We start from the raw sequence: 230,686 nt of genomic DNA, 5'->3' as shown, positions 1-230,686 counted from the left end.
CGCCTTTACCTGAAGTGATTACAACAATCTTTGCCACAATGGCACGCTCCTATCAATCAATGGGATGTCTGTTAAAATAACAGCATATTTGCTTATAAAATAACTACTATAGTTGAGTGTAAGCCTAGCATATATAATCAAAAATTTATAGCTTGTCAGTAGGAAACGGCAACAAACGACTTAAATAACTATTAGGTTCTCGTGCTGCTTATAAGCAAGCTCTTTTTTGCTATGTTTTAGCAGCAGATAACGACGTTATTCTATGTATTATCTTCTATGTATTATCAATGACTCTAAAGACCAGTCCTTGACCTTCTACGAAACTCACCTGTACCGGTTTATCAATCACCTCTGCGGGTAAGTTATCACGTAAGCAGTAAGTACCAGCCACGGATACTAATGACGGGTTAAATATTTGGCAGAAGATACGAGCGTCTTTGTCGCCTGTCGCGCCTGCAACCAAGCGCCCTTGCGCGCGCCCGTAGACATGGAGATTATTATCGGTAATGGCTTCAGCGCCACTATTGACACTGTTAGCAATGATTAAATCGCCACCGACATGATTGAGGCTTTGACCTGAGCGTAGCATTTGGTCGTAAATGAGGCTAGTAATATGCTCGCCACTGACTAAGGTTTCTGTCAGAGTCGCGGTTGCATCAGGAGTATTATTGACGTTTAAAGGCTCAGCGCTATTATCAAGCGGCACTTCAGGGCTAGCAGGAGCAGGTGCTTGGCTTATCTGGGTCGCGGGTTTTTTACTGGGTAAGATACGTTCAATACGCTTGCCATCAGCAGGGAATATTGCCAAGCGTTGCGCGCGTGCTTGCGGCTCCAGCAGTCCATTGACCACGCCAATCGGCTGTAATCCCCATGACCATAATAAATCTACCAAAGCAGGTAAGTCCTGCTCGATATCACTATCAATAACGACAGGAATATCACTGGTCTTATTAGTGAGCATACTTGCAAGCTGCGCATCAATGGCAGTTAGGTCGTCAGTCGTGATTTGCAAGCGTGAAAAGGTCAGCATCTTGCCATAAAAAGTCATAGCAGGTTCAGACGTTGTGGATGATGGTTGGTGGTCTGTATCCGAAATTGTCATAATGTCAGTCCTTAAAAGTTAAGCAAGTCTTCATGCTTCCATTGTTGTATCTTTAAGTTTGATTCAAATTCTGACAAACTCTCAGAAAATATACGGGCGATGAGAGTTTCCAGTGCCGTATTATTGGTATCAATTTGGGCAACGCCCTGTGCAATTGCTACCATGAGCGCATCTATACGTTCAGGGTCGAGCAAGCATTCATTGAGCGCATTGACGACATTCTCACCAATATTATGACCGATATCTAGTACTTGCGCTTCAATCAGTTTACCCGCTATTGGAATTAAGCGCAGCAAGCCGTGCAGCTCTGGCGTATTAGACAACGCATTTTGAACGGCATTGCCGATATCGCTGGCGAGCATTTTGCCGTTTTCTGAGTGACTGTTCAGCTGTTGTAATTTTGGCGCAAGCTCTTGGCGCAGCAAGGACAGCAGCGTCGCCTCAATCTCATTCCGATTACGCGTAAATGTAGAATCAATCAAAGACTTTTGCATTTTAGGGTCGGTTAATTGCTGACGATAGCTATCAATGGTGGTCAAAATAACGCGGTCAGACAGCTCTTCTAATACTAAATTGATATAAAATTTAATACGGGTCAGCCATGGCTGCGGTAGCACTTGGTAGCCAAGCTGGTGTAAGCGTCGACCGATAATAACGACTCGAAATAGACGCAGCGCACGTAGCTGCGGAAAACAGCCCAACACTTCATACCAATGCACAAAGGGGAAGAAAAACCAGCGATAATAAACCTGCTCTTTAATCGCAATAGCCCAGCGTAATAGTAACTCTACGATTAGAAAGAGGGTAAAAAATCCGCCAGCCGTACGCAATGGTTCATGTAAAACCGTTCGATACCAGTTTAGTGTATCGCTGAGTGTTAACCAGCTAGCCGCGCTACTACTAAGATTACTCATTAAAATAGCATCGATACTGATGAATAATAAATCAATACTGATGGCGATAACCATCACGATATCATAGGTCAACTTTAAGCGACTGGGCTTTGAGTGTGGCGGGCGCGGTGAGTTTGGCATTTGCTTATTTGAGTGATTCGGTAATGGCTTTGGGTCTAAAGGTGGATTGACAGCAGAAGAGGCGGACACAGTCATACCTTATGTTAATGTAAAATGCAGAGGCTAATATGAGAGATACAAAATGCTGTAGGGTAGGCAATAACCGCCATTATAAATGAACAAACATAAAAAGCGATGTTAGCATTATTTGGTGCTAACATCACTGCTGTTATCTGTGGTGTTGAACAAAGCTGTGCAAAGAGTCTGCAAAAAAATAGCGACTTGAAAAGCTCTTTAAAAATCAGTACTTCTCACTGAACAATTAAGCGTTTTTATCGGCGGGATTAGCCTCAAAATCAGCCAGCATTTGCTCAATACGTTTGTCTTTTTGCTGCCAAGCATGGTCAAGCCAATCAAATGTTTGCGCCTTAATGTCTTCGTTATTTTCATAACTGCCATCTTCAATAGCAGCAAATAAAGGCGCAGGCATTTCAATATAACGGACATCAACGCCTAAACGCTTGATATTGCCTTTCCATAAGTCACTGTATGTCGGCACGCCGTCTGGATAAACAATCGTCATGTCCAAAATACCATCAATCTCTGCACCTAAGGCATTAATCGCTAGCGATAAGCCGCCCGCTCGTGGTTTGAGCAAATGCTGATACGGCGACTGCTGCTTCTCTTGTTTTGCTTTCGTAAAGCGTGTGCCTTCTAGATAATTCAGTAAGGTAAAGGGTTTATTTTTGAGTAACGCACAAGCGCGCTTGGCTTCTTCGATATCCTTACCTTTTAATGCTGGGTTTTTAGCGATGGCTTCTTTTGAGTGACGGCGCATCATCGGGAAATCTAAAAAATAAAACGCTTGCCCAATCACAGGAATATAAATCAGCTCAAACTTAGTGAAAAATCGCGTTAACGGCAATCGATTTTCACTGATATATTGCATGATACTGGTATCCACCCAAGATTGGTGGTTGCTAATCAGTAAGTATTTACCATCTATATGCACGTCGTCAGGCAAGCTAATACGCCAGTCTTTTTGCGGTAAAATATTATTAATCAAAGCATTATTACTATGAATCCAATAGTTAGTGACTTTAATCACCGTATCGTCTGCAACTTGCGAACCCGTAATGACTTTCGCCGCACCCATCAGCCATACCGGTAGACCAGCAGCAACACTATTAGCCGCGATGACCCCAGTAGCTGTCGCTAATGAAACCGCTTTGCCTAATTTAGGCGCACGCTGATGAAGTTTTTGAATGGAAGAAGCCAGTCTCATGTTAAATCCTTCTATTGATATCAGTCCAAGTCATGTCAGTCCAAAACGACAGCACTCAACCGTATCTCATTGAAATTTGAATCGTCATGCCTTAAGCCGAGAACGTCTGTTATTATTTTATCTTAGGACTTCTTTTGTAATAATGTGATGACTAGAAATAAACCTGTACAATTTTAGCAGAAATCAAGCGCAGTGTACGACTGTAACGTGACTGGTAATAGCAGTCTCCAAGTAGAATTTAGGTATGGTGACTTTATTGACGCAACGATTGCCAAGCAGATAACGGGATGATAGGTAGAAGGCGTAAGGTATCACGCACATCTTATACATAGATGTGACAAAATATTACACAGAGATAGGTTAGGATTGCGATAATAATAACGATCGTGAAAAACACCTAATAAGCTTTTTAAAAAGCAGTTATTTAGATAGACATTCAACATACATTTTGAGAGGAAAATATTATGCGTAATAAAATGATAGCTTTAGCCGTTGTATCATGTGTAGCAATAACTGGTTGTGCGACAGATCCAAGTACTGGACAACAACGCCTTAACAAATCTGCTATCGGAGCTCTAGCTGGTGCAGCGGGTGGGGCAGCTATTTCTAAAGCGACTGGTGGTGATAAAACGGGTCGTGATGCTGCAATTGGTGGTGTACTTGGTGCTGGTGTTGGTTACTACATGGAGCGTCAAGCTAAACAGCTTCAGCAGCAAATGGCGGGTACTGGTGTAATCGTGAAGCCAAATGCTAACGGTAATATCGACTTGGTTATGCCGGGTAATATTACTTTCTCATTTGATAATGCTACGCTTAGCACCTCGTTTATGCCAACGCTTGATAAGCTTGCTTCAACCATGAACGAGTATAACCAAAATACCATCACTATTGCTGGTCATACAGACAGTGTGGGTAATCCTTCTTATAATATGAACTTGTCACGTGACCGTGCCAATTCAGTAAGAAACTATCTGGTTAATCGCGGTGTGTCTTCTAATCGCATTAATGTGGTTGCTTATGGTCAAACACGTCCAATCGCTGATAACAGCAATGAATACGGTCGTCAGCAAAACCGTCGTGTTGAAGTGACAGTTAACGCACCAAACAGCGTTCGTTAATCAACGGGCCAGTATTTAAAAATGATTAGGTTTTTAGCTTGAAGTTTAAAAAAGGTCAGCATTAAGCTGACCTTTTTTTATGCGCGAATTTTATTAATTATTAATTTAGCAGTATTTATCGACATTTTTGATGGTGCTTTAAGTCATGCGTTACATAGATCATTATTAATTTAAGTTTGATAATCGTTATCAATAACATTATAATTTACGGTGTTCTGAATACTCCTTTTATATTCACCCTTTTCTTATTCTCTTAATTCAATAAAGCCCATCAAGGATGCGTATGACCAGCACTACAGTGACGAGCCGTAAGATTTTACCAACTACTTTAGCGGCTGCTCTTGCCGCGATGCTGATGGTGACAGGTTGTAGCAAACAAAATAATGAAGAGACCGCTGCGACGGATACGCAAGCAGAAACTGCTCAATCAGGTAATAAGACTAAAACGTCCGCCGCTGAGCAAGCTAATATTGATCGATTGATTCTCAGTTATTCAGATATGGTGCAGGCAGCTTATCAGGATTCGTTAGACACTGCGAAAGTGCTCCAAACCGCGGTCAATACGTATGTCGCTACGCCAACGCAAACTAATCTTGATGCGGCAAAAGCAGCTTATAAGGCAGCGCGGCTACCGTATTCCCAAACAGAGGTGTTTCGTTTTGATGAAGGTTTTGTCACCGCGAATGACAAGCGCGCAATCGGCAGCATCGATGGCTGGGAACCGCAGCTCAATGCATGGCCACTCGATGAGGCGCTCATTGATTATGTCAGTGACGGCTATGAGGGCGAATATAATAGTAAAGAAAACATCATTAATAGTGACAGCATTACCGTTGGTAGCTTGAAGCAAGATACCAAAACGATTACCCCTGAGATATTAGCCAAAATGAATGAAATTGGCGGTAGTGAAGCCAACGTCACTACCGGCTATCACGCCATTGAGTTTTTATTATGGGGTCAGGATACCAATGGCGTGGGCGAAGGTGCAGGCAATCGTCCTTTTAGCGACTACCTAACGACTGATGGACAGTGTACCAGCGGTGATACAATTAATAAAGATGTCAGCATTTGCGAGCGTCGAGGTCAGTATCTAAAAGCGGCAACGCAGCTATTGGTTGATGACTTAACCGCGATGCAAGCCCAGTGGCAGCCAGATAGCGAAAACACCTTACGTAGCGATATGATGGCGCGTAAAGACACGAATGGTCTGCGCCAAATTTTGTATCAAATGGGCAGCTTAGCGTTGGGTGAGCTTGCATCTCAGCGTATGCAGGTGGCATTTGTTACCGGCTCAACCGAAGATGAGCATGAGTGCTTTAGTGACTTGACGCATCTGAGCTATGCTAATAATGCGCTTGGTATTCAAAACGTCTTTAATGGTAGCTATAAAACAGTAGAGGGCAAAACCATTGGTGGCTACGGTATTAAACAGTATCTGATTGACACCAATCATAAAGACGCTGCGGATAAGCTGACCGCTGACTTTAAGACTGTAGAAGACGCCTTTAATGTCATCGTTGATAAAGGTGAAAATGAGAATATTAAAGTGGATCAAATGATTGCGACGGTTGGGCAAGCGAGCAAACAAGGCATTAGCGCAGAAGAACAAAACGTACGTCGTGGTTGGATTGAAAATGCCATTAATGGGTTAAAAGAGCTCACTACTGGCATTGAAAACGCTGCAAGCGCCTTAGGTATTGATAATTTAGATGCTGATTCTGGCTCACAGTTTTAGGCGCAGCGTCTTATTCCTGTTTTAGGATATAAATAGATACATTTTTTCTGCTTTGAGTGCCTGATAAGTCGCTATAAGATAATGAGAACGTTTTTCATATCGGAATAATGTAGGTATAATATACACGCTGTCAATTGCGGTTGGCAGCGTGTTTTTTATACCGTATTAAAATAGCCTGATAGAGTGATTGCCTAGTGCTTAGCCTATCGACTAAAAGTAAATCACTTTGTCATACGCGATTTTAATAGTTCTATATGAGAACTAAGGTAATCTTTTTATGCATACTATGACCGTCATGCGCTCCACCACTTTTTGTTCTTCCTTAATATTCAGTAAATTATCATCAAAACTGGCGCTCAGCGTTTTATGCGTACTGTCGCTCAGTGCTTGTCAATCACAAGATGCTGACAGTCAAAATCAGGCGCTAACCGCCGAGCGTACGCAAACGATTGAAGCGCTAGCGGGCGTGCCGATGCAGCAGCTGGCGACCTTTGACCCACAAGAGATTAAGCAAGGCGGTGATACGGGTATTAAGATTACCAGTAGCGAGAGTTACTCGATGCCGTCGTCAAATTTGACTGCGTCACGCAAAGGCAACTTTTTTATTGGCAATGCTTTTTTTAAACAGCCGTGGGTGATTGCGCCTGCCAGTACCGATAGTCGTGATGGACTGGGCGCGTTATTTAATGTGGCGGCTTGTCAATCGTGCCATATCAAAGATGGTCGCGGTCATGCGCCAATGACAAGCGATTCCGATGCTGACAGTTTATTAATTCGTCTTGCTATGCCAGCGACGACTGATGCGCAGCGTCAACAATTACAGAATTCACTAATCGAAAAAGTCGTGCATCCTATCTATGGTGGTCAGCTACAAGATCGCGGTATTCAAGGCGTTCCTGCTGAAGCACGTATCAAAATCCAGTGGACAGATAAGCCGGTCACTTTTGCCGATGGTCATATTGAGACTTTACGCGCACCAACCTTTCATTTGACTAACCCCGGCTATGGTGCATTTGATGATGAACTGATGATATCGCCACGTATTGCGTTGCCGATGATTGGACTGGGGTTATTAGACCAAATTCCTGACGACGATATTAAAAAACAAGCCGTTAATAATCATAAAAAGGCGGATAATAGTGGCAACCTGATTCGTGGTAAATTTAACCTCGCCATGGATCCACAAACAGGTAAAGTTGGACTAGGTCGTTTTGGTTGGAAAGCAGGACAAACCAAACTCTTGACTCAGAACCAAAGTGCCTTTAATGAAGATATGGGGCTGACCTCAAGTATTCGTCCGCATGAATCTTGTATGCCTGCGCAAACGGCATGTCTAAAGGCAACTCCTGGTGCTGATGAACAAGGTAATGGTAAACCAGCGGTTGAGGTCAGTGATGATGTTGCTAAGTTCGTAGAATTTTATACGCGTAATCTCGCTGTACCACACAGACGCCATGCTGATGATAAATTAGTCCTAGCCGGTAAAAAGCGCTTTTATGATATGGGTTGTCAGAGCTGTCATACGCCAAGATATCAATTGCCCAAAACGAAAGATGATAATCTTGAGCAGCATGGACAGGTGATTTATCCTTATACTGATTTATTACTGCATGATATGGGCGATGATTTAGCGGATCGCACCATTGCGGGCAAGTTACCGCCAAAAAATGTGCAAGTTGAGTTTTTAGCCAATTCTTATGAATGGCGAACGCCTGCATTGTGGGGTATTGGCTTGGCGCAAACCGTAGATGCACAGGCGACATTCTTGCATGATGGTCGCGCGCGCACCTTGATGGAAGCGGTACTGTGGCATGGCGGGGAAGCCGCTAAACAGCGCGAACAAGTATTACAGTTAGACAAGAAAGGTCGTGCTGAGCTGACTGCTTTTTTACAATCTTTATAGTATGTATTTATAAACGTTCAGCAGTAAACGCTCATTAATAGTTGCCCTGATTATGTGTTAAATATACGGATAAGGTTATCCACCTTATTGACCACTTGATATAAATATCGAACCAATACCGAGAGACTTATGAAAAAAAATCATGTCTTAGCAATGGCATTATCGGCACTCAGTGCTGGACTGCTAATTAGCTGCGTTAAACCTGCTGATGATAATAAAGCTGCGGATACTGATAGCCAAAAAGTTGCTCAAGATACTGTTGCCGCAAAAGCTGATACTAACGCCACGACTGACAGTAATAATCCTGAGCAAACTGTCGCTATTACGCCTGTAAAGATTAGCGCTGACACCCAAAAAGCGTATCTCACACACGTGGCAAACGACATTGTCATTCCAGCATATGCAGACACGGCAAAACAAAGCGCGATGCTTCATGAGTTGGCACAGAAACACTGTCAAAAAGCGCCGGTCAGCGGTGTTGAATTGCAAGCGTTACGCGATCAGTGGTTAGTATTGGCGCAAGCGTGGTCAAGTGCTGAAATGGTTAACTTTGGTCCTGCCACAGCGAGCATGAGTAATCTATATATCAACTACTATCCAGATGAACGCGGTATGATTCATAGTGGCGTGGCGGATTTGATTGCTGCCAACCCTAAATTAACGCCAACTCAATTGGCAAATGAAAGCGCCGTGGTACAAGGCGTGCCTGGTTTAGAAGAAGTGTTATACGCCAATGACAGCTTAGACGCAGGGCAGTGCGCGTACGTGATAAGCGCCAGTGCTGCCTTAAATACGCGCCTAAAAGATATCGAGAAAAATTGGCAGGACAATGCGACAGAACTATTGGCGATTGATAAAACGGCTGATAGCAATAAAGGACTGAACCAATGGTTTAACTCTTTATTGTCGATGTTGGAAACTATGAAGACCAACGCTATAGATCAGCCGCTTGGACTAACTGGCAAAGCGAAAGGTCATCTGCCCGCCGTAACTGCGGGGCAAAGCCGTGCCATCATTACTGCTAAAGTAGCTGCGCTTAATAAAACCCTGACAGATCCCGTATTGACCGCCATACTTGCTAGCAATAAGGACAGTAAAGTGGGTAATGAATTAGCGACAGCATTGGCAGATACCACCACATTATTGGCGCAAATGCCAGAGGATTTAGCGACTGCTGATAAAGCCACGCAACAAAAACTGTATGACCATTTAACCACCATCACGCGTTTGATGAAGCGTCAGTTAGTACCGACATTGGGTATTCGTGTGGGCTTTAATAGTAATGATGGCGATTAAATGATTAAGCAGCTAATTATTAAGGTAGTGCCCTGAAAAAATGTCGACATCCGTGCCCAGCGCGTAAAGTGAATAAAGGTGGTTATACCATGGCGAAGTCTCCTATTTATGAAGTACTGACCACCGCCGCATTGACGGCGCTTGGCACGGTATCCTTGGTTGGTGTCCACCATTACTATCGCAGGCAGACGCAGCATCAAGCACGATTACAAGACTATGCCGAAGGGCTAGTAGGATTAGGCATTCAGATCCTCACTGATATCTGTCAACAATATCGTACGCAAAAGACTGCGACAGCGCACATTACAACCATGCATCCGCGTCCAGTATGCTGGGTAAGTGGTGTCGCATCCATGCCGCAAGCTGGAAAATTAACTCAGAATAAAGACGATGGCGATGTTAATGATGAGAATAATTTTGGCGTCGTTGGTATTGATGCTGATTGCCAAATGGTTTGGCAGACCACCATGCCTGAGCGCGTCCATGATATCGTCGTGCAACCGCTTGCGAACTGTTTAAAACACCACACTTACCGCAACCACATCGACGTCGTCGTGATGGGTCGACGCCCAAGCGAAAGCTTTTGGGTATTAAATGCCGCGACCGGACAAGTACAACAGGCTATCAAAGCCGCGATAGACAGTCATTTTTACGGTCATGCTTGCTATAGCTTAGACGGTACGCTGCTGTATGTCACTGAAAATGATACTGTTCATTTAGTGGGTAAAATTGGTATTTATGAGGTGAATAAAGGCTATCAAAAAATAGCAGAATTTGACGCGCATGGTATTGGACCGCATGAGCTTATTATGCATCCTGATGGCGAAACCCTTATTATTGCCAACGGTGGTATTAAAACGGAAAAAGCCTCGCGTGAGGAATTAAACTTAGACACCATGCGACCCTCATTGGTTTATCTGAATCGTCATGATGGCACGCTATTAGAACAAATTATGCCTGAACACAATCAAATGAGCGTGCGTCATTTAGCTGTGCATCCTAATGGTATGGTCATGATAGGTATTCAATTCCAAGGTGAAAAGCATATTAATGTGCCGTTAGTGCTGACTCATCAGCGTGGTGAAAATGCTCTTAAACCTTTACTTATGCCGGATAATCAATGGCAACGTTTTCATCATTATATTGCCAGTGTCGCGGTGGATAGCGAGCATAATTTGCTCTGTGCCACCTCGCCATTTGGCGGCTGTGCGGTTATTTATGACTTAAACACGCGCCAGATAATAAGCGATATAAGCTTGCCAGATTGTGCAGGGGCGTCGGTGCTCAGCAGCCATAATAATAAAGCTGATAATGTCATGCACGGTGGGTTTATCATTAGTGATGGGCATGGTCAGCTGACTACTTTATGTGTTGATGATTTGCCAACGTTAGACTTAGTGGATAATGACGCGTATATCGAACGCATTGTTAAAAACAGTCATCTACATATGATGTCTTTTGACAATCATTTACAAGCGCTGTAATTATGAATAATGGCGTAGGGTATAAAGTATGACGCCGCAAGGGTATAGCCATGCATTATTAAACCATCCATTATTAAATAGTACCGTGCAACAGCTTGCCCAAGCTAATATTACCTTGCACGTGACCCAAAAGCGCATTAAAAATATTAATTTTCGCCTTAAGCCTTATCAGCTCATCGTCTCAGCACCCATGACGATTAGCACTGTTCAACTGGCGCAAGCGATTAGCACACGAGTATCTTGGGCGTTGGCTCATCACGCCCAAGTCTTGGCGCAATATCAGCGCACACAACATTCTGCGTTTGAATCTGTCAATAAGCCTGTTTTATTGTGGGGTGAGATGCAAGCGCATACGCTCAATCCACATGAAAAAATTGCCTATTATCGGCAACAACTCTCAATAGTGACGCCCACTTTATTTGCTAAGTGGCAACCGATTGTCGGCGCTTATTCAAATGAGATACGCATTAAAAAAATGCATACACGTTGGGGCAGTTGTAACACGCGAGCGCGCCGTATCTGGCTGTCCGTTTATCTTCCGGCTTATCCTATTGAGTGCACCGAATACGTGATTGTTCATGAACTGTGTCATTTGCATCATGCCAATCATAGCCGCGCATTTTGGCAAACCGTGGCTAGCGCCATGCCAGACTATCGCCATTGGCATGATATGCTGGCAGGTAAGTCTGGCAAGCTAGATTAAGAAGATTAAATAAATAGGATTACATTAACCTTCTTAAATTAACAATATTAGCCTAAGTGTTAGCCGCATCTTCCAGTGCTTGTGTAAAGACTTTACCCAGCAGATTTACATCATCAACTCGCGCATAATTAAGACGGGTGACAAAGGCAATATGGCGATGGGGTCCTTTTTCCGCCAATGGTACCGCCACCGCATTTTGGTTTTGCAAATGCAACTGATCAAGCGCCATTTCTGGCACTAAGGTCGTGCCCATATTTGCCAATGCCATCTGAATTAACGTATTTAAACTGGCATCCGAAAAGCTTGATTTCATCTGCTCGCGGTCAAAATGACAGACTGATAACGTTTGGTCAGTTAAGCAATGCCCTTCACCGAGCAGCATTAAATTAGCCGTTGCCAACTCATCCGAATTGATGGTTTTGAGCGTAGCGTGAACGTCGTCTTGTGGAAAAACGGCAAAAAAATCTTCGCTCCAAAACTCAAAACTATGAAGCCCGTCTACCGCATAAGGCAGCGCAATAATTGCCGTATCAATATGACCATAGCGTACTTGTTCGAGCAAGCGTTCCGTTTGTTGCTCAACGATGGTCATGCGAAATTCTGGATAATGTTGTCTAAGCGCAGGTAGCACTTTGGGTAATAAATAAGGCGCAATCGTTGGAATAATCCCGACCGTCATTGGATAAGCAAGCGGTAACTGATGGCTATGGGCACGAGTCGTTAAATCATTAATTTCAGAAAATACCCGCTGTGCGCGTACTAGAATATCTTCGCCAATCGGAGTGATAAGCACTTGCTTATTATTACGCTCAAAAATCTGCGTATCTAATTGCTTTTCTAACTCAGCGATACCCAAACTAAGCGCCGATTGCGAGATATTACAGTCTTCAGCAGCGCGTTTAAAATGGCGATGTTTAGCGACCGCTAAGGCAAATTCAAGTTGACGTAAGGTAATCATAAGGGCTCTTTTTTATTAGGGTTTTAACAAACTTATCAGCAGTAAATGAGCGTGTTAAAAGTGATTTATATTTGGCTGATATAGACAATCAGTCTCGTTGTATGATGAGAAATACTGGTTAGAACAGTTTAACAAGTTTGATAAAACAAAACATCATATTAAAAACTTTTAACTGGATTAGCCATAGAATTCACGTATAGTTTGTCAGGTAAGTTATTTAGTCAGCGAACTTTCATATAAATGGTTCGAATGATTAAATAAATGAAGACCATTAACCAACAATAAAGGAGCCTCTCATGGCGTCTATTATCAATCAAGAAATCCCAGAATTTTCAGCACAAGCATTTGTTAACGGTGAATTTAAAACCATCACTTCTGACGACGTAAAAGGTAATTGGGCAATCTTCCTATTTTACCCAGCTGATTTTACCTTTGTTTGCCCAACTGAGTTAGAGGACATGGCAGCTCACTATGACGAGCTAAAAGGTCTGGGCGTAGAAGTATACTCAGTATCAACCGACACTCATTTCACCCATAAAGCATGGCATGACTCTTCAGACGCCATTGGTAAAGTACAATACCCAATGATTGGCGATCCGACTGGTCGTATCACTCGCGGCTTTAACGTGATGATTGAAGAAGCAGGCTTGGCTGAGCGCGGCACGTTCTTAGTTGATCCAGATGGCTTTATCCAAGTGGCTGAAATTCATGCAGGCGGCATTGGTCGTAGCGCAAAAGACATGCTGCGTAAAGTTAAAGCGGCACAATATGTGCGCGAAAATGACGGCGAAGTGTGTCCAGCAGCATGGGAAGCGGGTCAAGCAACGTTAAAACCAAGTCTTGATTTGGTTGGTAAAATCTAAGCGGTTACTATTGTAGTAACGGTTAAATGATTGAAAGATAGTTTTAAAAAAAAGACCCCGTCAGTATTGGTTGATGGGGTCTTTTTATGGGCGTGTTATTAGCATTTTAGTAATACTAGTAACGCCTTTATCATTATTATTTGGAATGATTATTGGAAGTGCTCTTACGCACTGCTTTTCATTTTATTGTTATCGATGGTTCTATAAATCTCGTCTTTAAGTTGCAGTTTACGCCGCTTCATTTGTTCAATTTCTTCATCACGACTGGCGTGTTGAATCAAATCTTTTTCCAGCTGATTGATGCGCTGATCGAGCTGAGTATGCTCATCAAAAATAATGGCAAAGTGGCTGTCTTGCACCTTAAGCTCGGCAATAATATCTTTGTTATCTTGAAAAGTATCAGTCTTTCTCATGTGGTCATCCTTGTCATTAAAAAAAGGGTAATTAGACACAAAGGGTGGATGGCGCAGTTCGCCGTTATCCTAACCCTCATACTTGGAAAAAGTGGTTTGGGTCTGCAATACTAATGGCTGTTTAACGATACGGATTACAACAAGTATTGCTTTTAGCGGGGTAAGTGAGCGTATTTGTATAAGCTACAAATGCTCATTAGCCTCTCTTGAGTGTAGCGAAATAAAACGACTTGCGCCATATCTATACGAAACAATGCTTATTACTAATTGCTTATGTATTTATAAAATAATTATTTAGCTGTATATTGATTTGTTTTATAAAACATAGGCTTTGACTATCTGTGCTTGCCGAAATGGTGGTAAGCCTTGATAATAGACCTATTGCAGCAAGGCAGGTACTGATAATTGCCGTTAAAATTACTAATCTTATCAATATTTTTAGTAAATCTGCGTTACATATTTAATAATAATGAGGAACAATTATGATAGACCAAAGCTTATTAGATGCTGTTAAAAGTTATAGCGAGAACATGACCCGTCCCATTAGTTTTGTATTGGGCAGTGGTGAACATGCTAAACGTGCTGAGCTGATTGACTTCTTAACTAAAATCGCTGGTACAACGGATAAAATTCAATTTAATGCTCAAGACGATGCCTTTATTGATAGCAGTTTGCCAAGTCCAATTAGCTTTGCAGTTCGTAGTCATATCGATGGTACGCTAACAGATACGGGTATTGTCTTTAGTGGTATTCCGGGCGGGCATGAATTTACCTCGCTTATTCTAGCTATTTTGCAGGCAGGTGGTCATACACTAAAGCTCGATGAGGGTATTCAAAAGCTTATCAAACGTATCAATAAGCCGCTACAGTTTCAAACCTTTGTGTCACTGTCCTGCCACAGTTGCCCAGATGTGGTGCAAGCTTTGAATCAGTTTGCACTATTAAATGATGGCATTAGCAACGAGATGATTGATGGGGCATTATTCCAAGAGCTAGTCGATGCCAATAATATCCAAGGCGTACCTGCGGTATTCTTAAACGGTAAGCCCTTTGCCAATGGTTTGATTGATACGGGTAAATTGATTGATAAGTTGCAAGAGCAATTCCCAGATTTATTAAGTGAAAGTAGCACTGACGATGCGGAGCAGTTAGAGCAGCAAGATGTGACGATTATTGGTGCTGGTCCTGCTGGGGTTGCCGCTGCGATTTATACTGCACGTAAAGGCTTAAAAGTCACCATGGTGGCGGATCGTATCGGCGGTCAGGTGAAAGACACGCAAGATATCGAGAACCTTATCTCGATTCCGTTAACCACGGGCACGACGTTATCGAATAATTTTGTCACGCACTTACAAGCGTATGACATCACGCTAAAACAGAGTGTCAGCGTAAAAGAAATTAGCGAAACTGAAGACGAGAACTATCGTATTCAGCTAAATACGGGCGAAACGTTTACCACGCGCAGTATTATCTTAGCGACTGGCGCACAGTGGCGTAAACTGAATGTACCGGGCGAAGAAGAAAACATCGGTAAAGGTGTGGCGTATTGTCCACATTGCGATGGTCCATTCTTTAAAGGTAAAGATGTATCGGTGATTGGCGGTGGTAACTCAGGTATTGAAGCCGCGCTAGATTTGGCAGGTATCGTGAAGCACGTGACGGTATTTGAGTTTGCTGACACTCTAAAAGCTGACCAAGTATTGATTAATAAAGCAAAAGAAAAAGCCAATATTGAAATTATCACGGGCGCGGCAACCAAAGAGATTAAAGCCACTGACGGTAAAGTGACCTCTATCGTCTACGAAGAGCGCAGTTCAGGCGAGATAAAAGAGCTTGATTTAGCGGCTATCTTTGTGCAAATTGGCTTAGTACCTAATAGCGAATTTGTTAAAGGCTTTGTTGATTTAAATCGCTTTGGTGAGATTGAAATTGATGAGCGCTGCCGCACAGACCGCAAAGGTATTTTTGCTTGTGGTGACGTGACGACCGTACCGTTTAAGCAAATTAATATTGCGATGGGTGAGGGTAGTAAAGCGGCATTGTCAGCGTTTGAGTATTTGGTGATGCAGTAGTATTATTAAGTAAGCAAAGTTAGGTTTTATAAGAGCAAACAAAAACCCCGATATTTAGTTATCGGGGTTTTTTAGTATCTAGCAACTTCAATGACTTAATCATCCAACAAATCCATACGCTTTGCCGCTTCATAAATACCTGTTGAGCGATTGCCCGTACGACAGAAAATTAATACGGGCTGCTCAGCTTGATTAAAAAAGTCAGCAAATTCTTCTACATGATTTTGATTCAGCTCATTACCAGCAAAGGACACTTCTTTATATGCCAATCCTGCTTTTTCAGCAGCAGCAGCAAGCTCAGCACTGGTCGGCTGATTGGGCTCTTCACCATCAGGACGGTTATTAATAATTGTTTTAAAGCCATTTTCGGCAATCATTGGTATTTGATCAGGCGTAATTTGTCCGGTAATACTAACTTCATGGCTCATGAGTATTCCTTTTTTAAAATGATTTAAGTTATTTAAGCGTTATAAATGGATGAATAAGGTTTATAGCAAACCTTGCATCAGTGCGCTTTGGTACAGTAATTTAGCACGTGCGCCTGTACCGCAAAACATCAGTATCGGTTTGGGTACAGCATGGTAAAAAGCGGCAAATTGCTCAACGGTAACCAGACTCAAACGCTCATCATCGAATGGTAAGTGGTGATAAGTTAGGTTTGCTTCTTTAGTAGCAACCGCTAAATCAGTGCTACTCGGCTGAGTGTCAACTTCGTTATCCGGACGTATATTAATCACGGAGCGATAGCCAAGCTCAGCAAGCTTAGAGCACTGTATGGGATAAATTTGCTTATAAATGGTTAGATTATCAGTCATAAATAATGTCTGTGTCTTTCGTAAGAGAACTTAAAAGGATACGTTGTACGATCATAGTCTAGAGACTTATTTAGTGGCGCATAGGTATCAGTAGCGCTATTGAGCACAACAACAACCTATCATAACGGTATTTTGTGGCAGACGGCAAGCACTGCTAGTTATTTATAAAAAAGCTTATTAGTAGTCATGCATTTCCTACCTGTCTTTCAACGCCTCAACGGCATCCATATTGCTTAAATACACCTCTCCGCTCAGTTCAGTAATTAGGGGCGTATCACCGATTACATCCATGATAGGTCCTTTAATAAAGCTAAAATGTAGCCTTTTTTGTTGTGCGAGCAGTTCTTTATTTAAGCTGATGAGCATCTCTTGCGCGGTCAAATCAATATGGTTCACCGCTGCCATGATAAAGATAATCTCACGCGCGTCTGGATACTGCTTTGTTGCATCAATCACACGGCGATGCACTGATTCACTATTACCAAAAAATAGGCTCTCATCAATACGTAACATCAATAAATTATGATAAGTGATGACATCGTGGCGGTTGATGTTACGGAAATGTTCTGTACCGGCAAGTTGTCCAACAATGGCAACATGCGGCTGACTGGACTGCCAAATTAAGCTAGCAAAGGACACCATTAAACCTATCACCAATCCAGTATTCAATCCAAACACCAATACGCCAACAAAGGCTGCCATAAAACTGGCGGCATCTAAGCGGTCGCGCTGCCATGCTGATTTTAAGGTCGCAATATCAATCAGCCCAATGATAGCAGCCATAATAGTCGCACCCAAAATGGCATAGGGTAGCGGTGAAAGGATGTCACCAAAGGCAATTAAGGCAATCACCATCACCAGTACGGTCACGAGACTGGCAAGTGGCGTTTTTGCCCCTGAATCGACATTGATGGCAGTACGTGAAAAGCCACCGGCAATCGGAAAACTTTGGAACACGCCACCGGTAAGATTGGCAAGCCCAAGCCCTTTTAGCTCACGATTGGCATCGAAAGTTTCACTGCGCAGACGCGCATAGGTACTGGCAACGGAGCTACTCGATACAAAAGCAATTAGTGCCATCAATCCTGCCGTGGGTAATAAGTTTAGCGCTTCACGAAAGTCTGGCAAATACGGTAACGTGAACGTCGGCAATCCTTGCGGAATAGTGCCGATAGTCGCCACCCCTTTGGTTGTCCAATGCAAGCTCATACTCAAAAAGATAGCAATACCAAGAAGTATAAGTGGAAATAATCGTTCCGCCCATTTGGCATGAGAGGAGGATAGCCACGACTGCCATACCCATTGCTTACCGTAGCGGTTCAGCACCATCAGCGTAAAGGCGACCACGCCAATGGCTAAAGTTAAGGGATGCAGTTGACTGACATATCTAACCATACTAGATAAATAACCCAGCAAGCCATTACCAGCTATCGGTATGCTCGTTAGGTACTTTAACTGACTGATAAAAATAAGTACCGCTGCACCGCTGACAAAGCCTGCCGATACCCCGCGACTGATGAACTGCATAATCCAACCCAGTTTCAGCTGTCCAGCAACCCACAATAGCGCACCGACCATGAGCGCCAGTAGCCCTGCCATTAATACATATTGCTCAACGTCCTTATCGGCATAAGGATGCAACGCGCTCGCGGTCATAATTGCCGTTACCGCCGCCGGTCCAACCGCTTGCACATTACTAGACCCTATCCATGCATAGACCATCACCGGCACAATCGCGGCATACAGTCCGTACACAGGCGGCAATCCTGCTAGCACAGCATAGCCTAAGCTTTGCGGAATGACCAATATACCTACCACCAACCCTGCGACCACATCAGTGGGCAGCATTGCAAGTTGATAGTGACGCAGCCAAGCAGGAATCAGACGAGCAGCAATAGCAGACATATTAAATTATCATCACCTCAATTTATCATTACATTAAAAGAAATTGCTCATTGACTATGACTGCTCATTACTATTTTGTTTTGGCACAAAAGCGCTCATACAACAGCTGCAATACTGCCAAGGCATCGTCACTGGCGATACGATAATAAATTTGCTTACCTTCACGGCGAGTGGAGACCAGTTGATCTTTACGCAAGATACCCAACTGCTGCGATAGGCTAGGCTGTCCAACACCGACCAAGCTTTCCAGTTCACCGACGCAGTACTCACCTTGAGTCAGTTGACACAGTAATAATAAGCGGTCAGGATGAGATAATGACTTTAATAATTGGCTGGCTTGCATCGAAGCTTGTTGCATTTGCGCGGCAAGGTCATTGGGCACAAAACCAGTGGTTGCGACATCATTGATATCTAAATCTTGATTTGTAGCCGTCAGAGCCAAATCCTTATAGGAGACAGCGTCAAATAGTACAGGGGTTTTGGGTTTATTAATTACAGTCATTTTAGTATCCAACTTAATAGTCAACAGTGACAATAGATCAGCTGTTTTCTCATAAAAATATTTAAAATTATAAAATACTTTACGTGTCTAAAAGGTAATGAATTATCAATAATATGACTTATTATATCAGATTATCGTCATTTACATTATATAAATTGATAAAGTGTTTAGGTGTTGCTATATTAATAACGACAGCTTAATCGTAAACGTTAAAACCTATTAAAATAAAACTCAATATAAGTATAAATAGCGAGGTAACCATGCAAGTTCATTCCTTCTTACATAGCGACACCGAGACATATACTCATGTCTTAGCGGATATTCAACAGAATGTGTGCGCTGTTATTGATCCAGTATTGGACTTTGATGCCAAGTCAGGGCGTACTGGCACGACGGGTATTGATGAGGTGATTGACTTCGTACAGAGCCAAGATTGGCAGTTGGTTTATATTATCGAAACTCATGCCCATGCTGATCATCTCTCAGGTGCTATTCATTTAAAAGAGACACTAGGCGGACAGTTGGTGATGGGTCGATATATCACTGACGTACAAAAAATATTTAAGCAAATTTATAATTTAGATACCCGCTTTCGTACCGATGCCAGCCAATTCGATATTCTAACCGATGCAGGCGATACGTTAGCGCTTGGTGACATTACTATCACTGCCATGCACGTACCTGGACATACACCTGCTGATATGGCGTATGTCGCTACCGATGATGAAAAAACAGTGGTCTTCGTTGGTGATACGATATTTGCGCCTGATGTCGGCACAGCACGTTGCGACTTCCCTGGTGGTGACGCTAAGACATTATATCAATCGATTAAAAAACTATTGGCACTGGCTGATGATACAGTGATGTATCTGTGTCACGATTATCCTAGCAAAGGTCGTAGACACTGCCCAACGACCACGGTTGCCGCACAAAAACAAAATAACATCCATGTTAAAGACGGCATTAATGAAGCGGAATTTGTACAGATGCGTGAGCGCCGTGATGCGACATTAGCGATGCCGCGCCTGATTATTCCTTCAGTGCAAGTGAATATTGACGCCGGACATTTGCCTGAACCTGAAACTAATGGAACGCGTTATCTAAAAGTACCTATTAACGTATTTGGTCAGTAAATCGTAACTATAACTATGAGTACTATTAGCATTAGCCAGTATTAAGTAACGATAAAACGCCTAAAAACTTATCGTATTCATAATAAAGCCAGTCTATGCCATGATGCCACGACTGGATTGTTTCCATAAGCTTTGTTTTTTTACAACTTATAAGGAGTCAGTCATGAAAATCAATGTCGGTAGAAATGAAAGAATGCTGCGAGTTATTGCTGGACTCATTATTATTGGTGTTGGCGTTTATTATCAGAGCTGGTGGGGCGTGATTGGTATAGTGCCTTTATTAACCGGACTATTCCGCTTTTGCCCGCTGTATTCGATGCTAGGTATCAGTACTCGTGGACGATAAATGCTATTACTTATAAACTCTATGAATTATAAATACCGTTACTCATAGTAGAAGTTCTGCAAAATTGATACTATCAGGATATATAAGTTAAAAAATATAAGTCAGAATAGGAGTCGTATTATGAGTGAAGAAAATTGCCATGTGATATGTCCGCATTGCCAAGCTACCAACCGTATGCCTGTTGCCAAGCTCAATGCAGTACCAAAGTGTGGTAAATGTGGTAAGCCTTTACTAACGGGTAGTCCAAATGAGCTAACGGGACAAACCGTTAATAAGGTCATTCAGAAAAATGATGTGCTGACTGTTGTAGATTTTTGGGCAAGTTGGTGTCAGCCTTGTCTAATGATGGCACCAGAGTTTAAGACAGCAGCAAGCCAGCTACCGCAAGTGGTCTTTGCGAAGTTGCAAACCGATAAGTATGAGCAAGGCGCTGCGCCCTATAATATCCGCAGCTTACCAACGATGGTTGCATTTAGGCATGGTAAGGAAGTGGCGCGACAGTCAGGCGCATTAACTGCCCATCAAATCGTGCAGTGGGTTAAAAGTTTGCAACCATAATAAGGCACTTAACATCATCTCTTCAGACCAAAAAAGCCAATATCTTTAGTATTGGCTTTTTTATTTTTCAGAAAAACACAGTAATAAGTGTTTTATTCAACTGCTTATCTGGCTCTACTCACCATAAATCTTAATACCATTCGCAAAGCCACAGCGCTGAATGCGCGCCGATTGGATAATGGCATCACGTTCGCCATAAAGCCTTGATAATTTGGCATCACGTGCTTGGGTATTGCCGCTTTTGCCAACGCCAAAGCTGATGTTTGGAGAGATGCCCCAACGCCCTGCGGACACGCCAACGCCCACGCCTGAGGTGGATAAGGTTGATTGTTCTTTGCGAGTGGCATCAACGTAACGATTGACGCGCACATATTCTTGGTTGAGCGCTTGGCAGTCATAACTTTGATACGTATTTGGTGGTACATATTGCGGAGTAATATTGCCAGTAGAGGCACAGCCAGTCAGACCAAAAATGCCGGCTGTCGCCAATAATGTCGCTGCAGTAAGAGTTTTCATAGTGGTTCCATAAGGCTTAGATATTGTATGTTAGCACTTTGTATTTTAAGGGGTTGTACTCACTTAAGATAGTAAGATAAATGTAAGCTTAATCTAGCACACGCATTAAAAACCAATCTTAAAATAAATTGTCAGGCTTTACATACGCTAACGTCACAATTCCCACATAAGCAATCGTAGCGATGAAAATACCGGCTTTACTTTGGATAGGGGTAGCACGCGGATTAAAGGCTTTCATGCTAGCGCTAATAGCGGCAATAAATAACACCATTTTTGCAATGACCCATTGTACAGGTGCATTCGCATTCAATAGCTGTAAAAGCATCCACGCGCCCGATAATAATACCAAGGCATAGACAATATGATTGGCAATTTTAACCATGCGCGGTGCACGATTGTTAGCACTCAACAGCAAATAACTTTGGTATAAAAATAGGGCGATGACCAATGCTGCCATCAACATATGTAAATGTTTCATTAAACGTGATTTCCTTTACTGTTACAGCGCTCAAGCTTGAATAGGGGATGAGTAATATAAACGATAATTAGCTTGCGTTTTGACCGGCACAGTTTGGGCTGTCAGGGCTTTGACCTTGCCACTCATCGGGCGTATAAGCGTGAATAGCAAGCGCGTGCACATTGCCGCCTTTGGAAGTCAATAAATCCGCTACCAAATCATAAACCAATTGATGGCGCGCTACTAAACGCTTTCCAGTAAAGTCGTTGCTCACAATAGTGAGCTTAAAATGGCTCTCTTTACCCTCAAAATAACCGGCATGGCTGATAGACTCATTAATCAAGGTCATATGCTCGGGCTGTAAGACTTGTAATGCTTGTTGAAGGGCTTTAGCAGTCGGAGCAGAATCAGAAAGAGTCGTGGCGTTAGTAGCAGATGAGGTGCTCATGGCGTTCCTTTATCAAGTGATGGCTAGCAATGATTGAATAAGTTAACCGTTGATTATAGCAGACGCTGATAGGTGTGCCGTATGCTTAAGCGAGAAGCATAAAAAAGCAGAGCACCAATATTGCGCTCTGCTTTTTTTAAATGTTAATCCGTATCTTAATCCGCTATCAAAAATACTTAACGGCGTGCCTTTTGATAAAGTGGCGTCACTTTAGGCATTAAGGATTGTAGCTGCGCAATGCGGTTGCTGCTCGTTGGGTGAGTGCTTAAGAATTGTGGTGGCTCGCCTTGGCTAGCACGTTGCATTTTTTGCCACAAGGTCACTGCTGCTTGTGGGTTGTAGCCCGCACGTGCCATTAGTTCTAGACCTATTTGATCGGCTTCGCTTTCCTGTGTACGACTGTGTGGCAGACTCAAGCCATAGTCACCCGCTAAATTCGCCAACTGTGCTTGACCTTGCGATAAACCAAATACGCTAGCAGCAACGCCAATACCAGTTTGGGTTGCGTATTCACGTGACAGACGTTCGCGTGAGTGTTCACGCAGCGCATGCGCCATTTCATGCCCCATAATCGCTGCAATTTCATCATCAGTTAGCGTTAAACGATCAATAATGCCACTGTAGAACATCACCTTACCACCGGGCATCACAAAAGCATTCAGCTCATTGGACTTGATAGTATGCACTTCCCAGTTCCATTTCGCGGCATCAGGACGATAGATGCCCACTTGACCAACCAAACGATTAGCAATCCCTTTTAGGCGGTTCAATTGGGCGGCATTGGTATCTAGTACGCCTTTAGCACGTGCTTCTTTAATACTTTTATTATAGCTCTCAGCAGAAAGCTGAAGTACTTGTTCGCTTGACACGAGTAGCAACTGCTGACGGTTAACACCAACCGCGCCAGTACTGGTCGTGCTCGTGCAACCGGTTAGCGTAAGTATTGATAATGATGCCGCCATCACTGTGGTGGTCAGTATTTTTTTCATAATAAACATCCTCGCTGTAAAATATAAAGTTGAACAAAATAGGGAAAATCCAGACTCAAGTGAGAGTATTGCTAATAATAAAAGTATTGAGCCATCCAATGGTCAAATAAAGAAAACTATCTTAATTTGAAGTCCATCTACATTTAAGGATTATTCAAAACCAAAGGCTATTCAAATCTGTTGCGCTAACATCAAGCATGGCAGAATTTAGAGAAATCCGTCAAGCTTATATAGGCGCAAAAACGAATAAAAGTACTGATTAAAAGGCAGGGCTAGAATTGTCATCAGTATAATAACGATAAGTAGATAAAACCAGTGCAGCAAAAGTAACAATATAACGCGCCATTGTAAGTAAACTTGTTGCGTGTCGGAGATACGTAACCGTAAGTAACCCAATGCTTTCTCCTCTTAATCTAACCCTAGGTTGAACCCTTAAAATGGCAGCGTCTAAATTTCTTATGTCTAAAGTCTTATAAGGTATTATCTATAACAACACGGTGTTATCTATGACAAACTATGACAACGTTTTTTTATTTAAAATTATCTGCCAATCAGTAAGCATAAAATTATTTATTAAAACAATAAGATAGCTTAAATTTGTGCTATTTATAGATAGAAATGCTTTATTTTTTTAAATAAAACAAAGAAAGCTGTTGACACACAACGAATATCTGATAGAATAGCCAGCCTATCGAGACGTAGCTGTTAGCAATAACACTATAGCTAGATACTAAGCGGGAATAGCTCAGTGGTAGAGCATAACCTTGCCAAGGTTGGGGTCGAGAGTTCGAATCTCTTTTCCCGCTCCAAATATGGCTTGTAAAAGCACTAAAGTCTCACTTCTTATGATAAGAAGTGAGACTTTTTTTATGCCTAAAATTTGAGTTAACCATCAGTTAGCAGTATATGTAGCTCATAACAATACCTATAACCGTTTAATAGTCGGTCAAATATAAATCATTACAAAAAGTGTGTGAACTTAGAACATTAAGTTAAGGGTTTCCGAGCATAATTCACTTTAGATAGGATTGCGTCTGATATTTTAGATGCTAAATCTAAAATATTTCTTAATAACGTGCCTTTAATTATCCTATAAAAAATAAGAAATATCCTAAGGAATCATCATGCAAGAATTTACTCATAAAACATTTAACGAACTATTTGATTTGTCAGGTAAAGTTGCGATAGTCACCGGTGGCGCTAACGGTATTGGTAAGGCAACCGCGCTGCGTTTGGCAGAAGCGGGTGCTAACATTGCCATTGCAGATTTAAAACTTGAAGATGCACAAGCAGCGGTAAAAGATATTGAGGCGCTTGGGGTAAAAGCGCTTGCCGTAGAGTGTAATATTTTAAAAGATGATGACTTGGTTGCTATGGTCGATAAAGTGGTCGCTGAATTTGGTACCATTAATATTCTGATTAATAACGCGGGTGGCGGTGGCGGTGGTCGTGAAAACCCAACTACGGCATCGGTTGATGATATTCGACGTGATTTTGAATTAAACGTTTTTAGTGGCTGGCGCTTAAGCCAGTTGTGCGCGCCACATATGAAAGATTCAGGGTATGGCTCGATTGTATTCACGACTTCGATGTCGAGTATCAATAAAAGCCCGAATATGAGTGGCTATGCAGGCTCAAAAGCAGCTGTTAATCATATGGTGGCAAACTTAGCGCATGATTTTGGTCCTGAAGTGCGCGTTAATGCGGTTGGTCCTGGTGCCACACGTACGGATGCTTTGAAAACCGTACTAACACCAGAGATTGAAAAGAAAATGCTCGCAAATACGCCTATTAAGCGTTTGGGTGAGGCTGATGATATCGCTGGTGCTATGTTGTATTTTGCGGCACCGATATCGACTTGGGTCAGTGGTCAAACCATATTCGTGAATGGTGGCGGTGTACAAACCTTAGATTAATGAATAACAGCTTAATAAATAACGTGCTTGATAAATAACTAAGCTAAAGTTAATTTGATCAGTTGAAAGTATTTTAAGTATTCTAAACTCTAAAAAAGCGCGTCCTTATTGAAAAGGGCGCGCTTTTTTTATGTCTTTTCCTGAATTATGAGTAGCTAATGACCCGTTAATCAAAGCAAATGAAGGCGGCTTGATTGCAGAAAGTCTGCTTACCATTCTTAAATCCTGCTAATGCCTGTGCAGTGGTTCGAATGGCTTCCACGGCATCTTTAGCTTCTAATACCACTAAACTAGCTGTGGCACCAATTTCTATTTCAATGTGGTGCGACAATAATTTAGCAGGGTTTTTACTAATCATGGCAAAAACATCGGCTATTTCAGTGTCTTTTGCCAATTGAGCAAGGTTGGCATACATAGTTGCCATTCTGATAAGTGAGGCGTCACCATAAGGCGTAAAGGCATTCAAAATGTTATTACTGGCAATGGTGGTATTAATACCCATTTCCGACAATTCATTAGCGTTTACCATACCTCGGGGTATCAAGGCATCATAATCACGCCCATTCAAAAAAATATCAGTGGCTGGGAGCACGGTTAAGGTAATATTGGCGAATTTTAATAATGCTGCCATTTCAAAGCGCTGCGCTTTATCCATAGCAGAAAGTTTGGTGACATGACCGATAGACACGCGACCTTGATAATTGCGTTTGATGGTTTCTTCCACTAATTTTGGAATGCTTGAGTCTTCATGGTCTAAATCAAAATCCAGATGAAAATCAACATTAACGTTAAATTGCTGCGCTAAGTCAAATATCATGTCGATATGCTGATGCGGATTGTCATCTTTATAAGGGCAGCCACCGACCAAATCTGCGCCTTGCGATAGCGCCTGCTGTAGTAGTGCGTAGGTTTCTGGTGAATCAGTCAAGCCATCTTGAGCAAAGGCGCAAATTTCGATATCAATGGCAAACGCATATTTTCCCCGTACCTTTTTTATCGCCTCAAAGCTGCGTAATTGGGTTTTCTCATCGGTTTCAACGAATGTACGCAGCCCGACCGTGCCTTTTTTAATTGCCATTTCTATCACTCTTGAGGCGCGCGTGAACACATCTATTTCGGTAAAGGCTTCTTTCGCTTTACCAGTTTCATTCACAGCTTCTTCTAAATCGCCGTCCTCTACGCTACAGCGGTCTAAGATGCAGGCTTTATCAAGATGGATATGACTTTCATAAAAGCCACTACACACAAAGTTGCCTTGAGCGTCATAAACTGTTTTGGTGGGAGCGGTGTCAAGGTCATGGTTTTCAACTTCGTCGATACTTTTAATAACGCCGTCTTTGATACTGAGATTTACCAAGTGTTTACGGTTAGATAATTGAGCATTTTTTATTATCAAATCCATCATTATTTTTTATTCCATTGTTGTGATTGTTATCGTAATTTCATTAGTTGTCATTCGATTTTTTATTAGGCAGTAAACTATTAGCAACCCACGCTGGACCAATCAATAAAAACTGTAAATCCTCAAAGAAAGAGGGCTTTTTACCTTCGATTTTATGTCCTACGAATTGCCCAATCCAAGCTATGACAAAGATACTTGCCCACACTTTAAAGCCCCAAGGTAACAGGGTCATGACTGCCAGACAAATCAGAATAAATAATCCCATCCCTAGAAATAATGGCGTGGATAACTGCATATAAAATAGCAGCACTAAAGCGCTAAGCACTAAGGTGAAACAAACGGATAATGACATGCCCATACCTAAAATGCTAACAAAGATAGCAGGCACACACAGCCAATGGATTTTTTTATTGATTAAGTTTTGGTGACTGACGGCATATTCAGAAAGCCATTGCTCCAATGACCGCTTTGATACTCGGTGTTGATGGATACGAAACATACCAACATCCTTTTTAGTGATAAGTCGTTAATCATTAATAGTTATTAAGAATTACCATGAGTTATAGCATTGTTTAAAGCACCTTGTCACTTTATCACTCAATTTTTTTGGAGCTAATTGTCACCTTAACTTATTGTTTTAGCAGTTTTTATTTTGAGTGCATCTTGTTCGCTACGATGCCATTCATAAAGTCCAATAAATGAATTAATCTGATAAATCATGGTTTGAATCGCAAAGATATAGTTGCCAGACATGAGGTTGACCACCAACCAAACGAAGTTCGACATAATCCATAACCACCAGTTAAAGGAATAGCGCAAAATCATTGCGGCTTGGGCGGTAATGGACAGTACAAAGGCGATGACGTTAATCCAAAAGAAAGAGATAAATCCTAAAAACAGGCTGTTATCGTCTTCGATAACCATAAAGCCATAACTAGCAAGGATTCTATTTACTGTGGGAAAAAGTGCCAAACCGATGACGATAAAGGTGGCGGTAATGAGCCAAATCCATTTGTTCGCCGATTTGGGCACCATGTCACCATCAGGATCGGTATGCTTCGACCAATAAAAAATACCGTAAACATGAGTAAAAAAGTTAAAAAGCGGTGCCAGCATTAAGCCAACGGAACCGGCAGTCCCTTGAACCACCACTTCACCTGCCGTTGCTGCCATACCAAAACCATTGCCTAATACGTTTTTTCGAAAAGACAGCGATACCACGCACACTAAACCAATAAATGAGACGCCTAAATAAAATATATCTAAGGTGGTATGCTCAGTGGTCAGCCAAAATCCAGCTGATAACGCAGCAACGCCACAAATGAACCAAATGACAATCCATTGTATTGCCCATTTTCCGGTGATATTGTCCAAGAGTTGAATGCGCATAAATTTATTATCCTTTTATTTATTATAATTTTTTATTGTGTTTTTAGTTTTTTACCATAAATATGCTGATCGATGAAGGTTAGGGCTTGTTGATAACGCGCATCGTAATCTGGCTTGTCAATCACATGAGGCTGGATATCATGACGGAAAAAAATATCTAACAGTCGCTGCTCAAAACGTCCACGCGCTTCAGGATTACCTAATGAGCGCATTCCATCCGCGACCCAAGGCGTATTGTTATCAAGCATAATCGTATGGTCTAGACGAAATTCATCAATGCACGAGCTCACAAATGGACTGGTGCGTCCTTCATATTCTTCACAAAACGCTTGCGTGGTTACAAAGTCGGTATCAATAATCGTTACTGGTGCGGTCGCTACTGCGGTCGCCTCACGTATCGCTTGCGCATGATTAAGCGCAATAGGTGCATAATCGCTGTATTGCAGTCCAATCTCCTTACCGCCTAAATCCGTTCCCACATATAAACGTCCCATTTCCAACACAAAACTAGCGCCATAATAATTAGCAAGTTTATGTACCAATGTTGTCTTACCGGAACTCTCACCGCCGACGATGGCAACTGTTTTAGTATAGTCGCGACGCGCTTGCGGATGAATCGCTGACCAATGTGCAACGGGGTCGAGAGCGATAGCATAGGAGTTAAAATCTGGCTGTAGCGGGGTGGTAACGATGGGCATTAATAACAGCGCTTGCGTGTTACTTTGTGCCAACGGATGATTGTCCGCGATAAATAATACCGTGTCTTTGGATAAACTTAATGCCTCGGTTAAGCGCTGCAATTTTGCGTTGGTAGCGGCAATATCGATAGTAATATCACTAAAATCCTCATGTAGCGGTAGTGCGATTTCATCAGTGGTATGAATATGAATAAAAGGCAGCTCAGCACAAGCCATTTGTAGCCAACGCGCCTTATCTTGTAAAGTGATATCAAAATCAGGATGGGGCGAAGGATGCGTTGTGATAACGATATGTAAGCTTTTTGCTTGTCCCGCTGCCGCTAAAATACTGCGCATCTGTCCTAAATGTAGTGGTTCAAAATGACCAATCATCATACCCGTATCGTACATAGTAACCCTTATATTATTTTAAATTGACTTGGCGTTTATTGTTAAGCCTATGGACAGCATGGTATAAAGGTTTGCGCGATGATACAGGTAGGTTATTGTAAATAGCCGCGCTATTATGATGAGTAGATGTAAAGAGCGATGAGACAAGTGCTGCGATATTGATGCGAAAAATAAAAAAAGCAGTAGTTAAAAGCGTTAAGTTAATGATAATAAAAATTAATAATATTAACAGCCTATGTTAAAGTCATCGCATTAGTGCTATGGTTAATTGCTTAGCAATCTACCAGCACAATTAAGGTAATAAGCAAGCAATAAGACTGTTTTCGAAACATTTTGAAATAACTATTTAAAATCAGTAGGTTACAAGCTAATAATGACAGGGAAAAGCAAGCTTATGTAGCATAAAGTCACAAACTACACCTACATAATCAACAGTCAAAACGCTAATGCTTGCTATACTTATTTCTAAGCTAAACAACATCGAAAACAACTAAAAAATAGCTCAAACCTGAAGTAGATGACTATAAAAACTACTAAAGAGAGGTATAAAATTGGCTACATTAGCAAAGTTACATCGCTCACAGAATAATCGTATGATTGCAGGTGTGATGGGTGGTATTGCAGAGTATGTAGGATGGTCACCGATGTGGGTGCGACTATTATTTGTGATAATTTCCTCATTGAGCGCAGCAGTACCCGGTATCTTAATCTATATTGTATTATGGATTATCATGCCAAATGCATCTACTCAGTCATATAATTAAAGCAAATCAATGATAGTTTATAAAATAATAAGTAAGCAGCGTTAAAAATAATTGCCCATAAAAAACAAAAGCCTGTCAAAACAGGATACCGGTAATATACTTTTCCTCCTACCCAGATGTTCACTCATCTGGGTATTTTTTTTGTTATATACCGTTAGTTGAGAATCTAGCTTTCTTCGTTGTTAAGATTTCTCCGCTATTTGTAGGGATTAACATAAATTTAATGATGGTAAATATGGATAAAATAGCCGTTTTTTAGTAAGGTAAGCAGGTTAATATCGTTGCAGACCAACAGACTGTACAAATTTAAGTATTAACCTTGATAACCTTTAGTCAAATACTCCTCATTCCACAGTGATTTTCCTATGAATTCCCAAGCGATGACTTTCCAAGATTTGATTTTAACCTTACAAAATTATTGGGCGGATAAGGGTTGCGTGATATTGCAACCTTACGATATGGAAGTGGGCGCTGGTACCTTTCATACCGCCACTTTCTTACGCTCGCTAGGACCGGAACGCTGGAACGCTGCTTATGTGCAGCCGTCACGTCGCCCAACTGACGGGCGCTATGGTGACAATCCAAATCGCTTGCAGCATTATTATCAGTTCCAAGTGGTGCTCAAACCCAATCCACCCAATATTCAAGAGTTGTATTTAGGCTCATTGAAAGCCATTGGGATTGATCCGTTGGTGCATGATATTCGTTTTGTTGAAGACAACTGGGAGTCGCCAACGCTTGGCGCGTGGGGATTGGGTTGGGAGATTTGGCTAAACGGTATGGAAGTCACGCAGTTTACCTATTTCCAGCAAGTGGGCGGTATTGAGTGTTTTCCGGTCACAGGCGAGATTACTTACGGTCTTGAGCGTCTAGCGATGTATGTACAAGGCGTGGATAGCGTCTATGATTTGGTGTGGGCAGATGGCGAGTTTGGTCGGGTGACCTATGGTGATGTCTTTCATCAAAACGAAGTTGAGCAATCGACTTATAACTTTGAGCATGCCGATGTGCCAAAAATGGGCGAGCTGTTTGATTTCTATGAGCAACAAGCCGATAAATTGGTCGATGCTGGCTTGCCGTTGCCTGCGTATGAGATGGTGCTAAAAGCCTCGCATGCGTTTAATTTACTTGATGCGCGCGGTGCGATTTCGGTGACTGAGCGTCAGCGCTTTATTCTGCGGGTGCGTACTTTGTCGCGTAAAGTCGCTTTTGGTTATGTGGAAGCCCGTGCAAAACTAGGTTTCCCATTGGCAGATGAAGCACATCGTCAAGCAGCGCTCGATAAGTATTTGCCAAAAGAAGTTAATGCTGACGTGAGTGACAATGCTAGTACCGATGAAAAAGCTGCTAAAAATAAATCCACCAAAAACAATAATAAATAGGAGCATCCCATGACCACCATTTTGTTTGAATTGGGGTGTGAAGAACTGCCGCCAAAAAGTTTAAAAACCTTACGTGATGCGCTGCAAAATAGCGTGACTGAGCAATTAGTAGCCGCTGACATTAGCTTTGATAGTATCAAAGCTTTTGCTGCGCCGCGCCGGCTAGCATTACAGATTCATGGTATTGCTGATAAGCAGCCAGATCGTAGCGAGCAAAAGCGTGGACCTGCGATTAAAGCGGCATTTGATGCTGAAGGCAATCCAAGTCGCGCAGCAATTGGTTTTGCTAAAGGTTTATGTATTGAAGCCAGTGAGCTGATTACCATTAATACCGATAAAGGTGATTATGTCGGTTATGAACAAACCGTTCATGGTAAAGCAGTCGCTGAATTATTACCGCAAATTTTCCAAACCGCGCTTGATAATTTACCCATTGCCAAACGTATGCGTTCAGGGGCAAGCCGTGACGAATTTGTGCGTCCAGTGCAGTGGGTGGTATTAATGGCAGATGATCGTGTGATTGATGCAAATATTCAGGGACATCAGAGCGGACAGCAGACACGCGGTCACCGTTTTCATAGTCCTGAATATCATACGATTAACCATGCTAATGATTACGAGGCATTATTAGACAGTCTTAAAGTCGTTGCAGATTTTGATAAGCGCCAAGCGTTTATTAATAATCAAGTGCAAGCGTTAGCAGACGAAATCAATGCGACTGCGATTGTGCCGCAGGATTTATTGGATGAAGTGACAGCATTGGTTGATTTCCCGATTGCCCTACGTGCCGATTTTGAGCCGCGCTTTTTACAAGTGCCGCAAGAGGCGCTCATTTCAACCATGCAAGCCGATCAAAAGTATTTTTGTCTGACCGATAAAGATGGCAAATTGCAGCCTTATTTTATCTTTATCACCAATATTGCTTCTAAAGATCCCAAGCAGATTATCGAAGGCAATGAAAAGGTCGTGCGTCCGCGTTTGGCTGATGCTGAGTTTTTCTTTTTACAAGATCAAAAGCAACCGTTGTTCGCGTTGACGGAAAGTTTAAAAACCCGCGTATTCCAAGATCAGCTGGGGACGATTTGGGAAAAATCTGAACGCATTGCGAAGCTTGCGACCTTTATCGCGGCTTTATTACAGCAGCAAGGTCAGCAAATTAATATTGACGACACTGCACGCGCTGCAATGTTAGCAAAAGCGGATTTAGCAAGTTCATTGGTTGGTGAATATCCTGATTTACAAGGGATTGCAGGCACCTACTATGCGCGTTTGAATGGTGAGCCTGAAGCAGTTGCTGCCAGCTTGGAAGAGCAGTATCTTCCGAAGTTTAGCGGTGACGTATTACCACAAACGCCAATCGGTATTTGCTTGGCATTGGCGGACCGCTTAGATACTTTAGTCGGTGTTTTTGCCATTGGTCAACCGCCAACGGGTTCAAAAGATCCGTTCAGCTTGCGTCGTTCAGCGATTGGTGTATTGCGTATTTTAATCGAAAAACAGTTGCCGATTAATTTAGTGGCATTAGTGGAACAAGCGATTAAAAACTACAGTGATGATAATGGCAGTAAAATTGAAAAAATGGGTGACACCTTCACCCAAGTCATGGCGTTTCTAAATTCGCGTTATCGTGCCATGTATACGGAGCAAGGCGTCAGCGTTGATACTATTCAGGCGGTACAAGCAATTAATCCGCATATGCCGCTTGATTTTGATCAGCGTATTCGTGCCGTGCAAGCGTTCAGTGCATTGCCACAAGCGTCAATGCTTGCCGATTCTAATAAACGTGTGGCAAATATTCTCGCTAAGTCCGAAAGTTTGGTTGCTGAGAATGTCGAGGAAGCGCTATTAACCGAGCCTGCTGAACAGACGTTATATAGCAGCGTTCGCCAAGCGCAAACGGCTGTACAGCCGCAATTAGCGCAAGCCGATTACACGCAAGTATTGCAAACATTGACCAGCTTAGATGCACCGTTAACGCAATTTTTTGAAGAGGTTATGGTCAATAGTGAAGATGCGGCACTCAAAAATAACCGTTTAGCATTATTGAAACAAGTGCGTGCATTATTCCTAACCGTTGCTGATATTAGTGAGTTGCAGCTATAAGTTTGTTACTATACAAGCCATAACGTTATCATATCTGCATGAAAAAACTGGCTTTACGTAGCCAGTTTTTTTTATGCATCTTTGTCTTAGTTAAAATATAAAAATTATCAAAGCTTGGTACATTTAAATACCATTACTAGAGCCATGATTGTACTGATAGCGCAATTTACAGTAAACTTTAGATTATGAATATCAATCGTTCACCATTACTAGCAGGAGCACTGCCGTGTTTGCCGTTATTACTATCTTAATTATCGTCTGGATTGTGATGTGGGGATTTTATAAGGTGATGTATCCGCGTCCACCGAAAAGCATGATGCCACAAAAAGGCGACGTCACTACACCGCGTTCGTGTGACTTTTGCGGTCATAGCTTGGCTGAATATCGTGGCGTTCTTGAGACCCGTCCGACTACGCTTGGTAACGATATTGACACTGCTAACAGCAATACCACTACCAAGGCTAATAACGATTTATTCTTTTGCAATTATGAACATCAAGCTGATTTTCACGCGGATAAAAAATATTCCTCTTAAAGTTAATTTTTTACCCACATGAGTGCTAAGTTATAAAATAGACTGTGCATCTAGTACAATTTTGTTTAATAGTAACTCTGATTTTTCGGCGTCATAACGACGACTCTCATCGTTTTTTTGCTGAGAATTAATTTTCTCAAATAAATTTAAGCAGCAGAGTACCAAGAGGTTTTCTTGTGGTAGGTTTGGTGCATCTTGTTTAATATCTAACACGAAGTTATTGATGTAATACACCGCTGAGCGTAGTTCTTCTTCTTCATTAACAGGGCAGTAGATTTGATAAGTGACGCCCGCAATCACAATGTCGACTTTTTTCATTGCTGGCGCTGGGGTTTCGGTCGTCTGTACACTAGCGTCTACTGTTTTTTGCTCAGCATTTACCTCAGCGTCTAAATCAATGTTTAAATCGGTACTTACCGTTTGGTCGGTCTGTGTATTGACATTTTGCTCAGTCGTTTTTTCAGGCTGTGCTTGAGTGTCAGTGTTGGCATCGGTCATAAGAAATCCTACAAGATATGAGAATATGGGTAAAATAAAAAGGTGTTAATAGTTACTGATGAAAAGTGACTCATTAAAAGTAACTGATTAAAAGGTATTAACCATCCATTTGGTCAATACGTGTCAGACGATCCAATACAACCTGTGTGCGTTCTGATGCCAGCTTGTTTTTCTGTTGTAATTGGCTATTTTGCTGTTTGATATCATTGATTTGCTGTTGGATATCACTGTTTTGTTCTTTTAGCTCATGGTTATGCTGTTGCATGGCTTTATTTTGTTCTTGTAAGTCGGCGAGTTGTTTTTGTAGTTCGTCTTGTTCTTCGCCAATCATATGATGCGCTTCAGCAAGGCTTTGGTAGCGGTTATCAAAATCGCTTAATTGCTTTTTGAGGTTATCACGTTCTGCACAGCTGTTCTCAAGCTTAGATTTGAGCGCGGCAAATTCTTTAGAGCCGGTATTGGGTTGTTGCTTAAGGCTGGTAAGTTCAGCACTGACCAGCTGATACTGCTTTTTGATATCGAGTATTGTTTTTTCTAATGTTTCAAGTTGATCATACATAGTCAGTTTTTACCCTTAACAAGTGAGCGTGGATGAATTTTGGTCGATACATTTAATAATGCCATAGGTGACCGCATTATATCTATATCAACAAAGTAATTGTACCTATTGCCTTTGTTTTTCACTTTTATTCGTTGCCGCGCTACGAACAGCGTAGCGCAATTTACTAGCGTATATTGATATGCGCTACTATTAATATACGCTAATTACCCATTAGGATGACCTTTATGAATGATAATATCTCTGGCTGGAACACCTGGTCTGAAGCGTTTGCAGATTGGACAGATGCGTCTGTCAGTGAGATACATGGCTTTATGACCGGATTGATGACCGCCTGTAATGCGCCTGATGAACAAGGTTGGGCAACAATCCTTGAAGAGTTAAGCTTTGCGCCATTGCCTGATGCCGCGTTGACGCTATTAACCGAAGAAGCGGAAGATACGGTCTTTCAGCTTAAAGATAAAGATGACGCCTATGCCTATACGCCTCTTGTGCCTGATGATGACCATGACTTATACGAGCGTGTGATGGCGCTAAAACAATGGGCTAATGGCTTTATGACGGGCTTTGGTATCTCTGACTGTCGAATTAGTGCTGAAGAAAATGAGATGCTGATGGACTTGGCAAAAATTGGCGGTATTCGTTTAGAAGATGATGAAGAATATGAAGGCGGTGAGGAATCGTATATTTATATTTATGAGTTTGCGCGCATGATTCCAGTCAGCTTTGCCACGCGTCAGCGTAAGTCTGTGAAAGAGTTAGCCTTGATTGCTGGACTAAAAATGGATGCAAAAACTACGAAAGAGCGCGAAGCAGAAGGGTCATTACCAAAACCTATACCGCCTGTTATTGATGTGATGAACCAAAACAATCCGTCGTAAGTGAACTAACTTGCGAACATATTTTTTTATAAAACAGCGGTCACAAGCCGCTGTTTTCGCAGTTATTATGGTATGGTTTCGTGTCAGTCTCATTCTCTAGCGTCTGCCAATCGTTTGGCTTTTTAGGTCGCTTTTATTCCATAAGGATATCTCATGGTTTCAATTAGCAGCAATAATAGCGATGTTCGAAGTAAAGCTAGCACCTCTTATCCTAAAAATAGCATTGATTGGCTCATGCGGCTCATTGCCTTTGATACCGTTAGTCGCCATTCGAATTTAGCGTTAATCAAAGATGTGCAGGCTTACTGTGAACATTTAGGCCTGACGGTAGATTTGACCTTTAATGAAGCCAAAAACAAAGCCAATCTATTCGTTACTGTACCAGCGGGTAAAAACGCTGACATCGTCAATGGTGGCTTAGTTCTTTCTGGGCATACTGATGTTGTGCCTGTCGATGGTCAAGCGTGGACATCTGAGCCATTTACCGCCACTATCCGAGGCTCACGCCTTTATGGACGTGGATCATGTGATATGAAGGGCTTTATTGCCTGTGCATTAACGCTATTGCCAGAGGCTGCACAGCTCTCTAAAAGTGGTCAGCTGCGTCGACCGTTGCATTTGGCATTATCCTTTGATGAAGAGGTGGGTTGCCTCGGTGCACCATTGATATTAGCAGACCTAAAAGCACGCAATATCACGCCTGACTATTGTATCGTTGGTGAGCCGACCAATATGACTATGGTAGTCGCGCATAAGGGCATTGCGGTTTATCGCTGCCGTGTCCATGGCAAGTCTGCGCATTCCTCCTTAACACCGCAAGGGGTCAATGCGATTAGTTATGCCAGTCGTTTGGTGGGATTTGTTGATGATTTAGCGGAACAATTAAGTCAGCGTGACGATAATGATGGCTTGTTTGATGTGCCGTATTCGACGTTATCGGTAGGGACGATTCAAGGCGGCACAGCGACGAATATTGTGCCGAATTTATGCGAATTCACTTTTGATTATCGTAACTTACCACATATGACGCAAGACGATATTTTGCTGCCGATTCAAGCCAAAGTTGCTGAGCTAAGTGCGCAAATGCAAACCCGTGCGCCGGAGACAGGTATCGAGTTGCAGCAGCAAGAAAGCGTGCCAGCGATGACCGATGATGACAATGCTGAACTGCAACATTTAATTGCCGCACTGGTTGAAGATGATAAGCGCCATAAAGTTGCCTATGCCACCGAGGGTGGGCAGTTTACCAATGCCGGTATTCCGACTATCATTTGTGGTCCTGGTAGCATTGAGCAGGCGCATAAGGCGGATGAATATGTTGAACTGAGCGAGATTGAACGTTGTGATGGCTTCTTACAGCGGTTATTACAAAGCTGTCGTTAGTATTTTTATAGTTGCCTTAATAAGAATAAGAGGTTTATTTTATAGCAGGCTATGGTTTAAAATAGTTAAAAAACACCGTCCTTATGGCGGTGTTTACTTTTTATAGTCATTAATTTTTTAATGTAAATAGCAGTCACATAAAACAGTAGGGATTGGTTGATGTCTTTGCATCTGTTTACAATATTTTTTGTCAGTACGTTTTTTATCTCAGCGACACCGGGTCCGAATATGCTATTAGCATTTCAGTATGGGCTGAATTATGGCGTGAAACGTACACTATGGACACTGGCAGGGCTAAGTCTTGGGCTATTTATTTTATTGCTATCGACGCTGCTTGGACTTGATGTCATTAGTCGTCAGTCACCTTGGTTATTAACCTTGATTAAGGTAGTTGGTGGACTTTACTTACTTTATTTAGGTATCAGCGCATGGCGTGACGCGGCAAATAATAGCAGCCTAATGAATGATGCCAATGCGATGGGTGAGGAAGTTGCTGCTAGTTATGCTGATGGGCATCATATTAGCCCGGCACCGCGCTCGCTATCGAGTGCCGCGGTCAAAAGTTTTCCTAGTAATGTAACGTTATTTCGAACAGGCGTTTGGGTATCGTTATCGAATCCAAAAGCGATTTTGTTTTTTGCCGCTTTTTTCCCTAAATTCATCAATTTTAGTGCGCCACTATGGCCACAATACATTCTATTGACGATAGGGTTATTTTTGAGTGAGACCATTTGGCAAATTATTTATACCATCGGTGGCAAAAAACTATCAGGTTGGTTGGATGTTGGCGCGCGTTTGGCATGGTTGAATCGCGGTTGTGGCGTAATCTTCGTCATCATTGCACTGGCTTTATTAATTGAAGTGGGAAATCATTTTATTCATTAACTAATAACTATTAATCTTTTAAGGAAATGACTTAAATAAATTATTAATTTCTAATAGATGAAATTTATATTCACTATAAAAAATAATTGACATTTAATTTTAAAGGTTTGCTATAATATTGTATTATTCAATCATACCTAACAATCTTTATTTTTTAGCGTATCCAGTTTTATTTGCTGTTGTCAATCATTGACAATAAGCCACAACCGAGGGAGGAGTCATAATGTCACACCTAAATATCCAAACGTTTTTAAAGATGGAATGTGTTGAGAGAAAATCAGTAATGATAACCTCGCTGTGGTTAGGCTAAGCATCACTCGCTTTACGCTACTGCCTTTGCGTTATCTTAGATATTACTGCTAAAATCATTGTACTTACGAATTTATCAGACAGCATTGTGTTGATAGGGTTTGTATAGCGCATAGCATTTTTCTGCGATATTTGTTACCACTGTATATCACTCCACCTCCAATCTTTTTAAACGATACTTTATAAAATAACTATGTCTTTATAGATTCTGTTTTTTGGAATTAATAAAGATAACGGTATTTTATTGCCTTTTATTTATTAATTGATTTAATTTTTAATCCTATTTAATTAGGATGGATTAGTGCTGCCTAAATTTAAATAATTAAGACTATGAATTAATAAATAAGCTAATTAATAAAATACCAAAATAACTAAAAAAATTGTAAATAGAAAAAATGGAAAAATTAATTCATGAGTATTCAACTAATCTTAAATGATAGTGGACACCACGGTGTACCCGTCAAGATTTATACCACGGATGTGGAACAAGGCGCGATGGATCAGCTGCGTAATGTGGCAAAATTAGAATTTATCCACTCACATATCGCGGTCATGCCGGATGTGCATGTGGGTATCGGTGCGACAGTAGGCAGCGTGATTCCGACCAAATCGGCGATTATTCCGGTGGCGGTGGGGGTGGATATCGGTTGCGGGATGAATGCGGTGCGCTTATCGCTAACGGCAAGTGACTTACCCGATAATCTAAGGTCATTGCGCCTTGCGATTGAGCAGCAAGTGCCAGTTGGTTTCAATATGCATCAGCAAATCAGCGCTAAGATGTCGACCTTAGATCCGCTTAATAAACGCTTGCAACCGATTACGGATAAACATCCGGGTTTGCTAAAAATGCTCAGAGGTTTTGAGCGGACGTGGGCAAAACAGCTGGGTACCTTGGGCGGTGGCAATCATTTTATCGAGCTATGTTTGGATGAAAATCAGGATGTCTGGGTGATGCTACATTCGGGCAGTCGCGGTATTGGCAATTGTATCGGTCGCTACTTTATCAGTCTCGCCAAAAAGGAGCGCCAATCACGCTTTGGGCATGTGCCGGATCAAGACTTGTCTTATTTTGCTGAAGGCTCGGACAGTTTTGCCGATTACATCGAGGCAGTCGAATGGGCGCAAGACTATGCTTTGGAAAACCGACGCGAGATGATGCGTTTGGTCATCAATGCGTTGCAATCGACGCAATCAGGATTACCACGGTTTCAGCTGACCAAAGAGGCGATTAACTGCCATCATAATTACGTCAATGAAGAAGTGCATTTTGGCGAGCAGGTTTATGTCACCCGTAAAGGCGCAATTAGTGCTTATGAAGGCGAGCTAGGGATTATCCCCGGTTCAATGGGCGCGAAGTCTTTTATCGTACGCGGTTTAGGTAATCATGAGTCATTCTGCTCGTGCTCGCATGGCGCTGGTCGACGCATGAGCCGCAGTAAAGCGGTGCGCTCATTCACTATCGATGAGCTAAAAGCACAAACGGAAGGCGTTGAGTGCCGCAAAGATAAAAGCGTACTTGACGAGATTCCTAGCGCCTATAAAGACATTGATGAGGTGATGGCAAATCAGTCGGACTTAGTAGAAGTAGTACATACGCTCAAGCAAGTAATGTGCATTAAAGGCTAAGTTTTCAGATTAAATAAAAAATTAAGATAGGTAAAATAATGAGTTTAAAAGACACCTTAAAACAAGCCAAACAGATTGAACGGCACCTAGAGCAGCAAGAAAAGCAGTCATTTTCACTGGGCGCTGTTAAACCGCGCAATTATTTGGCATTAAATCCGCTATTAAAAAAAGGCGGTATTCACGACAAAGAGGATATTGATAGCGTACGTAAAAAAAACCGCCGTGAAAATAAGCAACAGTTGCGGAAAACGGATTGGTTAGCAGAGTAGGTATTAAGTAAACGTAGGAAACTTCGTCCACAAAAAAGCCGTTTACTATCTCAAATAGTAAACGGCTTTTTTATTACAAGATGGCTGAGTTTAATATTAAGCCAACACGTCTACCAGTTCACCTTTGACCATGTGTGGACTGACAAAATCGGTGATACGGACGGTCACAATTTTACCCAATAACTCATCCATTTTGTCTTCATCATAAGGGAACATCACGGTGCGCGTATTGTCCGCCGTACCAATCAAGCAATCGGGATGGCGATTGGCAACTTGCTCAACCAAGACGCGAGCGGTAGTGCCGACCATATTATGCGACTTTTGTAGTGTTGAGTCGATAATTACTTTTTGGAATTCTGCCAAGCGTGCTTTTTTAGTCGCAAAGCTCACATCGTCAGGCAACTCTGATGCCGGTGTCCCCGGACGTTTAGAATAGATAAAGCTATAAGAGTGATCGAAGTTTAAGTCTTTTGCCAAGTTTAACGTGTCTTGAAAATCAGCATCGGTCTCACCAGGGAAGCCAATGATAAAATCGCTCGATAAATGAATATCGGGTCGCACCGCTTTTAGCTTATCAATTTGAGTGGTATATACATCAATGGTATGGTTACGTTTCATCGCGGCAAGTATGGCATTTGAGCCACTTTGTACGGGTAGATGTAGATGCGATACTAACTGTGGTAATTGCGCATAGGCATCGATAATATCATCAGTAAATTCTAGCGGATGGCTAGTAGTATAGCGAATGCGCTCCACGCCATCGACGTGCGAGACATAATGCAATAGCTCAGCAAAACGGCAAATACTGCCATCATCTTTTTCGCCGCGATAGCCATTAACGTTTTGACCGAGTAAGTTAATTTCACGCACACCTTGTGCCGCTAAGCTGTCAATTTCAGCCAACACATCATCAAGCGGACGAGACAGTTCTTCACCACGAGTATAAGGGACGACGCAGAATGAGCAATATTTTGAGCAGCCTTCCATAATAGAAACAAAGGCTTTATAACCTTCAACGCGCGGCTCTGGTAAGAAATCAAACTTTTCAATACTTGGGAAGGATACGTCAATGGTACCAATCCGATTTTTGGGTGCGATGTCTTTTTGTTCGTTAGATTGGTCGTACAACTCAGGCAAACGGTGCAAGGTTTGTGGACCAAACACCATATCAACATAAGGCGCACGTTTTTGGATATTATCGCCTTCTTGCGATGCCACACAACCGCCAACGCCAATGACCAAATCAGGACGTTTTTCTTTCAATTTGCGCCAGCGACCCAGTTCTGAAAATACTTTCTCTTGAGCTTTTTCGCGGATAGAGCAGGTGTTCATTAACAGCACATCGGCTTCATCAATATTATGCGTCACCTCCATGCCGTGCGAGTCGCCCAGCACGTCCAGCATTTTGTCAGAATCATAGACATTCATCTGACAGCCTTGGGTGGTGATAAAGACTTTTTTTGTCGCTATATTATTTGCAGGCGCTGTCACTGAGGCTTGTGCTTCAATTGCATTGACAGTAGACTCAGCGTCCACAGCGTCATTGATGCGTGGGTTAAATACAGAAACACTCATAAGCACAATCCATGATTAACAAACAAAATATAGCGGCAATAGGCCATTAATGGTGGCGTATTTTATCATAATCATTGGCTAATGTGAAAAGGAACCGTATATGATTGGGTATAATTATAAAAAATTATTTATAATAGTATCAAATGCTTATCGACAACTCATCTATACTGCTCTATAAAATATTGACTATTTAGACTGAATCTATGGCGTTGATATGGTTAATTTTTAACCAAATAGTCGGTTATATCCGTTTTGTGTTACGCCGCGCTCTCCTATTTATTGATAAATGGTAAGGATAGTGATTGCAAGTTAAAGGAATATAGTAGAATGAGGGCGGCATAGTACGTCCATGGCATCAAACGTTAAAACGCCCGCTATTCAAAAGTATATAAAAAAACAGACATTTAAAAATAATAGCTATCTAAAATAACAGATATTAAATAAATCCTCAGATAATAAAGAGAGTAAGTATGACAAAGCAGCCTGCTGCCAATCGCAATCCTCATTCTGATTCTAGTCGTGACCGCTTTAATAGCACGCCTAAAAGTATAAGCCAACATCAAAAATGGTTTGAGCGTACGGGTCTTGTACGTGTGCAAAGCCGCTCGCTACGTTTGAGCGCCTTTAGTGTGGCAGCCGCAATGAGTGCGCTTGGCTTATCGCAGGTGGCGTGTGCTGAACTTTATGGCGACTACTCTCAAGGTAGTTATTCCCAAGACACGAGCGTTAACTCCTTTAATGCTGCCGCGCAAGCCGCCAGTCGCGGTGATGTGAATGCGCTATATAATTATGAGCAGCAGATGAGTGGCGGCTTATTTGCCATGTATCCGACTTATTGGCGCATGAATTTAAACTTAAATGCGCAAAGCTCAGCAGCAGTAGCGCAGTTCGTCCGTCAATATCCTAAGACAGCGATGGCAGAGAAACTGGTGGCAGATTTTGCCGAAACCAAAGCCGCGTCAGGGGACTATGCCTCGGTGCGCCAAGTGGCAAACTTAGTCACTAATCCTGATCGTAGTGAAAGCTGTGCCATTGCGCTTGGGTTTAATCATGGCGGCGATACCATGCGCGCGCTGGCAGAAAAGCCACTGGTTTGGCTGAATACTGCAAAACAGCCCGCGCTGTGCGACCAGCTCGCTACCGAAATGAATAATAATCCACTGATTAGCAATAAGGATCGGACAGCCCGCCTAAAACGTATGCTGCGAAAGGGTAATACGGGTGACATTATGGCGTTATCGACACGCCTTGGCACGCCCATTGCGTATGCGTCATTAAGTGAGATTCAGCTCAATCCCAATGCTTTTATCAGTCGTTTTGGTGCTCAACCAGCCAGCCAAATCAATCAGTACCTTTATCTTTACGCCATCGGACGCATAGCTGATAAGTCCTATCGCGAAGCCGCGCAGCAAGTAGAATATGATATCAAGCAAGACAATCAGCGTGCTCAAAAGTTATTAACTGATGACACACGCCGTTATGCCTATCGAATTCTTGCGGTAAAACGTATGGGCTTTAATACTGACGATGGTTTTCATGTTGAAGCGGTTGACTGGTTTCGTAACAGCTTAGATGATGATTTTAATGCCGAAGAAGCCGAAGAATACGCCAAAGCAGCGATTCGATTTAGTCGTTGGGATGATGTCGTTGAAGCCATCTCGCGCATGGATGTAGACACTCAGAAAACCAAACAATGGCAGTATTGGCTTGCGCGTGCTTATGAGCAATCGAATGATGGCAACAAGCGTAATACCGCTAAAAAAATGTATCAGCATTTGGCGAAGAGTAACGAGTATTATGGCTTAATGGCGCAAGATAAAGTTGGTCAGCGCCTTGATATCAATCGTTTAGGTGGTAGCAACTTACCAAATCTAAGTAGCTCAGATCGCGTTCGCGTCATGCAAAATCCACATTTTGCGCGTGCTTTTGCGCTCTATAACGCTGATGCCAACCGTGCCGATGCCAACCGCGAATGGAATTGGGCGGTGAAGCAGGCGCGTGATAATCGTGATGATAGTCTAATCATCGCCGCCGCCCGTCTAGCACATGATATGGGCTGGCTCGATCGCGCTGTATATGCGGCTGACAATACTGATATGGCGACTAGCCTCGCATTGTCGCATCCGATGCCGCATCAAAGCTCTGTCGTCCGTTATAGCCAATCGGCAGGGATTGATCCCGCGTGGGCGTATGGCATCATGCGTCAAGAAAGCCGCTTTGTCACCTCAGCGCGCTCTAATGTTGGCGCCAGTGGACTCATGCAAATCATGCCTGACACCGCAAAATATATCGCCCGCAATTTAGGCGAAACTTATAGTGCGAGCCGCGCCAATAGTGGCGATACCAATATTCGTTATGGCACGTGGTACATGAGTGACATCTTAGGGAAACTGAATGGTCAACCCGTATTAGCAACCGCTGGTTATAACGCTGGTCCTAATAAAGCCAAGCGTTGGCAGCCGACCTATGGCTCACTGAGCGCTGATCAGTATGTTGAATCGATTGCTTATCCTGAAACTCGCAATTACGTCAAGCATGTGATGGAAAATGCCACAATTTACAGTAGCTTACTGGGTCGCCCGCAACCTATCAGCCAACGGATGGGCACAATTCCAGCAGCATATTAAAGATGGTTATGAATAGATGCTATAAGTAGTAAAATCTATTATAAGGCGGTATCTATTAAATCATCGTCGTTAGCGATTATAGGTTCAAGCTAGAATAATAAAAAATGAGCCCTTAGTGATTGATGACTGAGGGCTTATTTTTTTATCTTATTTAAAGCGCTTTGTAAATGAGCTAAGACTCAGGAAAAGCCAAACATAAGAGCACTTAAATCGTTTTAATATGATTATTGCTTTAATCAACGTACAGTATTATTTACGCTCAGCTTACGATTTTGCTATAGATTAAAAAAACAGACTTGCTACCATGATCTATGTGAGCATTAATAACTTTTCTCAAGTTATATTTCACCTCAGCTAATAGTTAAATTACTACTCTGTTTTAAATCATTACCTTGTTTTATAAGTAACCTACTCAGGTTACGCGTTTTTATTACTACACTCTTAGTCCGTCGTCCTTGTTATAAAACTGCAAAATGTCCTGTTACTTATGATAAAAAAATATTTTAAGCCATTATTATGTGCGCAACTCAGACATCGGTTATCGGTTCAGATATCCCATGTGTCAGCATTAACACTGTCAAAAAAACCAAGTGGTCAGTTAATCAATCATAAATATATTGATAGCCCTAATCATAACCGTCGCTTGGCGTTTAATACTGTTGTTTTACTAGTGTTGCAAGGATTTTTATGGCTACCTGCTCAGGCTGCAAGTCCTGCAAAATTGGGTCAGCAGGTACTCATGATTGAGATGACGCCAGCATTATGTAACTTGCAGCCCTCGCGCGCGCGCATGCGTCAATGCCTTGAAGGCTATTCTTTAACCGTATCAGGCTTAGAGCTGGGTTATGGTGAGCGCTGCGGGCGGGGTAGTGATCCCCGCCTGACGCCGCTGCAGCTCAAAGTCGTTAACCGTATCATGCCAGATACGGCTGTCCGAACCCAAGCGTGGCAACGTTATGGCGCGTGTAGCCCGCTAACGCCGAGTAGCTATTTCCGTCAAATTATCAACTATGCCGGTCAACTGAAACTACCAAATGAGCTCAATACTGGTAATAGCTATACCGTCTCTAAGTCGCGTTTTGTTGGACAAATGGCGCGACTGAATAATGGCATGAGCCCTTCTAGTATTGATTTAATCTGCCAAAAAGACAGCAAGCGCCGCCAATCTATTTTGACTGATGTCCATGTTTGTTATGAAGGTGGGCAGTTTGCTAGCTGTAATAATATTGTAGATAACTGTGGCAAAAATTTTATCATCTTAGGCGGTAAATAGTTTAACTGATACGGATTGTATCGGTATAAAATGTAACAATATAGACTAAAGCCTAGCCTTTATTCACGGTATTGTGTCTAGACGGTTTAGCAAACGAAGTGCTACACTAACCCTCGGTTTATGACTGTGCTTATTCTGCAAGCACGTCGATATCTACAATGATACCCATGAATCATCCAATAACCAATTAGGGAATATTCTATGAAACAGCCTGTTCGTGTTGCCGTAACTGGTGCTGCTGGTAATATCAGCTATGCCATGCTTTTCCGTATCGCCTCTGGTGAGATGCTGGGTAAAGACCAACCGGTTATTTTGCAATTACTTGAAATCGCTCCTGCCCTTGACGCGCTAAAGGGTGTGGTCATGGAATTAGAAGACTGTGCATTTCCTTTATTAGCAGGTATTGTACAAACTGATGATGCAACGGTAGCATTCAAAGATATCGACTATGCCTTATTAGTGGGTTCACGTCCTCGTGGTCCAGGTATGGAACGTAAAGATTTGCTAGAAGCCAACGCGGCGATTTTCTCAGCGCAAGGTAAAGCCTTGAATGACGTCGCTAGCCGTGATGTTAAAGTATTGGTAGTCGGTAACCCTGCCAACACCAACGCGGTTATTGCTCAACGTAATGCACCAGATTTAGACCCACGTAACTTTACGGCGATGACTCGTTTAGACCACAACCGTGCTATGGCGCAGTTGGCTGGTAAAACAGACAGCACTGTGAATGACGTGAAAAAAATGACCATCTGGGGCAACCATTCATCCACTCAGTATCCTGATCTGACTGCTTGTACCGTTAAGGGTAAGCCAGCTTTGGATTTAGTTGATCGTGAATGGTACGAAGCCACTTATATCCCAGAAGTACAACAACGCGGTGCAGCAATCATTAAAGCTCGTGGTGCATCATCTGCCGCTTCAGCTGCTAATGCGGCTATTGCACACGTACGCACGTGGGTAATGGGTACTGATGAGAATGATTGGGTATCAATGGGCGTTTATTCAAACGGCGAATATGGTATCTCTAAAGGCTTAATTTACTCATTCCCATGTACCTGTAAAGATGGCGATTGGGCTATCGTTGAAGGTGTTGATGTATCATCAGCTTTCTCAAAAGAGAAAATGGCAGCTACTGAGCAAGAGCTTAACGAAGAGCGTGATGCGGTTTCACATCTTCTACCATAAGCTAAACGCTTAAACGCTTAAGTGATAAGTATAAATAATAAAAAAGCCCTTCTGTGTTAGAAGGGCTTTTTTGTGGTTTTAATTTACTGTTTTATCTTCTCGTTGTTAACATAATTGGTAACGTTGAATAACAGCTTTTAAAAACTACCTTGCTACAATAAATGAGTACTTAAAACTTTCAGTATAGAAAATTAAATAAATAGCCATTATGATAACGGTAAATACTCAAGGAGAATAATAATGTTAGGTGAACCTGAATATACCATGCACCAGTTATTTGCCCAGTTAGGACTTGATAACTCAGATGAAGCTATTGACGAATTTATTGAAAAACATCAGCTGGCAAAAGGTGAAGAACTCACAGAAGCCAGTATCTGGAGCAAGCAGCAATGTATGTTTTTACAAGAAGAGTGGAAACAAGATGCGGCTTGGGTTGAGGTTATCGACGAGTTAAATGTGCGTATGCATCCACAGGCTTAATAATTGATGCTTTAGTTGCTTAGTTAATATTCTGAATGAATAGAAGCGACGCAATAAAAAACCCACGGCTATCAGGCTCGTGGGTTTTTTTATCGATTACCAACAATCGTCTTAATACTTTTCAGCTTAATTGCTGCATGCGCCATTCTAGAGAATCTACAACATCTTGATGAATACCTATTTTTAAAGCATCTAAGCTGTCGTAACGTCGTTCACCATGCAGAAAATGCAAAAAGCGTACGTGCAAGGTTTGGTCATATAAGTCAGCCTGAAAATGCGGGAAGTGTACTTCCAAGCGCCAATCATGACCTTTATCTAAAGAAGGTCTAGTGCCAATATTAGCCGTACCAAATAAACTATCTGAACGTAAACCGGCTAATCCAGTTGCACCCTTAACCGCAAGTGCCGTTAAGCCGTTAGGAATTATGTGTCCTTGCTCATCAAGACGCACCACATCGACCGCAAAAATCCCATGTAAGGCGGGTTTGATACGTGCTAAGTCGATATTAGCCGTTGGAAAGTCCATGGTACGACCGATTTTATCACCACTAACTACCAACCCTGTATTGGCATAATCGCGCCCAAGCAATTGATTTGCCGTGCTAATATCCCCTGCTAATAACAAATTGCGAATACGCGTTGAGCTGATGCGTTCATTGGCAGTGGTATGGTCAGTAATCGTATGTAGGTTCGTCACGTGCAGACCATAATCCCGTAAAAACTGGCTGTCACCGCTGCGGTCATGCCCAAAGCGAAAGTCATCGCCGAGCACCAAAGCTTTCACGTTCAAACGCTGAACCAAGATATCTGCAAAAGCGTGAGCCGATAGCGCCCGAAATTCAGCATCAAAGCTGGCAACGATTAAGGTTTCAACACCGTATTCGGCGAGTAACGCTTGTTTTTCTGCCAAATTAGTGAGGCGCGCAGGGGCTGTCTCGGGCGTAAAAAATTCACGCGGTTGCGGCTCAAATATCATGACCGCCGCGCTTAAATTTTGCTCAACCGCTAAGGTGCGTACTTGGGCAAGCATCGCTTGATGACCTAAATGTACGCCATCAAAGTTGCCAATAGTAAGCACGCATGGCGCTAAATCTATGGGTTTGGTATGAAGACCGTTTGGCGGTGCAATCAGTTGCTCAAGAAAGTAGGTTTTCATAAGTTTATATACGACACGACCAAATAAGAAACGAAAAAACACGTCAATAGAAAAGGTTGAAGTGTCTAAAACCAGCCATTATAAAGTAAAATAGCGCTACTAACATCATTAACAATGCACCATCAAATGGTACTGATTATGAGAAGCGCTATGTCCAATCACAATGCTACATCTATAATGCTTAACGACCAGTTTATGGTTCAAAAAGCAGATATCGACGACTTACCGAAAATTTTAGCTATTTATAATCAAAGCATCGCCGGTAAACAAGCTACAGCCAATTGGGAGCTCGTTACGGTGACTGAACGCACGGCATGGTTTAATGAGCATTTAAACAATCCAATGCGTCCGATTTATGTGGTCAAAGCCATTAATAAAGAGTGCCAAACTACGGACCAAGTTTTTGTGCAGAATCAGGCAACAGCAGAAATAGTAGCATGGGGCAGTTTTAGTGATTTATATGCGCGTCCGGCATACCATATCAGCAGTGAAATCAGCATTTATCTGCATCAAGATTATCATGGTAAAGGGCTTGGCAACTTATTAACCCGATGGATGTTGACGCAAGCAGCAAATCTTGATATTCACAATGTGGTGGCGCTGATTTTTGCCCATAATCAACCAAGTTTAGGATTGTTTACTAAACTTGGTTTTGAGCAGTGGGGTTATATGCCGCAAGTCTGTGATATGCAAGGGTTTACCGCTGATGTGGTTATGCTGGGTAAAACAGTAGCCATTGATAATCAAAACGCGCTCTAGCTGCTTTATATGTGCTTAGTGTTCTAGCCCAAGATTTTCCATTGACCGTCTATTTTTTGGAGGATATAACTCAATGGCGCAGGTTCACTTTGATTTTTCAGTTTTAACTCACCGATAACAGTGGCGCGGGTTTTTTCTTTATTATATTTAGTCTCAATGATGGTAACGGAGTCAACAGTTTGCTGAAAGGTGAACTGAGTATTTTTCAGCTCTTCTTCAAAATTTGCCATATCCACTTGGTAATAAGCGGCAGCCTTTTTGGCATCACCATAATATAAAGTGTCTAATGCCAATTTTACGGTATCTTCTGCGCTGCCTGCCTCGGTAGAATTGGTCAATAAACTTGGCTGTTTTGCGGCGGCGGCTGTCGGATTAATTGTCTTGCTGACCGTTTCAGTTGCGCTTGCTGGGCTGTCAGTAGTGACTTTTTCTGTCTTTACGCTGTCAGTCTTGCTGTCATTGCTACTATCAGTGCTATTACTACAACCACTTAATAGCAACCCTGTACCCAATACACTGGTCGCAAGCAATATCGGTAATCGTTGGAACATTAACTGTTTAGCCTTCATATTGAACCTCAAAGTTTAGTTATACGGTGATAGCTCATTATGGCTATTATTAGCGCCATTAACAGTCGGTAATTAATGTAGGCGTGTGCAGGTTTAGTAAAGTCCCTTTCAACTGCCATAATTTAATTGTGAGTAGCCGTGCTTAACCGTGCTTAGCCATGCTTAAGTTGACGCGGACGAAATCCAGTTGCCAATAATACGCCGCCATACATCACTGCGCCCACAACACACATGATTATTAATGCCACAACACGCTTCCACTGTGCTGAATCGGTAGGGAAGTAAGGCAACATGGCGTATAAGACTGCAACCATCGCGGCTGTCGATAAGAAAAACTGAATAAACAGCTTTTTCCAGTGGCTGTCAAAACGAAAAATTTCGCGTTGATGTAAATAATAATAGAGCAGTCCAGCGTTCACAAAAGAGGCGGCAGTAGTCGCCAGTGCCAATCCACCATGCAGCGCAATATCAAAGAAGTAAAAAATACCAATAAATATGACACTGAAAATCATATTGGCAAAAACAGAAATAATGCCGATGCGTACTGGAGTACGAATATCTTGCCGCGCAAAGAAAGCAGGTGCAAATATTTTGATCAGCATAAAGCCTAAAATACCGCCCGCCATACTGCGTAGCGCCAGTGAACTCATTTGCGCATCACGTAGACTAAATTCTCCGCGCATAAATAACGCTTGCATCAGCACATCAGAGAGTATAAATAACGCTGCGGCAGCAGGCAATCCAACCAAAATAATCAACCGAGCTGCCCAATCAATGGTCTTTTTAAAGCTGACATCATCTTTTTGCGCTTCACTTTTTGATAAGCTCGGTAGAATAACCGTACCAATAGCGACCCCAATTAAGCCAAGCGGTAATTCACTCATGCGCTCCGCTGCATACAGCCATGAGACTGAACCGCTAATCATCAGCGAGGCAAACACGGTATTTAATAGTAAATTAATCTGAGTAACCGACACCCCGAAAATGGCAGGTAGCATCAGTTTTAAAATGCGTCTGACACCTTCATGCTGAAAGTCGATTTTAGGTAGTACCAATAGTTTTTGTTGCGATAACTGCGGTAATTGAATCAATAATTGCAATACGCCCGCAATCGCTACTGAATAACCAAGTGCCATAATGGGCGTATCAAACATCGGTGCAAAAACAAGCGCACCGCCAATCATACTTAAATTAAGCAAGACCGGCGCAAAGGCTGGCGCAGCAAAGCGTCCGTAGCTTTGTAAGATACCACTGGCAAAAGCGGTCATGGATATAAATAATAAATAAGGGAATGTTAGGCGTAGCAACTCAGTCGCTATATTAAATTTGTCCGGTTGGTCAGCGAAACCCGGTGCAAATAAGGTAATGACCCATGGTGCCATCAAGATGACCACCACCGTGAGCATGGACAAAATGAGCATCAATGCGCCTGAAGTGCGACTGACTAAAATCTGTACCTCTTGCAGGCTGTATTTTTCTTTATATTCTGATAACACGGGTACAAAGGCTTGGCTAAACGCCCCTTCGGCAAATAATCTGCGCAAAAAGTTGGGTATCTTAAAGGCGACCAAAAAGGCATCCATTAATCCGCCTGCGCCAAACACCCCTAATAAGACGATGTCACGTACCAAACCTAAAATACGCGACAGCATGGTCATGCTACTGACCACCATCGTTGAACGAAATAACCGACTTTTTGCCATGAGAACCTATTATGCGAATTTGTCTATTAATCTATTAATGTGGTTAATTAATATATTGAGGTCAAAAAAACTGTCGGATTATAGCATTTTCATCACATAGATAAATGCATTGGTTGTAGGAATGATGAGAATGATGAGAGCACTGATTTTAAATCGTCTTATAAATCTCATTTAATAAAATAAATAGTTCGGAGCGTTTATCAATCATAGATTTTCTATAGTTAGCTGTATCATTATTATCGAAAGGAACATCCAAAGATTCCACTCTTTTTTTAAATGCTATGACTGTTTCCCCATATTTTCTTAGTTTGACTGAAGTATTATTGTATCTAAATAAGAGTAATAAAGACTCTGCTTTCGTTAACTCACTAAAGCTATCAAATAATTTTTGCTGAATGTCTATCAAACTGATAGGTTTAGGAATAGAAGCGTCCAAAATTAATCGCCGCCGCCAGTCAGTAATAAATGCCCAGTAGTTTAAGGTAATATTATTAAAAACCTCCACTTTCTCTGCAACTTCTTTTAGCATCTCAAATTCACGTTCTATTTTAGCTTTTTTAAGATCATTACGATATTGTGTTGAAGATAATAAAAAGGCAATAACACCGGCTATCAATGCCCCTAGTCCTATTTTTACTGCAGAATCGACTACTTCAATCCAAGTAATGGCTTTCCTAATTTATAAAAATTGAGTAATTATTCTTGTTTTAATATTTCGGCAATACTCTCACGCAATTTCTGCCACTCAAAATAATCACCCGGATCGGTCTTACGATTGGGTGCAATATCACTATGACCCGTTAAATGCCGCCGTGTTTTTGGGTAAGCGTGATAGATTGCAGTCACCACTTGAGCGAGTATTTCATATTGAACCTCAGTAAACGGCACAAAGTCTGAGCCTTCAAGCTCAATACCAATGCTATAATTGTTACATTCTGCTCGACCCAGATAACTGGATTTTCCCGCATGCCATGCGCGCGCATTAAAGTTCACAAACTGCGTCATCGTGCCATCACGTTCAATAAATAAATGGGCGGATACTTCAGCACCCTCAATCGTTTGAAAATAAGGATGCGTTTGCCAATCCAACTGGTTGGTAAACAACGCTTTGACATAATGCATACCATTTGCGTCACATGCGCCGAACTCATTCGGTGGTAAGCTGATATTATGAATGACGATGGTATCAATACTCATACCAGCAGCGCGTTCATTATGATTCGGTGAACACAACCATGTGGCTGCGGATAAGCGACCATCATTAATAGTCAGTGAAGCGGCTGAATTTGGCATAATATTCTCTATATATTCTCTATTATAGTAGGGTGTATAAGTTAGTATAGAAGGCTTACGGTAATTAAGGGTTGTAGCAAGCTATCGCCGTAAATACAAGTTATTAACGATAATATACCAACGACAATATACCAATAATAATCTCTAAAACTAATGATAAATAGAACTGCGATAAACGGTATCAAATGACCCGGTAAAAATTAACCACGCTGATAGCGTATGAATTGAAAATAAGAGGCGCTACCTCATGTCTAAACACTCAAAGCCCATGTCAATCGCTAGTACACTATCTGCAATACGTCCGCGTGCTCGTTTGCCACTTGCCATTACTGGACTGCTATTAAGCGCCCAAGCCCAAGCCATGTTACCAACCCCTTTAACATTGGTAACCACTGGCGGATTGGGTGATACGACCGATACAGCGGTCATTCATGACAAGATAATAAATGTTGCAATAACTAATCCTAATAATACGAGCGTTAATAGCAGTAGCAGCCAAAGTACTAAAAAAAGTACTAAAAATAGCCAAAATACAAATGCTGACCAATTATTAACTACGTGGCGTGCACAAGTACAAGCGGATAATCTAGCGCAGCATATAACGTGGCGACGATTGCTGTATGTCGTTGATGATAAAAAAGGTGTGTTCGCTAAAAAAAATACGAAAAGTGAAGTTGATGATGCCGAGTTTTTTTTAACGCCTAATGGACAACAAGATGCCGCCGCTGAATTGGATGCCTTGTTGGTAGCCATGGCGGAACAAATGTCATTACCTGCTAACACTGCACGCACGGTTGCAAATGATTCTGCCCTTTGCCGGTTTCCTGCGCGTGTGCACTGGCTAGCAGAAACCTTGAATATTGATAAAGCTACGCTGCAAGTCGATTGCCCAAAGCTTGATGACTGGATGGCAACGATAGCGCCAAAGCAGCTGTCGGTTATGTTTGCGCAAGAATATTTGGACAATCCGATATCTGCTTTTGGTCATACTTTATTACGCATTGACTCAGCAGCCAGTGCCAAAGACTTTACCCAAATTCATCATGCTTATGCCCTAAATGATACGGTTGATGGCGATAATAAGGATAATTTTGCGCTGTTTACCATCAAAGCCATGAGCGGACGTTATGATAATTTAATTGAAATTGACCCGTATCCAGCAAAGCTAGCCGATTATCTCAAAGATGATGAGCGTGATACATGGACGTATCAGCTCGATTTAACCCCTGCAGAAGTTCAGCAAATCATGCGTCATGTCTGGGAAACTAAGGATTTGTCGATACCGTATTATTTTGCAACCGATAACTGTGCGTCTGAGATTTTGCGTCTGATTGATGTGGTACGTCCTAATCAGCAGTTATTAAGTCAGCTGCCTTATGTGGTGATTCCCTCTGACGTGGTCAATTTGTTAAGTCGGAAAAGCCTATTAACCAATACCCGTTATACGCCTGCAGATGGTACGTTAAGGCAAGCGCAACTTAATACCGCGAAGCAAAAAGCGCATCTGAGCAATCAGCCTTTAACTAAAAATGAGGTAAATAACATCACCTCTGAAGAGAGTAATCTGCTGTCAAGTATGTCAAAAGATGGTCAGACTTTGTTGCCATTCACTGTATCTGCTCCTGATAACAATCCGCTAGATCGTCATCCCATGCAGCGCGCCCATGTTGGCATTGGGCAGCGCGGTGATAATAGTTATATAGACATTGGTCTGCGCGCAGGCTTTCACGATACGTTGGATGGCAGCTCAGGATTTGGTCAGTTTTTTAATTTAGAAGGGTTAGCGGCAACCTTACGTTTTTATGATAATGAGGAAGATAGCAACGGCAATGCCCCAAAAAGCGCAGTGTTGCAAAATTTCACCTTAATTCGTGGGCGTTCTTTTAATCCCGTAAATTCGGCTAAAAAAGGCAAAACATGGGGCGCCAGTATTGAAGCCACCCGTGTTAATGATGGCTCGCAACAAGACGGCACCGACCATTTAGTGGGTAGTACTGCCTTTGAATATGGCAAGTCGTGGGCATTTGGTGCGCCGCGTACTGATACGTCAGGTTTGATAAGTGGTGAGATGCCGCCACAGCTCTGCTATGCTTTTGGCACAGGCGCAATACAAGCGGGGCGTGGTATTAACAAAGGCTATCGCGTTGGTGCTGGCGTGAACGCAGGTTGTCTGTATCAGATTAACAATCATTTACGTGCGCAAGCTGAATTGCAACTGCCGTATTGGTATCATGGCAGCAGCGATGATTCGAACGTCCGTGGTCACTATTGGCAGCCGATTACCACCCTTGGGCTGCATTACGATATCGATAAAAAACAAGCATTACGCCTTGATGCCAGTTATGAATGGCAGAATCGCATCGATGCCAATGACGATATTAAACTGGCTTATATGCGCTATTTCTAATGAATAACTTCTAAGCCATGCATTCAAAATAATGATAACTATAAGAATAAATAAGGATAGCTCATGACGACGCAACAGTGGCTGATTATTGGACAAGGTGATATTGGTTTGCCGGTGACGAATATGCTTGCGCAACATAATTTGTCCGTCACCGGACTGGCGCGACGTGAACGTAGTCATTATGCGTTGGATGATAATGCACATTTTATGCAAGCGGATGCGCTTAAGCTGAGCGCAGAACAGCTGAAAGACTTTACCCGTATTGCTATTATTGTGACACCCGATGACTATTCGACCAGCGGTTATAACGACAGCTATTTAGCAATTTGTCAGCACTTAGCAACATTTGCAGATAAATTAATGAACCTTGAACGCATTATTTTTATCTCATCAACAGGTATTTATGGGCAAAATAATGGCGAATGGATTGATGAAAATACGCTGCCGATTATTCCCGAGCGTGATGCTTCCAAGATTATTTTACTAGCGGAACAGGCATTGCAACAAGGTTTTGGTAATAAGGCAATTATTATTCGTCCCAGTGGTATCTACGGACGCGAGCGGTTGATGCGCCTACGTAAAGCCCGCGAAGGACAAAAAGAGCCGATTGCTGCGGAAGATTGGAGTAACCGCATTATGGATAGCGATTTGGTTACCATTATCGCCAAGGTAATGACGATAGACGCGCCAAAATCTCTTTATATTGCAACTGATTATGCGCCAGTAACCACCTTTGAGCTGACCACTTGGCTGAGTAAAAAAGTCGGGGAGACGCTGCCAGAAGTAGATAACGAGAAAACCTCTGTTACGGGGAAACGCTTACATAGCAACATTCCGTTAGCTTGGCTCACTTATCCTGATTGGCAAGCCGGTTATCAGGATATTTTGCGACATCATGATGATGGTTAATAAAGGAGCTTAAATGACTCAGCAGACTTTTTTAGCTTTCGTTTTTATTTGATATTACTATTGTCCTGGAGACAGTATGACTCAGCCTTTTACTTCTGATAACCACTCAGCTCAAAAGCTATCGGGGCAAGGTAGGCGGGTAGAAGATAATGTTGAGCAGTTATCCCAGTTAGCTGATAATGCTCAACCTGCGATTGTGCATCCAAACTTTGACCCGCGCCAAACTGCGCTTGATCCAGCACGACCATTAACTGATATCCCAGAACCTGCACGGCGCGTTAATAGTCAACTGCGCCGTCTTTATGGGAGCGCTAAGGGTTTCTATCAGCCTAAAGAGGATGGCTTATCTAAGTGGAAGCTGGTGGCGTCAGAATCGTTTGCCGACTATTTAGGTTTTCTTACAGCGGCACAACTGATTTCTATTCCGGACAGCTTTTATCACAATCATAGCGAGCAGCCTTTGTTGGCGTCACTCGATACCATGACGTTGCTGGATATGGCAGATATTGGGCAGGTTATTCAAAAATATCCGCAGTTAACGCGCTATGGTTTTGCGACAGACCATTTGAATAATAAAAAAACTACCGATGTTAAGGCTAATGACACCTCTGTGTCTTTGCGAAGCATCATTAAACGCCACAATACTGATGAACTCTTAAATAGTATCTATGCCGATGATTGGCAAGTGATTTTACAGCCAGAGCAATTTGAATCGGGTGTCGGTAGCCTTGCGACTGACATTATGGCGTGTAGTGTGGCGCTGCATGTGCTTAAGCAATGTGCGACGCGTAAAAGTATTAATCGTAGTTATAGCGCCGAGCAAATTTGTCAGCATGTGCGCAGCTATGTGCTGAGCCAAGTATGTCGCACGCCAGCGCTACGTTATCAATATCGTCACATCCGACTGTTTGCCGGACACATTATCGTGGCAGCGCAACATTTGGGTTGGGAGTTGCAGATAGCGGACGATGGTCAGTGTTATTTTAATCTCTCCTCACGCTGTGGTCTGCTCACTCGCTACGCCAATATGCAAGATTATGCTATCAATGGTTGGTCAAGCTGACCAATAATGCGTACAATAATGCAAAAATTTTTCCCATAGGAATGCCTTATGCACACCCCATCATTTACCGCTCATGATTTTATTCAACTCGCCTTAGACAACCAAGTACTCAAGTTTGGTGAATTTGTACTGAAGTCGGGTCGAGTTAGCCCATATTTTTTTAATGCAGGCTTATTAGCAACGGGCGAGATGCTGTCGCTACTGGCGCGTGGTTATGCCGATGCGTTAGCGGAACAAATGCAAAAAGCTGGTGACAGCGATAAAGAACTGGTCATCTTTGGTGCTGCGTATAAAGGTATTCCATTTGTCGCGGCAACCGCCCAAGCATTATGGCTACATCATGGTATCAATGCTGAGTGGGGTTATAACCGTAAAGAAGTAAAAACTCACGGTGAAGGCGGTAATTTGGTTGGCGCTGATGTGAGCGGTAAAGCCGTTTGGATACTTGACGATGTCATTACTGCAGGTACGGCAATGCGCGAAGTGATTGAGATTTTAGAAGCCGCAGGCGCAAGCGTTGCCGGTATTCTCGTGGCATTAGACCGTAAAGAAAAAGGACAAGGCGAGCTTTCTGCCATTCAAGAACTGGTTGCCAATTTACAAGTGCCGGTAAGTGCGCTGGTTGATATGGATGACTTAATCGGTTATTTAGCTAGTGAACAAAGTGCCCATCAAGACGCCACCGAAATTGCCGACCAACTGGCAAAAATGCAGCATTATCGCACGCAGTATGGTGTATAAAGTACCGACTGTTTTTGCTTGATGATTCCTAATTATTTTAACTTCATTATTAATAACCACGGTACGCAAAACAACCACCTTTAAGTGAGCCGATCATGAGTCAAGCTGCCCCGTTAGCGTCAGATAATTCTGCAAATAGCCGTTCTTTAAAGATACTGGTCATCATGGATCCTATTGAAAAGATCAATTATTACAAGGATACTAGTCTGGCAATGATGTGGTCAGCGCAAGATCGTGGGCATACGCTGGGTTATTGTCAAATTCATGATTTGTGGCTCGATCGTGGTCAATTAATGATTGATGCGCATCCCGTGAATGTCAAACGTGATCCTGAAGACTTTTATACCTTAAGTGAAAAAATCACTTGTCCGGTGACCGATTATGATGTGATTTTAATGCGTAAAGACCCACCGTTTGATATGCGTTTTATTTATGCGACTTATTTATTAGACCATGCCAAGGCAGCAGGTGTGCTGGTGGTAAATGATCCAAGCGCAATCCGTGACTGTAATGAAAAGTTATTTGCTACGTGGTTCAGCGATTATATGAGCCCAACGATTGTCACCAGTAAGCAAGTACACATTCGTAAATTTATCGCTGAGCAGCAAGATGTGATTGTTAAACCGTTGGATGGTATGGGCGGTGCAGGCATTTTTCGTTTGACCGCTGACAGTCACAACATTGGGGTCACGCTTGAGATATTGACTGAGCTTGAGACCTTACCAATTATGGCGCAGCGCTATTTGCCTGAAATTAAAGATGGCGATAAGCGCGTTCTTATCGTTGATGGGGTGGTCATTGATTATTCATTAGCGCGTATTCCTACCAAAGGCGAAACTCGTGGTAATTTGGCGGCGGGCGGAAGCGGTGTAGCCATGCCATTGACCGATATTGAACGTCAAGTGGCAAACGTGGTCGCACCAATTGTTAAAGAAAAAGGCTTGATGTTCGTGGGACTTGATCTTATTGGCGGACGTATTACTGAAATTAATGTTACCAGTCCGACTTGCGTGCGTGAAATTGACGACCAATGCGGAACGGATATCGCCACTGACTTTATCAAAGCCGTAGAATCAAAATTTTAATTGATGACTAAAAGTGAGCTCGAAGTGGCTTAAGCGCTTAGGTCATAAAGCCCTGCTTAATAAAAAGGTTTAGGAATATAGAAAATCAAGATTTAGACGCTTAATTCGCTATAAAACGCTACATGTCACGCCTTGATTTCCTCTATACTATGCGGGCTTTACGGCAGGGCTTTTTATTGGACAAATGGTTCAAAAATGAGCATGGTAAAGCCACTGATTATTCATGAAAAAAGATAAGAAAGGCTAAGAGCAATGAAGACACCGCATATACTAATGATGGCTGCCGGAACAGGCGGGCATGTATTTCCAGCGCTAGCAGTCAGCGAATTGCTGGCTGAGCGTGGTGCGGTGATTCATTGGCTTGGCACAGCAAATGGGATGGAAAATCGCTTGGTTGCGCCAACTGATTATGCTTTTCATGCCATTGCCATGCAAGGCTTGCGTGGTAAAGGGGTCGGGCGTTTACTGAAGATGCCTATCACCTTATTAGCCGCGACTATGGCGGTTATCAAGATTATTCGTAGTAATAAAATTGATATGGTAGTGGGTTTTGGCGGTTATGTTAGCGCTCCTGGTGGTATCGCCGCGCGTATGACCGGCACACCGCTAATTATTCATGAGCAAAATGCCATTGCTGGCATGAGCAATCGTTATTTAGCCAAAATCGCTACTAAAGTCTTACAAGCTTTTGAAAATACTTTTGCCAATAGTGAGCTTGATTCAAAGTTAGAAACGGTGGGCAATCCAGTTCGCAATGCCATCACTGGCGTGGCGGCTCCAGCTGAGCGTTATGATATTAATGATGACTCGCCACTACGCTTATTGGTAGTGGGTGGCTCATTAGGCGCACAGGTGCTAAATAGTACACTGCCTAAGGCGCTAGCACTTATCAATACGCCTTTTGAGGTACGTCATCAATGTGGGCGTGATAATGAGACAGTGACGCAAGCGGCGTATGATGCTGAAGATTTGAGCGCTCATAAAACCATCGTGCAGCCTTTTATTACCGATATGGCAGCCGCTTATCAATGGGCGGATATTATTGTTTGCCGTGCTGGCGCGTTAACCGTAACTGAAATTCAAAATGTCGGCATCGCTGCGATTTTTGTGCCTTTACCAAGCGCGGTAGATGACCATCAAACGGCGAATGCGCGTACTTTGACAGAGCATGACGCTGCATTATTATTACCACAGCCTGAACTGACCCCTGAACGCTTAAGCGCTGAATTATCGGTGCTGAATCGCCAGATTTGTCTAGAAATGGCAGAAAAAGGTCATGCACTTGCCAATCGCAGCGCCAGTCAGCAAGTTGCTGATATTATTTGGCAAACCCTTGAGCAGTAATTTTGCTATTAGGATACACATCGTTTCACGTTACCACCCTATTTTTGCTCACCATATATACCGCATTTTATGATGCTTTAATAAAGAGAAACCTCTATGTCCACAACTGCTCCTGCCAATGACACCGCTGCTACGCTCAGCGATAAAGCATCGCCAACCCGTCTGATTGAAATACCAGAGATGCGCCGTATTCAGCATTTACATTTCGTTGGTATTGGTGGTTCTGGCATGTGCGGTATTGCTGAAGTCATGAGCAATCAAGGCTATAAAGTGAGTGGTTCAGATATCGCTGAAAGCCCTGTCACTAAGCGTTTACAAGACATTGGTATTGAGATATTTATTGGTCATGATTCTAAAAATATCGCGCAAACAGATGTATTGGTCGTGTCCTCTGCCATTGACCGCAGCAACCCTGAAATTACTGCGGCATTAAAAGCCCGACTGCCCGTAGTTCGCCGTGCCGATATGCTTGGTGAATTGATGCGTTATCGTCACGGTATTGCCGTGGCTGGCGCGCATGGTAAAACTACGACCACTAGCTTACTGACCACGATGCTTGCGGAAGGCGACCTTGATCCGACCTATGTGATTGGCGGTAAGCTGAATGCGTCAGGTAAAAATGCTGCGTTAGGTAGTAGCCGCTTTTTGGTTGCTGAAGCGGATGAATCTGATGCCTCATTTTTGACTTTACATCCGATGGCAGCGATTGTCACTAACATCGATCAAGACCATATGGAAACGTATGACAATAGTTTTGATAAATTAAAAGCTGCCTATATCCAGTTTTTACAAAACATGCCGTTTTATGGCTTAGCCGTCGTATGCGGTGACGATGCTGAATTGTATGCGATGATTGATGACATTGGGCGTCCGGTGCTTACGTTTGGTCTTGAGCCTTTCAACGATGTCCAAGCGATTGATGTGGTGGTTGAGGGCACTAAAACCCACTTTACCGTCTTGCGCCGTGACCGTGAACCGCTTCCTTTGACTTTGAATATTCCGGGCATTCATAATGTCTATAATGCGCTGGCAGCTATCACCATGGCAACCGATGAAGGTGTCGATGATGAAGCCATTAAGCGTGCGCTACATAAATTTGCGGGCGTTGGTCGTCGTTTTGAGCAGCATAAGCCTGTAGCCGTCGATGGTGGCGATATATTACTGATTGACGATTATGGTCATCATCCAAAAGAAGTGGATGCCACCATTAAAGCAGCACGCCAAAGCTTTCCTGAGCGTCGCTTAGTGATGCTGTTTCAGCCGCACCGTTATAGCCGTACGCGTGATTGCTTTGATGACTTTGTTGAAGTCTTATCGACAGTCGATGAGCTGTTATTATTGGATGTTTACTCAGCAGGAGAAAGCCCAATCGCAGGCGCAGATACCAAGACTTTAGCACGTAGTATCCGTTTGCGCGGTATGGTTGAGCCAACAATTATTGATAAAAATAATATTGCTCCGGTTATGCAGCGCTTACTAAAAGCCAATGATATGCTTTTGACCCAAGGCGCGGGTAATATTGGTCAAATTGCCATCGATTTGGCTGCCAATAATTTATATCTCAAATAAGTCTCAAGAAAATAATTCTGAAGAAAAATTTAGGAGCTGTCCTTATGACTATTAATAATAATCAAGAAAGTATAAATAACGTGGCACATGATGTAGATGCCAGTGTTTTTGGTAAAGTGGCTGTAGTCTATGGCGGCAGTAGTAATGAGCGTATTATCTCGTTAGATAGTGGTGCTGCTGTCTTAAAAGCATTACAAAGCCAAGGCGTTGATGCCATGCATTTTGATCCTAAAGATCAAGATATTACCGAACTGCGCAATTTTGATCGCGTCTTTAACGTCTTGCATGGTCGTGGCGGTGAAGATGGCGTATTGCAAGGCATGCTGCAATGGTTAAACATTCCACAAACAGGCTCAGGGGTTTTAGCCTCTGCGCTTGGCATGGATAAAGTGCGTACTAAGCAATTGTGGCAAGGTTGCGGTTTATCTACTGCGCCGTTCTCATTACTGACTGCGGATACTGATTGGCAGCAAGTGGTTAATACACTAGGATTACCGTTAATTATTAAACCTGTGCATGAAGGTTCTAGTATTGGTATGACTAAGGTCAATCATTTAGATGAGCTGCCTGCAGCTTATGCTACGGCGGTAGAATGTGGCGATGTGGTTATGGCAGAGCGTTGGATTACCGGTCGTGAATTCACCATTGTCATTATTGACGACGAGGCTTATCCCGTTATTCGTTTAGAGCCTGCTGACATCACTAATTTTTACGATTTTGAAGCCAAATATAATCGTAATGATACCTCTTATTATATTCCTTGTGGTCTAAGCGCCAGTGAAGAGACGCATTTACAAGCGTTAAGTCTGGCAGCATTCCGTGCGGTTGATGCGAAAGGTTGGGGACGTATCGACGCCATGCAGGACACCGATGGCAATTTTTGGTTGCTTGAAATTAATACCGTACCGGGTATGACCAGTCACAGCTTAGTGCCGATGGCAGCTAAAGCGCGTGGTATGGATTTTGAAGCGTTATGTTGGCATATTTTATCGCAAACGTTATAGCTAAAATTATATTTCAATAGCTTAAAAACTCAAATCAATAGCACTATAGCAATACCATTAATGTGTCGACAGTTGTGCTATAGCATATCTTAATGTAAACTTGCGTGAATTCGCTGGTTGCTGCTTGAGTTAAGCTATTGTTTATGATGAAAATACGTTAATATTGTAAGTACAAATCTAAATCGATACTATCCAGCCATTTTAGTGATTTAATCTGTTTTAGTGGCTATATATTTATTGTTAAGCCGTAACTGCTACTCTCAACTCATGAAATATAATAAAACATTAGTTGAGAGTAGTGAGGCTATATTAACGATATGATCATTATCGATTTTTCTGAATGATTAGTTTAGTGATTAGATAGTATTTATTACATATATACTCGTGTCAGTTACAGCAAAAATAAGGACGAATGCAATTATGGCTCAAACTGTCAACGAAGTTACTGACTTAATGAGTGATAAGAAAGATCGTCCGAAACGTAGCACGCGACTGCCACCTTCGGCTAAATATTTTTTTATGGCACTCGTGATTGGGCTGTTATTATTAATATTAGTGATGGGCGCTAAGGCATTACGTGATGCACCGCCTGCTGCGATAGAAGTCAGTCATCAAGGCTTAACAGCTATGCAATATGATGCGTTGCAACAAACGATGAACCAGCAGTCAGTCACCAGTTTTTTTACTACTGATTTACAGACGCTACGAGATATTGCGATTGATCTGTCTTGGGTAGACCAAATTAGTGTTACTCGAGATTGGCAACGAGGTATTGTGATCACCGCACTGCCCAAAAAAGCCGTTGCGAATTTTGGTACAGAACGCATGGTTGATGCTAAAGGCGTGGTATTTGTACCTGCTGATAGCGAGGAGCTGACGCAAGCGCAGTTTGCTACCTTACAAGGCGAAATTACGCAAGCACCTGTTATCATGCAGCAAATGCAACAAATTAATGAGTGGTATGCACCGCTTGGTATGCGGGTAGAAGACATTATTCTGTCCCCACGTATGACATGGCTGGTACGTTTTAGTAATGGTTTACGAGTCATTGTGGATAATGAAAATACCGCGCAAAAATTGCTTAGTTTAAGCCAATTGTTAGGCAACCAATTGAGCACGCGCCGTGATGAGATACAGTCTGTAGACTTACGTTATAAAAATGGCTTTAGTATCGCATGGCATATGAAAGAGCCATAAGCTGTAAAAAAGAGGGTGATTGCACCTTCTGCATTATCATTTAGATAGTGTTAGTTTAGAGCATTCTAGTTTATATAGATGACACTGCTGTATTTTAAGTTTTACATATCGTCTTTTGTTCGACCTTATATTTTTTAACTGTAAAACCTTTATTTGAATTTAGTATTCATTTTGATGATTTAATGGAGACGTCATTTAGTCTCCTGTTTAGCGATAATTTGCTTGGTACCATGAAAAATACTGAAAATCTAGTTGTTGTCCATATCAGTGCCACTGCAGTTTATGCGGTGATTGGCAGCGTTGTGTCTGCGAAAGATATCCGCATTATGGGCGTTGGACAAGTTAAAAACAGCGACTTTTATCAAGGTCAAATTAAACACCGAGAACGCTTGCAAGGCGCGATTAAACAAGCCATTCAAGAAGCTGAAGATACGGCTAACTGTCGCGTCCATAGTGTATGGTTGACGTTATCTACCCCTGAATTGCTGAGTAAAAACAGCACTGGTCACGTCGCAGTCGAAGAAGATATGGTGCGTACCAAAGATATGGTGCAAGCGCTATCTAACGCTAAGTCGCAAGATTTACCGTCCAATTATTATCTGATGCATTGCTGTCAGCAAGGCATTTATGTTGATGCTCAAGACACTATCGTTGATGATGCCATTGAGATGATTGCAGACGAAATCACGGTGATGTATCACATGATGATGATGCCAGTCGCCAGTCGCCAGAACCTGCAAAAGTTATTGCAAAGCTGTGATGTCGGTGTCGATCATGTCGTATTCGATGCGGTTACTAGCGCTGAATACAGTCTGATAGCAGAAGAACGCCAGCAGGGCGTTTGTTTAATAGACATCGGTGCCAGTACGACGAGCATCTGTGTTTATAAAGAGAATAAACTGGTCTTTACTCATTGTGTGGCAAGCGGTAGCCATGAAGTTACTATGGATATATCAGCCGATTTTGGCATTTCAATGATAGAAGCTGAAAAGCTTAAAAAATTGCATGGTACGGTTGATGTGCATAGCATAGACCCGAGTGCATTTTTTATATTTAGACCACAAGGTTCAGGCGATGAGATTAATGTCAGCGTTTATAAACTGGCGCAAATTATAGAAGCACGTTATGTCAGTATTTTTACTGAAGTCGTGCAACAACTGCATCAAGCGGGCCTAATAGGTTACATTGATCGTGGAATTGTGCTGACGGGTGGCGGTAGTGCCATCAAAGGTATGGTACCATTTGCAAAAAAACTACTAAAAATGCCGGTAGTATTGACCAATACTCATCCTCATATTAGTGCTTATAATCACTTTGACAATGAAGACTCATTTAAGCAGTTAAATGCCCATATTAATGACCGAGCTTATCATACGGCTTTCGGTACTTTACTGTATAGCCAAAGTGAACAGTTTCGGCATAGTGAGCAAAGTGAGACTGAGGCCATAGAAAAGCTGAAAGTTAAAAACGTTTTTCAAGGTGTCGGACAACGTTTTAGTAGTATGTTTAAAAAAATACTGTAGTAAGTTCGTTTAAAATAAAATTAGATATTTGCTAGATTAAAGCTGAAAACAGCTTATGTAAGTTGCACCCTCATTATTTGATTTGTATACATTTATATATAGTACGTCGATAGCACGCCATGCGAGTGCGTTATTACACATCGACCTTCATGCTATCTGCAACTGGAGAACCGTTTTTATGTCAAAATACACCATGCCAGATGATAATAAGCCCCAAACTAATGGTCAAGCCCGTTTTATAGTATTTGGGGTTGGCGGCGGCGGCGGTAATGCTGTTGAGCATATGGTACAACAAGGTATTAAAGGGGTAACGTTTGTCTGTGCCAACACTGATAAACAAGCCCTTGACCGTCTAACGACACCGCATAAATTGCAGCTTGGTGCAAAAAGTAACCGTGGTCTTGGAGCGGGTGCTAATCCAGAAGTAGGGCGTGAAGCCGCTGAAAGTGAAGAAGAGGCCATTCGCGCCTTACTTGAGCATTCAGATATGGTATTTATTACTGCTGGAATGGGTGGCGGTACGGGTACCGGTGCTGCGCCTGTCGTTGCTCGCATTGCTAAAGAGATGGAAGTATTGACCGTAGCAGTGGTCACCACACCATTTAAGTTTGAAGGTGGTAAGCGCATTAAAGCAGCTAAGGCTGGCATTGAGCAATTAACTAACTTCGTTGACTCCATTATCACTATCCCAAATGATAAGCTAATGAGTGTCTACGGCAATCTATCGATGCAAGATGCGTTCAAAAAAGCGGATGACGTATTGATGCATGCGGTACAAGGCATTGCGGAGACGATTGCGCGTTCAGGTTTGGTCAATATTGACTTTAACGATATTCGTACCGCGATGACTGCTAAAGGTCATGCGATGATGGGTATTGGTCGCGCCAGTGGCGATGATCGTGCGCGTGAAGCCACTGAAAAAGCAATTAAATCGCCGTTGCTTGATGATCTACGTCTAGAAAATGCGAAAGGTCTATTGGTTAACGTGATTTCTTCACAAAGCCTATCTCTTGATGAATTTAGTAAAATTAGTGAAATCGTTGAAGGTATTACCGATACCGATGAGGCTAATATTTTCTATGGTTCAGTGGTTGATGAAGATATGGGTGATGAGTTGCATGTTACCGTTATTGCAACTGGTCTGACGTTAGATGAATATGCAGGTCAAGAACCTAAAGTGCAAAATATTGTCCCTTCTGTGACTAGCACTCAGGCAGTTGACCCTAATTTGCATACCAGTGCCCTAAACAGTCAAAAACAGTCACAAAATCAATTGTATCAAGACAGTATTACACGCACAGCAATGATGCAAGAACAGCCACAAACCAAAACAAATAGTATTCAAGACTATCTTAAGCGCCAACAAAACAAGTAAATAAGCTCAAAGCTTTACTAAATTTTGACTGGGTATAAAATAATTAGTCTAAATAACTATCTTAAGCAATGACAAAAAAGCCAGCATTAATATGCTGGCTTTTTTGTATGTTATCACTGTAAATATGCCTAAAATGTATGTTTTACCTTGGTTTTAGAATGCATTTTATCGATTTTTTATGGTTTTAGAGGATTAACAATATCAAAGAAATTCTCATAATAAGTGTAATAAAACAAAGAAATGAGTAAATTAGGGGTTCTTAACTATAGCGAATAAGGGGCAGCAAATGGTACACTAGGACAATTGTAACAAGATATGTGAGAAAATAGCCATGAATCAACGAACTATAAACAGAGCGATAGCTATTACTGGTATTGGCTTGCATAGTGGCGAATCTGTTGACCTAGAGTTTCATCCGCAGCCTATCAATACGGGAGTCGTATTTGAGCGTTCCGATATTGTAGGCTGTGCGCCGATTCCTGCTAGTGCTTTTTTGGTACAAGATACCATGATGTCGTCCAATTTAGTGTTTGGTGGTACTCGTGTGGGTACGGTTGAGCATCTATTAAGTGCGATTGCCGGTCTTGGCGTTGATAATCTATTGATTCGAGTGTCTGCTGCCGAAATTCCTATTATGGATGGTAGTGCTGCACCATTTGTAGGATTATTACTACAAGCTGGCTTTTGTGAGCAAGAGAGTCCTAAAAAGTTTTTGAGAATTGTGCGTCCTGTACGCGTTAAAATCGATGATAAATGGGCAGAGTTACGTCCATATGACGGTTTTGAGTTAAATTTTGAAATTGATTTTGATCATCCTGCATTTAATAAAGACTATCAGCACGCCCAGCTGCGTTTTTCTACTCACAAATTTATTGAAGAATTGAGTGCTGCTCGTACTTTTGGTTTTTTACAGGATATTGAAACGCTCAGAAAAAATAATTTAGCGTTAGGTGGCAGTATGGATAATGCTATTGTCATTGATGAAACCAGAGTTCTCAACTCTGAAGGTTTGCGCTTTGCTGATGAATTTGTACGCCATAAAATTTTAGATGCGTTAGGCGATTTATACCTCATTGGCTATCCAATATTGGGTCGATTTAATGCCTATAAATCTGGTCATGCCTTAAATAATTTATTGGTACGTGAAATTTTATCAGATAAAAATAACTTTGAAATTGTAACTTTTGATGACAATGTAACTTGTCCTATCGAATATTTACCTTTGACACATCTAACTGTCGAGGGATGAATACACGAATATACACGATGTATCGCAACATTTACGTAAGATTACATAGAGTAGAGACCAATCGAAAGGCATTATCTTATTATCTATTTTTATATTATTAGAATCATTCTCTCAACCCTAGTCGCCACCAACGCTTCACTCAATAAAAAATCGTCTGATAGTTGAATCTATATAGTTGATTCAATTATCAGACGATTTTTTTATTTAGAAAATAATAAAAAATATGTCCTTTTAGTCAGTTTTTTCTTAATTATTTAACGTAACTTTACATTGTAAGACGAGGTTTTTTACTCATCTATTAAGCGCAATAGTGCATTTTTAAGATTTTTATCAGTGGTGACATGCTTTGCAGCCTGTGATATAGTCCGCTTTGTGTTTTGGCTAAGAACCTTATTTTCATTGGGTTTATGAGCTTTTAACAAGGTTGTTGGCAATGCTGATTGTTCACTAGGTGATGTATTTACAGCAGGATTTTTCACTACCACGATACGAATATGCTTGAGTTGTTGAAATGTAATAGACTGCTCTTTTAACACTTGTAGATAAGCGTTTTTTAAGTAGCGAATATGATTGGCGGCAGTCATTGAGCTGACACTGAGAGTGAGTTGCTCAGTCGTTAGACCGACAACCCAACAGCTATTAAGTATCTCATCCGGTAGACAATCTACCAGTAGTATTTTTATTTCATTGGTCGCCTGTGTATAAATACGCATATTATCAGCAAGGCTTCGCGGTAGTGCGCTACCAGCAAATGCCTGATGATCAATAAGCTGAGCGAGCCGATTAGGCTGTTTTTTTGACATCGTCATTACTCATCTAATAGGTGATGTTAAAGCGAATAGATGTAAAGCTGCTCAACATAGGATAAACAGCAAGCTCTTTACGAGGCGGATAGCTGGATTGGTAATAATGCCAAAGTTAACCTCTGTAGACGATAGAGTGCGCTGTTGAAACCAGAATTTTATCATGTTTGTTTAATGATTATATCTTCTAAATTAATTACTGCTTTGTCATGGATGACAGGCAATCTTGCATTAACAATAGGTAGTAAATTTATGAAAAAGGCTTTATTAATTTTGTCAGTATTGGGAATGGGGGTAGCACAAACGAGTGGTGCTGCTGTAAATAACATCTCAAATAGTACACTGACTTATACCAGAGCAAATATCTCTAATTCCTACGGTTCTTCGCAAAATATCTACAGCACCAGTAATGGCGCTCATGTGTCTAGCAATGACGAAATTAGTCAAGCTATCAGAGTTCTTAAACAAAAGGGTAGTGAGCTTGATACATTATCTCGTCGTTTATATTCTGAAAAAAAACAACAGTTTAAATCAGTTTTAGATCGTAATTCAGCCCCAGCTGTAGCAGCTGCGCGGGCATCAAGTGTGGCACTGTCTAGAAGTTCTGGTCGCTGTGCACGCTATGTCCGCCAAGCACTACAATCTGCCGGCTACGAATTTACGCCTAATCCTTCAGCCTATCAGTATGAAACACGCGGTACCCTTGCTAAAGCTGGTTTCACTAAGATTAGCAATGACATGCCTGCTCAAGTCGGTGATGTCGTAGTATTTGATCGCAGCTCAAAACATCCGCACGGTCATATTCAGATCTTTGATGGCTCAAATTGGATATCTGATTTCCGCCAAAATAGTATCAGTCCATATAGCAATATCTATGGCTATAGCACGTGGCGTGATTCACAATATGTGGACGACGCTTCTAACCGTGGTATCTATCTTGCTATGGCAGACAAATAATATCTGAAAAAGTAGGGGTTTATTAATAAACTCAACGCTTATTCTTAACTCAGTAATGCCATTGATAGCATTGCTGGGTTTTTTTATGCTTAAAATTAAGCTTAGCATTAGGGTTATAGTTGAAAACTGGCGTTAAATATTCTTATAATTTAATGCTGCTAACAGGTGCTATCTATTCAGTCCTTGTGGCTTGCCATTACTGTTTGATAATCAAAGGATGGCCAGTAAGAGCGTTGATGAAAGTCAGGCGGAGAAACATGAGCAGAAGCAAAATATAAAGCGATTTCACCGAATCGTAAAATGACACAAGGATGCAATTGTTCAATACCGACACTACTAGAGAAGCTATCATTAAAAAAGTAGCTGGGTAGTTGACTTATTGGCAAGCCAAAGCGCCGTTGGTAGCAATAACGGGGTTTGAAAGAATGAGTCTTTAAATTTACAGGTATAAGGCTTGAGGTATTCATTGGAGAAAGCTTCGACGTTAGCGGTGGCTCAATAATATTGTCAGACCAGTTGATATAAGCACGCGACTTTTTTTCTGTTTGCAATTTATTTATATACAATAAAGGCAGTGGTGGCAAAGAAGATTGGTTACGGTAACTTTTAAAGTGATAAAGCGCATAGCGCCCATTCGGACTGGCATTGATTTCTATGTACCTTGTGGCTTCATTAGAGTCAGTAGAACTGCCTGCTATAAAACACTCAAGACAGGTATCTTCCCATAAGTAGTCAGTAAAATGACACTGCGCTTGCTGCCAAGTTGACCAGCTTAATTGTGCTGCTAACTCTGCATAGGGTATTTGAATTTGATAAGTAAACCATAATTGCGGTTCTGGTTGCTGGATAATAGAAACGCTAACTTGAATATTGATATTTTGTAGGTGTGCGGGAGTGACATTTAATAGCTGAGCGTCAGTAGCTAGAGTATCAGTTGCTAAACGTAAATTAAAAATTTGACTCATAGTTGTCGTTCATTATGAATGGCAGTTAATAATGGGAAGAAGGGATTACTAATTAAATAATTATAGAGCTAATACTAATGGTCTGAACCGCAGAATGGGCAATATAAAAGCCGCGAGCACTTATGCATCGCGGCTTTTATACTTTGCACTGCTTAGTATGCAATGCAATATTTAAACTAATAAATACCAATTACTGTGCGTGACGTGACAAATTTGACAGTTTTGGGTTGGCATTAGGGTTTTTACGCAGTAACAATGCCATACGACCGATAGTATGAATGACTTGCGCTTTAGCATTTTTTGCAAGCTCAGTGGTGACAGTGTCACGCTCCTCTTTACTGCCAGCAGGTAGTTTTACTTTAATCAATTCGTGATCGGATAAAGCACGGTCGATCTCTTCCGTAATGGCAGGGGTGATACCCTTATTGCCAATCATCACCACAGCTGTGAGCTCGTGACCAATACCCTTTAGGCGTTTAAGTGTAGCGTTATCAAGTTCCATAAAATTCCTAAGCGTTGGTAAACATAAAAGTCAGGGTTAATAAGTGTATCATCATGATAGTGGCGATTAAAATGACTCTAATTAACAATAAAATTCGAACTCATTAAAATTTTTATCAGCACTATCAATAATCAGTTTCCGTCTTGCAGTAATCGGTGTCCGTCTTGCCTGAAATCAGCAGGATTTTGCACGATTTTACATGATGGAAATGTTAAACTGACTGTATTAGCATATTATAAACGCTACTGGCTTATAAAGCTGCTAAATCATTCATGTTAAAGTCAATTTAAACCACTGGCTTGTAGTTTTTACCATTAACCATATATATTAACGACATCACGTTAAATAATTGCTTTAACGTTGGTCATTACATGTTGCCAGTCACCCATTTATAAATTGCATAATAGTAGGAGAAGTTATTTTGGCCACGCGTATTAAAAATAAGAATTTGTCAAAAAGCAGTAGCGCTTGGATGAAAGAGCATATCGACGACCATTATGTAAAACAAGCGCAAAAAGACGGTTACCGCGCGCGTGCGGCTTATAAATTACTTGAGATTAATGATAAAACTAAACTCATTAGTAAAGGTATGACCGTGGTGGATTTGGGCAGTGCACCTGGTAGCTGGTCACAAGTAGCCGGTAAAATGGTGGGCGATAGCGGAATTTTGATTGCTTCTGATATTTTACCAATGGATAATCTGGAAAATGTCACTTTTATTCAGGGCGATTTTCGTGAAGCTGAGATTTTTGATAGCATCATGGCAGAAGTTGGTGATCAGCAAGTAGATGTGGTGTTGTCTGATATGGCACCCAATACTTCTGGCAACAGTGTGGTTGATCAGCCCAGAATGATGGATTTATGCGAGCTGGCGGTAGATTTTGCTTTGGCGACTTTACCAGAAGGTGGGGCACTGATTATGAAAGTATTTGAAGGGGCGGGCGCACAAGAATTGCGCAAGCAAATGCAGTCACAATTTAGTAAAGTGCGTAGTATTAAGCCTGATGCCTCGCGAGCACGCTCAAAAGAGATATTTTGGATAGCCATTAAATAGATAGACGATAGCTAAATGTGGCTACAAGGCATGACTACTATGATAACTTCTATAGTAAATACAATGAAATAAACTTGAGAATACTCAAAAACCGCTACAATTGTTAACTGAATAAACACGGGTCTTGCTTGAATTGTCAGAGTTAAAACCACATATAATGGTATATTAGCTTTGTTTAAAGCACTTTTTGTTTAAAGTACTTTATGATGAGAAATTGTTTCAGGCAAAGTCGTTTAAGAGTAAGCCATTTATTGAGATAAACATTTATCTTTATTTTACCAAATGAGATAAATATTTAATTGCCAATGAACCATAATCTCGAAGACGTCACGTGTTTAGTAAACACACCAATAAGTAAGGGATGGGAATAACTAGTGAGCGACATGGTAAAAAATACCTTATTGTGGCTGGTGGTAATCGGCGTTTTGGTGCTGGTATTTAGCGGCTTTGATAAATCTACAGAGCCCGATAACCTAAACTATTCTGAATTCGTGACCGCAGTGTCTGAAAATCAGGTAGCCAGTGTTGAAATTGACGGCGAGCAAATCACCGGCGAGAAAAAAAATGGCTCTGCGTTTGAGACCATTCGACCGGCCGTGATGGATGACCAGCTCATGCCATTGCTGCGTGAAAATAAAGTTGAAGTTCAAGGTACTGCGCCTAAACGTCAAAGTGTCTTAATGCAGCTATTGATTGCCAGTTTCCCAATCTTATTGATTATTGGTCTTTTCCTATTCTTCATGCGTAACATGCAAGGCGGCGCAGGTGGTAAAGGCGGCGGTCCGATGAGCTTTGGTAAGTCAAAAGCCAAAAGGCTCACTGAAGATCAAATCAAAGTGAACTTTGAAGATGTTGCTGGTTGTGAAGAAGCAAAAGAAGAAGTGGTAGAAGTGGTCGAGTTCTTACGCTCGCCGGATAGATTTACAAAACTTGGTGCGACGATTCCACGTGGTATCTTGATGGTGGGTCCGCCAGGTACAGGTAAAACGTTATTGGCAAAAGCCATTGCTGGTGAAGCTAAAGTACCGTTCTTTTCAATTTCAGGTTCTGACTTTGTTGAGATGTTCGTTGGTGTCGGTGCGTCACGCGTACGTGATATGTTCGAGCAAGCGAAGAAAAGTGCCCCTTGTATCATCTTTATTGACGAGATTGATGCAGTCGGTCGTCATCGTGGTTCCGGTATGGGCGGCGGTAATGATGAGCGTGAACAAACGCTAAACCAATTATTGGTTGAGATGGACGGTTTTGAAGGTAATGAAGGTGTTATTGTCATTGCTGCAACCAACCGTGCTGATGTTCTTGATAAGGCATTATTACGTCCGGGTCGTTTTGACCGTCAGGTACAAGTCGGTTTGCCAGATATTAAAGGGCGCGAACAGATTTTAAAAGTGCATCTTAAAAAACTACCCAATACCACCAGTGTTGATGCGCATTCATTGGCGCGTGGTACACCTGGATTTAGTGGTGCACAGCTTGCCAATCTTGTGAATGAAGCTGCATTATTCGCCGCTCGTCGTAACAAGCGAAGCGTCGATATGAATGACTTTGAAGATGCAAAAGACAAGCTCTATATGGGTCCTGAGCGTAAATCAATGGTGATACGTGAAGAAGAACGCCGTGCAACAGCCTATCACGAGTCGGGTCACGCCTTAGTAGCGGAGTTACTACCGGGTACGGATCCTGTGCATAAGGTCACCATTATGCCACGCGGTTTTGCGCTTGGCGTCACTTGGCAGCTGCCTGAGCATGATCAGACCAGTTTGTATAAATCAAAAATGCTGAGTGATATTGCTATTTTATTTGGCGGTCGAATTGCTGAAGAAGTGTTTATCAATCAAATGTCAACAGGTGCATCAAATGACTTTGAACGTGCGACTAAAATGGCACGTGCAATGGTCACTAAATATGGCATGTCAGACGCGCTAGGCATCATGGTCTACGAAGATGACGATAGCTCGCAAGGCTATTTCGGTGGCGGTGGGCGTACGATATCTGAAGCCACTCAGCAAAAGGTAGATGAAGAAGTCCGCCGGATGTTAGAGGAACAATATGATATCGCTCGTGAACTGATTGAAGCCAATCACGATAAAATGCATGCGATGGTTGATGCGTTGATGAAATGGGAAACGATTGATCGAGATCAGTTGCAGGATATTTTAGCGGGTGAAGCACCACGTCCGCCTAGAGTTTATCAGCATACAGAAGTAAACTTATCGAAAAATGATGTGAATACCTCTGGTTCAACGCCGCCACCTTTACCTGCGATGTAAAATCAGAAAATCATATCATGATTAATAAAAAGCCCTTTTACGTAAAAGGGCTTTTTTATTGACACTATTTTAGGACAGCATAAGGTTTACTGGTATGATGAGTTCAGGAAGCCTTAAACTGTTCGTTATAATTTTTTTGATGCTGGATGATTTATGTCATTATTTAACCCATTACCTGCTTATACCGTCACCAGTCGCGGCAAAACATTGGATTTATCTCAGCCCCATATCATGGGCATTTTAAATGTGACGCCAGACTCGTTTTCTGATGGGGGAGCGTTTAATGGTATTGATACGGCTGTTGCTCATTGCCAAGAAATGCTGGAGGCAGGCGCAACTATTATTGATATCGGTGGTGAATCTACGCGCCCAAATGCTGAAGCAGTTAGCACTAGCGAAGAGATTGAACGTGTGATTCCAGTAGTTAAGGCGATTCGGAAACAGTATGGTGATGGCGTTTGGTTGTCTATTGATACCAGTAACCCTATGGTTATGCAAGCAGCATTTAATGAAGGTGCTGATATCTGGAATGACGTTCGTGCGTTAAAACGTGAGGGTGCCGAAGACATGGCAGCCAAGCTCGATATTCCAGTAATGTTGATGCACATGCGTGGTGAGCCCACAACCATGAATAACCTTGCACACTATAACGATGTTATCAGTGAGGTAAGCACTGAATTAAAGTCGCGTATTGCTGAGGTAATCAGTCTTGGCGTTAAACGTGAAAAGATAATTATCGATCCTGGATTTGGTTTTGCGAAGAATTATGAACATCACTGCGCCTTACTTACTCAGCTTAATAGCTTGCAAGCGCTTGGTTTCCCAGTTCTGTTTGGTATCTCACGTAAGCGTTTTTTGGCAGAAGTGCTCAAAAAAAGTGGGGTTACAGCAGTAGCAGAGACTCAGGCGACGGCACGAGATGCAGCTGGTACTGCCGCTGGAATTTTTGCATTGCAACAAGGCGCTAGTATTATTCGCACTCATAATGTGGCGATGATGCAGCAAGCAGTTGCATTGTGGTGTCAGTTATCGGATTACAATAAGTACAATACTCAATAGTAAGCATTAATAGCCAGCAGCATACTCACTCTTTATTCTAATTTAAATCTAACGTTAAATAATGAGACTACTTTTATGACAACAACCAACTCAGCTATGCAAACTCAGCCAGAACCAACCAATGAGCAACGCCGTATTATTTATCAAGCACGGCGCGGTCTAAAAGAATTGGACTTTTATATTGATCCCTACGTGAAAGAGCTATATCTAACCGCAATACCGGCTGAGCAAGAAACCTTTGCACAAATGCTTACGCATGAAGATCCAGACTTACTTGATTATTTTACCAATCAGCGTCAGCCTGAAGACGAAGCAATTTGGGCACTGGTTAATAAAATTAAAAACTGGCGTCATTCTAAAGACAGTTAGCCATCATTTAGTGGACATTGGCATTGTCGCTAAAATCAGGATAATAGTATTATTTGCCTGTTCAGGTGTTTGGAAAGAATATGACTGTGATAAAAATATGATAGTGATAAAAATATGGCTCATGGAAAGTCTTTACGTATTGATGCATCAATAAAGCCGTCTAGCTATTTACGTACGTGGTTATATGTCAGCTTGACGAGTGTGTTCGTGCTATTGGCGTGGCTTGCAGAATTATCATTATGGCAATATGTATTGATACTGGTTGTCAGTGCAGCAGTGCTGAGCTATTTAGCATTAACGCGTCCAATATTACTACATTTAAGTCAGCCGCCACTTGCTCAGCGTGTGGATCAAAATTGGCAAGCACTGATGCGTACGCAACGCGGTGATGCGCTATGGCAAGCTAATTTATATAAGATGCATCGTTATCACTTATGCATACATTTTGAGTTTATTGTCATTGAGCCTTACCAGCGCCCTTTATCAGTGACTGTATTTCGTGACCAAGTGACTGCTGATGAATGGCGAGCATTAAATATCTTAGCCAATGTTGTTCCGATAACAGCAAATTAAATACATGACGGCTTATAAGCGTTTTATTACTAACACTGATTTATCTTATATACGCTAACGAAGCTCTACATGCTATAACAAAACACCTATCTAAGCACTGAAAGAGATTTGTTATATTGGTTGAGGATTTGTGCGATATTGATTTATAAGAATATTAATAATAAAAGGACAATATTATGAGCTTATTAGGGAATTTAGTGTCACAAGTGGCGCGCAGTGCTATTGATCCAGAAGACCATCAACGCAATCCTATTAATCAGCGCATTACGCCGCGTCGTACGGGTGGACTTGGCGATATTTTAGGTGGCGTATTAACCGGAAATCGCAATCAACCCCGTGATTATAATCCGCAGCAATACGACCGTCAGTCAGATAATCATTTTGGTTTAGAAGATATCTTGGGTAGTCTGGTCGGTGGCAATAAACAAGGTAACGCTAGTACTAGCTCTGGTGGATTAGGTGATATTTTAGGCAGTGTCTTGGGTGGTCAGCGTAACGGAGGCAGCATTGGTGGTAAAGGAATGCTCGTTGCGGCACTTATGCCCATGGTATTGAGCTGGATTCAGCGTAATGGTGGTCTTAGTGGCGCACTCTCAAAAATAACCGGCATGGGTTATGATCATCAAGCGCGATCGTGGATGAGCAATCATGAATTAAATGATAATCTTGATCCGAATGATATCAATCGCTTATTTGATGAAAATGAAATTCAACAAGTGGCAGCGCATACTGGCGCTAACGATATGGAAGTACGTCAAGGGCTGGCAGAATTGCTACCTGAAGTCATGAATCAATTGACCCCATATGGTAACTTGGATAATGAATCAGAGGCTAATCAAGAAATTGATCAAATTATTAGTCAGCTGTCTAATCGTTTGAGCGCCCTAAAAAAATAAGATAGTTTTAATTTAATGGAATTATGCTATAAAAAAAGAGCACGTTTATTAACGCGCTCTTTTTTTATGTGATATTAGCTATGCATTGAAAAAAATATCAGTTTTATGCGCTATATTAATTCTTTCGACTTTTTAAATAAATATGTTAAAAATAGTGAACATTAATACAGGTTTTTTATAGCTATAATATGATGGCTAGATATTAATATGATTGTAAATTCATGACGGGCTGTATGTTATGAGTTAAGTTTATAAGGAAATTTATTTATGCCATTTAAACCTATTCCTGCCGCTATTGCTCTTGTAGTCGGTTTGATAATTTGGTTTGTTATTCCCGTTCCCACTGGCGTGACACCAGAAGCTTGGCATATGCTTGCCCTATTTATTGCGACCATAGTGGCTATTATTGGTAAAGTATTGCCCATTGGCGCGCTTGCTATTATTGCAGTGACATTGGTGGCGGTCACAGGGGTCACCAATGAGAGTCCCCAAGCAGCAATAAGTGACGCCTTATCAAGTTATTCCAGTCCATTAATTTGGTTAATTGGTATCGCGGTAATGATTTCACGAGGCTTAATAAAAACAGGTTTGGGTCGGCGTATTGCTTATTACTTTATCACTATCTTCGGTAAAAAAACCATTGGCGTTGCTTATTCATTGACTGCTGCTGAGCTGATCATTGCGCCTATTACCCCATCGAATACTGCCCGAGGTGGCGGTATTATTCACCCGATTATGAAGTCGATTGCCCAAAGCTTTCATTCTACGCCAGAAGAGGGCACCCAAAAGAAGATTGGTCGTTATTTAGCGATGGTCAATTATCATGCTAACCCGATTACTTCTGGTATGTTTATCACTGCCACTGCTCCGAATCCTTTAGTCGTAGATTTGGTGAATAAAGCCACGGGTAGTGAGATTCAGTTATCGTGGACGACATGGGCAGTGGCGATGTTTATCCCAGGGATGCTATGCCTATTATTGATGCCATTGGTTATTTATTTGATTTATCCTCCTGAAGTAAAAGCCACCCCCGATGCGAAAGCCTTTGCTCAAGAGAATTTGGCAGAAATGGGTCAGGTGAGCCGCGATGAAAAAATAATGCTTGGAGTATTTGCCTTGATGTTGTTTCTATGGGCGAACATACCAGAACTTCTCTTTGGTGCACGCTTTGGCGTTGATGCGACAACGACCGCTTTTATAGGTCTGACGACATTAATATTGACCGGTGTACTGACTTGGGAAGATGTACTCAAGGAAAAGTCCGCTTGGGATACCATTATTTGGTTTGGTGCGCTGATTATGATGGCATCTTATCTGAATAAACTGGGTTTAGTCGGCTGGTTTTCAAGCAATATTGAAACGATGATTGGTGTAACAGGTGTCGGTTGGATAGGCGCAGTCGTAATTTTAACCTTGGTCTATCTCTATATTCATTACTTTTTTGCCAGTACCACCGCCCATATTACCGCGCTATTTGCTGCCTTTTATGCCGTAGGGTTAAGTTTAGGCGCACCACCAATGTTGTATGCACTGATACTTGCGGCGGCAGGTAATATTATGATGACGCTGACGCATTATGCGACTGGTACAGCACCAGTTATCTTTAACTCCAACTATGTGACACTTGGTGAATGGTGGATTATAGGGGCGATAATGAGTGTGGTGAATTTAGTCGTGTGGATAGGCGCAGGTCTTATTTGGTGGAAGCTACTCGGCTATTATTAATGATATAAAAGTATCCATAACATTCAAAACTCAGAAGCTAAAAGCGTTCATCTAAATTATCCAAAGTATAATTGAGCGCTTGAAAGCAAATATCCGTATCAAAACCACGATATTGCAAGAATCTTAACTGTCGCGCTTTGTCTTTTTGCTCGATTGGTATGTTTTCACCATATTTTTTGGTACGTGCCGTGACCGCAAGTTTTAGCCAATCAATGCCTTCAATTAAGCTGTCCTCACTATCATCAATAAACTCTCTAAATTCATCAGATTCTTCATTTGCCATATCGATAAGTTCGTCGATATTGCTTGGCATGTCTATTTTCTTACGATAAAACTCTTGCTTAATATGACCCCGTCCGCGCCCTTTACGAATGCTTTCACGGATAAGCATTAAAGTAGTGCGATAGTCACTTTGATAGCCCTTACTTTCAAACTCGTCTAACAACGCATCCGTTTTATCAGGGTCTTGTTCTTTATCAAGGAGCTTTTGTCTAAGCTCAGCTTTACCATATTCACGGCGTGATAAATAATAAAATGCCAACCAACGTAAACGGCTTTCTGCTTTAATAGCATCTACTTCAGCTTGGCGTTGTTCCGGCGAGCGTAAATAGGCTTTAAGGGCAGAGGGTAGGTTATCGGCATGGTTATCTGATTCTGACAGTATATTGGAATCGGTATTATTATCATCGTGAACTTCGCGTTTTACCTCGGCAAGCATCTCTTTAATACTTTGCGGTTGAGGAGGCTGATAGGTTGGTGCGTCACTAGGTTCGGCAGTAAAATTTGCTGCTGGATGAAAGCGTTTGTTACGTTTTTGCGTTTTTTTATTAGGTATTTTAGAGGAAGGGCGAGTAGTAAAAAAATCATTACTCATGGTCGTGTCGGAAGATTGCTGGTCATCAGGTGTTTGATACTCTACCTTTGATTCTCTAGGATAATTATTAGCGTTACTGTCCGTTCTGTTATTAGAATTAGATAGGCTCTTTTTTTTAGATACAGACAAGCTCGCTGAGTCAGATTCTGACTCAGCGAGTATTTCGGCTAATGTTTTAATCTGCATAACGATTAATCGATAATCAATAAATAACTATTGCATTGGTTCTGCATCTAATTCTTCATGAAGCTCAGCTACATCTGGTACTTGGCTGTCATCTTTTACACCGAGTTTTTCGGCACGGATTTTGGCTTCAATTTCCTCTGCAATCGCAGGATTCTCTTTTAAGAATATCACTGAGTTGGCTTTACCTTGACCAATTTTTTCATCGCCATAGCTGTACCATGAACCTGCTTTACCAACAGCGCCAATTTCAACGCCTAAATCAATGACTTCTGCTAAATGGTTCGTACCTTCGCCATAAGTAATTTCAAACTCAGCTTGACGAAACGGTGGTGCCATTTTGTTTTTAATAACTTTCACACGAGTTTGGTTGCCGATGATTTCATCGCCATTTTTAACCGCACCAATACGGCGAATATCCATACGCACTGAGGCGTAGAATTTCAGTGCATTACCGCCAGTCGTGGTCTCTGGGCTACCAAACATGACACCAATTTTCATACGGATTTGGTTAATAAACACCACCATACAGTTAGAGCGTTTGGCGTTACCAGTGATTTTACGCAAGGCTTGGCTCATTAAACGGGCTTGCAATCCCATGTGTGAGTCGCCCATTTCGCCTTCAATCTCAGCACGTGGTGTCAATGCCGCCACTGAGTCAATCACAATCATATCGACTGCGCCTGAACGTACCAACATATCCGTAATTTCGAGCGCTTGCTCGCCATTATCAGGCTGCGAGATTAATAAATCATTGGTATTTACCCCAAGTTTACGAGCATACACCGGATCTAACGCGTGTTCAGCATCAATAAAGGCACACGTACCGCCTTGCTTTTGACACTCTGCGATGGCTTGTAGCGTCATAGTCGTTTTACCAGAGCTTTCTGGACCGTAAATCTCAACGATACGACCTTTAGGTAAGCCACCAATGCCCAGTGCAATGTCTAAACCTAATGAGCCGGTCGAGACCACATCAACATCAAGTGCTGCTGAACTGTCACCTAAATGCATGATGGTATTTTTACCGAACTGCTTTTCAATTTGACCGAGTGCCGCTTTAAGTGCTTTGGCTTTATTGTCGTCCATAGTGGATACCTTGTCGTCAATGAATAATGTGAAAACGTAAATTAGTAAGTCTATTTGTATTGAATCGTGCTGTTCTTAGACAGGGTTTATTTTTGATATCAGTATGAAACTGAGTATCAAGCTTGGTATAAAACCAATCGTTAGAAGCTTACAAATGAAGTCATAAAAGATGAGTGTTAATAGATTGTAGAGCGTATGTCAGCTTACTATACAGTAAAAAAGTTATATTAAGAGTAGAAAAAAGTTCATAAATATAGATTGTTGCGATGAATTTTAAAGTGGCACTTACTAGGTAAGGCATTGTTTTATTTGATGAGGTTATTATACCAAAGTTCGTAGGTTATATAAGGGGTGGCAGTATACCAAGCGACATTGGCTGTCGTATACTATTGTAAGAAGCCATAAAAAATAGGGTAAAAGATAGAATGAAAAATATTAGCAAGCGTTGCTTTTTATATGCTAAGTTAGAGCTATTAACAGTGCTATCTATCAATAAAATCTTTATGTATTCATTATCTAAAAATGGACTAAATGAATGAAACTGTGAAACATTGGGCTTAATCAGATTTATTTTAAAATAAATATCTTCTAGTTTTGATAATTTATAAGTTATTGATTTAATTGTATTAATTAATTGTACAAAAAATGACCAATTTTACCTTAGCCTTTAAGATACCAAGCTAAATAGCTGTCAAGTACCTAGTTATCCACAAGGTTATCCACAGCTTATGTGGAGAACTCATGTATGCCTTATGTTACCAAGCTTTGCGCTCGTCGTAAATATGGGTAAGGCTCAATGACGAGCATCTCTTTAACGTATTCATACTGCCTTATGCATCGTAAATAAAGGGTTACGGCGATGTTTCACACTGCATAACGCTTCATTTTTGACACAGTAAACGACTCGTTGATAAGTATCACCATACACTACGATGATAAATCAGCTTATCCTTTTATGGGAAAAGATGGTCAGTAAAAAGGGCAGATTTCTTCCCTGCATTATTGAATCAAAGTCATTAAAAATAATTGATCCATACAAAATGGATAGCGGAAATATGTTATCCAGTGTTAAAAAAATATGCAAGTGCTTGATATAAGGTCTTATCGTAAGCACTTGTGTAAAATCAGTTTTACCAACAATATGGGAATATGGGTAGATAAAAGTATATTGCCATAAAAAAGCGGCTGTAACATTCAGCCGCTAAATATAGAGTAAATAATCAAACGGTAGCCACTAATCTTTGGTATAAATCAAATCCCAAACGCCATGCCCACGTTCTAAGCCACGACGCTCAAACTTGGTCATGGGTCGAAAATCAGGACGTGGGGTAAAGTTACCCTTGCCAGATTTATTACTGAGCCCTGAAAAGTCATCTAACACGTCGACCATCCAAAAAGCATAATGCTCCCAATCAGTGGCGGTATGAAACCAGCCGCCTTGCTTTAGGCTACGGGTCAAGATGGTCATACGTTCTGGACTGACAAAGCGGCGTTTGTAATGACGCTTTTTTTGCCAAGGATCAGGAAAGTAGAGTTGGATGCGATCAATATGATTTTCTGGTAACTGCTTGAGCAGTTGAATCGCGTCGCCATTGATAATTTTAACATTGGTCAGGTTTTGTGTCCCTGCCATATACGCACATTTACCAATACCAGGCTCATGAACTTCGATACCAACGAAGTTACGCGACGGTTCAGCGGCTGCCATTTCAATAAATGAATCACCAAGACCAAATCCAATCTCAAGCGTCAGCGGTGCTTCGCTACCGTTTGGGGTATCTGTAAATAAAATTCGCAAATCATGAATGTTATCAAGATTGCCATCACCGCAGCTATTATTGACCAGATAGTGCGCAAACTCTGGATCGGTTAGCGCTTGCTCAGCATTTTTATTCATATGCGTTTTGCGCTTCATAAAGGTATTGACGATACGGATACGCTTGCTTGGCTGATTGTCTGTGGTAGCGTCATCTACTGCTATCGCATTCATATCCTGTGCGCTAAGCGCTTGTTCAGCGGGGTTGCTATGCTCGTTAGTAGCGGGCACGTCTGAATTAACAGTATCGGTTGGCGCGTTTTGCTTGGTAAGAGTATTCATAAAGTTGCTAGAGCTTAATAAAGTGAGGAATATGTACCTATTATAGGCGAAATAATTTCTAGTGTGAATGTCTATCATACTTTCGATGATTAGAAACGCTGCGCTTTGATGTGCGCGTCATCATATACATCTGTCTTGGCATTATCATATAATAAAGCGGTAATGATGCAGTTTATCTCCTTCTTAATAGCCAACTGAGGCTACTGATATGCTATTTATCGAGACAGATTCGCCGCCGCCGTTTTATCAAGAAAAACTGACGCCGGCTAAGCGCAAACAGTTGGATCAATGGTTTTTGGGTCATCGGACGCAAGATTATTATCTCAAGCGTTTTGAACAATTCGATAAGCAAGGTTATTTATCGCCCAAATGGCATTGGGCAGCATTTTTTATCACTTTTCCATGGCTGCTATATCGTAAGCGCTATATGGATGCGATTGTGTATAGTGTGGCAGGTTGGTCATTTATTCAGCTCAATGTTGCTTTAGTACTGGTATTTTTTGAATTTGCTGCGATGTCGTATATTCCTGACGCTTATCAGATGGCAACGCGCATCGGTATCGCGGCAATCATTTGGTTATTTTGGTCGTTTATGGTGGCGCGCTGGACGGATGCCTATTATTACCGTATGGCACGACGTGAGATTGCGGATGCGCTTAACGATTATCCGCGTGATGAAGCTGCGCAAAAGGCACATTTACAGCGTGAAGGCGGCGTCAGTTTATACGGTTTGGGACTGGGGTTTGGGTTTTTTGCCTTTGCTTTGATGGTCATTAATGTGCAATTTTTGCCTATTGTGGCTAAGCCAAAAGAGAATGAGGTATTATTTAATACTTATGACCTCGCTAAAACCACGCAAAATAAAGTGGCACTCATTTATCAGCAGACAGGGCAGTGTCCTGTCGATTTACCACTAAACACTAATGAATCGCAGGTGCGTATCCAAATTGCTACTCAAGCAGCTGGCGCGCCTGAAACAGACTGTACGGTATTAGCGACTATCCAGAATGTTAAGTTTCCAAACCGCTATTTGAATGATCAGACCGTGCTGTTTTATCATAAGGTGGATGACAATAGCTGGCGCTGCACCAGCTCTCTTAATAAAAAACAAGTGCCTACATACTGCGTTGAGGATTAAACTAAGTGGTTTACTTATAAGGCTAAATTCTGAGGGTTAGAAAATGAGAATTTAGCCTTATAAGTATTTAAACCTATTTAAGTATGGCTATTAAAGATAGCTATTAAGTACGATTACGTCTCGGTATCAGTAGGACTGTTTTTTCGGTGTTATTTTTTTTGGCTATCTTTTTCGGTACTATTTTCTACAGTACTATCGGTTGGCACAACTTTGTTTTTTAGCACGGTATAAAGATTACCCAAATCCATTTTTCGCGCCTTATCAATATCTTCATCAAATAAACTCTCAAGCTCAGCGACTGCTGACTGTGCCGATTCAATCATCCGCGCCTCATCATCATAAATGGCTTGTTGGCGTTCAATCAAGTCATCATCATAATCGCGGAACGTTTGAATGGTTTCGCGGGCTTTTTCAGGTGAAATACCCAATAGCTGTAGGGATTCACGCGACATATCTAGCGAGGATAAATAAGTCTCACGCCAAATATGGCGTACACCGACTTCACGTAGGCGATAATAGTGCTGCCGATCGCGCGCTCGTGCCAGTACGATGAGATCAGGATAATTACGGCGCAGATATTGCGCCGTGGTCACCGATCGTTCTAAATCATCAACCGCAATGATAAAAAGGCGTGCTTTTTTTATACCGGCAGCGCGTAGAATTTCAGGGTTTTTTGGGTCGCCATAATAGACTTGATTACCAAATTTACGCACAAAATCCACTCTGTTAGCTGAGCGTTCAATCGCGGTAAACTCGATATTATGCATTCGCAGCACCCGCCCAATAATCTGTCCGACACGTCCAAAGCCTGCAATAATAACCTGATGCTCTTGGTCAGGAATGGTATCGTATTCACGACTGGTCTTGCGTTTCGCAAACAACGGCTCGCCAAATTTCTCTAATAATAAAAATGCCAGCGGCGTGAGTGCCATCGAAATCGTGACGATCAGATTGAGCACATTGGCAAGCTCAGGTTTGAGTACGTTCTGCATAGATGCCACACTGAATAGTACAAAGGCAAACTCACCGCCTTGGGCTAAGGTGACGCCCAGTCGAATACTGGTCGGCAAGCGATTACCTGAAGCCTTTGCAATAGCGGTGACCACTCCAAACTTAACCAGCATCAAGGCAATAGCACAGCCAATGATAAATACTGGCTGCGCTATAATCAGTTTAACATCGGTCAGCATACCGACTGACATAAAAAATAAGCCAAGTAGCAAGCCTTTAAAAGGCTCAATACTGGCTTCAAGCTCATGACGGTATTCAGAATCCGCCAACAACACACCCGTCAAAAATGCCCCTAGCGCCATTGACAGCCCAATCTGCTCCATCAAGATGGACACGCCCATCACGATAAATAACGCGACGGCAGTCAGTAATTCAGTTGCACCACTGAGCGCCACGAATTTGAAAAATGGACGCACAATATAACGGCTAGAGAAAATTAAACCGGCAAACACGGCAAATACTTTAGCAAAATAAATAAGGTCGTAGCTTTGTTCACGGATGCCTGATAAGAAGGGAATGACCGCCAATAATGGAATAACAGCAATGTCTTGAAAAAGTAAAATAGTGAAAGCTTCGCGACCGTGAGTACTTGAGAGTTGCTGTTTTTCGGTTAGAAGTTGTAAGACAAAGGCAGTAGACGAAAGGGCTAAACCAAAACCAACAATAAAGGCAGTATCTAGTTGTAGAGAGAAAAATTGATATAAAATACCCATCAACAACGTGCCGGTCAAACCGACTTGCAAGCCGCCAAGCATAAATATCGAACGCCGTAGCGCCCACAAGCGCGAGGGTTGCAGCTCAAGCCCGATAATAAACAACAGCATGACCACACCGAACTCAGAAAAATGCAGCAGGCTCTCAGCATCACCAACCACATCCAGTACACTAGGTCCTAATATCAGTCCGGTGACTAAATAACCTAAGACGGTAGCGAGTCCGAAACGCTTACCAAGCGGTACTAGAAGCAGCGCTGCACCCAAAAAAATCGTGGCTTGTAACATTAAGTTTGGTGAGCCGACGATGGCAGCGAGCATATAGATTCCTTAGCAATCGGTAAAATACATCATATAAAAATAGGGCAACAATGAGTAGTCAATTTATAATAAAACACTATTTTTTAAGATAAATTTTCCACACACTGTTGTCCGCAAGCGGATTGCTATATGCATCGTTGCGCTGCTTACGTGGGGTCTGCCGGCTATCGACAATTTTAAAATCAGGTAAGGCATGAACAATTAAACCCGTACGATAAAAACGTATGCGTTCAGGCTCTAACATCTCGCCTTTATGGTCTCGGCAGAACACATAAGCGCGTAAGTCAATGAACTCACGATGTGCGACTAATCGTGCTTCATCGTTGTTGTCAAATACTGCCTGCATACGCTCAAGCTCTTGCGGCGTGTAGTCACCACATTTATCTGTCAGTGCGCCAACTGAACCAAAGCTCGTAGATTCTTTGGCGCGCGTTTTGGTCAAATGCAGGCGCTGAACGTGATAGATGAACTGCGGAATCTCAAGGCTGGCAGGCAACGGTAGGTTATCAGGTGGGAGATAAGCAGCAGGATAAAATGCCATCGCGCGTTCAATCAACAGTTGCCACTCTTGCCGATAGGCTTGGACTTCTGCCAAATTACCTTCATAAATGGGCATATCGCGCACTTGACGTAAAATATCAGGCGGGAAATAAGTATCCCGAAAACTGGCAATGTCTTCTTGCAACGTTGATAGCAACACTTTCGCGTGCTTTTTTCCCTCTTTTGAGAGAGGGTCGTCAATATCACTGGGAGCAACAAAGGCAGCTGAGCGTCTAGACATAATAGGAGATCATCATTAAATAGATTAAAAAATAAAGCCAAAAATAATAAATAAGGTCAATGGTTCTGCCGACCAGCCATTTATTATCGATAATTTGATATTTATTATAACCACATAAACCGTCATAAGTTCAATTTGTTTGCAATGGCTATAGCATCTTATGGCTAGGGAATTTATTGTTACTTATTTTATATAGAATGGAGATATGGAGAAATAAAGCGCTAGATAGTGCTTGCGCCAATAAATATTATTCAACAGTATTATTTTTGAGTCAGTTATTAAGGTTGGTGTTTTGTGGACAAAAAATTAGCACAACCCTCTACCAATCAAGAGCCGCGCTTATTTAAGTTAGTTGCCAAGATAATATTAAGAATAATAAATGTGGGATTAGCAGTAGCAATCGGATTTTGGTTGTTTTTAGCCTCTACGATGGGACCCAGTTATCTGCCTAATATGTGCACTGGCTGCCTAGATTTTTGGATAAGAATGACGATGGTGGGTGTTGGTGCAGCCATTTGGATGGCGACTGCATTTTGGTTGATTTGGTTAGCGTGGTTGACGTTCCGCTATATTTGGCGAATAGTGCAGCGTTCTAGAAAGGGCTAAGCGTTCTAGATGGTTTGATGGGTTTGTATGGCGTGTCAATTTTGCCTGCGCTGATTTAATGAGAATGCCCATGATGACCACCGGTTGTCTTAACGGGACGTGCAGTAATATCGCAAACGAGCGCGTCAGAATGGGCGGTAGTTTGTGGATGAGTACCGCTTTCGACTTGAATGGTCGCATGACTGATACCCAAATCTTGCAAGCGTTGTTCTAACTCCGCAATAAGGACGCTTGCTTCATGAATATTCATCTCACCGTCCACTACCACATGACACGATAGCGCATGCAAACCACTGGTGATGCTCCACACGTGCAAATCATGTACCTTTTGCACCTGTTCGTGTTCAATTAAGCGTTGTTCAACGGTTTCTAGTGATAGGCCTTTGGGTGTGCCTTCCATGAGAATATGTACAGAGTCACGAACTACGCGGTAACCACTAATTAATATTAATACCGCCACGATAACCGAAGCGGCGGCATCCGCCCAAATCCACCCTAAAGTCATCATTAATAACGCAGCAATAATGGCAGCAACCGAACCCATCAAATCACTCAATACATGTAAATAGGCACTTTGCATATTCAAGTTAGTGGGCTTTTTATCTGGATTTTTTGTATTAGAATTTTTATGGTTGGTGTGTTTATTATCAGCCGTTGAGTCATGGCTATGAGCGTGCGCATCATCATGATTGCCACGATGTATCAACCATGCGACCAAGATATTAACCAACATACCAATGGTGGCAATAATGAGCATACCTTGCGTCGCAATCTCAGGTGGCGAGTTAAAGCGTTTAAGGGCTTCATAAAAAATCATCAGCGCAATGATGACCAGCGTTGCGCCATTGACGCCAGCGACTAATATCTCAAAGCGTTTATAGCCGAAGGTTTTCTGTTGCGTTGCTGCTTTTTCACCAATTTTGAATGCCATGAGCGTTGCGCCCAATGCCACTGCGTCACTAAGCATGTGACCCGCATCGGATAATAACGCTAAGCTTCCCGTCAGCCAGCCACCAATGGCTTCGACAAACATATAACCGGTAATAATAATAAAGCTGAGTAATAAGGTGCGCTGATAGCCTTTGGTGTCGTGCGAGACAGGGTTAGCGTTTGAGGCGTGGCTATGACCATCACTATGGCTATGCTCATGTTCCCTATTGTGCTCCTCAGAGAGGTGATGACCTGCTAATGGTTCGCCATTATTCAATTCAGAATGTGACTCTTTTGCACTGGTCTTTTCGACACTCATAACGGCACTCAGAATAATAAAAGTTAAATTGATTTAGCAACCATAATTAATACAGAAAAATGAGCCTATTTGCTAGTACATAGCTGTAAAGCGGCAGTGAAAATCTAAATATTAATTTTAGTGAAAATGCTACCAACCAACAGGATCAATATCCAAAGTAAGCTTGAGGTATTTCACATTGGGTAAGGCAAGTACGGGTTGCCACCATTGATTTAAAACATGATGTAGTTGGTTGCGGTCTTTAGCCAATAATAATAGCTGTGAATGATAGCGGCTGTTCTTTTTACTCATGGGCGCATCAATAGGACCAAGTACCGCTAAATTATGCGCGGCTGGCAACAGAGAAATAGCATCTTTTAATGCTTGGGTCGTGGCAGCTAATGTTTTACCTTCACAGCGAATCAAGGCGGCATGGCTATAAGGCGGCAACCCCATCATTTTGCGCTCTTGCAGTAACTCTTGAGCAAAGGGCAGATAGCCGTCTTTGACCAGTTTTAATAATAATGGATTATCAGGCTGTAGGGTTTGAATCAAGACGTGACCTACTTTGTCACCGCGTCCAGCACGCCCTGCCACTTGAATCATTAGCTGCGCGGTGTGTTCAGGTGAGCGAAAGTCAGCGGATAAAAATCCACGGTCGGCATTAGGTAAACACACTAAGGTAACGTTGGGGAAATGATGTCCTTTAGCCACCATTTGCGTCCCGACTAAGATTGCCGGTTTACCTTGATTAATCTGCTGATAAATCTTCTCCCAACTGTCTTTACGACGTGTGGTATCACGGTCAATTTGAATAATGGGATACAGGTTTTTACTGGTTTGCGGATTAGCAAAAATCGCATGGAGATTTTCGCTTAGCCGTGTGGTGCCCATACCTTTAGCATCTAAATTTTGACTGCCACAATCAGGACAAACCGCAGGAATATAAGCCTGCCAATCACAATGATGGCATTTTAAATAAGAGTGATAATGAGCCTGATTGCTATAATGCACGGTCAAATGCGCATCGCAGCGTGGACAGTCAGCTTGCCAACCGCACGCCTCACATAGCAAAACAGGCGCATAGCCACGCCTATTGAGAAATATCAATACCTGATCGCCCGCTTCTAACGTTTGCCGTATTGCACCAATCAGCTTATCCGTTAGCCCCGTATCATAACGTGCGCCATCATCTTGTGGTTGTTGGTGCGTAGGTTGCAGGCGAGCATCAATAAGCTGCATCGTGGCAAGCTTGGCACTGCCCGCCCGCGTGCGCAATTGGCATTCTATTAATTTGCCATCATGCACCAGTTTTAGATGTTCAAGAGTAGGGGTTGCGGTACCGAGCACGACAGGAATACGATATTGTAGACCGCGATATAGCGCTACATCAGCGGCATGATAGCGCAAGGTATCTTGTTGTTTATAAGAGGCATCATGGGCTTCGTCAACGATAATTAATCCTAAATTGGCAAAAGGATAGAGCACGGCTGAGCGTGTTCCAATGATGATTTGCGCGTGTCCCGTTCGGCAATCCTGCCAACCTTGCATGCGGTAAGTATTACTCATGCCTGAATGTAATAACACAATCTGTGCGGCAAAACGACTGGCAAAGCGCGCTCGTGTTTGCGGTGTAAGTCCAATCTCTGGCACTAAGATTAAGACCTGTTGACCGGCTTCCAAAACTGCTTGCATCGCTTGCAAATAGACTTCCGTTTTACCACTACCAGTAATACCGTTTAATAAAAATCCGCTATAACGACCTGCGCTGTGCGCTTCAAGAATAGCGTCAACGGCAATTTTTTGCTCATTGTTAAGGTCAAGCGGCATTTTCGCTAAGCTGACAGGTTTGGGCGCAGTTTTCGGTTGGATATAGCGTTCAATTAAGCCTTTATCTTCTAAAGTGGTTAAAAATGAACGCTGCATCCCTTCTAATAATAATACCTCTTCGCTTGCCCCGTGCTTACCATGCAATTTAAGCATATTAAACTGCTGTTTTTGCTTATTGGCATTGGCATGAAAATCATCATCATTGACGTTTGCTAAAATGCGCCAATGGGTAATCAATAAATCCAGCGGTTTCCCTTGGCGTATTAACGTTGGCAACATGACAGACAACACATCACCGAGCGGATAATGATAATAACGCGCTAGCCACGATGCCAACGTTAACATAAGCTCATCTAGGATAGGCGCATCATCTAAACATTGATTGATGGGTTTTAGCTTATTAATAGGGACGCTGCTATCGGCTTCATTAATATGAGCGATGACAATACCGATTAAGGTCTGCCGTCCAAAAGAAACTTCGACGCGACTGCCGATTTCTGGTAAGACAGGCGTGGGTAACGCGCTCGCATCTGTTGACACGCTATAGTCAAATACACGATAAAGGGGAACGGGTAAAGCCACTTGTACCAACATAACGCGCGTTAGCTGCCTCGCATGATTAGAAAGATTAATAATTAGAAATAATAAGATATTAGGAAAAGAAGTATGGCTCAGGATAAAAAAATAAAGCCCAAATAACAGTATTCGGGCTTTATTGTTGTGATTCAATAGTTATATATTTGACGATGATGTCATATCATATTAAAACTATGCAATATATAAAATCGACTCAATCTCAACCACACCGCCTTTAGGTAAAGCAGCCACTTGCACGGCAGCGCGGGCAGGATATGGCTCGCTTAAATTTGCAATGAATACTTCATTCAGTGCCGCAAAATCATTTAAATCGGTTAATGATACATTAAATTTGACCACATCATTTAAGCTACCACCAGCGGCTTCACAAATGGCTTTGATATTTTCAAAGGCTTGCTTAGCTTGTGCTTCAAACCCTTCTTGTAATTCCATGGTCACAGGGTCAAGACCAAGTTGACCTGAAACATAAACAGTATTGCCAACTTTTACGGCTTGTGAATAAGTACCAACAGCGGCAGGGGCTTTATCAGTTGAGATGGTTTGACGAGTCATAAACTATCCTTATGGTGCTTTTGGTTATGTAATGCGCTAAATATTTAGTAGAGGACATCATTATTTTATCTTTATACAAAATTGAATGATGACGACCATTATTATAACTGATAGAGACGCATGATATTAGGAAAACCTAACAATGAGCGCATATTGCGGATACCTTGCGCCAAGTGTATACGGCTACGTACGATCACATGAATAATGGTATCGGTACTGCGGACATCGACGGTTTCGATGCCAATATTCAGTTGCCGTAAATGGTAAATGACTTCACTGATTTGTTCATCGCTTAATGCGATTGATAGTTTTAAGAAAGCGGGGAAACGGATTTTTTCGTCATATTCACCGTTATCGTTGCGGCGAATGGCTTTATCATCACGCCAACGTAATTGGATAACTTGATAAGGATTGTCTTTGCGGATGTCGTCTAATGAAAAGCACTTATGTCGATGTACTACTAAACCGTGTCGTGATAGATGCCCAACAATGGGGTCGCCGTAAATGGGATGACAGCAGTTGGCAAAGTCCAACTCGACACCAGCGGCATTGGCAACCAACTGCTGTGGCTGTGCCAAATCATCGCCGTGCTCTTGAGCTTGTAGACAGTTGACTTCATCGCTAAACAAGCGTGATACGACCAGCTGTGGTAACAAAGTACCGGAGCTAATTTGTTCAAATAAGGTGCTTTTTTCGTTCAGCCCACGCCATTCAAGAAGATTATCCCAGTCACTAGCGCTCAAATCACTCAGACTTTTTTGATAAGTTTGTAAGGCGCGGTCGAGGGCTTGTTGTCCATGACGCTGCTTGTCTTCAGCCGATAAATCTTTAAACCAGCGCAATATTTCTTCCCGTGCTTTATTGGTCACCACAAACCCTAGCCATTCTGCTTTCGGTTCAGAGTTGCTATCAACCTCAATCTCGACCAGCTGTCCATTGGTCACCACCGTTCCTAATCGAGATTTTTTACCATCGACGCTCGCACCCACTGCCACATTGCCGACCATCGGTCCAACGGCATAAGCAAAGTCTAGCGCCGTTGCGCCTTGTGGCAACTCATAAGCGCGCCCTTGCGGACTGTAACAAAGAATTTTGCTTGAGTGTAAGTAGTCCATCAATTCATTAATAGCAGACACCGCCGCTGAAAAATCAGGACTGTTTTCATTAAGCGTATCTTCATCGACCAAGTCTTTCATATTGCGCAGTGATGCCTGAATGACCGATTGGCTGACATCAGAAGCGTGCTCGGCTCCAATAACGCCAAGCCTTGCCGCATGTTGCATTTGCTTGGTTAAAATAGTCGCTTTCACAAAGTCGTTATCACGCTCATAAATCAAGGTGAGCGACTGGTTACCGCCGGGTAGGGGACGGCGAATATTGTCTTCGATATGAGTGTCATCAATCTGATATTTTTTAATCAAATAATACGCCAGCTTATCGCATTCCTCAATATTATCGAGCACAATCTCAAACGCATAATGGCGCAGTAACGCGTTAATTTCGCCACGATTGCGGAAGAATTGTCGGAAGATAACTACGCGATTGTCTAAGACTTTAACGTGTCCACTTAACCCTAAGTTATGTAAGACAATGGTCAAATAACGGTGAATGGCTTCGCGTTGAAAGTTACGCCCAAGCCCATGTTGCAACAATTTATCAGACAGCTTGTTATACATATCAGAATCGAGATTGCGATAACACAGTACCTCGATATAATCGGCAATATCATTTAGCCCCATTAGACGCGCAAAAGGAACATAAAAATCTAAGGTTTCTTGTGCCGTTGAACGCTGTTTTTCAGGGCGTACAGAATCAAGGGTCGACATATTATGCAGACGGTCGGCAAGCTTAATAATCAATACGCGCGGGTCATCAAGGGTCGCAGTTAGAATTTTATGAAAGGTTGCCGCTTTATTTTCTTGTTTATTATGGCTGCTAGATTTGAGCTTAGTGACGCCATCGACCAGCCGTGCAACCACCTTGCCATAACGCTGCGCCAATTGATCGTCGCTGACCTCGGTATCTTCTACCGTATCGTGCAAAATAGCCGCGATAATCGTGTCACGATCCAAGCGAAAGCCCGCCAAGATTTCAGCAACCGCAATTGGGTGCGTGATATAAGGTTCCCCAGACTTGCGCTTATCTTTAATATGCGCAATATCACCGAACTCACAGGCGTCAATAATATCACGCCGCTCAGCGGCATTGAGATAGCCTACTGAGCGCAGCAAATTGTATTGAGCTTCATCAACCATATGGTGACTGAGCTTGGGTAAGGTTTGGCTCATAAAGTGACTATCCTGTTATTATGCGGGATTGCTTGGATGGACTGTAAGGTTATGATAATAAGGTCATGCAGAAATAAAACAGACAAAGCACAAGAGTAAAAATATGAAGATACGGCAGCGTTGGATATTATTTTAGTGGTTAAACCACCCTCTAATTAATCGTAAATTGCAGTAAATGTCAACTACTAAGCACAAAGTCATGATAAAAAATAAAAAATACGGCAACTCGCGGCAATTTTTCTGAGAAAATCTCACACTAACCCGTAAAGCAAAGTCAATATAAACGGCAAAAACCACAGCATCACACTGTGGTTTTTATTTAAATATTTGTACGTTTTTTCAGTTATATAAGCAATGCTTGCTTAAAAACCATGGTCACCTGATAATGCCAAATCTAACGAGCTGGTTGCAAAATGATGCTCCGGCTGATTGAGAATATCGCGAGTGATTTTGCCAGCAGCAATCTCACGTAAGGCTAAGACGGTCGGTTTATCGTTATCAACGTCAACCATGGGCTCAGCAATACCTTTAGCCAATTGACGGGCGCGTTTGCTTGCAACCAACACCAGCTCAAAGCGATTATCCACATTATCCAAACAATCTTCAATCGTCACGCGTGCCATAGCTAGCTACCTCGGTTGTTTTTATCAGTTGCGGAGACGATCCGCATACTAATAATAGTATCAGAAATATAAAAAATATAGGGGAATAACCGTTTATTATAGCATTTTTTGCGCACGCACGTAATTGCTTTTTTTTAGTTAATCCATGGATAAGCGATATGGCTTAACGTTAATCATTTGTTGAGGGATTAAGTAGCGTTGTAATGGTGCTCTGATAACGACGTTGCTGGCGTGCTAGCGTCTGTCTATCGGCAATAATAATGGCTTTGAGTTCAGTAAGCGCCACCTCAAAATTATCATTAATGACCACATAATCGGCATGCACATACTGCGACATCTCATGCACTGAGCCTGCTAGACGCTGTTCAATGACGTCAGTGCTGTCGGTGGCGCGTGTTGATAGACGCTGACGTAAAGTTGCGACACTCGGCGGTAAGATAAAAATCATGATGGCATCAGCAAAAAGCTTTTTGACTTGTAGCGCCCCTTGCCAGTCGATTTCTAAAATGACATCAATACCCGATTCTAATTGGGCGCGTACACTTTGTTCAGACGTTCCATAATAGTTACCGAACACTTCTGCATGCTCTAAAAATTTGCCTTCACCCACTGCCTGAATAAAAGTGTCTATATCCGTAAAATGGTAATGCTGACCATCAAGCTCGCCCGGACGCGGACTTCTAGTGGTATGGGAGACACTCACGGTTAAATCATTGGTGGTGGCAAGTAGCTGCTTGACCAGCGAGGTCTTGCCCGTACCGGAAGCTGCAGTAATAATAAATAATGAACCTGTCATAGAAAACGTCCTAATGCGCTATTGGTAAAGTTGAAAAAAGTCGGCAGTAAAAACTTGAAAAATATTGGCTAAAAAATAGTGACGAATAATTAGGTAGCTAATAATACGCGCATTCTGTGATGGGTCAAAGGATGGTTGAAAGATGAGTCAAAAATAAAATAATCGAATCGTTCTTATTTTAAAAATAAGTGATTTAGAAAATATCAATAATACTGTCAAGGTAGTATTTTAAAATTCAGGAAAAGTAAATTATGCTAAAGTAGAGCCTTCATTTATCTCAGTTTTCTAAAATCAAATTATCTAATGATAGGTCTCATTATGCAAATTTATCTTGCCAATCCACGTGGGTTTTGTGCGGGTGTTGACCGTGCGATTGCGATTGTTAACCAAGCTTTAACGCGTTTTGAGCCACCCATCTATGTGCGTCATGAAGTGGTACATAACAAGTTTGTAGTTTCAGACTTAGCCAATCGTGGTGCGGTATTCGTCGAAGAGCTGCATGAAGTACCGGATGGCTCGATTGTGATTTTCTCTGCACATGGGGTCTCAAAAGCGGTCGAAGATGAAGCCAAACGCCGTGACCTCACGGTATTTGACGCCACCTGTCCACTGGTTACTAAAGTGCATATGGAGGTGGCAAAATTTGCTCATGATGGTATGGATGCGGTGTTAATCGGTCATGCCGGGCATCCTGAGGTTGAAGGTACGATGGGACGTTTTAGTCATCGTCATGGTGGGCACATTCATTTGGTCGAAAATGAAGCCGATGTGGAAAATTTGACCGTACAAGATGCTGAGCGCTTGGCTTTTGTGACGCAAACCACGTTATCTATGGACGATACCGCGCGCGTCATCGATGCCCTGCGTGTTAAATTCCCCAAGATTCAAGGACCGCGCAAAGACGATATTTGCTATGCCACCCAAAACCGCCAAGATGCCGTCAAAGATTTGGCGGGGCGTTGTGAAGTTGTGTTAGTGGTCGGTTCGCCGAATTCATCAAACTCTAACCGCCTGCGCGAATTAGCAGAACGTATGGATTGCCAAGCATACCTAATTGATAACGCGAGCGAAATGGATGTTAATTGGTTTAAAGGTGTCCAAAGCGTTGGCGTGACAGCAGGGGCATCAGCACCTGAAATTTTAATTCAAGAAGTGTTACAGCAACTCCAAGATTGGGGTGGGGCAGTGCCTGATGAGCTAGCAGGTATCGAAGAAAACGTCATTTTTAGTTTGCCAAAAGAGCTGCGTATTCCAGTGACACAAGTAGGTAAATAGTGCTTATAAATATCTATATAATTTAACGATTGAAGAGAAGCTAGTATGAAAATAAATAAATTTGTATTGGCAGAAGCGACTATTGGTGAAGTTGAAAAGCAGTTGAAGCTAAACATATTGATTACTGTCGTGCTTCTATTTGTATTGAGCAATAATATAGTGCACTTTATGCGTGCTAAAAGTTTTTTTTATGCAGCGTTGACTGTAGCAATGATGATTGCCTTATTTTTTGTCATTAAGAGCCGTCAAGTTCTTAAATTAAAAAAACAGGCGCTTCTTAAATAAAATATGGAGTTGCTATGAGCGCTTATTACCATTGTATTCACCGCGAGCAGCAAGCCGATGGCGTCAGCGTTGCCTATTATCAGCCTACTGAGCATACTGAAGGCACATGGAATACGCTTGATCAGCATATGGCATCAGCAACTGGACTACTTACTCGTGAGCTAAGTCAGTTTGCACCGCAAGATAATATGCGACTTGCCCGTATTAGCCTTGATATTCTAGGGCGTATACCGTTAGCCGAATCTACAATTACTACCCGTTTTATCCGTACCGGCAAAACGATTGAACTGATAGAGTCCGTATTAAGCTGTAGCGGTCGTGATTGTATTATTGCTCGTGCTTGGCGATTAATGACGCAAGATACCCGTGCGATTGCTGGGATTGAAGATCCAGTAGCGCCTTATCAGCCTGAGCAATTGTCCGAGTGGCAAGAGATGCATAACTGGCCAGGTGGCTATATCAAAAGTTTGCGTTTGGTATCAGCGCCAAATCGCCGTCCCGGTCGCGGCATGGTGTGGGTGACGACAGACGTTGAGATGGTGGCGGGCGAGCCGACTGATGATTTAACCCATTTAATGGGTATGGTCGATACGGCTAATGGTATCGTACCGCGTACGGGTTTGGGCTTGGATGAGGCGCAGTGGATGTTTCCCAATACCGATTTACAGATTCATATGCACCGTTTGCCACAAGGTCGTTGGTTAGGTATTGACGCTGTACAGCAATACGGTAGCGATGGTATCGGGCTGACCAGTGCTGTACTGCATGACATTTATGGTCCTTTTGGGCGTAGCGAACAAATTCTAACGGTGCGTCCAATGCCGTGCTAGTTTGTACCTAATCTTTGCTTAGCTATTCACAACGACAGCGTTAATGATAATAAAGCCACGCTTTATGCTTGAAATTTTTTGCCGTGCCCCTATTTGTATAAACAGTCCGTTTATTAAATACGGTGACTTGTTACTTTTATTTATTCATTAAGGATCGGTTATGAGCGAACAAACCTCAACAGAAAACCAAAAACCCGAACTAAAAAAACATACCTTTGAAGCAGAAGTGGCTCAGTTATTACACTTAGTGACCCATTCGCTATACTCTAATTCCGATATTTTCGTACGTGAGTTGGTCTCAAACGCCTCTGATGCCTGTGATAAATTGCGTTTTGAAGCGACCAATGATGACAGTCTTTACGAAGATGACGGTGAGCTGCGTATTCGTATTGCGGTCGATGAAGACGCTAAAACCATTACCTTTACCGATAATGGTATTGGTATGAATGAAGCGGATGCGATTGAAAACTTGGGCACGATTGCCAAATCTGGTACTAAGGCTTTCCTAGACAAGTTGTCTGAATCGCAAAAGCAAGATGGTCAGTTAATCGGTCAATTTGGGGTTGGTTTTTATTCAGGCTTTATTGTAGCGGATACGATTAGCGTGGAAACCCGTAAAGCGGGCGAGCCTGCGGAAAATGGCGTACGCTGGGTATCGGACGGCACGGGTAGCTTTACGGTTGAAAACATCACTAAAGCAGAGCGCGGCTCGAGCATTACTTTACATTTAAAAGAGCAGTATTCTGAAGGCGAAGACAGCTATTTAGACCGCAACAAAATCAAGCGTTTGGTCAATAAGTATTCTGACCATATCAGCCTGCCAATTCAGATGCGTAAAGAAGTATGGCAAGAAGATGAAGTTGAGGAAGGTAGCGACACGCCTGCCAATGGTCAAATGGTCTTAACCGACGAATGGGAAACCATTAACAAAGCCAGTGCCTTATGGACGCGTACGCCATCTGACATTGAAGATGAAGAATATGTCGACTTTTATAAAAATATCACTTATGACATGGACGCCCCATTAACGTGGACGCATAACCGTGTTGAAGGTCGCGTGCAATATACTCAGCTACTCTATATCCCGAAAACTGCACCGATGGATTTATACGCACGCGAGCAGCAACACGGCTTAAAGCTGTATGTGAAGCGCGTCTTTATTATGGATGATGCTGAGCAGTTGCTACCGATGTATTTGCGTTTTGTAAAAGGCGTCATTGATTCAGCGGATTTACCTTTGAACGTCAGCCGTGAAATTTTACAAGAATCGCGTGATGTTAAGTCTATTCGTGATGGCAACGCGCGTCGTATTTTGACTTTATTAGCGAGTCTTGCGAATAGTGAAGATGCGGATAAACAAGAAAAATTCGCGCAGTTCTATGCTGAATTTGGTGATGTCATCAAAGAAGGCGTTGGCGAAGATATGGGCAATAAAGAACGTATTGCCAAATTACTACGCTACGCAACCAGCACCCAAGATGGCGAAACGACTAGTTTTGAAGACTATAAAGCACGCATGAAAGACGGTCAAAAAGCCATTTATTATCTCACTGCTGACAACATTGCTGCTGCTAAAAATAGCCCACAACTTGAGCTATTTAAGAAAAAAGGCATCGAAGTTATTTTGATGACCAGCCGTGTTGATGAATGGGCAATGAACTTCTTAACCGAATTTGATGGCACGCAATTACAAAACATCGCTAAAGGTGCGGTAGATTTAGGCGACTTGCAAGACGAAGCCGAAAAAGCTGAAGCCGAAAAAGCTGAAGAGACGCTCAAGCCAGTGGTTGATAAGTTCAAAGCTGCCTTAGGTTTGCGTGCTAAAGACGTCAAAGTGTCTACCCGTTTGGTCGATAGTCCAGCCTGCTTAGTGGTTGGCGAAGGTGAGTTGTCTCCACAAATGATCCAAATGCTCAAGCAAATGGGGCAGGATGTGCCAGAAAGCAAACCGACGCTTGAGATTAACCCTGACCATCCATTGATTAAAAAGTTAGAGAATAGCGCGCAATCTGATGGCGACTTTGACAAGTTGGCGCAAGTTATTTTTGACCAAGCGTTACTCGCGGATGGTGGTCAGCTTGAAGATCCTGCGGCTTATCTTAAACGTGTGAACGAGCTATTGATGCGCTAATAATTATTTTTAATGCGCTAATAGTTATATAGCTGATATTCTATTTGAAAATTACGCTAAGAAAAATGAAATAGTTGAGTAAAAAAGAGGTCTTAAATGAAGACCTCTTTTTTTATGAGCGTTACAAATCAGCCTTATTTTCTTGACTGACAATCCGTTACAATCGCGTTAGATTAGCAGGTTAAACTAGTAGATTGTGTTATCTATATTAGATGGCATCTACATTTCTCTCGACTGGATAGAGGTCTAAGTCTTTGTCACTCTCGTCGCTCAAAACCATCTCCCTTCAGCGTTTTTCGCTCAATTTCGCTGCTAATATTATTGCATCTTTATGGATGCTGGTTGGGTCAACACGCGCATTTTCTTGGGTGAAGCCGACCTTTATGCAGTTTGCTACTTTTGCATTATTAGCGCTGGGTAGCAACGTATTATTTTCATGGCTGGCTGCTGAAAGCGGTAGTATTTTTAATGAGCAAGGGCTGGTCAGCTACTTAATTTGGCCGACCATTATTTTACTTGGTGGGATAATATTAGCAAGGCGTGCTGGTAATCAATCGCTGGTGTTTGTGCCAGTAATTTTGTGGTTAGTAGCCGATACATTATCAGCGCTGCTACAAAGCGCGGTGCAGTTTTTAGGCAGTCATGGTTGGTTACCTGAGTGGAGCTATGATTTCTTACCGATATTATTTTTGCTGCTGTTCTTATGGCAAACGTTGGCATTATTGTGGTTATTTGCCCGTCATTTACGTACACCGTGGTGGGAACGGTTAATTGTTTTAGTGGGCGCGGTAGCACTGCTGACTATTTGGCAACGTAATATCGCTGACCAGCCTATTTTTAAGCAAATACCGGTACAACCAGTACTAGAAGAGGCGGCGTTATACAAACAACCGCAGCTACTACAACAAGCGTTAGCGAGCATTAATCCGAGCATACCGGGTAAAAGTGATTGGTACTTTATGGGTGTGGCGGGCTTTGCTGAACAGAACGTCTTTCGTTCTGAGATTAATCGCGTCCGTGAGTTGTTTGATGTGCGTTTTGGCACTAGTGGAAAGTCGCTGACGTTGATTAATAATACGTATAGCTGGCTTGATGAGCCGGTCGCCACTAAGACCAGTATATTACAAGGGTTAAAGCGAATTGGTCAGCAAATGAATGCCGATGAGGATGTATTATTATTGACCTTGTCCTCGCACGGTACGACTGACATCGTTCAACTTGAAAATCCGCCTCTTGACATGGAAGATTTGGATGCGGCATGGCTACGAGAAGCACTGGATGAGTCAGGTATTCGCTGGCGCGTGATTGTGGTGTCGGCTTGCTATTCAGGTTCGTTTATTGATGAATTACAGTCGCCAACCACGGTGGTCATTACGGCATCAGCTGCGGATAAGATGTCGTTTGGCTGTACCAATACCGCTGAGATGACCTATTTTGGTCAGGCGTTTTTTGCAGAAGGTTTGCGTGAAAACACCAGTTTTTTAGCCGCATTTAAAGACGCCAGTTTACGAGTGCATGAGCGTGAAAGTGTGATGGGCTTCGAGCCGTCTGAGCCACAGATGGTGGTTGGTAGCTTAATGAAAACGGCATTACCGGCATTTGAGCAAGTGTTGTTCGATAAGGCACGTCCGACAGTGACCAGAGTTACTAGCGACAATGACGCAACGGATACGATGATTAACATCATCGCTGATAAAGCTGTCAGCGTTCAATAATTGATGCTAAGGTGTTAGTGACTTGCTCTGATAAAATATGGGTTAAATATTGCTTTAACAAAGTGCTATATAAAGCCTACATTCTAACGATTTTTGCTTTGTATAATAACCATTAACACAACCGTCAATTTTAAACTGGCATCATGTGCTGTCATTTGCTATTTATTGATTATATTTTTTATTATGAAAATGATGTTTGAGCGGATAACTACTACTGGCTTTATAAAAACTAAAAAATAAGCGCTGCTCATGTGGGTTCTAGCGCTTATTTTTATTGTGCTTGCTGTTATTAACTTGCTGTTATTAAATAGTGTTCTTTGCACTCAGTTTTTTGATACTACACTATGCAATACTGTTAAATACTGATTTTTAAATAATGATAAGATAAAAGGAACGTCAATTATGAGTAATTATTTATGACTAACTATTACGCTGACAGCTTATCTGCTAATTCAAAGCTGACGCAGATCAGTGCCAATCGCTGTTTTGATGGCGAGCAGCATTACTATAGCCATGATTCGACCGCCACTAAGACGTCGATGACTTTTAGTATTTATTTACCTGATGAAGCATTAGCAGGACATCGTTGTCCCGCAGTCTTGTATTTGTCTGGGCTAACTTGTAATGCCGATAACGTCACCCATAAAGCCCATGTGCAAAAAAAATGCAGCGAGCTTGGCATGATATTTATTGCGCCAGATACCTCGCCTCGCAGTAATGCCGAAGTTGATGTTGCCAACGATGAACGCTATTTTGTCGGTCAAGGCGCAAGTTACTATGTCGATGCCACTTGCGCCCCGTGGTCAGAACGTTTTAATATGCAAAGCTATATTGTTGATGAGTTATATGATTTGCTGCGTGCTGAGTTTGCCATCACTAGTATTGGCATCATGGGTCATTCAATGGGTGGTCATGGTGCGCTATTACTAGGCTTTAAATTTCCTAGCAAATTCGTTAGTGTCTCAGCCCTGTCGCCCGTCTGCGCGGCAAGCGAGTCGGCATGGGGGCAAGCCGCTTTTAGCGAATACTTCGGTGATAATAAGGTTAAATGGCAGGAATCTGATGCGGCTCATACTATTGAAGCCGTTGGTCAGCAATACGCTAGTATTTTAGTGGATCAAGGAGCGGCTGATGAGTTTTTAGCAGACGGTCAGCTGCAAACGCCAAAGTTACAGCAAGCCTGTGAGAAGGCAGGTCAGCCATTAACACTGCGCTATCAAGCAGGTCATGACCACAGCTATTATTTTATTCAAACCGTTATTCATGATCATATTGAGCATCATTGGCGCATGGCACAGCTGAGCTAAATAGATGTTGTGTTTCTAAATAGAGCGGTATGGTAAACAGAGCGGTATTTTAAATAAACAATGACACAACGATGCGACTACTTTTTGAAAGGCTACGTTCTTATGGCAAATGCTTCATCCTCTCTTGCGCTTATGCAAGCCGATATAGATAACGCTCTACAGTTAAAGCACGATAAAAAGCTAAAGCACGATGCAAATTGCCAACTCATTACTATTAAGTCAAGTAAAACGCTATCAAAAATAATAGAGGCAGTAGATAATACGGCTCTTAATGAGTCACAACTATCACGTGTAATAGAGATGGCATGGGAAGATAGAACGCCGTTTGCGGCGATAGAGCACAGTTATGGGCTCAATGAGTCTGCGGTAATCAAGTTGATGCGTCAGCAGTTAAAGCCCTCTTCTTTTCGACTGTGGCGGCAGCGGGTGACCGGTCGTGTGACTAAGCATCAAGCGAAACGCACTTTTATAGTCGGTCGTGCCCATTGTAAAACTCAATATAAGCCACGATAGTATTTGATACGAACACTTTATACCAATACTTTATACCAATACGGCATACGTCCATTTCTGATTTATCAAATAGCTACGCTCACTAATATCCACGCCCAAAGGCTTTATTATGATTTGTCCTGATAAACAATATTTAATTGCTCCTTCTATCTTATCTGCTGATTTTGCTCGTTTGGGTGAAGAAGTCGATAAGGTTCTAAAAGCGGGCGCTGACGTGGTTCATTTTGATGTGATGGACAATCATTATGTACCGAATCTCACTTTTGGTAGTATGATATGTAAAGCGCTGCGTGATTATGGTATTGATGCGCCTATTGATGTGCATCTGATGGTATCGCCTGTCGATGGCATGATTGAGCAGTTCTTAGAAGCGGGTGCGAGTATTATTACCTTCCATCCAGAAGCCAGTGCTCACGTTGATCGCTCATTGCAATTGATAAAAGATGGCGGCGCAAAATGTGGCTTAGTGTTGAATCCTGCCACGCCATTACATCATTTAGACTACGTCATGGATAAAGTCGATCAAATCTTATTGATGAGCGTTAACCCCGGTTTTGGTGGTCAGTCATTTATTGATAGCACGCTTAATAAAGTACGTGACGTGCGTAAACTGATTGATGCCAGTGGTCGTGATATTCGCCTAGAAGTCGATGGCGGTATTAAGGCGAGTAATATTCGTGCGATTGCTGAAGCAGGTGCTGATATGTTTGTCGCCGGTTCTGCTATTTTTAATCAGCCCGATTACCGCGCTGCTATTGATGCGATGCGTGCAGAGTTGGCATTGGCAGCTCAACCGTAATCACTGCTATAGTAATAGTAAGATAGTCAGTGATGTGCAACTGTGTGCGCTGAGCATGATTGATATGCTACCAGCACCCAAAATCTGCATCATTCTCCATTATCGAGGTGCACTATGAACAAATCACAAACCTATACGCCAGCAGCCAATGCTGCTATCAGTAACCATTCGGCAGCCAAAAAATCAAGCCTAGTACCTAAAGGCATTACCATCGGACTGGCTATATTTTCCTTAATATTAAGTCTTGCCGGTTATGCGTTTCGTATTCTATCAGGTGAAGAAGTAGGCGATGTATGGCGTCATGCTGCGGTATTGGTACCTGCTTTTGTGCTTGGTATTCCACTGTTGTTTTGGCTGGGCTCAAAAATCTTTAATAAGCTAAATGGCGTGCATATCGAGGGTTGGAATGCGATTAGCTTAGGTTGTCTAACCGCTTGTATTTCTATGCTGTGGTTGATGGGTGGCTACAGCTAGTTGCTGGCTAAGTATTTTTATTTAACCCTATTAATGACCTTAATCTATGTGATGTCCATACGTCATGCGTGATTATTCTTGGAATTTTGCATGCGAATTGTACCGGCAGCTCTTGCCAATATTATTTATCCCAAAGACTTACCAAACGGTCTATTTACCAGTTTAATTATTGGCTGTTTGTTGCTTGGTTTAGCGTCCTTACGTCATGGTAGTGACCTACAAGGCTGGCTGAATGTCATTGAAAATTGGTTACTCATGCTATTGATATTACCGACTGCCACTGCCACGATTGCGCTACCGTTTAAATATCGCGATCCTAGCTTAGAGCTAAAACTGGTCTATTATTTAGGTATGTTTGTCGCGTTCTTATTTACCTTAGCCAAATTGCGCTATTGGCGTTAAGTTATCTATTAGGCTGAATGTTTTATTGGCTTATACACTAGACTTAGCACCATGCCCTTGAATTTGGCAAGCAACGCATCCATTGTAAATGGTAATGTATTTGCCCCTTTTTGTCATAAGGCAATGCGCTATATAACATGATAAGATGGGATAATAAGGAAAAACACTGAATGCCATATGATATTGAAAATGAGATAGAAGTAGACAACGAAAGTCCTGACCCCTTTGCAGGCTTTGCGAAAGAGACGACGCTGGAGTTAGTAGAGGCGGAAGACGGTAAACTGGTATTACGTGATGCCGAAAAAAGCGAGGAGCCATTAATGACCATTGATTTCTCTGATAAGCTGAAAGAGTTGCTCGGTACTGACACGCAATCAATCGGTCAGCATATGATTCATGCGGCTATTCAGATTATTATGAAAAAGCAGATGAGCCAGTGGCATGCGCACGTTTATGATAAAGAACCCACGCACTATAGCTAAATATATAAGTAGTTAAATAACGATTTTAATCGTAAATAGCAGGCAATAAAAAAGGGTTTATCAATTGATAAACCCTTTTTTATTGTCAAATAATAGGCATTGTTTAATGGCTATTATTTGATTTTTGCTTCTTTAAACAAAACGTGTTGGCGAATTTTTGGATCGAATTTCTTCATTTCCATTTTGCCAGGCATCGTACGCTTGTTTTTAGTAGTGGTGTAGTAATACCCAGTACCAGCAGTTGATACCAACTTGATTTTATCTCTCATGATAGCTTTCCTTTAAATGATGGCATGCAAGCGCGTGGCTTAAACTTTTTGACCTTGTGCGCGCAAATCTACTAGCACTTTATCAATACCTAATTTGTCGATGATACGCATACCTTTAGTAGAGATACGTAGACGTACAAAACGGTTTTCAGATTCTACCCAAAAACGATGGTGATGAAGGTTTGGTAGAAAGCGACGACGGGTTTTGTTGTTTGCGTGCGAAACATTATTACCCACCATAGGGCGCTTTCCAGTCACTTGGCAAACTCTAGACATGGCGAACTCCTAATCTATGAGGTATGAGGTTTTCTCATACCAGTCTGGGCAATTTGCGCGTATTTGCGGCATGGACACAGCAAACGACACCATTGCACCAAACAAAACTATATGAAGGTTGAACTGATACATCTGTTATCTAAAGGCTAATAACAGCCATACCAAATCAGAAAATTTTAAAGCCGACATTTATACCACAAATTTTATAAATATTCAAATTTATTGTAATAACGGTCGTTATAAAAGCTGCCTATTATACCCTGAATTTATCCTACTATGTTATTGATTACTTAATACAAAGGTAGAATCTTTAGTTGTAAGTTACGATAAAAATCAGTAAAGTTACCGTTAGAAATTATATACAAGCTGTTACTATAAATATTATTACTACTAAACCTATTTATGAGTGCCCCTATTGTTACTAATAGTGTGGCAACTTTCTGCTTTTTCTATTCAATAAATCCTCGCCGATGCGGAGTCCAAAATATGTCATACAGCTCTCTACCTACCTCTAAGTTATTTCAGCTCACCTTTTTGACCTGTGCCTTGGCATTAGCCGGTTGTGGTGGCGGTGATGCCGTAGACTCTATTGCGCCAGCACCGGGTGGTGGTAATGGTAATGGCAATGGAGGAGGGGGAGCGCAACAGCCCCTTGAATCACTTAATATTAAAACCAGTAAATTAGTGAATACAGACGGTAATATTATCAATACAGTAAGTCTTGATGGTGCTTACTATGAAGTGGAAGTAACTGATAACAATAACCAACCGGTCTTAAATGCTAAAGTGAACTTTACCATTGATGCTGAAGGTATAACCTTATCACAAACCACATCAGGTTCTATGCTGACAGATAGTGAGGGTAAAGCTCGTATTTTCTTAAAGCCTAATAGTCCTGAAGTGTCGGGTGCTTATACCATTTCCGCAGCGGCTAGTTTTAAGGGTAATACGGCTACTAATGAGCTGACTTTTTCGGTGCAAGCAACCAATGTAGCGATAAACTTATTAAAGGCAGCAGAATCAGATTTACCATCTGGCGGGCAAACAGTCGTGTCTTTAAAGGTGAGTGATACAGCCGGTAATCCATTAAGTGGGATGTTGGTTAATTTAAATGCCAGTTGTGGTCAAATTCCCACTCAAATGAGTTCTGATTCTGATGGGATGGTTGAAGTGGTGTATAAAGCCATTAATCCAAACAACACTCTATGTAGTGGAGCGGTGAACATATCAGCGAGTGCAGGTAGGGCAACACAGACTACCAAAATCAATGTACAGCTTCCTGAAGCGACCTCTATCGTCTATACCTCGAACCCGTTAACGCTTGGTATCCAAAACAGCGGTTCTTCAGCAACAGGTTCAGTAGAGTTTACGGTTTACTCAAATACTACGCCTTTAGCCAATGCAAGCGTTTCTTTATCGTTAGAGAAGTCACCTTTGGGACTGACATTTGGTGTTTTAGGCAATAGAAATGTTATACCTGCGACCACAGATGCAAACGGTAAAATATCTGTAAATATCTATCCTGGTTCGACACCGGGACCCGTTGAGATTAAAGCCACGCTAGTGAGAGATAGCCGTATCAATGCGTTATCAAAAGACATTTCAATTGCTAGCTCGCGGGTTACGCAGGATGGATTAAGCTTATCCATGGGCAAAAACGTATTGGACTGGGCTTTTGATGGCGATAAGACAGATGTAATGGCTCGTCTGGTTGATGTTAATGGTAATAAAGTACCAGATGGCACCGTAGTTAGCTTTACAGCTGAAGGTGGAAAGGTATTTCCATCAAGTTGTAATACCGTTAACGGTGAATGTAAGGTCGAGTTTTCAACTCAAAATCCACGTCCAGGTGATGGGCGTGTAAGCGTGCTGGCGGTTGCTGAAGGCGAAAAGGCGTACATTGATAAGAATGAGAATAATGCTTGGGACAAAGGTGATACCTTTGTTCATAATATCGGCGACACTTTCCGTGATGATAATGAGAACGGAACTTTTGAAAAAGGTGAGTTTACTTATCCATTAATGACACAAGCAACTGGGCAATGTGAAAATAACGTAAGACAATTTATAAATCTTAAGTTTCCTTCCCTCACTGAAATAAAAAAACAGGCTTTCGAGGAAAACTTTAAAGCCACTTTCGTATCACCTAACAAACCGATGACTTGTAATTCAGGACTGGATGCTGTGGTACGTTATCAGTCTATTCAGTTGTTATCAAACGGTAGTGGCGCTCGATTTACTCTTGGTGATTTAGATAATAACAATATATTCTCGGTACGACCAACCCAAGCTATCGACGGTACTGATAATCGAATATCAGTTCGCATTAACAGCGGTGGCTTTTATGATTTAAATCCTATGCCTTCTGGGTCTACTATTACTGGTACGATAGTTGATAAAACAAAGGGAGAGAAAAATTGCGAAATTGATTTAATTGGAGGAGCAGATAAGGTTCCTGACCTCGTTTCTACAGGTAAACCTGGAGTTAATACCGGTACGATTAATACATACGCTTTAAATCAGTGTGAAGCAGGTGATTACTTTAAGATTTCAGTAACATCACCACGTAATAATACGACTACTCAAACTTATGTTATTCAGTAAGTTTTAAAAAGATATAAATAAAAAACCCCCGATATCATATCGGGGGTTTTTATTTGTGCTTGTGAAATCTGTACTAACTTATAAAGTAATCATTAAATGACGCTTAAGATACCAAATAAGCCTGCACCCGCAATAGCCACACCACTGGTTTTAAGTGCCATAGATTGCCATTTGCTCGCGCCAATGCTGGCAAGTGCACAGCCTGCTAAATGTAGGGCGATGGTCGCTAGCATAAAGCCTGAGACATAGCTCATCGCCGCTGCGTTGGCTGGTAGTTCGATACCGTGCGCATTACCATGCAATGTACCAAACAACGCACAGCCTACTGTTAAGGCTGGTAGGTAGCTTGCGCGACCAAAGGCAAGTAACGCGCCTAATGCCACAAGTGATAATAAGATGCCCGTTTCAACCGCGGGAATTGCGAAACCATTCATGCCAAGTAACGCGCCAATCAGCATAAAGCTGACAAATGCCACTGGTAACTGCCATGCAATCTTTTTGCGTCCCATTACTGCCAACATACCAACAGCAACCATTGCGAGCAGATGATCCCAGCCTAATAACGGATGCAGCATACCTGAGAGCATACCCGCCGTTTCATGACCAGGATGAGCAAACGCGACTGATGGCAATAGACCAAAGGAGGCAAGTAGTAGAGCGTGACGCATTTTGTGTGTGTTCATAAGAGTTCCTAAATATAGATGCCTAAAGGTAAATGTTTAATTTTAGACAATAGGCTTAAGGGTAAATGGGCTTTAGATTCAATAGATTTTTTATAAAACACTCAGCCTACGCTTCACTGGTGACCACTGAAAAATCAGCGGGTAACGATGCAAGCATACCTTCACGTTGAATAAATTTAATAATCTCAAGCACCCCATCACCGCGCTCTAAGTTTGCAAATACAAAGGGACGTTCGCCACGCATGAGCTTGGCATCGCGTGCCATCACCTCAAGTGAGGCATTAACCATTGGCGCTAAGTCAGTTTTATTAATAATTAATAAGTCAGACTTAGTGATACCCGGACCGCCTTTACGCGGAATCTTATCACCGGCACACACATCAATCACATATAGAGTAAGGTCTGATAGCTCAGGGCTAAAGGTAGCGGATAAATTATCGCCGCCACTTTCTACTAATACCAATTCTAAATTTGGGTGGCGCTCTTGTAGGGTATCAATAGCAGCCAAATTCATTGAGGCATCTTCGCGAATGGCGGTATGCGGGCAGCCGCCTGTCTCAACGCCCATAATGCGATCGTCAGACAATGCCTGATGACGCAATAAAAATTGCGCATCTTCTTTGGTATAAATGTCATTGGTCACTACTGCCAAATCATAATGACCACGTAACGCTAAACATAACTGACGCAAAAGCGCTGTTTTACCTGATCCAACAGGACCGCCGACACCGACTCGTAAACATTGAGTTGTCATGATTGTCTCCAATAAATAAGGGTGAAAAATCTGCTGATAAAACATGGGTAATAAAACGTTGGTGATAAAACAATGCGTGTTATCACACAAACAGTGTTTTATAACGAAATCAGCTGCGAAACAAACGCGAATATTGCGTTTCATGAATGCAGCTGGCGTGTACTTGCCCAAGCAAGCTTAAGCCAAGTTGGTCATCTTCGAGCTGTTGCGCCACGGCAAAATGTGCCAATAGCGCAGGTTTTAGAGCAATGAGTAACCGCTGGGCAGAGGTTTGTCCTAACGGAATGGTTTTACTCGCTACCGTAAGCTGATTTTCAAGCCAGCTCCATAAGTAGCCAAGTGCCGCCCATGAAGCATTTAGACCCCAATGCTCCGCAGCAAGGCTGTAGACTGCCATAAAGGCGGGTTCAGTCGGCAATGAGCTGACGTCGAGTGCTTGCCCTTTTAGCAATCGTACCAATGCCAATGCAAGTTGTTCATCTTCAAATAACAACTCATGACTTTCGCGATTGGCGCGTAAAAAATCACTCCAATATTGAAGCTGCTGCGTATCATTGTCAGCTCTAGCAGCACATAATCGCAGCAATACGGGAATATCCAAATGCGCCAGTCCACTTAACATGCCATCCAGCCAGCTTTGCAATTCCGCTTCGGTGTTTACCCACCCAAGTTCAATCGCTGACTCTAAACCGCTAGAGTAGGCAAAAGCACCGATGGGCAAAGCTGGGCTAGATAGGTGCAATAGCGCCAGTAATTGCTGAGCATCATTGTCTATAGAGGTTTCCACAATCGCACCCATATCAGTGCTCATATTAGTGTTCATGGTGATGATTGTGGCTGTGCTCAGGACTGTGAGCATGACCATGATATGCGCCTGCTTCAGGGTGGAAAGGCGCGTCTTCAGTGGTTAAGCGCAGACCTAAATGCTCCGCCAAATGTTCAAGCACATGATCGGGTTGAAAACGCAACCAGCGTTCGCCCAATTGTAGCGTCACGTGGCGGTTACCCAAGTGATAGCAGGCGCGGGCAAAGCTTGCCCAATCATCAGCATGAGCGGTAACCACGTTTTCAGGTTTAGCCACCACGGCAAAAATTTGCCCATCTTCTGCTTGCAGTCTGTCACCATCTGCCAACACTTGACCACGCTCTAAAAACACGCCTAATTCAATTCCGTTCTCGCTCACCGCTTTAAAGCGACCTTTTTGGCGCACTTCAAACGGCAGGGTCACGCTATCGTCGACCGCTTGCGTCGTTTGTCCTAAATAGTGAATAATTTTTAACATAAGTTTTTCCCATTAGGCGTCTTAGAACAACATATATAATTGTGCCATTGGCAGCACTTCAGCAGGCTCGCAGGTCAATAACTCTCCATCACAGCGCACTTCATAGGTCTGAGCATCGACTTCAAGCTCAGGCGTGGCGCCATTATGAATCATGTCTTGCTTTTGGATGGTTCGAGTATTAAAGCAGGCACTCAGCTCACGGGTTAACGCCAGCTTGGTTTTAATATCACGATCAAGCGCGGCTTGGCTGACAAAGGTGATGCTAGTAGCAGCCGCACCGCGACCTTGTGCACCAAACATCGGACGATAATGCACCGGCTGCGGAGTTGGAATAGAGCCATTAATATCGCCCATGGGCGCATAAGCAATCATGCCGCCTTTTAAAATTAGCGCAGGCTTGATGCCAAAAAATGCTGGATCCCATAATACCAAATCGGCAAGCTTACCAATCTCAATAGATCCGACCACATGCGAGATGCCATGGGCAATCGCAGGATTGATGGTGTATTTGGCAACATAACGCTTAGCGCGGAAATTATCGCAGCCTAACGCTTCATCTTCAGGTAATAAGCCGCGTTGTTGACGCATTTTATGAGCCGTTTGCCACGTGCGGCAGACCACTTCGCCCACACGTCCCATCGCTTGACTATCAGATGAAATCATTGAGATAACACCCAAATCTTGCAAAATATCTTCAGCAGCAATGGTTTCTTTACGAATACGCGAGTCTGCAAACGCCACATCTTCTGGAATATTGGGATCTAAATGATGGCAGACCATCAACATATCCAAATGTTCGTCAATGGTATTTACCGTATAAGGGCGTGTTGGATTGGTCGAAGACGGCAGCACGTTAGATAAGCTACAGGCTTTTAGAATATCGGGGGCATGACCGCCGCCTGCGCCTTCAGTATGATAGGTATGAATGGTGCGCCCTTTAAATGCGCCTAGCGTGTCATCGACAAAGCCAGACTCATTTAACGTGTCAGTATGAATGGCAATTTGCACATCATATTCTTCAGCAACCGATAAGCAGCAATCAATCACCGCAGGGGTTGAGCCCCAATCTTCATGGATTTTTAAGCCGATAGCGCCAGCGTCAAGCTGTTCGCGCAACGGGGCAGGCACACTGGCACTGCCTTTACCCATAAAGCCAAAGTTCATCGGCAGCTCATCGGTCGCTTGTAGCATCCGTGAGATATGCCATGCGCCAGGCGTACACGTGGTTGCTTTACTGCCCGTTGCTGGACCTGTGCCGCCACCAATCATGGTGGTTACGCCAGAGCATAACGCTTCTTCAATTTGCTGCGGGCAAATATAGTGAATATGGGTATCAACACCGCCAGCCGTTAAGATTTTGCCTTCACCAGCAATGACTTCACTACACGCGCCTAAATTGATAGTCACGCCATCTTGAATATCAGGATTGCCCGCTTTACCAATGGCAACGATACGCCCATCTTTAATACCCACATCGGCTTTGACAATGCCCCAATGGTCTAAAATCACCACATTGGTAATGACCGTATCGACGGTATCTGCATCGCCAAGTTGGCTTTGACCCATACCATCACGGATGACCTTACCGCCACCAAAGCTGACTTCATCGCCATAAATGGCGTGGTCGTGCTCAATTTGAATCCATAAATCGGTGTCCGCCAAGCGAATTCTATCGCCCGTGGTCGGACCGAACATCTCAGCGTACGCACTGCGACTGATTCTAGACATTTTGATCTCCTAAAGCGCCCATAACCTCACCGCGAAACCCATAAACGCGGCGCAATCCACCCAGCGCCACTAAGGTGACCTCGCGATTTTGACCTGGCTCAAAGCGAATGGCAGTACCGGCTGCGATATCAAGGCGAAAGCCAAGTGCCAGCGCACGGTCTAACAATAGTGCTGGATTAACTTCAGCAAAGTGATAATGTGAGCCGACTTGAATGGGTCGATCACCGGTATTAGCGACTATAATAGTGCGTTTTTCATGTCCAACATTCAGCTCAATATCACTTGCGCCCAGTTGTAATTCTCCTGGTTTCATAGCTATTCCTTTTACTGAATCGGATCATGTAAAGTAACCAGTTTAGTACCATCTGGGAACGTGGCTTCTACTTGCACCTCATGAATGAGCTCAGGTACGCCATCCATCACTTGTTCGCGGGTAAGCCAATTACGACCGCTGCCCATTAATTCTGCCACCGTACGACCATCACGTGCGCCTTCCAAAATAGCCGCGGACAAATACGCCACCGACTCTGGATAATTTAACTTTAAACCACGTGCCAGACGGCGCTCTGCGACCAAGCCTGCGGTAAATAACAGCAGTTTGTCCTTTTCTCTTGGCGTTAATTCCATAATGCATATCCTTGCTAGAAAGCTATTTTTTAGTTCACCAAATGTATGTGAATAAAAAACAGCGGTGTTAAAAGGCGTTGTGTTTTAACTCATTGCTAAAATAATGATTAAAAATTGTATTTTAAAATTAACCGTTGATAATTAAACCATTCATGATATTTCTAATAAAATAAGGAATTAGTACGCATATAAATAGTGGTTCAGCGAACGCTCATTACGTCAGCCAAATACGTGGCGTACAAGCTGGTCGTCCTAATAATGGGAGGCGAATCAATGCCCATGCGCGCCACATACCTGCGCGGCACTCATTCATATCTTCACCCAAATAGCGTACCAGTAACACGCCCATGCGCAGGGTAACCGTAAAAGCAGGGCAAGCAAGCTCAGCGCGAAGCGTCATTATCAGCTCAGGGTTGAAATCTGTTCCGTACGCGACGAGCGTGCCAAAAACTGACTGATTATGTAATCCTACCCGACTGTGGTGCAAGCTGCTATCGGCAATTAGTTGCAAATGCTCATTAAACAGTAATCGCCCATCTCGCAACAAGCGAATACGTTGGCTTAATGTGCCTTTAGCAAAGCGTGCATCAGAAGCGGGTCGACCCAAACAGACCAAATCCCAACCGATAAAACGCGCACCAGATTCCAGTTCAATAGTGGTGTCTAATACGGCATTGGCATCACTATAGACGATGGTTTCTTGTGGTAGCCATTCACATTCGGCATTATCCGCTAGCGTGACATGCACTGACTGACCTTGTACCACGCCATCACTGTCGCGTCCATAGACTTTGCCCGCAGACGGTGTGGTCAGCAGCGTTTGACTGTCCGCTGCGCCGTGCACATTGATATTAAGCCTATCACCGGATACCAGACCGCCGGGTGGATGCAACACATAAAGATGACAAACACCGCCTTCCGGATAAAAAGGACGCTGAATACGTAAAGGACCGATAAAAGCCAATTGTTTAAGGTAAGTTTTAGCGCCTGTTGGCACCAGCTTGAGATCAAGTTTGGCGAGCCATTGTCTATCGGCACCGTAACCACGTACGGTGGTGGAGCTGGACACTGTATTCATGGTCATAACCGTGTGGTGATTTTAAGATAAAAAGGGCAAGTAGATAACTGGTAACATTCTGTTGCTTGCTAGCGCTTAACGGTGCTAGCGTTTAAGACTATTAACGCTTAAGATTATGACCGCTTAAAACTATTAACGCTTAAAATTATTGTCATAGAATAAAATGCGTATTAGCCTGAGTATAGGATGCCTATAATGAAAGTCAATCATCAGGCTTGTCACTGGCAAAGTGCATAAAGAGGAAAAGCAGCCTCAGTATGCCCGTCTTAAGATGACAGGGCTCGCGATACACAGCAGATAAGACAAAATGGATGATGAGTGATAAGGATGGTTTTATAATTATTTTTAATAGTAGTTTTTATAATAATTTTTAACGTAACGTTCTTATAATAATTATGGGTAGTCATGAATAGTATTGCAGAAAAGGATGACAAATACCGCGCGATATCTCTGATGCAACACTTGATAGACTCTCGTCATCAGATACGCGTGTTGCATCGGCAAGCGGTTGTATCTATTGGTCATTGCATCGTCATTGCGGCTTAATTTTACGCCTATCATTTCTGATTGAACAGAAAAAAATAAAAAAATATCGCGCTCCAAACAAAGTTAAAGTAATAACTCCAGCACAAACTTACTGCCGACAAAACCAACTGCCAACAAAATAAAGGCATAAATGGTGATGTTTGCCGCTTGCTTAGCGCGCCAACCTGCACGCCAATTGCCAACCAATAACACCCCAAACAGCAACCATGACAGCACACTAAATACTGTTTTATGAATGAGATGCTGCGCCAGCATATCTTGTACATAAATAAACCCAAGCCCTAACGCAATACTCAACAAGACAAAGCCGACTAAAATCATATCGAACAATAAGCCTTCCATACTTTGTAGCGATGGCAACTTATTGACCCAAAAACGGTGAACGGTTTGATGTTTAAGTTCACGAATTTGCAATCGTAAAAATAGCGCTTGTACCGTTGCCATCAGCAGCACACAATATGCCGCAAAGGACAGTAGAATATGAGCTTCTATACCCACGCTGACATTAGTCAGTGGCTGATAAGGCGCGCGACCAATATAGCCGACCGTCATACCCAATAAAGCGGTGGGCGCTGCTAGGATTCCCAAGCTTAAAATAGGGCGATATAGACAGAAGAGTACGTAAAAAAATAAGAACAGTAAGCTGATTAGGCTGAACACGTTAAATAAATTAAAATTTAGCCCATATAACGTGACCATATACGGATACAGTAATGTGGCGTGCGCCAGCATTCCGACGACGAATAGACCTAAACTCAAGCCCTTATGGATAGGCTTATTCGTGGTCAACGCCCAACTGATATGGAAACTGACCACGATATACGCCATACTAGCTATCACAAACGCAACTAACACAGGCAAGCCTCATTGAATATCAGGAGCGCGCCATCGCCACTGTGGACACTTAGCGCCGCTCAAATTAATGCTAAAATGATATGATTAGAATAATGCTTCAATTTATCATAAAATAGCCGCTTATTGAGAATCATCGTCATTATTCTTTGGCTGCATGCACCATTAAAAAATAGCGATTTATTAAAAATATAATAGTGAACACGCTCATAAAAAATGGCGACCAGAAACTGCAACTATAAATTGAGTAAGCAAGCATCATTTTAATCGACCATTATATCCATGATTTATTGAAAAATTATTAACTGACCAATCATTAATTGAGAACTATTTATGTTTGATACCTTAACCGAACGTTTATCATCGAGCCTGCGTAATATCGCAGGTACAGGGCAATTGACCGAAGACAATATTAAAGACACCTTGCGTGAAGTGCGCATGGCGTTGTTAGAGGCGGATGTGGCGCTGCCTGTCACCCGTGATTTTGTGAAACGTGTCAAAGAACAAGCGTTGGGTGCAGAAGTGCTCAAAGAATTGGCACCTGGTCAAGCGTTCGTAAAAATCGTCCATGACGAGCTGACTGAGATGATGGGCAGTGCCAATCAGCAGTTAGAAATGACGGGTAAGCCGCCTATCGTTTATTTATTGGCGGGCTTGCAAGGCGCGGGTAAAACCACGACTGCAGGTAAATTGGCTAAGTTCTTACAAGAGCGCCATAAGAAAAAGGTGATGTTGGTATCTGCTGACGTCTATCGTCCCGCCGCGATTGCCCAGCTTGAACAAGTGGCAGGGCAGGTCAATGCCAAATTCGTTAATTCAAGTGCCGATGAAAATCCGATTGATATCGCCTTACGTGCTATCGAAGAGGCAAAAATTCAATATCAAGATATCTTGATTATTGATACCGCTGGTCGCTTAGCGATTGATGACACCATGATGGCTGAGATTAAAGCGTTAACCGCTGCGGTTAATCCGTCTGAAACCTTATTTGTCGTCGATGCCATGACGGGTCAAGATGCGGCGAATACCGCCAAAGCATTTAACGACGCCTTGCCACTAACAGGTGTTATTTTAACCAAAACCGATGGTGATGCGCGTGGTGGTGCCGCGTTATCGGTACGTGCGATTACTGGCAAGCCGATTAAATTCTTAGGGCGCGGTGAAAAATTAGATGCGCTAGAATTATTCCATCCGGAACGTATTGCCCAACGTATTCTTGGCATGGGTGACGTTTTAAGCTTGGTTGAAGAAGTTGAACAAAAAATCGACCGTGAAAAAGCTGAAAAAATGGCGAAAAAGATGCAAAAGGGCGGCGAATTCGACCTTGAAGATCTTTTGACTCAGTTTCAGCAAATGAAAAATATGGGCGGCATGGCAGGCTTTTTAGATAAAATGCCCGGTATGAGTGGTTCAGGAATGCAAAAAGCCGTCGAAGATGCCAAGCCCGAAGAAAAAGTCCGTGAAATGGAAGCACTGATTAATTCCATGACCCCATTTGAGCGCCAAAATCCCGATAAAATTAACCCAAGCCGTAAGCGCCGTATTGCTGCCGGTTCAGGTCGCGATATTCAAGACGTCAACCGTTTGCTAAAGCAACATAAGCAAATGGCAAAAATGATGAAAATGATCTCGAAGCCGGAAGGTATCAGTAAAATGATGAAATCCATGCAAGGCTTGATGAGTGGTGGCGCAGGTCCATTATTTGGTGGTGGTCAAGCACAAGGCGGCATGAAAGATGTGAATCAAGCGCAACTTGCCAAGCAAATGGGACTGGATCCCAATGCGATGCCAAGCACGGAAGAGATGCAAAAGCAAATGCAAGAGCTGCAAAATCAAGCACCTAAGAGTTTTAAAAAGCGCTTCTAGATTGATTTCAGTGGCATTGTCTTCATTAGACTAATTCAGTGACATAGTTTAGTGACATGGTTTAATGGCATCGCTTAGTAATATGGTTTAGTAACAACGTACAAAACAAAAACCCCAAATCTGCTACCAGACTTGGGGTTTTTATTTTACTAGCGATTTTATGGCTTACAGACTGAGTTCTGCCTCAGCAACAGGTGCTGGCAAGTGCTGCTTAAACTGGTAACTTTGCTCATTAAATAAGTCGATACCGCAGTCCAACTGACTGATCCAATCTAAGAATTGCTGAAAAACTTCTTGCCCTTCCAAGCGGCAACCATGTTGTGGCACCATCATAGAAATATCTAAATCTCGTACCGCATCAGCCCAAAGACGAGTGACCTTTTTACTGACCATATAGCGACGATGAAAGCCTTCCATGCTACTGATATGCGACCGAAAATTGGTAACCGCTTCGCCAGAATTACCCACCATAGACGCGCCCATATCTCCTGTAAATAAAATTTTACTGATAGGGTCGTAAAATTGAAAATTACCAACCGAATGTAAAAAATGTGCAGGCATCGCAACAATACCGCTATTGCCTAAAGGATAATAGCCACCGCCATCGGGAATCGTAATCAGCCGCTCGCTTAAGCTTTGTTTGAGCCGACCTTTGGTAAAAGCGGAATTATAGTGTGGCAAAAAACGTTCCCATAGTTTAGGAATCAGTACACTGGCGTGTTCAACATGGATTAGCCAACGTGGCATGGAGGCAATAATATCTGGGTCTTGATGTGAGCCAATGACATAGCGCAGGTTATTTAGATTGGTATGTTTAACGATATTCATCGTGAGTGGCGTAAATGTCAAATCACCACCTGGATCAATCACCGCTGCCTCTTTACCGTCAATAATCAAAAATTGATTAGAAGGCACGCTTTCTTCGTCATGTGGCATAGAAAACGCCACACATTTATGGTGACCGTCGTCATATAAAACGTGATGATGCATGTAACGCTCCGACAAGCAACAATCATAAATACTGACTATGGCTGATGAATAGCAAGCAATATTTATATATTGATGGGTATAAAAAGAAGGGATAAGAGAAAATGAAAATCATTATAGAGTATGAGGATTTAAATATAAACCCTGAACTGTTATGTGAACTACTTTCCTGTCTGCAGTCAGGCTTTAAAGCAACAACTAAATATTTGTTATTTGTACAGTAAAAATATCACGATAACAAGCAGCATAAAAAAAGGCGTAAATAGTTTCTAATTAGGTGATAGAAAAACTTTAAGAAAGCGTTAAAACTTGCTGACCCTAAATGTTATGATAGGCGCTATTTTTTGTAATACCCGCAGTGTGAGCCGAGGTCATGATGTTTTTAGCAATGGATACCGTATTTGATCAGTGCTCAATCGCCATACTTGATGATACTGGCAAGGTAATATCGTGCCAGACTGAAACTGGTAAACGTATGCAGACGCAGCAAATATTGCCGATGATCGATGCGGCTTTATCTAAGTGTCAGCTTAGTCTTGCTGATATGAAAGCCTTAATCTTCAATCGTGGTCCGGGTGCTTTTAGTGGTATTCGTATCAATACGGCAGTGGTGCAAGCGTTATCGGTCGCCCATGATTTGCCTTGTGTTGGTGTCTCAAGCCTACAAGCTATTGCCCAATGTGCTTACCAAAAATATGGCTTAACGGAAGTTTATAGCGCTCTTGATGCCCGTATGCAGCAAGTTTATTTTGGTCATTATGCATTAAATAATAATATTATGCAGGCAGTGGATAATGATGGCAGTGATACTACTGAACGACTACAAGATTATGACAGTCAAACCGTACTGAATCGACCTCTCGTTGGTAATGGTGCTAATTTATTACATCTGCATGATGAGCAAATGGTATACGAAGATGTCAGTCCTGATGCCGCGATTATTGGGCAGTTAGGTGTCGCGCAATTCATATTGTCTGGTGGCACCGATGCCGCACAAGCGCTACCCAAATATCTACGTAATCAAGCATGGAAAACGCTTAAAGAGCAGGGCAAAGCCTAATACCTGCGATTATAATTTAAATACTAATTTAACCCTCACTTATCATGGCTAGACATTGCATTATTGTCTGGCTTTATTTATATCGAGACAACATAAAGCGACCAGTAGGTCTGTTTTTAGGAAAGCGATTGTGGATATTATCTTATTAATTCAAGCCGTCATCATGGGTATTGTTGAGGGCATCACTGAGTTTTTACCCATCTCTAGTACCGGTTATCTTATTTTGTCAGCAGACATCATGAGTTTTTGGACCAAAGAAAAAGTTGATTTATTCGTCGTCGTCGTGCAGTTTGGCGCTATTTTAGCGGTGATTTACGACTATTGGGGACGATTGTGGCATGCACTAACAGGACTGGTAACGGGCGAGGCGGATGGGCTGAAAAACCCACGACAGTTGGGACTGAGTCTTATTGTTGCGACTATCCCAGTCATGATACTTGGCTTTACGTTTGCTGATGAAATTAAGCTCTATCTGTTTAATCCAGTGACCGTAGCGATTATGCTTATTATTGGTGGTTTACTGATATTTTATGTGGAAAATCGTCCAAAAACGATCATCGCAGAAGAAGCAGAAGACGTGAGCTTAAAGACGGCATTAATGATTGGACTGATTCAATGCTTTGCTTTAATACCGGGGACGTCGCGTTCAGGGGCGACCATTGTAGGCGCATTATGGCTTGGCGTATCGCGTAAGGCATCAGCGGAATTTTCCTTCTTTTTAGGTATTCCGGTTATTGTTGGTGCTGCGCTATTGGATTTAGTGAAGCATCATGGTGTCATGACCACTAGCGAAGATTGGCTGGTGCTTGGGATTGGTACTGTCGTGTCCTTTATCGTCGCGCTATTATGTATTCGCTTGCTGGTTGCATGGGTCAGTCGCCGTGACTTTAAGATTTTTGCATGGTTACGTATTATTACTGGTATTTTAGTCTTGATAGCCGCTTGGGGTTTTGGTTATCAAATGGCGGGTTAATGGCTGCTAAGATTTTGATTATAAAATTGTACGCTATAAACCTGGTCATAAAAAAATAGGTATGAGCAAATGAGTGAACCATTAGTGCCTGAAGTTGCTAGTGCCTTGTATGCAAACGCTGCAGTGAGTCATTGCCGATTATTTTATATGAATGAGGCGCAGCAGCCACAAGTTGAGCGCTTACAGGCATTGGTAACTCAGCACCAATTATCGTTAAGCCTAGTGACAGAGCTGGTCACGGTTAAGTTAAATCAAAAAAACCGTGAGCAATTGTGTGTAGAGTCTACTCAGCCGATTTTATTATTAGATGATAAAAACAAACTGTCATGGCTGAGTAATGGTCTGAGCGTTACGCCGGAATGGGATAAATTGCAACGCCGCGTGGTGAGTGCGGGACGTAAGACAGAGTTGTTATTACAAGCGGCAAAAACTACGGCTGACAGTCAGGTCATTGATGCGACGGCAGGCTTTGGGCACGATAGCTTGATACTGGCAAGTACGGGCGCACAGGTGACGATGCTAGAGCAGCAGCCGATTATGGCGTTATTGTTACTCGCTGAACAGCACCGCATGAGTGCGCAGCCAAATTGGCAAAAGCTGATGGCGCGTTTGCAAATCATCAATACCGATGCGCTCAGTTATTTTGATAACCATTATCTTGCCGATTTCCAAGGTAATCTAGCAATGACTAAAGCCGTTGATGTGGTGTACCTTGACCCTATGTTTCCGAATGACAGTTATCAAGATAGCAAGACGGGCAAAGGCGCTAAAGTTGGCAAGCTGATGCAGGCATTGCATCATTTAGCCAGTCCACCGACCGCTGCGCAAGAGTTGCAATTGCTTCAAAGTGCGCAAGCGGTGGTCAGTGCTATCGATACGCATAAACAACAAGGTCGCGTTATCGTCAAGCGTCCCAAAGATGCACCCTTATTTGCCCAGCAAGTACCAGATGAGAGCTGGCATAATGAAGCAGTGCGTTTTGATGGTTATTTTTTATCAGTGTAATAAGCGCATCACTCACAAGCTTGAATAGTAAAACAGGAGAAAAATATGTCGACCATCATTATTTGGGTAGTGGGTGCAGGCTTACTTATCATCAATATCATGCTACGTACCCGTATGCTGCGCTTAGAAGCTGCGCTCAAGCAGGTGCGCAGTGCAGAGTATATGACTTATTTACGTCAGCTGCCCGAGCAGAATGACAAGATAGCAGCGATTAAAGCGTTACGTAAACAGTATTTTGAACTGTCGCTGTTAGATGCCAATAAATTGTGGCAGCAAAAATAGCGAGCATGACTTAATGACTTCTAGTAGACCACCTATTACCTTAACAGAAAAACTCCATGCCTACATGCAGCTGACGCGCTTTGATAAGCCTGTCGGCATTGAGCTGTTGCTATGGCCGACACTGTGGGGCGTATTGTTAGCAGCGATGAGTGCTGCACAGCAACAAGGTGCTGATATTGGTGTGATGGCTGCACTACCCAGTCTAAAAATCTTTATCATATTTGCCCTTGGCGCTATTTTAATGCGCGCGGCAGGCTGTGCGATTAATGATTTTGCTGACCGTAAAGTCGATGGTCATGTGACCCGTACTAAAGGTCGTCCGCTTGCCGATGGTCGGTTGTCTGGTCGCGAGGCGATTGCGGTGTTTTTAATATTGGTGTTGCTCAGTGCGAGCTTATTATTATTTTTACCCGTTCAAGTGTTTTATTGGTCACTTGGGGCAGTTTTTTTAGCCTTTATTTACCCGTTTATGAAACGCTTTACCCACTTGCCGCAATTATTTTTAGCCGCTGCTTTTGGGTGGGCAATTCCAATGGCGTATGTGGCGATAGCGGGTGCGCCTGATATTTGGTGTTGGTTGTTATTTGTCGCTTATATGTGTTGGACGGTCGCTTACGATACCCAATATGCGATGGCAGATCGCGATGATGATTTAAAGATTGGCGTCAAGTCGACCGCTATATTATTTGGTCGCTTCGATGTGGTGATTATCTCGCTACTACAAACCTTATTCTTACTCATAATGGGTGTGGTGTTATGGCATTATTTTGCGCCAACGTCTTTAAGTATCGCGCCCGTATTCGGTCTGGGATTGGTGGCAATGATGTTTGCTAAGCAAAATAACGCTTGTGGTAGCCGTGAAGCTGCCTCTTGTTTTCACGCATTTTTAGCCAATATTTGGGTAGGGCGATACGTCTTTGCTTTGGTCGCTGCTTCTTGTATTTGGACGAGCTTGAATGGTTAGTATACGTAAGCCAACTAAACCAACTAAGCCAATTAAGCGACCTAGTAAGACAGCAACCGTTAATGAACCAGCAATAAATTATCAGCTGAATCTGGCTGAACAGGGGCTAACCCGCGCGCAAGTGATTGCTGTTGAACGCAAATTGGCAAAGTTTGCTAATGTGATGGATTCAATCGTGCGTATTCCTTTTACCAAACAAGGCATTGGTGCCGATGTGGCGCTATCCACGATGCCATTAGTAGGGGATTTGGCAGGATTGGTATTGACCAGTTATGCGTTTATATTGGGTCGTCAATTGGGTGTCCCTGCGCATAAGATGCTGCCTGCGGTCAAGCTGGCGCTCATTGATATGGTGGTAGGTGTTATTCCGGTAGTGGGTACTTTGTTGGACGTGTTTATCCGTCCGAGCCGTAAAACTTTGATTATCGTCCATCAGCATTTGCAGGATGAATACGGCATCACTGAAACGACGCATATGGATCGACCATTTTTGCATCAACGATTAGAAAATAAACAGCAGCACAGCCGTTTTTGGCGGCATCCTATCGCTGCTTGGTTGTATTTACATATTCCCGATATGCTCGGTGTTGTGTTCATTGCATTATTGGCTTGGGGATTGTGGGCTGTCATCGGTTGGTCAGTGAGTTTATTTGGCAACAGCACAGGCTTTGGTTAATGTTAACCATTGAGCGTAGTAAAGATTTCAGTATTAATTCTCCCCTTTAAATGCTGCAATGGCTAACTGTCTTGCAATTTTATGATTGACCATGGGGGCGGGATAATTAATATGGCTGAATTTACCCCCTTTTGTCACGGCTGCGCGTAGCTTATCTTCGCTGTGCAAGATGTTGGCAGGCACGTCTTTTAGCTCAGGTAGCCATGTCTTGATAAATTCGCCGTCAGGGTCATGACTTTTAGCTTGGCTAAAGGGATTCATAATCCGGAAATAGGGCGCAGCATCGGTGCCTGTCGATGCGCTCCATTGCCATCCGCCATTATTAGACGCAAAGTCGCCATCTATCAGTTGTTGCATAAAATAACGCTCACCTAAGCGCCAGTCAATGAGCAAATCCTTGGTCAAAAACATCGCGGTGACCATGCGTAAACGATTGTGCATAAAGCCTGTTGCGTTTAGGCAACGCATGGCCGCATCTACCAGCGGCACACCCGTTTTGCCGCTACACCATGCTTTAAAATCTTCGTCATTATATGACCAGTTAATACGACTATCCAACTCCTTGTTATAAGCATAATGGCGAATAAGTTCAGGCTTAGCTACCAAGACGTGCCGGTAAAAATCCCGCCAAGCAAGCTCACTTATCCAGCGATTGATGTCTTTGTTGTCTCCATTTTCACTATAATTACTGTCTTTATTTGCGTGGGTACTTGCCGCATTATCAAGTGCTTTGGTCGCTTGTAAGTAACAATGACGGGCACTTATGCTACCAATCGTCAAATAAGCAGAAAGCTGGCTAGTCGCATTGAGGCTAGGAACATCGCGACTCACATCATAACTGGTGATATCTTCAGCGATGAACTGATCAAGACGGTGGCATGCCGCTACTTCACCTGCAGGATAAGCACTACGCGCATGAGCAAGCTGCGCATCGCTATCAGTGTTATCAATATTAACTATTCCAGCCTGTTGTAAGCGAAGTTGATAGCCTTCGACCACTGTGTTACCTAACGTTTCTATCTCCTTGGTCATATTGGCACTGGCGTGGGTTGAATCAAAAGGCTTAAGGTTCTTATTTAAATTATCGTTGGCAATCACGGTCTGTGCTTCATACGCCTGCATCGTGCTGACATCTAAGGTGTGCCGCCATTTTTTATAAAACGGAGTAAATACTTGATACATGCTGCCATCATTGGTCGTGATGCTTTTTGGCGGTAAGATACATTGATCATGCCAACGGATAAACTCAACATTATTCTTCGCTAGCTGCTTGGTTAGTTGCTCATCGCGCGCAATCTCATTACCTTCATATTCATAATTTGCCATGACCATGCTCATATTTTTAGCGGCACAAATCTCGATAATCGTGTTAGTGCAATCGCTGAAATTATCACAGACATAAACCGCTAAAGGAATGTTTAATTGTTTCTCTAAGCTTTGCGCCAATTTTGGTAAGGTGCGAATAATATGGTCAACTTGGACGAGCGAGGTAGTGTGAGACTGCCATTGTGCAGGCGTACAAAAAAAGACAGCGGAGACTTGCGCGTTATTTGAGTTGGCGTGCTCGCAAAGGGCGGTTAGCGCGGTATTATCCTGTAGTCGCAAGTCACGACGAAACCACATCAAATAATGTGGCGGGTTGGCATGGGTATCCGTAGTGGCATTTTGCTTATTATTGTTAATATTATCAACGCTGCTATGGTCAGTTACTGGAGTAGTCGTTGGCATTTACCTATCCTTTTTTTAATCATAAACAAAACTATGAATAAAAGTATGCTAGGATAAGTTTTTGTATGCAATCAATTTACCATTTGCTTAACAAATTGCTATCTTTCCTATTATCAATCTTTATCCCTATTCTTTTTATATTACTTCTGTTATATGCTTAATCAGACACTTGATAACTTGCGGTCTTTTTTTTAGGGTCATAACATGCACGTTAAGTTTTGTGGTTTTACCCAGCTTGCTGATATTCAGACTGCCGCCCAATTGGGTGCGGACGCAGTGGGCTTAGTATTTTATCCGCCGAGCCCACGTGCTGTGACATCTCTGCAAGCAAAAAATTTGGTGAAATCCGTCCCTGCTTTTGTCACTGTGGTGGCACTGGTAGTCAATATGAGCGCAGACGAGCTGATAGAACTGGCAAATAACGTCCCTTTTGATGTTATCCAATTTCATGGTGATGAAAGCCCTGAACAGTGCCAGCAGCTTGCCAAAACGGTTAATAAACGCTGGATAAAAGCGCTGCGTATCAATACCGATAGCGACACGTTAGACACAGTACGTGCTCAGATTAATGGCTTTGCAGCAGCAGGTGCGAGTAGTATTTTGCTTGATGCCTATCATCAGCAAAAATATGGCGGTACGGGTGCGCGTTTTGACTGGAACCTCATTCCAAAAGATAGTACGCTGCCCATTATTTTAGCAGGCGGTTTGGACGCGCAAAACGTTGCCGTAACCCGTGATTTTCCTATCTATGGGGTTGATGTCAGCGGCGGTATCGAAAGCGATAAAGGCAAAAAAGACAGCACTAAAATGCGTGCCTTTATGAAAGCCGTTAAGCATGATCGATGGCAAAACGTGACGGGCGTTGATGTCAGCTGAATTATTAGCGAGGTAATGGCTTCTTCTGTGTACTACATTATCTGTCTTTAGCTGTCAGTCATTCCGAATTTTCTGTTTTACCCTGTATTCTGTTATTTCTTGTTTTTATCCCATTCTTAATTTTAATTAAAAAATACCACTTATCGTAGGAATTATCATGAGTCATGCCGAGAATAAAGCCCCAGAAGCAACTGCACAGACTATCAATACCTTGACCAATCCAAAAAACGTCGCCGACTTTAACCAGTTTCCTGATGCTCGCGGGCATTTTGGCGTTCATGGCGGACGCTTTGTGTCAGAAACTTTGATGGCAGCGTTAGAAGAGTTGGAAGCGTTATATACCAAAGTGAAAGCCGATCCTGCTTTTTGGGAAGAATACCATACCGATTTGGTCAATTATGTCGGTCGCCCAACGCCGCTATATCATGCCAAACGTTTGAGTGATGAGATTGGCGGTGCGCAGATTTATTTTAAACGTGAAGACCTGAATCACACGGGTGCACATAAAGTAAATAATACGATTGGTCAGGCATTATTGGCTAAAATGTGTGGCAAAAAACGCATTATTGCTGAAACGGGCGCAGGGCAACATGGCGTTGCGACAGCAACGATTGCCGCGCGTTTGGGACTAGAATGTATCGTTTATATGGGTGCTGACGACGTTGAGCGCCAAAAGATGAACGTCTATCGTATGCGCTTATTGGGTGCAACCGTTGTGCCCGTCACTTCTGGTTCACGCACGCTCAAAGACGCCATGAACGAAGCGATGCGCGATTGGGTTACTAACGTCGATACCACCTATTATATTATTGGTACGGTTGCCGGTCCGCATCCTTATCCATTGCTCGTCCGTGATTTTCAGGCGATTATTGGTAAAGAAGCGCGCATTCAGCATTTAGAAAGAACCGGTAAATTACCAGATGCGTTGGTAGCTTGTGTTGGCGGTGGCTCTAACGCTATTGGTCTGTTCTTTGACTTCTTAAACGATACTGACGTGAAAATGTATGGCGTCGAAGCCACAGGTGATGGTATCGAAACCGGTCGTCACTCTGCGCCACTTGCTGCAGGACGCATCGGTGTTTTACATGGCAATCGTACTTATTTGATGGCAGATGATGACGGTCAAATTCAAGAAACCCATTCTATCTCAGCCGGACTGGATTACCCGGGCGTAGGTCCTGAGCATAGCTTCTTAAAAGATATGAAGCGCGTCGAATATGTTGGTTGTACCGATAAAGAGTCATTAGAAGGCTTCCATCAAGCCACGCGTAAAGAAGGTATTATCCCTGCGCTAGAGTCTGCTCATGCTGTTGCTTATGCGCTTAAACTTGCTAAAACGATGACGCCTGATCAAACCATCATCGTCAATATGTCAGGTCGTGGCGATAAGGATTTGCATTCTGTTATGAAAGCGGAAGGTATTGAGTTTTAAAGGGATGTTTTTTTGAAGACAGATATGGTGGATTTAGTAAACTTAATAAACGATATGTTTATTAAGTTTACAAGGGAGCAGGTTTTTTCTAAAGAAACCGATGACTTCTTAGGCTTTGCACAACAAAAATTTAAGTTGAATGCGAAGAATGATTGGAACGAAATTATTGCTTCTGAGGATATTTTAGAAGATTCTAATGAGGCTTTGAAAAGCTTTCTAAAGTATGGTTTATCAGGTCCTACTAAATACAATGATTTGGGTGAGAAGTATCTGAGATTGTATGGAGTGTTGAATGCAGTTTATCAGCAGCAGCAAGCTATATTACATATATTCAAATTGTTTAAGTGTCCAGACCCTAAAGTAGTAAAACGAGAGTTTAACGATTTATCAATAACGCAAGCTCGTCATAAACTGGGTGCTCATAGTATTAACTATATTTCCCAAAGTAATGAAGAAACAGAAATGTTTGTACCTGTTAGAGTGCAGTTTGAAGACTATAAGCTGACATATTTTAATCATAAAAATAATGAAAGCAATGAGATTGACCTTAAGCTGACTCTTGAAGAGCATAGTAAACTAATCTGTAAGACTTACTTGTCTATAGCTAATAAAGTTATTAAAACGGTCTATAAAGGTAATACTGTTAAACAAGAACAGGTACTATCGAGTTTTAATGAACTAGAAATGGTTATGAATGGAGCATGGTTAGTTAAAGGTCAAGACGGCAATACTATTATTAATATAAAATTTGAATAATAATTTATCTGAAGAGATAGATAACTAAAGAGACCACTATGACCCGAATTGAAAACACATTTGCAACCTTAAAAGCACAAAATAAAAAAGCCCTCATTCCGTATTTTATGGCAGGTGACCCCAATCCGAGCGTTACCGTTAATTTGCTACACGACTTAGTGAAGCATGGCGCAGATATGATTGAGATTGGTCTACCATTTTCAGACCCAATGGCGGATGGTCCAACGGTAGCTCTTGCTGCTGAGCGTGCGTTGGCAGCTGGTACCAGTACCCGTGATGCCTTAAAAATGGTTGCAGAATTCCGCACTAAAGACACGCAAACGCCCATTATTTTGATGGGTTATCTCAATCCTGTTGAAATTATTGGTTATGATAATTTTGTCGCGCTGTGTGAGCAGTCAGGCGTTGATGGTATTTTGATGGTTGATTTACCGCCAAGCGAGGCGGGTAGCTTTACTCAGCATTTAACTGACCATTCTATGAATGAGATTTTCTTATTGTCCCCAACCACGTTGGCGGAGCGTCGTCAGCAAGTATTGACGCATTGTGGCGGTTATATTTATTACGTATCGCTAAAAGGCGTAACTGGCTCAACCACGCTAGATACCGATGATGTGGCGAACCATGTAAAAGCGATCAAAGCCGAAACTGATTTGCCAGTATGTGTTGGTTTTGGGATTCGTGATGGTGCATCGGCGAAAGCGATTGGTGCGCATGCCGATGGCGTGATTGTTGGCAGCGCGTTGGTCGAGCATTTTGCGACTATAGACGCTCATGATAATGCGGCGATTGCCATTGCTCAGCAAAAAATTATGGCAAAAATGGACGAGTTACGTGAAGCTTTAGACAGCTTAAGCGCGTAGCATTATCACATTTATAACTATAGCGGCTTTATTATCAGAGTAGCAAAGTCAGCAATAACTATAATAATGTTGAATGGCTTTGCTAATTTTAGTTTACGTATGTAAACTAATATGACATAGATATAGTGATAAACTACGCGCAAGCGTGCCTCATAACCGCTCATGTTATGATTGATTTTGATTCCCAAACTAACTCTAAGCGACAAGTGAATGAGCGAACTTGCCAATAAGCCTTTGATGATGGCGAATAATATGACTGATACTATAGAAAAACCTGATACCCAAACCGAGCAAGCGACCACTGCTGTAGGTAGTGCCAAACCCGCGAGCACTTCATGGTTCAACCGTGCGGTACCGGGTGTTAAACAGCATTTGACCGCGCCGCTGACTGCGGTAGAGACCGAACCATCAACTGAATGCAGCAGCTGTCATTCGATGATTACCAATACGGCGTTGATTTTTAACTGTTATGTCTGCCCGCATTGTGACCATCACTTGCCAATGAGCGCGCGTGAGCGTTTGCAGTGGCTTTTAAGTCAAGTAGATGGTGAGCTTGGGCAAGAGTTCGTTGCCAAAGATCCACTAAGATTTGTGGACAGTAAGCCTTATCCTGTACGTATGAAGGAAGCGCAAACCAAAACGGGCGAAACTGAAGCATTAGTCGTCATGTACGGTAAATTGCGTAACCTTGATATCGTAGCTTGTGCCTTTGACTTCCGCTTTATGGGTGGTTCAATGGGTTCGGTGGTCGGTGACCGTTTTGTACAAGCAGCAGAAAAAGCCCTTGCTGAACATAAACCTTTGGTTTGCTTTGCGGCATCTGGTGGTGCACGTATGCAAGAGGGCTTGCTCTCGTTAATGCAAATGGCACGTACCGCAGCTGCTATTGAGCGTTTACGTATCGCGGGTATTCCTTACATCGTGGTATTGACCAATCCTGTTTACGGTGGTGTAACGGCATCTCTTGCTATGCTTGGTGATATTCACTTAGCCGAGCCAAAAGCGATGATTGGCTTTGCCGGTAAGCGCGTGATTGAGCAAACCGTCCGCGAGACATTAGAAGAACCGTTCCAACGTGCTGAGTTCTTATTAGAGCATGGTGTGGTGGATGAAGTGGTGCATCGTCATCAACTGATTGATACCATTTATCGTTTATTGGCAAAATTATGCAGCCAACCGAACGTAGAAGCTTAGTTTTTGAAGCTTGGTTTTTAATGCTTTGTTGCTTATTTAATTTGGCTTTATTAATAAAATAGGTAATGAATAAGCAATCGAATAGCATTTATCGTCAATGGATGGTAAATGCTATTTTTGGTTTTCGACTTTGGTTTTTAGCACGCTTGTTATACACTGGTCTACGTGCTTATTTGAGTGTTAATTTAGTTTTAATAGCCCACCTTTTAACCCTAATTTTTAATAATGTCATACTCTTTACTATAGGTTTTATTCATGTTTGCATCTTTATCTTCTAATACCGCTACGACCGATACTCCAAATAGCCAGTCTAGTCTGACTGAATGGTTGGATTATATGCAGCAAATTCACGTGTCTGCTATTGATATGGGATTATCGCGTGTATTGCCAGTGGCTGAGTATTTAGGGGTGGTGCAATCAGCGAAAGATGATGCTTATGTGTTCACCGTCGCAGGCACTAATGGTAAGGGATCGACGACCGCCGTTATTAGCGCCATGTGTCAAGCCGCAGGTTATAAAACGGCTTTGTATCAATCACCGCATCTCAGCTGTTTTAATGAGCGCGTGCGTATTAATGGCGACATGGTCAGCGACGAGACCTTGATTGCTGCTTTTAGCAAGGTTGAAGATGCACGGTTACAGTGTGAGTTAACCTTATCGTTTTTTGAGATGACGACACTGGCGGCACTGCTGATATTTGCCGAAGCGGATTGTGACGTTTGGGTATTAGAAGTGGGGCTAGGTGGACGCTTGGATGTCGTTAATATTATTGACCCTGATATGGCAGTGATTACCAATATTGGCATCGACCATGTCGATTGGCTAGGTGATAATGTTGAGGCTATTGGTGCGGAAAAAGCAGGTATTTTACGTGATGGTATTACCTTAATTTATGGTGACACTGAAATGCCCAATAGCGTACAGCAGCTGATTAAGACACATCATGCCACCTGTTATCAAGTCGGTCAGAATTTTAGTTATCACATAGAAGATACGCAGATATGGCAATATAGTAATGCCGCGGTGACGTTACAGCTGCCACGCCCAGCATTGTCGTTAATAAATACCGCTAATGCATTATCAGCGGTGCTGGCAAGTCCGCTTAACGTTGATATCTCAGCTATTGAGAACGCATTACAGACGGTGAAGTTAGCAGGGCGTTTTGATGCTCGTGAGCTTGCCGACCGTCATTGGTTGTTTGATGTCGCGCATAATGAGCAAGGCGTCAATTTCTTATTAGCCCAGCTCGTGCCACTTTGGCAGCAACACATTAGCAGTCAACCAGACAATCAACCCAACAAGAAGACAGGCACGATTAAAATGCTGTTTTCAATGTTAGGGGATAAAGACATTGAGATGGTCGTCCAAAGCTTAAGCGATCCACAGTTACCGATTAGCAATTGGTTTATCGCAGAAATTGACCATCCACGCGCAGCGACTATCGAACAATTACAAAATGCGTTATCCGCTCATGTTGACCCTGCTCATATACAGGTGTTTTCTGATTTACAACAAGCGACTCATACCGTAATTGATAACAGTCAGCCACAAGATTTAATCGTAGTTTGCGGTTCTTTTCATACGATTGGTGAGGCACTCTCCACTCTTGAGGCGCACTAATATTCATCGTAAGATTTTTAATAGTAATAATAAACTGATTAACAACCGTACGATAGCAGACAGCGTGAAAAATATATCTTATAATCAGCCTATTAACGCAAAATTAATCTGGCTTCTACGTATCAATCTTTGCGTATTAATATAAATAGATTTCAGCCGCGCCCATCAAGCAACCGTATGACCAACTAAGAGACGTGAACGAATGAATTTTTCGAGACAAGCCTTATTGGGCATCGGAATGATTATAGGTGGCATCGTTATGCTATCGGCTATGGTGCAACAGCTCGGTTCGAGTGACGATAAAGTACTAACACCCGCCATCGTGGATAAATCTGCTACTGATAATATGGCGTCCATGCCTTTGACCATAGATATTGAAACTGAAAAACGTATCTTGGCACAAAAACAAAAAGAACGCGCGTTGCGGGTAGCGGAGCAAGAAAAACGTGCTGGGTTATTTTTAGAAGAGCAAGCAAGTGCAGAATCGCAGGCGTTGGCAAAAGCGCGTACTGAGAATCAGCAATATACTGCTAATAGTAATGCCAATAGCAAGTCAGCTGCAGAAACTAGTGATAGTCCAAAAACTGGACCAAATGATCTGACCTATCCGAAATTACAGCCGCGACCTAATGATACGGTCACTCCTCCTGCAACTACCACCAAAAAACCTGATAATGAGACGCAGAAAACTCAGCAGCAAGAAGTTAAAAAGCAAGCCGATATTAAAAAACAGGCTGAAGCCAAAAAGCAAGAAGATGCTAAAAAGCAAGCTGAAGCCAAAAAACAAGAAGATGCTAAAAAGAAAGCTGAAGCTAAAAAACAAGAAGATATTAAAAAGAAAGCCGAAGCCAAAAAACAAGAAAATACTGCAAAGAAAAAAGCCGACGCAAAAGCAGCTGCTGAACAAAAAAAGAAAAATGAAGACAAAGCGGCTAGCAAAGATGACAAAAAATCTCCACCGAAATCAGCGGTTGGTTATACCGTTGAAAGCGGTGATGGCTTATTAAAATTGGCAAGAAAATATAACGTTTCTGTGGCGGCATTAGCGCAAGCGAATAATATTGCGCCGTCGGCAACTTTGCAGATCGGACAAGTATTGACCGTGCCTTCACGTAAGCAGATTGAACGTCTAGAACGTGAAGCCGCTGTTGCTGAGAAATCACGCGCTGAAAAACGTAAAAAAGAAGAGGCGTTGGCTAAAAAATCCGCTGATGCAAAAAATGATGCCCAAAAAAAACTGAGCGCCGCCCGTAAAGAAGTCAAAGAGACCGATGCCAAAGGCAGCTTCGGGGTACAAGTTGCCTTAGCAACCAATCAAGCATCAGCTGATGAGCTGGCTAAGAAATTTAAATCCGCAGGTTATCAAGTCAAAACCAGTAAAACCAGTCGCGGTGTCCGTGTCGTCGTTGGACCTGAGCGCGGTAAGATAGCAGCGTTGGCATTAAAAGATAAAGTAAATAGCGATCCTGATGTGAATACCACCAGTGCGTGGGTTCTTTATTGGTAATAAACGTTGGTACTAATGCTTCAATGAGATAGCGACTGTCTTTGATATCAATGTATATTTTTTCAGAACACGACCTTTATAGTCGTGTTTTGTGCGTTATGGCCTATCAATCTTGTCTCATTTTTATAAGGTAAAACCATGTTAGTTGGTATCGTATTTTTATTATTTGCCATTATTTTTTTATGGCTCATTGTGATGCCAAAACCCACCTCTGAATCTCAGTCTGTTATTAAAAATGTAGAGCCAAATTCCCAACCTGTGCGCGGTGATGAGCTTGCTATTTGGCCATTTTCACCCATACCTATTATGACCGATACCGAAGTGTTGTTTTTTGATAAGCTTAAAAAGGCACTGCCTGAATACCATATCTTTGTACAAGTCCAACTCTCACGCCTGATTACCGGCAATAGTGATGAAGCCTCTGAGCGTAGCTTTTGGTTTAATCGCATTTGCCGCCAAAGTGTGGATTACGTGATTGTGGATAGCGACGCGCAGACCACATTAGTGGCGATTGAGCTTGATGATTGGACACATAATAGTAAGGCACGGCAAAAAGCAGATGATAAAAAAGATAAGGCGCTTGCTAGTGCGGGTATTCCTATTGTGCGCTTTCATGCCGAGCGCATGCCCAGTGCTGCGATGCTCAGACATGAGCTGATGCAAGTGATTGAAACTTACTAAAACTGAGTTTATTGACTTAATCCTTCACGCTATTTTTCTCAGTATTGACCGCAGTTTGCAAAATCACAACAGGTTCATAGCGTTCTTGAGAAGACCGTTGGACAAAATATAGTCCTTGCGGCAAAGTCGCTATAGTAGGCGACACCTTATTATCTTCTTTATTATAAAAATTACGCTGAGTAAACCATTCAATGTAATGCGCTTGGCGGATAGCGATAATATCAGTCAATGGCTCGCCAATATCCTCAGTTTGACCCTGATTTTGAGCTATTTGGTTGTTTTGACTATTCGGAGCAGCCAGCCAGCGATGCAGTGGAAAGCTTGGCGTAAACCAATCAGGATAAGCGAAAGTATCATTGGTCATCGGTAAAAAGAACCGCCCTTTTATCACTGCATAACGTTTATCAATAATAACGTGACCGTGATTTTTGGTATCTACCGCTAACGTACAAAATTGCTTGGTTTGCATATGCGTCATTTTACGCTGTAAATTATCATTGGAATTGATACCGACCCAATTCACCGGTGCAAATGGCGCTGATCCCATAAAGAACTTAATTGCCAATTCCCAATGTTCAATGAGCTGCTCTTGATGGTTATACAAAACTAAATCTAACTCTCCAGACGTTTGCTTACCACAATATAATTGCACATTGCTTGCCAGTATCTCGTATAGATGCAACTTGCGTGCAAAGCCATCCTCTAGCCAGAATGATAATAATCCCTCAAAGTGAAAACCTAAGCGATTGGGACTAGGACGTTTTAATAAGTAGCGGGTCAGCGCCTGATAGTCATTGGTGGTATCCAGCTCTTTTAAACGCTGCTGATATTCCTCAAATTGCTGTTGCCAAAAGCTTGCACTATGTACCGACACTGTATGGGTGTTTTGGTGCGGTGCAACATCTAACCACTCCGTCAATACGTTAGGGCATGCAAGTACATACGCCAAATCACGTACGTAAGGTCGCCGGTAAGTTTCCCAAGGTGCATGAGTTGCGAGAGTTTCAGTACTTGGAGTCTTAAGCTCAGACATAGGTCAAACCAAAGTAGATATACAGTATTTACCCTAGCGTCTCACTGGCTAAAAGTCTATAGGCAATCGTAATATGTTAAGATTGTAATCATCTGGCAGCATGTATTTTGCCAACTATTCAATAACAATGAGGGTTAAAAAATGAAATATCTTTTGCAAATCGACTTTCCTTATAGCGGACCTTTTGGCAGTGCGTTTTTTGACGCCATGAAAGAGCTGGCCGAAGATATTGCAACCGAGAACGGTCTGGTCTATAAACTATGGACAGAAAACGAAGAGACGCAAGAAGCGGGCGGTATTTATGTATTTGATAATTTAGAGGATGCCAACAGATATTTAGAGAAGCATACCCAAAGACTGACTTCATTTGGTTTCAAAGACATTAAATCCAAAGTATTCATCATTAATGAATCACTAAGTGCGATTACCAAAGCGTCTTTGTAATACTGAATAAAGAATAATTAAGTATAAAAAAGCCAGCCATTGAATTCAATGGCTGGCTTTTCTGTATTACTACTATGTTTGGTCGGAACGGCAGGATTCGAACCTGCGACCCCTACACCCCCAGTGTAGTGCGCTACCAGACTGCGCTACGCCCCGAATGACTGACTATTTTACGCAAAATCGTACATATTGCAAGGGTTAATTGTTGCGTATGTCTATTGCTGAATGTTTACGCTCAATAGTCAGTATTTATTGTTAACTTTATTTACTAACCCAACAGCTCTTTTAAGATTTGATTGACCTGTTGCGGATTGGCACTGCCGCGACTGGCTTTCATCACTTGACCGACCAAACCGTTAAAGGCTTTTTCTTTACCGCCGCGATATTCTTCGACCATCACTGCATTCTTAGCGATGACCTCTTCAACGATGGCTTTGATTGCGCCCGTATCGGTCACCTGTTGCATATTATTTTTTTCAATTATTGTTTGTATATTATCACCTTCAACATATTCAATCTCGTAAGAAAATTTGTAAGTTGTAGAATATGTTTTGAGTGCCTTATCCTCAAAAGCAGTAATAAGTATTTTCTTGGCATCTTTTACTCCTAACGGATTTTTCTTACTTATAATCGCTGTTAATAATTCTCCAAGAAATTGAGGAGAGACAAACTCTGATGAAAAGTCTTTGTCATATTTATTATAAAGAGCTAGCAAGTCGCCCATGACCCAGTTAGCAGCCATCTTCGCATCTTGTTGACCAATCTCAGCGACGACAGCTTCAAAATAATCAGCAAGCTGACGGCTGCCAGTTAAGATACGCGCATCGTATTCTGATAGACCAAATGCTTCTTCAAAACGCGCACGACGGGCAACTGGTAACTCAGGCATCGCTGCGCGAATGCTATCAACGGTATGCTGCTCAATGCGCACCGGTAGCAAGTCAGGGTCAGGGAAATAGCGATAGTCGTTGGCGTCTTCTTTGGTACGCATCACACGAGTTTCATCGCGCTCTGGATCATAGAGCATTGTTGCTTGCAGAACTTTGCCATCATCTTCGATGATGTCGATTTGACGCTCAATTTCGCGGTTAATAGCGCGCTCAATGTTACGGAATGAGTTTAAGTTTTTTAGCTCAGTACGCGTGCCCAATTCAGCACCAGGCTCGCGGATAGAGACGTTACAATCACAGCGGAATGAGCCTTCTGCCATAATCGCATCGGAGATACCAAGCCAAGTGACCAACTGATGAATGGCTTTAATATAGGCAAGCGCCTCGGCAGCAGAACGCATATCCGGCTCAGAGACGATTTCAATCAAAGGCGTGCCCGCGCGGTTAAGGTCGACGCCAGTCATGCCTTCGACAGCATCATGTACCGATTTACCCGCATCTTCTTCTAAATGCGCGCGCGTGATGCCCATGCGTTTAGGGTATTCGTTTTTCTCGCCTTCATTCACCACAACATCGATATAGCCTTCACCGACGATAGGGTTTGCCATTTGGGTAATTTGATACCCTTTTGGTAAATCGGGATAAAAATAGTTTTTACGATCAAAGGTGTTAAATAAACCCAGCTCAGCATTCACGCCAATGCCGAATTTGAGGGCGCGTTCAACCACGCCCACATTGAGCACGGGTAAAACGCCCGGTAATCCTAAGTCGACAATACTGGCTTGGCTGTTTGGCTCATGACCAAAGTCAGTCGGTGCACTTGAGAATATTTTACTTTCGGTATTCAACTGACAGTGAATCTCAATGCCGATGACCACTTCATAACCGTCAACGAATAGCTCGCGACGCACGGTATGGTTACTGCTCGTTACTGCATTCATTATACCGTCTCCTTGGCGATGGCAGAGTGTTGTAGATGATGGTCAGTGTGCTGTTGGAATAAATGCGCGGTGGTGAGCAGTTGGCTCTCACACCAATGTTGACCAATCAGTTGTAAACCAACGGGTAAGCCACTTTCTGTTAAACCAACAGGTTGACTAAGTGCAGGCAGACCAGCAAGATTCACCCCAATCGTATATACATCGCCTAGGTACATAGACGCAGAATCTAAATTTTCGCTCAGCTTATACGCAGCCGTTGGCACGGTTGGACTGGCAATCACATCACAGTTGGCAAAGGCATCGGCAAAATCTTTGACAATAATACGGCGAATCTTTTGCGCTTTGGTGTAATAAGCATCAAAGTAACCTGCGGACAGGGCATAAGTACCCATCAAGATACGGCGCTGTACTTCAGGACCAAAGCCTTCAGAGCGTGAGCGTGTATATAAGTCGGTTAAGTCTGTTGGATTTTCACAGCGATAGCCAAAGCGTACGCCATCAAAGCGCGATAGGTTTGATGAGGCTTCCGCAGGCGCTAGCATATAATAAGTGGCAAGGGTGATTTCTGGGTCAGTGATATTGACTTCCACAATCGTTGCACCAAGCGTTTCATATTGCTGTAATGCAGCGCGTACCAATTGATTCACTTCGGCATTTAAGCCTTCACCGAAATACTCTTTTGCCACCCCAATGCGCAATCCAGCAAGTGGTTTATCACCTGCTTTTGCCACTGCGTCATTCATATCTTGCACATAATCTGGCATATCATATTTAATAGAGGTTGCATCACGTGGGTCATGACCAATCATAGGCTGCAATAAATAAGCGCAATCTTTCGCACTACGACCAACGCTGCCTGCTTGGTCTAGACTTGACGCATAAGCAATCATCCCAAAGCGTGAGACGCGACCATAAGTGGGTTTAATACCCGTCAAACCACAAAATGATGCCGGTTGACGAATCGAGCCACCTGTATCACTCGCGGTTGCAACCGGAACAAAACCTGCCGCTACTGCCGCCGCGCTACCACCCGATGAGCCACCCGGTACGTGCTCAAGATTCCACGGATTTTGTACCGACCCATAATAAGAGCTGCTATTGTCAGAGCCCATAGCGAACTCATCCATATTGAGCTTACCAAGGCTAATCATGCCAGCGTTATCGATATTGGTCACGATGGTGGCGTCATACGGTGAAATAAAATTATGCAGCATTTTTGAGCCACAAGTGGTCAGCACGCCTTGAGTACAAAAGATATCTTTATGCGCCATCGGTACGCCAAGTAAAGGACGCATATCGCCTTGCGCACGCATTTCGTCCGCTGCTTGCGCTTGGGCGCGAGCCGTCTCAGAAGTATGGGTAATAAAGCTATTAATCTTGCCATCTAGCGCATCAATACGCTTAATAAAATGTTCAGTCAGCTCAAGGCTGCTAAATTGTTTGTCTTGTAAGCCCGCAATCAGCTGCTCGGTACTTAAATGATGTAACTCAGACATAAGGGGTCGTCCGTCAAAATGTTAACTGCATAAGATAAGACTAAAAGAGTTGAGATTGGCGCTTGGTTACTCAATCACTTGCGGCACTAAGTATAAACCTTGCTCAACTGCTGGTGCCATCGACTGATTGCGCTCGCGGTTGATATCATGATTGGCAACGTCAGCCCGTAATTCTTGGCAAGCCTCATGAATATTAGCCAATGGCGTCAAACCAGTGGTATCGACACTGGATAAGGTTTGCATTAAGGCCAGTATTTTGCTGATGTCACTGGCATAACTATCAGCGGTATCTGCATCGACACCCAATCGTGCTAGATTAGCAACGACGAGGATTTCTTGACGGCTAACACTACTGTCAGTCGTTGACGGTTGTTGTGACATAATTTCTCCACTGTAGGACAGTATTTATTAGAATTTAAACTTAGATTTTTAAGCTGAGAGTTTCAAACTTAGAATGTGGCACAAAAATATTCTACAACGCTAAAGCTGTTTATCAGCTCATAACCACTTTAAAACGATTAATAACTTATTATAAAGCATCTGACCCAAGTTTACAGAGCATGACGTACGATTGCTGCACAAACATTGCACCTTACGGCAGCCTTAACTTGACATAGTAGCGAACAGGCATGAGCTGAGTTTTGCCATTTTAAGAGGTAAATCAAGTTCTTAGTAAAATGATAGAATCCCATTAAAGATTGTGAGCTCATGTCAGTCAGCATTTTATAATTAATGGGGACGTTTATAAAAAGTAACGGGACTTCGCTAGGTAAAGACCTATGTTTTTCTGCCCTAAGTCGGTATAATTTAGTCCATTTTTACCATTAACGTTTAGGTTCGACTGGTTACGCAGGTATATTATGGCTGCGATGAGCGTCCAACGCTGACCTAATAGACGCTGACGCGTAATGCCTCAAATCTCTCATTCGCCTTATCTGTAAGACGCTGGATATATTAGACATGAACCTGTTTGGATTTTTATCAAATAATATCGCAATCGACCTTGGTACTGCCAATACCTTAATTTTTATTCCTAATAAAGGTGTGGTATTGAACGAACCTACCGTCGTTGCGCTGCGTACCAGTCACATGCAAAATCCTACCATTGCGGCGGTCGGTGTTGATGCGAAGCAAATGCTAGGGCGCACGCCGGCTAATATTACCGCTATTCGACCACTAAAAGACGGCGTGATTTCCGACTTTGATGTGACTCAGCAGATGCTAAAACACTTTATTATTAAAGTAAAAGCCAAGCGTTTTTTGTCACAGCCGAAAGTAGTGGTTTGTGTGCCTTATAAATCAACGATGATTGAGCGCAAAGCCATTCGTGCCGCGGTATTATCAGCAGGGGCGAGCAGAGTATTGCTGTTAGAAGAGCCGATGGCAGCCGCCATTGGGGCAGGGTTGCCAGTTCATGAAGCCAGCGGTTCAATGATTGTTGATATTGGTGGCGGCACGACTGAAATTGCGGTCATTGCGCTATCAGGCTGTGTGTATGCGCAGTCTATTCGTATCGGTGGCGATATGTTTGACGAGGCGATTATTACTTACATTCGTCGTAGTCATGGTTGCGTGATTGGTGAAGCGACCGCTGAGCGCGTCAAACAAGAAGTGGGCACTGCGATTAATGATGGGCGTCAGCAAATAGAAGTGGAAGTGCGCGGACGTAGCATTGCAGATGGTATGCCTCAAACATTAATGGTCAATTCAGCGGACATTCATACCGCTTTACGTGATCCACTAAATGGTATTATTAATGCCATCAAATCGGCATTAGAAGAAACGCCACCTGAGTTATCTTCAGATATTGCCGAGCGTGGTATTGTCCTAACCGGTGGTAGCGCTTTACTGCGTGATTTAGACAAGTTTATATCAAAAGAAACTGGATTGCCGGTTAGTGTCGCCGAAGATCCGCTGACTTGTGTGAGCCGTGGTGCCGGTCAAGCGCTTAACTTTATCAATAACAACAGCCTTAATACAATATTTGTATAGGCGTTTGTAAAGATTAAGTATTTTTTACATAGAGATAAAGACCGTCAAAAAACTGCCTGTTGTGGTACGGATAAATAATGATAGCGTCATTAATAACAAATGATTGATGACGTTATTATAGTTAACGTTCGATGTTTTAAACTCCAGAAACCCCAATGTTGGGTACTGATTATATTAGCCATCTTATGACGCCAAGTATGTTTGCTCGCCAATCTTTACCATTTCGAACCACGATCATTGTATTAATAATGGCAGTGCTACTGATGTGGATGGATAGCAAAAATCCAGAATGGTTCAATCCCATCCGCACTATCAGTCACGCCGCGACGCAGCCTATTTATGAGCTATCTTTATTGCCCAGTTACGCTGAGCATTGGGCAAGTGGCAGTATGCAATCAAAAGAAGCCTTGCGCCGTGAAAATGTCCAGCTCAAGTCGCAGTTGATGCACGCCCAAGCCAGTCTACAGCAACAAGACTATATCTTGGCGCAAAATGTGCGCTTGCAAGGTATTCTATCAACCACCACGACGGAACAGTTTGACCTAAATTTGGCACAAGTTATCGGTACGGATGCCAATCCACTTAAACAAATTTTGGTGCTAAATAAAGGCACAAAGGACGGGGTACAAGTCGGGCAGACCGTCATTGATGAGTCGGGCATTCTTGGGCAAATAATTACGGTTTATCCCAATACCAGTCGCTTAATGTTAATCACAGATGAGCAGCAATCGGTCGCAGTGATAGTCAAGCGTACCGGTCAGCGAGGTATTGTCACCGGTAAAGGGTTACCAACGGCTTTAAGGCTCAACTATGTGTTTAAAAGCTCAGATGTGCGTGTGGGCGATGAGCTGATTTCTTCCGGTCTTGGTGGTCGGATTCCCGCAGGTTATCGGGTTGGGCGCATTGCGCGTGTCAAAGATACTCAAGCAGATAACTTTAGAAGCATTGATGTGTCACCTGCTGCCAATTTTATTGATAATGCGTATGTATTAATCTTACAAGATAAAATGACAGACGCTGAACATCAATGATCGCTAAAGATACAGTATCAAATATATATATATCAAATATACAGTATCGTAGTCGCCGCATAATCATGGTTAAGGTAAGCATTTATGGCGCATTCTAACTTTGAGTACACAACGGGCAGGTTGCCGATCGTCATTTTTCTAAGCTTTATCATCGCCTCAGCGCTCAGTGTTTATCCGCTCAGTCCACATATAGCCTCTTTGCATCCAATGCTGATGATTATGGTACTGATTTTTTGGTTATTGTTCCAACCGCGGTATGTTGGTATTTTTACGGCATTTACTATTGGTGTGGTTATAGACTTACTCATGGATACGCGCTTAGGTCAGCACGCCTTTGCTGCCGTGATGGTCACCTTAGTCATGCAAAAGACTGGCGTGTATATTAAATCATTAACTATGGTTTCGGCATGGTTCATGGCGATACTAGGATTAGTAGCATTTCAACTCAGTCTCTGGTTATTACAGCTAATGACACAAGATTCATTTGCCATACCATCAGCCTTACCCTTACTCGTCAGTATTATCAGCTGGCCGCTGTTGTACCTAGTCTTACGCCGTTTCACTTAGTAGCTTATTTCTAGCCGTCTATCTTCTAAAATAGATGCACTAAAAAGACCTCCTATAATAAATTTACTTAGATAAGAGAATCGTAATGAACATCATATTAGCGTCTGGTTCGCCTCGTCGCCGTGAAATGCTTGCTACTGCGCAGCTAGAGTTTACTATTATGAGCGTTGATATTGATGAAACCCCATACGATGATGAAAGCCCTACAGACTATATTCAGCGTATGGTCGCTACCAAAGCGATAGCCGCTATTACCAAATTAAATGAAGAGTATAAAAACAGTCTGTCTACGCCATGCACCCTTTCTCCACCCGTTAATACGCCTTTTATAATTTTAACAGCGGACACCATAGGCGTGCTATCAGACGGTAAGACCGTTCTCGTCAAGCCCACAGATCGCAATCATGCTTATAGTATGTGGCAGCAAATGTCTGACAATACCCATCAAGTATGGACAGCGGTGCAAGCAACGCAAGTCATATTAACCCCAATAGATACCTCTAGTGATAATGACCACGTAAGCAATGCCGATACGATGGCGTTACAGATAGTTTGGCAACAGCAAATTATTGAACGTACCGATGTTACCTTTATCCCTTTAACATCGGGTATGATGGCGTCTTATTGGGACAGTGGTGAGCCTGCTGATAAAGCGGGCGGTTATGGCATCCAAGGCTTAGCTGCCGCATGGGTAACGCGTATTAATGGCAGCTATACGAATGTCGTTGGGCTACCATTATCGCAAACGCTGGCATTAATTAACCATGCTACTAAAGTTAATAATGCTATCGAACCATAAAAGGTAAGCCAAAAGCATAAAATACATAATGACACGGCAGGATAGTGGGCAGAGTTATCGTGTGTTTGCTACACTAGGCTACGATTAGATTATTAACGTCATTAGTAACGATTCATAATGATTCAATAAGCAATATGATAATAGAGAAGAGGCACTATGTCTGAAGAGCTGCTGATTAATGTCAGTCCGATGGAATCCCGTGTGGCAGTCTTGGATAATGGTGTACTGGGCGAAATTTATATTGAGCGCCACCACAAGTTGGGGTTGGTGGGTAATATATATTTGGGAACCGTCGTACGTGTGCTACCGGGGATGCAAGCTGCCTTTGTCGATATTGGGCAGTCGCGCACCGCGTTTTTACACGTTAATGATATGCAGCGTGAGCCGCGCCCACCAGTCATTAAAAAGAATAAAGTAATTGATAGTATAGATGAAGATACTCTCGTTGTGTCTAGTGCCGCTCCGGAAGTATTGCCAGTTGTGAACGCCCAAAGTACGGATATTGTTGCTACTGCCAGCAAAAGCTTGATTCAACACCGACTACACGAAAGCCAGCGTATATTGGTACAAGTTACCAAAGATCAGTTGGGCAGTAAAGGCGCGCGCCTGACCACCAATATCTCTTTACCTTCCCGCTATTTGGTCTATTTGCCTTCTAGCGACCATATTGGTATCTCTCAGCGCATTGACGGTGAGGAAGAGCGCAGCCGTCTCAAGACTGAACTGAACAGCTTAATGCAAACGGTTAACTTACAAGGTGGACTCATTGCCCGAACGGCTGCTGAGCGCGTACCAGTAGATAAGCTTGAAGAAGATATTTACTACCTCGTACAACTTTGGCGTACTATTTGTGCTCGCAGGCAGGAAATCAACCATCATAAAAGCTCACAGCTCATTTACCAAGAGCTGTCTCTACCGCTGCGTTCTATTCGTGACTTGGTTCATGGAGATACTGAAAAGGTCATTATTGATAACGCGCAAATCTACGCGCAAGTGCGCGATTTTGCTAAAGAGTTTGTGCCTTTTATTTATGATCGCATCGTGCATTATACCGCTGAGCCTGCGCTATTTGATGTGCACCGTGTCGAGGAAGATTTGCGCGATGCGCTGAAACGGCGCGTTGATTTAAAATCGGGTGGTTATCTCATCATCGACCAAACCGAAGCCATGACGACCATTGATGTTAATACGGGCTCTTTTGTTGGCGGGCGTTCTTTAGAAGACACGGTCTATAAAACCAACCTTGAAGCTACTCATGCTATCGCTCGGCAACTGCGCTTACGAAATTTGGGCGGTATTATTATTCTAGATTTTATCGATATGCTTGAACAACCGCATAAAGATGATGTATTAGAAAGTCTGCAAGTACAACTAGCACAGGACTATGCAAAGTCTAATATCACCCAAGTCAGTGAGCTGGGTTTGGTTGAAATGACCCGTAAGCGGACGCGGGAATCGCTAGGGCAGCAATTGTGTGAGCCGTGCTCGACCTGTCAAGGACGCGGTTTTGTTAAAACAGCAGAAACCGTCTGCTTTGAGATATTTCGTGAAATCATGCGCTGTGCCCGTACCTATAACTCTCCCAAGAAGTTTACCGTCGTGGCTCATGCAGCGGTGATTGACTTATTACTCACCTCAGAAGCCGATACCGTCGCTGATTTAGAATACTTACTAGGGCGGGTGATAACCTTTGAAGTCGAAAGCCTTTATACGCAAGAGCAATATGACATAGTCTTAGATTAATTTATTGTTATTAAATCATCCTGTCATCATTAAAAATTGAGTCATAAACTGTTCATTGTGGCTCAAAGATTTATAACATCTCATTACTATAAATATAAGATGAAGATAGCAGATAAATAACCCCAAAGATTGAGATGTCAGTAGTGGCGTGAATGTTAGCGTAATCAACCTCTTTATCTATATTGCTCTTGCAATCATTGAAATACTATGTATAATATTTACTACTGAATTATAAGCGCGTGGCCAAACAGCCAGCGCTATGACAGCTAGAGCATCGTTTCTGGCACTATTTCATTATGCCTTTGCTGACATCCATATAAATACGGAAGGTCTGCGGGGCTTTAAACTATTTTGCTTTTAGCACGCTATAAGTTCCAGTAAAGAACTCATTCTGGTTAAGAACAGAAGGCAGCTTGAAGTGAATCTTTAACCAAACGGCTTTTCGTCATTATATTGCACTGCAAAGATGGCAAAAGCACATATTAGGAGCTTGCTGGCATGGCTAACCAGAGAATCCGTATCCGTCTTAAGTCTTTTGATCATCGCTTAATCGATCAGTCAGCACAAGAGATTGTTGATACAGCAAAGCGCACCGGTGCGCAAGTTTGTGGTCCTGTACCGTTGCCGACTCGCATTGAGCGCTTCAACGTTCTAACTTCACCACACGTAAATAAAGACGCTCGTGACCAGTACGAAATCCGTACTCATAAGCGTATGGTTGACATCGTTCAACCTACCGACAAAACTGTGGATGCGCTAATGAAGCTTGACTTAGCGGCGGGTGTTGACGTTCAAATTGCTTTGGGTTAATGCACATAAACACCCAACCCATTAATATAAGATATAAAGAGGTCTAAAATGGCGATCGGTTTAGTCGGTAAAAAATGCGGCATGACCCGTGTCTTCACTGAAGCAGGCGCATCTATCCCTGTAACAGTGGTTGAGATCAGTGCTAACCGCATTACTCAAGTAAAAAATACTGATGTAGATGGCTATCAAGCCATCCAAGTTACCACAGGTACTCGTCGTGACAGCCGCGTAACAGCAGCTCAAAAAGGTCACTTCGCTAAAGCCGGCGTTGCCGCTGGTCGTGGTGTTTGGGAATTTCGTGCCAATGATAGCGATCTTGAAGGTCGTGAAATTGGTGGTGAGATCCTAGCTGACTTGTTCGAACAAGGTCAGATGGTTGATGTCACAGGAAACAGTAAAGGTAAAGGCTTTCAAGGCGGCGTAAAGCGTCACAACTTTAGCATGCAAGATGCCACCCATGGTAACTCAGTATCTCACCGTGCCATTGGTTCAACTGGTCAAAACCAGTCACCAGGTAAAGTCTTCAAAGGCAAAAAAATGCCAGGTCAGATGGGTAACAAACGCGTTACCGTTCAAGGCCTAGAAGTGATATCGGTTGATGTTGAAAAAGGGTTACTTGTCATCAAGGGTGCTATCCCTGGTGCCACCGGTGGCGATGTCATCGTACGTCCGTCAGTCAAAGCCTAAGCAAGGGGATTAACGTGGATTTAAAAACAGTTACAGGAGCGGCAGTTGAGCTTTCTGATACGGCTTTCGGTCGTGAATTCAACGAAGCGCTAGTGCATCAGGTTGTCACCGCATATCTTGCTGGTGGTCGCCAAGGTACTCGTGCGCAAAAAACCCGTGCCGAAGTTTCTGGCGGTGGCATTAAGCCATGGCGCCAAAAAGGTACTGGTCGCGCTCGTGCAGGCTCTATTCGTAGCCCAATCTGGCGTGGGGGCGGACGTGCATTTGCTGCCAAACCACAAGACTGGTCACAGAAAGTTAACCGTAAAATGTATCGCGGTGCTATGCAGTGTATTCTAGCCGAATTGATTCGCCAAGAGCGTCTGATTTTGGTTGAAGAATTGACTATTTCTGCACCTAAGACTAAAGAGCTGATTGCCAAGTTAAGTGAATTGAATGCACCACGTGCATTAATCATCACCAAAGAAGTTGATGAAAATTTATACTTAGCTGCACGCAACATTCCACATGTCAATGTACTTGATACAAGTGAAGTGGATCCAGTGAGCTTGATTGCTTTTGATAAAGTAATCATGTCAGTTGAAGCTGCGAAACAATTTGAGGAAGCACTAGCATGAACAACGCAAGACTTTATCAGGTCTTAAGAGGACCTGTATTCTCAGAAAAATCTCAAATGCTTGGTGATTCACTTGGCGTGCAGGTATTTAAAATTGACTCTAAAGCGACTAAGCTTGAAGTCAAAAAAGCAGTTGAGCTAATGTTTGAAGGTGTTGAAGTTTTAAAAGTAAACACTTTGAATGTTAAAGGTAAGACAAAGCGTTTTGGTAAAAACATCGGTCGTCGTAATGACTATAAAAAAGCCTATGTCACCTTAAAAGCTGGTCACGATGTACAAATGGCTGATGCTGGTGAAGAGGTCGCGAATACGACTGCTTCTACTAGTGAAACAGCGAACAACGAATAAGGATAACACTCATGCCTATCGTAAAAGCAAAGCCAACATCACCAGGCCGTCGTTTTGTTGAAAAAGTAGTGCATCCGCACCTATATAAAGGTCGTCCGTTTGCAGCGCTTCTAGAATCAAAAAGCAAGACCGGTGGTCGTAACAATAATGGTCGCATTACTACTCGTCATATTGGCGGTGGTCATAAGCAACATTATCGTATTATTGACTTCAAACGTACGAAAGACAATATTCCAGCAACGGTAGAGCGTATCGAATACGATCCTAACCGTACTGCGCATATTGCCTTACTTAAGTACGCTGATGGCGAACGTCGTTATATTATTGCTGCTAAAAAGCAAGCAGTTGGCGATACCGTAATGTCAGGTGAAGCATCACCGATTCGTCCAGGTAACTGTTTACCGCTTAAAAATATCCCATTGGGTACTGTGATTCACAATATCGAGCTTAAAATCGGTAAAGGTGCACAGATGGCTCGCGCAGCGGGTGCAAGCGTTCAACTACTAGGTCGTGACGGTATTTATGCGATTCTTCGTCTACGTTCAGGTGAAACTCGCCGTGTACACGTTAATTGCCGTGCCGTTATTGGTGAAGTTTCTAACACAGAAAACAACTTGAAATCACTTGGTAAAGCTGGTGCTTCACGTTGGCGCGGTATTCGTCCTTCCGTTCGCGGTGTGGCGATGAACCCTGTTGATCACCCACATGGTGGTGGTGAAGGTCGTAATAAAGGTCGCCATCCAACCAGCCCTTGGGGTCAGAAGTCTAAAGGACTTAAAACGCGTCATAACAAGCGTACTGACAGTATGATCATCCGTCGTGCCAAGAAGAAATAAAGGAAGAACTTCATGCCTCGTTCATTGAAAAAAGGTCCATTCATAGACGCGCACTTGTTTGCTAAAGTTGAGAATGCATTAGAAACCAACTCACGCAAACCCATTAAAACTTGGTCGCGCCGCTCGATGATTCTGCCACAAATGGTTGGCCTAACTTTATCTGTTCACAATGGCCGTACTCACGTACCGGTTATCGTAAGCGAACAGATGGTTGGTCATAAACTAGGTGAATTTGCCCCGACTCGTACATATCGTGGTCATGGCATTGACAGAAAAGCTAAGAGATAAGGTGCTCACCATGGAAGTAACTGCAAAATTACGCGGTGCCGCCATTTCGGCACAAAAAGTTCGACTCGTTGCTGATGAAGTTCGTGGCAAATCTATTGAGCGTGCTTTGGATATCCTGACGTATAGCAACAAAAAAGGTGCTGTCTTTGTTAAGAAATGTCTTAACTCAGCCATCGCTAATGCCGAACATAATCACGGCTTAGATATTGACGGCTTAAAAGTCGCTACTATTTATGTTGATGAAGGCATTACGCTAAAGCGTATCCTACCACGTGCTAAAGGTCGTGCTGACCGTATCAGCAAGCGTACCTGTCACATCACTATAAAGGTAGGAGAATAAGCTATGGGTCAAAAAGTACATCCAATCGGAATTCGCCTTGGTGTTGTCAAGAAGCATAACGCAAACTGGTATGCTAGCCCTAAACAATACTCAGAATACCTGATCAATGATATACAAGTACGCGAATATCTACGTAAGAAGCTAGATAGCGCTATGATTAGTAATATCATGATTGAGCGTCCTACTGGTGCTGCTAAGATTACCATCGCCACTGCGCGTCCTGGTATTGTTATCGGTAAAAAAGGCGAAGATATTGAAAGACTTCAAAAAGAATTGACCAAAATGATGGGCGTACCAGCTCAGGTCAACATTGAAGAAATCACGTCTCCTGACCTTGATGCTCGTCTGGTAGCAGACGGTATCGGTAGCCAGCTTGAACGCCGTGTTATGTTCCGTCGTGCTATGAAGCGCGCCGTACAAAACAGTATGCGTTCTGGTGCTAAAGGTATTAAAGTTGAGTTGTCTGGCCGTCTTGGCGGTGCTGAGATTGCTCGTACTGAATGGTATCGTGAAGGTCGTGTGCCACTGCATACGCTACGCGCCGATATTGACTATGCGTCAGTACGTGCGGAAACCACTTACGGCACTATTGGTGTAAAAGTTTGGATTTTCCGTGGCGAAATCCTTGACGGTATGAACAGTGTATACAATCCCGTCAAAGAAGAGCAGACTCGTGCGCCAAAACGCCGTGGTCGTGGTGGAAACCGTCGAAACTCAGACAGAGGTTAAACTATGTTACAGCCAAAACGTACCAAGTTTCGTAAAATGCACAAAGGTCGTAACACTGGGCTTGCTCATCGTGGAAGCACCGTTGCATTTGGACAATTTGGTCTAAAATCTTTGACTCGCGGTCGTATGACAGCGCGTCAAATCGAAGCCGCACGTCGTACCATTACTCGTAAAATTAAGCGTGGTGGTAAAATTTGGATTCGTGTCTTCCCAGATAAGCCTATTTCTAATAAACCATTAGAAGTACGTATGGGTAAAGGTAAAGGTCCTGTAGAATATTGGGTATGCGAAATCAAACCTGGTAAAATGCTATATGAACTTGAAGGGATCTCAGAAGAGCTCGCTCGCGAAGCATTAACGCTTGCAGCAGCAAAGCTTCCCTTTAAAACTACCATTGTTAAGCGGACGATAATGTAATGAAGATCAGTGAATTACGTGATAAATCATTAGAAGAACTGACTCAGTTACTTGATGAAAAGCAACTTGATGCTTTCCGTATTCGTATGGCTAAAGCAACTGGTCAGTTGGGGAATACCCATGAAGTTCGAGTTAATCGTCGTGCGATTGCTCAGCTTCAGACTTTGATTAACGAGAAACAACGAGGCGACTCATGAGCGATAACAATCAAGCAACCACAAATGCTAGCGTTCTAACAGGACGAGTTGTCAGCGACAAGATGGACAAGTCCATCACGGTTTTGATTGAGCGTCTGGTTCGCCATCCTTTATATGGTAAACAGCTTCGTCGTTCTACGAAAATCAAAGCTCATGATGAAAACAATGTTTGCCAACAAGGCGATCTTGTACGCATCAAAGAAACACGTCCAATCTCAAAAACTAAAGCATGGACTTTAGTAGATGTGGTTGAAAAAGTAGAAAAAATCTAAGTAAATTGCATTAAAAGCCAGAAGCTGTTAAAATGTCCGCCTTTTTAAGGATGCTGATTGCGCCGAGCGTATATCACTCATATTAAGAGTAAGCTGCGGTTATTTACATTAAATGCCGTCTACTCATAGTGTGCTAGCGGCAGCAACTGGTTTTTATTGCTCATACGTGCGGAGTAACGCTATGATTCAGGTCGAGTCAATGCTGGAAGTTGCAGACAATAGCGGTGCAAGACGAGTTCAGTGCATTAAAGTACTGGGTGGCTCTCATCGTCGTTATGCATCAGTCGGCGATATCATTAAAGTAACGGTTAAAGAAGCTATTCCTCGCGGTCGTGTTAAAAAAGGCGACGTGATGAATGCAGTAGTTGTACGTACCAAAAAAGGCGTTCGTCGCCCTGACGGTTCTGTGCTACGTTTTGATGACAATGCTGCGGTATTGTTAAATCAAAATAAAGCACCGATTGCAACTCGTATTTTTGGACCGGTAACTCGTGAACTACGTGGTGATCAGTTTATGAAAATTGTATCCCTAGCACCAGAAGTATTGTGAGGTAATCCATGTCAAAATTACGTAAAGGCGATACAGTTATCGTGATTGCTGGTAAAGACAAAGGCAAGCAAGGTACTGTTCAAGCTGTAAAAAATGATCGTATTAAAGTTGAAGGCATTAATATTGTTACTAAACATCAGAAGCCAAATCAGGCAACTGGCGTTGAAGGTGGCATTCTTAAGCAAGAAGCTTTTCTACATATCTCAAATGTCGCAATTCTAAATGCGCAAACCCAAAAAGCAGACCGTATTACTTATCAATTCGGCGAAGACGGCAAGAAACAACGCGTCTATCGTTCGAACGGTGAAGTAGTGGCGACTGCGTAAGACACTAAGGGTGTAATGGTAATGGCAAGATTAAAAGCTTTATATAACAACGAACTAAAGCAGAAGATTAAAGAAGAGCTTGGTTTAGACAATGTGATGCAAGTGCCTAAAATCACTAAAATCACATTAAATATGGGTGTTGGCGGCGCGTCTCAAGACAAGAAATTGCTTGAAGGTGCAGTAGCTGATATGACCGCTATTGCTGGTCAAAAACCTGTCGTCACCAAAGCGCGTAAATCAATTGCTGGCTTTAAGATTCGTGAAGAATGGCCAATTGGTTGCAAAGTAACGCTACGCGGTGAGCAAATGTACGAATTTTTAGATCGTCTCATTGCCGTTGCAATTCCTCGTGTTCGTGACTTCCGTGGTTTTTCACCTAAAGCCTTTGACGGTCGTGGTAACTACTCATTGGGTATCAAAGAACAAATTGTATTCCCAGAAGTAGACTTTGACAAGATTGATCGTATTCGTGGTATGGATGTGACAATCACCACGTCGGCTGCTACTGATGATGAAGGTCGTGCTTTGCTTAAAGCATTCGGCTTCCCATTTAAATAAGGTAAAGACGTTATGGCAAAAAAGAGCATGATTAACCGCGAATTGAAGCGCGAAAAAGAAGTCGCTAAATACGCTGATAAGCGTACGAAGCTAAAAGAAACTATCAGTGATATGAATGCAAGTGACGAAGTGCGTATGGACGCGATGTTAGAGCTACAAGCTTTACCACGCAACTCATCGCCAGTACGTCTGCGCAATCGTTGTGCTATCACAGGTCGTCCTCATGGCTACTTCCGTAAGTTTGGCTTATCACGTAATATGTTGCGTGAACGAGTCATGCAAGGCGATGTGCCTGGTGTTCGTAAAGCAAGCTGGTAAGGAGTAACTACATGAGTATGCAAGATACTGTTGGGGATATGCTAACCCGTATTCGTAACGCACAAATGGCTAATAAAGTTTCTGTAGCTATGCCAAGCTCAAAATTACGTAAATCTATTGCTGACCTATTGGTTAGTGAAGGTTATGTAGCTAGCGCTGTTGTTAATGCAGAAGAAAATAATAAAGCAACTTTATCTATCGAATTAAAATACTTCGAAGGTAAAGCTGTTATCGAAACTATCCAACGTTTTAGCCGTCCTGGTTTACGCCAGCATCGCGGTAAAGACGCTATCCCTACTGTTAAACAGGGTATGGGTGTTGCTATCGTATCTACTAGCCAAGGCATCATGAGTGATCGTGCTGCTCGTGCTGCTGGTATCGGTGGTGAAGTCGTTGCATTTGTAGCGTAAGCTGCTCAACGATAAAGTCTATTTGACGTTAGTTAGACGTCTAGCAATCTAATAATGATGAATTATTTAACATTGGTAGGTGTCTAACACGGTCAACTATGCTAAACTAACACGCTTTTTAGCCTGTTAGTTTTTTCGCTATTATTTATTGCTAACAGAAGTTGTTAATTTTTTAAGGAATACTCCTATGTCTCGTGTGGCTAAAGCCCCAGTGACGCTGCCAAACGGCGTAAGCGTTACTTTGAACGATCGGCAGGTCGAAGTGAAAGGCAAGAATGGTAATTTGTCTTTACGCCTGCATGATTTGGTCGAGCTGAAACAGGAAGATGATGTTGTTACTCTCTCACCTACAGTCGATTCAAAAGAAGCCATGATGCATACTGGCACCATCCGCGCTCTATTAAACAATTATGTTATAGGCGTAACCGAAGGCTTTGAAAGACGTCTTCAATTGATTGGTGTTGGTTATCGCGCGCAAGCGACTGGTAATAAAGTAACCTTAAACGTAGGTTACTCACATCCAGTAGAATATACACTACCTGAAGGTGTATCAGCTGAAACCCCAACGCAAACTGAAATCGTTTTAAAATCAAACGATAAACAGCAGCTTGGTCAAGCAGCGGCTAAAATCCGTGGTTTCCGCCCACCAGAGCCTTATAAAGGTAAAGGTATTCGCTATAGCGACGAACATGTGATTCGTAAAGAAGCTAAGAAAAAATAAGGTGAGTTGAAATGTTTGATAAAAAAGCAGCTCGTCTGCGTCGAGCTAAGAAAACCCGCGCGCATATCCGTTTTTTAGGCGTTTATCGTCTAACGGTTAATCGTACGCCAAAACATATTTATGCCCAGATTATCTCTCCGAACGGTGGTGAAGTGATTGCTCAGGCATCTACCTTAGACGGCAGCTTGCGCTCAGGTGCGACTGGTAATGCTGATGCAGCAACGTCTGTAGGCCAACTAATCGCAGAACGCGCAAAAGCAGCTGGCATTACTAAAGTTGCCTTTGACCGTAGTGGTTTTAAATATCATGGTCGAGTAAAAGCTTTAGCTGAAGCAGCTCGCGAAAACGGATTGGAGTTTTAATCATGGCTAGAAATGATAAAAATGATAAAAATGAACAGACTGACGGTCTAGTAGAACGCTTAGTTACCGTTGATCGCGTTGCAAAAGTTGTTAAAGGTGGTCGTATTTTCTCTTTCACTGCGTTGACCGTAGTGGGCGATGGCAATGGTCGTGTTGGTTTTGGTCGCGGTAAAGCACGTGAAGTGCCAGCTGCTATCCAAAAAGCACTAGAAGCTGCCAAACGTAATATGATTACTGTTGAGCTCAATGATGCAACTTTGCATCATCCAATCAAAGCACGTCATGGTGCTAGTAAAGTTTATATGCAACCTGCATCTGAAGGTACTGGCGTAATCGCTGGTGGCGCAATGCGTGCTGTATTAGAAGTTGCTGGTGTCAAAGATGTTTTGACTAAATGTTATGGTTCTACCAACACTGCTAACGTGGTTCGTGCTACGTTTAACGGTTTACGTGATATGTCAACTCCAGAAAAGATGGCAGCGAAACGTGGTAAATCTGTAGACGAAATTTTGGGCTAACTTAGACTAGGTGAGTTACAATGAAAACAATGAAAGTCACTCAATTGAAATCAGGTGCCCATCGCCTCAAGAGCCACAAAGCTAGCTTGAAAGGATTGGGTTTACGCCGAATTAATCATTCAGTTGTAGTTGAAGATACTCCTTCAACTCGTGGCATGGTCAATCGCGTTAACTACTTGGTAAAAGTGGAGGAAGCGTAATGGGACTTAGATTAAATGAATTATCACCAGGTGTTGGCGCGAAAAAAACTGCCCAACGTCGTGGTCGCGGTATCGGTTCAGGCCTTGGCAAAACCGGTGGTCGTGGTGTGAAAGGTCAAAAATCACGTTCAGGCTCTAGCATTCGTGCAGGATTTGAAGGTGGTCAAACGCCATTATATCGCCGTCTACCAAAATTTGGTTTTACCAGTAAAATGGCAATGACGACTGCAGAAGTTCGTCTGTCTGAACTGAATAAAGTTGAAGGTGATGTAATTAGCGTTGCAACATTAAAAACTGCTAACATTATTCGCCATGATATGAAGCGTGCCCGCATCATCTTGTCAGGTGATGTCACTAAAGCTTATACCTTCCAAGGTGTAAAAGTGACTAAAGGCGCCAAGCAAGCAATCGAAGCTGCTGGTGGTAGCATCGAGGAGTAGGAACGTGTCAAAACAATCAATGTCATCGGCTGGTATTCCGCTCAATCCTTTTGCTTTCATACGCAAGTATGATGAGCTCTGGACACGTTTACTATTTTTAATCGGCGCATTGATTGTCTATCGTTTAGGTTCTCATATTCCAGTACCTGGTATTAACCCCGTTAATTTGGCAGATTTATTCTCACGCAACGAAAATACCATCCTAAGCATGTTTAACATGTTTTCTGGTGGGGCGCTTGAGCGTATGTCTATCATGGCGCTTGGTATCATGCCGTATATTTCAGCATCGATTATTGTACAGATGATGTCAGCGGTATTACCATCGCTTGAAGCTCTCAAGAAAGAGGGTGAAGCGGGGCGGCGTAAGCTCAATAAGTATACTCGTCAGGGAACACTAGCCTTAGCGCTTGTGCAGTCATTAGGAATGTGTGCTGGACTGATCAGTCAGAATCTGACCTTATCGTCTGGTCTTACTTTCTATATCCCTGCAGTGACGTCATTGGTAGCTGGTGCTATGTTCTTAATGTGGCTAGGTGAGCAAATTACAGAGCGTGGCGTCGGTAACGGTATCTCGATGCTGATTTTTGCCAGTATTGTTGCTGGTATGCCAGGCATGATTTCGCAATCTATCGAACAAGTCAATCAAGGTCAAATGAACTTGATTGTGCTCTTTATCTTTGTGGTATTAGGCGTAGCCGTAACCGCTGGTATTGTTTATATTGAACGAGCCCAGCGCCGTGTCCCTGTAAACTATGCTCAAAAGCAGCAGCAAGGTCGCAAAATTTATGCTCAGCAGCAGTCACATCTGCCACTGAAAATTAATATGGCAGGCGTAATCCCTGCTATTTTTGCCAGTTCGCTATTGTTGTTTCCAGCAAGTCTCGGACAATGGGTTGGGCAGTCTACAGATCCTACTGTTACGCAAAAAATACTACAAAATATGGCTTTAGTATTGTCGCCAGGGCAACCGCTATATTTAGTATTGTTTGGCGCGATGATTATTTTCTTTTGCTATTTTTATACCGCACTGGTCTTTAGTCCTCGTGAAGTTGCAGAGAACCTTAAACGTAGTGGGGCGTATATTCCAGGTATTCGCCCAGGACAACAAACTCAGCGCTATCTTGATCATGTATTGAACCGTCTGACGTTTATCGGTGCGATATACATGACAGTTATTTGTTTGATGCCGATGATTATCCAATCATCGTTTGGTGTACCGTTTCACCTTGGTGGTACGTCTCTACTAATTATGGTTGTGGTTGTAATGGACTTCATCTCGCAAATTCAAGCGCATTTGATGACCCATCAATATCATGATCAGACGTTAATTCAATCGCCTACTCAACCTTAAATGAGTGGTACGATATCTCAAAGGAGTATGCTATGAAAGTTCAAGCATCAGTTAAGAAAATTTGTGGTAGCTGTAAAGTTGTACGCCGTAAAGGCCGTGTGCATATTATTTGCACAGCAGAACCTCGCCACAAGCAACGTCAAGGTTAATAATTTAAGCAAGTCAAACTTAACGGTTTGGCTTGTTAATTAAATTAATACTTGAAAAATAACGGCGGATGCGATATCATCCGCCACTTGCCGTAGTTTATGCAAAACCTTTTATAAGATGGTCAATGAATAGATTGGTTTACCAAGTCGAAGCAGCGATAATAATTATAAAAGCTTTAGTATTGACAGCAACAAATCTGAAAAATAACCTCTTGTTTAACTGATAAGAGTATTTTTCTTTAATGGAGAGAAATCAATGGCTCGTATTGCCGGCGTAAACATTCCGGATAATAAGCATGCTGTTATTTCACTAACTTACATCTTTGGTGTAGGTCGTACCACTGCTCAGAAAATCTTAGAAGCAGTTGGCATTGCCCCTACTACTAAAGTCAGTCAGTTAGATGATATACAGTTAGATGCTATCCGTGCACAAGTTGCAAATTACATGACTGAAGGTGATCTTCGTCGTGAAGTGTCAATGAATATCAAGCGCTTGGTTGATCTTGGTTGTTACCGTGGCATCCGCCATCGTCGTAACTTACCAGTTAGAGGTCAGAACACCAAGAACAACGCTCGTACTCGTAAGGGTCCGACACGCCCTCTCAAAAGATAATTAACTTAGGAAGCTAAAAGATGGCAAAAGACACTCGCAGTCGCAAAAAGGTGACTCGTCGTTCAGTATCGGAGGGCATCGCCCATATCCATGCGTCTTTTAATAACACCATTGTTACGATTACCGATCGCCAAGGTAATGCATTGGCTTGGGCCACTTCAGGTGGACAAGGCTTCCGTGGTTCACGTAAATCTACACCATTTGCAGCTCAGGTTGCAGCTGAAGTCGCTGGTAAAGCGGCTCAAGAATATGGTGTTAAGAATATCGATGTTTTGGTCAAAGGACCAGGACCGGGTCGTGAGTCTGCGGTAAGAGCACTAGGTGCATTGGGTTATAAAGTTAACAGCATCTCTGATGTAACCCCAATCCCACACAATGGTTGCCGTGCGCCGAAAAAGCGCCGCGTCTAATATTAAAGACGAAGCTTTTTATAATAGAAGCTTATAGGAGACATAACAATGGCCCGTTATATTGGACCAAAACTCAAATTATCACGTCGTGAAGGTACTGACTTAGGTCTTAAGTCTGGTGTTAAACCTTATGATGTAAAAACTAAAAAAGCGGCTCGTCCACCTGGTCAGCATGGTGTTAGCCGTAATAAAACTTCAGAATATGCATTACAGTTGCGTGAAAAGCAAAAAGTTAAGCGTATTTATGGTGTTTTAGAGCGTCAGTTTGCTAATTACTATAAAGAAGCGGCTCGTAAGCGTGGCGCTACTGGTGAAAACTTGCTAGCTATGCTAGAAAGTCGTCTAGACAATGTGGTTTATCGCATGGGCTTTGGCTCAACTCGCGCTGAAGCACGTCAGCTAGTCAGTCACCGTACTGTTATGGTAAAAAAAGCTGGTCGTGATGAATTTGTTCGTGTGAACATCCCATCAATCCAGTTGCAAGATGGTGATGTCATCGCTATCCAAGAGAAGTCTCGCGAGCAGTTGCGTATTAAAAACGCAATTGAGCTGGCTACCCAACGTGGTATTCCAGAATGGCTAGATGTTGATCACAGCAAACTTCAAGGCACGTTCAAAAAAGCGCCTGATCGTATTGATCTACCTGCTGAAATCAACGAAAGCTTAATCGTTGAGCTATACTCTAAGTAAGTAACGTACTGCTTGATGCTATACTTATGGCATTAAGCAATCAACGTTAACCAAACCAGTTTAATAAATCGAGGTGACATCATGATGCTAAATGCAACTGAGTTTCTAACGCCTAATGCCATTAACGTGGACACGGTTAATGAAACGATCGCGAAAGTCACACTCGAACCGTTAGAACGCGGCTTTGGGCATACTCTAGGGAATGCCTTACGTCGCATCTTATTATCTTCATTACCTGGTGCTGCTGTTATTGAAGCTGAGATTGATGGTGTTGACCATGAATACTCAACGCTTGAAGGCTTGCAAGAAGATGTACTTGACCTCCTTTTGAATTTAAAAGGTTTGGCTATTACACTTCATGACCAAAATGAAGTATTTTTGACCTTGGATAAACAAGGTCCAGGCACTATCACTGCTGCAGACATCGCCTTGCCGCATAATGTAGACATCATCAATCCAGAATTGGTATTGGGTACATTAAGCGAACGTGGTCATTTAAAAATGCGTCTGCGTGTAGTCATGGGTCGTGGATACGAGCCAGCAAATCAACGCCGTGAAGATGGCGATACCAAAGCTATTGGTCGCTTAAAGCTTGACGCAAGCTTTAGCCCAGTGCTACGAGTCGCTTATCAGGTCGAGAACGCACGTGTAGAACAACGTACGGATCTTGATCGTCTTATCATTGAGCTTGAGACTAATGGCACTATTGATCCAGAAGAAGCAATTCGTAAAGCAGCGACTATTTTACAACAACAGATTTCTATCTTTGTTGATTTAGAAGCTGAAGAAGCGCCTGAGCCTGTGAAAGAAAAAGAAGAGGTCGATCCAGTGCTATTACGCCCTGTGGACGATCTTGAACTAACGGTTCGCTCAGCCAATTGTTTAAAAGCTGAAAACATTTACTATATCGGTGATTTGGTCCAGCGTTCAGAGACTGAACTACTTAAAACCCCAAATCTTGGTAAGAAATCATTAACGGAAATCAAAGACGTACTAGCATCTAAAGATTTAGAGCTGGGCATGCGCCTTGATAATTGGCCACCAGCTGATTTACGTGTTGATGATCGCTTTTCTTATCGTAGCCGTTAAACTTTAAGGATATTTGACCATGCGCCATCGTAAGAGTGGAGTCAAGCTGGGTCGTACCAGCAGTCATCGTAAGGCAATGTTCCAGAACATGACAAATTCACTATTTGAGCATGAACTGATTAAAACAACATTACCAAAAGCAAAAGAATTGCGCCGTGTTGCTGAGCCGTTAATTACTATGGCAAAAGAAGACAGCGTAGCTAATCGTCGTCTAGCATTCAGCCGTATGCGTAGCAAAACTATGGTAGGTAAATTATTTGGTACGTTAGGTCCTCGTTACCAAAACCGTCCAGGTGGCTATTTACGTATCGTAAAATGCGGCAATCGTGACGGTGACAATGCACCAATGGCTTATGTAGAATTAGTTGATCGCGACTAATCTTATATGCCGGATGTAGAGCATAAAAAAAGCCCCAATGATTTGGGGTTTTTTTTATGCTCTTTTTTAATTCCAGTTTTTTAAGTAAACCAGTTACTTATTTATAATCGTTCTTGGTTATCGTAATAATGCATTAACATCAGCTGCACCTTGTCTAACAATTTCAGGCTGACTGCCGGTCATATCAATAATGGTTGTGAGCTTAATAGTTTGAATACCGGCATTGATCAGTCCATCTATTTGATTGCCTAATAATTCTTCTATATCAAAGGGATCATCGAGTATATGGTCATGTGTCGGTAGTATTAACGAACTGGTTAATATAGGCTCACCCATCGCCGTTAATAGTGCTTGAGCAATAGCATTTCTAGGAACACGAATACCAATCGTTTTTTTCTTAGCATGTGCTAATTTTTTAGGAACGTCCTTAGTGGCATTTAAAATAAAAGTAATTGGTGCTGGCGTATTGGCTTTGAGTTGTTTGAACTGTATGTTATCAACCGCTGCATAAGTGGCAATCTCGCTTAAGTCGCGGCATAGTAAAGTAAACTGATGCTTATCATCAAGTTCACGGATATGTTTGAGCTTATCAAGAGCGTCTTTAGCCCCTAATCGGCAACCAAAAGCATAGCTGGTATCGGTAGGGTAAATCAGTAGCTTGTCATTACGTAATAACTCAACAGCTTGTTCGATGAGGCGTGGTTGAGGGTTTTCTGGATGAATATAAAAAGTTTGCATGGCGAGTTCCTTATTTATCAATCGCTAAATCATTCAGTGATTTTATATTTTTATCACATTAATAATTGTTTCATAAAAGTCTAGTATAGCGTTAAAGCTCATATCGGTTATAGAGCCATGCCGTTAATAAAGCTAGAAAAACGTTCAGGTATTCAAGGATAAACAGTGGTTTAGCGTATAGGTCACTATTTATTCAATGATATTGATCATTAATAGAGCTTGTAATAAGGTTTGAGCATCGCGCGGTAGTTGGTGAGGTTGGGCGATATAATGCGCGGCTTGTTGGTAAACATCGGTTGCAAAGGTGCTTGTACTAGTATCAAAGTTGGCAAAGAGATTGTCTTGTGAAATCTGAAACTGTCTTCTGCATGCCAAAGTAAATAAGCATTCTAGTGCTTGTGGCTTAATCTCTACACGCTCGAACGCTTGCTGTTGTGCAGCACTGCGACCATCAGGTGCATACCAATAGCCAAAGTCAGCTAATTGTCTACGTTTGCTACCTGCAATACACCAATGGCTGATTTCGTGTAATGCGCTGGCAAAGAAGCCATGAGCAAACTCAATACGTGCTGGTTTAGAATGACATTCTGGAAAGTATTCTGGTTCATGTTCACCGCGAACCAATTGCACATTATGTCGAGTGAATAGCGTATTAAATAAACTTATCAGCCACTCAGTAGCCGCCTGTTCTCTCTGCTCCGCTAAAATATTAGCGTCTATCTGATTTTTTTGAAGTGGTTCAATGTTTGTCAATGCGGCAGATGGTTGTTCTATAGTTTTTAAATTCTTATTGAATTGAGAAATTATTATCTCGTCAAACTCTTTTATAGTTTGAGTATTTAGCTCACTAAGACGATCTAACAACAATTTTTCGTTACCATTACTGAGCAGTTGAGTGAAATCGAGATGGGCAGTATTAGAAATCATAAATTAACCGAATAAAAGATGAGTTTATCAAAATAAAAATTCTATTATTTTTTATCGTGAATAATAAAGTACATTCATAATATTGCATGGCAAAATATTAACACACTAGCGCTAGCGCAATAAGACGCTTTCCGTTAGTATAGCAGGCAATATTATACATCGTTTTTGATCAATGAGGCCGCGTATGTCAAGTACCCAAGATAACAAGTCATTAGCGCTTCAGGCTAGTAAAGTACAAGTGCCTACGTCAAACATCATGCCTGATAATATCTCCTTAAATAAATGGGAAGATACAGGTTTTGAGTGGGTAGGTGAGATAGCTCCTAACTCTTTTGAACGTCTTACTAGCACATTAACCACTGAGCATGAGCAAGCGAATATTTCGCTAGATGCTACTTTATATCGCCGTAATAACGTATTACACCTAGCTTTTATCTTAACGGGTGAAGTCTGGTTGACTTGTCAGCGTTGTTTGCAACCGATTGCCGTCGATTTAAGTGATAAGTATGATATCGCGCTTCTTGATAATGAGAGCCAAATACGTCTGATTAATGAAGAGCAAGATTACTTATTGCTTGAAGAGATTGTCACTGAACAGTCGCCAGAGCGCTTATTGCCATTTAAGAAATTAATTGAAGATGAAATCTTGCTTAAAACACCCATGGCGCCAAAGCATGATGACTGTGAAATGAGTGTTGAGCAGTTTGGTGAGATACCTGAAGAAGAGGAAACTGAAAATCCTTTTGCTGCTTTAGCCGCTTTAAAAGGTAAGCTATAAGGTTATAAACTATATTGATGATAAATATGGTTGAAAGTTTTATACCCTCTTTTTATCAGCTTTACGCCTAAGAATGAAATGGGGGTTTATTATTGCTATAAACATGCGTATAATGGCCGATTTATTGCATTCTGTCTACTTGCTCATAAATACTGATTAAGCAAATTATCCATAGAGTTTAGATTTAATCAGAAGTTTAGTGTACGTGGCAAACCAATTAATTTAATGATGCGTAAGGCTTAGGTTGTTGTGATTAGATAGCCTGTGTCAGTATCGTCTAAAGCTGAATTTCGAGCTTATCCCTTTAAGTATAGGAGCTATATCATGGCCGTTCAAAAAAGCCGCAAAAGCCGTTCACGTCGTGACATGCGCCGTTCACATCACCACATGACTGTGGCTGAGCTAAGCGTAGATGCCACCACTGGTGAAAAACATCGTCGTCACCATATGACCAAAGATGGTTTCTATCGTGGTCGTCAGTTGTTTAAAGTTAGTCAAGAGGCTTAATTTACTAACTAATTAATATTTAGTACAGGATTACTGTGATGGTACTACCATATCATGATAATTATGTACTAATATTATTAGAAAGTGAGTTATAAGCTAACAAAAGCCAAGTTATTTCGCTATCATATATTATGTGGCTAAATAACTTGGCTTTTTGTTATTTAGCTTTTTGTTATTTAGCTTCTACTAGAAGATATGTAGTTAGAAGATATTTTAGTCTTATGACTTACTAATAGTTGTGCTCTTTCATCATCCATGTTTAGTATTTTTCTCATGTTTAGTGTTTTGTATTATAAGTCAGCATTATGATGATGATGATGTTGCTGTCTATGATAATTGTCCGTATCAGTGTATAGTTTGATAATAATTAGTTACCATTGATGACCTATTGAAGAGTCCTCAACTCCGAAACATTGCCCCATTTATACTAGGGGTATTTCTAATTCACTTAAGGAACATTGGCTATGGCGTCTGTACCCGATATAAAAACAATACAGCCACCTCGCATTGCAGTTATTTTTCCTGGTCAAGGTTCACAAGCGGTTAATATGACTGCTGAACTTGCTGAAATCTATCCACAAATTAACGATACCTTTGCCGAAGCTAGTGAAGCGCTTGGTGAAGACTTGTGGGCGATATGCCAAGATGAAGAGAGACTGAACCAAACTCAATATACTCAGCCCGCATTACTCACTGCTAGTATCGCTATTTGGCGTATATTGCAAGATAAAATAGATAATGTGCCATGCTATCTAGCGGGACATTCTTTAGGTGAATACAGTGCGCTTTGTGCAGCGGGCGTTATCTCTTTTGCTGATGCCGTGCGATTGGTGCATCAGCGTGGTCAGTTAATGCAGCAGGCCGTTGAAGGTATTGATACGGGTATGGCAGCGGTGTTAGGACTCGAAGATCATCGAGTAGTAACCTTATGTGAGCAGGCAACTGAGCATGTCGATGGTGCTATCGTTGGTGCCGCGAACTTTAATAGCCCTGGGCAGGTTGTGGTATCCGGTAATGCGGTTGGCGTTAATGCCGTGATTGATAAAGTACAAAATACAGGCAAAAAAGCCATTGCTTTAAAAGTTAGTGTGCCATCGCATTGCGCATTAATGAAACCAGCTAGTAGTGCACTTGCTGAAGCGTTATCCGCAATCAAATTCGATCAAGCGACTATTCCTGTTATTCAAAATCGTCATGCTCGAGTTGAAGCTGGTATTCAAGGGGTTAAACAAGCATTGACTGAACAGTTAAGTGAACCTGTACTATGGTCGCAGACCATGCAGGAGCTCGCTGAAAAACAAATTAATATTTTAATCGAATGTGGCAGTGGCAATGTACTGAGTAATTTGGCTAAGCGTCAAGCAAATCCTATTGCTAGCTATCCTGTTGACAAGCCTGCTCGCCTAGACAAACTAATAGAGGTGTTATCATGAGCCGTACAATTGTTTTAGTGACTGGCGCCAGCCGTGGTATTGGTAAAGCGGTGGCTAAACGCTTTGCAAAAGAAGGTCATTTTGTTATTGGTACTGCGACTACTGAAAAAGGTGCCGCGCTGATTGATAGCTATCTGCATGACTCAGGTGGCATCGGGCGCTTATTAGATGTCCGCGATGGCGCACAGATTGACAAGTTATTTGAAGAGATTGAAAGTGTGTACGGTGCTGTGCAAGTGTTAGTCAATAACGCAGGCATTACCCAAGACGGGCTACTGATGCGCATGAAAGACGAAGACTGGGATAATGTAATTGATACCAACTTATCATCAATATATCGGATGAGCAAACGCGCCGTTCGTGGCATGATGAAAGCCCGCCGTGGTCGTATTATTAATATCAGCTCTGTCGTTGCACAAATGGGTAATGCTGGGCAATCTAACTATGCAGCAACCAAAGCTGGTGTTGAAGGCTTTAGTCGTACACTGGCTCGTGAAATTGGTTCACGCCAAGTGACTATTAACTGTGTCGCGCCTGGTCTTATTGAAACTGACATGACAGATGAGCTGGACGAGCGTCTACTCAACTCGATGCTTGATGCAGTCCCTATTGGGCGTCTTGGACAGCCAGAAGATATTGCGGCAGCCGTGTCATTCTTAGCTAGTGATGAAGCCAGCTACATTACAGGAGCTGTCATTCCAGTGAATGGCGGTATGTACATGTAGTATGAATTGAAACGTTACATTTGTATAATAAAAATCTGTGTGAACGAGTGTAAACTCTAATTAACGGTGCTATAATAACGGATACTTTTATATCAAAGATCTGTATTATAATCAGGCTTTATCAGATATTTAATGCAGTTCAAAAATCGTGATAGCTTATTAAGGCTGAAAAGCTGACATAATGTACTGCGTTCTATACCATGCTATAAGTTCAAAAACATCACCATTTGGTAGTTTTTAAAAATTAATAGATAAAAAGGAAGCGTTTATATGAGTAATGATACTGAGCAAAGAGTAAAAGCTGCAGTGGCAGAACAGTTAGGTATGAATATCGAAGACATCAATAACGAAGCTTCTTTCATGGAAGACTTAGGCGCTGATTCATTAGATTTAGTTGAGCTTGTTATGTCATTTGAAAGTGATTTTGGTATCACTATTCCTGATGAAGATTCAGCAGAACTAACTACTGTTCAAAAAGCAATTGACTACGTACAAGCGCAACTGTAGTTTCTAGCTGCCTTAGCAGAGTTTACTAAACCGCTTATCTTTATAGATAGGCGGTTTTTTTGTTTTTACTTTATTTATACTTGATTAACATAAACCACATTAAAATAACATTACTCAACATACGCTTACTATCAAAAAAAAATGCCTTTGTTATACTTAATATGAATGACAAAGAGCTAATTGCTTGGTCATATTTTCATCAACGTCATAATTAACAATAACTATGAATAATAATACTTAAAAAAGGGGTGTTTTATGGGTGTTTTCAGTTTTGCAAAAGATATTGGTGATAAAATTTTTAACCGTGATGATGCCAAGCATCAAGCAAATACAGAAACCAAAGCGGCAGCAACGACGCCAGTAGCCGGTACACCAGCAACAGAAAGTGAGCCTTCTGCTCAGTCGGTTGCTAATATCCTGCTACATCGTATCCAGCAGCAAAACCTTAATATTAGTGACCTAAAAGTCAAGTATAATGGTACCACTGATACGGCAGAAATCAGTGGTGCGGCTAAAACCCAAGCAGACCGTGAAAAAGCGATTATCGCTATCGGTAATGTCCAGCATGTTGCAAAAGTTATTGATAACATCAGTATTGAAGAAGATGCTCCAGAATCGACGATGTATACAGTAAAATCTGGTGACAGCTTATCTAAAATCGCACAAACGGTGTATGGCTCAACAACTGATTATATGAAAATATTTGAAGCCAATAAGCCAATGCTTTCTGATCCAAATAAGATTTATCCGGGTCAAGTATTGCGTATTCCTAAACCATAATTATTCTTAATTCTATTCAATACAGAAAAAAGCATAATAAAAAAACGCCTTCTAATTATAAAAGGCGTTTTTTTATTATGCATATTTTGATTCTTGGTATATGAATAATTATTCTTTATTTTTGCTTAATTTGTCCTGCTGCTCATTGATTGCCCAATGAATATGTTCATCAAGAATATCATTGTGAGCACTGAGTTTAGAATGTAACTGAACAATGATGTCAGTACTAGCCTCAGCATTCCCAAGCCCAATTGCAATATTTCGTAAAAAATTAACGTAACCAGTACGTCTGATGGGACTACCTTGAGTCTTCTGTAAAAACTCAGCTTCTTGCCACTGCCATAATTCTAGTAGAGTGCTGTCATCAAGATTGTTTCTTGGGGCAAAATCCTCTACTGCTGTCAGCTTAGCATAACGGTTCCAAGGACAAATCAGCTGACAGTCATCACAGCCAAAGATGCGATTGCCAATAGCGCGGCGGTATTTTTTATCTATTATGCCGTCATGCTCGATGGTTAAATAGGAGATACAGGCGGCAGCGTTGAGCTCATGAGGCGAGATAATCGCTTGAGTTGGGCAGATATCAATGCAAGCGCTACAACTGCCGCAATGTGCTTTGACAGGTTTATCATCGGGCAGCTCTAAACTGATAAATAATTCACCCAACACAAAAAATGAGCCCGCTTGCTTGTTGAGTAGTAAGGTGTGCTTGCCTGTCCAACCAAGCCCCGCTGCATCCGCAATGGGTCGCTCAAAAATAGGGGCTGAATCGCTAAATGGGCGAAAAACAAAATCGGCTTGAGTACCGATATCTAGATGTTGCCACTCTGGCAGCATCGCTTCAATATTTAATGCCAATTGCTTGAGACGGTTACGCATGGTTTTATGATAATCGCGCCCACGTGCATAGCGGGCAATAATGCCGTGATTGGGACGATTGTTATCTGCTACCGTTCGCGCTGTCGGTGCTTGGGTCAGATAGTCCATGCGCACACTGATGATGGTTTTTGCGCCCTCTACTAGCTGTTCTGGATGCGCGCGCAGGTGATGATTGTTATGCATGAATTGCAATTGCCCTTCATAGCCTTTGGCTAGCCATTTTTGCAGCTGCTCAATTTGTTGGGCAAATAACGGATGGTGCACAGATAAAAAGCCGCAATCAGCGAATCCTAGTGCTTGAGCCTGTGTTTTAATCCAGTGCTTAACGTCCTCTGGAGTCATAAACGGGGAAGTGTTAGCCACTGCGATACTGTTGGTTGAAGAGTCATTTGTTGATGAACGGTTTGCGAACAGTTTAATATTCATAAGTGCCAATAAATGATAGCGTAAATGTGACTATGATAAGCCAAATAGCTGCGCGCGCAAGTATAAAAAATAAATCATTATTCATAACTCATATTGATACATCATGATGAACAAAATTTTGCTACGCTTGTCATTACAGAATTAGCAGATGACAAAACAATAGAGGTCTACTCATGCACATACCGCCTTCTTCTCGTTTATTACAGAATACAAAGCCCGTTGCGCTATATAGCAGCCAGCAAGTTTATGCAATGGAGCAGGAGTGGTTTGCGCAGGGTTATGATAGTTTTGCGCTTATGCAGCAAGCCGCATGGCAAATGACTCAGCATATTATTAATATCTATTACCAAAAACAATCCTGTATTGCTAATGGAGTTGCTTGTAGGCACGATGATAGACAGCCACGAGTGAGTATTTGGGTAGGAAGCGGTAATAATGGCGGTGATGGTTGGCTGATTGCGCATTATTTACAACAAGCTGGCTGGCAAGTACAAGTTATCACGGTCGGTATTGAGAACATTGAAAATAGCAATGCCTTTGCTGATATGGATTCGGCTGTAGTATCTGATGCCATAAAAGCACAGCGCATGGCAGTAGCCGCTTATTGTTCCTATCAACGTTTTGAGGACAGTGAGTTTGTTCTTCACAATCAAGAAAATAGGCTGATGCAGGCTGATGTCTACGTTGATGCACTATTTGGTATCGGGCTTGATCGTGCGCTTACCAGTATTTATAAACAGGCTATTCAGAGCTTTAATCAGGTTGTAAAATCCAGTCATACCTTATCTAAGCACGCATTGGTAATTGCGGTTGATATTCCAAGTGGGCTAGTGGCATCTACCGGTCAGGTGTTTGAGCAGGTGGCGATACAAGCCGATGTGACTTTGTGTTTGATTGCGCGTAAATTCGGTTTACATACCAAAGACGGCATGGATTATGCGGGAGAAGTGCTTGATATTCCGTTGATACCTTATACCAAAATAAAGCCAGTTGCTCTGCTCCTTAATCGTGCGCATGGTTTGTCTGTACGTCGGCAAAACAGCTATAAAGGCAGTTATGGACACGTATTAATAATTGGTGGTAATCGGATTGATGGCTCACAAGGGATGGGCGGTGCCGCTATATTAGCGTCTGCTAGTGCCATGGCGACAGGCGCGGGTAAAATGACAGTGGCTTGTCATCAGGCTTTTCACGGTGCTTTATTGACGTCGTTGCCTGATGCAATGACCATAGATTTACATGATCAAAAGGGCGTAAAACATCTTATCAAAGAAGCTAGTGTGATTGCGATTGGCATGGGGTTTGGACGCGATGAAACAGCAAAAGTACTGTTTATCGATTATATGCAAGCGGCTATGACAGAGGGTAAATCTATAGTGATAGATGCAGACGGTCTCTATCATTTGGCGTCATTACAGATAGACAAGCATAGCGTAGTCGGTCAGTTGCGAGAATATAGTACCAAGCATAAAGTTTGCTTAACGCCGCATAGTGGCGAGGCGGCACGGTTATTAGATAAAAGCGTCGCGGAGGTAGAAATGGATCGTCTCGCCGCTATCAAACAATGCGCAGATATTTATGGTGGCAGTTGGGTATTAAAAGGGGCAGGTTCCTTAATATTAGAGCAGGTATTAGAGCCGACACTTGAACAGGAATTAGAGGAAAGGCATGTGTACGTCTGTGGCGTTGGTAATGCTGGTATGGCAACGGCTGGCATGGGTGATGTATTATCAGGAGTGACGGCGGGATTATTAGCGCAACAAGACTTAGCAGATGACCAACGCAGCTTACGTCAAGCAGTACTTATTCATGGTTTGGCAGGAGATGTCTTGGTTCATCAACAATCATGTCCCTCTAACAAAAATGTTAGCCTATTCATTGGAGAACGTGGCTTACAGGCACAAGATATGCCTGCTGCCATTCGTCATGTTATGCATTTAATTACAATATAATAGGCGTTAAATTAGCTGCAGTATTGAGTAATTGCTTGCTGAACGCGCTCTCGTTTGACTTCAATTTCGCGGCTATCGAGATATTGGCGTTTGCCATTCGTATCCATCTCATAAATACGCCCACCCACATTAAGATTGGTTAAGTTATTACGCAGAGATTGACAGCGCTGTGCATTCGCATTTGATTCTTGCTCCTTAATGCGAGCTTCTAGCTGTGCTACCCGTTGCTCTTCAGGGTTTTGTGTAGGCGTATTTTGGTTCGCGTCTGTTTTACCTGCCAACTTGCCGGCATCACTTTGGCGACCATCGCTACGAAACTCAATAAGCTCAACATTTTTACCGTTCTGTGGCTGATGTTGGCTGTATTTAACCTCACCATGAGCGCCAATAGATTTATAAACCTGAAGCGCATGACTGGTAGTCATAGTAAGGGACAATATACCTGTGGCACTAAGTGTAACCAGTAACTTAGCTGCGGTATTTATTATTTTTGAATGTATGATGACGGCAATCCTTTTAACAGAAAAAATGTTCATAGTTACGAAAAAACATCATAGCGGTATATTGATAACAATATCAATACATTAATAATTGATTTTTAAAAAAATTATTTATCGATATAGATTATTTCATAACGATTAGTTAGGTCTAGGATTCACAAGTTTTTCTTGACAACAGCGCCTAAACCACCGACTATAACCCTAGTTGATTGGTCAGTGAACGGCTTTTATTATATTGCCGAAGCACTTGAAAATGAAACTTTCTTATCTACTTATCGGTAGTTAGGCTAAGTTAGTTTTCTTTGTGACAATATCGCAGCAAATATAGCAGGTATAAAAACCGCTATTGTGTTTATTGTCTCCGGACTTATCGGTCTACAACGACTAAGATAAACTTGTTATTTTTAATGTGTCAAATATGATATTTGCAACAATAAAAGTCATGTCATATAAAAAATAAGGTGCAGCCGCCTACGTGGTATTCCTTGAGTGATTTTTTAAATGATAGCTTTTTATAATGTGCAAGTTATTTTATCAATGATGTTAGCGTTATCCTATCATCGAGTTAGACTACATTAATCTTGAATAATAAGTCTCTTCTCTAGATGCTCCAGCGTCTTGTCCTTGTATATCGATAAAATTTCGTCAAACACTGACCATCTCATTTGCTGTGTTTAAGTATCTGGTTGCTATTTTAAGCGGCTTTGCTTTGGCATAGTGAGTACACATTCTTGATATGGATAAAGGTGACGACAGTGACGCAAACTACGCAGACCACACAAAGTCCGAACATGACCGGTCATACCCAAACGGGTAATGCTGCCAAAAATTTCCCTGAAAAACAACAACAGCTTGCTGAGAATAGCTCACAGCCAGTGATGCTGACCGGTGCTGAAATGCTGGTACAGGCACTGACCGATGAAGGTGTCAAATACATCTTCGGTTATCCAGGTGGCGCAGTTCTGCATATCTATGATGCTTTGTTCAAACAAGAGAACATTGAACACATTCTCGTGCGTCATGAGCAAGCAGCGGGTCATATGGCAGATGCCTATTCACGAGTCACTGGTGATACGGGTGTGGTGCTAGCCACCTCAGGACCTGGCGCGACCAACACTGTTACCGCTATTGCCACTGCCTTTATGGATTCAGTACCAATGGTGGTTATTGCAGGACAAGTACCGAGCAGTTTAATTGGCGAAGATGCTTTCCAAGAAACCGATATGATCGGTGTATCGCGTCCTATCGTTAAGCACAGCTTTCAGGTACGTCATGCGAGCGAAATTCCAGAGATTGTCAAAAAGGCTTTTTATATCGCTGCGTCTGGTCGTCCAGGCCCGGTTGTTATTGATATCCCTAAAGATATGACTGCGCCTAATGAAAAATTTGCTTATGAATATCCAGAAGAGGTATTTGTACGTTCTTATCAGCCTTCTATCAAGGGGCATGGCGGTCAAATCAAAAAAGCCGTTGAAACGTTACTCGCAGCAAAACGTCCTGTAGTCTATGCAGGCGGCGGTGTTATTTGGAGTAAGGCTCACGAAGAGCTGACTGATCTTGCTCATCGTTTGAACTTACCCGTTACCAATACGCTGATGGGTTTGGGTACATTCCCAGGTGATGACAGTCAATTCTTAGGAATGCTGGGCATGCATGGCAGATATGAAGCCAATATGAGTATGCATCATGCGGACGTTATCCTTGCTATTGGTGCACGTTTCGATGATCGTGTGACTAATAATGTCAAAAAATTCTGCCCAAATGCCACTATCATTCATATTGATATTGACCCGACGTCTATCTCAAAAACTATTTTTACACATATTCCTATTGTAGGCGATGTGAAGTCAGTATTAACAGATATGTTAGAGATTATCGGTACTGATAAAGAGTTAGATCAGCCTGCATTATTAGATTGGTGGTCACAGATTAATGAATGGCGTAAGCGTCATGGTTTGCGTTATGACACCAGTACTGAGCATGGTATTAAACCGCAAGCTGCTGTACAGGCGTTAGATAGAGTGACTAATAGTAACGCTATTATAACGAGCGACGTTGGTCAGCATCAGATGTTTGCCGCGCTTTATTATACTTATAAAGAGCCAGGTCAGTGGCTAAATTCAGGTGGTTTGGGTACGATGGGCGTTGGCTTACCCTATGCGATGGCAGCTAAGCTTGCTCATCCTGAGCGTGATGTCGTATGTATCACCGGTGAAGGCTCTATTCAGATGAATATCCAAGAGCTATCAACGTGCCTGCAATATAATCTACCAGTCAAAATATTAAACTTAAACAATGCACAGTTGGGCATGGTGAAGCAGTGGCAAGATATGCTTTATGATGGTCGTCACGCCCAGTCTTATATGAACTCGTTGCCAGATTTTGTCAAATTAGCCGAAAGCTATGGTCACGTTGGTATCAAGATCACCGACCCTGAAACTATGGAAGCACAATTGGCTGAAGCGATGGCAATGAAAGATAAATTGGTATTTATTGACGTGTATATCGATCGTAATGAGCATGTGTATCCGATGCAAATCGCGGGGCAAACGATGCGTGATATGTGGTTATCAAAAGGGGAGCGTACCTAATGCAACAACAACATCTGATTTCGGTATTAATGGAAAACGAAGCGGGGTCGTTGTCGCGCTTGATCGGTTTATTCTCTCAGCGTGGTTATAACATTGAAACATTAAACGTTGCGCCTACAGAAGATCCGTCTATTTCACGCTTAACCTTGACTACTATTACCTCACCTGAGAAAATCGAGCAGGTCACCAAACAATTGCATAAATTGATTGAAGTGGTGAAAGTATTAAATTTATCAAATACCGTGCATGTTGAGCGCGAATTAATGCTGATTAAAGTTCGTGCGACAGGCAGTAGTCGTGATGAAATTAAACGCAGCGCGGATATCTTTCGTGCACAAATTGTCGATGTGAATGCCAATCTATACACGATTCAAATCGTTGGTGACACTGCTAAGCTTGATGGCTTTATTGACGTTATTGGGCGCGAACGTATTTTAGAAGTCGTGCGTTCAGGCGTGATTGGTATCGCTCGCGGTGAAAAAACACTCAGTGTATAATATTCGCTTTGCCGTTCGTGCTTGAATGATAAAAGCAGGAATGGTAAAAAATCATTATATATAAAACTATTTATTTCAAATTTAAAATAACGCTTATAACACGCACTGTTCTTATATAATGGCGGTGATATAAGCGTTAACTACCCATGGCTCTCCATGATTAAGGAAAAGGACTCTACTTATGAACGTTTTTTATGACAAAGACTGTGATCTATCTATTATCCAAGGCAAAAAAGTTGCTATTATCGGTTACGGCTCACAAGGTCATGCGCATGCATTGAACCTACAAGAATCTGGTGTTGATGTGACTGTTGGTCTACGTGCTGATTCAGGCTCATGGAAAAAAGCTGAAAATGCTGGCTTAAAAGTCGCTGAAGTTGCCGATGCGGTAAAAGCGGCTGACGTCGTCATGATTTTGACGCCTGATGAGTTCCAAAAAGCGCTATATCAAAACGAGATTGAACCTAACATCAAAGAGGGTGCAACCCTTGCCTTTGCTCATGGTTTTGCCATTCACTACAATCAAGTAGAGCCGCGTAGCGATCTTGACGTCATTATGGTTGCCCCTAAAGCACCTGGTCACACCGTACGTAATGAATTCGTAAAAGGTGGTGGTATTCCTGATCTTATCGCTATCTACCAAGATGCTTCTGGTCAAGCCAAACAACTAGCGCTATCTTATGCTGCTGGTGTTGGTGGTGGTCGTTCAGGTATCATCGAAACTACCTTTAAAGACGAAACTGAAACTGACCTTTTTGGTGAGCAAGCAGTACTTTGTGGCGGCGCAGTTGAACTCGTTAAAATGGGCTTTGAAACCTTAACTGAAGCCGGTTATGCACCAGAAATGGCATACTTTGAGTGCTTACATGAGCTAAAGCTTATCGTAGATCTCATGTATGAAGGCGGTATCGCTGACATGAACTATTCAATCAGTAACAACGCTGAATACGGCGAATATGTGACTGGTCCTGAAGTTATCAATGAGCAATCACGTGAAGCGATGCGTAACGCGCTAAAACGTATTCAGTCTGGCGAATACGCGAAAATGTTCATCTCTGAAGGTGCGACTAACTATCCATCAATGACTGCTCGTCGTCGTAACAATGCTGAGCATCAAATTGAAGTAACTGGTGCTAAATTGCGCGCTATGATGCCATGGATTGGTGGTAACAAAATCATTGATAAAGATAAAAACTAAATAATTATCATAAGTCATTATCAGTAGCTAGCTTAGCTATGCATACTTAAGACTGATTATTACCCATGCTATCGACTAGATAGCATGGGTTTTTTAATTGCATTGTTATGTATAAAATTTTGGTTACTTTAGCATTTAACTTGAAAAGCAGTGACAGCCACCTTATATATGAGTCCGGCATAGTGCTCGACAAGCTGACTGTTCCTTCATTTTTTATTCTTAAATAATAGGTTGTGTGTTGTGCAAATATCTTTTCCAGACTGGCTGACGCCGCAAACTGCATATATCGTTCTCAGCGCCGTAGTTGCCGTTCTGATATGGATAGAAGGCGAGATGCTCAAACGTAATGCGGGTAAATTACCCAAATCCTCATTTTTTCAGTTCAGCTCTTTAATAGATACTGCATGGTTTTTTGTCTCGACGGTCATGCTGTATATGCTTGATTTTACGCCCTTAGCCATCACCGTCCCTGCTGCTTATGGTATCTACACCGTGTTTGGATGGATTTATGGTATACGGTTGCTCAAGCGTCGTGGTATTCCTGACTCTGCTGAAGACTTGGTCGTACCGACTAAATATATTGCTTATAGCCAGTCATTTGCCCTAATATTTTTCGGATTATGTTTGCTAGTTTTGGCTGCGCCTTGGTTGCCAATAGCATTTTAGCCGCTATTTATTAAAAACCTAAGCCGAGTGAGGTCATTGATTTACTAATAACAAATGTCTATTTATTATTAGTAATAGTATATTGACCTATGGCTAGACTTATCGCTATAAAGGCTCATTCTTTAAGCTATTTACTATAAAATAACAGCAAAAATAGCTGCTCAAAAACAAACATATATTTGTGGTTTTTCTGAGAAAAATAGTTACAAAAATATCTAATTTAATATTCCGTTGTGAATAAAAAATGTTATACTGCAGATGTACTCATAGGATTTGAGACTAAAAAAATAAGATGTTGTAAAGACATTGTATAGTTTTAGCACAAGCATTTGCTTGAAAGTTAGATGAGTATATATCAATTAATCGGTGATGACACACGTCTCGCCAACAGTTAAAGAGTTAGGAAAATTTATGTCAGATAAAGTTGAAGGCACTGTAAAGTGGTTTAATGAAGCTAAAGGTTTTGGTTTCATCGCTCAAGACAACGGCGGACAAGATGTATTCGCTCACTACAGCGCTATCCAAGGTAACGGCTTCAAAACTCTAGCCGAAGGCCAAAAAGTGTCTTTCATCTTAGGTGATGGCAAAAAAGGCCCACAAGCTGAGCAAATCGAAGCTATCTAATTTTGGTTACTGTTGAGCTTGATTGATTTATCAGTCAAGTTCGATAAAACAAAATGATAAGTAAGCATTGATTACTTTGTTTGTTAAAACAAAAAAAATATTGTTTAGACTGTATAAAAAAAGCAACCTCTCATCAGGTTGCTTTTTTTTGTCAATAAAATAAGCTTAATGTTAATGTATATGTTATATAGCTGTATCAGGTGACGCACGCTCACGCTATAGCCATGCTATGGTTTCACACTGTTAAAATATCTAAAAAATGCTGAATCATAGTAAATAATAACAAAAAGTTCAGCCATTATAGTTTTACAGATGCTATAAAGTTAAAAAAGCTATAGACAGGATAATAAGAGAAGATACTAGTCGCTTGTGGTGAAATGCTATTTTTTAATAGGATACTATTTTTCATAAAATAGTGACAAATTTATGACGCATTATTCACGGCGTTGTCTTGACCTTATCAGCGTGCTCACGCAAGATAGCTAGGTCTAATAAATGAATGGTAGTAGGTTTGAGCTCAGTAGATATGACTAGTTAGATATATTGACTATTAATTGTTACGTCGATAGGTTTTACTTCAGAATATACTGATATTTTCTAATAAATACTTGCTTACTGAACCATTGCCTTGCAGTAAAATTTTAAATTCGGATGATTTAATCAGGTTGATTGATAAATTTTTAACTCATAACATTAATAAAAGAGGAATGTATGAAAGCATTAGTCGCGGTCAAGCGTGTTATCGATTATAACGTTAAAGTTCGAGTCAAAGCGGATAACTCTGGTGTAGATTTAACGAATACTAAAATGTCGATCAATCCTTTTGATGAGATAGCGGTTGAAGAAGCGGTACGTTTAAAAGAAGCGGGCGTTATTGATGAAATTATCGTTGCTTCTATTGGTCCAAAAGAATCACAAGAGCAAATCCGTGCCGCATTAGCATTGGGCGCTGACCGTGGGGTGTTGGTTCAAACCGATGCTAAGCCTTATCCGCTACAGGTCGCAAAAATTCTAAAAAGTATTGCTGAGCAAGAAGGTACTGATATTATCCTGTTAGGCAAACAAGCCATTGATGATGATAACAATCAAACGGGTCAAATGCTTGCCGCATTGATGGGTATCGGTCAAGGAACATTCGCGTCAGAAGTGAAAGTTGCAGGCGATACCGTCAATGTTACTCGTGAAGTAGATGGTGGGCTACAAACGGTCGCTCTAGCGCTACCTGCGGTGATTACGACTGACTTACGCTTGAATGAACCACGCTACGCTAAGCTACCAAACATCATGAAAGCGAAGAAAAAGCCACTAGATGAAAAAACGCCAGCTGATTTTGGTGTTGATATGACGTCTAAGCAAGAAGTGATTAAAGTTGTTCCACCTGCTGAGCGTAAAGCCGGTATCAAGGTAGGTTCAGTTGATGAGTTGATTGATAAGCTCAGAAATGAAGCAAAAGTAATTTAAGCTTTTGTGACGATGCGCATCGGACGATGAGACCTTTAGCGCTATTTTTTGAAGCTGTGTGACAACCTGAAAAAATAAATAAAGGATAAGAATAATGGCAATTTTGGTATATGCAGAACATGACAATGCCAGTCTAAAAAAGGCAACTTTAAATACAATCGCTGCTGCTAAGCAAATGGGTGATGAGGTTCATGTCTTAGTCGCTGGACGTGGTAATCAAGCGGTTGCGGACGAAGCGGCAAAGGCTGAAGGCGTCAGTAAAGTACTACTTGCTGATAACGCGGCTTATGAACATCAAATGGCAGAAAATATCGCCCTATTAGTGGTAAGTATCGCAGACGGTTACAGTCATATTATTGCACCTGCTACTACGACTGGCAAAAACTTTATGCCGCGTGTTGCCGCTTTACTTGATGTCAGTATGATATCTGATATTACTGCTGTCATTGATGCGCACACCTTTGAACGCCCTATTTATGCCGGTAATGCCACGGCAACAGTAAAAACAACTGAAGATAAAATTGTGTTGACTGTACGTACCACAGGTTTTGATCCAGTAGCCGATACAGGTGGTACAGCTACTATTGAAACCATTGATAATGTGCAAGAGTCTGGTAAGGCAAGCTTTGTTAACGAAGAAATGGCAAAATCTGACCGTCCAGAATTAACCTCTGCTAGAATCGTGGTATCAGGTGGTCGTGCATTGGCAAATGGCGAAAACTTCACTAAATACATTGAGCCGTTGGCAGATAAGCTTGGTGCTGCTATTGGCGCATCGCGCGCTGCTGTTGATGCCGGCTATGTACCTAATGATATGCAGGTCGGTCAAACGGGTAAAATCGTTGCGCCAGACTTATATATTGCCGCTGGTATTTCAGGCGCTATTCAGCATTTAGCGGGTATGAAAGACTCTAAAGTTATCGTTGCAATTAACAACGATTCAGATGCGCCTATCGCCAGTGTGGCTGATTATTTCTTAGAAGCGGATTTATTTACAGCGCTACCTGAATTGACCAGCAAGCTTTAATTATTATTGTATAATTCTCTGAATATTGTATAACTCTCTCAATAAAAAAATCCCGCTATTTTTAATAGCGGGATTTTTTATGCTTAAAGAAATATTATAATTAACTATATTGGCGTTGACGTAATGTTTCATACAGACATAACGAGCCAGCGATAGCGACATTCAAGCTTTCTTGACCATTGGGCTGCGGTAGTGCAATAGGTGTTGCACATTGCATCAGCTCAGCGCAAACGCCTTGCCCTTCGTGCCCCATTATCCATGCCATTGGCGCACGCAAATCATGCTCATAAATCAAGGTATCGGTGTGTGAACTGGTGGCAAACAACGGCACTTTGACATAGTCTAAGATATCAGCGTTACTTAACCCTTCATAGACCGTCAAAGCAAACTGCGCCCCCATACCTGCTCGTAAGGTTTTGGGTGACCATGCTTGTGCTGTGGCACTGGTGCATAGGATGGTGTTAATACCAACGGCGGCGGCAGTACGTAGCAGCGTGCCAACATTGCCACTGTCTTGCACATCGTTAAGAATGAGACAATCCTCATGAATCGCCGCCAAACGTGGCGTTGGTATGGTGACTATCGCCATAATGTCAATGCCTGTACCTAAACTGCGAATACTGGTATACAACGCATCGGACAAGGTTAAGATAGGCGTATAGGTCGGCAAACGCGTTAAAATTTGCTGCACCTCGCTATGCGTTTGTGCGGATTCTGCGACCAAAATTTGTACAAACGGATAATCACTACGCAAGGCGGCATCAATTAAATGCGTACCTTCGAGTACGGTCAGTCCCAGTTTTTTACGCTGACGAGCTTGGGTCAATAACGCTTTTGCCAGTTTTACCGTTTGGTTCTTATCTGAGGTAATCAGCTCATTAAAATACGATGTCATAGCAGACCAATTAAAAGTAAATAGAGGTGAAGATAGCTTATGTAAAGTAAGGTTTATTTATCTGCATGCTGCAAATGTAAGTCTCTGACATAGTTAACTTCATTTTTGCTACCGAGTACCACAGGCACGCGCTGATGAATATCGGTAGGTTCAATATCAAGGATACGATTGACAGCGTCAGTTGCGCCGCCACCTGCACGTTCAATGAGTAAACTCATCGGATTGGCTTCATACATCAGACGCAGTTTACCGGCTTTGTGTGCATATTTGGTGTCGAATGGATAGGTGAATAATCCACCACGGCATAAGATACGATGCACATCACCAACCATCGCAGCAACCCAGCGTGTATTAAAGTCGCGACCGCGAACACCTACTTCGCCAGCAATTAACTCATCAATATATTGTTGCATTGGTGCAAGCCAGTAGCGATAGTTTGAGCTATTCACCGCATATTCACTGGTGTCTGCATCGATTTGCACGTTATCATTTATTAAAATATAGTCACCGCTATCTGGGTCTAGGCTAAACATGACGACATTATCTGCAACGGTTAACGCCAGCATTGTCGATGTGCCATATAATAAATAGCCTGCGGCAAGTTGTTGATTGCCCGCTTGTAAGAAATCGCTATTTTCACTGTTTTGACCTTGACGCTGATACGGCAGAATTGAAAAAATAGTGCCCACTGCCATATTGATATCAATGTTTGACGAGCCATCAAGTGGGTCGAATAATACCAGTAAACTACCATCGGCATTGGCAGGCGTTGCGTTATCTAGCTCTTCTGATGCCACACCTGCGCAATGAGCATTTTTAGATAACGCATCAAGCAGTAAATCATTGGCAAGTACATCGAGCTTTTTTTGGTCTTCGCCTTGGACGTTTTGATTACCGGCTTCGCCTAAAATATCCGCTAACGCCCCTTTTCTCAGGAGTTGCGAGATGGTTTTGCCAACGTCAGTAATGGTGGTAATAACATCACTTAACGCAGGGTCAGAGGCATGATTGTTTAGATAATGGGCTAGGGTGGTCATAACAGTTCCTGATACATGAGATGATAATTAAAAAGTAAAAAATAATATTAGAAGTTAAAATAAGCCAAAATAAAGCTGCAAACTTGGTAAATACACAAATAGCCATCGCGGTATCTTTGTCCTGACCACAAAATCAGCTACACTATATCTATTATTATCTGTCATTTGCTTAGGCGTGCCGTCCATCATAATTCATACCGATTTAGCACAGCGTCTTATGCTACTGTGGTGAAGTGTAGCAAATAAGTGCTGAAATGTCCTCGTATCTATGATGATGGTCAGGGTCATATATGAATAAGTAACCGTGATTGACTCAATATAAACCAACGATAAAGACTGACCATTATGACAACTTCTGAAAAAAATAGTGCTAAAAATACAGTCTCACCGACTGAATACGCTAAATTCGACCATAATACCATTCATCAAAAGCTGAATAAGTCGTTAAGTCGCCCGCAGTTAAACAGCGATGGCAGTATTCGGCATTTTTTAGGGGTGGAAGGTCTAAATAAAGCCCAGTTACAAGCGATTATTGCCAAGGCAGAAACGTTCTTTGATGATAAGGGTCAGCTGATTAATAGCCCTGAGCTTGAAGGTTGTACGGTCATGAATTTATTTTTTGAACCGTCAACGCGTACCCGTACTACCTTTGAAGTGGCAGAAAAGCGTTTAGGCGCTAATGTGCTAAACATTGATATTGAGCGCTCTAGCACCAAGAAAGGTGAGAGCCTACGCGATACGTTGTGGAACTTGCAGGCGATGACCGCTGATATCTTTGTGGTACGACATTCGGCATCGGGCGCGGCACATTTTATGGCAACAGAAGTTACCCCTGATATTGCGATTATCAATGGCGGCGACGGCTGGCACGCGCATCCGACCCAAGGTATGCTCGATATGCTGACCATTCACCGTGAAGCGCCGCGTCCGTTTGAAGAGTTATCGGTGGCGATTGTCGGTGATATTAAGCATTCACGCGTAGCACGTTCGGATATTAGCGCTTTGCAAACTTTAGGTGTTAAAGACATTCGGGTTTGTGCGCCACGTACGCTATTGCCCAAAGGTATGGCACGCTTTGGCGTAAAAGTTTATGAAGATATGGACAGCTGTGTGACCGATTGTGATGTCATCATGGGGCTGAGAATACAAAATGAGCGTATTGGTTCGCCACTATTAGCCTCGTCTAATGAATATTATAAGCATTATGGCATTACACCAGAGCGCGTCGCGTTGGCTAAGCCTGATGCCATCGTGATGCATCCAGGACCCATGAACCGTGGGGTTGAGATTGCTTCGAGTGTCGCAGACGGTGCGCAGTCAGTGATTCTGACGCAGGTAAATAACGGTATTGCCATTCGTATGGCGGTATTGTCGCTGGCAATGGAAGGGCAGCGTGCGCATCAAGCCGCTGGAAAATGATAACCAATGCGAAAACGTTAAAAGTATGGCAAGCCTAAAGTATTAATGATGCCGACCAAGTTCTATTGAATGTGGCGGATTTATTTTATAAGCAACTTGCCCACTTTATCATTTTATTTTATTTTTATTGTTACGGTAATAAAGCTCATGACCAATGTTATAACCCCGAATGCCCCGATGTTAGACTTACTTCCTAAAGTATTCAAAGAATCATTACCAAGCGCGGTCACTGCTCAGCTGGCAACTGAACATGAAACGTGGCTACTACCGCCGTTGGTTGATTTGTGCGCGCGCTTGCGTGAACCGGGACAACAGCAGCACGGAACGCTTGCTTCAGAAGGCAAGGCGGCACGCGCGAATGGATTTTTACACGTTGTTATTCCACCTGACACCAATCCCATTTTAGAGAACGGCTCACTGCTTAAAGGTTTGCGTGAGCGTGCGCTTGAGGATGGTGGGATTTATCTGCATGTTCTCGGCGCATTGACCGCAGGACTGGAAGGCGAACGTCCATCTAATATTGCCGGTCTTAAAAAAGGCGGTTGTATTGCCGTCTCAAACGCCCGCCAACCTTTTGCGAATGATATGGTGTTGCTAAGAACGCTTGAATACGCGGCAACTTTTGGGATGAAAGTATTCTTTTATCCTGATGAGCCGAGCTTATCAAAGGGCGGTGTGGCTCACGAAGGTTATATTGCCTCTTACCATGGTCTGCAAGGGATTCCATGGATTGCCGAAACTGTGGCGCTATCGACACAACTTTTGATGGTAGAAGAAACGGGTATAGCTGCTCATTTTAGCCAATTAAGTTGTAAGTCTTCAGTGGAGCTCATGCGTTGGGCAAAAGGTAAAAATTTACCGGTGACTTGTGATGTTGCCATGCATCAGCTACATTTAACCGATGATAATTTAGAAGGCTTTAACGCCCAAGCTTACGTGTTGCCACCTTTACGCAGTAACACCGATCAGCAAGCATTGCGTCGAGGATTAACTGATGGCACTATTGATGCGATTTGTAGTCATCATGAGCCGCTAAATAGTACGGCGAAGAAAGCACCGTTTGCCGAAAGTACCGCAGGTATATCAAACCTAGATACCTTTATGGCGCTGGCGTGTCAATTGGTACGTGATGACGTGCTTACGGTAGCGCAATTGGTAGATAAAATTTGCCTTAACCCAGCAAAAATCGCAGGTATCGACGCACAGTATGAAAGTATTGGTGGTGCAGTATTGGTCGATCCTAACCTTGAGTGGCAAGTAACGGCAGATACCATGCTATCAAATGGTAAAAACACGCCATTTTTCAATCAGCAATTGCAGGGTAAAGTTGTGGAGACGTTCTTTGGCTAATTTGCCCCCACAGGACGACAAACAGCAATCGTCCTCGCTGGATAAAAGTCATGGCATAAACTGCAATGATAATAAACCACATAGCGAATCTAGCGAATCTATTAAGGCAGTTGCCATTTATGAGATTGTTAAAGGTGTGGGCGCACTATTAGGAGCGAGTGCTTTATGGTTTTGGCATACCGATCTTGAGCGTTGGCTTGCGACTGCGACGCATACTTGGCAGCAGAAATTTGGTCAGTTTTTGGCACCTCAAGTCGACAGTACGGTGCAAATCGCGCAGCAAGCCAGTAAAAACTGGCCACTATTTTTATTATTAATTTTCGCTTATGCCAGTTTACGTTTCATTGAGGCTTATGGCTTATGGCAAGATAAAACGTGGGCATATTGGTTTAGTGTCATTGGTTATGGCATATTTATTCCCATTGAACTTTACTATTTAGTCACTAGCCCATTTGACTGGTTTAAGTTGGGTATTTTTCTATTAAACATTATCATCGTTATCGTGGTTTATCGTAATATGAAACGCAAAGGTTTGATATAAAGTTTTAAGTTTTGCCTGACAGATGATATTAATAATAAAAAGCCAGCACAAAGAAACTCTCTTTAATGCTGGCTTTTTTATGGATTAAGAAAATGTTTACTTAAACGTTTTCTGGCTTCTCAGTAGGGCAAATGGTTTTGGCGACTTTGCCAATACTTAAACCTTGTACCAAAATTGAGAACACTACGACCGCATAAGTTAGTGCCAATAAAATATCGCGCTCCGTACCTGACGGTAGCTGTAATACCAAAGCAACCGAAATACCTCCGCGTAAACCACCCCAAGTAAGTACCTTCCATGCACCTATTGGTAGGTTAAGTTGGTGTCTAAAAGTTCTAGTGGTCATACCGACCACAATAAGCCGCGCCAATAGGGCAATAATGATGGTCAAACCTGCCGCCATAAATAAATTACCAGAATACGCTATCATTACCACTTCAAGGCCGATTAAGACAAACAAAATCGCATTTAAAATTTCATCAATTAATTCCCAAAACAGATCAATATAGTGGCGCGTCTTGTCACTCATTGCCAATTCGCGCCCACGGTTACCAACCATTATCCCCATCATCACCATAGCCAAAGGTCCTGACAGATGCCAATGGCTTGCCAGCGCATAGCCACCTATGACGCCTGCCAGTGTTAATAGCACCTCTTCTTGATAGCTATCAATACTTTTGAGCATATAATATAAAATTGTGCCCAACCCTAAACCAAAGACAATACCGCCACCAGCTTCGACAGCCAACGTATGCACTACGTCATTAGCTGTTGGAATGTCACCACTAGATAAAATTCCTAGTAATAGTACAAAGATGACCACACCAACACCATCGTTAAACAAGGATTCGCCTGCAATGACCGTCTCAATACTTTTTGGCGCGCCTGCTGAGGCTAATATACCCATGACCGCAATCGGATCGGTAGGAGAGATTAAGGCACCAAATAATAGACACCAAATATAAGAGATATCAAAACCAAACAGTGGCAGCATAAAATAAATGGCAGTCGCAATAAGTACAGCAGAGAGCACAGTGCCAAAAAAAGCAAGAATACCGATAGGCAACTTATAGCGCTTTAAGTCCCCAATATTGACGTGTAAAGCCCCTGCAAACAGGAGCATGGATAGCATTCCATCCAGTAAAACCTCTGTAAAATCAAGCTGATTTAATAAGCTAACTTCATAATCAATCAGCTGATCAAACCCTAAAAACCCTAAAAATATGGCGCCAATAGACAGTAATATAGAGATGACCATCACCCCAATCGTCGTTGGTAAACCAATAAAGCGGTGATTGATATAGGTTAGTAAGGCGGTAATAGATAAAAAGATAGCACTAATATCGAGCACGGTCATGCCAGTTGTAGATGCCATGGAAAGAGTCTCAGATTGCGGTAGAAATTACTCCAAGACTAATGCTTGTACGGATAGTATGCAGTGCTTATTTTGTTATTCCATGGACGCTTAGCTGAATCAGGCTTGTAGCACTTTATTGTAATACAAGCCATTAGTACTTCTTTCTACTGACTAATTATGAGATTCTGGATTATCCGCTTCAGTGATAATGTTGCCTTTACTATCGTTTTTACTCGACCTAGTTGTTGGTCCAGTATCTCTACTACGGCTGCTGTTATCCTCTGGAAGTACTGCTTCATGATTATGGTTGTCATAAACCACATCGCTGTCTTTGTCATAAGCTTCTGCCTCGAAGCGCGGCGTATTTTTGTTAGTTGAACTATGAGGTTTGGCGTTATCTTTATTATCTGTTGATGATTTTTTGCGCGGTTCGCTTTGAGCAAAGATGTCCGCTAACGGCAAATTGAGCTGTTGTTTGGCGCAGGCTTCCGTATTTTCAAAGCGACCGACTAGCAATCCGAGCCAAGGCTGTTGGTCTTCTTGTCTCATCTCATCCAATTCATCTTTAATCGGCAACGGATAAGGTAGAGTACGATAAAAATCCCATAACGTCATATTACTCAAATCTTTTTTCAGCACATACTCGTCTTTTTCAGTCATGGTAATGAGTTTGCTGTCTTCAAGATAGTTAATATAGGTGTACCATTTTGGCAACTCCTTACGACCCAACACATCTCGCAGCTGTTGCTCGCTAACTGAATCGCCTTTTAAGTGGTTGGTATACACTAAATTAAGCATATCCAGTAAGCTCAGCAAAGGATGACGCGGATACACTTCTTGAGTGCCAAAAATGGTCAAGGTATAACTGATTTCAACACCCAATAAAATTAAGTTCCATGCCAAATAGATCCAAAGTAATAAAATTGGGATTGCCGCAAATGCGCCATAGATAGCTTCATAGCTGGTAAAGTTGCTCATGACCGTACCAAAACTATACTTTAGTAACTCAAACATGATTGCCACAAAAACACCGGCAATAACCGCATTTTTCACCGGCACTCGTGCTTTTGGAATAAACCAATACATGGCAATAAAACCAGCGACGGTGATGGCAATGGATACCACTTGTACCCAAAATGACCAATCAATGCCATATCCAGCGATTTGCCGATTTAAAAAGCTCAAGCTTTGCACGGTACTCGACACAATAAAGACGGTGCCCAACAATAAGGGTCCTAAGGTGACAATCGCCCAGTAGCGCAACATACTTTTGATACCACCAGAGCGCTCTTCCACCCGCCAAATCTGATTAAAGGCGCGTTCAATCGTGGTCAATGTCATAATGGCAGTAACAAATAAAAATATCGCCCCAATAGCCGTTAAGTTAGTAGATTTTTCAGCAAAGCTATTGATATATTTGCTGACTTGTAAGCTTGATTGTGGCAATAAATTACTATAAATGATCTCATAAATTTGTGCTCGAACGGTTGCCAGTGCGGGTACAGACGACAAAATCATCAGCAATACTGTCAGTATTGGTACAATGGACAGCATGGTGGTGTAAGTAAGAGAGGCGGCTTTTTGTTGGCAATTGTCTTCAAGAAAATGCTTGGTTAAAAAGCGCAAAAACTGAAACCAACGCTGTTGTAAGAAAGGGAGTTTTTTGAGTAAGTTTTCCATGTTGACCGTCTAAGAGCGATAAGAAGTAGCAACAGTGTAGCAAAAATAGGAGTACGGAATCTGCCAATGAATTGTATTGAAATGCAAAGTAGTTTGTTAAGTGATATTTGCATGTCAGCTTATGAGTCGGGCATAATGTAGACATAAATATTCCCTATTAACCCTTATTAGCACAAGCTGACTGGCATCGCTAATTTAATGTATTACTGTAATGCTATCAATTAGGACGTAAATATATCTAATGCCGAACCATTCTGATAATAGTGATAACGTTAATGTTAATACTAAAGCCACTAGCGCGACCACTAACCATTCTTCTATTCCTAAAAAAACGGCTACGGTGGACAAAGTAAATAAGCCTATCGCTTCCATGCAGCAACGCTTGATGCTCACGTGGTCAGTGTGGCTTGTGTATCGGCTGCTAGGTTTGCCCATTTTGATTAGTATGCTTAATCAGACGCATCCTGATATTATCGGTGGTATTGCATGGCAAGGGCTATGGCTGATCCCTGCGTTTATCGTAACACCGTGGATGTTACGGGGACGCTCACCTTATGCGTTATTAGTGGCGAGTATGCTCATTTTGGTTTATTTGGGTGCTAGTGGCGTGGTATTGTTTACGCGGGTTTATGGTAGTAGCGGACTTGAAATTATCGTTTATGTGGCTGATTTTGTATTATTGTTATTGATTAATACGTGGTTATTTATGCTGTTAAAACGACTGCCTTCAATGAATAATGTAATAAAAAAACCGCGTTCACACTAACGGTTTATTGCTCAATAAAAATTACTTAAAAAAAGCGGCAGCCTGATTTGGGCTACCGCTTTTTTTATTTATCATTGTTATTTATCACTACAGATACATTGAAGGTGAATAAGATAAAAATTAGATTCATTGCACTTTAATTAACTTTGGTCAATTCCAAATCCATTTTTTTGCCATCGTTAATTTGGCTCACTTTCACAGGCAAATAATCTAAGCTTGGCGCAAGCCAAAAGCTGGTCGAGCGGCTGTTGTCATCGTGAATCCGGTCAACACGTACGGTATCAAAAGTACCGGCAGGAACGGTTATTTTAGTATTGCCAGATTTTTTAAACGGTGTTTTTTCGACTTTATCGTGTTTCGCCATATAATAGTTACCAGAGAATTTACCATTTAATAAATCCTGACGAATTTGCATCTCTAAGCTTAAATCATCAAAGGCTTGCTGTGCCATGCTCAGGTTGACCGTTTTACCTTTATAGCTGCTCGAAACTTGTTTTTTACCTGCATTAAAATTCAGATTATGAGTACGCCCAATGCCGAATAACTTATAAGTAGTACTGGCTTGTGTGGGAATCACGTTATTGCCTGCAATCGTAAAAGCGCTACTTTGTGACGCGGTTGCCACACCAGCAACGCGTGCTTTAACGTCATATTTCCAGTTATTACCTGACTTATTTAAAGTGCGGGTTGCCGTACCTTTATATTTGTCTTCAATGGTAAAGTTATAGTCAGCATTTGAAGGCTGAATAGTTTTTGCGCTGGCAAGACTAGGCGCAGCCATACTCAATGCGCTAATAGCAGCAATACTCGCTCCCGCTGTCAACGCTGACAAGAGCTTATACTTGCTAGGTTTTTCTTGAATAGACTGGTCATTTACGATTTTTGGTGAATTCATTATTATTCCTTTATTGGTTTTACGCTATCACTATTGTTGATAATGCTTGTAAGTATTTTGGTCAATATTATTAGTAGCCACTATGATGGTTATACTCTGTTACATTTTCAAGGATAGCTAGGCGTAAGGTCGTTGAGTATTTGTTGCTAATGTTGCGCAAACGCTAGTGTTGTTGCTGTAGGTAGCGAGCGGTGGCTAAGGCTATTACTTACTTTATTTAAACGCTTATATTTCTCAAGTAATCACTATCAAGGAATCACTATCAAGTCTATATTTTACAACTTATAAAGATTTGGGCTTTGATTAAAAATAATGGTTATACGGATGAATCACTTATTTTAGAGCGTATTCTTATAAAATTTATGCCTTTACTCTTGAAGCGCACTCCTATTGCCCCCATTTTTGGGAACAAGCTCAATACTTATCTTGAATCGTCTATGATGAACAGAGTGTCAGTATTGAGACCATGAACTCAAATAAATCCTTTATTTATCTAACCAACTTTTGGAGTGATATCGATGAACATTCGTCCTTTACATGACCGTATTGTCGTCCGCCGCATAGAAGAAGAAACAAAAACGGCTGGTGGTATTTTGCTTCCTGGTTCTGCACAAGAAAAACCTTCACAAGGTGAAGTATTGGCAACTGGTAACGGTCAGATTCGTGATAACGGCGACACGCGCGCGCTAGACGTAAAAGTCGGCGACAAAGTATTGTTCGGTCAATATGCTGGTCAAACCGTAAAAGTTGACGGCGAAGAACTATTGATTATGAAAGAAGCTGATGTATTGGGTGTATTAGAAGGTTAATTTATTAATTTTAATAAATAACACTCTTAACTGTATTATCAAATCATTCAATTGTATTCTCATACTTATAATAGTGGAGTAATTTAACATGGCAAAAGACGTAAAATTCGGCATTGATGCCCGTAAACAAATGATGGACGGCGTAAACGTTCTAGCAAACGCAGTACGTGTAACCTTAGGCCCTAAAGGTCGTAACGTCGTTATCGATAAATCATTTGGCGCGCCTACCATCACTAAAGATGGTGTGTCGGTTGCTAAAGAAATCGAGCTTGAGAACAAATTTGAAAACATGGGCGCTCAGCTTGTACGTGAAGTGGCTAGCCGCACCAATGATGTCGCTGGTGATGGTACGACTACTGCGACCGTATTGGCTCAGTCAATCTTGCAAGAAGGCATGAAGTCAGTTGCTGCTGGCATGAATCCAATGGATCTAAAACGCGGTATCGATAAAGCGGTTCGCGCGGCTGTTGAGCAAATTCATTTGCTATCAACCCCAGCTGACGATTCAAAAGCGATTGCTCAAGTTGGTTCTATCTCAGCTAACTCAGACACTAAAATTGGTGAATTAATTGCTGAAGCGATGGAAAAAGTCGGTAAGCAAGGCGTTATCACGGTTGAAGAAGGTTCAAGCTTTGAAGATACCTTGGAAGTTGTGGAAGGTATGCAGTTTGACCGTGGTTATATCAGCCCGTATTTTGCTAACAAACAAGACAGCTTGACTGCTGAGTTTGAAAATCCATACATCTTGCTTGTTGATAAAAAAATCAGCAATATCCGTGAAATCGTGCCATTACTTGAACAAGTTATGCAACAAAGCAAGCCATTGCTAATCATTGCTGAAGACGTAGAAAACGAAGCATTGGCAACGTTAGTTGTGAATAACATGCGTGGCGGCTTAAAAACTTGTGCGGTAAAAGCACCAGGTTTTGGCGATCGTCGTAAAGCAATGCTTGAAGATATCGCGACTTTAACTGGCGGTACGGTTATCTCTGAAGAGATTGGTCTGAGCCTTGAGACGGCGACACTTGAGCAATTGGGTACGGCTAAAAAAGTCACTATCGGTAAAGAAAACACCGTCATCGTTGATGGCGCTGGAAACTCTGCTGATATCGAAAACCGCGTTGAATCTATCAAACGTCAAGTTGAAGAATCAACGTCTGATTACGATAAAGAAAAGCTTCAAGAGCGTATGGCGAAACTTGCTGGCGGCGTTGCCGTTATCAAAGTTGGCGCTGCAACTGAAACTGAAATGAAAGAGAAGAAAGATCGCGTTGATGATGCGCTACATGCCACTCGTGCCGCGGTTGAAGAAGGCGTTGTACCTGGTGGTGGTGTAGCCTTGGTTCGTGCAATGAATGCATTGTCTGAACTACGTGGTGATAATGATGACCAAAACGCGGGTATCAATATCTTACGTCGCGCAATGGAAGCCCCATTACGTCAAATCGTGACTAACTCAGGCGAAGAAGCGTCAGTAGTAGTGAACGAAGTGAAGAGTGGCAGCGGTAACTACGGTTACAACGCAGCTTCTGGCGAGTATGGCGATATGCTAGAGATGGGCATCCTTGATCCAGCCAAAGTAGCACGTTCAGCGCTAGAAAATGCGGCATCTGTTGCAGGCTTAATGCTAACGACCGAAGTCATGATTACTGATTTGCCACAAGGCGATGACGGTATGGCTGGCATGGGCGGTGCTGGTGGAATGGGCGGTATGGGTGGAATGGGCGGCATGATGTAAGCTGCACTAACCCCAATATTCCCATTAGCTAAAAATCATCAGTGATAGATATTGATGATAACTGCTAAGAAAAAGCCCCAACTCAATGAGCTGGGGCTTTTTTAATGTGCATTACAATAGCTTAGTTAAACTCTCTAAATTATAATGAATTAAAATAAATATTTATATAAAGGGATAGTTATGCAAACCACCTTTAATGAGTTTTGTTCAAAGTCTTTTGAATTTCGTGAGGCACTGTTAAGAGAAACTAAGAATGTTTCGACATTTGAGGAACTTAAACACAAAGATATAGCTACTCTGGTTTTGGCCGATATATCTTCAGAACATGGCCATGCCATTCATATTTTAGCGAAGAATCGTTGCAGTGTTTCAGCAAGTAGCTTATTACGTTTACAGTTTGAATCTTTATTAAGAGCAAAGTGGCTTTACTGGATAGCTTCTAATGATGTTATTGAGAGGTTTAATAAACCTTTAAATGAGCAGAATGTAAAGCAAGCCGAAAAACGAATACCTACAATTAACGTTATTTTATCCGAACTTGAGGTTAAAGTAGAAGAAGGCAAGGTTCCTAAAAAAGCATTAATGCTAATGCAAGAATTTAAAGATATGGCTTTAAAAGCTTCTAACTCATATGTTCATAGTGGTATGCATGCATTTTCTAGAAGAAAAGATTGGTTTCCAGAACCCTTAATGATTCAGATTCTACAGAACTCTAATGGACTAGAAGCTTTAAAAGCAATGTTACTTGCGACATTAGTCGAATCTAATGAAATAATGCAAGAAGTACTTAATCTCCAATATGTTTATTTAGATTGTTTACCAATGCATACACCTGAAATTATGGATAGATTCTACGGTATATCATGATAAAATCTTGAAGAATTAGGTCGTATTAAAATGTTAGAAGAAGGGCTGATCACTGAGCACTCTCATCCCTTCTAAATACCCACGTCTTATCATCAGACGCATCCGCACAATAATAATATCCTGCCAAATCAAACGTCTTAAGCTGCTCAACGTCGGTCAATTTATTATCAGCGGCATATTTCACCATCAGTCCGCGTGCTTTTTTGGCATAAAAGCTAATAACCTTATACGTGCCATTTTTTTCATCTTCAAAGCGTGGCGTAATAATTTCTACTTTTAGCGCTTTCTTTTTGACCGCTTTAAAGTATTCATTCGACGCTAAATTAATCAATATTTTATCGTCATTATCTGGCTGACTTTCTTTAATACGTTTATTCAATAGTGCGGTAATTCGCGTATCCCAAAATTCATACAGATTATCACCGCGCTCATTTTTAAGCTTAGTGCCCATCTCTAATCGATAAGGTTGGATTAAATCTAAAGGCTTTATCAACCCATATAATCCTGACAAGATTCCTAAATGATTATTTAAATACAGCATGGTGTCTTTATCCATGTCATAGCTATCAAGCCCTGTATAGACATCGCCGTCAAATAAATAAGCGGCGGGCTTTGCGTTATCTGTTGTGAACGGCACTTGCCAATTCTGATTACGCTCAGCGTTTAGCGTCGCGAGCTCAGAGGAGATATGCATCAGCTCTTGTAAATCTAATGGGTCTTTATTTTTAAGCTGTTTGATGAGCGCCGCCGCTTCAGTAATCAGAGCGGGCTGACTGTAATGATTGGCAATATCTAAGGGTACAGCGTCGGTTTCGTTTAAGGATTTAGCAGGGGATAGGACAAAATACATAGGTATGCCTTGTGTTGAATAGGATGTGCCTACCATACCATAAAGCGTGTATTAGCTATACCAATCTGCCTATGAGATAAACGCTGTAAGGCTTTGGATGATTTATCTTATGGCGTGCTAACTATAACGAACGTAAAAGTAAAACCTTCCAAATATAGCAATAAAAGTTATGAAAGTGGCATAAATCCTTAACTTTTTATTTTACTTAGTGGTCATCAATAAGCGATGAAAGTTAGCAAATGATGTCTCTATAATAAAAAGGTGTGATGATAAAGAAACATCTCATTTATTTAATTGATAGTTGGCGAATTTATTCTTGGTGTAAACCGCAGCCAAAATCTTTTAAGGGCGCATTATTTTATAAAAGTACGTTGTGGTGAGTTATTTTGCTTATTGATAGGTATCTATGCAGATAGACGTTCCTAAAATAGTCCGTAAATATCAGGAGATGATATGAAAATTGGTGTGATTAGTGCAGATATCGCCCATGAAAACCGTGTGGCGCTCACTCCAGACGCGGTCAGAAAGCTGCGTAAGTTTGGGTTTGAGGTGATGGTGCAGTCAGGTGCAGGTCAAGCCGCTTATTATTCTGATGATAGTTATCAAGCAGCAGGCGCAATGATTGCCAGTAGTGGCGCTGATGTGATTGCTAATGCGCAAATCATCACTACCGTACAGGACTTGCCAACGACGATTATGGATAGCTTGATATCTGGGCAAATAGTCATCGGTATGCTAGACCCTTATCGTAATACTCAGCTTGAAACGTATGCTGAAAAAGGCGTCACTGCCTTTGCCATGGAGTTGCTACCGCGCACCTTGTCACGTGCGCAGAATATGGATGTGCTGTCATCGCAGGCGAATCTTGCCGGTTATAAAGCCGTATTGTTGGCGGCTAATGAATATACGCGTCCTTTTCCGATGTTTATGACCTCGGCGGGTACAGTCAAGCCAGCTAAAGTGGTTATTTTGGGCGTTGGGGTTGCAGGTTTACAAGCCATTGCCACGGCTAAGCGTTTAGGCGCGGTGGTTGAAGCCAGTGACCTGCGTCCTGATGCCAAAGAACAGGTGGAATCGCTTGGTGGTAAATGGCTCGATGTACCGATGAGCGCAGATGAAGCGCAAAAAGCCAAAGCAACAGGCGGCTATGCCTGGATACCGTCAGAGCAATATATTAAAGACCAAGCCGCGGTGGTGGATAAGGCAGTAACTGCTGCTGATATCGTGATTACTACGGCGCAAATCCCTGGCAGGCAAGCACCGCGCTTGGTACATCAAGCAACGATTGTCAAAATGAAAGCAGGTTCGGTGCTGATTGATATGGCAGCTGGAACGGGTGGGAATGTTGAAGGCAGTGTCGCAGATGAAACGATTACTACAGAGAATGGCGTGCGTATCGTTGGGGCTAGTAATATTCCATCGATGCTCGCAGCGCAAGCGTCCGATTTTTATGCCAATAATTTGCTTAATGTCATCACAACTTTAATATCTACTGATAACAATAATAGTTGTGATAATCCATCAACCAACAGCCTAAGCATTAATATCAATATGAAAGACGAAATCCAAGGCGCATTGGCAGTCACTCATGAAGGTCAAGTCAGGATCGCCAAGCGTTAAACGTCATAAAAGCCCCATAATCAAGCGATATGTACTCATAAATACCAGTAAGTGGTCATAAATATATTTTTAGGAGGATAAGATGATTGCGACTGTTTTAACGGCGACACCAGCCAGTGAAGTCATGAATAGCACGCCTTTTGTAGCGATTTTTACCGTATTTGTATTGGCTGTTTTTGTTGGCTATTACGTGGTTTGGGGCGTCACGCCTGCGTTGCACACCCCATTAATGGCGGTGACCAACGCCTTATCCAGTATTGTCATTGTTGGCGCCATGCTCCAAACCGTGACTATCGATGGCTCTATGTTTACCGCCACCAGCTTGCTTGGCACTTTTGCAGTATTTTTAGCCAGTATTAATATTTTTGGTGGTTTTGCGGTTACTGAGCGTATGCTCTCCATGTTTAAACCCAAAGCTAAAAAAGCCGCAGTGGTTACGACTGAAAGTGGAGGTGATGCATGAGCGATTTAACCCCATTAGTAGATATGAATGTGATTGCGGCAAATGCGGATTGGTTTTATTTAATCGGTGCCATCCTCTTTGTCTTAACTTTACGTGGTTTATCTAGTCCAAAGACCGCTATTCGTGGTAATCGCTTGGGTATGGTAGCAATGGCGATAGCTGTGCTAACTACCTTTTTCTTGGCAGAAGGACCAGTATTGTGGTTAATTATTGCTGCCATGATACTGGGCGCAATTGTCGGATTATGGAAAGCCAAAACAGTCGCCATGACCCAGATGCCGGAAACGGTCGCATTGATGCACTCGTTTGTGGGTTTGGCAGCGGTAGCAATTGCCTTAGCTACTGTCTTACATACAGAACAAGCACATAGTACGGTGGCGCGGTTAGAGTTATTTATCGGCTGTTTTATCGGTGCGATTACTTTTTCCGCATCCGTTTTCGCTTTTGGCAAATTGGCGGCAAAAAACTGGGCAAAAACCTTAGTTGGCAATTGGGTCAAGCCCGTCCAAGCACTCTTGTTTATCGCGATGATAGGTTTTGGCGTACTCTACTTTACGACCGATTCACTACCCGCATTTTATGCCATGGCTAGCATCGCTATTATATTTGGTTGGATGTGGATTGCGCCTATCGGTGGCGGCGATATGCCAGTAGTCGTATCATTATTAAATTCATTTTCGGGTTGGGCAGCGGCAGGTATTGGCTTTACTTTGGGTAACTCGATGTTGATTATCGCGGGCTCGTTGGTGGGCTCATCGGGTGCAATTTTGTCTTACATTATGTGCCGAGCGATGAATCGGTCATTATTAAACGTATTATTTGGTGGAATGGGTACGACAGTAGTGGGAGCTGTTACAGATAATGGCGTTCCCAAAAATTATAAATCAGGTTCAGCAGAAGATGCGGGGTTTTTAATGGCAAATGCCAGCGATGTCATCATCGTCCCAGGTTATGGTATGGCACAAGGTCGCGCCCAAAATGCAGTTAAAGAATTGTATGAGCTGCTAAAAGAACAAGGCGTAAATGTGCGCTTTGCCATTCATCCGGTTGCTGGGCGGATGCCAGGGCATATGAATGTATTGCTTGCTGAAGCGGACGTTCCTTATGATGATATTTTGGAGATGGATGACATTAACTCGGATTTTTCCAGTACCGATGTGGTTGTGGTCATCGGGGCTAATGATGTGGTCAATCCTTCTGCAAAAGATGATCCGACGTCGCCAATTTTTGGTATGCCGATTTTAGAGGTCAATAAAGCGCGGACGGTTATGGTTATTAAACGCTCAATGAGCACTGGTTATGCAGGCTTAGATAACAGTTTATTCTATATGGATAAAACCATGATGATATTTGGTGATGCCAAAAAAATGGTTGAAGAAATGGTACGCAGTGTTAATGGTTTAAGTAGCTAAGTTATGCCTTATGTGTCCATGACACGCTTGCGTTTACACGGATGTCTAGTGCAAATCAACTACCATGTTACTATTTGATAATGTCATTTTTAGATTAGTATTTTTGCTAATTTGCTAAAAAGTCGCTGCGGTGACTTTTTTGCGCTTGGAAGTTTGCTTTTTTAGCATGACTTCTTAGGCGTGCTAAACAACCCATAAGAGAGCAACCTATGAACATGCTATTACGTTTTTTTATTATGGTCAGTTTACTTAAGCAGCAACAAAAACAGCAATCAACGGGACAGCTGAGCCTAGAGACAGTGACCGCACCCACGCTACGCCATTATCGTATCTTACCGCATGACATGGGATTTCGTAATCATTTGCCCAATTATCGCTATTTATCTTTTATTGAATTAAATATTACTCAATGGCTGCTGGCATGTTGTCATCAAAAGAAAATCAAATCCTTACGTTGGATTATCGCCATGCAAGAGATGGTTTATTTAAAAGAGGTGAAATTTTTAGATAAAATGTCGGTGAACAGTCAGGTAGTAGGCTGGGATAATAAATATATTTACTTTACGCATCGGTTTTTTGTAAAAAATCAGCTGATGGCAGTGGGTATGACCAAGGTAGTCTTGGTGAATAAGCAAGGTGCGTGTCCGCCAAGTGAGCTTAATATGATAGGCGAGCAGTTCACCAATGTTGTCACCACTTGGAATACCCATCAAAACGCTGTGAAATCGACGCTATCCTCATGATAAAGTAACGTGAAACGTGCGCTTGACTATAATCCTCTGACAAATTTTGCTAGGATAAGCTACCTTATTCTTATCACCCTTATTTTAATATTTACCATAAAGGTATCATTATGACCCCGCAAAAATTAAAATGGACGGACAGTTTAGACATCGCGATTGAGCTGTATGAAAAATTCCCTGAGACTGACCCACAATATATTCGCTTTACCGATTTGCATCGCTGGGTGACAGAGCTTGAAGGCTTTGATGATGATCCACAGCGTTCTAATGAAGGTATTTTAGAAGCCATTCAGATGAATTGGATTGACGAAGCGGATTAACACAATATTTATATCCTTTTTAAATAATGAACATTACCTTAAATAAATATAGGACAGACCGACTCATGACGGCACCCATTCAAGCGCTAACCGAAGACCAAACGTGCACAGGCATCAGCATTCGTACCACTAATATTGCTGAAATCAGCCATGAAACGGCAAAAATAGGCAAGTTGTGGCAAAAGTTTTATCAAAATCATGTGAGCCAACTTGAAAAGGGTAAGGATATCTATGGCGTTTATCATAACTATGAAAGTGATGATGTCGGCGCTTTTGATGTGGTTGCCAGTTGGAAAGTAGACAGTCAGCCAGATGAGCAAGCACAGTCAGGCAATGACGATACGGCAAGTACGGTCAAGACCAGTAAAAATAAAAATGCGAGCAATTTAGTGACAGTCAGCATCCCTGCAGGAAATTACATGGTATTTGCTGAATACGGTAACATGCCGAATACGGTGATGAATGCGTGGGAGAAAGCATGGGAATATTTTAATGACCCAAGCTGTGAGCATACCCGAACTTATAATGTTGATTTTGAGCGTTACGTTGAGGGTAATTTGGAATATGGTCAAGTTGAATTGTATATTGGTATTGAGTAGAGTCGCCAGTCTGTGACGCAATCTTTTAAGTGGCTGTAGGGTGGGTTAGCGCAGCATAACCCACCAATTGAACGATTATGTGTGAAGGTAGATTAAAGCGGCTTAATAATTACGCTCTTTTTAAACACTGTGACTTTCAGACCAGTCAGGACTTCTAAATCTGCCTCTAAGTTCTCAAACTCAGAAATAGTGAGTTTTTTTGGATAATAGCTAATTGAAAGGTTAAGTTCTGAATCGCCTGAGTAACCAAGAGATTGCAATTTAGCGCCATGTATTTCTACAATTCGCGCTACTTCATTAACTTGTTCGTCATTATCAATAGAAAAACGTGGCATTTGATTTTGGTTAGCTACTGATGGCTGTAAGATTTCTAATCTTCCCATCTCATTAGTTAATCTACTGTTTTGAATATTCACTACTATAGGATTGCCTATTAATTCTGACAAGGTTTCTTTCAGTTGTACGCGCTTAACTGTTGATATATTAGCATTTAAAATATAAATGTCAGCTGTCTCTATAATTCCTTTATCTGAATAAGCAAGCCCTTGCAATTCGCCACCGTAACTTTTGACAATACGTTTTATTTCATCTACCTTTTTGCTATCCTTAGGTTTAGACCAATCTATATGGTCTTTTGATTTAAAGACTTGGGTAACAGCATGTGGCTCTTCTTGAGCGCTAGCAAGACTACCGTCGTATGATTTTATTACTACTTTAGAGTCTGCGACATCAGAATTTATTTCTCTAACATTGGTGCAGCTACTGATACCTAAACCTAAGCTGGCAAATATAAAGAACTGATAAAGTTTATTAATTTTCACAATTTCTGATCCCTATAGTATTAATTTAGCTATGCTTTTAATCCAACAATAGATTCTCAAGTATTCCTTCATAAATCTTTGCCAAGCGTCCCAAATCATCAACCTCAATCTTTTCATCAACCTGGTGAATCGTTGCATTACGCACGCCAAGCTCAACCACTTGCGCGCCTGTTGGAGCAATAAAGCGTCCATCTGATGTACCGCCAGAGGTTGATAATGTGGTCTCAGTACCCGTCACTGCTTTAATCGCCTGCTGGCATGCCGATACCAATTTACCTTCGGGTGTTAAAAATGGCTGACCAGATAATTTCCAATCAATGTTATATGTGGCTTTAGTGTCTTCAAAGTGGCTATCTTCAAAATATTTATCAAATATCGCATGAGTTTTGGCTTTTAGCTCATCTTCAGTCGTTTCGGTAGAAAAGCGAAAGTTAAATACCACTTCTAGCGTTTCAGGAATCACATTGGTTGCGCCTGTACCACTATTAATATTGGAGATTTGCAACGAGGTTGCTGGGAAGTAGTCATTACCATTATCCCAAGTCGCTGCCGTTAATTCAGCAAGTGCTTGCATGGCGGCATGAATGGGATTACATGCCAAATGCGGATAAGCAACATGACCTTGTTTCCCAGTGACGGTTAATACCGCGCCTAATGAGCCACGGCGACCGTTTTTGATGATATCGCCCAGCGTATCGGTACTTGATGGCTCACCAACGAGACAATAAGTAATTTTTTCTTGGCGTGCTTCTAGCGCTTCAATGACCTTAACCGTGCCATTGATAGATGGTCCTTCTTCATCTGAGGTGATCAAGAATGCAATCGAGCCATTATGCTCCGGATGATTCGCCACGAAGCGCTCAGCCGCCACCGTAAATGCAGCAATACCTGTTTTCATATCCGCCGCGCCGCGTCCCCATAGATAACCATTCGCGATGGTTGGAGTAAATGGTGGATACGTCCAATTCTTCTCATCGCCTGTTGGCACCACATCAGTATGACCTGCAAAGCAAATCACCGGATTTGTCGTACCGCGCCGCGCCCATAAATTTTTGACTTCAGCGTGTTCGCCTTTTACCTGTCTATCACCGTAATACATAAACTCGCAGTTAAAGCCAGAATTCCTCAAACGCTCTGCCAAAATATCTTGGCAGCCATCATCATCAGGCGTAACCGAAGGGCGTTGCATTAAGGCAATGCTCAAATCTAAAGTCGCTTGTTGATGCGTTACGGTTTCGATAGTAGCGGCTATTTTTTTATTAGAATCAGACATAATGAACCTTTTTTAAAAGCTTAAGGTAAAATTTATTAGGTACAGTTGATGTTGCAAATAAATATGTACTCTTACTTTAATGATGACTAATTGGCAGATTCAACAAAAGGCACCAAACCATCTCGGCGCATCCATGTCGCGATAGAGTAGCGTTGACGATGGGCGATTTGCACTTGATGCTTTAAGTTGCTGTCAAATATGATCAAGCGATTTGCAGCTGGCATGACGTTATGATGCTCACCGTGATTATCAACCACTTCTAGCGCCCCGCCGTCATCTGCTAACCAGTCATCATTCAGATAAAAAACCGCTGAAATAACGCGCTCATCACGCCCAACTGGATTGTCACTATGCCACTGATAGCCAAAGCCGACAGGATAGCAGGCATAATGCGCCTCGCTATGGCGTATACCTGCGAACAAAGCGCGGTTCAGCACTGCCGCCAGTTGATTGATGCTATCTAAGTAATAAAATCCCGCAAAAATGTCTTTGGTAATCCAACGAATCTTATCGCCGCGAATGTCAGTTACCCGAATACCATCAGTGAGCTGCGCGTCACGATAGTCAATAAAACCGCTTTCCGCTTGTAAGGCTAATAAAGCTTTAATCTCAAATACATCATCAATAACAATCCAACCTTCATGAACGAGCTTATCAAGTTGCGTATTAGTCAGCCTATCGCCCCAATTGACCGCAAAATCTACGAGCTGTAGCTCATGTTGAGTCGGAATATCAATAGCGACTTTATCAGCATGAGGATTCAGTAAAGGCGGATTATTTGCGCCTATAGGATTATTAATGGGCAAGTTCGTCAGATCAAGATTATTGGTAATTGCTGCTATTTTTTTCATTATATCTATATTACCTTTATCAAACGGCTGTCAATCAACGTCTATTTACCAAAACCTTCGTTATCTTTTACCCATCCTATGCTACCATAGATGCAATTTTTCTTATTTAAACTTTTGAACTTATGAATTATAAACACGCTTATCACGCCGGTAACTTTGCTGATGTGGTTAAACACATTTTATTGGTACAACTGCTTAATCAATTAAGCCAAAAAAATAAACCTTTTTATGTGCTTGACGCTTATGGCGGTCGTGGACTGTATTCGCTTGCCAGTGAAGAAGCGCGTAAGACAGGTGAATCCAAAGGTGGGATTCAAGCTTTAATGCATGCCGACACCGAAAAAGCGCCTGCTGCTGTTAAAGATTATGTGGAAGGTATCAAGCAAGCCCGCTTTACTTATGATAAAAAAGTATATCCGGGTTCACCGTGGTGGATTGCCCATCATGTTGAAAAAAATCCTAATGGCGGCGTACGTGGTGAAGCGTTTGAAGCCAAAGCCAGCGAATATGATGCTCTCAACTATCAATTGCATAAATTACCAATCGGTATTCATCATCGCAATTCATTCGAAGGTATTGCTGCGGTCATTCCACCAAAAGAGAAACGTGGTCTTATTTTTCTTGATCCTCCGTATGAGCAAGAACATAAAGACTTTACTCGTCTGATTAACTTATTAGTCGCCTCATATAATAAATGGCCACAAGGCACGTACGCCTTATGGTTCCCGATTAAAAATATTGAAGCGGTAGAGCTGTTTTATAAAAAGCTGAAGCGTACAGAAATGCGCCGTCAGTTAGTCTGTGAGCTGAATATTTATCCGAATGATATCGCTGTTGGTCTTAATGGCACAGGAATGCTGATTATTAATCCACCATGGCAGTTTGATAACCATGCACGCGAGATAGTACGTTTCTTACAACCTATCTTTAAAGTGGCTGATGCGCCAGACTTAACGCCAGATAGCGCGACTAATGTGCGCTGGTTGGTTGGCGAATAAGGACACAGCTATGACAACTGAGCAATCACCAAAAAAGCAACTACATAGCAATAATCCAAATGATAGCTTATTACATAATGGACTGTTACAGGATAGCGCGGCGACACAGCCACCTTTCGTTGACGAGCATGAGTTTAATATTCATTTAGCGGATAATGATGACTATGATGGTCTTACTTTTGAGGTGATTGAAGCAGAAGTTGCCGAAGGCAAGCGCGTAGTAAGTCGTGGGGTTTATTTAGCCCCTAATCTGATTACTACTTTATCGCTGCTATCTGGTTTTTACTCAGTTTTGGCCAGTACTGATGGTAAGTTTTATCAAGCGTCTTTAGCGATTTTCTTATCCGCCATTTTGGATGGTGCAGATGGTCGAGTGGCAAGGATGCTTAATGCGCAAAGCCCCTTTGGCGAGCAGTATGACTCCTTAGCAGATATGTTAGCCTTTGGTGTTGCGCCAGCCATTCTCATTTATAGTTTTGCTTTAGAGCCATTAGGTCGTATTGGTATTGGTTGCGCGTTTGTCTTTACCGCTTGCGGAGCGTTTCGTTTAGCACGCTTTAACGTACAGGTCGGTACCGTCGATAAAAAGTATTTTGTCGGTTTAGCCAGTCCGCTTGCTGCGATTTTGGTCACCGCAGCTGTCATGGTTGCTATCGATCATAATCAGTGGATAGGGCAATATGATTCGTTAGTGATGACTTTATTTGCCGCTTGGGTGGTCATTTGTGGTTTACTAATGGTTAGTAACGTCAAGTATTATAGCTTTAAAGAATTTGATAAAAAGAAAGTGCCGTTTGTGGTTCTTATTGTTGGTGTATTAGTGATGAGTATCGTGTTATACGATATACCTGTCGGTATATTAGCGATTGGTATTATTTATGCATTATCCGGTATCGTAACGACTCTAAAGGCTAAACTATAAAAGCTGATTAAAAATTTTCGATAAGATATTTACTACATTAATAGTATAAATAAAAAAAATAGCAGCCAGTCCTCAGATTGGCTGCTATTTTTTATGGGAAGCAAGGGATATCAATCATTTTCTGTAAGGGTTATGCTTAAGGATAAAAGTTATTCCAAATAAATCTATTTGATAATAAAAGCCGAGGTTATTATGTTGCAATTAAATAGTTTTAAACGCTTATATCCTAGATCAAGAGTACCCACAGACTTGTTGAAAAGTTCATTAGCTAGCGCTTTACTATTATTGTCATTCACTTCAGTATCTACTCATGCAAGCAATACTAATTCATCAAGTCCAATATCGCGTACTGAAGCGGCAAATCCAGCTAATTTTAAATTTATCAGCGTTAATGGTCGTGCCGCGACCTATTCATCAGCTCCCTGTCCAGTTGAAAAAGGACTGCTGACTTGTGCGCTTGAAAAGTTAGCTTTAATTAATAGCAATACTAATGAGATAGATGCTGATTACGATTTGGCGCAAAGTTTTATATTTCCATCTAAATCACAGCCTAAAACTGCAGTAGTTGTCGTTACTCGTTCAAATTTGATGGACGATAGTGTTAGAGCAGAACGTTATCGTATTAGCTTTCAGCTAAAAAATCAGCAGACTAATCCAGAATGGCATTGGGTACAGTACGGCGTACAATATCAATGTGCGCGTGGTAAGAACTCAGGTAAATGGACTAAAAACCTTTGCCCTTAGAGCAGTTATGCGAAGAGTTTATAATAGATTAATACGATAATTGTAACATCAGCCTATAGGCTCAAATTATTGACAATAATAGTATTATTATATCTACTGGACATATTTAATAATGAATAAAGAGCTTCTGATAATAATTTAAGATTATTTTCACCCCTAACATATTGATAAGTATGTAGTATTAGTTATGTTGTCAGCTAAGGCTAAAATTAGTGTATATAATTCCTTGACACCCTTCCCAAAATCTATATAATACGCCCCACAGCAAAGGAAGCTAGGCAGTGAGTTAACAAACTTACAACCTAACGACTTAAGTTGAAACGAATTAGAACCAAGGCTTGACAAACATATAAATCATGATATGATAGTCAGCTCGCTAAACGAGATAAGCTAATCGCTTTGATTGAATAGCAAAGAACATCATCTACTGGACGACAGTAGAGACACTATTTAAAAGCATAACTAAAGAACAACTTGTGTGGATTTTTGCTGATTCAGAATGCTAAAAATTAAAGTTGGGACTGACCTCTTTTCGGGGTGAGTGACTAACTATAAAAATTATCATTTAAGACAGCAAGAAAACTCAAAGTTAATTCATTTAAATGAAACATACGAGAGCGTAATTGCCAGATTAGATGAGCCAAGTTTAGAAGCTTCTTTAAAGAGCTTCATAGCAAGATTAAACTGAAGAGTTTGATCATGGCTCAGATTGAACGCTGGCGGCAGGCTTAACACATGCAAGTCGAGCGGTAACAGGAGAAGCTTGCTTCTTGCTGACGAGCGGCGGACGGGTGAGTAATACTTAGGAATCTACCTAGTAGTGGGGGATAGCTCGGGGAAACTCGAATTAATACCGCATACGACCTACGGGAGAAAGGGGGCAACTTGTTGCTCTCGCTATTAGATGAGCCTAAGTCGGATTAGCTAGATGGTGGGGTAAAGGCCTACCATGGCGACGATCTGTAGCTGGTCTGAGAGGATGATCAGCCACACCGGGACTGAGACACGGCCCGGACTCCTACGGGAGGCAGCAGTGGGGAATATTGGACAATGGGGGCAACCCTGATCCAGCCATGCCGCGTGTGTGAAGAAGGCCTTTTGGTTGTAAAGCACTTTAAGCAGTGAAGAAGACTCCGTGGTTAATACCCACGGACGATGACATTAGCTGCAGAATAAGCACCGGCTAACTCTGTGCCAGCAGCCGCGGTAATACAGAGGGTGCAAGCGTTAATCGGAATTACTGGGCGTAAAGGGAGCGTAGGTGGCTCGATAAGTCAGATGTGAAATCCCCGGGCTTAACCTGGGAACTGCATCTGATACTGTTGAGCTAGAGTATGTGAGAGGAAGGTAGAATTCCAGGTGTAGCGGTGAAATGCGTAGAGATCTGGAGGAATACCGATGGCGAAGGCAGCCTTCTGGCATAATACTGACACTGAGGCTCGAAAGCGTGGGTAGCAAACAGGATTAGATACCCTGGTAGTCCACGCCGTAAACGATGTCTACTAGTCGTTGGGTCCCTTGAGGACTTAGTGACGCAGCTAACGCAATAAGTAGACCGCCTGGGGAGTACGGCCGCAAGGTTAAAACTCAAATGAATTGACGGGGGCCCGCACAAGCGGTGGAGCATGTGGTTTAATTCGATGCAACGCGAAGAACCTTACCTGGTCTTGACATATCTAGAATCCTGCAGAGATGCGGGAGTGCCTTCGGGAATTAGAATACAGGTGCTGCATGGCTGTCGTCAGCTCGTGTCGTGAGATGTTGGGTTAAGTCCCGCAACGAGCGCAACCCTTGTCCTTAGTTACCAGCGGGTTAAGCCGGGAACTCTAAGGATACTGCCAGTGACAAACTGGAGGAAGGCGGGGACGACGTCAAGTCATCATGGCCCTTACGACCAGGGCTACACACGTGCTACAATGGTAGGTACAGAGGGCAGCTACACAGCGATGTGATGCGAATCTCAAAAAGCCTATCGTAGTCCGGATTGGAGTCTGCAACTCGACTCCATGAAGTAGGAATCGCTAGTAATCGCGGATCAGAATGCCGCGGTGAATACGTTCCCGGGCCTTGTACACACCGCCCGTCACACCATGGGAGTTGATTGCACCAGAAGTGGATAGCTTAACCTTCGGGAAGGCGTTCACCACGGTGTGGTTGATGACTGGGGTGAAGTCGTAACAAGGTAGCCGTAGGGGAACCTGCGGCTGGATCACCTCCTTATAGATGGCATTCGGTCAGCAAGAATTCACAACAAGTTGTTCTTTAGTTTAAGCTTACGTTTATTGCAAGCGTAATTGGGTCTGTAGCTCAGCTGGTTAGAGCACCGTGTTGATAACGCGGGGGTCAGTGGTTCAAGTCCACTTAGACCCACCATTTTATATGGGGCCATAGCTCAGTTGGTAGAGCGCCTGCCTTGCACGCAGGAGGTCAACGGTTCGACTCCGTTTGGCTCCACCACTTAATAGACAAGCTTTAGATGCTAATAAATAAACAGAATTAAGTGATCGTTATTGATTATTTACTTCTGTTTTACACAGAATCTGTGACTCGATGAGAGCATAGAAACTATTTAAAAACATAGATATGAGTCTGGGTTAGAACAACATGTTCACGTGTTGTTTCTAACCTTGATAATCAATTCCTTAACGACATCAGTTGTTATCCCAGGAATTGATTATCAAAAAAGTAAAGAGAACTGAATCAAGCGTATAAATTAGGTGATATCGTTATCATAATTAGAGCGTATGACACTTTGAAGTCAAAATCTATTTATAGGTTAAGACTACTTGGGGTTGTATGGTCAAGTAATGAAGCGCACATGGTGGATGCCTTGGCAGTCAGAGGCGATGAAAGACGTGACAGCCTGCGATAAGCTTCGGGGAGGCGGCAATATCCTGTGATCCGGAGATTTCTGAATGGGGAAACCCACTTACCATAAGGTAGGTATCTTGTACTTGTACAAGAAGCGAACGAGGGGAAGTGAAACATCTCAGTACCCTTAGGAAAAGACATCAAATGAGATTCCCCAAGTAGCGGCGAGCGAACGGGGAGAAGCCGATTAATGCTAATGTAGAAGAACAGCGTGGGAAAGCTGACCGTAGTAGGTGATAGTCCTGTATTCGAAACATTAGCGTTAACATATTAAGTAGGGCGGGACACGAGAAATCCTGTCTGAAGATGGGGGGACCATCCTCCAAGGCTAAATACTCCTGACTGACCGATAGTGAACCAGTACCGTGAGGGAAAGGCGAAAAGAACCCCTGTGAGGGGAGTGAAATAGAACCTGAAACCGTGTGCGTACAAGCAGTAGGAGCCTCAATTTATTGGGGTGACTGCGTACCTTTTGTATAATGGGTCAGCGACTTATATTCTGTAGCAAGGTTAACCGTTTAGGGGAGCCGTAGGGAAACCGAGTCTTAATAGGGCGTCTAGTTGCAGGGTATAGACCCGAAACCGAGTGATCTATCCATGAGCAGGTTGAAAGTGCCGTAACAGGCACCGGAGGACCGAACCCACTGTCGTTGAAAAGCCAGGGGATGACTTGTGGATAGGGGTGAAAGGCTAATCAAACTCGGTGATAGCTGGTTCTCCCCGAAAGCTATTTAGGTAGCGCCTCGGACGAATACCATTGGGGGTAGAGCACTGTTTCGGCTAGGGGGTCATACCGACTTACCAAACCGATGCAAACTCCGAATACCGATGAGTAATATCCGGGAGACACACGGCGGGTGCTAACGTCCGTCGTGGAGAGGGAAACAACCCAGACCGCCAGCTAAGGCCCCAAATTCCTAGTTAAGTGGGAAACGAGGTGGGAAGGCATAGACAGCTAGGAGGTTGGCTTAGAAGCAGCCATCCTTTAAAGAAAGCGTAATAGCTCACTAGTCGAGTCGGCCTGCGCGGAAGATGTAACGGGGCTCAAACTAGGAGCCGAAGCTGCGGATTTGAAACTTGTTTTCAAGTGGTAGGGGAGCGTTGTGTAAGCCTGTGAAGGTGTGTCGTAAGGCATGCTGGAGGTATCACAAGAGCGAATGCTGACGTGAGTAACGATAATGCGAGTGAAAAGCTCGCACGCCGGAAGATCAAGGGTTCCAGTCCAACGTTAATCGGGGCTGGGTGAGTCGACCCCTAAGGCGAGGCCGAAAGGCGTAGTCGATGGGAAATTGGTTAATATTCCAATACTTGTTTATAGTGCGATGGAGGGACGGAGAAGGTTATGTCAGCCTGGCGTTGGTTGTCCAGGTGAAAGGATGTAGGCTTACAGTTTAGGCAAATCCGGACTGTAATATGGCTGAGATCTGATAGCAAGCTGTACTTGTACAGCGAAGTGGCAAATACCATGCTTCCAGGAAAAGCTTCTAAGCAATAGCTATAAACGAATCGTACCCTAAACCGACACAGGTGATCAGGTAGAGAATACCAAGGCGCTTGAGAGAACTCTGCTGAAGGAACTAGGCAAAATGGTACCGTAACTTCGGGAGAAGGTACGCTGTTGATGGTGATAGGACTTGCTCCTTGAGCTTTCGACAGTCGCAGATACCAGGCTGCTGCAACTGTTTATTAAAAACACAGCACTCTGCAAACACGAAAGTGGACGTATAGGGTGTGATGCCTGCCCGGTGCTGGAAGGTTAATTGATGGGGTTAGCGTAAGCGAAGCTCTTGATCGAAGCCCCAGTAAACGGCGGCCGTAACTATAACGGTCCTAAGGTAGCGAAATTCCTTGTCAGGTAAGTTCTGACCTGCACGAATGGCATAATGATGGCAGCGCTGTCTCCAGCAGAGACTCAGTGAAATCGAAATCGCAGTGAAGATGCTGTGTACCCGCGGCTAGACGGAAAGACCCCGTGAACCTTTACTACAGCTTTACATTGAACTTTGACCTGACTTGTGCAGGATAGGTGGGAGGCTTTGAAGCCGAGACGCTAGTCTCGGTGGAGCCAATCTTGAAATACCACCCTGGTCATGTCGGGGTTCTAACTCAGGTATAACAATACCGAGGACAATGTATGGTGGGTAGTTTGACTGGGGCGGTCTCCTCCTAAAGAGTAACGGAGGAGTACGAAGGTGCGCTCAGAACGGTCGGAAATCGTTCATAGAGTATAAAGGCAAAAGCGCGCTTAACTGCGAGACCCACAAGTCGAGCAGGTACGAAAGTAGGTCTTAGTGATCCGGTGGTTCTGTATGGAAGGGCCATCGCTCAACGGATAAAAGGTACTCTGGGGATAACAGGCTGATACCGCCCAAGAGTTCATATCGACGGCGGTGTTTGGCACCTCGATGTCGGCTCATCTCATCCTAGGGCTGAAGCAGGTCCTAAGGGTATGGCTGTTCGCCATTTAAAGAGGTACGCGAGCTGGGTTTAGAACGTCGTGAGACAGTTCGGTCCCTATCTACCGTGGGCGTTGGAAATTTGAGAGGATCTGCTCCTAGTACGAGAGGACCAGAGTGGACGAACCTCTGGTGTTCGGGTTGTCACGCCAGTGGCATTGCCCGGTAGCTACGTTCGGATGGGATAACCGCTGAAAGCATCTAAGCGGGAAGCCCACCTCAAGATTAGATTTCCCTAAAGAGCCGTTGAAGACTACGACGTTGATAGGCAGGGTGTGGAAGTGCAGCGATGCATGTAGCTAACCTGTACTAATTGCTCGTTTGGCTTGACCATACAACACCCAAGTGGTTTGTATGAACCGCTCTAATTAATCTATCTTGTATAAGCGTAAGCTTATAGAATATATATATATTTCGATATCACCTTTAACCTTGATTCAGTTAGGTTACAAGTTGGTCGACCAATAGATAATATCTTGACGTCAAAACAATAATAACAGACTCATATCTAACCCCTTTGCTGACGACCATAGCACGATGGCACCACCTGATCCCTTCCCGAACTCAGAAGTGAAACATCGTCGCGCCAATGGTAGTGTGGTTCGCCCATGTGAGAGTAGGTCATCGTCAGCTCTCCATTCAAAGTTAAACCCCCCTCTGCGAAAGCAGAGGGGGGTTTTCTTTTGGCTGCGGTTTGGGCTTATTTGATATTCAATATTTTTTACCTATAACGTTGTCTATAAATGTGATTGAATGATATTTTTTCTTTTTATACTATTGATTGTGATATTAGTACTAAGTCTATAGGATAGTGAGTTTTCAAGTATTATTAAGCTATAGTTTGGAGGATATACGGAATTGAAGGTTTCAGATCTTACCTTAAATGCAATCAAGTCTTACATTACAGGCGATGGTGCTCCAACTGCTTACATGTCAGGACCAGAACTAATTAAGTTTTTCAATGCTTTTGGGTTATCTGATGAATATTCTAGTGGAGGTCTTCCAAATGCATGGTCGAGAAACGAGTATACTTATGAACGATTGAAAGAAGTAAATGGTAATCCCCAGTTTAAAAAATTAATTGAATCGATTCCTGACAGGAGAAGAGTTAGTAACCCTGATGAAATAGCATCTGAACTTAGTAGTATAATAAAGTATGACGGTTATTTTTTTGAAATGGATGACCTAGGAATTTTTAAAGTGACTGGCTCTGGGGTTGATGACCCAATACTGATTGCCGCACATTTTCAGGAAATAAAGAATCAAATTATTGAAGCTATTCAGGCTGCAGAATTTACTATATGGGTCGCTGTAGCATGGTTTACAGATAAAGATATTGGGAATGAACTACGTAATAAAAATCAGAGTGGGATAAATGTACGAATAATCGTAAACAATGATGTCACCACTAATAAATACGGCTTAGACTTTGGCTCTAGAGGCATTGAATATAAAAAGATTTCCCCAAGCTCTCGTTGGGGAAAAAAGTTAATGCATAATAAATTTTGTATAATAGATTTATGCAAAGTTATTCATGGGTCGTATAATTGGACAAGTAATGCTCAACACAATAACGAAAGTATTACTATTACAGATAGCAGAACATTAGCTGAAGAGTTTTCAAGGCAGTTTATTGAGCTTTATAACCAAAAAAATTAACAAACGTATGAGTGTTGATATCAAATCCTACTGCTTTTAAGTTCTAGAGAAAAGTATTGTGACCAATTAATCTAAAAAAGACTTTTTAATTTGGTTGAGTGGAGATTTTAGTTCGCTTAATGCAGCATGATACATTTAGGAGTGTAAGTTGATTCAAACATTTGAATATAGTTCTATGTATTATCTTAATCAATGGTTATCTTATGATAGAGGTTATTGTTTAGCCCTTTCAGGCACTAATCAAAAAGAAAAATTATCTGCATTGAAAAGTGCAGGAGGATTTTATAGGGTAGCAAGAAATCTTCCAACTGCTTTTGATGAGAAAATTGGTATAGAACGGTACCAGCCTGTTCTAGATATTATAGATAATTTATCAATTGACCAGTTTGAAAAAGATCCTGTTAAAAAAATATTAGAAATTGAAACTGAAATCTCAAGTAGATATGGCAACAGAGGTGTTTTATCTTTGACTACGAAATTTCTTTGGCTTAAATTTAAATCCCCAATATTAATATATGATTCGCAAGCTCGAATTGCAGTAGAGTCAAAAGATGGTGATTTACAAAGTTATTATGGAAATTGGCTAGCTGAATTTAAAAATCATACAGAAGAAATCCAAAGTGTTTGTAAAAAATTATCTAGTCTAAGTTTATATGCAGTAGATCAAAGGTTTGCTAACAGGCAATACATAGATGAAATAAGTTCAAGTAAATGGTTTCATGAAAGAGTTTTTGATATTTATCTATGGAGCAAAGGAAATAATGCTTGAAAGTTCGCATAAATAGAAATTTCACAATTGACTATCGCTTCGGTATTATACCCAATCATTGATTCTCGCTTAACGAAGCGTTATACGGAATTTTTTAAATAAAGTAAACTAAAAATAACAACTATCAAAGAGAAACCTATGACAACCTCAAAAGTAACTTATCAAGGTGATCTACGTACTACCGCTATTCACATACAATCAAACAATGAAATCATCACTGATGCACCAGTTGATAATCAAGGTAAAGGAGAGGCATTTTCACCGACTGATTTATTGGCGACCAGTTTAGCCAGTTGTATGCTGACCATTATTGGTATCAAAGCCCGTGATATGGATATCGATATTGCAGGCACTACGGCTGAAGTGACCAAAGTGATGGCAGCTGATCCAAGACGAGTCAGTGAGGTACATGTCGCGATTACTTTTAGTCAGCCTTTAGATGAGAAAACGCAAAAAATATTTTATAACACTGCGCTCACTTGTCCGGTTGCGAAAAGTATCCATCCTGATATTATCCAAAAAGTGACTATTAATTCTAAAAGCTATTGATTCCAAGACCTACTAATTCCAAAAATTAGTAACTTCTATAAGGATGATTAATATGGCTACCAAAACCTTGCTTATCGTCGCTCATGCACCATCGCCTAATACTGAGAAATTAGCTCAAGCGGCTTACGATGGTGCTAGTCATCCTGATTTAGATATCCATGTCATATTAAAGTTACCACAAGATACCCAGCCTGAAGATGTACTGGCAGCTGATGCGCTACTATTAGGGACGACTGAGAACTTGGCTTATATGGCAGGGATGACTAAAGAATTTTTTGATCGTTGTTATTATCCGGTGTTAGAGAAGAAGCAGGGCATGCCATTTGCGTTATATATACGCGCAGGACATGATGGTACGGGTACTAAGCTTGCTATCAAGACGATTACGACAGGACTGCGTTGGGAATGGATTCAAGAAGCGCTGATTTTACAAGGTGATTGGCAGGAGGTATTTACTGAGCAAGTCGAAGAGTTGGCGATGACGCTGGCAGCTGGGGTAGAAGCGGGTATTTATTAGTTGTTTGACGCTTTGCTTGTCGCCATTATTAATATCACAACTGTAGTAGGAAGACATATAAGGATATTAGCAGTGTTTAATGATAATTCAGATAATAGCCAATCTATTGCTCCTGCTGGAATACCTTTTTCTCAAGCGTGTGAAAATAATAAGCAGCCGATTTTGGACGTTTTACAGAAAGAGTTGCGAGAGTCTACTCATGTATTAGAAGTGGGTTCAGGTACGGGGCAGCATAGTGTGTATTTCGCACCGAGATTGACCTATTTAACATGGCAGACCAGTGACGTGTTAGCGCATCATTCTACGATCAATGCTTGGCATACTGCCTATCCTGCGCCCAGCCTATATGCGCCACTGGCTTTTGATTTAGAAGTCGATCCATTACCGATAAGTCTTGCTAGTAATCAGCTTTATGATGCGGTATTTACTGCCAATACCCTGCATATCATCTCATGGTTGTTGGTTGAGCAATTATTTGAGTTAGTAGGTGATGCTTTAGCTATCAATGGGAAGCTGATCGTTTATGGACCATTTAACGAAAATAGACATTACACCAGTGCCAGAAATCAGCAATTTGATATCAGTCTCAGGCAACGCGATCCAAAAAGCGGTATCCGCCATTTAGAGGATATAATAGTTTTGGCAGAGACGCATCATCTAAAGCTATCTAATAAGTATGAGATGCCCGCTAACAACCAGCTACTGGTATTTCAAAAATATTAAATCAGCTAAGCTTTGGAACAAAAAAGACCTCTCAATCAAGATCTTATAACGATCGATTGAGAGGTCTTTTTGTGTAGAGCTGATAATATTTTTGCATACAGTCAAATTATTTATAGGTTTCTGCTAAAAAATCTAAATAACGTTTCCAAGAGCGCTGATCAGCGCGAGCATCATATCTATCGCTGCCGAACACGCTAAAGGCATGAGGCGCGCCACTATAAGTAACCATCTCATGTGGTACCTTTGCCGCTTCTAGCGTCTTGCCCAAAGTAGCAAAACTTTCTAGGGAGACAGAGTCATCCGCAGAGCCATGAAACACCAATATCTCGCCAGTGGTCTTATCATAGCTTTGACTCGTTGGCGTATCGAAGGCACCATGGAAGGGTACAAATGCCTTTTGCGGGAATCCTGAGCGCGCTAGCTCCAAAGCAACCGTACCGCCAAAACAGTAGCCCATCGTCACGCCTGTGCGTGCATCATTGCCTTGCGCTTGACCGGCATTCAATGCACCTTGCAGCAAGCGGCGCATCTTGCTGCGATCGTCATATAATGCTGCGGTTAAGCGTTTATTCTCTTCAATAGTCGTCGGGCGAATACCTTGCCCAAACATATCAGCAGCCAGCACGTTATAGCCTTCAGTCGCTAACATATCAGCACGCTTGCGCTCATAGTCGGTGAGCCCATCCCAATCATGAATCAGTAAGATAAACGGTGCATTCGCTTTGTCCGCTTTGGCGTAATAGCCCTCATAGGGTTGGTTGTCTACTGTGTAAATAACATTTTTAGTGGTAATCGCAGTAGCAGTTTGGCTGAGCAGCAATGCCGCTAAGGCTAAAGAGGCGCTGCACAGTAGAGGCGCTGCACAGTAACTTTTCGCCGTAGCGCTTATGTAGTTTGGTAAAAGTGGATGTTGATATCAATGTCATAGCTAGCCTCATCATGTTAGTTAAAAAATGTCAGTGAAAAATAGCGTAGTTAACAGCCAATCTACCCTTTTAACATTTATGAGCAGACATCTATTAGAGAATAGCGTAAAGAATAACTACATAACAACGCTATATTGTTAAAAATAATAGCGTTTAAAATTATTTAAAGCTGAAATCATTGCTATTTTGCTTAACCAAATATCAACACGCTTAACGATATAGATGACATACCTGTCGGCGATTTTTGAGTAAGATAATTGTTGGTATCAGAATTACTGTCTCAGCATTGCTATCTAAAAATTGCTTGAGTCGATTTTATCCGCAACCGTGCCACCATGCAGAAATTAACGGACATTTGAAGTCGCTATTATTCCTACGGATATAAAACTGTGTTGGCGCTTATTGAATGGTCTAGTAATAGCCCATTTTTACTCATTAGCTAGCTAGGATATTTTATGAATAAGAATATTGATCATACTGACCCCGCTAAAGACATGAATACAGAACAAGGTCATGGCGGTGAAACCCATCAGCGTGCCGGTGATGACGCCAAAGCGTTGACCACCCAGCAAGGTGTTGTCATCTCTGACAATCAAAACTCGCTAAAGGTTGGCGCACGTGGACCAACGCTGTTAGAAGACTTTGTCTTACGTGAAAAAATCAATCACTTTGACCATGAACGTATTCCAGAGCGTATCGTTCATGCGCGCGGTAGTGCAGCACACGGTTATTTTGAATTGACAGAATCGCTAGAAGAATATACCACTGCGAAGATTTTAAGTGAAACGGGTAAGCAGACGCCATTATTCACACGCTTTTCTACAGTAGCAGGCAGTAAAGGCTCAAAAGATACCCCGCGAGATGTGCGTGGCTTTGCGGTAAAAATTTATACCGAAGAGGGTAATTGGGATATCGTTGGCAATAATATGCCGATTTTCTTTATTCAAGATGCGATGAAATTTCCAGACCTTGTACATGCGGTCAAACCTGAACCAGATCGTGGTTTTCCACAAGCGGCATCTGCTCATGATACCTTTTGGGATTTTGTCTCACTCAGCCCTGAGACGATGCACAATTTGATTTGGGTAATGAGTGATCGCGGACTGCCGCGTAGCCTGCGTATGATGGAAGGCTTTGGTATTCATAGTTATCGCTTAATTAATAAAGAAGGCAAGAGCACCTTTGTACGTTTCCATTGGAAGCCAGTGCTGGGTGTGCAATCGACTACATGGGATGAAGCGGTAAAAATATCCGGTGCTGATCTTGATTATCATCGCCGTGATTTGTTTGAATCGATCAACAATGGTGATTATCCAGAGTGGGAATTTGGCGTACAGTTATTTACTGAAGACGAAGCCAATGAATTTCCATTCGATCATTTGGATGCCACCAAATTGATTCCAGAAGAATTGGTACCGGTAAAAATTGTCGGTAAAATGGTGCTCAATCGTTATCCGGATAATTTCTTTGCCGAAACAGAGCAAGTAGCGTTTTGTCCCTCACATTTGCCACCGGGTATCGATTTTAGTAATGACCCGTTATTACAAGGTCGCCTATTTAGTTATCTAGATACTCAGTTATCGCGTTTGGGCTCACCGAATTTTGCCCAAATTCCAATCAATGCACCAAAATGCCCGTTTGCCAATAATCAGCAAGATGGTCATATGCAGATGCACGTGCCGAAAACTCGTGTGTTATATGAACCACAGAGTCTCGATCCAACGCGCCCACGTGAGAGCGTGAAGAAAGGCTTTGCGTCTTTTGCCGAGACGCTAGATGATGGCGTTAAAGGTCGCATGCGTGCTGAGAGCTTTGCGGATCATTATAGCCAGCCGCGAATGTTCTATCGCAGTCAAACTAAAATTGAACAAGCGCATATTGCTTCTGCTTATGCCTTTGAGTTGGGTAAAGTAGATACCGCGCATGTGCGTACACGTATGTTGGGTCATCTGATTAATATCGATGAAGATTTGGCAAATCGTGTTGCAACGGCGCTGGGTATGCAATTACCCGAAGCGGCAGAGGCAGCTGCACCGATACAAGACATGGCGACGTCTGAGGTATTACAAACGATTGGTCGTACGCCTAAGACGTTAAAAGGTCGTATGATTGGAATACTAGTTGCAGAAGGCTCAAAGCATAGCGAAATTAAGAAGTTTGAAGATGCCGCAAATGCAGAGGGCGCAAGTGTTAAAATCATTGCACCGAATAAAGAGGTGAAGTTAGACGATGATACCATTATACAAGCTGATGAGCGCGTAGCAGGCGGTCCGTCTGTGATGTTTGATGCGGTCGTTAGTATCATCATGCCAGAGCAAGCGAAGAAGCTTGCTAAAGACAGCGCGGCTCTAGATTGGTTTACAGATGCCTATGTGCACTGTAAAGCGATTGCCTATTGCGGTGCGACCGATGAGTTTATCTTAAGCAAGCTACCGATTGAAAAAGACAGCTTTGTCACGCCATTGGCTGATTTAGATGCGTTTATTGATAATGCGAAATCACGTCTGTGGGAGCGTGAACCAAAAGTACGTGACCTTGCTTAGTTTTGCTTAACTGTTTTTAAGTACATATTTTAATTATACAATCTTATTAATTGTTTCTCTTAAACTCAGCCGTCGTGCTGAGTTTTTGCATTTTAGATCAATAAGATGGGTTAGTATTCATTAGTAAACGTCAGCGTTCATATAAAGTAAGTTTGGCTAATAGCGACAAGGTTATACTCAATCAACATTGTAGACTTTTACTTAGTAATGACAGATGAAAATAATTACAAAATATGAATCAAGGAAGACTTATGAGCTTATGTGAAATAGTACGCTTAGAGGGTTATATTCAGAGTATTTATTTGGCTGTATATCCCGATAAACTACTGCTACTTGATGGCTGCTGTCGCCCTGATGTACCAATGATACTGAACTATATACAGACCACGTTACAGCGTCCTACTAGCGATTTGAAAGTGGTGATAGTAACGCATATGCATCCTGATCATGCAGGCGGCGCCCATAAGCTTAGGGAAGCAACGGGCTGCCAAATTGTATCGGCAGATAAACCGATGCAGTGGTATGCCGGTATCGGTGGTCAGCTTATGCATCTGGTAGATACGGGACTGGCGCATTATGTCGCTAAGCGTCAAGGTCGTCCGTTTAAAAGATTGTGGTATCCTGCGCATCTTCAGCCAAATAAGACGGTGCAAGAAGGCGACGCTATTCCTAACTTTGAGGACTGGCAAGTGTTAGAGACGCCAGGACATACCGATCGTGATTTGTCTTTATTTCATCGTCCAAGTCGTCAAATCTATACTGCTGATTTAATTATTAAACTGCGTCATAAATTTGTGGCGCCATTTCCGATTTATGACCCAAAAGCTTATATTCAATCTTTGCAAAAAGTGAAAGATTTGCAGCCCTCTAATGTAATGATGGCTCACGGGCGTGAGCTAGCTATTGATGCAGCGACGTTTGATAGGTTGATTCAGCAAGCGCCAAAGCATCAACGCACCGTAAAAGATACCATTCGTCATAAACTATTATGGTGGCGCAATAAAGAGTCGCAGCTAGGCTAGCTTCATTGAACGCTATAGTTATGAAGCTGTAGAAAATAATAATACATTAAAAAATCTATCTAAAAAATTTAAGCAAAAAAAGCTCAATCATATCAATGACTGAGCTTTTCGAATATGGTGGGCCGTCCGCGATTCGAACGCGGGACCAATTGATTAAAAGTCAACTGCTCTACCGACTGAGCTAACGGCCCTAATGAGAGAATAAAAACCAAGGTTTTTTTTAACTCTAAAAGCTACCATCCTAGGGGATGGGTCTAACTGTGCTATCTTAGCATAATTATTATCTATAAAAATAATAACGATTATAAGAAGCCATACTAAACACTAAAAATGGTGGGCCGTCCGCGATTCGAACGCGGGACCAATTGATTAAAAGTCAACTGCTCTACCGACTGAGCTAACGGCCCTGAAGAGATTATAAAAAAGCAGTGCTTTTTAACTCTACAAGTTGAAATCCTTGATGCTGGACTTCTCTCACGTTTATTTATTTCTATCTCTAAACGTGAGAGCACATTATATATAGTTTTATAGCAATTACAACCCTATTTCATCAAAAAAACGTAAATTATATAAAAAAAATGGTTTTATTTATCAATTTTCTGATAAAAGCCCTCATTACAACTCATTTAATCTCTAGAAAGGGCTTCAACAGGGTCAAGTTTGGCGGCATTACGTGCCGGTAAAAAGCCAAACACCACACCAATAAGCGTCGAGCATAAAAAAGCAGCAATAATAGAGGTAGAGGAATAAATGACTTGAAAACTGTCTCCACCCACGCGATTTATCAATTCTCCAATGGCAAAGGCTAAGCCAATACCGAGTAAACCACCTAAAATACACACGAGTATCGCTTCGATTAAAAACTGCTGCATGATATCGCTTTGGCGCGCACCAACTGCCATACGTACACCAATCTCATTGGTACGTTCGGTCACTGATACCAGCATAATATTCATAACGCCAATCCCGCCGACGATTAAGGAGATAATCGCAATTGATGAAATCAGTAACGTCATTGCGGCGGTGGTAGATTCAATCGTTTGGCGAATAGAGTCAGAGTTGCGGATTCTAAAGTCATCCGTACCGTGGCGACTTTCCATAAGTTGAGAAATCGCTGATTCTGCTGCTGCTGAAGAAATATTATTATCAATTAGAGCAACAAAGCTTTCAATATAGGCGCTGCCCACAAGGCGCGACATGATAGTAGTGTAGGGCATATATAAGGTCGGTGAATCTACGCTGCGACCAAAACCGCCATCATTGGGAGCAAGTACGCCAATAACGCGCCCCGGTACACTGCCAATTAATACGACTTCACCAATAGGATTGGCATTATCAGGAAAAAAGGTCTTTTTGGCATTGTCATCAATAATAATATCTTGAGTACGGCGTAAAATGCTTTGCTCATCAAAACCCTGACCTTGAATCAGTTTTTCGCCAGTGACATCGAGATAGTCTTGACCGACACCGCTGATACTTGCTGCTTCTTGTACATTACGATAGCGTACATTGGTATTGCTATTAATTTGCGGGCTGACGCTGACGACATACGGCTGATCAGCGATTGCTTGCGCATCTTGTGGGGTCAGATTCTTATCATTATATTTTCGTCTAGGATCACCATAAGGATAGCCGTCAGTGACGGTAATAGTATTGGTACCAAGCGAGCTAATATTGGATAAAATTTGTGCTTGTGAGCCTTTACCGAGCCCAACAACAGAGACTACTGAGGCAATACCAATAATAATACCTAGCATGGTCAGCAAGGTGCGCATTTTATGCGCACGCATTGCTAATAAGGACATTTTAAAGGCTTCAAATAAACGATCTATAAAGCTACTAAAGGCGCTTTTTCGGTGTTGGTCTAGGATAGATTCAGGTTTTGCTTGGGTGTGCTGATAGTGTTCATTTTTATAATCAGCGATGATATAGCCATCTTTAATTTCAATGACGCGCTCAGCTTGTTCGGCAATACTAGGGTCATGGGTGACCATAATAATGGTGTGACCTTGCGCGTTTAAGTCGCGCAGGATTTCCATCACATCTTCGCCAGACTTACTATCAAGCGCACCGGTTGGCTCATCGGCTAGAATGATATCGCCACCGTTCATCAGGGCGCGTGCGATAGAAACACGCTGCTGTTGACCACCAGATAACTGACTGGGACGGTTATTAACCTTCTCACCGAGTCCTAAATCTGACAGCAGCATCTCAGCGCGCTGACTACGGGCTTGTCCATCCATTCCGGCATAGACGGCAGGTACGGCAACGTTATCACGAGCGCTAATATCGCCTAGTAGATGATAACGCTGAAAAATGAACCCAAAATGCTCACGGCGTAACTTTGCAAGCTCATCTGCATCTAAACGGCTGACGGACTGACCATAGATTTTATAATCACCGGCGCTGGCTTGATCCAAACAGCCTAAAATATTCATTAAGGTAGACTTACCGGAGCCTGACTGTCCGATGATCGCGACCATCTCACCTTGATTGATCGTCAAATTAATATCATGCAGCACGCGAATAGTTTGTTCACCCGCCTTAAATTCTCTGATGAGTCCTTTAACTTGCATTAAGGGGACTTCAGTCGCATCGGTCGCGGCGCTTGAATGGGGATCTTGGTTATTCATCTGTCATGCTGCCTATATTAATCTATATCAATGCTCATCTTTTGCTACGGAACTTTTAAGCTCTTAAGGTGCCGTTTTTTATTTTAAACCGTTATGCTTAATGCTTAAGAGTTATGATTAAAACGGTCTGCCACCTGGTCGACCACCTCTACCGCCTTTTTGACCTTTTGCTGGACCTTCTTCACTGATAACTACTTTATCGCCTTTATTTAGACCGCTGAGGATTTGTGCATTAACGCGATTGTTAATACCCACTTTCACGGTTTGTTCAACCACTGTGCCGTCAGCTTGCAGGACGCGAACGGTAGCCGTAGTGACGCCATCTTCACGATTAGCATCAGCAGTTTTAGCATTGGTATCTTTAGCATTGGTATCTTTAGCATTAGTAGGCGCTTTATTAGCGTCTCTACCTTTTTTAGATTTACCGGCAGGTTGTAGGGCGGCAGAAGGGATTAATAAGGCGTTTTTGGCTTGGTTGATGATGACATAAACTTGCGCGGTCATATCAATACGGAAGCGACGTTCGGCATTGGGCACTTCGATGTAGCCGACATAATAAATGGCGGCATCGGTCGAGCTGGTGTCACTAATGCGCTCAGGTGCAGGCTCAATGGCTTTAAGGACAGCATCGTATTTTTGGTCGGGATTACCAATGATATTAAAATAGACGGGCATATTTGCTTTGACGTTAATGACGTCGGCTTCAGAGATTTGTGCATTAATACGCACGGTTGATAAGTCCGCTAAGGTAACAATGGTTGGTGCGCTTTGATTGGCGTTAACGGTAGTGCCTTGTTCGGTCGTGACTGAGACCACAGTGCCTGACATTGGCGCACGAATCGTAGTATAGCTTAGGTCTTCTTGTGCGGTGTCCACATTGGTCTGTGACTTGCGTAGTGCCGCCTGTTGGCTATTGATATTTGCTTTTGCCGTAGCGATAGCAGCGTTAGCCGTTTCAATAGAAGCACGAGCACTGGCAACGGCAGATTTTGCGGTATCAATGCGAGTAGCTTGAGTATCGTATTCTTGTTGTGAAATCGCATCGATATTAAGCAAAGATTGCAGCCGACCGAAGTCAGATTGGGCTTGTTTTAGCTCTGATTGACGGCTGGCAAGGTCAGCGTACGCACTTTTTAATCCTGCTTCACGGCTCGACACTTCGGCTTGCGCGCTTTCAGTGGCTGCTTGGCTTTGGTCAAGGCTGGCTTGCTGATTGGTTAAATTATTCTTTTGCGTGACCTGATCAATTTGTGCAATAAGATCACCTTTTTGCACCTCGTCGCCCACATCAACAAATAGCCGTTTGACCTCGCCAGATACTTGCGCACCAACGTCAACGGTATTAAGCGCTTTTACCTTACCAGAAGCCATGACGTTATTTTCAATATCGCCAATCTCGGCGGTTGCCGTCAGATAGTTGGGCTGAACTTCTTTTGGTTTTAAGGTTTTATAGGCTAAAGCACCTAATGCTACGACAATTAAGGCAATAATGCCCCATTTAATAGCAGACTTTTTGCTTAGTTTGCGCATGCTGAGGGTCCAATTACAGTCAAATCAAGTATGAGTATGAGTATGAGTATGGGTATGGTAAAGGCTTCATTGCCAAAAAGAAATGATAATTAGTTTGCGAAAGGTTAAGGTGAAGAAGATTAACTAAGATGACTTGTTATCATAGCTATCGTTAATAATGATGAAATATCAAAAAATCGAGTTATCTTGGAGAAAATAGGCGCTGACCGGCTAATTCTAACGCCGCTTGTAATAATAATTCCCACGCGGGCTGGCGGATAACGCCTTTAATCGCTTGATCGCAACGATAAATAAGCGCAGACCACTCGGCCGTTTGGGCTTTGGTTTGACGGCGACACGCCTGCTGATACAGTCCTTGTTTACTGCGCCATATTCCCAATGCTTGTGGATCTTGTCCATCCATTAACGCCATGATTTGGCGCATGTCTTTACTGATTGCCCAAAGCACTAACGTCGTTGGCTCATCAGTGGCTTGTAGTTGAAATATGATTTTTGCCACTTGTGCTTGGTTACCTGCAAGCATGGCGTCGGATAAATCAAACACGCTAAAGTGGGCATCACTGACTAAAGCTGCTTGTAAATCAGTAATATCTAACACCACAGTTGCGGCAGTACGGTTCTGATGATGAGCGTCATGTTTGTTTTTGTTGATATCTGCTATGAGCTCTGGTGCAAATAAGTAAGACAGCCGCCACAAGGTTTGATACGCGCTTAACAGATGATGCTCGGTTTGCGACAGCAAAAGTTGCCACGCCTCTTGCGATAACCTCAAACCAAATTGCTGCGCCTGAATTTGCAACAGCTGCTGACGCCCGCGTTCATCGTATAAGTTGCAATCAATAATATGACCGTATTGCGCAAAAGGGGCAAACCATTTGCTCGTTTGGGCGCGGCGGTCTTGCTTGGATGTCAGCCACAATAAGCTGTTACTATTGACTCCGGTTTGCGCTTCCACAGCAAAGCGTTCTAGCTCGGCAATGACTGCTTTGTCAGGCTTATGATTGCCCGTCACAATCAGGGCGCTCGCATCATCGAATAAAGATAAACTTCCCAGTTCTGACAATACGTCTTGCCAGCTTTTCACGGACACCAGCTCGATACGTTTAATCGCATAGTTTTGCGCCCGCCAATGCGGACGTAGCGCATCAATAAGCCACTGATGTAACAGCGGCTCATCACCATGAGCCAGCCACAAGCCTGCGACTGCAACATCAGATTGCAGTAGCTTTGGATAGGCTTGAATAAAAGTGTCTTGCATAGGCGTTGTGCTACAAAATAAAAAGACGAATAGTAGAGAAAATAATTAAGAATTTGGCGTGACAATAGTCGTAACTTCTGACTTATTCACAGGATTTTTAATAAGTTGCGAGGACTTATTGATGCTGGCAGGTGATACTTTAGGTAGGTTAATCGCCACATATTGATCGGTAATACGGCGCGCTAAACTGTCGTATAACCAGTCGCGAATTTGATTGCCTTGCTGGTCATCGGTACTGACCGTTGCCTCATTATATTGATAGCTACGCTCAACTTGAATGGGATTGGTTAGCGTGACAGGCTTACCGTCTTGAATGGTCTGGTAAGTGACATCGGCTGATAATACCAGCCGGATTTCTGTTAGCACGCCAACCAATTCGTAACGCTTAAAGCGCACGTTATTCACGTTAATAGTCGCAATCTGCTCAGCACCACTGTTATTTGCCACAGAGGTATTAGTCGTAGAGCTGTTAGCAGAATTTTTGTTAACAATATCTACGCCCAACGCTTCCAAACGTCTGGTTAAGGGTAGTTTTAATGGAAAGGAAAGGCGATCATCTGCAATGATAATGGCGGTCTTAGCGACATTAAAATGCAAAGGCGCTTCATAACCACGCAGTTGAAAGCCACAACCCGTTAGGATACTGGTCGTACCCAGCACAGCAACCATTGGCAAAGCCGCCAGTAGCATCTTGACCGATCTTTTTGCGCGGTATTGCTGTGCACAGTCATTTGCTGTCACTGACGACAGCGGCGCAGAGTGCTGCTGGTACGACATAATTGCTATCCTTATTTTTAGTCAAGTGGCTTTTAATCAAGCCACCTTGAATCAACCAAATGAATACGCTTAACCTGCTACCACAAAACTGACCAACTTATTCGGCACGACAATCTCTTTTTTAATCTCACCAGTGATGAATTTTGCCACACTTTCAATCGCGCGTGCTTGTGCTTTTAGCTGCTCAACATCGCCATTTGGTGCCACGTCCATTTTGCCACGTACTTTACCATTGACCTGAACCACCATAGTAACGGTATCTTGTACTAAGGCGCTGGCATCAAGCGTAGGATAAGCCATCGTTTTGGTATCAAATCCTAACTGCTCAAGCAAATGCTCACCGACGTGTGGGGCATAGACCGATAGCATAATGAGTAAGTCAATCAAGGCTTCATGCTGAATCTGTAAGTCTTGCGCGCTGTCGGCTTTAAAGCTGGCAAGCTCATTAGATAATTCCATCAAGCTTGATACAGGCGTATTAAGCGCCAAACGATTACCAAGGTCGCCATCGATTTTAGAAATCGTTTCATGAGTTTTACGACGTAAATTTTTGGCAGCTTTGGTTAAACCCTCCGTATTTAACGGCGTATTATTTAACGTTATAAGGTCTAAATGAGCATCATTCAGCGCTTGTATATGCTCAATGGCAATACGCCAAACTTTTTTAATAAAGTTATAAGGACCTTTTAACGCATCATCTGACCATTCAAGGGTTTGATCTGCAGGGGCAGTAAATAGAGTATACAAGCGCACGGTATCAGCACCGTACTGATCAATGGTGGTTTGTGGGTCGATACCATTATTTTTTGACTTGGACATTTTTTCAATTTTGCCAATCGTAACAGGCAGACCATCAGTTTTAAGTGTGGCTTTTATCGGCTGTCCACGCTCGTTATAGTCAATATCGACATCTTGTGTGAAATAATAAGTCGTACTACCATCGCTATTCACACGATAGAAAGTGCCTGCAAGTACCATGCCTTGAGTCATGAGATTGGCAAATGGCTCATCGCCTGATACCAAGTTTTCATCACGCATCAGCTTATGGAAAAAACGTGCATAAAGAAGATGCATTACCGCATGCTCAACACCGCCAACGTATTGGTCGACAGGTAGCCACTTGTTAGCGGCAGCTTTATTCACCATATTTACTGCATCATGCGGACTGGCAAAACGGGCGTAATACCAACTTGACTCGACGAAAGTATCAAAGGTATCCGTCTCACGCTCAGCAGGGTTGCCACATTTTGGGCAAGTGGTATTGACAAATTCTGGAATGTTTTTAAGTGGATTACCACGACCATCAGGCACCACATCAGTCGGTAAGACAACGGGTAAATTCTGCTCTTCTACCGGAACCGTACCGCAATGCTCACAGTTCACCATTGGGATAGGGCAGCCCCAATAACGCTGACGCGATACGCCCCAATCACGCAGACGATATTGGATTTTTTTGTTGGCAAGTTCTGACGGCGCCAGCTTCGCTAACATGGCTTCAAAAGCTTGCTCGAAGTCCATGCCGTCAAATTCGCCTGAATTAACCAAGGTATTACGCTCGGTATAAGCACGATTATCGTCATCGGACTCTACATTATCAAAATAGCCTTCAGGAATATTGATGACTTGTTTGATGGGCAAATTGTATTTGGTTGCAAATTCATAATCACGTTCATCATGCGCCGGAACCGCCATAACGGCGCCTGAGCCATAGCTCATCAATACATAATTGGCGACCCAAACTGGCACTTGTTCACCAGTCAGTGGATGCGTAACTGTTAGACCCGTATCCATACCAATTTTATCGGCTTTTGCCAAATCCGCTTCCGCAACCGAGCCTTTTTTACACAGCGCACAGAAATCAGCAATGGCTTTATTGTGCTCAGACGCATACTGCGCGAGTGGATGCTCAGCAGCAACCGCCACATAAGTAACGCCCATCAAGGTATCAGGACGAGTAGTGAAGACATCTAGCGTATTGTCTTGACCTTCAAGATTATAAGGGAAATGCACTTCCATACCCGCACTGCGACCAATCCAATTGCGCTGCATGGTCAGTACTTCAGACGGCCAATGACCTTCTAGTTGGTCTAAATCATCGAGTAGCTCATCGGCATAATCAGTAATTTTAAAGTAATACATCGGGATATCGCGCTTTTCGACCGCAGCACCACTACGCCAGCCTTTACCATCAATCACTTGCTCATTTGCCAAGACGGTATTATCAACGGGATCCCAATTGACGGTAGAAAGCTTCTTATAGACCATGCCTTTTTTATATAATTGCAAAAATAACCACTGTTCCCACTGATAATACTCAGGATTACAAGTGGCAAATTCACGTGACCAATCTACGGATAAACCAAGCAGTTTCAGCTGCGCGCGCATGTTATCAATATTCGCAAACGTCCATTCAGCAGGCGGTGTTTGATTGGCAATCGCAGCATTTTCAGCAGGCAAGCCAAACGCATCCCAGCCCATTGGCTGCATCACCTCAAACCCTTTTAGGCGATAATAACGGCTGAGCACATCTGATATCGTATAGTTACGCACATGACCCATATGTAGCTTACCGCTTGGATAAGGGAACATAGAGAGCATGTAGCGACTTGGCTTGTCGCTTGGCTCATCACTGACTTCAAAACGCTTGTCTGTTGCCCACTTGGTTTGCTGCGCGGCTTCAATAAGCTGCGGCTGATACGCATTCGTACTGGCGTCAGTGGTGGTTACGGGTTGATGATCAGTTGGGGCAGTTTGCGAGTTACTCATTGTCGGCTCTAATTGGTTAACACAGGTAAAAGGGAATATTTTGTAATGCCATAGCATAGCGTAATTTAGTAAAAATTGCGATGCTATGATACGCCAATCGTATGATGGCTATGCAGTATGTTTAGCAATGCGTTTGCCATTAAGTTTAGCAATGTGTTTGGCAATATATTTGATTGGTAAAATGCTAGACTGTTTAAAAATGAACCGCCACTTAAATCACAATGTAAATAAAAAATAATTTGGAGACAAGATGACCATCACCATTTACGGTATTAAATCATGCGATACGATGAAAAAAGCGTTTCTTAAACTTGATGAGCTAGGCGTAGACTATGACTTTCATGATTATAAAAAACAAGGTATAGATAAAGAAAGTGTCCAGCGTTGGGTCGATAAATTGGGATTGGATAAAGTACTCAATAAACGCGGAACGACATGGCGTAAACTGTCAGAGGAACAAAAACAAGCGGCTGATGATAGTAATGATAGCGCGATTGACTTCCTTGTCGCCAATACCAGTATGATTAAACGTCCGATAGTGGAGGGCAGTTATCAAGATAAAGCAGTATTATTATGCGGCTTGGATAAAGCAGAATTTGATACGGCTTTTTCATAAAAATGTGACTGCATAACCATAACCATAACCATAAAATAATAATTTTGCCCTATAATTCGTCTTATAAGTATAAAGGTCAGTGCGATTGATGAATATAAAAAAGCCCGAGCTTAGATATTAAGTTTGGGCTTTTTATGCTCATAAGGACTATTGGCTGCTAGCTCATTTATGCATCCAATTCACGGCTAATGAGTGTACCCACCCCTTCATTGGTAAAAATTTCCAAAAGTGTCGCATGAGGCACACGACCATCGACGATAACGGCACTTTTAACGCCACTACGAACGGCATCTAGCGCGCATTGAATTTTAGGAATCATACCACCTGAAATCGTACCATCAGCAATTAAGCCATCGACTGTGGTAGGCGTGAGACCAGTGACCACTTTGCCGTCACGACCTAAGACGCCTTTAATATTAGTCAACAGCATCAGTTTCTCGGCTTGTAAAAATTCAGCCACTTTACCCGCGACCAAATCGGCATTGATATTATAGGTATTGCCTTCGCTATCCACGCCAAGTGGCGCAATGACAGGGATGAAATCGGCGGCAATGAGCATGGTAATCACCTCTTTATTGACGCTTACCACATCACCGACAAAGCCTAGATCTATCGGAACCGCGATACCGTCATCGCCTATTTTTTCCATGAGTAATTTTTTGGCAAGAATGAGGTTGGCATCTTTCCCAGTGAGACCAATCGCGCGTCCACCGTGCTTATTAATCAAGCTGACGATAGACTTATTGACGCTACCGCCCAATACCATCTCGACCACATCCATGGTACTTTTGTCAGTGACGCGCATGCCATCAATACGCTGAGATTGGCGCCCCAATTCTTTGAGTAAGCTATCGACTTGTGGACCACCGCCATGCACCACGACGGGATGTAGCCCAACGGTTTTTAGCAACACAATATCGCGCGCGAAAGAGCTTTCTAGCTCTGGATCGGTCATGGCATTACCACCGTACTTAACGACAATCAGTTTACCTGAAAAACGTTGAATATAAGGCAGTGCCGTGGTTAATACTTCAGCGGTAATTTTGGCATCATGTAGATTTAGTGACATCGTAAGCTCCTAAAATCGGGTTCTAAAGCGCACGCTCAAGCATGCTGCAAACATCGATGGGAATTAAACATTATTAATGAAGTCGAGAGATTGAGCCATTTTTTTGTTATTTGCTGGTATTTAAAATGAAAACTATTCGGGATAAATAGCGGCAATTTGTTCTGCTAAGGTGTCATAAAAGGGACGGCATAAGGCGACAAAATGCGCTTGTATGTCTTTTAAATCAGCAACGCTATCACCGGCAAAACGCACCGTGAGACTGTGACTGGTATTGGATTTGCGCAGAACGCCAAACCCCTTATCAAAGTCTAGGCGTAAACCATCAATACAAGATAAGCGTGTCCCTGCTGGCAAGAGCTGCTGCGCCTGTGCAGTCGTGTATTGTAGGGTATGATCATAATCACATGATGACGAGGTATTGACAGTATTGACAGCAACGGTGTTAGGAGCTACCTCTGCCACAAGTCGAGTAGAACTGCTGTCATTATGAGCCAAGCGTTGTAAATAATGACAGAAGGCGACCAAATGCTCGATGATGGTGCAGTGGCTGTCAACTTTACTTGATAAGGGTAAATAGTGATCGGCGGTACTGACCAGCATTGGTAGATTTTGGGTAATATCTGTCAGCTGATAAGGGGCGGTCACGGGTTTTGGCTCACCCCACACATCGACAGTTGTCGTTACTGGTTTTGAATAATTTGGAGTATTGCTACCAAGTTCGGTCTGTTTATTCATTATTGATTGATGAATAGTGCCTATTGACACGGAATGGGTCAGCCAATGTAGTAGCCGCAAGCCGCTATACATCGCATCATCAAAAACGATAAAATAACCGTCATTAAAGATAAAGTGACCCGATAGCTCACCGGCAAATATAGCATGAGCGCCGCGAGCTTGGAGCTGTTGCCTTAGCAAACTACTGCCTGTTCTCGTCATCACTGGCGTTGCCCCGAGTGAGGTGAGCAGCTTTGTTAAATGATGAGAGCATTTCACATCAAACAAAACCTGCGGTGCGTCTACATCAGCAGAAAGCGGACGCTCCGTTATTGCCACTTGCGCTAATAAATAGAGCAGATGGTCGGGGGCGACAACCTTCCCACGATTATCCACAATCATCAGCCGATCGCCATCACCATCAAATGCTAAGCCCATATCCGCTTCATGAATCATAACCGTTTGTTGGAGCTCAGCAAGGCGATTAGGCTCGGTAGGATCGGGATTACCTAATGGGAAATTACCATCAGGGGTATCATTCAGCATAATGACCTGACGACAAAAACGCT

Annotated in this window: 226 protein-coding genes, 6 tRNA genes and 3 rRNA genes (2 of these 235 cut by a window edge); 154 read left to right on the top strand and 81 right to left on the bottom strand. The window is 42.4% G+C overall.

Features of this window, described 5'->3' with window-relative positions; translation table 11 throughout:
• The 4 genes from minD to AOC03_RS04530 all read right to left on the bottom strand — a co-directional run.
• Positions 1-37: the start of a septum site-determining protein MinD gene (gene minD / locus AOC03_RS04545; RefSeq protein ID WP_062533797.1), read on the bottom strand. 776 nt of this gene lie to the left of the window's left edge; the window shows 37 of its 813 coding nt (coding positions 1-37); its start codon is at positions 35-37; its stop codon lies beyond the left edge, outside the window.
• Positions 38-274: 237 nt separating this feature from the next.
• The gene (gene minC / locus AOC03_RS04540) at positions 275-1,102 is read right to left on the bottom strand and encodes a septum site-determining protein MinC (protein ID WP_062533796.1); all 828 of its coding nucleotides are present in this window, start codon (positions 1,100-1,102) and stop codon (positions 275-277) included.
• An 11-nt stretch (positions 1,103-1,113) separates the two neighbouring features.
• On the bottom strand, positions 1,114-2,205 hold the full coding sequence (locus AOC03_RS04535; RefSeq protein ID WP_062533795.1) for an RES family NAD+ phosphorylase: 1,092 nt from the start codon (positions 2,203-2,205) through the stop codon (positions 1,114-1,116).
• 232 nt (positions 2,206-2,437) lie between these two features.
• On the bottom strand, positions 2,438-3,400 hold the full coding sequence (locus tag AOC03_RS04530; protein ID WP_062533794.1) for an acyltransferase: 963 nt from the start codon (positions 3,398-3,400) through the stop codon (positions 2,438-2,440).
• A gap of 464 nt (positions 3,401-3,864) precedes the next feature.
• Here AOC03_RS04530 and AOC03_RS04525 point away from each other — a divergent pair, with 464 nt between their 5' ends.
• The 6 genes from AOC03_RS04525 (at position 3,865) to AOC03_RS04500 (ending at position 11,639) form a co-directional block, all read left to right on the top strand.
• Positions 3,865-4,518 carry an OmpA family protein gene (locus tag AOC03_RS04525; RefSeq protein WP_062533793.1) on the top strand — a complete coding sequence of 218 codons (654 nt, stop codon included), beginning with the start codon at positions 3,865-3,867 and terminating at the stop codon, positions 4,516-4,518.
• Positions 4,519-4,801: 283 nt separating this feature from the next.
• Positions 4,802-6,253 carry an imelysin family protein gene (locus AOC03_RS04520; protein WP_062533792.1) on the top strand — a complete coding sequence of 484 codons (1,452 nt, stop codon included), beginning with the start codon at positions 4,802-4,804 and terminating at the stop codon, positions 6,251-6,253.
• Between the two features lie 286 nt (positions 6,254-6,539).
• The gene (locus AOC03_RS04515) at positions 6,540-8,156 is read left to right on the top strand and encodes a di-heme oxidoredictase family protein (protein ID WP_420480452.1); all 1,617 of its coding nucleotides are present in this window, start codon (positions 6,540-6,542) and stop codon (positions 8,154-8,156) included.
• A gap of 129 nt (positions 8,157-8,285) precedes the next feature.
• Positions 8,286-9,452, top strand: coding sequence for an imelysin family protein (locus tag AOC03_RS04510; protein ID WP_062533791.1), 1,167 nt, complete (start codon positions 8,286-8,288; stop codon positions 9,450-9,452).
• 89 nt (positions 9,453-9,541) lie between these two features.
• Positions 9,542-10,936 carry a DUF1513 domain-containing protein gene (locus AOC03_RS04505; RefSeq protein ID WP_062533790.1) on the top strand — a complete coding sequence of 465 codons (1,395 nt, stop codon included), beginning with the start codon at positions 9,542-9,544 and terminating at the stop codon, positions 10,934-10,936.
• 28 nt (positions 10,937-10,964) lie between these two features.
• Entirely contained in the window at positions 10,965-11,639 is a 675-nt protein-coding gene (locus tag AOC03_RS04500; RefSeq protein ID WP_062533789.1) for a M48 family metallopeptidase, read from the top strand.
• A 52-nt stretch (positions 11,640-11,691) separates the two neighbouring features.
• Here AOC03_RS04500 and AOC03_RS04495 read toward each other — a convergent pair whose 3' ends face one another.
• A complete protein-coding gene (locus AOC03_RS04495) occupies positions 11,692-12,597 on the bottom strand; it encodes a hydrogen peroxide-inducible genes activator (protein ID WP_062533788.1) in 906 nt (301 codons plus the stop codon).
• Positions 12,598-12,893: 296 nt separating this feature from the next.
• Here AOC03_RS04495 and ahpC point away from each other — a divergent pair, with 296 nt between their 5' ends.
• Positions 12,894-13,460 (top strand): alkyl hydroperoxide reductase subunit C, encoded by a 567-nt coding sequence (ahpC, locus tag AOC03_RS04490; protein WP_062533787.1) that lies wholly within the window; start codon positions 12,894-12,896, stop codon positions 13,458-13,460.
• 164 nt (positions 13,461-13,624) lie between these two features.
• Here ahpC and AOC03_RS04485 read toward each other — a convergent pair whose 3' ends face one another.
• Positions 13,625-13,873, bottom strand: coding sequence for a YdcH family protein (locus tag AOC03_RS04485; protein ID WP_062533786.1), 249 nt, complete (start codon positions 13,871-13,873; stop codon positions 13,625-13,627).
• Positions 13,874-14,355: 482 nt separating this feature from the next.
• Here AOC03_RS04485 and ahpF point away from each other — a divergent pair, with 482 nt between their 5' ends.
• Positions 14,356-15,945 (top strand): alkyl hydroperoxide reductase subunit F, encoded by a 1,590-nt coding sequence (ahpF, locus tag AOC03_RS04480; protein WP_062533785.1) that lies wholly within the window; start codon positions 14,356-14,358, stop codon positions 15,943-15,945.
• A 95-nt stretch (positions 15,946-16,040) separates the two neighbouring features.
• Here ahpF and AOC03_RS04475 read toward each other — a convergent pair whose 3' ends face one another.
• The 4 genes from AOC03_RS04475 to AOC03_RS04460 all read right to left on the bottom strand — a co-directional run bounded on the left by AOC03_RS04475 (position 16,041) and on the right by AOC03_RS04460 (position 19,167).
• On the bottom strand, positions 16,041-16,373 hold the full coding sequence (locus AOC03_RS04475) for a TIGR01244 family sulfur transferase (RefSeq protein ID WP_062533784.1): 333 nt from the start codon (positions 16,371-16,373) through the stop codon (positions 16,041-16,043).
• A gap of 60 nt (positions 16,374-16,433) precedes the next feature.
• On the bottom strand, positions 16,434-16,760 hold the full coding sequence (locus AOC03_RS04470; RefSeq protein ID WP_062533783.1) for a beta-lactamase hydrolase domain-containing protein: 327 nt from the start codon (positions 16,758-16,760) through the stop codon (positions 16,434-16,436).
• Between the two features lie 195 nt (positions 16,761-16,955).
• On the bottom strand, positions 16,956-18,665 hold the full coding sequence (locus tag AOC03_RS04465) for a SulP family inorganic anion transporter (RefSeq protein ID WP_062533782.1): 1,710 nt from the start codon (positions 18,663-18,665) through the stop codon (positions 16,956-16,958).
• A gap of 70 nt (positions 18,666-18,735) precedes the next feature.
• Positions 18,736-19,167, bottom strand: a complete 432-nt coding sequence (locus tag AOC03_RS04460; protein WP_420480444.1) for an ArsR/SmtB family transcription factor — start codon at positions 19,165-19,167, stop codon at positions 18,736-18,738.
• Positions 19,168-19,427: 260 nt separating this feature from the next.
• Here AOC03_RS04460 and AOC03_RS04455 point away from each other — a divergent pair, with 260 nt between their 5' ends.
• The 3 genes from AOC03_RS04455 (at position 19,428) to trxA (ending at position 21,204) form a co-directional block, all read left to right on the top strand.
• On the top strand, positions 19,428-20,300 hold the full coding sequence (locus tag AOC03_RS04455) for an MBL fold metallo-hydrolase (RefSeq protein ID WP_062533781.1): 873 nt from the start codon (positions 19,428-19,430) through the stop codon (positions 20,298-20,300).
• Between the two features lie 163 nt (positions 20,301-20,463).
• Positions 20,464-20,646: a YgaP family membrane protein gene (locus tag AOC03_RS04450; protein ID WP_062533780.1), complete on the top strand. Its 183-nt coding sequence runs from the start codon at positions 20,464-20,466 to the stop codon at positions 20,644-20,646.
• 120 nt (positions 20,647-20,766) lie between these two features.
• Positions 20,767-21,204, top strand: a complete 438-nt coding sequence (gene trxA, locus AOC03_RS04445) for a thioredoxin (RefSeq protein WP_062533779.1) — start codon at positions 20,767-20,769, stop codon at positions 21,202-21,204.
• 114 nt (positions 21,205-21,318) lie between these two features.
• Here trxA and AOC03_RS04440 read toward each other — a convergent pair whose 3' ends face one another.
• The 4 genes from AOC03_RS04440 to AOC03_RS04425 form a co-directional block, all read right to left on the bottom strand.
• Entirely contained in the window at positions 21,319-21,720 is a 402-nt protein-coding gene (locus tag AOC03_RS04440; protein ID WP_062533778.1) for a hypothetical protein, read from the bottom strand.
• A gap of 118 nt (positions 21,721-21,838) precedes the next feature.
• Positions 21,839-22,198 (bottom strand): SirB2 family protein, encoded by a 360-nt coding sequence (locus AOC03_RS04435; protein ID WP_062533777.1) that lies wholly within the window; start codon positions 22,196-22,198, stop codon positions 21,839-21,841.
• A 67-nt stretch (positions 22,199-22,265) separates the two neighbouring features.
• Positions 22,266-22,625, bottom strand: coding sequence for a BolA family protein (locus tag AOC03_RS04430; RefSeq protein WP_062533776.1), 360 nt, complete (start codon positions 22,623-22,625; stop codon positions 22,266-22,268).
• Between the two features lie 176 nt (positions 22,626-22,801).
• Positions 22,802-23,614 (bottom strand): M48 family metallopeptidase, encoded by an 813-nt coding sequence (locus tag AOC03_RS04425; RefSeq protein ID WP_062533775.1) that lies wholly within the window; start codon positions 23,612-23,614, stop codon positions 22,802-22,804.
• A gap of 734 nt (positions 23,615-24,348) precedes the next feature.
• Here AOC03_RS04425 and AOC03_RS04420 point away from each other — a divergent pair.
• Both AOC03_RS04420 and AOC03_RS04415 read left to right on the top strand, forming a co-directional pair.
• Positions 24,349-24,423 (top strand) — tRNA-Gly (locus tag AOC03_RS04420).
• Between the two features lie 315 nt (positions 24,424-24,738).
• Entirely contained in the window at positions 24,739-25,530 is a 792-nt protein-coding gene (locus AOC03_RS04415; RefSeq protein ID WP_062533774.1) for a glucose 1-dehydrogenase, read from the top strand.
• 166 nt (positions 25,531-25,696) lie between these two features.
• On the opposite strand, the gene AOC03_RS04410 is transcribed toward AOC03_RS04415, so the two are convergent.
• From AOC03_RS04410 to nadR, 4 genes are all read right to left on the bottom strand, one after another.
• Entirely contained in the window at positions 25,697-26,935 is a 1,239-nt protein-coding gene (locus AOC03_RS04410; RefSeq protein ID WP_062533773.1) for an amidohydrolase family protein, read from the bottom strand.
• Between the two features lie 40 nt (positions 26,936-26,975).
• Positions 26,976-27,431, bottom strand: a complete 456-nt coding sequence (locus tag AOC03_RS04405; RefSeq protein ID WP_062533772.1) for a DUF962 domain-containing protein — start codon at positions 27,429-27,431, stop codon at positions 26,976-26,978.
• A 125-nt stretch (positions 27,432-27,556) separates the two neighbouring features.
• The gene (pnuC, locus tag AOC03_RS04400; RefSeq protein ID WP_062533771.1) at positions 27,557-28,321 is read right to left on the bottom strand and encodes a nicotinamide riboside transporter PnuC; all 765 of its coding nucleotides are present in this window, start codon (positions 28,319-28,321) and stop codon (positions 27,557-27,559) included.
• 32 nt (positions 28,322-28,353) lie between these two features.
• The gene (nadR, locus tag AOC03_RS04395) at positions 28,354-29,409 is read right to left on the bottom strand and encodes a multifunctional transcriptional regulator/nicotinamide-nucleotide adenylyltransferase/ribosylnicotinamide kinase NadR (protein WP_062533770.1); all 1,056 of its coding nucleotides are present in this window, start codon (positions 29,407-29,409) and stop codon (positions 28,354-28,356) included.
• Positions 29,410-29,960: 551 nt separating this feature from the next.
• Between nadR and AOC03_RS04390 the strand changes: the two genes are divergently transcribed.
• From AOC03_RS04390 to AOC03_RS04375, 4 genes are all read left to right on the top strand, one after another.
• Complete coding sequence (locus AOC03_RS04390) at positions 29,961-30,173, top strand: PspC domain-containing protein (RefSeq protein WP_062533769.1); 213 nt, start codon at positions 29,961-29,963, stop codon at positions 30,171-30,173.
• Positions 30,174-30,553: 380 nt separating this feature from the next.
• Positions 30,554-31,555 (top strand): glycine--tRNA ligase subunit alpha, encoded by a 1,002-nt coding sequence (glyQ, locus tag AOC03_RS04385; protein ID WP_420480451.1) that lies wholly within the window; start codon positions 30,554-30,556, stop codon positions 31,553-31,555.
• A 9-nt stretch (positions 31,556-31,564) separates the two neighbouring features.
• Positions 31,565-33,658 (top strand): glycine--tRNA ligase subunit beta, encoded by a 2,094-nt coding sequence (gene glyS / locus AOC03_RS04380; protein ID WP_062533767.1) that lies wholly within the window; start codon positions 31,565-31,567, stop codon positions 33,656-33,658.
• 226 nt (positions 33,659-33,884) lie between these two features.
• A complete protein-coding gene (locus AOC03_RS04375; protein WP_227514286.1) occupies positions 33,885-34,193 on the top strand; it encodes a hypothetical protein in 309 nt (102 codons plus the stop codon).
• A gap of 30 nt (positions 34,194-34,223) precedes the next feature.
• On the opposite strand, the gene AOC03_RS04370 is transcribed toward AOC03_RS04375, so the two are convergent.
• Positions 34,224-34,691: a cell division protein ZapA gene (locus tag AOC03_RS04370; protein ID WP_062533766.1), complete on the bottom strand. Its 468-nt coding sequence runs from the start codon at positions 34,689-34,691 to the stop codon at positions 34,224-34,226.
• Between the two features lie 97 nt (positions 34,692-34,788).
• Entirely contained in the window at positions 34,789-35,250 is a 462-nt protein-coding gene (locus AOC03_RS04365) for a hypothetical protein (protein WP_062533765.1), read from the bottom strand.
• A gap of 227 nt (positions 35,251-35,477) precedes the next feature.
• Here AOC03_RS04365 and AOC03_RS04360 point away from each other — a divergent pair, with 227 nt between their 5' ends.
• The 5 genes from AOC03_RS04360 to AOC03_RS04340 all read left to right on the top strand — a co-directional run bounded on the left by AOC03_RS04360 (position 35,478) and on the right by AOC03_RS04340 (position 40,603).
• Entirely contained in the window at positions 35,478-36,131 is a 654-nt protein-coding gene (locus AOC03_RS04360; protein ID WP_062533764.1) for a UPF0149 family protein, read from the top strand.
• A gap of 153 nt (positions 36,132-36,284) precedes the next feature.
• Positions 36,285-37,514, top strand: coding sequence for an acetylornithine deacetylase (argE, locus tag AOC03_RS04355; protein ID WP_062533763.1), 1,230 nt, complete (start codon positions 36,285-36,287; stop codon positions 37,512-37,514).
• A 159-nt stretch (positions 37,515-37,673) separates the two neighbouring features.
• Positions 37,674-38,399 carry a LysE family translocator gene (locus tag AOC03_RS04350; RefSeq protein ID WP_062533762.1) on the top strand — a complete coding sequence of 242 codons (726 nt, stop codon included), beginning with the start codon at positions 37,674-37,676 and terminating at the stop codon, positions 38,397-38,399.
• A gap of 720 nt (positions 38,400-39,119) precedes the next feature.
• Positions 39,120-40,334, top strand: a complete 1,215-nt coding sequence (locus AOC03_RS04345; protein ID WP_062533761.1) for an RtcB family protein — start codon at positions 39,120-39,122, stop codon at positions 40,332-40,334.
• Between the two features lie 38 nt (positions 40,335-40,372).
• Positions 40,373-40,603, top strand: a complete 231-nt coding sequence (locus AOC03_RS04340; protein ID WP_062533760.1) for a hypothetical protein — start codon at positions 40,373-40,375, stop codon at positions 40,601-40,603.
• 96 nt (positions 40,604-40,699) lie between these two features.
• Here AOC03_RS04340 and miaB read toward each other — a convergent pair whose 3' ends face one another.
• The gene (gene miaB, locus AOC03_RS04335; protein WP_062533759.1) at positions 40,700-42,178 is read right to left on the bottom strand and encodes a tRNA (N6-isopentenyl adenosine(37)-C2)-methylthiotransferase MiaB; all 1,479 of its coding nucleotides are present in this window, start codon (positions 42,176-42,178) and stop codon (positions 40,700-40,702) included.
• 641 nt (positions 42,179-42,819) lie between these two features.
• On the opposite strand from miaB, the gene AOC03_RS04330 reads away from it, so the two are divergent.
• The 4 genes from AOC03_RS04330 (at position 42,820) to AOC03_RS04315 (ending at position 47,743) form a co-directional block, all read left to right on the top strand.
• On the top strand, positions 42,820-44,805 hold the full coding sequence (locus tag AOC03_RS04330) for a lytic transglycosylase domain-containing protein (RefSeq protein ID WP_062536473.1): 1,986 nt from the start codon (positions 42,820-42,822) through the stop codon (positions 44,803-44,805).
• Positions 44,806-45,364: 559 nt separating this feature from the next.
• The gene (locus tag AOC03_RS04325) at positions 45,365-46,078 is read left to right on the top strand and encodes a hypothetical protein (RefSeq protein WP_227514285.1); all 714 of its coding nucleotides are present in this window, start codon (positions 45,365-45,367) and stop codon (positions 46,076-46,078) included.
• Positions 46,079-46,279: 201 nt separating this feature from the next.
• On the top strand, positions 46,280-47,263 hold the full coding sequence (locus AOC03_RS04320; protein ID WP_062533758.1) for a malate dehydrogenase: 984 nt from the start codon (positions 46,280-46,282) through the stop codon (positions 47,261-47,263).
• Between the two features lie 240 nt (positions 47,264-47,503).
• Complete coding sequence (locus tag AOC03_RS04315) at positions 47,504-47,743, top strand: DUF2789 family protein (RefSeq protein WP_062533757.1); 240 nt, start codon at positions 47,504-47,506, stop codon at positions 47,741-47,743.
• Positions 47,744-47,864: 121 nt separating this feature from the next.
• On the opposite strand, the gene ribF is transcribed toward AOC03_RS04315, so the two are convergent.
• Positions 47,865-48,899, bottom strand: a complete 1,035-nt coding sequence (gene ribF / locus AOC03_RS04310; protein ID WP_062533756.1) for a bifunctional riboflavin kinase/FAD synthetase — start codon at positions 48,897-48,899, stop codon at positions 47,865-47,867.
• Between the two features lie 195 nt (positions 48,900-49,094).
• On the opposite strand from ribF, the gene AOC03_RS04305 reads away from it, so the two are divergent.
• Positions 49,095-49,658: a GNAT family N-acetyltransferase gene (locus tag AOC03_RS04305; RefSeq protein ID WP_237182068.1), complete on the top strand. Its 564-nt coding sequence runs from the start codon at positions 49,095-49,097 to the stop codon at positions 49,656-49,658.
• A gap of 23 nt (positions 49,659-49,681) precedes the next feature.
• Here the strand turns inward: AOC03_RS04305 and AOC03_RS04300 are convergent, their stop codons facing one another.
• The 4 genes from AOC03_RS04300 to ampD all read right to left on the bottom strand — a co-directional run bounded on the left by AOC03_RS04300 (position 49,682) and on the right by ampD (position 53,223).
• Positions 49,682-50,227, bottom strand: a complete 546-nt coding sequence (locus AOC03_RS04300; RefSeq protein WP_062533754.1) for a hypothetical protein — start codon at positions 50,225-50,227, stop codon at positions 49,682-49,684.
• A gap of 152 nt (positions 50,228-50,379) precedes the next feature.
• Positions 50,380-51,930 carry a murein biosynthesis integral membrane protein MurJ gene (gene murJ, locus AOC03_RS04295; protein ID WP_062533753.1) on the bottom strand — a complete coding sequence of 517 codons (1,551 nt, stop codon included), beginning with the start codon at positions 51,928-51,930 and terminating at the stop codon, positions 50,380-50,382.
• A 148-nt stretch (positions 51,931-52,078) separates the two neighbouring features.
• Positions 52,079-52,546, bottom strand: a complete 468-nt coding sequence (locus AOC03_RS04290) for a hypothetical protein (RefSeq protein ID WP_062533752.1) — start codon at positions 52,544-52,546, stop codon at positions 52,079-52,081.
• An 80-nt stretch (positions 52,547-52,626) separates the two neighbouring features.
• Positions 52,627-53,223 carry a 1,6-anhydro-N-acetylmuramyl-L-alanine amidase AmpD gene (gene ampD / locus AOC03_RS04285; protein WP_062533751.1) on the bottom strand — a complete coding sequence of 199 codons (597 nt, stop codon included), beginning with the start codon at positions 53,221-53,223 and terminating at the stop codon, positions 52,627-52,629.
• Between the two features lie 247 nt (positions 53,224-53,470).
• Here ampD and AOC03_RS04280 point away from each other — a divergent pair, with 247 nt between their 5' ends.
• The 12 genes from AOC03_RS04280 (at position 53,471) to lpxC (ending at position 68,689) form a co-directional block, all read left to right on the top strand.
• Complete coding sequence (locus tag AOC03_RS04280; protein ID WP_084785767.1) at positions 53,471-55,630, top strand: DUF4105 domain-containing protein; 2,160 nt, start codon at positions 53,471-53,473, stop codon at positions 55,628-55,630.
• A gap of 63 nt (positions 55,631-55,693) precedes the next feature.
• The gene (locus AOC03_RS04275) at positions 55,694-56,539 is read left to right on the top strand and encodes an NAD-dependent epimerase/dehydratase family protein (protein ID WP_062533750.1); all 846 of its coding nucleotides are present in this window, start codon (positions 55,694-55,696) and stop codon (positions 56,537-56,539) included.
• A 76-nt stretch (positions 56,540-56,615) separates the two neighbouring features.
• Complete coding sequence (locus tag AOC03_RS04270; protein WP_062533749.1) at positions 56,616-57,602, top strand: hypothetical protein; 987 nt, start codon at positions 56,616-56,618, stop codon at positions 57,600-57,602.
• A gap of 48 nt (positions 57,603-57,650) precedes the next feature.
• Complete coding sequence (gene pyrE / locus AOC03_RS04265) at positions 57,651-58,343, top strand: orotate phosphoribosyltransferase (protein WP_062533748.1); 693 nt, start codon at positions 57,651-57,653, stop codon at positions 58,341-58,343.
• A gap of 95 nt (positions 58,344-58,438) precedes the next feature.
• Complete coding sequence (gene gshB, locus AOC03_RS04260; RefSeq protein ID WP_062533747.1) at positions 58,439-59,428, top strand: glutathione synthase; 990 nt, start codon at positions 58,439-58,441, stop codon at positions 59,426-59,428.
• A gap of 252 nt (positions 59,429-59,680) precedes the next feature.
• Complete coding sequence (murG, locus tag AOC03_RS04255) at positions 59,681-60,772, top strand: undecaprenyldiphospho-muramoylpentapeptide beta-N-acetylglucosaminyltransferase (RefSeq protein ID WP_062533746.1); 1,092 nt, start codon at positions 59,681-59,683, stop codon at positions 60,770-60,772.
• Positions 60,773-60,868: 96 nt separating this feature from the next.
• Positions 60,869-62,341, top strand: coding sequence for a UDP-N-acetylmuramate--L-alanine ligase (murC, locus tag AOC03_RS04250; protein ID WP_062533745.1), 1,473 nt, complete (start codon positions 60,869-60,871; stop codon positions 62,339-62,341).
• A gap of 44 nt (positions 62,342-62,385) precedes the next feature.
• Positions 62,386-63,345: a D-alanine--D-alanine ligase gene (locus AOC03_RS04245; protein ID WP_062533744.1), complete on the top strand. Its 960-nt coding sequence runs from the start codon at positions 62,386-62,388 to the stop codon at positions 63,343-63,345.
• A 420-nt stretch (positions 63,346-63,765) separates the two neighbouring features.
• Positions 63,766-64,542 carry a cell division protein FtsQ/DivIB gene (locus tag AOC03_RS04240; protein ID WP_062533743.1) on the top strand — a complete coding sequence of 259 codons (777 nt, stop codon included), beginning with the start codon at positions 63,766-63,768 and terminating at the stop codon, positions 64,540-64,542.
• Between the two features lie 230 nt (positions 64,543-64,772).
• Positions 64,773-66,065: a cell division protein FtsA gene (ftsA, locus tag AOC03_RS04235; RefSeq protein ID WP_204247925.1), complete on the top strand. Its 1,293-nt coding sequence runs from the start codon at positions 64,773-64,775 to the stop codon at positions 66,063-66,065.
• Between the two features lie 178 nt (positions 66,066-66,243).
• Complete coding sequence (gene ftsZ / locus AOC03_RS04230; RefSeq protein WP_062533741.1) at positions 66,244-67,440, top strand: cell division protein FtsZ; 1,197 nt, start codon at positions 66,244-66,246, stop codon at positions 67,438-67,440.
• A gap of 331 nt (positions 67,441-67,771) precedes the next feature.
• Positions 67,772-68,689 carry a UDP-3-O-acyl-N-acetylglucosamine deacetylase gene (gene lpxC, locus AOC03_RS04225; RefSeq protein WP_062533740.1) on the top strand — a complete coding sequence of 306 codons (918 nt, stop codon included), beginning with the start codon at positions 67,772-67,774 and terminating at the stop codon, positions 68,687-68,689.
• A gap of 287 nt (positions 68,690-68,976) precedes the next feature.
• On the opposite strand, the gene AOC03_RS04220 is transcribed toward lpxC, so the two are convergent.
• A complete protein-coding gene (locus AOC03_RS04220) occupies positions 68,977-69,492 on the bottom strand; it encodes a hypothetical protein (RefSeq protein ID WP_062533739.1) in 516 nt (171 codons plus the stop codon).
• A gap of 252 nt (positions 69,493-69,744) precedes the next feature.
• Here AOC03_RS04220 and AOC03_RS04215 point away from each other — a divergent pair, with 252 nt between their 5' ends.
• The gene (locus tag AOC03_RS04215) at positions 69,745-70,449 is read left to right on the top strand and encodes a CHAP domain-containing protein (protein WP_062533738.1); all 705 of its coding nucleotides are present in this window, start codon (positions 69,745-69,747) and stop codon (positions 70,447-70,449) included.
• Positions 70,450-70,625: 176 nt separating this feature from the next.
• Here AOC03_RS04215 and AOC03_RS04210 read toward each other — a convergent pair whose 3' ends face one another.
• Both AOC03_RS04210 and AOC03_RS04205 read right to left on the bottom strand, forming a co-directional pair.
• A complete protein-coding gene (locus AOC03_RS04210; RefSeq protein WP_062533737.1) occupies positions 70,626-71,414 on the bottom strand; it encodes a hypothetical protein in 789 nt (262 codons plus the stop codon).
• A gap of 190 nt (positions 71,415-71,604) precedes the next feature.
• Positions 71,605-71,916 (bottom strand): YhbY family RNA-binding protein, encoded by a 312-nt coding sequence (locus AOC03_RS04205; RefSeq protein WP_062533736.1) that lies wholly within the window; start codon positions 71,914-71,916, stop codon positions 71,605-71,607.
• 421 nt (positions 71,917-72,337) lie between these two features.
• On the opposite strand from AOC03_RS04205, the gene AOC03_RS04200 reads away from it, so the two are divergent.
• From AOC03_RS04200 to AOC03_RS04170, 7 genes are all read left to right on the top strand, one after another.
• Complete coding sequence (locus tag AOC03_RS04200; protein ID WP_062533735.1) at positions 72,338-72,970, top strand: RlmE family RNA methyltransferase; 633 nt, start codon at positions 72,338-72,340, stop codon at positions 72,968-72,970.
• 374 nt (positions 72,971-73,344) lie between these two features.
• Entirely contained in the window at positions 73,345-75,240 is a 1,896-nt protein-coding gene (gene ftsH / locus AOC03_RS04195; RefSeq protein ID WP_062533734.1) for an ATP-dependent zinc metalloprotease FtsH, read from the top strand.
• A 153-nt stretch (positions 75,241-75,393) separates the two neighbouring features.
• Complete coding sequence (gene folP / locus AOC03_RS04190; RefSeq protein WP_062533733.1) at positions 75,394-76,299, top strand: dihydropteroate synthase; 906 nt, start codon at positions 75,394-75,396, stop codon at positions 76,297-76,299.
• 75 nt (positions 76,300-76,374) lie between these two features.
• A complete protein-coding gene (locus AOC03_RS04185) occupies positions 76,375-76,668 on the top strand; it encodes a succinate dehydrogenase assembly factor 2 (RefSeq protein WP_084785766.1) in 294 nt (97 codons plus the stop codon).
• A gap of 114 nt (positions 76,669-76,782) precedes the next feature.
• On the top strand, positions 76,783-77,241 hold the full coding sequence (locus AOC03_RS04180; protein WP_062533732.1) for a hypothetical protein: 459 nt from the start codon (positions 76,783-76,785) through the stop codon (positions 77,239-77,241).
• A gap of 176 nt (positions 77,242-77,417) precedes the next feature.
• On the top strand, positions 77,418-78,137 hold the full coding sequence (locus tag AOC03_RS04175) for a YidB family protein (protein ID WP_062533731.1): 720 nt from the start codon (positions 77,418-77,420) through the stop codon (positions 78,135-78,137).
• 267 nt (positions 78,138-78,404) lie between these two features.
• The gene (locus AOC03_RS04170; protein ID WP_062533730.1) at positions 78,405-79,862 is read left to right on the top strand and encodes an anion permease; all 1,458 of its coding nucleotides are present in this window, start codon (positions 78,405-78,407) and stop codon (positions 79,860-79,862) included.
• A gap of 37 nt (positions 79,863-79,899) precedes the next feature.
• On the opposite strand, the gene AOC03_RS04165 is transcribed toward AOC03_RS04170, so the two are convergent.
• The 3 genes from AOC03_RS04165 to trmB form a co-directional block, all read right to left on the bottom strand.
• Positions 79,900-80,922 carry a regulatory protein RecX gene (locus tag AOC03_RS04165; RefSeq protein WP_062533729.1) on the bottom strand — a complete coding sequence of 341 codons (1,023 nt, stop codon included), beginning with the start codon at positions 80,920-80,922 and terminating at the stop codon, positions 79,900-79,902.
• Between the two features lie 27 nt (positions 80,923-80,949).
• Positions 80,950-82,008 carry a recombinase RecA gene (recA, locus tag AOC03_RS04160; RefSeq protein WP_062533728.1) on the bottom strand — a complete coding sequence of 353 codons (1,059 nt, stop codon included), beginning with the start codon at positions 82,006-82,008 and terminating at the stop codon, positions 80,950-80,952.
• A 1,234-nt stretch (positions 82,009-83,242) separates the two neighbouring features.
• Positions 83,243-83,998 (bottom strand): tRNA (guanosine(46)-N7)-methyltransferase TrmB, encoded by a 756-nt coding sequence (trmB, locus tag AOC03_RS04155; RefSeq protein WP_227514320.1) that lies wholly within the window; start codon positions 83,996-83,998, stop codon positions 83,243-83,245.
• A gap of 316 nt (positions 83,999-84,314) precedes the next feature.
• Between trmB and AOC03_RS04150 the strand changes: the two genes are divergently transcribed.
• Positions 84,315-85,244: a DUF2628 domain-containing protein gene (locus tag AOC03_RS04150; RefSeq protein ID WP_062533726.1), complete on the top strand. Its 930-nt coding sequence runs from the start codon at positions 84,315-84,317 to the stop codon at positions 85,242-85,244.
• 149 nt (positions 85,245-85,393) lie between these two features.
• Here AOC03_RS04150 and AOC03_RS04145 read toward each other — a convergent pair whose 3' ends face one another.
• Together AOC03_RS04145 and AOC03_RS04140 are read right to left on the bottom strand one after the other, a co-directional pair.
• Complete coding sequence (locus AOC03_RS04145) at positions 85,394-87,289, bottom strand: monovalent cation:proton antiporter-2 (CPA2) family protein (RefSeq protein ID WP_062533725.1); 1,896 nt, start codon at positions 87,287-87,289, stop codon at positions 85,394-85,396.
• A gap of 76 nt (positions 87,290-87,365) precedes the next feature.
• Positions 87,366-88,070, bottom strand: a complete 705-nt coding sequence (locus AOC03_RS04140; protein WP_062533724.1) for a hypothetical protein — start codon at positions 88,068-88,070, stop codon at positions 87,366-87,368.
• A gap of 294 nt (positions 88,071-88,364) precedes the next feature.
• On the opposite strand from AOC03_RS04140, the gene AOC03_RS04135 reads away from it, so the two are divergent.
• Entirely contained in the window at positions 88,365-88,676 is a 312-nt protein-coding gene (locus AOC03_RS04135; RefSeq protein WP_062533723.1) for a hypothetical protein, read from the top strand.
• 55 nt (positions 88,677-88,731) lie between these two features.
• Here AOC03_RS04135 and AOC03_RS04130 read toward each other — a convergent pair whose 3' ends face one another.
• The 6 genes from AOC03_RS04130 to gmk all read right to left on the bottom strand — a co-directional run bounded on the left by AOC03_RS04130 (position 88,732) and on the right by gmk (position 96,590).
• Entirely contained in the window at positions 88,732-89,925 is a 1,194-nt protein-coding gene (locus AOC03_RS04130) for a cation diffusion facilitator family transporter (RefSeq protein WP_084785765.1), read from the bottom strand.
• A gap of 129 nt (positions 89,926-90,054) precedes the next feature.
• Positions 90,055-92,328 (bottom strand): primosomal protein N', encoded by a 2,274-nt coding sequence (locus tag AOC03_RS04125; protein ID WP_157049284.1) that lies wholly within the window; start codon positions 92,326-92,328, stop codon positions 90,055-90,057.
• Between the two features lie 174 nt (positions 92,329-92,502).
• On the bottom strand, positions 92,503-92,883 hold the full coding sequence (locus tag AOC03_RS04120) for a RidA family protein (RefSeq protein ID WP_062533722.1): 381 nt from the start codon (positions 92,881-92,883) through the stop codon (positions 92,503-92,505).
• Positions 92,884-92,984: 101 nt separating this feature from the next.
• Entirely contained in the window at positions 92,985-95,171 is a 2,187-nt protein-coding gene (locus AOC03_RS04115) for a RelA/SpoT family protein (RefSeq protein WP_062533721.1), read from the bottom strand.
• A gap of 362 nt (positions 95,172-95,533) precedes the next feature.
• Positions 95,534-95,794 (bottom strand): DNA-directed RNA polymerase subunit omega, encoded by a 261-nt coding sequence (gene rpoZ / locus AOC03_RS04110; protein WP_062533720.1) that lies wholly within the window; start codon positions 95,792-95,794, stop codon positions 95,534-95,536.
• A 169-nt stretch (positions 95,795-95,963) separates the two neighbouring features.
• Positions 95,964-96,590 carry a guanylate kinase gene (gene gmk / locus AOC03_RS04105; RefSeq protein WP_062533719.1) on the bottom strand — a complete coding sequence of 209 codons (627 nt, stop codon included), beginning with the start codon at positions 96,588-96,590 and terminating at the stop codon, positions 95,964-95,966.
• 318 nt (positions 96,591-96,908) lie between these two features.
• Here gmk and ispH point away from each other — a divergent pair, with 318 nt between their 5' ends.
• From ispH to AOC03_RS04050, 11 genes are all read left to right on the top strand, one after another.
• Positions 96,909-97,865, top strand: coding sequence for a 4-hydroxy-3-methylbut-2-enyl diphosphate reductase (gene ispH, locus AOC03_RS04100; RefSeq protein WP_062533718.1), 957 nt, complete (start codon positions 96,909-96,911; stop codon positions 97,863-97,865).
• 45 nt (positions 97,866-97,910) lie between these two features.
• Positions 97,911-98,150, top strand: a complete 240-nt coding sequence (locus AOC03_RS04095) for a hypothetical protein (RefSeq protein WP_062533717.1) — start codon at positions 97,911-97,913, stop codon at positions 98,148-98,150.
• Positions 98,151-98,164: 14 nt separating this feature from the next.
• Positions 98,165-98,980: a thioesterase family protein gene (locus tag AOC03_RS04090; RefSeq protein WP_062533716.1), complete on the top strand. Its 816-nt coding sequence runs from the start codon at positions 98,165-98,167 to the stop codon at positions 98,978-98,980.
• Positions 98,981-99,140: 160 nt separating this feature from the next.
• The gene (gene htpG, locus AOC03_RS04085; protein WP_062533715.1) at positions 99,141-101,111 is read left to right on the top strand and encodes a molecular chaperone HtpG; all 1,971 of its coding nucleotides are present in this window, start codon (positions 99,141-99,143) and stop codon (positions 101,109-101,111) included.
• Between the two features lie 254 nt (positions 101,112-101,365).
• Positions 101,366-102,826: a C13 family peptidase gene (locus AOC03_RS04080; protein WP_062533714.1), complete on the top strand. Its 1,461-nt coding sequence runs from the start codon at positions 101,366-101,368 to the stop codon at positions 102,824-102,826.
• Between the two features lie 416 nt (positions 102,827-103,242).
• Positions 103,243-104,133 carry an S-formylglutathione hydrolase gene (fghA, locus tag AOC03_RS04075; RefSeq protein ID WP_062533713.1) on the top strand — a complete coding sequence of 297 codons (891 nt, stop codon included), beginning with the start codon at positions 103,243-103,245 and terminating at the stop codon, positions 104,131-104,133.
• Positions 104,134-104,433: 300 nt separating this feature from the next.
• The gene (locus tag AOC03_RS12930; protein WP_062536453.1) at positions 104,434-104,646 is read left to right on the top strand and encodes a TIGR03643 family protein; all 213 of its coding nucleotides are present in this window, start codon (positions 104,434-104,436) and stop codon (positions 104,644-104,646) included.
• A 109-nt stretch (positions 104,647-104,755) separates the two neighbouring features.
• Positions 104,756-105,445 (top strand): ribulose-phosphate 3-epimerase, encoded by a 690-nt coding sequence (gene rpe, locus AOC03_RS04065; protein WP_062533712.1) that lies wholly within the window; start codon positions 104,756-104,758, stop codon positions 105,443-105,445.
• A gap of 114 nt (positions 105,446-105,559) precedes the next feature.
• Positions 105,560-105,919 (top strand): hypothetical protein, encoded by a 360-nt coding sequence (locus AOC03_RS04060; RefSeq protein ID WP_062533711.1) that lies wholly within the window; start codon positions 105,560-105,562, stop codon positions 105,917-105,919.
• 90 nt (positions 105,920-106,009) lie between these two features.
• A complete protein-coding gene (locus AOC03_RS04055; RefSeq protein WP_062533710.1) occupies positions 106,010-106,321 on the top strand; it encodes a hypothetical protein in 312 nt (103 codons plus the stop codon).
• A 170-nt stretch (positions 106,322-106,491) separates the two neighbouring features.
• Positions 106,492-106,803, top strand: a complete 312-nt coding sequence (locus tag AOC03_RS04050) for a hypothetical protein (protein ID WP_062533709.1) — start codon at positions 106,492-106,494, stop codon at positions 106,801-106,803.
• Positions 106,804-106,916: 113 nt separating this feature from the next.
• On the opposite strand, the gene rpmG is transcribed toward AOC03_RS04050, so the two are convergent.
• Both rpmG and rpmB read right to left on the bottom strand, forming a co-directional pair.
• Entirely contained in the window at positions 106,917-107,072 is a 156-nt protein-coding gene (gene rpmG, locus AOC03_RS04045) for a 50S ribosomal protein L33 (RefSeq protein ID WP_062533708.1), read from the bottom strand.
• A 39-nt stretch (positions 107,073-107,111) separates the two neighbouring features.
• Positions 107,112-107,348: a 50S ribosomal protein L28 gene (gene rpmB / locus AOC03_RS04040; RefSeq protein ID WP_062533707.1), complete on the bottom strand. Its 237-nt coding sequence runs from the start codon at positions 107,346-107,348 to the stop codon at positions 107,112-107,114.
• A 486-nt stretch (positions 107,349-107,834) separates the two neighbouring features.
• Between rpmB and AOC03_RS04035 the strand changes: the two genes are divergently transcribed.
• Positions 107,835-109,952: an Ig-like domain-containing protein gene (locus tag AOC03_RS04035; RefSeq protein WP_062533706.1), complete on the top strand. Its 2,118-nt coding sequence runs from the start codon at positions 107,835-107,837 to the stop codon at positions 109,950-109,952.
• Positions 109,953-110,044: 92 nt separating this feature from the next.
• Here the strand turns inward: AOC03_RS04035 and AOC03_RS04030 are convergent, their stop codons facing one another.
• The 8 genes from AOC03_RS04030 to AOC03_RS03995 form a co-directional block, all read right to left on the bottom strand.
• Entirely contained in the window at positions 110,045-110,635 is a 591-nt protein-coding gene (locus AOC03_RS04030) for a HupE/UreJ family protein (protein WP_062533705.1), read from the bottom strand.
• Between the two features lie 106 nt (positions 110,636-110,741).
• A complete protein-coding gene (gene ureG / locus AOC03_RS04025) occupies positions 110,742-111,389 on the bottom strand; it encodes an urease accessory protein UreG (RefSeq protein WP_062533704.1) in 648 nt (215 codons plus the stop codon).
• Positions 111,390-111,498: 109 nt separating this feature from the next.
• Complete coding sequence (locus tag AOC03_RS04020) at positions 111,499-112,200, bottom strand: urease accessory protein UreF (protein WP_227514283.1); 702 nt, start codon at positions 112,198-112,200, stop codon at positions 111,499-111,501.
• A gap of 1 nt (position 112,201) precedes the next feature.
• Entirely contained in the window at positions 112,202-112,672 is a 471-nt protein-coding gene (gene ureE, locus AOC03_RS04015; protein ID WP_062533703.1) for an urease accessory protein UreE, read from the bottom strand.
• Between the two features lie 21 nt (positions 112,673-112,693).
• Positions 112,694-114,400 (bottom strand): urease subunit alpha, encoded by a 1,707-nt coding sequence (gene ureC / locus AOC03_RS04010; RefSeq protein WP_204247924.1) that lies wholly within the window; start codon positions 114,398-114,400, stop codon positions 112,694-112,696.
• Positions 114,393-114,713, bottom strand: coding sequence for an urease subunit beta (locus tag AOC03_RS04005; RefSeq protein ID WP_062533701.1), 321 nt, complete (start codon positions 114,711-114,713; stop codon positions 114,393-114,395). Before AOC03_RS04005 ends, ureC begins: the two co-directional genes overlap by 8 nt.
• A gap of 11 nt (positions 114,714-114,724) precedes the next feature.
• A complete protein-coding gene (locus AOC03_RS04000) occupies positions 114,725-115,027 on the bottom strand; it encodes an urease subunit gamma (protein ID WP_062533700.1) in 303 nt (100 codons plus the stop codon).
• Between the two features lie 214 nt (positions 115,028-115,241).
• Positions 115,242-116,105, bottom strand: a complete 864-nt coding sequence (locus AOC03_RS03995; RefSeq protein WP_062533699.1) for an urease accessory protein UreD — start codon at positions 116,103-116,105, stop codon at positions 115,242-115,244.
• A 405-nt stretch (positions 116,106-116,510) separates the two neighbouring features.
• On the opposite strand from AOC03_RS03995, the gene AOC03_RS12660 reads away from it, so the two are divergent.
• Positions 116,511-116,651 (top strand): hypothetical protein, encoded by a 141-nt coding sequence (locus AOC03_RS12660; protein ID WP_157049283.1) that lies wholly within the window; start codon positions 116,511-116,513, stop codon positions 116,649-116,651.
• A 63-nt stretch (positions 116,652-116,714) separates the two neighbouring features.
• Here AOC03_RS12660 and AOC03_RS03990 read toward each other — a convergent pair whose 3' ends face one another.
• A complete protein-coding gene (locus AOC03_RS03990; protein WP_204247923.1) occupies positions 116,715-117,506 on the bottom strand; it encodes a cytochrome C assembly family protein in 792 nt (263 codons plus the stop codon).
• 330 nt (positions 117,507-117,836) lie between these two features.
• Here AOC03_RS03990 and ffh point away from each other — a divergent pair, with 330 nt between their 5' ends.
• A complete protein-coding gene (gene ffh, locus AOC03_RS03985; RefSeq protein ID WP_062533698.1) occupies positions 117,837-119,369 on the top strand; it encodes a signal recognition particle protein in 1,533 nt (510 codons plus the stop codon).
• 165 nt (positions 119,370-119,534) lie between these two features.
• Here the strand turns inward: ffh and AOC03_RS03980 are convergent, their stop codons facing one another.
• A complete protein-coding gene (locus tag AOC03_RS03980) occupies positions 119,535-120,359 on the bottom strand; it encodes an MBL fold metallo-hydrolase (RefSeq protein WP_062533697.1) in 825 nt (274 codons plus the stop codon).
• A 373-nt stretch (positions 120,360-120,732) separates the two neighbouring features.
• Here AOC03_RS03980 and tsaB point away from each other — a divergent pair, with 373 nt between their 5' ends.
• The 6 genes from tsaB to AOC03_RS03950 all read left to right on the top strand — a co-directional run bounded on the left by tsaB (position 120,733) and on the right by AOC03_RS03950 (position 125,316).
• The gene (gene tsaB / locus AOC03_RS03975) at positions 120,733-121,416 is read left to right on the top strand and encodes a tRNA (adenosine(37)-N6)-threonylcarbamoyltransferase complex dimerization subunit type 1 TsaB (RefSeq protein ID WP_062533696.1); all 684 of its coding nucleotides are present in this window, start codon (positions 120,733-120,735) and stop codon (positions 121,414-121,416) included.
• 130 nt (positions 121,417-121,546) lie between these two features.
• On the top strand, positions 121,547-122,389 hold the full coding sequence (locus tag AOC03_RS03970) for an undecaprenyl-diphosphate phosphatase (RefSeq protein ID WP_062533695.1): 843 nt from the start codon (positions 121,547-121,549) through the stop codon (positions 122,387-122,389).
• 147 nt (positions 122,390-122,536) lie between these two features.
• Positions 122,537-123,394: a class I SAM-dependent methyltransferase gene (locus AOC03_RS03965; RefSeq protein WP_227514319.1), complete on the top strand. Its 858-nt coding sequence runs from the start codon at positions 122,537-122,539 to the stop codon at positions 123,392-123,394.
• A gap of 45 nt (positions 123,395-123,439) precedes the next feature.
• Positions 123,440-123,676 carry a hypothetical protein gene (locus tag AOC03_RS03960; RefSeq protein WP_062533693.1) on the top strand — a complete coding sequence of 79 codons (237 nt, stop codon included), beginning with the start codon at positions 123,440-123,442 and terminating at the stop codon, positions 123,674-123,676.
• A gap of 13 nt (positions 123,677-123,689) precedes the next feature.
• On the top strand, positions 123,690-124,640 hold the full coding sequence (gene ubiA / locus AOC03_RS03955) for a 4-hydroxybenzoate octaprenyltransferase (RefSeq protein WP_062536447.1): 951 nt from the start codon (positions 123,690-123,692) through the stop codon (positions 124,638-124,640).
• Positions 124,633-125,316, top strand: a complete 684-nt coding sequence (locus AOC03_RS03950; protein ID WP_062533692.1) for a DUF4112 domain-containing protein — start codon at positions 124,633-124,635, stop codon at positions 125,314-125,316. The genes ubiA and AOC03_RS03950 overlap by 8 nt, the downstream gene beginning before the upstream one ends.
• A 33-nt stretch (positions 125,317-125,349) precedes the next feature.
• Here AOC03_RS03950 and AOC03_RS03945 read toward each other — a convergent pair whose 3' ends face one another.
• The gene (locus tag AOC03_RS03945) at positions 125,350-127,044 is read right to left on the bottom strand and encodes a cryptochrome/photolyase family protein (protein WP_084785761.1); all 1,695 of its coding nucleotides are present in this window, start codon (positions 127,042-127,044) and stop codon (positions 125,350-125,352) included.
• A 204-nt stretch (positions 127,045-127,248) separates the two neighbouring features.
• On the opposite strand from AOC03_RS03945, the gene AOC03_RS03940 reads away from it, so the two are divergent.
• From AOC03_RS03940 to AOC03_RS03905, 8 genes are all read left to right on the top strand, one after another.
• Positions 127,249-127,920: a phosphoribosylanthranilate isomerase gene (locus AOC03_RS03940; protein WP_062533691.1), complete on the top strand. Its 672-nt coding sequence runs from the start codon at positions 127,249-127,251 to the stop codon at positions 127,918-127,920.
• A gap of 157 nt (positions 127,921-128,077) precedes the next feature.
• On the top strand, positions 128,078-129,352 hold the full coding sequence (gene trpB, locus AOC03_RS03935) for a tryptophan synthase subunit beta (protein ID WP_227514282.1): 1,275 nt from the start codon (positions 128,078-128,080) through the stop codon (positions 129,350-129,352).
• A gap of 12 nt (positions 129,353-129,364) precedes the next feature.
• The gene (locus AOC03_RS03930; RefSeq protein WP_157049282.1) at positions 129,365-130,108 is read left to right on the top strand and encodes a hypothetical protein; all 744 of its coding nucleotides are present in this window, start codon (positions 129,365-129,367) and stop codon (positions 130,106-130,108) included.
• A 38-nt stretch (positions 130,109-130,146) separates the two neighbouring features.
• On the top strand, positions 130,147-130,971 hold the full coding sequence (gene trpA, locus AOC03_RS03925) for a tryptophan synthase subunit alpha (RefSeq protein ID WP_062533689.1): 825 nt from the start codon (positions 130,147-130,149) through the stop codon (positions 130,969-130,971).
• A 240-nt stretch (positions 130,972-131,211) separates the two neighbouring features.
• Positions 131,212-132,165 (top strand): acetyl-CoA carboxylase, carboxyltransferase subunit beta, encoded by a 954-nt coding sequence (gene accD, locus AOC03_RS03920; RefSeq protein ID WP_062536440.1) that lies wholly within the window; start codon positions 131,212-131,214, stop codon positions 132,163-132,165.
• A 255-nt stretch (positions 132,166-132,420) separates the two neighbouring features.
• The gene (gene folC / locus AOC03_RS03915; RefSeq protein WP_062533688.1) at positions 132,421-133,785 is read left to right on the top strand and encodes a bifunctional tetrahydrofolate synthase/dihydrofolate synthase; all 1,365 of its coding nucleotides are present in this window, start codon (positions 132,421-132,423) and stop codon (positions 133,783-133,785) included.
• A 202-nt stretch (positions 133,786-133,987) separates the two neighbouring features.
• A complete protein-coding gene (locus AOC03_RS03910) occupies positions 133,988-135,292 on the top strand; it encodes a LysM peptidoglycan-binding domain-containing protein (protein ID WP_062533687.1) in 1,305 nt (434 codons plus the stop codon).
• A gap of 138 nt (positions 135,293-135,430) precedes the next feature.
• Positions 135,431-135,973 (top strand): DUF2726 domain-containing protein, encoded by a 543-nt coding sequence (locus tag AOC03_RS03905; RefSeq protein WP_062533686.1) that lies wholly within the window; start codon positions 135,431-135,433, stop codon positions 135,971-135,973.
• 16 nt (positions 135,974-135,989) lie between these two features.
• Here AOC03_RS03905 and AOC03_RS03900 read toward each other — a convergent pair whose 3' ends face one another.
• Positions 135,990-137,006, bottom strand: coding sequence for a DUF1853 family protein (locus AOC03_RS03900; protein WP_084785760.1), 1,017 nt, complete (start codon positions 137,004-137,006; stop codon positions 135,990-135,992).
• 141 nt (positions 137,007-137,147) lie between these two features.
• Here AOC03_RS03900 and AOC03_RS03895 point away from each other — a divergent pair, with 141 nt between their 5' ends.
• Complete coding sequence (locus tag AOC03_RS03895) at positions 137,148-137,450, top strand: monooxygenase (RefSeq protein ID WP_062533685.1); 303 nt, start codon at positions 137,148-137,150, stop codon at positions 137,448-137,450.
• Between the two features lie 79 nt (positions 137,451-137,529).
• Here the strand turns inward: AOC03_RS03895 and AOC03_RS03890 are convergent.
• The 4 genes from AOC03_RS03890 to gatC all read right to left on the bottom strand — a co-directional run bounded on the left by AOC03_RS03890 (position 137,530) and on the right by gatC (position 141,158).
• Positions 137,530-137,606, bottom strand: a tRNA-Pro gene (locus AOC03_RS03890).
• A 112-nt stretch (positions 137,607-137,718) separates the two neighbouring features.
• Complete coding sequence (gene gatB, locus AOC03_RS03885; RefSeq protein ID WP_062533684.1) at positions 137,719-139,281, bottom strand: Asp-tRNA(Asn)/Glu-tRNA(Gln) amidotransferase subunit GatB; 1,563 nt, start codon at positions 139,279-139,281, stop codon at positions 137,719-137,721.
• A complete protein-coding gene (gene gatA, locus AOC03_RS03880) occupies positions 139,281-140,777 on the bottom strand; it encodes an Asp-tRNA(Asn)/Glu-tRNA(Gln) amidotransferase subunit GatA (RefSeq protein WP_062533683.1) in 1,497 nt (498 codons plus the stop codon). The genes gatB and gatA overlap by 1 nt, the downstream gene beginning before the upstream one ends.
• Before the next feature lie 66 nt (positions 140,778-140,843).
• Positions 140,844-141,158 (bottom strand): Asp-tRNA(Asn)/Glu-tRNA(Gln) amidotransferase subunit GatC, encoded by a 315-nt coding sequence (gene gatC / locus AOC03_RS03875; protein ID WP_062533682.1) that lies wholly within the window; start codon positions 141,156-141,158, stop codon positions 140,844-140,846.
• Between the two features lie 570 nt (positions 141,159-141,728).
• On the opposite strand from gatC, the gene AOC03_RS03870 reads away from it, so the two are divergent.
• The 33 genes from AOC03_RS03870 (at position 141,729) to rplQ (ending at position 161,533) form a co-directional block, all read left to right on the top strand.
• Positions 141,729-142,769 (top strand): rod shape-determining protein, encoded by a 1,041-nt coding sequence (locus AOC03_RS03870; protein WP_062533681.1) that lies wholly within the window; start codon positions 141,729-141,731, stop codon positions 142,767-142,769.
• A gap of 185 nt (positions 142,770-142,954) precedes the next feature.
• A complete protein-coding gene (gene mreC / locus AOC03_RS03865) occupies positions 142,955-143,800 on the top strand; it encodes a rod shape-determining protein MreC (protein ID WP_062536438.1) in 846 nt (281 codons plus the stop codon).
• A gap of 84 nt (positions 143,801-143,884) precedes the next feature.
• The gene (mreD, locus tag AOC03_RS03860) at positions 143,885-144,367 is read left to right on the top strand and encodes a rod shape-determining protein MreD (RefSeq protein ID WP_062533680.1); all 483 of its coding nucleotides are present in this window, start codon (positions 143,885-143,887) and stop codon (positions 144,365-144,367) included.
• An 85-nt stretch (positions 144,368-144,452) separates the two neighbouring features.
• Entirely contained in the window at positions 144,453-145,166 is a 714-nt protein-coding gene (locus AOC03_RS03855; protein ID WP_062533679.1) for a Maf family protein, read from the top strand.
• Between the two features lie 156 nt (positions 145,167-145,322).
• Positions 145,323-146,909, top strand: coding sequence for an Rne/Rng family ribonuclease (locus tag AOC03_RS03850; RefSeq protein WP_062533678.1), 1,587 nt, complete (start codon positions 145,323-145,325; stop codon positions 146,907-146,909).
• 498 nt (positions 146,910-147,407) lie between these two features.
• A complete protein-coding gene (gene rpsJ, locus AOC03_RS03845; RefSeq protein WP_010196670.1) occupies positions 147,408-147,719 on the top strand; it encodes a 30S ribosomal protein S10 in 312 nt (103 codons plus the stop codon).
• A gap of 48 nt (positions 147,720-147,767) precedes the next feature.
• A complete protein-coding gene (gene rplC, locus AOC03_RS03840; protein ID WP_062533677.1) occupies positions 147,768-148,406 on the top strand; it encodes a 50S ribosomal protein L3 in 639 nt (212 codons plus the stop codon).
• 14 nt (positions 148,407-148,420) lie between these two features.
• Positions 148,421-149,023, top strand: a complete 603-nt coding sequence (rplD, locus tag AOC03_RS03835) for a 50S ribosomal protein L4 (protein WP_062533676.1) — start codon at positions 148,421-148,423, stop codon at positions 149,021-149,023.
• Positions 149,020-149,370, top strand: a complete 351-nt coding sequence (rplW, locus tag AOC03_RS03830) for a 50S ribosomal protein L23 (protein WP_062533675.1) — start codon at positions 149,020-149,022, stop codon at positions 149,368-149,370. The genes rplD and rplW overlap by 4 nt, the downstream gene beginning before the upstream one ends.
• Before the next feature lie 11 nt (positions 149,371-149,381).
• Positions 149,382-150,206 carry a 50S ribosomal protein L2 gene (rplB, locus tag AOC03_RS03825; protein ID WP_062533674.1) on the top strand — a complete coding sequence of 275 codons (825 nt, stop codon included), beginning with the start codon at positions 149,382-149,384 and terminating at the stop codon, positions 150,204-150,206.
• A gap of 12 nt (positions 150,207-150,218) precedes the next feature.
• Positions 150,219-150,494 (top strand): 30S ribosomal protein S19, encoded by a 276-nt coding sequence (gene rpsS, locus AOC03_RS03820; protein ID WP_062533673.1) that lies wholly within the window; start codon positions 150,219-150,221, stop codon positions 150,492-150,494.
• A 10-nt stretch (positions 150,495-150,504) separates the two neighbouring features.
• Positions 150,505-150,834, top strand: coding sequence for a 50S ribosomal protein L22 (rplV, locus tag AOC03_RS03815; RefSeq protein WP_062533672.1), 330 nt, complete (start codon positions 150,505-150,507; stop codon positions 150,832-150,834).
• Positions 150,835-150,837: 3 nt separating this feature from the next.
• Positions 150,838-151,563 carry a 30S ribosomal protein S3 gene (gene rpsC / locus AOC03_RS03810; protein ID WP_062533671.1) on the top strand — a complete coding sequence of 242 codons (726 nt, stop codon included), beginning with the start codon at positions 150,838-150,840 and terminating at the stop codon, positions 151,561-151,563.
• Positions 151,564-151,566: 3 nt separating this feature from the next.
• Positions 151,567-151,980: a 50S ribosomal protein L16 gene (gene rplP, locus AOC03_RS03805; RefSeq protein WP_062533670.1), complete on the top strand. Its 414-nt coding sequence runs from the start codon at positions 151,567-151,569 to the stop codon at positions 151,978-151,980.
• Entirely contained in the window at positions 151,980-152,177 is a 198-nt protein-coding gene (rpmC, locus tag AOC03_RS03800; protein WP_011279794.1) for a 50S ribosomal protein L29, read from the top strand. Before rplP ends, rpmC begins: the two co-directional genes overlap by 1 nt.
• Complete coding sequence (gene rpsQ, locus AOC03_RS03795) at positions 152,174-152,449, top strand: 30S ribosomal protein S17 (RefSeq protein WP_062533669.1); 276 nt, start codon at positions 152,174-152,176, stop codon at positions 152,447-152,449. Before rpmC ends, rpsQ begins: the two co-directional genes overlap by 4 nt.
• 181 nt (positions 152,450-152,630) lie before the next feature.
• The gene (gene rplN, locus AOC03_RS03790; protein WP_010196702.1) at positions 152,631-152,999 is read left to right on the top strand and encodes a 50S ribosomal protein L14; all 369 of its coding nucleotides are present in this window, start codon (positions 152,631-152,633) and stop codon (positions 152,997-152,999) included.
• An 8-nt stretch (positions 153,000-153,007) separates the two neighbouring features.
• Positions 153,008-153,325, top strand: coding sequence for a 50S ribosomal protein L24 (rplX, locus tag AOC03_RS03785; protein WP_011279796.1), 318 nt, complete (start codon positions 153,008-153,010; stop codon positions 153,323-153,325).
• 21 nt (positions 153,326-153,346) lie between these two features.
• Positions 153,347-153,883, top strand: coding sequence for a 50S ribosomal protein L5 (gene rplE, locus AOC03_RS03780; protein ID WP_062533668.1), 537 nt, complete (start codon positions 153,347-153,349; stop codon positions 153,881-153,883).
• A gap of 12 nt (positions 153,884-153,895) precedes the next feature.
• Positions 153,896-154,201: a 30S ribosomal protein S14 gene (gene rpsN, locus AOC03_RS03775; protein ID WP_062533667.1), complete on the top strand. Its 306-nt coding sequence runs from the start codon at positions 153,896-153,898 to the stop codon at positions 154,199-154,201.
• 11 nt (positions 154,202-154,212) lie between these two features.
• A complete protein-coding gene (gene rpsH, locus AOC03_RS03770; RefSeq protein ID WP_062533666.1) occupies positions 154,213-154,611 on the top strand; it encodes a 30S ribosomal protein S8 in 399 nt (132 codons plus the stop codon).
• A 187-nt stretch (positions 154,612-154,798) separates the two neighbouring features.
• On the top strand, positions 154,799-155,332 hold the full coding sequence (gene rplF / locus AOC03_RS03765) for a 50S ribosomal protein L6 (RefSeq protein ID WP_062533665.1): 534 nt from the start codon (positions 154,799-154,801) through the stop codon (positions 155,330-155,332).
• An 11-nt stretch (positions 155,333-155,343) separates the two neighbouring features.
• Positions 155,344-155,694, top strand: coding sequence for a 50S ribosomal protein L18 (gene rplR / locus AOC03_RS03760; RefSeq protein WP_062533664.1), 351 nt, complete (start codon positions 155,344-155,346; stop codon positions 155,692-155,694).
• A 2-nt stretch (positions 155,695-155,696) separates the two neighbouring features.
• A complete protein-coding gene (gene rpsE / locus AOC03_RS03755) occupies positions 155,697-156,212 on the top strand; it encodes a 30S ribosomal protein S5 (protein ID WP_057758716.1) in 516 nt (171 codons plus the stop codon).
• Positions 156,213-156,232: 20 nt separating this feature from the next.
• Positions 156,233-156,412 (top strand): 50S ribosomal protein L30, encoded by a 180-nt coding sequence (rpmD, locus tag AOC03_RS03750; protein WP_062533663.1) that lies wholly within the window; start codon positions 156,233-156,235, stop codon positions 156,410-156,412.
• Positions 156,412-156,852, top strand: a complete 441-nt coding sequence (gene rplO / locus AOC03_RS03745; protein ID WP_062533662.1) for a 50S ribosomal protein L15 — start codon at positions 156,412-156,414, stop codon at positions 156,850-156,852. The genes rpmD and rplO overlap by 1 nt, the downstream gene beginning before the upstream one ends.
• Positions 156,853-156,871: 19 nt before the next feature.
• Entirely contained in the window at positions 156,872-158,203 is a 1,332-nt protein-coding gene (secY, locus tag AOC03_RS03740; RefSeq protein WP_204247942.1) for a preprotein translocase subunit SecY, read from the top strand.
• A 32-nt stretch (positions 158,204-158,235) separates the two neighbouring features.
• The gene (gene rpmJ, locus AOC03_RS03735) at positions 158,236-158,352 is read left to right on the top strand and encodes a 50S ribosomal protein L36 (protein WP_010196721.1); all 117 of its coding nucleotides are present in this window, start codon (positions 158,236-158,238) and stop codon (positions 158,350-158,352) included.
• 256 nt (positions 158,353-158,608) lie between these two features.
• On the top strand, positions 158,609-158,965 hold the full coding sequence (gene rpsM / locus AOC03_RS03730; RefSeq protein WP_062533660.1) for a 30S ribosomal protein S13: 357 nt from the start codon (positions 158,609-158,611) through the stop codon (positions 158,963-158,965).
• A 20-nt stretch (positions 158,966-158,985) separates the two neighbouring features.
• Positions 158,986-159,375, top strand: a complete 390-nt coding sequence (rpsK, locus tag AOC03_RS03725; RefSeq protein ID WP_045454458.1) for a 30S ribosomal protein S11 — start codon at positions 158,986-158,988, stop codon at positions 159,373-159,375.
• A gap of 48 nt (positions 159,376-159,423) precedes the next feature.
• A complete protein-coding gene (rpsD, locus tag AOC03_RS03720) occupies positions 159,424-160,065 on the top strand; it encodes a 30S ribosomal protein S4 (RefSeq protein WP_062533659.1) in 642 nt (213 codons plus the stop codon).
• Positions 160,066-160,146: 81 nt separating this feature from the next.
• Positions 160,147-161,154 carry a DNA-directed RNA polymerase subunit alpha gene (locus tag AOC03_RS03715; protein ID WP_062533658.1) on the top strand — a complete coding sequence of 336 codons (1,008 nt, stop codon included), beginning with the start codon at positions 160,147-160,149 and terminating at the stop codon, positions 161,152-161,154.
• 19 nt (positions 161,155-161,173) lie between these two features.
• Complete coding sequence (gene rplQ / locus AOC03_RS03710; RefSeq protein ID WP_062533657.1) at positions 161,174-161,533, top strand: 50S ribosomal protein L17; 360 nt, start codon at positions 161,174-161,176, stop codon at positions 161,531-161,533.
• Between the two features lie 117 nt (positions 161,534-161,650).
• Here rplQ and AOC03_RS03705 read toward each other — a convergent pair whose 3' ends face one another.
• Entirely contained in the window at positions 161,651-162,271 is a 621-nt protein-coding gene (locus AOC03_RS03705) for an L-threonylcarbamoyladenylate synthase (protein WP_062533656.1), read from the bottom strand.
• Between the two features lie 189 nt (positions 162,272-162,460).
• The gene (locus AOC03_RS03700; protein WP_062533655.1) at positions 162,461-163,198 is read right to left on the bottom strand and encodes an elongation factor P hydroxylase; all 738 of its coding nucleotides are present in this window, start codon (positions 163,196-163,198) and stop codon (positions 162,461-162,463) included.
• A gap of 184 nt (positions 163,199-163,382) precedes the next feature.
• Here AOC03_RS03700 and AOC03_RS03695 point away from each other — a divergent pair, with 184 nt between their 5' ends.
• From AOC03_RS03695 to lysM, 6 genes are all read left to right on the top strand, one after another.
• On the top strand, positions 163,383-163,976 hold the full coding sequence (locus AOC03_RS03695) for a YceD family protein (RefSeq protein ID WP_062533654.1): 594 nt from the start codon (positions 163,383-163,385) through the stop codon (positions 163,974-163,976).
• Positions 163,977-164,300: 324 nt separating this feature from the next.
• The gene (gene rpmF, locus AOC03_RS03690) at positions 164,301-164,483 is read left to right on the top strand and encodes a 50S ribosomal protein L32 (protein ID WP_062533653.1); all 183 of its coding nucleotides are present in this window, start codon (positions 164,301-164,303) and stop codon (positions 164,481-164,483) included.
• A gap of 464 nt (positions 164,484-164,947) precedes the next feature.
• A complete protein-coding gene (fabD, locus tag AOC03_RS03685) occupies positions 164,948-165,916 on the top strand; it encodes an ACP S-malonyltransferase (RefSeq protein ID WP_062533652.1) in 969 nt (322 codons plus the stop codon).
• Entirely contained in the window at positions 165,913-166,641 is a 729-nt protein-coding gene (gene fabG / locus AOC03_RS03680) for a 3-oxoacyl-ACP reductase FabG (protein WP_062533651.1), read from the top strand. Before fabD ends, fabG begins: the two co-directional genes overlap by 4 nt.
• 270 nt (positions 166,642-166,911) lie before the next feature.
• The gene (acpP, locus tag AOC03_RS03675) at positions 166,912-167,148 is read left to right on the top strand and encodes an acyl carrier protein (protein WP_062533650.1); all 237 of its coding nucleotides are present in this window, start codon (positions 166,912-166,914) and stop codon (positions 167,146-167,148) included.
• A gap of 255 nt (positions 167,149-167,403) precedes the next feature.
• Entirely contained in the window at positions 167,404-167,928 is a 525-nt protein-coding gene (lysM, locus tag AOC03_RS03670) for a peptidoglycan-binding protein LysM (protein ID WP_062533649.1), read from the top strand.
• A 108-nt stretch (positions 167,929-168,036) separates the two neighbouring features.
• Here lysM and queG read toward each other — a convergent pair whose 3' ends face one another.
• Positions 168,037-169,149: a tRNA epoxyqueuosine(34) reductase QueG gene (queG, locus tag AOC03_RS03665; protein ID WP_227514318.1), complete on the bottom strand. Its 1,113-nt coding sequence runs from the start codon at positions 169,147-169,149 to the stop codon at positions 168,037-168,039.
• A gap of 257 nt (positions 169,150-169,406) precedes the next feature.
• On the opposite strand from queG, the gene AOC03_RS03660 reads away from it, so the two are divergent.
• Positions 169,407-171,185 (top strand): bifunctional ADP-dependent NAD(P)H-hydrate dehydratase/NAD(P)H-hydrate epimerase, encoded by a 1,779-nt coding sequence (locus tag AOC03_RS03660; RefSeq protein WP_062533647.1) that lies wholly within the window; start codon positions 169,407-169,409, stop codon positions 171,183-171,185.
• 11 nt (positions 171,186-171,196) lie between these two features.
• Here the strand turns inward: AOC03_RS03660 and AOC03_RS03655 are convergent, their stop codons facing one another.
• On the bottom strand, positions 171,197-171,610 hold the full coding sequence (locus tag AOC03_RS03655; protein ID WP_227514281.1) for a DUF4124 domain-containing protein: 414 nt from the start codon (positions 171,608-171,610) through the stop codon (positions 171,197-171,199).
• A 953-nt stretch (positions 171,611-172,563) separates the two neighbouring features.
• Between AOC03_RS03655 and AOC03_RS03650 the strand changes: the two genes are divergently transcribed.
• The 7 genes from AOC03_RS03650 (at position 172,564) to AOC03_RS03620 (ending at position 179,749) form a co-directional block, all read left to right on the top strand.
• The gene (locus AOC03_RS03650; RefSeq protein ID WP_204247941.1) at positions 172,564-174,276 is read left to right on the top strand and encodes an acetolactate synthase 3 large subunit; all 1,713 of its coding nucleotides are present in this window, start codon (positions 172,564-172,566) and stop codon (positions 174,274-174,276) included.
• Positions 174,276-174,773, top strand: a complete 498-nt coding sequence (ilvN, locus tag AOC03_RS03645; protein WP_062533645.1) for an acetolactate synthase small subunit — start codon at positions 174,276-174,278, stop codon at positions 174,771-174,773. Before AOC03_RS03650 ends, ilvN begins: the two co-directional genes overlap by 1 nt.
• A gap of 181 nt (positions 174,774-174,954) precedes the next feature.
• Entirely contained in the window at positions 174,955-175,971 is a 1,017-nt protein-coding gene (gene ilvC / locus AOC03_RS03640) for a ketol-acid reductoisomerase (protein ID WP_062533644.1), read from the top strand.
• A 240-nt stretch (positions 175,972-176,211) separates the two neighbouring features.
• Positions 176,212-176,637: a hypothetical protein gene (locus tag AOC03_RS03635; protein WP_062533643.1), complete on the top strand. Its 426-nt coding sequence runs from the start codon at positions 176,212-176,214 to the stop codon at positions 176,635-176,637.
• A gap of 411 nt (positions 176,638-177,048) precedes the next feature.
• Positions 177,049-177,261: a cold-shock protein gene (locus AOC03_RS03630; RefSeq protein WP_057758834.1), complete on the top strand. Its 213-nt coding sequence runs from the start codon at positions 177,049-177,051 to the stop codon at positions 177,259-177,261.
• A 711-nt stretch (positions 177,262-177,972) separates the two neighbouring features.
• Complete coding sequence (locus AOC03_RS03625; protein WP_062533642.1) at positions 177,973-178,722, top strand: electron transfer flavoprotein subunit beta/FixA family protein; 750 nt, start codon at positions 177,973-177,975, stop codon at positions 178,720-178,722.
• Positions 178,723-178,816: 94 nt separating this feature from the next.
• On the top strand, positions 178,817-179,749 hold the full coding sequence (locus AOC03_RS03620; protein ID WP_062533641.1) for an electron transfer flavoprotein subunit alpha/FixB family protein: 933 nt from the start codon (positions 178,817-178,819) through the stop codon (positions 179,747-179,749).
• Between the two features lie 100 nt (positions 179,750-179,849).
• On the opposite strand, the gene AOC03_RS03615 is transcribed toward AOC03_RS03620, so the two are convergent.
• A complete protein-coding gene (locus AOC03_RS03615; protein WP_062533640.1) occupies positions 179,850-180,644 on the bottom strand; it encodes a TrmH family RNA methyltransferase in 795 nt (264 codons plus the stop codon).
• Between the two features lie 53 nt (positions 180,645-180,697).
• Positions 180,698-181,681: a class 1 fructose-bisphosphatase gene (locus tag AOC03_RS03610; protein ID WP_062533639.1), complete on the bottom strand. Its 984-nt coding sequence runs from the start codon at positions 181,679-181,681 to the stop codon at positions 180,698-180,700.
• A gap of 345 nt (positions 181,682-182,026) precedes the next feature.
• Here AOC03_RS03610 and AOC03_RS03605 point away from each other — a divergent pair, with 345 nt between their 5' ends.
• From AOC03_RS03605 to AOC03_RS03595, 3 genes are all read left to right on the top strand, one after another.
• A complete protein-coding gene (locus tag AOC03_RS03605) occupies positions 182,027-183,100 on the top strand; it encodes an aspartate carbamoyltransferase catalytic subunit (RefSeq protein ID WP_062533638.1) in 1,074 nt (357 codons plus the stop codon).
• A 177-nt stretch (positions 183,101-183,277) separates the two neighbouring features.
• Positions 183,278-184,450, top strand: a complete 1,173-nt coding sequence (locus AOC03_RS03600) for a dihydroorotase (RefSeq protein ID WP_062536434.1) — start codon at positions 183,278-183,280, stop codon at positions 184,448-184,450.
• On the top strand, positions 184,443-184,991 hold the full coding sequence (locus tag AOC03_RS03595) for a DUF2127 domain-containing protein (protein WP_062533637.1): 549 nt from the start codon (positions 184,443-184,445) through the stop codon (positions 184,989-184,991). The genes AOC03_RS03600 and AOC03_RS03595 overlap by 8 nt, the downstream gene beginning before the upstream one ends.
• Before the next feature lie 100 nt (positions 184,992-185,091).
• On the opposite strand, the gene AOC03_RS03590 is transcribed toward AOC03_RS03595, so the two are convergent.
• Positions 185,092-186,366, bottom strand: coding sequence for a cation:proton antiporter (locus AOC03_RS03590; protein ID WP_062533636.1), 1,275 nt, complete (start codon positions 186,364-186,366; stop codon positions 185,092-185,094).
• Between the two features lie 153 nt (positions 186,367-186,519).
• The gene (locus AOC03_RS03585; RefSeq protein WP_062533635.1) at positions 186,520-188,028 is read right to left on the bottom strand and encodes a YihY/virulence factor BrkB family protein; all 1,509 of its coding nucleotides are present in this window, start codon (positions 188,026-188,028) and stop codon (positions 186,520-186,522) included.
• Positions 188,029-188,398: 370 nt separating this feature from the next.
• On the opposite strand from AOC03_RS03585, the gene AOC03_RS03580 reads away from it, so the two are divergent.
• Positions 188,399-188,794 (top strand): hypothetical protein, encoded by a 396-nt coding sequence (locus AOC03_RS03580; RefSeq protein ID WP_204247940.1) that lies wholly within the window; start codon positions 188,399-188,401, stop codon positions 188,792-188,794.
• 136 nt (positions 188,795-188,930) lie between these two features.
• Here the strand turns inward: AOC03_RS03580 and AOC03_RS03575 are convergent, their stop codons facing one another.
• Positions 188,931-189,689, bottom strand: coding sequence for a DUF3108 domain-containing protein (locus AOC03_RS03575; RefSeq protein ID WP_062533633.1), 759 nt, complete (start codon positions 189,687-189,689; stop codon positions 188,931-188,933).
• Positions 189,690-190,207: 518 nt separating this feature from the next.
• On the opposite strand from AOC03_RS03575, the gene AOC03_RS03570 reads away from it, so the two are divergent.
• From AOC03_RS03570 to AOC03_RS03560, 3 genes are all read left to right on the top strand, one after another.
• On the top strand, positions 190,208-190,498 hold the full coding sequence (locus AOC03_RS03570; protein WP_062533632.1) for a co-chaperone GroES: 291 nt from the start codon (positions 190,208-190,210) through the stop codon (positions 190,496-190,498).
• A gap of 88 nt (positions 190,499-190,586) precedes the next feature.
• Positions 190,587-192,236, top strand: coding sequence for a chaperonin GroEL (gene groL / locus AOC03_RS03565; RefSeq protein WP_062533631.1), 1,650 nt, complete (start codon positions 190,587-190,589; stop codon positions 192,234-192,236).
• A 180-nt stretch (positions 192,237-192,416) separates the two neighbouring features.
• The gene (locus AOC03_RS03560; protein ID WP_062533630.1) at positions 192,417-193,103 is read left to right on the top strand and encodes a DUF6988 family protein; all 687 of its coding nucleotides are present in this window, start codon (positions 192,417-192,419) and stop codon (positions 193,101-193,103) included.
• A 49-nt stretch (positions 193,104-193,152) separates the two neighbouring features.
• Here AOC03_RS03560 and yaaA read toward each other — a convergent pair whose 3' ends face one another.
• Positions 193,153-193,953 carry a peroxide stress protein YaaA gene (yaaA, locus tag AOC03_RS03555; protein WP_062533629.1) on the bottom strand — a complete coding sequence of 267 codons (801 nt, stop codon included), beginning with the start codon at positions 193,951-193,953 and terminating at the stop codon, positions 193,153-193,155.
• A gap of 453 nt (positions 193,954-194,406) precedes the next feature.
• On the opposite strand from yaaA, the gene AOC03_RS03550 reads away from it, so the two are divergent.
• From AOC03_RS03550 to AOC03_RS03525, 6 genes are all read left to right on the top strand, one after another.
• On the top strand, positions 194,407-195,573 hold the full coding sequence (locus tag AOC03_RS03550; protein WP_062533628.1) for an NAD(P) transhydrogenase subunit alpha: 1,167 nt from the start codon (positions 194,407-194,409) through the stop codon (positions 195,571-195,573).
• A 124-nt stretch (positions 195,574-195,697) separates the two neighbouring features.
• Positions 195,698-196,036, top strand: a complete 339-nt coding sequence (locus tag AOC03_RS03545) for a proton-translocating transhydrogenase family protein (protein ID WP_062536432.1) — start codon at positions 195,698-195,700, stop codon at positions 196,034-196,036.
• Positions 196,037-196,059: 23 nt separating this feature from the next.
• Positions 196,060-197,448: an NAD(P)(+) transhydrogenase (Re/Si-specific) subunit beta gene (locus tag AOC03_RS03540; RefSeq protein ID WP_062536430.1), complete on the top strand. Its 1,389-nt coding sequence runs from the start codon at positions 196,060-196,062 to the stop codon at positions 197,446-197,448.
• A gap of 209 nt (positions 197,449-197,657) precedes the next feature.
• Positions 197,658-198,191 (top strand): acyl-CoA thioesterase, encoded by a 534-nt coding sequence (locus tag AOC03_RS03535; RefSeq protein ID WP_062533627.1) that lies wholly within the window; start codon positions 197,658-197,660, stop codon positions 198,189-198,191.
• A gap of 110 nt (positions 198,192-198,301) precedes the next feature.
• Entirely contained in the window at positions 198,302-198,511 is a 210-nt protein-coding gene (iscX, locus tag AOC03_RS03530) for a Fe-S cluster assembly protein IscX (RefSeq protein ID WP_011279849.1), read from the top strand.
• A gap of 65 nt (positions 198,512-198,576) precedes the next feature.
• Positions 198,577-199,110 (top strand): GyrI-like domain-containing protein, encoded by a 534-nt coding sequence (locus AOC03_RS03525; RefSeq protein WP_062533626.1) that lies wholly within the window; start codon positions 198,577-198,579, stop codon positions 199,108-199,110.
• Between the two features lie 92 nt (positions 199,111-199,202).
• Here the strand turns inward: AOC03_RS03525 and AOC03_RS03520 are convergent, their stop codons facing one another.
• The 3 genes from AOC03_RS03520 to AOC03_RS03510 all read right to left on the bottom strand — a co-directional run bounded on the left by AOC03_RS03520 (position 199,203) and on the right by AOC03_RS03510 (position 202,055).
• Complete coding sequence (locus tag AOC03_RS03520; RefSeq protein WP_062533625.1) at positions 199,203-199,931, bottom strand: hypothetical protein; 729 nt, start codon at positions 199,929-199,931, stop codon at positions 199,203-199,205.
• Between the two features lie 37 nt (positions 199,932-199,968).
• Positions 199,969-201,120: a succinyl-diaminopimelate desuccinylase gene (dapE, locus tag AOC03_RS03515; RefSeq protein WP_237182080.1), complete on the bottom strand. Its 1,152-nt coding sequence runs from the start codon at positions 201,118-201,120 to the stop codon at positions 199,969-199,971.
• Positions 201,121-201,290: 170 nt separating this feature from the next.
• The gene (locus AOC03_RS03510) at positions 201,291-202,055 is read right to left on the bottom strand and encodes a 2OG-Fe(II) oxygenase (RefSeq protein ID WP_062533623.1); all 765 of its coding nucleotides are present in this window, start codon (positions 202,053-202,055) and stop codon (positions 201,291-201,293) included.
• Between the two features lie 122 nt (positions 202,056-202,177).
• Between AOC03_RS03510 and AOC03_RS03505 the strand changes: the two genes are divergently transcribed.
• The 13 genes from AOC03_RS03505 to AOC03_RS03445 all read left to right on the top strand — a co-directional run bounded on the left by AOC03_RS03505 (position 202,178) and on the right by AOC03_RS03445 (position 214,263).
• Complete coding sequence (locus tag AOC03_RS03505) at positions 202,178-203,053, top strand: 23S rRNA (adenine(2030)-N(6))-methyltransferase RlmJ (protein ID WP_062533622.1); 876 nt, start codon at positions 202,178-202,180, stop codon at positions 203,051-203,053.
• A 10-nt stretch (positions 203,054-203,063) separates the two neighbouring features.
• Positions 203,064-203,975 (top strand): CDP-diacylglycerol--serine O-phosphatidyltransferase, encoded by a 912-nt coding sequence (pssA, locus tag AOC03_RS03500; protein ID WP_062533621.1) that lies wholly within the window; start codon positions 203,064-203,066, stop codon positions 203,973-203,975.
• Between the two features lie 192 nt (positions 203,976-204,167).
• Entirely contained in the window at positions 204,168-204,719 is a 552-nt protein-coding gene (locus AOC03_RS03495; RefSeq protein WP_062533620.1) for a hypothetical protein, read from the top strand.
• A 681-nt stretch (positions 204,720-205,400) separates the two neighbouring features.
• Positions 205,401-206,939: ribosomal RNA gene (locus AOC03_RS03490) — 16S ribosomal RNA — on the top strand.
• Between the two features lie 76 nt (positions 206,940-207,015).
• Positions 207,016-207,092, top strand: a tRNA-Ile gene (locus tag AOC03_RS03485).
• Between the two features lie 8 nt (positions 207,093-207,100).
• Positions 207,101-207,176 (top strand) — tRNA-Ala (locus tag AOC03_RS03480).
• 341 nt (positions 207,177-207,517) lie between these two features.
• Positions 207,518-210,380: ribosomal RNA gene (locus tag AOC03_RS03475) — 23S ribosomal RNA — on the top strand.
• Between the two features lie 185 nt (positions 210,381-210,565).
• Positions 210,566-210,679: ribosomal RNA gene (gene rrf / locus AOC03_RS03470) — 5S ribosomal RNA — on the top strand.
• Together the 16S, 23S and 5S rRNA genes with 2 tRNA genes alongside form the textbook arrangement of a ribosomal RNA operon.
• 225 nt (positions 210,680-210,904) lie before the next feature.
• Entirely contained in the window at positions 210,905-211,705 is an 801-nt protein-coding gene (locus tag AOC03_RS03465; protein ID WP_062533619.1) for a phospholipase D-like domain-containing protein, read from the top strand.
• A gap of 148 nt (positions 211,706-211,853) precedes the next feature.
• Positions 211,854-212,474: a hypothetical protein gene (locus AOC03_RS03460; protein ID WP_157049280.1), complete on the top strand. Its 621-nt coding sequence runs from the start codon at positions 211,854-211,856 to the stop codon at positions 212,472-212,474.
• Between the two features lie 138 nt (positions 212,475-212,612).
• Positions 212,613-213,023: an OsmC family protein gene (locus tag AOC03_RS03455; RefSeq protein ID WP_062533617.1), complete on the top strand. Its 411-nt coding sequence runs from the start codon at positions 212,613-212,615 to the stop codon at positions 213,021-213,023.
• A 52-nt stretch (positions 213,024-213,075) separates the two neighbouring features.
• Positions 213,076-213,540 carry a flavodoxin family protein gene (locus tag AOC03_RS03450; RefSeq protein WP_062533616.1) on the top strand — a complete coding sequence of 155 codons (465 nt, stop codon included), beginning with the start codon at positions 213,076-213,078 and terminating at the stop codon, positions 213,538-213,540.
• 72 nt (positions 213,541-213,612) lie between these two features.
• A complete protein-coding gene (locus AOC03_RS03445) occupies positions 213,613-214,263 on the top strand; it encodes a DUF938 domain-containing protein (RefSeq protein WP_062533615.1) in 651 nt (216 codons plus the stop codon).
• 106 nt (positions 214,264-214,369) lie between these two features.
• Here the strand turns inward: AOC03_RS03445 and AOC03_RS03440 are convergent, their stop codons facing one another.
• A complete protein-coding gene (locus AOC03_RS03440) occupies positions 214,370-215,083 on the bottom strand; it encodes a dienelactone hydrolase family protein (RefSeq protein ID WP_062533614.1) in 714 nt (237 codons plus the stop codon).
• A gap of 561 nt (positions 215,084-215,644) precedes the next feature.
• On the opposite strand from AOC03_RS03440, the gene AOC03_RS03435 reads away from it, so the two are divergent.
• Both AOC03_RS03435 and AOC03_RS03430 read left to right on the top strand, forming a co-directional pair.
• On the top strand, positions 215,645-217,732 hold the full coding sequence (locus AOC03_RS03435; RefSeq protein ID WP_062533613.1) for a catalase: 2,088 nt from the start codon (positions 215,645-215,647) through the stop codon (positions 217,730-217,732).
• Positions 217,733-217,983: 251 nt separating this feature from the next.
• Entirely contained in the window at positions 217,984-218,754 is a 771-nt protein-coding gene (locus AOC03_RS03430; protein WP_062533612.1) for an MBL fold metallo-hydrolase, read from the top strand.
• Positions 218,755-218,869: 115 nt separating this feature from the next.
• Here the strand turns inward: AOC03_RS03430 and AOC03_RS03425 are convergent.
• The 7 genes from AOC03_RS03425 to leuS all read right to left on the bottom strand — a co-directional run bounded on the left by AOC03_RS03425 (position 218,870) and on the right by leuS (position 227,718).
• A tRNA-Lys gene (locus tag AOC03_RS03425) sits at positions 218,870-218,945 on the bottom strand.
• Positions 218,946-219,085: 140 nt separating this feature from the next.
• Positions 219,086-219,161 (bottom strand) — tRNA-Lys (locus AOC03_RS03420).
• A 219-nt stretch (positions 219,162-219,380) separates the two neighbouring features.
• Positions 219,381-221,387, bottom strand: coding sequence for a MacB family efflux pump subunit (locus tag AOC03_RS03415; RefSeq protein WP_062533611.1), 2,007 nt, complete (start codon positions 221,385-221,387; stop codon positions 219,381-219,383).
• Between the two features lie 117 nt (positions 221,388-221,504).
• A complete protein-coding gene (locus AOC03_RS03410; protein ID WP_062533610.1) occupies positions 221,505-222,917 on the bottom strand; it encodes an efflux RND transporter periplasmic adaptor subunit in 1,413 nt (470 codons plus the stop codon).
• A 181-nt stretch (positions 222,918-223,098) separates the two neighbouring features.
• Positions 223,099-224,175 (bottom strand): DNA polymerase III subunit delta, encoded by a 1,077-nt coding sequence (gene holA / locus AOC03_RS03405; protein ID WP_062533609.1) that lies wholly within the window; start codon positions 224,173-224,175, stop codon positions 223,099-223,101.
• A 45-nt stretch (positions 224,176-224,220) separates the two neighbouring features.
• Positions 224,221-224,952 carry a hypothetical protein gene (locus AOC03_RS03400; RefSeq protein WP_084785756.1) on the bottom strand — a complete coding sequence of 244 codons (732 nt, stop codon included), beginning with the start codon at positions 224,950-224,952 and terminating at the stop codon, positions 224,221-224,223.
• Positions 224,953-225,021: 69 nt separating this feature from the next.
• On the bottom strand, positions 225,022-227,718 hold the full coding sequence (gene leuS / locus AOC03_RS03395; protein WP_420480443.1) for a leucine--tRNA ligase: 2,697 nt from the start codon (positions 227,716-227,718) through the stop codon (positions 225,022-225,024).
• Positions 227,719-227,968: 250 nt separating this feature from the next.
• Here leuS and AOC03_RS03390 point away from each other — a divergent pair, with 250 nt between their 5' ends.
• Entirely contained in the window at positions 227,969-228,334 is a 366-nt protein-coding gene (locus tag AOC03_RS03390; RefSeq protein ID WP_062533607.1) for a Spx/MgsR family RNA polymerase-binding regulatory protein, read from the top strand.
• A 166-nt stretch (positions 228,335-228,500) separates the two neighbouring features.
• On the opposite strand, the gene argB is transcribed toward AOC03_RS03390, so the two are convergent.
• Positions 228,501-229,403, bottom strand: a complete 903-nt coding sequence (gene argB / locus AOC03_RS03385) for an acetylglutamate kinase (RefSeq protein ID WP_062533606.1) — start codon at positions 229,401-229,403, stop codon at positions 228,501-228,503.
• 132 nt (positions 229,404-229,535) lie between these two features.
• Positions 229,536-230,686, bottom strand: the 3' portion of a protein-coding gene (locus AOC03_RS03380) for a phosphomannomutase (protein ID WP_062533605.1). The gene runs 826 nt beyond the window's last position; only the last 1,151 of its 1,977 coding nucleotides appear in the window; its start codon lies beyond the right edge, outside the window; its stop codon occupies positions 229,536-229,538.

Origin of the sequence: Psychrobacter urativorans, assembly GCF_001298525.1 — a bacterium.
Classification (GTDB): Bacteria; Pseudomonadota; Gammaproteobacteria; order Pseudomonadales; family Moraxellaceae; genus Psychrobacter; species Psychrobacter urativorans_A.
Note: the sequence above shows the minus strand (reverse complement) of the source record. Positions and strands in the feature narration are given on the sequence as shown.

Excerpts from the sequence above, each read along its gene's own strand:
- minC (WP_062533796.1), bottom strand. The coding sequence starts at position 1,102 with ATGACAATTTCGGATACAGACCACCAACCATCATCCACAACGTCTGAA.
- AOC03_RS04530 (WP_062533794.1), bottom strand. The coding sequence starts at position 3,400 with ATGAGACTGGCTTCTTCCATTCAAAAACTTCATCAGCGTGCGCCTAAA.
- AOC03_RS04525 (WP_062533793.1), top strand. The coding sequence starts at position 3,865 with ATGCGTAATAAAATGATAGCTTTAGCCGTTGTATCATGTGTAGCAATA.
- AOC03_RS04520 (WP_062533792.1), top strand. The coding sequence starts at position 4,802 with ATGACCAGCACTACAGTGACGAGCCGTAAGATTTTACCAACTACTTTA.
- AOC03_RS04515 (WP_420480452.1), top strand. The coding sequence starts at position 6,540 with ATGACCGTCATGCGCTCCACCACTTTTTGTTCTTCCTTAATATTCAGT.
- AOC03_RS04510 (WP_062533791.1), top strand. The coding sequence starts at position 8,286 with ATGAAAAAAAATCATGTCTTAGCAATGGCATTATCGGCACTCAGTGCT.
- AOC03_RS04505 (WP_062533790.1), top strand. The coding sequence starts at position 9,542 with ATGGCGAAGTCTCCTATTTATGAAGTACTGACCACCGCCGCATTGACG.
- AOC03_RS04500 (WP_062533789.1), top strand. The coding sequence starts at position 10,965 with ATGACGCCGCAAGGGTATAGCCATGCATTATTAAACCATCCATTATTA.
- AOC03_RS04495 (WP_062533788.1), bottom strand. The coding sequence starts at position 12,597 with ATGATTACCTTACGTCAACTTGAATTTGCCTTAGCGGTCGCTAAACAT.
- ahpC (WP_062533787.1), top strand. The coding sequence starts at position 12,894 with ATGGCGTCTATTATCAATCAAGAAATCCCAGAATTTTCAGCACAAGCA.
- AOC03_RS04485 (WP_062533786.1), bottom strand. The coding sequence starts at position 13,873 with ATGAGAAAGACTGATACTTTTCAAGATAACAAAGATATTATTGCCGAG.
- ahpF (WP_062533785.1), top strand. The coding sequence starts at position 14,356 with ATGATAGACCAAAGCTTATTAGATGCTGTTAAAAGTTATAGCGAGAAC.
- AOC03_RS04475 (WP_062533784.1), bottom strand. The coding sequence starts at position 16,373 with ATGAGCCATGAAGTTAGTATTACCGGACAAATTACGCCTGATCAAATA.
- AOC03_RS04470 (WP_062533783.1), bottom strand. The coding sequence starts at position 16,760 with ATGACTGATAATCTAACCATTTATAAGCAAATTTATCCCATACAGTGC.
- AOC03_RS04465 (WP_062533782.1), bottom strand. The coding sequence starts at position 18,665 with ATGTCTGCTATTGCTGCTCGTCTGATTCCTGCTTGGCTGCGTCACTAT.
- AOC03_RS04460 (WP_420480444.1), bottom strand. The coding sequence starts at position 19,167 with ATGACTGTAATTAATAAACCCAAAACCCCTGTACTATTTGACGCTGTC.
- AOC03_RS04455 (WP_062533781.1), top strand. The coding sequence starts at position 19,428 with ATGCAAGTTCATTCCTTCTTACATAGCGACACCGAGACATATACTCAT.
- AOC03_RS04450 (WP_062533780.1), top strand. The coding sequence starts at position 20,464 with ATGAAAATCAATGTCGGTAGAAATGAAAGAATGCTGCGAGTTATTGCT.
- trxA (WP_062533779.1), top strand. The coding sequence starts at position 20,767 with ATGAGTGAAGAAAATTGCCATGTGATATGTCCGCATTGCCAAGCTACC.
- AOC03_RS04440 (WP_062533778.1), bottom strand. The coding sequence starts at position 21,720 with ATGAAAACTCTTACTGCAGCGACATTATTGGCGACAGCCGGCATTTTT.
- AOC03_RS04435 (WP_062533777.1), bottom strand. The coding sequence starts at position 22,198 with ATGAAACATTTACATATGTTGATGGCAGCATTGGTCATCGCCCTATTT.
- AOC03_RS04430 (WP_062533776.1), bottom strand. The coding sequence starts at position 22,625 with ATGAGCACCTCATCTGCTACTAACGCCACGACTCTTTCTGATTCTGCT.
- AOC03_RS04425 (WP_062533775.1), bottom strand. The coding sequence starts at position 23,614 with ATGAAAAAAATACTGACCACCACAGTGATGGCGGCATCATTATCAATA.
- AOC03_RS04415 (WP_062533774.1), top strand. The coding sequence starts at position 24,739 with ATGCAAGAATTTACTCATAAAACATTTAACGAACTATTTGATTTGTCA.
- AOC03_RS04410 (WP_062533773.1), bottom strand. The coding sequence starts at position 26,935 with ATGATGGATTTGATAATAAAAAATGCTCAATTATCTAACCGTAAACAC.
- AOC03_RS04405 (WP_062533772.1), bottom strand. The coding sequence starts at position 27,431 with ATGTTTCGTATCCATCAACACCGAGTATCAAAGCGGTCATTGGAGCAA.
- pnuC (WP_062533771.1), bottom strand. The coding sequence starts at position 28,321 with ATGCGCATTCAACTCTTGGACAATATCACCGGAAAATGGGCAATACAA.
- nadR (WP_062533770.1), bottom strand. The coding sequence starts at position 29,409 with ATGTACGATACGGGTATGATGATTGGTCATTTTGAACCACTACATTTA.
- glyQ (WP_420480451.1), top strand. The coding sequence starts at position 30,554 with ATGACTTTCCAAGATTTGATTTTAACCTTACAAAATTATTGGGCGGAT.
- glyS (WP_062533767.1), top strand. The coding sequence starts at position 31,565 with ATGACCACCATTTTGTTTGAATTGGGGTGTGAAGAACTGCCGCCAAAA.
- AOC03_RS04370 (WP_062533766.1), bottom strand. The coding sequence starts at position 34,691 with ATGACCGATGCCAACACTGACACTCAAGCACAGCCTGAAAAAACGACT.
- AOC03_RS04365 (WP_062533765.1), bottom strand. The coding sequence starts at position 35,250 with ATGTATGATCAACTTGAAACATTAGAAAAAACAATACTCGATATCAAA.
- AOC03_RS04360 (WP_062533764.1), top strand. The coding sequence starts at position 35,478 with ATGAATGATAATATCTCTGGCTGGAACACCTGGTCTGAAGCGTTTGCA.
- argE (WP_062533763.1), top strand. The coding sequence starts at position 36,285 with ATGGTTTCAATTAGCAGCAATAATAGCGATGTTCGAAGTAAAGCTAGC.
- AOC03_RS04350 (WP_062533762.1), top strand. The coding sequence starts at position 37,674 with ATGTCTTTGCATCTGTTTACAATATTTTTTGTCAGTACGTTTTTTATC.
- AOC03_RS04345 (WP_062533761.1), top strand. The coding sequence starts at position 39,120 with ATGAGTATTCAACTAATCTTAAATGATAGTGGACACCACGGTGTACCC.
- AOC03_RS04340 (WP_062533760.1), top strand. The coding sequence starts at position 40,373 with ATGAGTTTAAAAGACACCTTAAAACAAGCCAAACAGATTGAACGGCAC.
- miaB (WP_062533759.1), bottom strand. The coding sequence starts at position 42,178 with ATGAGTGTTTCTGTATTTAACCCACGCATCAATGACGCTGTGGACGCT.
- AOC03_RS04330 (WP_062536473.1), top strand. The coding sequence starts at position 42,820 with ATGAGTGCGCTTGGCTTATCGCAGGTGGCGTGTGCTGAACTTTATGGC.
- AOC03_RS04320 (WP_062533758.1), top strand. The coding sequence starts at position 46,280 with ATGAAACAGCCTGTTCGTGTTGCCGTAACTGGTGCTGCTGGTAATATC.
- AOC03_RS04315 (WP_062533757.1), top strand. The coding sequence starts at position 47,504 with ATGTTAGGTGAACCTGAATATACCATGCACCAGTTATTTGCCCAGTTA.
- ribF (WP_062533756.1), bottom strand. The coding sequence starts at position 48,899 with ATGAAAACCTACTTTCTTGAGCAACTGATTGCACCGCCAAACGGTCTT.
- AOC03_RS04305 (WP_237182068.1), top strand. The coding sequence starts at position 49,095 with ATGGTTCAAAAAGCAGATATCGACGACTTACCGAAAATTTTAGCTATT.
- AOC03_RS04300 (WP_062533754.1), bottom strand. The coding sequence starts at position 50,227 with ATGAAGGCTAAACAGTTAATGTTCCAACGATTACCGATATTGCTTGCG.
- murJ (WP_062533753.1), bottom strand. The coding sequence starts at position 51,930 with ATGGCAAAAAGTCGGTTATTTCGTTCAACGATGGTGGTCAGTAGCATG.
- ampD (WP_062533751.1), bottom strand. The coding sequence starts at position 53,223 with ATGCCAAATTCAGCCGCTTCACTGACTATTAATGATGGTCGCTTATCC.
- AOC03_RS04280 (WP_084785767.1), top strand. The coding sequence starts at position 53,471 with ATGTCTAAACACTCAAAGCCCATGTCAATCGCTAGTACACTATCTGCA.
- AOC03_RS04275 (WP_062533750.1), top strand. The coding sequence starts at position 55,694 with ATGACGACGCAACAGTGGCTGATTATTGGACAAGGTGATATTGGTTTG.
- AOC03_RS04270 (WP_062533749.1), top strand. The coding sequence starts at position 56,616 with ATGACTCAGCCTTTTACTTCTGATAACCACTCAGCTCAAAAGCTATCG.
- pyrE (WP_062533748.1), top strand. The coding sequence starts at position 57,651 with ATGCACACCCCATCATTTACCGCTCATGATTTTATTCAACTCGCCTTA.
- gshB (WP_062533747.1), top strand. The coding sequence starts at position 58,439 with ATGAGTCAAGCTGCCCCGTTAGCGTCAGATAATTCTGCAAATAGCCGT.
- murG (WP_062533746.1), top strand. The coding sequence starts at position 59,681 with ATGAAGACACCGCATATACTAATGATGGCTGCCGGAACAGGCGGGCAT.
- murC (WP_062533745.1), top strand. The coding sequence starts at position 60,869 with ATGTCCACAACTGCTCCTGCCAATGACACCGCTGCTACGCTCAGCGAT.
- AOC03_RS04245 (WP_062533744.1), top strand. The coding sequence starts at position 62,386 with ATGACTATTAATAATAATCAAGAAAGTATAAATAACGTGGCACATGAT.
- AOC03_RS04240 (WP_062533743.1), top strand. The coding sequence starts at position 63,766 with ATGGCTCAAACTGTCAACGAAGTTACTGACTTAATGAGTGATAAGAAA.
- ftsA (WP_204247925.1), top strand. The coding sequence starts at position 64,773 with ATGAAAAATACTGAAAATCTAGTTGTTGTCCATATCAGTGCCACTGCA.
- ftsZ (WP_062533741.1), top strand. The coding sequence starts at position 66,244 with ATGTCAAAATACACCATGCCAGATGATAATAAGCCCCAAACTAATGGT.
- lpxC (WP_062533740.1), top strand. The coding sequence starts at position 67,772 with ATGAATCAACGAACTATAAACAGAGCGATAGCTATTACTGGTATTGGC.
- AOC03_RS04220 (WP_062533739.1), bottom strand. The coding sequence starts at position 69,492 with ATGTCAAAAAAACAGCCTAATCGGCTCGCTCAGCTTATTGATCATCAG.
- AOC03_RS04215 (WP_062533738.1), top strand. The coding sequence starts at position 69,745 with ATGAAAAAGGCTTTATTAATTTTGTCAGTATTGGGAATGGGGGTAGCA.
- AOC03_RS04210 (WP_062533737.1), bottom strand. The coding sequence starts at position 71,414 with ATGAGTCAAATTTTTAATTTACGTTTAGCAACTGATACTCTAGCTACT.
- AOC03_RS04205 (WP_062533736.1), bottom strand. The coding sequence starts at position 71,916 with ATGGAACTTGATAACGCTACACTTAAACGCCTAAAGGGTATTGGTCAC.
- folP (WP_062533733.1), top strand. The coding sequence starts at position 75,394 with ATGTCATTATTTAACCCATTACCTGCTTATACCGTCACCAGTCGCGGC.
- AOC03_RS04185 (WP_084785766.1), top strand. The coding sequence starts at position 76,375 with ATGACAACAACCAACTCAGCTATGCAAACTCAGCCAGAACCAACCAAT.
- AOC03_RS04180 (WP_062533732.1), top strand. The coding sequence starts at position 76,783 with ATGGCTCATGGAAAGTCTTTACGTATTGATGCATCAATAAAGCCGTCT.
- AOC03_RS04175 (WP_062533731.1), top strand. The coding sequence starts at position 77,418 with ATGAGCTTATTAGGGAATTTAGTGTCACAAGTGGCGCGCAGTGCTATT.
- AOC03_RS04170 (WP_062533730.1), top strand. The coding sequence starts at position 78,405 with ATGCCATTTAAACCTATTCCTGCCGCTATTGCTCTTGTAGTCGGTTTG.
- AOC03_RS04165 (WP_062533729.1), bottom strand. The coding sequence starts at position 80,922 with ATGCAGATTAAAACATTAGCCGAAATACTCGCTGAGTCAGAATCTGAC.
- recA (WP_062533728.1), bottom strand. The coding sequence starts at position 82,008 with ATGGACGACAATAAAGCCAAAGCACTTAAAGCGGCACTCGGTCAAATT.
- trmB (WP_227514320.1), bottom strand. The coding sequence starts at position 83,998 with ATGAATGCGATAGCAGTAGATGACGCTACCACAGACAATCAGCCAAGC.
- AOC03_RS04150 (WP_062533726.1), top strand. The coding sequence starts at position 84,315 with ATGCTATTTATCGAGACAGATTCGCCGCCGCCGTTTTATCAAGAAAAA.
- AOC03_RS04145 (WP_062533725.1), bottom strand. The coding sequence starts at position 87,289 with ATGCTCGCTGCCATCGTCGGCTCACCAAACTTAATGTTACAAGCCACG.
- AOC03_RS04140 (WP_062533724.1), bottom strand. The coding sequence starts at position 88,070 with ATGTCTAGACGCTCAGCTGCCTTTGTTGCTCCCAGTGATATTGACGAC.
- AOC03_RS04130 (WP_084785765.1), bottom strand. The coding sequence starts at position 89,925 with ATGAGTGTCGAAAAGACCAGTGCAAAAGAGTCACATTCTGAATTGAAT.
- AOC03_RS04125 (WP_157049284.1), bottom strand. The coding sequence starts at position 92,328 with ATGTTGGTACAAGTGGCTTTACCCGTTCCCCTTTATCGTGTATTTGAC.
- AOC03_RS04120 (WP_062533722.1), bottom strand. The coding sequence starts at position 92,883 with ATGACTCGTCAAACCATCTCAACTGATAAAGCCCCTGCCGCTGTTGGT.
- AOC03_RS04115 (WP_062533721.1), bottom strand. The coding sequence starts at position 95,171 with ATGAGCCAAACCTTACCCAAGCTCAGTCACCATATGGTTGATGAAGCT.
- rpoZ (WP_062533720.1), bottom strand. The coding sequence starts at position 95,794 with ATGGCACGCGTGACGATTGAAGATTGTTTGGATAATGTGGATAATCGC.
- gmk (WP_062533719.1), bottom strand. The coding sequence starts at position 96,590 with ATGACAGGTTCATTATTTATTATTACTGCAGCTTCCGGTACGGGCAAG.
- ispH (WP_062533718.1), top strand. The coding sequence starts at position 96,909 with ATGCAAATTTATCTTGCCAATCCACGTGGGTTTTGTGCGGGTGTTGAC.
- AOC03_RS04095 (WP_062533717.1), top strand. The coding sequence starts at position 97,911 with ATGAAAATAAATAAATTTGTATTGGCAGAAGCGACTATTGGTGAAGTT.
- AOC03_RS04090 (WP_062533716.1), top strand. The coding sequence starts at position 98,165 with ATGAGCGCTTATTACCATTGTATTCACCGCGAGCAGCAAGCCGATGGC.
- htpG (WP_062533715.1), top strand. The coding sequence starts at position 99,141 with ATGAGCGAACAAACCTCAACAGAAAACCAAAAACCCGAACTAAAAAAA.
- fghA (WP_062533713.1), top strand. The coding sequence starts at position 103,243 with ATGACTAACTATTACGCTGACAGCTTATCTGCTAATTCAAAGCTGACG.
- AOC03_RS12930 (WP_062536453.1), top strand. The coding sequence starts at position 104,434 with ATGGCATGGGAAGATAGAACGCCGTTTGCGGCGATAGAGCACAGTTAT.
- rpe (WP_062533712.1), top strand. The coding sequence starts at position 104,756 with ATGATTTGTCCTGATAAACAATATTTAATTGCTCCTTCTATCTTATCT.
- AOC03_RS04060 (WP_062533711.1), top strand. The coding sequence starts at position 105,560 with ATGAACAAATCACAAACCTATACGCCAGCAGCCAATGCTGCTATCAGT.
- AOC03_RS04055 (WP_062533710.1), top strand. The coding sequence starts at position 106,010 with ATGCGAATTGTACCGGCAGCTCTTGCCAATATTATTTATCCCAAAGAC.
- AOC03_RS04050 (WP_062533709.1), top strand. The coding sequence starts at position 106,492 with ATGCCATATGATATTGAAAATGAGATAGAAGTAGACAACGAAAGTCCT.
- rpmG (WP_062533708.1), bottom strand. The coding sequence starts at position 107,072 with ATGAGAGATAAAATCAAGTTGGTATCAACTGCTGGTACTGGGTATTAC.
- rpmB (WP_062533707.1), bottom strand. The coding sequence starts at position 107,348 with ATGTCTAGAGTTTGCCAAGTGACTGGAAAGCGCCCTATGGTGGGTAAT.
- AOC03_RS04035 (WP_062533706.1), top strand. The coding sequence starts at position 107,835 with ATGTCATACAGCTCTCTACCTACCTCTAAGTTATTTCAGCTCACCTTT.
- AOC03_RS04030 (WP_062533705.1), bottom strand. The coding sequence starts at position 110,635 with ATGAACACACACAAAATGCGTCACGCTCTACTACTTGCCTCCTTTGGT.
- ureG (WP_062533704.1), bottom strand. The coding sequence starts at position 111,389 with ATGACAACTCAATGTTTACGAGTCGGTGTCGGCGGTCCTGTTGGATCA.
- AOC03_RS04020 (WP_227514283.1), bottom strand. The coding sequence starts at position 112,200 with ATGAGCACTGATATGGGTGCGATTGTGGAAACCTCTATAGACAATGAT.
- ureE (WP_062533703.1), bottom strand. The coding sequence starts at position 112,672 with ATGTTAAAAATTATTCACTATTTAGGACAAACGACGCAAGCGGTCGAC.
- ureC (WP_204247924.1), bottom strand. The coding sequence starts at position 114,400 with ATGTCTAGAATCAGTCGCAGTGCGTACGCTGAGATGTTCGGTCCGACC.
- AOC03_RS04005 (WP_062533701.1), bottom strand. The coding sequence starts at position 114,713 with ATGAAACCAGGAGAATTACAACTGGGCGCAAGTGATATTGAGCTGAAT.
- AOC03_RS04000 (WP_062533700.1), bottom strand. The coding sequence starts at position 115,027 with ATGGAATTAACGCCAAGAGAAAAGGACAAACTGCTGTTATTTACCGCA.
- AOC03_RS03995 (WP_062533699.1), bottom strand. The coding sequence starts at position 116,105 with ATGAATACAGTGTCCAGCTCCACCACCGTACGTGGTTACGGTGCCGAT.
- AOC03_RS12660 (WP_157049283.1), top strand. The coding sequence starts at position 116,511 with ATGAATAGTATTGCAGAAAAGGATGACAAATACCGCGCGATATCTCTG.
- ffh (WP_062533698.1), top strand. The coding sequence starts at position 117,837 with ATGTTTGATACCTTAACCGAACGTTTATCATCGAGCCTGCGTAATATC.
- AOC03_RS03980 (WP_062533697.1), bottom strand. The coding sequence starts at position 120,359 with ATGCATCATCACGTTTTATATGACGACGGTCACCATAAATGTGTGGCG.
- tsaB (WP_062533696.1), top strand. The coding sequence starts at position 120,733 with ATGTTTTTAGCAATGGATACCGTATTTGATCAGTGCTCAATCGCCATA.
- AOC03_RS03965 (WP_227514319.1), top strand. The coding sequence starts at position 122,537 with ATGAATGAGGCGCAGCAGCCACAAGTTGAGCGCTTACAGGCATTGGTA.
- AOC03_RS03960 (WP_062533693.1), top strand. The coding sequence starts at position 123,440 with ATGTCGACCATCATTATTTGGGTAGTGGGTGCAGGCTTACTTATCATC.
- ubiA (WP_062536447.1), top strand. The coding sequence starts at position 123,690 with ATGACTTCTAGTAGACCACCTATTACCTTAACAGAAAAACTCCATGCC.
- AOC03_RS03950 (WP_062533692.1), top strand. The coding sequence starts at position 124,633 with ATGGTTAGTATACGTAAGCCAACTAAACCAACTAAGCCAATTAAGCGA.
- AOC03_RS03945 (WP_084785761.1), bottom strand. The coding sequence starts at position 127,044 with ATGCCAACGACTACTCCAGTAACTGACCATAGCAGCGTTGATAATATT.
- AOC03_RS03940 (WP_062533691.1), top strand. The coding sequence starts at position 127,249 with ATGCACGTTAAGTTTTGTGGTTTTACCCAGCTTGCTGATATTCAGACT.
- trpB (WP_227514282.1), top strand. The coding sequence starts at position 128,078 with ATGAGTCATGCCGAGAATAAAGCCCCAGAAGCAACTGCACAGACTATC.
- trpA (WP_062533689.1), top strand. The coding sequence starts at position 130,147 with ATGACCCGAATTGAAAACACATTTGCAACCTTAAAAGCACAAAATAAA.
- accD (WP_062536440.1), top strand. The coding sequence starts at position 131,212 with ATGGCGAATAATATGACTGATACTATAGAAAAACCTGATACCCAAACC.
- folC (WP_062533688.1), top strand. The coding sequence starts at position 132,421 with ATGTTTGCATCTTTATCTTCTAATACCGCTACGACCGATACTCCAAAT.
- AOC03_RS03910 (WP_062533687.1), top strand. The coding sequence starts at position 133,988 with ATGAATTTTTCGAGACAAGCCTTATTGGGCATCGGAATGATTATAGGT.
- AOC03_RS03905 (WP_062533686.1), top strand. The coding sequence starts at position 135,431 with ATGTTAGTTGGTATCGTATTTTTATTATTTGCCATTATTTTTTTATGG.
- AOC03_RS03900 (WP_084785760.1), bottom strand. The coding sequence starts at position 137,006 with ATGTCTGAGCTTAAGACTCCAAGTACTGAAACTCTCGCAACTCATGCA.
- AOC03_RS03895 (WP_062533685.1), top strand. The coding sequence starts at position 137,148 with ATGAAATATCTTTTGCAAATCGACTTTCCTTATAGCGGACCTTTTGGC.
- gatB (WP_062533684.1), bottom strand. The coding sequence starts at position 139,281 with ATGAATGCAGTAACGAGCAGTAACCATACCGTGCGTCGCGAGCTATTC.
- gatA (WP_062533683.1), bottom strand. The coding sequence starts at position 140,777 with ATGTCTGAGTTACATCATTTAAGTACCGAGCAGCTGATTGCGGGCTTA.
- gatC (WP_062533682.1), bottom strand. The coding sequence starts at position 141,158 with ATGTCACAACAACCGTCAACGACTGACAGTAGTGTTAGCCGTCAAGAA.
- mreC (WP_062536438.1), top strand. The coding sequence starts at position 142,955 with ATGACGCCAAGTATGTTTGCTCGCCAATCTTTACCATTTCGAACCACG.
- mreD (WP_062533680.1), top strand. The coding sequence starts at position 143,885 with ATGGCGCATTCTAACTTTGAGTACACAACGGGCAGGTTGCCGATCGTC.
- AOC03_RS03855 (WP_062533679.1), top strand. The coding sequence starts at position 144,453 with ATGAACATCATATTAGCGTCTGGTTCGCCTCGTCGCCGTGAAATGCTT.
- AOC03_RS03850 (WP_062533678.1), top strand. The coding sequence starts at position 145,323 with ATGTCTGAAGAGCTGCTGATTAATGTCAGTCCGATGGAATCCCGTGTG.
- rpsJ (WP_010196670.1), top strand. The coding sequence starts at position 147,408 with ATGGCTAACCAGAGAATCCGTATCCGTCTTAAGTCTTTTGATCATCGC.
- rplC (WP_062533677.1), top strand. The coding sequence starts at position 147,768 with ATGGCGATCGGTTTAGTCGGTAAAAAATGCGGCATGACCCGTGTCTTC.
- rplW (WP_062533675.1), top strand. The coding sequence starts at position 149,020 with ATGAACAACGCAAGACTTTATCAGGTCTTAAGAGGACCTGTATTCTCA.
- rplB (WP_062533674.1), top strand. The coding sequence starts at position 149,382 with ATGCCTATCGTAAAAGCAAAGCCAACATCACCAGGCCGTCGTTTTGTT.
- rpsS (WP_062533673.1), top strand. The coding sequence starts at position 150,219 with ATGCCTCGTTCATTGAAAAAAGGTCCATTCATAGACGCGCACTTGTTT.
- rplV (WP_062533672.1), top strand. The coding sequence starts at position 150,505 with ATGGAAGTAACTGCAAAATTACGCGGTGCCGCCATTTCGGCACAAAAA.
- rpsC (WP_062533671.1), top strand. The coding sequence starts at position 150,838 with ATGGGTCAAAAAGTACATCCAATCGGAATTCGCCTTGGTGTTGTCAAG.
- rplP (WP_062533670.1), top strand. The coding sequence starts at position 151,567 with ATGTTACAGCCAAAACGTACCAAGTTTCGTAAAATGCACAAAGGTCGT.
- rpmC (WP_011279794.1), top strand. The coding sequence starts at position 151,980 with ATGAAGATCAGTGAATTACGTGATAAATCATTAGAAGAACTGACTCAG.
- rpsQ (WP_062533669.1), top strand. The coding sequence starts at position 152,174 with ATGAGCGATAACAATCAAGCAACCACAAATGCTAGCGTTCTAACAGGA.
- rplN (WP_010196702.1), top strand. The coding sequence starts at position 152,631 with ATGATTCAGGTCGAGTCAATGCTGGAAGTTGCAGACAATAGCGGTGCA.
- rplX (WP_011279796.1), top strand. The coding sequence starts at position 153,008 with ATGTCAAAATTACGTAAAGGCGATACAGTTATCGTGATTGCTGGTAAA.
- rplE (WP_062533668.1), top strand. The coding sequence starts at position 153,347 with ATGGCAAGATTAAAAGCTTTATATAACAACGAACTAAAGCAGAAGATT.
- rpsN (WP_062533667.1), top strand. The coding sequence starts at position 153,896 with ATGGCAAAAAAGAGCATGATTAACCGCGAATTGAAGCGCGAAAAAGAA.
- rpsH (WP_062533666.1), top strand. The coding sequence starts at position 154,213 with ATGAGTATGCAAGATACTGTTGGGGATATGCTAACCCGTATTCGTAAC.
- rplF (WP_062533665.1), top strand. The coding sequence starts at position 154,799 with ATGTCTCGTGTGGCTAAAGCCCCAGTGACGCTGCCAAACGGCGTAAGC.
- rplR (WP_062533664.1), top strand. The coding sequence starts at position 155,344 with ATGTTTGATAAAAAAGCAGCTCGTCTGCGTCGAGCTAAGAAAACCCGC.
- rpsE (WP_057758716.1), top strand. The coding sequence starts at position 155,697 with ATGGCTAGAAATGATAAAAATGATAAAAATGAACAGACTGACGGTCTA.
- rpmD (WP_062533663.1), top strand. The coding sequence starts at position 156,233 with ATGAAAACAATGAAAGTCACTCAATTGAAATCAGGTGCCCATCGCCTC.
- rplO (WP_062533662.1), top strand. The coding sequence starts at position 156,412 with ATGGGACTTAGATTAAATGAATTATCACCAGGTGTTGGCGCGAAAAAA.
- secY (WP_204247942.1), top strand. The coding sequence starts at position 156,872 with ATGTCATCGGCTGGTATTCCGCTCAATCCTTTTGCTTTCATACGCAAG.
- rpmJ (WP_010196721.1), top strand. The coding sequence starts at position 158,236 with ATGAAAGTTCAAGCATCAGTTAAGAAAATTTGTGGTAGCTGTAAAGTT.
- rpsM (WP_062533660.1), top strand. The coding sequence starts at position 158,609 with ATGGCTCGTATTGCCGGCGTAAACATTCCGGATAATAAGCATGCTGTT.
- rpsK (WP_045454458.1), top strand. The coding sequence starts at position 158,986 with ATGGCAAAAGACACTCGCAGTCGCAAAAAGGTGACTCGTCGTTCAGTA.
- rpsD (WP_062533659.1), top strand. The coding sequence starts at position 159,424 with ATGGCCCGTTATATTGGACCAAAACTCAAATTATCACGTCGTGAAGGT.
- AOC03_RS03715 (WP_062533658.1), top strand. The coding sequence starts at position 160,147 with ATGATGCTAAATGCAACTGAGTTTCTAACGCCTAATGCCATTAACGTG.
- rplQ (WP_062533657.1), top strand. The coding sequence starts at position 161,174 with ATGCGCCATCGTAAGAGTGGAGTCAAGCTGGGTCGTACCAGCAGTCAT.
- AOC03_RS03705 (WP_062533656.1), bottom strand. The coding sequence starts at position 162,271 with ATGCAAACTTTTTATATTCATCCAGAAAACCCTCAACCACGCCTCATC.
- AOC03_RS03700 (WP_062533655.1), bottom strand. The coding sequence starts at position 163,198 with ATGATTTCTAATACTGCCCATCTCGATTTCACTCAACTGCTCAGTAAT.
- AOC03_RS03695 (WP_062533654.1), top strand. The coding sequence starts at position 163,383 with ATGTCAAGTACCCAAGATAACAAGTCATTAGCGCTTCAGGCTAGTAAA.
- rpmF (WP_062533653.1), top strand. The coding sequence starts at position 164,301 with ATGGCCGTTCAAAAAAGCCGCAAAAGCCGTTCACGTCGTGACATGCGC.
- fabD (WP_062533652.1), top strand. The coding sequence starts at position 164,948 with ATGGCGTCTGTACCCGATATAAAAACAATACAGCCACCTCGCATTGCA.
- fabG (WP_062533651.1), top strand. The coding sequence starts at position 165,913 with ATGAGCCGTACAATTGTTTTAGTGACTGGCGCCAGCCGTGGTATTGGT.
- acpP (WP_062533650.1), top strand. The coding sequence starts at position 166,912 with ATGAGTAATGATACTGAGCAAAGAGTAAAAGCTGCAGTGGCAGAACAG.
- lysM (WP_062533649.1), top strand. The coding sequence starts at position 167,404 with ATGGGTGTTTTCAGTTTTGCAAAAGATATTGGTGATAAAATTTTTAAC.
- queG (WP_227514318.1), bottom strand. The coding sequence starts at position 169,149 with ATGACTCCAGAGGACGTTAAGCACTGGATTAAAACACAGGCTCAAGCA.
- AOC03_RS03660 (WP_062533647.1), top strand. The coding sequence starts at position 169,407 with ATGCACATACCGCCTTCTTCTCGTTTATTACAGAATACAAAGCCCGTT.
- AOC03_RS03655 (WP_227514281.1), bottom strand. The coding sequence starts at position 171,610 with ATGACTACCAGTCATGCGCTTCAGGTTTATAAATCTATTGGCGCTCAT.
- AOC03_RS03650 (WP_204247941.1), top strand. The coding sequence starts at position 172,564 with ATGCTGACCGGTGCTGAAATGCTGGTACAGGCACTGACCGATGAAGGT.
- ilvN (WP_062533645.1), top strand. The coding sequence starts at position 174,276 with ATGCAACAACAACATCTGATTTCGGTATTAATGGAAAACGAAGCGGGG.
- ilvC (WP_062533644.1), top strand. The coding sequence starts at position 174,955 with ATGAACGTTTTTTATGACAAAGACTGTGATCTATCTATTATCCAAGGC.
- AOC03_RS03630 (WP_057758834.1), top strand. The coding sequence starts at position 177,049 with ATGTCAGATAAAGTTGAAGGCACTGTAAAGTGGTTTAATGAAGCTAAA.
- AOC03_RS03625 (WP_062533642.1), top strand. The coding sequence starts at position 177,973 with ATGAAAGCATTAGTCGCGGTCAAGCGTGTTATCGATTATAACGTTAAA.
- AOC03_RS03620 (WP_062533641.1), top strand. The coding sequence starts at position 178,817 with ATGGCAATTTTGGTATATGCAGAACATGACAATGCCAGTCTAAAAAAG.
- AOC03_RS03615 (WP_062533640.1), bottom strand. The coding sequence starts at position 180,644 with ATGACATCGTATTTTAATGAGCTGATTACCTCAGATAAGAACCAAACG.
- AOC03_RS03610 (WP_062533639.1), bottom strand. The coding sequence starts at position 181,681 with ATGACCACCCTAGCCCATTATCTAAACAATCATGCCTCTGACCCTGCG.
- AOC03_RS03605 (WP_062533638.1), top strand. The coding sequence starts at position 182,027 with ATGACAACTTCTGAAAAAAATAGTGCTAAAAATACAGTCTCACCGACT.
- AOC03_RS03600 (WP_062536434.1), top strand. The coding sequence starts at position 183,278 with ATGTTAGACTTACTTCCTAAAGTATTCAAAGAATCATTACCAAGCGCG.
- AOC03_RS03590 (WP_062533636.1), bottom strand. The coding sequence starts at position 186,366 with ATGGCATCTACAACTGGCATGACCGTGCTCGATATTAGTGCTATCTTT.
- AOC03_RS03585 (WP_062533635.1), bottom strand. The coding sequence starts at position 188,028 with ATGGAAAACTTACTCAAAAAACTCCCTTTCTTACAACAGCGTTGGTTT.
- AOC03_RS03580 (WP_204247940.1), top strand. The coding sequence starts at position 188,399 with ATGCAGCAACGCTTGATGCTCACGTGGTCAGTGTGGCTTGTGTATCGG.
- AOC03_RS03575 (WP_062533633.1), bottom strand. The coding sequence starts at position 189,689 with ATGAATTCACCAAAAATCGTAAATGACCAGTCTATTCAAGAAAAACCT.
- AOC03_RS03570 (WP_062533632.1), top strand. The coding sequence starts at position 190,208 with ATGAACATTCGTCCTTTACATGACCGTATTGTCGTCCGCCGCATAGAA.
- groL (WP_062533631.1), top strand. The coding sequence starts at position 190,587 with ATGGCAAAAGACGTAAAATTCGGCATTGATGCCCGTAAACAAATGATG.
- AOC03_RS03560 (WP_062533630.1), top strand. The coding sequence starts at position 192,417 with ATGCAAACCACCTTTAATGAGTTTTGTTCAAAGTCTTTTGAATTTCGT.
- yaaA (WP_062533629.1), bottom strand. The coding sequence starts at position 193,953 with ATGTATTTTGTCCTATCCCCTGCTAAATCCTTAAACGAAACCGACGCT.
- AOC03_RS03550 (WP_062533628.1), top strand. The coding sequence starts at position 194,407 with ATGAAAATTGGTGTGATTAGTGCAGATATCGCCCATGAAAACCGTGTG.
- AOC03_RS03545 (WP_062536432.1), top strand. The coding sequence starts at position 195,698 with ATGAATAGCACGCCTTTTGTAGCGATTTTTACCGTATTTGTATTGGCT.
- AOC03_RS03540 (WP_062536430.1), top strand. The coding sequence starts at position 196,060 with ATGAATGTGATTGCGGCAAATGCGGATTGGTTTTATTTAATCGGTGCC.
- AOC03_RS03535 (WP_062533627.1), top strand. The coding sequence starts at position 197,658 with ATGAACATGCTATTACGTTTTTTTATTATGGTCAGTTTACTTAAGCAG.
- iscX (WP_011279849.1), top strand. The coding sequence starts at position 198,302 with ATGACCCCGCAAAAATTAAAATGGACGGACAGTTTAGACATCGCGATT.
- AOC03_RS03525 (WP_062533626.1), top strand. The coding sequence starts at position 198,577 with ATGACGGCACCCATTCAAGCGCTAACCGAAGACCAAACGTGCACAGGC.
- dapE (WP_237182080.1), bottom strand. The coding sequence starts at position 201,120 with ATGCAACGCCCTTCGGTTACGCCTGATGATGATGGCTGCCAAGATATT.
- AOC03_RS03510 (WP_062533623.1), bottom strand. The coding sequence starts at position 202,055 with ATGAAAAAAATAGCAGCAATTACCAATAATCTTGATCTGACGAACTTG.
- AOC03_RS03505 (WP_062533622.1), top strand. The coding sequence starts at position 202,178 with ATGAATTATAAACACGCTTATCACGCCGGTAACTTTGCTGATGTGGTT.
- pssA (WP_062533621.1), top strand. The coding sequence starts at position 203,064 with ATGACAACTGAGCAATCACCAAAAAAGCAACTACATAGCAATAATCCA.
- AOC03_RS03495 (WP_062533620.1), top strand. The coding sequence starts at position 204,168 with ATGTTGCAATTAAATAGTTTTAAACGCTTATATCCTAGATCAAGAGTA.
- AOC03_RS03455 (WP_062533617.1), top strand. The coding sequence starts at position 212,613 with ATGACAACCTCAAAAGTAACTTATCAAGGTGATCTACGTACTACCGCT.
- AOC03_RS03450 (WP_062533616.1), top strand. The coding sequence starts at position 213,076 with ATGGCTACCAAAACCTTGCTTATCGTCGCTCATGCACCATCGCCTAAT.
- AOC03_RS03435 (WP_062533613.1), top strand. The coding sequence starts at position 215,645 with ATGAATAAGAATATTGATCATACTGACCCCGCTAAAGACATGAATACA.
- AOC03_RS03430 (WP_062533612.1), top strand. The coding sequence starts at position 217,984 with ATGAGCTTATGTGAAATAGTACGCTTAGAGGGTTATATTCAGAGTATT.
- AOC03_RS03415 (WP_062533611.1), bottom strand. The coding sequence starts at position 221,387 with ATGAATAACCAAGATCCCCATTCAAGCGCCGCGACCGATGCGACTGAA.
- AOC03_RS03410 (WP_062533610.1), bottom strand. The coding sequence starts at position 222,917 with ATGCGCAAACTAAGCAAAAAGTCTGCTATTAAATGGGGCATTATTGCC.
- holA (WP_062533609.1), bottom strand. The coding sequence starts at position 224,175 with ATGCAAGACACTTTTATTCAAGCCTATCCAAAGCTACTGCAATCTGAT.
- AOC03_RS03400 (WP_084785756.1), bottom strand. The coding sequence starts at position 224,952 with ATGTCGTACCAGCAGCACTCTGCGCCGCTGTCGTCAGTGACAGCAAAT.
- leuS (WP_420480443.1), bottom strand. The coding sequence starts at position 227,718 with ATGAGTAACTCGCAAACTGCCCCAACTGATCATCAACCCGTAACCACC.
- AOC03_RS03390 (WP_062533607.1), top strand. The coding sequence starts at position 227,969 with ATGACCATCACCATTTACGGTATTAAATCATGCGATACGATGAAAAAA.
- argB (WP_062533606.1), bottom strand. The coding sequence starts at position 229,403 with ATGTCACTAAATCTACATGATGCCAAAATTACCGCTGAAGTATTAACC.